This window comes from Pedobacter sp. ok626, from assembly GCF_900100435.1.
GTDB lineage: Bacteria > Bacteroidota > Bacteroidia > Sphingobacteriales > Sphingobacteriaceae > Pedobacter.
In genome coordinates this window covers 288,358-517,831 of the sequence record NZ_FNEX01000002.1, presented here as the reverse complement: position 1 = coordinate 517,831, position 229,474 = coordinate 288,358, and the positions used below count along the sequence as shown (strand labels likewise).

The 229,474-nt window shown below is 40.1% G+C and carries 179 protein-coding genes and 1 rRNA gene; 150 read left to right on the top strand and 30 right to left on the bottom strand.

Going from position 1 to position 229,474, the window contains the following annotated elements:
- The first annotated feature begins 37 nt into the window (after positions 1 to 37).
- From rrf to BLS35_RS04250, 12 genes are all read left to right on the top strand, one after another.
- A 5S ribosomal RNA gene (gene rrf / locus BLS35_RS04305) occupies positions 38 to 149 on the top strand.
- A gap of 509 nt (positions 150 to 658) precedes the next feature.
- The gene (locus tag BLS35_RS04300) at positions 659 to 1,243 is read left to right on the top strand and encodes an RNA polymerase sigma factor (RefSeq protein WP_090778135.1); all 585 of its coding nucleotides are present in this window, start codon (positions 659 to 661) and stop codon (positions 1,241 to 1,243) included.
- A 75-nt stretch (positions 1,244 to 1,318) separates the two neighbouring features.
- Complete coding sequence (locus BLS35_RS04295) at positions 1,319 to 2,455, top strand: FecR family protein (protein ID WP_090778133.1); 1,137 nt, start codon at positions 1,319 to 1,321, stop codon at positions 2,453 to 2,455.
- Positions 2,456 to 2,768: 313 nt separating this feature from the next.
- Positions 2,769 to 6,077 carry a SusC/RagA family TonB-linked outer membrane protein gene (locus BLS35_RS04290; protein ID WP_165973442.1) on the top strand — a complete coding sequence of 1,103 codons (3,309 nt, stop codon included), beginning with the start codon at positions 2,769 to 2,771 and terminating at the stop codon, positions 6,075 to 6,077.
- A gap of 8 nt (positions 6,078 to 6,085) precedes the next feature.
- On the top strand, positions 6,086 to 7,546 hold the full coding sequence (locus tag BLS35_RS04285; protein WP_165973443.1) for a RagB/SusD family nutrient uptake outer membrane protein: 1,461 nt from the start codon (positions 6,086 to 6,088) through the stop codon (positions 7,544 to 7,546).
- 20 nt (positions 7,547 to 7,566) lie between these two features.
- Positions 7,567 to 8,325 carry a DUF4397 domain-containing protein gene (locus BLS35_RS04280; RefSeq protein WP_090778128.1) on the top strand — a complete coding sequence of 253 codons (759 nt, stop codon included), beginning with the start codon at positions 7,567 to 7,569 and terminating at the stop codon, positions 8,323 to 8,325.
- 143 nt (positions 8,326 to 8,468) lie between these two features.
- A complete protein-coding gene (locus tag BLS35_RS04275) occupies positions 8,469 to 9,392 on the top strand; it encodes an ABC transporter ATP-binding protein (protein ID WP_090778126.1) in 924 nt (307 codons plus the stop codon).
- An 11-nt stretch (positions 9,393 to 9,403) separates the two neighbouring features.
- The gene (locus tag BLS35_RS04270; protein ID WP_090778124.1) at positions 9,404 to 11,713 is read left to right on the top strand and encodes a DUF4350 domain-containing protein; all 2,310 of its coding nucleotides are present in this window, start codon (positions 9,404 to 9,406) and stop codon (positions 11,711 to 11,713) included.
- 1 nt (position 11,714) lies between these two features.
- Entirely contained in the window at positions 11,715 to 14,366 is a 2,652-nt protein-coding gene (locus tag BLS35_RS28135; protein ID WP_254778657.1) for a MutS-related protein, read from the top strand.
- On the top strand, positions 14,356 to 17,133 hold the full coding sequence (locus tag BLS35_RS04260) for a M16 family metallopeptidase (RefSeq protein ID WP_090778122.1): 2,778 nt from the start codon (positions 14,356 to 14,358) through the stop codon (positions 17,131 to 17,133). Before BLS35_RS28135 ends, BLS35_RS04260 begins: the two co-directional genes overlap by 11 nt.
- 10 nt (positions 17,134 to 17,143) lie before the next feature.
- Positions 17,144 to 19,435 carry a Gldg family protein gene (locus BLS35_RS04255; protein ID WP_090778120.1) on the top strand — a complete coding sequence of 764 codons (2,292 nt, stop codon included), beginning with the start codon at positions 17,144 to 17,146 and terminating at the stop codon, positions 19,433 to 19,435.
- A 2-nt stretch (positions 19,436 to 19,437) separates the two neighbouring features.
- Positions 19,438 to 20,205: a sterol desaturase family protein gene (locus BLS35_RS04250; protein WP_254778655.1), complete on the top strand. Its 768-nt coding sequence runs from the start codon at positions 19,438 to 19,440 to the stop codon at positions 20,203 to 20,205.
- A 60-nt stretch (positions 20,206 to 20,265) separates the two neighbouring features.
- Here the strand turns inward: BLS35_RS04250 and BLS35_RS04245 are convergent, their stop codons facing one another.
- Positions 20,266 to 20,976 carry a DUF4198 domain-containing protein gene (locus BLS35_RS04245; protein WP_090778118.1) on the bottom strand — a complete coding sequence of 237 codons (711 nt, stop codon included), beginning with the start codon at positions 20,974 to 20,976 and terminating at the stop codon, positions 20,266 to 20,268.
- A 128-nt stretch (positions 20,977 to 21,104) separates the two neighbouring features.
- Positions 21,105 to 25,196, bottom strand: coding sequence for a hybrid sensor histidine kinase/response regulator transcription factor (locus BLS35_RS04240; RefSeq protein WP_090778116.1), 4,092 nt, complete (start codon positions 25,194 to 25,196; stop codon positions 21,105 to 21,107).
- 517 nt (positions 25,197 to 25,713) lie between these two features.
- Between BLS35_RS04240 and BLS35_RS04235 the strand changes: the two genes are divergently transcribed.
- The 16 genes from BLS35_RS04235 to BLS35_RS04165 are packed head-to-tail and all read left to right on the top strand — an operon-like array spanning position 25,714 to position 50,572.
- Positions 25,714 to 28,668, top strand: coding sequence for a SusC/RagA family TonB-linked outer membrane protein (locus BLS35_RS04235; protein ID WP_165973444.1), 2,955 nt, complete (start codon positions 25,714 to 25,716; stop codon positions 28,666 to 28,668).
- Between the two features lie 8 nt (positions 28,669 to 28,676).
- A complete protein-coding gene (locus tag BLS35_RS04230) occupies positions 28,677 to 30,206 on the top strand; it encodes a RagB/SusD family nutrient uptake outer membrane protein (protein WP_254778653.1) in 1,530 nt (509 codons plus the stop codon).
- Positions 30,207 to 30,213: 7 nt separating this feature from the next.
- On the top strand, positions 30,214 to 30,885 hold the full coding sequence (locus BLS35_RS04225) for a fasciclin domain-containing protein (RefSeq protein WP_165973445.1): 672 nt from the start codon (positions 30,214 to 30,216) through the stop codon (positions 30,883 to 30,885).
- A gap of 25 nt (positions 30,886 to 30,910) precedes the next feature.
- The gene (locus tag BLS35_RS04220) at positions 30,911 to 31,942 is read left to right on the top strand and encodes a DUF5007 domain-containing protein (RefSeq protein WP_165973446.1); all 1,032 of its coding nucleotides are present in this window, start codon (positions 30,911 to 30,913) and stop codon (positions 31,940 to 31,942) included.
- Positions 31,939 to 35,166, top strand: coding sequence for a SusC/RagA family TonB-linked outer membrane protein (locus BLS35_RS04215; RefSeq protein ID WP_254778652.1), 3,228 nt, complete (start codon positions 31,939 to 31,941; stop codon positions 35,164 to 35,166). Before BLS35_RS04220 ends, BLS35_RS04215 begins: the two co-directional genes overlap by 4 nt.
- 13 nt (positions 35,167 to 35,179) lie before the next feature.
- Complete coding sequence (locus BLS35_RS04210; RefSeq protein ID WP_254778651.1) at positions 35,180 to 36,733, top strand: RagB/SusD family nutrient uptake outer membrane protein; 1,554 nt, start codon at positions 35,180 to 35,182, stop codon at positions 36,731 to 36,733.
- A 24-nt stretch (positions 36,734 to 36,757) separates the two neighbouring features.
- Positions 36,758 to 37,498 carry a fasciclin domain-containing protein gene (locus BLS35_RS04205; protein ID WP_090778104.1) on the top strand — a complete coding sequence of 247 codons (741 nt, stop codon included), beginning with the start codon at positions 36,758 to 36,760 and terminating at the stop codon, positions 37,496 to 37,498.
- Positions 37,499 to 37,546: 48 nt separating this feature from the next.
- On the top strand, positions 37,547 to 39,148 hold the full coding sequence (locus tag BLS35_RS04200; RefSeq protein WP_165973447.1) for a DUF5008 domain-containing protein: 1,602 nt from the start codon (positions 37,547 to 37,549) through the stop codon (positions 39,146 to 39,148).
- Between the two features lie 52 nt (positions 39,149 to 39,200).
- Positions 39,201 to 40,925, top strand: coding sequence for a LamG-like jellyroll fold domain-containing protein (locus BLS35_RS04195; RefSeq protein WP_132226091.1), 1,725 nt, complete (start codon positions 39,201 to 39,203; stop codon positions 40,923 to 40,925).
- Positions 40,926 to 40,937: 12 nt separating this feature from the next.
- Positions 40,938 to 42,395: a M60 family metallopeptidase gene (locus BLS35_RS04190; protein ID WP_090778097.1), complete on the top strand. Its 1,458-nt coding sequence runs from the start codon at positions 40,938 to 40,940 to the stop codon at positions 42,393 to 42,395.
- Between the two features lie 22 nt (positions 42,396 to 42,417).
- Positions 42,418 to 44,172 (top strand): alkaline phosphatase family protein, encoded by a 1,755-nt coding sequence (locus tag BLS35_RS04185; protein WP_090778095.1) that lies wholly within the window; start codon positions 42,418 to 42,420, stop codon positions 44,170 to 44,172.
- Positions 44,173 to 44,181: 9 nt separating this feature from the next.
- On the top strand, positions 44,182 to 46,428 hold the full coding sequence (locus BLS35_RS04180) for an SMP-30/gluconolactonase/LRE family protein (RefSeq protein WP_090778093.1): 2,247 nt from the start codon (positions 44,182 to 44,184) through the stop codon (positions 46,426 to 46,428).
- A gap of 48 nt (positions 46,429 to 46,476) precedes the next feature.
- Positions 46,477 to 46,617 (top strand): hypothetical protein, encoded by a 141-nt coding sequence (locus BLS35_RS27660; RefSeq protein ID WP_165973448.1) that lies wholly within the window; start codon positions 46,477 to 46,479, stop codon positions 46,615 to 46,617.
- Positions 46,617 to 48,059 carry an alpha-L-fucosidase gene (locus BLS35_RS04175; protein WP_090778091.1) on the top strand — a complete coding sequence of 481 codons (1,443 nt, stop codon included), beginning with the start codon at positions 46,617 to 46,619 and terminating at the stop codon, positions 48,057 to 48,059. Before BLS35_RS27660 ends, BLS35_RS04175 begins: the two co-directional genes overlap by 1 nt.
- A 47-nt stretch (positions 48,060 to 48,106) precedes the next feature.
- Complete coding sequence (locus BLS35_RS04170; RefSeq protein ID WP_090778089.1) at positions 48,107 to 49,303, top strand: glycoside hydrolase family 88 protein; 1,197 nt, start codon at positions 48,107 to 48,109, stop codon at positions 49,301 to 49,303.
- Positions 49,304 to 49,312: 9 nt separating this feature from the next.
- The gene (locus BLS35_RS04165) at positions 49,313 to 50,572 is read left to right on the top strand and encodes a DUF2264 domain-containing protein (RefSeq protein WP_090778088.1); all 1,260 of its coding nucleotides are present in this window, start codon (positions 49,313 to 49,315) and stop codon (positions 50,570 to 50,572) included.
- A 20-nt stretch (positions 50,573 to 50,592) separates the two neighbouring features.
- Here BLS35_RS04165 and BLS35_RS04160 read toward each other — a convergent pair whose 3' ends face one another.
- Positions 50,593 to 50,934: a hypothetical protein gene (locus tag BLS35_RS04160; RefSeq protein WP_090778087.1), complete on the bottom strand. Its 342-nt coding sequence runs from the start codon at positions 50,932 to 50,934 to the stop codon at positions 50,593 to 50,595.
- Between the two features lie 168 nt (positions 50,935 to 51,102).
- On the bottom strand, positions 51,103 to 52,353 hold the full coding sequence (metK, locus tag BLS35_RS04155; RefSeq protein ID WP_090778085.1) for a methionine adenosyltransferase: 1,251 nt from the start codon (positions 52,351 to 52,353) through the stop codon (positions 51,103 to 51,105).
- A 232-nt stretch (positions 52,354 to 52,585) separates the two neighbouring features.
- On the opposite strand from metK (BLS35_RS04155), the gene BLS35_RS04150 reads away from it, so the two are divergent.
- The 30 genes from BLS35_RS04150 to BLS35_RS04005 all read left to right on the top strand — a co-directional run bounded on the left by BLS35_RS04150 (position 52,586) and on the right by BLS35_RS04005 (position 79,122).
- Positions 52,586 to 53,476 (top strand): diacylglycerol/lipid kinase family protein, encoded by an 891-nt coding sequence (locus BLS35_RS04150; RefSeq protein WP_090778083.1) that lies wholly within the window; start codon positions 52,586 to 52,588, stop codon positions 53,474 to 53,476.
- The gene (locus BLS35_RS04145) at positions 53,466 to 53,819 is read left to right on the top strand and encodes a translation initiation factor (RefSeq protein ID WP_090778081.1); all 354 of its coding nucleotides are present in this window, start codon (positions 53,466 to 53,468) and stop codon (positions 53,817 to 53,819) included. Before BLS35_RS04150 ends, BLS35_RS04145 begins: the two co-directional genes overlap by 11 nt.
- A 144-nt stretch (positions 53,820 to 53,963) precedes the next feature.
- Complete coding sequence (gene pckA / locus BLS35_RS04140; protein WP_090778079.1) at positions 53,964 to 55,568, top strand: phosphoenolpyruvate carboxykinase (ATP); 1,605 nt, start codon at positions 53,964 to 53,966, stop codon at positions 55,566 to 55,568.
- Between the two features lie 272 nt (positions 55,569 to 55,840).
- On the top strand, positions 55,841 to 56,668 hold the full coding sequence (locus BLS35_RS04135) for a MotA/TolQ/ExbB proton channel family protein (protein WP_090778077.1): 828 nt from the start codon (positions 55,841 to 55,843) through the stop codon (positions 56,666 to 56,668).
- A gap of 87 nt (positions 56,669 to 56,755) precedes the next feature.
- Entirely contained in the window at positions 56,756 to 57,373 is a 618-nt protein-coding gene (locus BLS35_RS04130) for an ExbD/TolR family protein (RefSeq protein WP_090778075.1), read from the top strand.
- Positions 57,374 to 57,382: 9 nt separating this feature from the next.
- Positions 57,383 to 57,922, top strand: a complete 540-nt coding sequence (locus BLS35_RS04125; protein ID WP_090778073.1) for an ExbD/TolR family protein — start codon at positions 57,383 to 57,385, stop codon at positions 57,920 to 57,922.
- A 33-nt stretch (positions 57,923 to 57,955) separates the two neighbouring features.
- On the top strand, positions 57,956 to 58,777 hold the full coding sequence (locus tag BLS35_RS04120; protein ID WP_090778071.1) for an energy transducer TonB: 822 nt from the start codon (positions 57,956 to 57,958) through the stop codon (positions 58,775 to 58,777).
- Position 58,778: 1 nt separating this feature from the next.
- Entirely contained in the window at positions 58,779 to 59,009 is a 231-nt protein-coding gene (locus tag BLS35_RS04115; RefSeq protein WP_090778069.1) for a hypothetical protein, read from the top strand.
- Between the two features lie 16 nt (positions 59,010 to 59,025).
- The gene (locus BLS35_RS04110) at positions 59,026 to 59,934 is read left to right on the top strand and encodes a substrate-binding domain-containing protein (protein ID WP_090778067.1); all 909 of its coding nucleotides are present in this window, start codon (positions 59,026 to 59,028) and stop codon (positions 59,932 to 59,934) included.
- Between the two features lie 115 nt (positions 59,935 to 60,049).
- A complete protein-coding gene (locus BLS35_RS04105; RefSeq protein ID WP_090778065.1) occupies positions 60,050 to 61,777 on the top strand; it encodes a tetratricopeptide repeat protein in 1,728 nt (575 codons plus the stop codon).
- A 76-nt stretch (positions 61,778 to 61,853) separates the two neighbouring features.
- Complete coding sequence (locus tag BLS35_RS04100; protein ID WP_090778063.1) at positions 61,854 to 62,225, top strand: NADH-quinone oxidoreductase subunit A; 372 nt, start codon at positions 61,854 to 61,856, stop codon at positions 62,223 to 62,225.
- 106 nt (positions 62,226 to 62,331) lie between these two features.
- The gene (locus BLS35_RS04095) at positions 62,332 to 62,874 is read left to right on the top strand and encodes an NADH-quinone oxidoreductase subunit B (protein ID WP_090778061.1); all 543 of its coding nucleotides are present in this window, start codon (positions 62,332 to 62,334) and stop codon (positions 62,872 to 62,874) included.
- Positions 62,874 to 63,377, top strand: coding sequence for an NADH-quinone oxidoreductase subunit C (locus tag BLS35_RS04090; RefSeq protein WP_090778059.1), 504 nt, complete (start codon positions 62,874 to 62,876; stop codon positions 63,375 to 63,377). Before BLS35_RS04095 ends, BLS35_RS04090 begins: the two co-directional genes overlap by 1 nt.
- A gap of 6 nt (positions 63,378 to 63,383) precedes the next feature.
- On the top strand, positions 63,384 to 64,598 hold the full coding sequence (locus BLS35_RS04085; RefSeq protein ID WP_090778057.1) for an NADH-quinone oxidoreductase subunit D: 1,215 nt from the start codon (positions 63,384 to 63,386) through the stop codon (positions 64,596 to 64,598).
- Positions 64,591 to 65,103, top strand: coding sequence for an NADH-quinone oxidoreductase subunit NuoE family protein (nuoE, locus tag BLS35_RS04080; protein WP_090778055.1), 513 nt, complete (start codon positions 64,591 to 64,593; stop codon positions 65,101 to 65,103). Before BLS35_RS04085 ends, nuoE begins: the two co-directional genes overlap by 8 nt.
- Positions 65,103 to 66,467 carry an NADH-quinone oxidoreductase subunit NuoF gene (nuoF, locus tag BLS35_RS04075; RefSeq protein WP_090778053.1) on the top strand — a complete coding sequence of 455 codons (1,365 nt, stop codon included), beginning with the start codon at positions 65,103 to 65,105 and terminating at the stop codon, positions 66,465 to 66,467. Before nuoE ends, nuoF begins: the two co-directional genes overlap by 1 nt.
- Positions 66,468 to 66,493: 26 nt before the next feature.
- Positions 66,494 to 67,498: an NADH-quinone oxidoreductase subunit G gene (locus BLS35_RS04070; RefSeq protein WP_090778051.1), complete on the top strand. Its 1,005-nt coding sequence runs from the start codon at positions 66,494 to 66,496 to the stop codon at positions 67,496 to 67,498.
- The gene (gene nuoH, locus BLS35_RS04065) at positions 67,498 to 68,535 is read left to right on the top strand and encodes an NADH-quinone oxidoreductase subunit NuoH (protein WP_090778049.1); all 1,038 of its coding nucleotides are present in this window, start codon (positions 67,498 to 67,500) and stop codon (positions 68,533 to 68,535) included. The genes BLS35_RS04070 and nuoH overlap by 1 nt, the downstream gene beginning before the upstream one ends.
- A 32-nt stretch (positions 68,536 to 68,567) precedes the next feature.
- Positions 68,568 to 69,068 carry a NuoI/complex I 23 kDa subunit family protein gene (locus tag BLS35_RS04060; protein ID WP_090778047.1) on the top strand — a complete coding sequence of 167 codons (501 nt, stop codon included), beginning with the start codon at positions 68,568 to 68,570 and terminating at the stop codon, positions 69,066 to 69,068.
- Positions 69,069 to 69,566 (top strand): NADH-quinone oxidoreductase subunit J family protein, encoded by a 498-nt coding sequence (locus BLS35_RS04055; protein WP_090778045.1) that lies wholly within the window; start codon positions 69,069 to 69,071, stop codon positions 69,564 to 69,566. It begins immediately after the preceding gene.
- A complete protein-coding gene (gene nuoK, locus BLS35_RS04050; RefSeq protein WP_090778044.1) occupies positions 69,566 to 69,895 on the top strand; it encodes an NADH-quinone oxidoreductase subunit NuoK in 330 nt (109 codons plus the stop codon). The genes BLS35_RS04055 and nuoK overlap by 1 nt, the downstream gene beginning before the upstream one ends.
- Positions 69,896 to 69,916: 21 nt before the next feature.
- Positions 69,917 to 71,809, top strand: coding sequence for an NADH-quinone oxidoreductase subunit L (gene nuoL / locus BLS35_RS04045; RefSeq protein WP_090778043.1), 1,893 nt, complete (start codon positions 69,917 to 69,919; stop codon positions 71,807 to 71,809).
- Positions 71,810 to 71,830: 21 nt separating this feature from the next.
- Complete coding sequence (locus BLS35_RS04040; protein WP_090778041.1) at positions 71,831 to 73,297, top strand: complex I subunit 4 family protein; 1,467 nt, start codon at positions 71,831 to 71,833, stop codon at positions 73,295 to 73,297.
- Between the two features lie 4 nt (positions 73,298 to 73,301).
- A complete protein-coding gene (locus BLS35_RS04035) occupies positions 73,302 to 74,675 on the top strand; it encodes an NADH-quinone oxidoreductase subunit N (RefSeq protein WP_090778039.1) in 1,374 nt (457 codons plus the stop codon).
- A gap of 45 nt (positions 74,676 to 74,720) precedes the next feature.
- The gene (locus tag BLS35_RS04030; RefSeq protein ID WP_090778037.1) at positions 74,721 to 75,383 is read left to right on the top strand and encodes a DedA family protein; all 663 of its coding nucleotides are present in this window, start codon (positions 74,721 to 74,723) and stop codon (positions 75,381 to 75,383) included.
- A gap of 2 nt (positions 75,384 to 75,385) precedes the next feature.
- Complete coding sequence (locus BLS35_RS04025) at positions 75,386 to 75,937, top strand: inorganic diphosphatase (RefSeq protein WP_090778035.1); 552 nt, start codon at positions 75,386 to 75,388, stop codon at positions 75,935 to 75,937.
- Positions 75,938 to 77,254, top strand: coding sequence for a hemolysin family protein (locus BLS35_RS04020; RefSeq protein ID WP_090778033.1), 1,317 nt, complete (start codon positions 75,938 to 75,940; stop codon positions 77,252 to 77,254).
- 10 nt (positions 77,255 to 77,264) lie between these two features.
- Positions 77,265 to 77,969, top strand: coding sequence for a 16S rRNA (uracil(1498)-N(3))-methyltransferase (locus BLS35_RS04015; RefSeq protein ID WP_090778031.1), 705 nt, complete (start codon positions 77,265 to 77,267; stop codon positions 77,967 to 77,969).
- Positions 77,966 to 78,622 (top strand): DUF4159 domain-containing protein, encoded by a 657-nt coding sequence (locus BLS35_RS04010; protein ID WP_090778029.1) that lies wholly within the window; start codon positions 77,966 to 77,968, stop codon positions 78,620 to 78,622. The genes BLS35_RS04015 and BLS35_RS04010 overlap by 4 nt, the downstream gene beginning before the upstream one ends.
- Before the next feature lie 2 nt (positions 78,623 to 78,624).
- Positions 78,625 to 79,122, top strand: coding sequence for a biotin/lipoyl-containing protein (locus tag BLS35_RS04005; protein WP_090778027.1), 498 nt, complete (start codon positions 78,625 to 78,627; stop codon positions 79,120 to 79,122).
- 72 nt (positions 79,123 to 79,194) lie between these two features.
- Here BLS35_RS04005 and BLS35_RS04000 read toward each other — a convergent pair whose 3' ends face one another.
- Positions 79,195 to 80,769: an SUMF1/EgtB/PvdO family nonheme iron enzyme gene (locus tag BLS35_RS04000; protein WP_090778025.1), complete on the bottom strand. Its 1,575-nt coding sequence runs from the start codon at positions 80,767 to 80,769 to the stop codon at positions 79,195 to 79,197.
- A 225-nt stretch (positions 80,770 to 80,994) separates the two neighbouring features.
- Here BLS35_RS04000 and porV point away from each other — a divergent pair, with 225 nt between their 5' ends.
- Together porV and ispF are read left to right on the top strand one after the other, a co-directional pair.
- Complete coding sequence (gene porV / locus BLS35_RS03995; protein WP_090778023.1) at positions 80,995 to 82,182, top strand: type IX secretion system outer membrane channel protein PorV; 1,188 nt, start codon at positions 80,995 to 80,997, stop codon at positions 82,180 to 82,182.
- A gap of 62 nt (positions 82,183 to 82,244) precedes the next feature.
- The gene (gene ispF, locus BLS35_RS03990) at positions 82,245 to 82,724 is read left to right on the top strand and encodes a 2-C-methyl-D-erythritol 2,4-cyclodiphosphate synthase (protein WP_090778021.1); all 480 of its coding nucleotides are present in this window, start codon (positions 82,245 to 82,247) and stop codon (positions 82,722 to 82,724) included.
- Between the two features lie 166 nt (positions 82,725 to 82,890).
- Here the strand turns inward: ispF and BLS35_RS03985 are convergent, their stop codons facing one another.
- The 6 genes from BLS35_RS03985 to BLS35_RS03955 form a co-directional block, all read right to left on the bottom strand.
- Positions 82,891 to 83,766, bottom strand: coding sequence for a pirin family protein (locus BLS35_RS03985; protein WP_090778020.1), 876 nt, complete (start codon positions 83,764 to 83,766; stop codon positions 82,891 to 82,893).
- Positions 83,767 to 83,815: 49 nt separating this feature from the next.
- On the bottom strand, positions 83,816 to 84,346 hold the full coding sequence (locus BLS35_RS03980) for a YceI family protein (protein WP_090778018.1): 531 nt from the start codon (positions 84,344 to 84,346) through the stop codon (positions 83,816 to 83,818).
- Positions 84,347 to 84,434: 88 nt separating this feature from the next.
- On the bottom strand, positions 84,435 to 85,025 hold the full coding sequence (locus BLS35_RS03975; protein WP_090778016.1) for a Crp/Fnr family transcriptional regulator: 591 nt from the start codon (positions 85,023 to 85,025) through the stop codon (positions 84,435 to 84,437).
- Positions 85,026 to 85,251: 226 nt separating this feature from the next.
- Entirely contained in the window at positions 85,252 to 86,439 is a 1,188-nt protein-coding gene (locus BLS35_RS03965) for a hypothetical protein (protein ID WP_090778012.1), read from the bottom strand.
- Between the two features lies 1 nt (position 86,440).
- Positions 86,441 to 87,271, bottom strand: coding sequence for a type 1 glutamine amidotransferase (locus BLS35_RS03960; RefSeq protein WP_090778010.1), 831 nt, complete (start codon positions 87,269 to 87,271; stop codon positions 86,441 to 86,443).
- A complete protein-coding gene (locus tag BLS35_RS03955) occupies positions 87,272 to 88,378 on the bottom strand; it encodes a carboxylate-amine ligase (protein WP_090778008.1) in 1,107 nt (368 codons plus the stop codon).
- Positions 88,379 to 88,576: 198 nt separating this feature from the next.
- Between BLS35_RS03955 and typA the strand changes: the two genes are divergently transcribed.
- Both typA and BLS35_RS03945 read left to right on the top strand, forming a co-directional pair.
- On the top strand, positions 88,577 to 90,376 hold the full coding sequence (gene typA, locus BLS35_RS03950) for a translational GTPase TypA (protein ID WP_090778006.1): 1,800 nt from the start codon (positions 88,577 to 88,579) through the stop codon (positions 90,374 to 90,376).
- 88 nt (positions 90,377 to 90,464) lie between these two features.
- On the top strand, positions 90,465 to 91,364 hold the full coding sequence (locus BLS35_RS03945) for an FkbM family methyltransferase (protein WP_090778004.1): 900 nt from the start codon (positions 90,465 to 90,467) through the stop codon (positions 91,362 to 91,364).
- Here the strand turns inward: BLS35_RS03945 and BLS35_RS03940 are convergent.
- Positions 91,339 to 92,817: a lipopolysaccharide biosynthesis protein gene (locus tag BLS35_RS03940; protein WP_090778001.1), complete on the bottom strand. Its 1,479-nt coding sequence runs from the start codon at positions 92,815 to 92,817 to the stop codon at positions 91,339 to 91,341. The genes BLS35_RS03945 and BLS35_RS03940 overlap by 26 nt on opposite strands.
- A gap of 108 nt (positions 92,818 to 92,925) precedes the next feature.
- Here BLS35_RS03940 and BLS35_RS03935 point away from each other — a divergent pair, with 108 nt between their 5' ends.
- Genes BLS35_RS03935 through BLS35_RS03920 form a run of 4 tightly spaced genes read left to right on the top strand, consistent with a single transcriptional unit; the run spans position 92,926 to position 96,924 of the window.
- On the top strand, positions 92,926 to 93,939 hold the full coding sequence (locus BLS35_RS03935; protein ID WP_090777999.1) for a glycosyltransferase: 1,014 nt from the start codon (positions 92,926 to 92,928) through the stop codon (positions 93,937 to 93,939).
- 59 nt (positions 93,940 to 93,998) lie between these two features.
- On the top strand, positions 93,999 to 94,901 hold the full coding sequence (locus BLS35_RS03930; protein ID WP_090777997.1) for a glycosyltransferase: 903 nt from the start codon (positions 93,999 to 94,001) through the stop codon (positions 94,899 to 94,901).
- Entirely contained in the window at positions 94,901 to 96,169 is a 1,269-nt protein-coding gene (locus BLS35_RS03925; RefSeq protein ID WP_090777994.1) for a glycosyltransferase, read from the top strand. Before BLS35_RS03930 ends, BLS35_RS03925 begins: the two co-directional genes overlap by 1 nt.
- Entirely contained in the window at positions 96,166 to 96,924 is a 759-nt protein-coding gene (locus BLS35_RS03920; protein ID WP_090777992.1) for a glycosyltransferase family 2 protein, read from the top strand. Before BLS35_RS03925 ends, BLS35_RS03920 begins: the two co-directional genes overlap by 4 nt.
- An 18-nt stretch (positions 96,925 to 96,942) precedes the next feature.
- Here the strand turns inward: BLS35_RS03920 and BLS35_RS03915 are convergent, their stop codons facing one another.
- Genes BLS35_RS03915 through BLS35_RS03905 form a run of 3 tightly spaced genes read right to left on the bottom strand, consistent with a single transcriptional unit; the run spans position 96,943 to position 99,319 of the window.
- Positions 96,943 to 97,632, bottom strand: a complete 690-nt coding sequence (locus tag BLS35_RS03915) for a YjjG family noncanonical pyrimidine nucleotidase (RefSeq protein ID WP_090777991.1) — start codon at positions 97,630 to 97,632, stop codon at positions 96,943 to 96,945.
- Between the two features lie 30 nt (positions 97,633 to 97,662).
- On the bottom strand, positions 97,663 to 98,307 hold the full coding sequence (upp, locus tag BLS35_RS03910) for a uracil phosphoribosyltransferase (protein ID WP_090777989.1): 645 nt from the start codon (positions 98,305 to 98,307) through the stop codon (positions 97,663 to 97,665).
- The gene (locus BLS35_RS03905; RefSeq protein ID WP_090777987.1) at positions 98,288 to 99,319 is read right to left on the bottom strand and encodes a DUF7033 domain-containing protein; all 1,032 of its coding nucleotides are present in this window, start codon (positions 99,317 to 99,319) and stop codon (positions 98,288 to 98,290) included. The genes upp and BLS35_RS03905 overlap by 20 nt, the downstream gene beginning before the upstream one ends.
- Before the next feature lie 59 nt (positions 99,320 to 99,378).
- Between BLS35_RS03905 and BLS35_RS03900 the strand changes: the two genes are divergently transcribed.
- The 27 genes from BLS35_RS03900 (at position 99,379) to BLS35_RS03770 (ending at position 131,192) form a co-directional block, all read left to right on the top strand.
- Positions 99,379 to 99,999, top strand: coding sequence for an RNA polymerase sigma factor (locus BLS35_RS03900; RefSeq protein ID WP_090777985.1), 621 nt, complete (start codon positions 99,379 to 99,381; stop codon positions 99,997 to 99,999).
- A gap of 96 nt (positions 100,000 to 100,095) precedes the next feature.
- A complete protein-coding gene (locus tag BLS35_RS03895) occupies positions 100,096 to 101,325 on the top strand; it encodes a FecR family protein (protein ID WP_090777983.1) in 1,230 nt (409 codons plus the stop codon).
- Between the two features lie 279 nt (positions 101,326 to 101,604).
- A complete protein-coding gene (locus tag BLS35_RS03890) occupies positions 101,605 to 105,102 on the top strand; it encodes a SusC/RagA family TonB-linked outer membrane protein (protein ID WP_165973377.1) in 3,498 nt (1,165 codons plus the stop codon).
- A gap of 18 nt (positions 105,103 to 105,120) precedes the next feature.
- Entirely contained in the window at positions 105,121 to 106,443 is a 1,323-nt protein-coding gene (locus tag BLS35_RS03885; protein WP_090777979.1) for a RagB/SusD family nutrient uptake outer membrane protein, read from the top strand.
- Between the two features lie 157 nt (positions 106,444 to 106,600).
- The gene (gene uvrB / locus BLS35_RS03880; RefSeq protein ID WP_090777977.1) at positions 106,601 to 108,643 is read left to right on the top strand and encodes an excinuclease ABC subunit UvrB; all 2,043 of its coding nucleotides are present in this window, start codon (positions 106,601 to 106,603) and stop codon (positions 108,641 to 108,643) included.
- Between the two features lie 9 nt (positions 108,644 to 108,652).
- Positions 108,653 to 108,853 (top strand): YwbE family protein, encoded by a 201-nt coding sequence (locus BLS35_RS03875; protein ID WP_090777975.1) that lies wholly within the window; start codon positions 108,653 to 108,655, stop codon positions 108,851 to 108,853.
- A 94-nt stretch (positions 108,854 to 108,947) separates the two neighbouring features.
- Positions 108,948 to 109,196, top strand: a complete 249-nt coding sequence (locus BLS35_RS03870) for a DUF4834 family protein (protein ID WP_090777973.1) — start codon at positions 108,948 to 108,950, stop codon at positions 109,194 to 109,196.
- Positions 109,197 to 109,303: 107 nt separating this feature from the next.
- Positions 109,304 to 111,799, top strand: a complete 2,496-nt coding sequence (locus BLS35_RS03865; RefSeq protein WP_090777971.1) for a YfhO family protein — start codon at positions 109,304 to 109,306, stop codon at positions 111,797 to 111,799.
- Positions 111,800 to 112,257: 458 nt separating this feature from the next.
- Positions 112,258 to 113,112, top strand: coding sequence for a UDP-2,3-diacylglucosamine diphosphatase (locus BLS35_RS03860; RefSeq protein ID WP_090777969.1), 855 nt, complete (start codon positions 112,258 to 112,260; stop codon positions 113,110 to 113,112).
- Between the two features lie 29 nt (positions 113,113 to 113,141).
- Entirely contained in the window at positions 113,142 to 114,128 is a 987-nt protein-coding gene (locus BLS35_RS03855) for a glycosyltransferase family protein (protein WP_090777967.1), read from the top strand.
- A 101-nt stretch (positions 114,129 to 114,229) separates the two neighbouring features.
- Complete coding sequence (locus BLS35_RS03850) at positions 114,230 to 115,138, top strand: DUF6427 family protein (RefSeq protein WP_254778648.1); 909 nt, start codon at positions 114,230 to 114,232, stop codon at positions 115,136 to 115,138.
- Between the two features lie 74 nt (positions 115,139 to 115,212).
- The gene (locus BLS35_RS03845) at positions 115,213 to 115,965 is read left to right on the top strand and encodes a type III pantothenate kinase (protein WP_090777963.1); all 753 of its coding nucleotides are present in this window, start codon (positions 115,213 to 115,215) and stop codon (positions 115,963 to 115,965) included.
- Positions 115,928 to 117,250: an outer membrane protein transport protein gene (locus BLS35_RS03840; protein WP_254778646.1), complete on the top strand. Its 1,323-nt coding sequence runs from the start codon at positions 115,928 to 115,930 to the stop codon at positions 117,248 to 117,250. The genes BLS35_RS03845 and BLS35_RS03840 overlap by 38 nt, the downstream gene beginning before the upstream one ends.
- Before the next feature lie 17 nt (positions 117,251 to 117,267).
- Positions 117,268 to 117,876 (top strand): LptA/OstA family protein, encoded by a 609-nt coding sequence (gene lptC, locus BLS35_RS03835; RefSeq protein WP_254778644.1) that lies wholly within the window; start codon positions 117,268 to 117,270, stop codon positions 117,874 to 117,876.
- 72 nt (positions 117,877 to 117,948) lie between these two features.
- Complete coding sequence (locus tag BLS35_RS03830; protein WP_090777959.1) at positions 117,949 to 120,045, top strand: peptidylprolyl isomerase; 2,097 nt, start codon at positions 117,949 to 117,951, stop codon at positions 120,043 to 120,045.
- A gap of 94 nt (positions 120,046 to 120,139) precedes the next feature.
- Positions 120,140 to 120,655: a DUF2480 family protein gene (locus tag BLS35_RS03825; RefSeq protein WP_090777957.1), complete on the top strand. Its 516-nt coding sequence runs from the start codon at positions 120,140 to 120,142 to the stop codon at positions 120,653 to 120,655.
- Between the two features lie 28 nt (positions 120,656 to 120,683).
- A complete protein-coding gene (locus tag BLS35_RS03820) occupies positions 120,684 to 121,460 on the top strand; it encodes a DUF3108 domain-containing protein (protein ID WP_090777955.1) in 777 nt (258 codons plus the stop codon).
- A gap of 4 nt (positions 121,461 to 121,464) precedes the next feature.
- Complete coding sequence (locus BLS35_RS03815; RefSeq protein ID WP_090777954.1) at positions 121,465 to 122,028, top strand: DUF3109 family protein; 564 nt, start codon at positions 121,465 to 121,467, stop codon at positions 122,026 to 122,028.
- A gap of 50 nt (positions 122,029 to 122,078) precedes the next feature.
- The gene (rfbA, locus tag BLS35_RS03810) at positions 122,079 to 122,939 is read left to right on the top strand and encodes a glucose-1-phosphate thymidylyltransferase RfbA (RefSeq protein WP_090777952.1); all 861 of its coding nucleotides are present in this window, start codon (positions 122,079 to 122,081) and stop codon (positions 122,937 to 122,939) included.
- Positions 122,940 to 123,318: 379 nt separating this feature from the next.
- On the top strand, positions 123,319 to 124,566 hold the full coding sequence (gene fucP / locus BLS35_RS03805) for an L-fucose:H+ symporter permease (RefSeq protein ID WP_090777950.1): 1,248 nt from the start codon (positions 123,319 to 123,321) through the stop codon (positions 124,564 to 124,566).
- Between the two features lie 3 nt (positions 124,567 to 124,569).
- On the top strand, positions 124,570 to 124,908 hold the full coding sequence (locus BLS35_RS03800) for an L-rhamnose mutarotase (RefSeq protein WP_090777948.1): 339 nt from the start codon (positions 124,570 to 124,572) through the stop codon (positions 124,906 to 124,908).
- Positions 124,908 to 126,566, top strand: coding sequence for a UxaA family hydrolase (locus BLS35_RS03795; protein ID WP_090777946.1), 1,659 nt, complete (start codon positions 124,908 to 124,910; stop codon positions 126,564 to 126,566). The genes BLS35_RS03800 and BLS35_RS03795 overlap by 1 nt, the downstream gene beginning before the upstream one ends.
- Positions 126,567 to 126,575: 9 nt before the next feature.
- Positions 126,576 to 127,340 (top strand): SDR family NAD(P)-dependent oxidoreductase, encoded by a 765-nt coding sequence (locus BLS35_RS03790; protein WP_090777944.1) that lies wholly within the window; start codon positions 126,576 to 126,578, stop codon positions 127,338 to 127,340.
- Between the two features lie 35 nt (positions 127,341 to 127,375).
- Positions 127,376 to 128,704, top strand: coding sequence for an alpha-L-fucosidase (locus tag BLS35_RS03785; RefSeq protein ID WP_090777942.1), 1,329 nt, complete (start codon positions 127,376 to 127,378; stop codon positions 128,702 to 128,704).
- Between the two features lie 11 nt (positions 128,705 to 128,715).
- Positions 128,716 to 129,573: a fumarylacetoacetate hydrolase family protein gene (locus BLS35_RS03780; protein ID WP_090777941.1), complete on the top strand. Its 858-nt coding sequence runs from the start codon at positions 128,716 to 128,718 to the stop codon at positions 129,571 to 129,573.
- Positions 129,560 to 130,390: an amidohydrolase family protein gene (locus BLS35_RS03775; RefSeq protein WP_090777939.1), complete on the top strand. Its 831-nt coding sequence runs from the start codon at positions 129,560 to 129,562 to the stop codon at positions 130,388 to 130,390. Before BLS35_RS03780 ends, BLS35_RS03775 begins: the two co-directional genes overlap by 14 nt.
- 13 nt (positions 130,391 to 130,403) lie before the next feature.
- On the top strand, positions 130,404 to 131,192 hold the full coding sequence (locus BLS35_RS03770) for an SDR family oxidoreductase (RefSeq protein WP_090778170.1): 789 nt from the start codon (positions 130,404 to 130,406) through the stop codon (positions 131,190 to 131,192).
- Between the two features lie 291 nt (positions 131,193 to 131,483).
- On the opposite strand, the gene BLS35_RS03765 is transcribed toward BLS35_RS03770, so the two are convergent.
- Positions 131,484 to 133,259 (bottom strand): aminopeptidase P family protein, encoded by a 1,776-nt coding sequence (locus BLS35_RS03765; RefSeq protein ID WP_090777937.1) that lies wholly within the window; start codon positions 133,257 to 133,259, stop codon positions 131,484 to 131,486.
- Between the two features lie 256 nt (positions 133,260 to 133,515).
- On the opposite strand from BLS35_RS03765, the gene BLS35_RS03760 reads away from it, so the two are divergent.
- From BLS35_RS03760 to BLS35_RS03695, 14 genes are all read left to right on the top strand, one after another.
- Positions 133,516 to 134,661, top strand: a complete 1,146-nt coding sequence (locus tag BLS35_RS03760; RefSeq protein WP_090777935.1) for an ATP-binding protein — start codon at positions 133,516 to 133,518, stop codon at positions 134,659 to 134,661.
- 32 nt (positions 134,662 to 134,693) lie between these two features.
- The gene (locus BLS35_RS03755; protein WP_090777934.1) at positions 134,694 to 135,275 is read left to right on the top strand and encodes an RNA polymerase sigma factor; all 582 of its coding nucleotides are present in this window, start codon (positions 134,694 to 134,696) and stop codon (positions 135,273 to 135,275) included.
- A gap of 111 nt (positions 135,276 to 135,386) precedes the next feature.
- Positions 135,387 to 136,559 carry a FecR family protein gene (locus BLS35_RS03750; RefSeq protein WP_090777932.1) on the top strand — a complete coding sequence of 391 codons (1,173 nt, stop codon included), beginning with the start codon at positions 135,387 to 135,389 and terminating at the stop codon, positions 136,557 to 136,559.
- Between the two features lie 182 nt (positions 136,560 to 136,741).
- A complete protein-coding gene (locus BLS35_RS03745) occupies positions 136,742 to 140,176 on the top strand; it encodes a SusC/RagA family TonB-linked outer membrane protein (RefSeq protein WP_090777930.1) in 3,435 nt (1,144 codons plus the stop codon).
- 50 nt (positions 140,177 to 140,226) lie between these two features.
- Positions 140,227 to 141,699 (top strand): RagB/SusD family nutrient uptake outer membrane protein, encoded by a 1,473-nt coding sequence (locus BLS35_RS03740; protein ID WP_090777928.1) that lies wholly within the window; start codon positions 140,227 to 140,229, stop codon positions 141,697 to 141,699.
- A 10-nt stretch (positions 141,700 to 141,709) separates the two neighbouring features.
- The gene (locus BLS35_RS03735; RefSeq protein ID WP_165973378.1) at positions 141,710 to 142,540 is read left to right on the top strand and encodes a DUF4843 domain-containing protein; all 831 of its coding nucleotides are present in this window, start codon (positions 141,710 to 141,712) and stop codon (positions 142,538 to 142,540) included.
- Between the two features lie 21 nt (positions 142,541 to 142,561).
- Positions 142,562 to 143,983, top strand: coding sequence for a PKD-like family lipoprotein (locus BLS35_RS03730; RefSeq protein ID WP_090777924.1), 1,422 nt, complete (start codon positions 142,562 to 142,564; stop codon positions 143,981 to 143,983).
- A gap of 14 nt (positions 143,984 to 143,997) precedes the next feature.
- On the top strand, positions 143,998 to 144,948 hold the full coding sequence (locus BLS35_RS03725; protein ID WP_090777922.1) for a hypothetical protein: 951 nt from the start codon (positions 143,998 to 144,000) through the stop codon (positions 144,946 to 144,948).
- Positions 144,949 to 145,040: 92 nt separating this feature from the next.
- Positions 145,041 to 146,183 (top strand): TlpA disulfide reductase family protein, encoded by a 1,143-nt coding sequence (locus BLS35_RS03720; protein WP_090777920.1) that lies wholly within the window; start codon positions 145,041 to 145,043, stop codon positions 146,181 to 146,183.
- Positions 146,183 to 148,048, top strand: coding sequence for a protein-disulfide reductase DsbD domain-containing protein (locus BLS35_RS03715; RefSeq protein ID WP_090777918.1), 1,866 nt, complete (start codon positions 146,183 to 146,185; stop codon positions 148,046 to 148,048). Before BLS35_RS03720 ends, BLS35_RS03715 begins: the two co-directional genes overlap by 1 nt.
- A 20-nt stretch (positions 148,049 to 148,068) precedes the next feature.
- Positions 148,069 to 149,481, top strand: coding sequence for an alpha-L-fucosidase (locus BLS35_RS03710; protein ID WP_090777916.1), 1,413 nt, complete (start codon positions 148,069 to 148,071; stop codon positions 149,479 to 149,481).
- A 9-nt stretch (positions 149,482 to 149,490) separates the two neighbouring features.
- Positions 149,491 to 151,215 (top strand): trypsin-like peptidase domain-containing protein, encoded by a 1,725-nt coding sequence (locus BLS35_RS03705; protein ID WP_090777914.1) that lies wholly within the window; start codon positions 149,491 to 149,493, stop codon positions 151,213 to 151,215.
- A gap of 17 nt (positions 151,216 to 151,232) precedes the next feature.
- Positions 151,233 to 153,530 carry a GH92 family glycosyl hydrolase gene (locus tag BLS35_RS03700; RefSeq protein ID WP_090777912.1) on the top strand — a complete coding sequence of 766 codons (2,298 nt, stop codon included), beginning with the start codon at positions 151,233 to 151,235 and terminating at the stop codon, positions 153,528 to 153,530.
- A gap of 170 nt (positions 153,531 to 153,700) precedes the next feature.
- Positions 153,701 to 154,282 carry an RNA polymerase sigma factor gene (locus tag BLS35_RS03695; protein WP_090777911.1) on the top strand — a complete coding sequence of 194 codons (582 nt, stop codon included), beginning with the start codon at positions 153,701 to 153,703 and terminating at the stop codon, positions 154,280 to 154,282.
- A gap of 3 nt (positions 154,283 to 154,285) precedes the next feature.
- On the opposite strand, the gene BLS35_RS03690 is transcribed toward BLS35_RS03695, so the two are convergent.
- Positions 154,286 to 154,585: a type II toxin-antitoxin system RelE/ParE family toxin gene (locus tag BLS35_RS03690; protein WP_090777909.1), complete on the bottom strand. Its 300-nt coding sequence runs from the start codon at positions 154,583 to 154,585 to the stop codon at positions 154,286 to 154,288.
- On the bottom strand, positions 154,585 to 154,824 hold the full coding sequence (locus BLS35_RS03685) for a hypothetical protein (RefSeq protein ID WP_090777908.1): 240 nt from the start codon (positions 154,822 to 154,824) through the stop codon (positions 154,585 to 154,587). Before BLS35_RS03685 ends, BLS35_RS03690 begins: the two co-directional genes overlap by 1 nt.
- 180 nt (positions 154,825 to 155,004) lie before the next feature.
- Here BLS35_RS03685 and BLS35_RS03680 point away from each other — a divergent pair, with 180 nt between their 5' ends.
- The 11 genes from BLS35_RS03680 (at position 155,005) to BLS35_RS03630 (ending at position 178,319) form a co-directional block, all read left to right on the top strand.
- A complete protein-coding gene (locus BLS35_RS03680) occupies positions 155,005 to 156,003 on the top strand; it encodes a FecR family protein (RefSeq protein WP_090777906.1) in 999 nt (332 codons plus the stop codon).
- A gap of 230 nt (positions 156,004 to 156,233) precedes the next feature.
- Positions 156,234 to 159,461: a TonB-dependent receptor gene (locus BLS35_RS03675; RefSeq protein ID WP_254778642.1), complete on the top strand. Its 3,228-nt coding sequence runs from the start codon at positions 156,234 to 156,236 to the stop codon at positions 159,459 to 159,461.
- Positions 159,462 to 159,472: 11 nt separating this feature from the next.
- Complete coding sequence (locus tag BLS35_RS03670) at positions 159,473 to 160,918, top strand: RagB/SusD family nutrient uptake outer membrane protein (RefSeq protein WP_090777902.1); 1,446 nt, start codon at positions 159,473 to 159,475, stop codon at positions 160,916 to 160,918.
- A 29-nt stretch (positions 160,919 to 160,947) separates the two neighbouring features.
- Entirely contained in the window at positions 160,948 to 162,846 is a 1,899-nt protein-coding gene (locus tag BLS35_RS03665; RefSeq protein ID WP_254778640.1) for a redoxin family protein, read from the top strand.
- Between the two features lie 65 nt (positions 162,847 to 162,911).
- Positions 162,912 to 167,042 (top strand): hybrid sensor histidine kinase/response regulator transcription factor, encoded by a 4,131-nt coding sequence (locus BLS35_RS03660; RefSeq protein ID WP_090777898.1) that lies wholly within the window; start codon positions 162,912 to 162,914, stop codon positions 167,040 to 167,042.
- An 83-nt stretch (positions 167,043 to 167,125) separates the two neighbouring features.
- A complete protein-coding gene (locus tag BLS35_RS03655; RefSeq protein WP_254778639.1) occupies positions 167,126 to 169,546 on the top strand; it encodes a hypothetical protein in 2,421 nt (806 codons plus the stop codon).
- Between the two features lie 43 nt (positions 169,547 to 169,589).
- On the top strand, positions 169,590 to 172,655 hold the full coding sequence (locus BLS35_RS03650; RefSeq protein ID WP_090777896.1) for a SusC/RagA family TonB-linked outer membrane protein: 3,066 nt from the start codon (positions 169,590 to 169,592) through the stop codon (positions 172,653 to 172,655).
- Between the two features lie 24 nt (positions 172,656 to 172,679).
- Positions 172,680 to 174,161 (top strand): RagB/SusD family nutrient uptake outer membrane protein, encoded by a 1,482-nt coding sequence (locus tag BLS35_RS03645; protein ID WP_090777894.1) that lies wholly within the window; start codon positions 172,680 to 172,682, stop codon positions 174,159 to 174,161.
- 118 nt (positions 174,162 to 174,279) lie between these two features.
- Positions 174,280 to 175,335 carry a glycoside hydrolase family 130 protein gene (locus tag BLS35_RS03640; protein WP_090778168.1) on the top strand — a complete coding sequence of 352 codons (1,056 nt, stop codon included), beginning with the start codon at positions 174,280 to 174,282 and terminating at the stop codon, positions 175,333 to 175,335.
- Entirely contained in the window at positions 175,328 to 176,608 is a 1,281-nt protein-coding gene (locus BLS35_RS03635; RefSeq protein ID WP_090777893.1) for an MFS transporter, read from the top strand. The genes BLS35_RS03640 and BLS35_RS03635 overlap by 8 nt, the downstream gene beginning before the upstream one ends.
- On the top strand, positions 176,598 to 178,319 hold the full coding sequence (locus BLS35_RS03630) for a hypothetical protein (RefSeq protein WP_254778637.1): 1,722 nt from the start codon (positions 176,598 to 176,600) through the stop codon (positions 178,317 to 178,319). Before BLS35_RS03635 ends, BLS35_RS03630 begins: the two co-directional genes overlap by 11 nt.
- Before the next feature lie 3 nt (positions 178,320 to 178,322).
- Here the strand turns inward: BLS35_RS03630 and BLS35_RS03625 are convergent, their stop codons facing one another.
- Both BLS35_RS03625 and BLS35_RS03620 read right to left on the bottom strand, forming a co-directional pair.
- Positions 178,323 to 178,646, bottom strand: coding sequence for a type IX secretion system membrane protein PorP/SprF (locus BLS35_RS03625; RefSeq protein ID WP_254778635.1), 324 nt, complete (start codon positions 178,644 to 178,646; stop codon positions 178,323 to 178,325).
- 84 nt (positions 178,647 to 178,730) lie between these two features.
- The gene (locus tag BLS35_RS03620) at positions 178,731 to 179,279 is read right to left on the bottom strand and encodes a hypothetical protein (protein ID WP_207909154.1); all 549 of its coding nucleotides are present in this window, start codon (positions 179,277 to 179,279) and stop codon (positions 178,731 to 178,733) included.
- A gap of 130 nt (positions 179,280 to 179,409) precedes the next feature.
- On the opposite strand from BLS35_RS03620, the gene BLS35_RS03615 reads away from it, so the two are divergent.
- On the top strand, positions 179,410 to 180,402 hold the full coding sequence (locus BLS35_RS03615; RefSeq protein ID WP_090777888.1) for a cyclic nucleotide-binding domain-containing protein: 993 nt from the start codon (positions 179,410 to 179,412) through the stop codon (positions 180,400 to 180,402).
- 21 nt (positions 180,403 to 180,423) lie between these two features.
- Here the strand turns inward: BLS35_RS03615 and BLS35_RS03610 are convergent, their stop codons facing one another.
- The 3 genes from BLS35_RS03610 to BLS35_RS28320 are packed head-to-tail and all read right to left on the bottom strand — an operon-like array spanning position 180,424 to position 187,443.
- Positions 180,424 to 181,311, bottom strand: coding sequence for a PorP/SprF family type IX secretion system membrane protein (locus BLS35_RS03610; protein ID WP_090777886.1), 888 nt, complete (start codon positions 181,309 to 181,311; stop codon positions 180,424 to 180,426).
- Positions 181,312 to 181,340: 29 nt separating this feature from the next.
- Positions 181,341 to 186,200, bottom strand: a complete 4,860-nt coding sequence (locus BLS35_RS03605; protein ID WP_090777884.1) for an Ig-like domain-containing protein — start codon at positions 186,198 to 186,200, stop codon at positions 181,341 to 181,343.
- A 31-nt stretch (positions 186,201 to 186,231) separates the two neighbouring features.
- Entirely contained in the window at positions 186,232 to 187,443 is a 1,212-nt protein-coding gene (locus BLS35_RS28320) for an exosporium glycoprotein BclB-related protein (protein WP_090778164.1), read from the bottom strand.
- Positions 187,444 to 187,881: 438 nt separating this feature from the next.
- Here BLS35_RS28320 and BLS35_RS03595 point away from each other — a divergent pair, with 438 nt between their 5' ends.
- From BLS35_RS03595 to purU, 3 genes are all read left to right on the top strand, one after another.
- Complete coding sequence (locus tag BLS35_RS03595; RefSeq protein WP_090777882.1) at positions 187,882 to 189,156, top strand: nucleotide sugar dehydrogenase; 1,275 nt, start codon at positions 187,882 to 187,884, stop codon at positions 189,154 to 189,156.
- Between the two features lie 53 nt (positions 189,157 to 189,209).
- Positions 189,210 to 190,346, top strand: coding sequence for a GDP-mannose 4,6-dehydratase (gmd, locus tag BLS35_RS03590; protein ID WP_090777881.1), 1,137 nt, complete (start codon positions 189,210 to 189,212; stop codon positions 190,344 to 190,346).
- 67 nt (positions 190,347 to 190,413) lie between these two features.
- Positions 190,414 to 191,238, top strand: coding sequence for a formyltetrahydrofolate deformylase (purU, locus tag BLS35_RS03585; protein ID WP_090777879.1), 825 nt, complete (start codon positions 190,414 to 190,416; stop codon positions 191,236 to 191,238).
- A 24-nt stretch (positions 191,239 to 191,262) separates the two neighbouring features.
- On the opposite strand, the gene BLS35_RS03580 is transcribed toward purU, so the two are convergent.
- Positions 191,263 to 191,601 carry a helix-turn-helix domain-containing protein gene (locus BLS35_RS03580; RefSeq protein ID WP_090777877.1) on the bottom strand — a complete coding sequence of 113 codons (339 nt, stop codon included), beginning with the start codon at positions 191,599 to 191,601 and terminating at the stop codon, positions 191,263 to 191,265.
- 374 nt (positions 191,602 to 191,975) lie between these two features.
- Here BLS35_RS03580 and BLS35_RS03570 point away from each other — a divergent pair, with 374 nt between their 5' ends.
- Entirely contained in the window at positions 191,976 to 193,157 is a 1,182-nt protein-coding gene (locus tag BLS35_RS03570) for a nucleotidyltransferase family protein (RefSeq protein ID WP_165973379.1), read from the top strand.
- On the opposite strand, the gene BLS35_RS03565 is transcribed toward BLS35_RS03570, so the two are convergent.
- From BLS35_RS03565 to BLS35_RS03545, 6 genes are read right to left on the bottom strand one after another with little or no spacing between them, the layout of a single operon-like run.
- Positions 193,144 to 195,216, bottom strand: coding sequence for a prenyltransferase/squalene oxidase repeat-containing protein (locus BLS35_RS03565; protein ID WP_090777869.1), 2,073 nt, complete (start codon positions 195,214 to 195,216; stop codon positions 193,144 to 193,146). The two genes, BLS35_RS03570 and BLS35_RS03565, sit on opposite strands and share 14 nt — an antisense overlap.
- Position 195,217: 1 nt before the next feature.
- Complete coding sequence (locus tag BLS35_RS03560; protein ID WP_132226048.1) at positions 195,218 to 196,126, bottom strand: phosphoenolpyruvate carboxykinase (ATP); 909 nt, start codon at positions 196,124 to 196,126, stop codon at positions 195,218 to 195,220.
- A 42-nt stretch (positions 196,127 to 196,168) separates the two neighbouring features.
- The gene (locus tag BLS35_RS27655) at positions 196,169 to 196,321 is read right to left on the bottom strand and encodes a hypothetical protein (RefSeq protein WP_165973380.1); all 153 of its coding nucleotides are present in this window, start codon (positions 196,319 to 196,321) and stop codon (positions 196,169 to 196,171) included.
- A gap of 29 nt (positions 196,322 to 196,350) precedes the next feature.
- Entirely contained in the window at positions 196,351 to 198,171 is a 1,821-nt protein-coding gene (locus BLS35_RS03555) for an asparagine synthetase B family protein (protein ID WP_090777865.1), read from the bottom strand.
- Positions 198,168 to 198,635, bottom strand: coding sequence for a lasso peptide biosynthesis B2 protein (locus BLS35_RS03550; protein WP_090777863.1), 468 nt, complete (start codon positions 198,633 to 198,635; stop codon positions 198,168 to 198,170). The genes BLS35_RS03555 and BLS35_RS03550 overlap by 4 nt, the downstream gene beginning before the upstream one ends.
- Positions 198,635 to 198,910 (bottom strand): PqqD family protein, encoded by a 276-nt coding sequence (locus BLS35_RS03545; RefSeq protein WP_165973381.1) that lies wholly within the window; start codon positions 198,908 to 198,910, stop codon positions 198,635 to 198,637. The genes BLS35_RS03550 and BLS35_RS03545 overlap by 1 nt, the downstream gene beginning before the upstream one ends.
- A gap of 230 nt (positions 198,911 to 199,140) precedes the next feature.
- Here BLS35_RS03545 and BLS35_RS03540 point away from each other — a divergent pair, with 230 nt between their 5' ends.
- The 27 genes from BLS35_RS03540 (at position 199,141) to metK (BLS35_RS03415) (ending at position 229,420) form a co-directional block, all read left to right on the top strand.
- The gene (locus BLS35_RS03540; protein WP_090777860.1) at positions 199,141 to 199,836 is read left to right on the top strand and encodes a hypothetical protein; all 696 of its coding nucleotides are present in this window, start codon (positions 199,141 to 199,143) and stop codon (positions 199,834 to 199,836) included.
- A 195-nt stretch (positions 199,837 to 200,031) separates the two neighbouring features.
- Entirely contained in the window at positions 200,032 to 202,506 is a 2,475-nt protein-coding gene (locus tag BLS35_RS03535; RefSeq protein WP_090777858.1) for an SLBB domain-containing protein, read from the top strand.
- Between the two features lie 26 nt (positions 202,507 to 202,532).
- Entirely contained in the window at positions 202,533 to 203,636 is a 1,104-nt protein-coding gene (locus BLS35_RS03530; protein ID WP_090777856.1) for a Wzz/FepE/Etk N-terminal domain-containing protein, read from the top strand.
- Positions 203,636 to 204,652, top strand: coding sequence for a UDP-N-acetylglucosamine 4,6-dehydratase (inverting) (gene pseB, locus BLS35_RS03525; RefSeq protein ID WP_090777854.1), 1,017 nt, complete (start codon positions 203,636 to 203,638; stop codon positions 204,650 to 204,652). Before BLS35_RS03530 ends, pseB begins: the two co-directional genes overlap by 1 nt.
- On the top strand, positions 204,652 to 205,845 hold the full coding sequence (gene pseC / locus BLS35_RS03520; RefSeq protein WP_090777852.1) for a UDP-4-amino-4,6-dideoxy-N-acetyl-beta-L-altrosamine transaminase: 1,194 nt from the start codon (positions 204,652 to 204,654) through the stop codon (positions 205,843 to 205,845). Before pseB ends, pseC begins: the two co-directional genes overlap by 1 nt.
- The gene (locus BLS35_RS03515; RefSeq protein ID WP_090777850.1) at positions 205,835 to 206,509 is read left to right on the top strand and encodes a class I SAM-dependent methyltransferase; all 675 of its coding nucleotides are present in this window, start codon (positions 205,835 to 205,837) and stop codon (positions 206,507 to 206,509) included. Before pseC ends, BLS35_RS03515 begins: the two co-directional genes overlap by 11 nt.
- The gene (locus tag BLS35_RS03510; RefSeq protein ID WP_090777848.1) at positions 206,493 to 207,368 is read left to right on the top strand and encodes an aldo/keto reductase; all 876 of its coding nucleotides are present in this window, start codon (positions 206,493 to 206,495) and stop codon (positions 207,366 to 207,368) included. Before BLS35_RS03515 ends, BLS35_RS03510 begins: the two co-directional genes overlap by 17 nt.
- A complete protein-coding gene (locus BLS35_RS28025) occupies positions 207,356 to 208,117 on the top strand; it encodes a cytidylyltransferase domain-containing protein (protein ID WP_207909155.1) in 762 nt (253 codons plus the stop codon). The genes BLS35_RS03510 and BLS35_RS28025 overlap by 13 nt, the downstream gene beginning before the upstream one ends.
- A gap of 3 nt (positions 208,118 to 208,120) precedes the next feature.
- A complete protein-coding gene (locus BLS35_RS28020) occupies positions 208,121 to 209,428 on the top strand; it encodes an aminotransferase class III-fold pyridoxal phosphate-dependent enzyme (protein ID WP_207909156.1) in 1,308 nt (435 codons plus the stop codon).
- 5 nt (positions 209,429 to 209,433) lie between these two features.
- Positions 209,434 to 210,873 carry a UDP-2,4-diacetamido-2,4,6-trideoxy-beta-L-altropyranose hydrolase gene (pseG, locus tag BLS35_RS03500; RefSeq protein WP_090777847.1) on the top strand — a complete coding sequence of 480 codons (1,440 nt, stop codon included), beginning with the start codon at positions 209,434 to 209,436 and terminating at the stop codon, positions 210,871 to 210,873.
- Complete coding sequence (locus BLS35_RS03495) at positions 210,873 to 211,544, top strand: formyl transferase (RefSeq protein ID WP_090777845.1); 672 nt, start codon at positions 210,873 to 210,875, stop codon at positions 211,542 to 211,544. The genes pseG and BLS35_RS03495 overlap by 1 nt, the downstream gene beginning before the upstream one ends.
- On the top strand, positions 211,522 to 212,232 hold the full coding sequence (locus tag BLS35_RS03490; RefSeq protein ID WP_090777843.1) for a PIG-L deacetylase family protein: 711 nt from the start codon (positions 211,522 to 211,524) through the stop codon (positions 212,230 to 212,232). The genes BLS35_RS03495 and BLS35_RS03490 overlap by 23 nt, the downstream gene beginning before the upstream one ends.
- A gap of 3 nt (positions 212,233 to 212,235) precedes the next feature.
- Complete coding sequence (gene pseI, locus BLS35_RS03485) at positions 212,236 to 213,276, top strand: pseudaminic acid synthase (protein WP_090777841.1); 1,041 nt, start codon at positions 212,236 to 212,238, stop codon at positions 213,274 to 213,276.
- A 48-nt stretch (positions 213,277 to 213,324) separates the two neighbouring features.
- Positions 213,325 to 213,834, top strand: coding sequence for an acyltransferase (locus BLS35_RS03480; protein WP_090777839.1), 510 nt, complete (start codon positions 213,325 to 213,327; stop codon positions 213,832 to 213,834).
- On the top strand, positions 213,827 to 215,257 hold the full coding sequence (locus BLS35_RS03475) for an oligosaccharide flippase family protein (RefSeq protein ID WP_165973382.1): 1,431 nt from the start codon (positions 213,827 to 213,829) through the stop codon (positions 215,255 to 215,257). The genes BLS35_RS03480 and BLS35_RS03475 overlap by 8 nt, the downstream gene beginning before the upstream one ends.
- Positions 215,247 to 216,554: a glycosyltransferase family protein gene (locus BLS35_RS03470; RefSeq protein ID WP_090777835.1), complete on the top strand. Its 1,308-nt coding sequence runs from the start codon at positions 215,247 to 215,249 to the stop codon at positions 216,552 to 216,554. Before BLS35_RS03475 ends, BLS35_RS03470 begins: the two co-directional genes overlap by 11 nt.
- A 4-nt stretch (positions 216,555 to 216,558) precedes the next feature.
- Positions 216,559 to 217,977 carry an O-antigen polymerase gene (locus tag BLS35_RS03465; protein WP_132226049.1) on the top strand — a complete coding sequence of 473 codons (1,419 nt, stop codon included), beginning with the start codon at positions 216,559 to 216,561 and terminating at the stop codon, positions 217,975 to 217,977.
- A gap of 5 nt (positions 217,978 to 217,982) precedes the next feature.
- Positions 217,983 to 218,945, top strand: coding sequence for a GDP-mannose 4,6-dehydratase (locus BLS35_RS03460; RefSeq protein ID WP_090777830.1), 963 nt, complete (start codon positions 217,983 to 217,985; stop codon positions 218,943 to 218,945).
- Position 218,946: 1 nt separating this feature from the next.
- The gene (locus tag BLS35_RS03455; protein ID WP_090777828.1) at positions 218,947 to 219,744 is read left to right on the top strand and encodes a phytanoyl-CoA dioxygenase family protein; all 798 of its coding nucleotides are present in this window, start codon (positions 218,947 to 218,949) and stop codon (positions 219,742 to 219,744) included.
- Positions 219,737 to 220,861: a glycosyltransferase family 4 protein gene (locus tag BLS35_RS03450; protein WP_090777826.1), complete on the top strand. Its 1,125-nt coding sequence runs from the start codon at positions 219,737 to 219,739 to the stop codon at positions 220,859 to 220,861. The genes BLS35_RS03455 and BLS35_RS03450 overlap by 8 nt, the downstream gene beginning before the upstream one ends.
- A gap of 7 nt (positions 220,862 to 220,868) precedes the next feature.
- On the top strand, positions 220,869 to 222,077 hold the full coding sequence (locus BLS35_RS03445) for a glycosyltransferase family 4 protein (RefSeq protein WP_090777824.1): 1,209 nt from the start codon (positions 220,869 to 220,871) through the stop codon (positions 222,075 to 222,077).
- Positions 222,070 to 222,666: a GNAT family N-acetyltransferase gene (locus BLS35_RS03440; RefSeq protein ID WP_090777822.1), complete on the top strand. Its 597-nt coding sequence runs from the start codon at positions 222,070 to 222,072 to the stop codon at positions 222,664 to 222,666. Before BLS35_RS03445 ends, BLS35_RS03440 begins: the two co-directional genes overlap by 8 nt.
- Entirely contained in the window at positions 222,666 to 223,874 is a 1,209-nt protein-coding gene (locus BLS35_RS03435) for a DegT/DnrJ/EryC1/StrS family aminotransferase (protein ID WP_090777820.1), read from the top strand. The genes BLS35_RS03440 and BLS35_RS03435 overlap by 1 nt, the downstream gene beginning before the upstream one ends.
- Positions 223,874 to 224,470, top strand: coding sequence for a sugar transferase (locus BLS35_RS03430; protein WP_090777818.1), 597 nt, complete (start codon positions 223,874 to 223,876; stop codon positions 224,468 to 224,470). The genes BLS35_RS03435 and BLS35_RS03430 overlap by 1 nt, the downstream gene beginning before the upstream one ends.
- A 97-nt stretch (positions 224,471 to 224,567) precedes the next feature.
- Positions 224,568 to 226,523 (top strand): polysaccharide biosynthesis protein, encoded by a 1,956-nt coding sequence (locus BLS35_RS03425; protein ID WP_090777816.1) that lies wholly within the window; start codon positions 224,568 to 224,570, stop codon positions 226,521 to 226,523.
- Positions 226,523 to 228,136: a gliding motility protein RemB gene (locus tag BLS35_RS03420; protein ID WP_090777815.1), complete on the top strand. Its 1,614-nt coding sequence runs from the start codon at positions 226,523 to 226,525 to the stop codon at positions 228,134 to 228,136. The genes BLS35_RS03425 and BLS35_RS03420 overlap by 1 nt, the downstream gene beginning before the upstream one ends.
- Positions 228,137 to 228,169: 33 nt before the next feature.
- Complete coding sequence (gene metK, locus BLS35_RS03415; RefSeq protein ID WP_090777813.1) at positions 228,170 to 229,420, top strand: methionine adenosyltransferase; 1,251 nt, start codon at positions 228,170 to 228,172, stop codon at positions 229,418 to 229,420.
- The last annotated feature ends 54 nt before the right edge of the window (positions 229,421 to 229,474 follow it).

The window sequence follows — 229,474 nt, the reverse complement described above, 5'->3', positions numbered from 1 at the left end:
AAAAGCGAAACGATATATACTAGATATTTAAAAATATTTAGGTGCCTATATCGGTGGTGTCCACCTCTTCCCATTCCGAACAGAGAAGTTAAGCCCACCAGAGCCGATGGTACTGCGGTAACACGTGGGAGAGTAGGTCGGTGCCAAATCTTAAAAGAAAGCCGGTAGTCCAATAGACTATCGGCTTTTCTTGTTTATAAACTTTTTTATTTTCCTTTAGGGGTTTAAGCACATTTGGACTATCGGCTCTCTTATCTTCTGCCAATTTCTGTTTATAGCGCCTACGGATTCAATAGGATTCTGCTGGCAGAGCACACTCAACCATTTGTTGGTATTGGTAATCTGTTTTGTCTCTAAAAGCGTTTGGTTCAATCATGATATCATAGTTCCCCTTGCTTGTAATTAGCCTAGTATTATAAGATTTGTCCGCCAATAATCTTTTCCTGTCTTTAAATCGATTAAATCCCTTATCGATGTTCAGAATGCCTATGAAGTGAAATAAGTGGTCTAATGTGATCCATTAGCTTTTGCTGCTGGAACAAGATGGATTGTGCAGCATTAAAACAAATGCAAGAACAATAATTTTAAAGAGGGATTTTCAATGTAATTTGTTAACATTGTTTTTAAATTCAAAAGACTTTAGTACGAGAGATAAGTGATGACTGTTTATAGTAAGCTTCCGGATACCGAGTTGACCACTTTATTGAAAGATGGAGATCAACATGCGTTTACTGAGATCTACAATAGACACTGGAAGCTTATTTATGCACATGTGTACAAGATGCTAAGGGACGAGGACGATGCTAAGGATGTTGTTCAGGAAGTTTTTGGTAATTTATGGCTTAGGGCTGCATCAATAAAGAGTGCGACGAATGTTTCAGGCTTGTTGTATATCGCTGCGAGGAATAAAGTATTTGACCTTATTGGTAAGAATAAGGTGCGCGCAGACTATATTGGTGAGATAGCCAGCTTTATTTCCGATTCGAGCAATGCTCAGGTAGATACCATTGATGAAAAGAGGATTCTTGAAATTCTGGAAAGAGAGATTCAGAAGTTACCCCCAAAAATGCGGGAAATCTTTGAGTTGAGTAGAAAGGACGACCTTTCTCATAAAGAAATAGCCACCAAGTTGAATATCTCAGAACAAACAGTTAAAAAACAGGTTCAGAATGCCTTAAAAGTGATTAAGCCAAAGCTTAACGATATGGGTATTAGCATTGCATTTTTGTTGCTACTGCGTTAATGTCAAATTATTTTAAATTTCTTCTACCCCCAACTTTACTTTCGCCCGTTTACCTGTAAATGAATTCCAAACAAGATGGATAAGCAAAGGGCAAAAGAATTGGTTCAAAGGTATAATCAAGGATTGGCAACGGCTGAAGAAAAGGCCTTGCTTGAAAACTGGTATATGCAAAAATCCGATGACCTTCATCTTGAGGATAATGAGATTGATTTTGAACAGATAGAAGGAGAGATAAGAATAGGTACACTTGAGCGTGCAGGTCTTAATCAGCATATCGTTAAAACCAAACGCTTTAAACTGTGGCCTCGTATTGCTATTGCAGCTTCGTTAATTTTAACTGTTGGTGTTGGATTGCTGTACTTTGTAAACGAATCTGATAGCTTCAATTCGGTAGGAATTCTGGCAAATCGTAACGATATAGCCCCAGGCTCCAACAAAGCAATTTTAACACTCGCAAATGGTCAAAAAATAGTATTGACAGATGCTAAAAATGGAGAGTTGGCCAATGAAGATGATGCTATTATTAGAAAAACTGGGGAAGGACAGCTGGTATATAATGGTAAAGCTGCGAATGCGACTGAATCAGTATTTAATACGATAGCAACGCCTAGAGGCGGTCAATACTCATTGATCTTATCGGATGGAACAAAAGTAATTTTGAATGCGGCTTCTTCCTTGAAATACCCAACGGGATTTAAAGGGAAGGATAGAATAGTGGAGCTTGAGGGCGAAGGTTATTTTGAAGTAGCACATAACAAAGCAAAGCCGTTTAAAGTAATTAGCAAGGGCCAGATTGTAGAGGTGTTGGGAACACATTTTAACATCAATTCTTATTCGGATGAACCAAGCGTAAAGACTACGCTTCTGGAGGGCAGCGTGAATGTCAATGGCACCCTACTTAAACCTAATCAACAGGCGATTTTAACAACTGATAGCAAGATTAATGTGACGAATGTGGATGGCGAAGATGCTGTAGCATGGAAGGATGGGCTGTTTAAGTTTGACCATACTGATATGAGAACTTCAATGCGTCAAATAGCCCGTTGGTACGATGTAGAAGTTGTATATGAAGGCAACGTTAGGGATGAACAGTTTTATGGAAAAATTGACAGAAGTTATACCCTTTCTGAGGTGCTTAAGGTGCTAAAACTCAGTAAGGTCAATTTTAGAATAGAAGGAAGGAAAATTATTGTGATGCCGCAGGGAGATTAATGCCGGGCATTAAATACTAAAATAGAATCAACTAAATAATAAATAACCTAAAACCAAAACCAACCAAAATGATGAAACTTCTACAAAAAAGCGGCTAGGCTCGCTATGGGGTAGCTATGTATAATAAAGCCCGGAGAAGGCTTCGACACTTTTCTCCGGACTGTTGCCTGGGTTACCCATTCCGATAAAATCGGAATGATGAATAATTCTTGAAAACTAATCCAAACCCAAACAATACAAACGTATGAATTTATACTCATATGCAAAAGCTCCCCTGGAATCAGGGTGGCGAATGCGTAAAATCATAATGGTAATGAAACTGATATTTTTCATAATCACCGTCGCTTGTGTGCAGGTATCAGCTATTGGATACTCGCAAAATGTAACCATTCAGCAAAAGGATGCTACACTCACCACTGTTTTTTCCAGCATTGAAAAACAAACAGGTTATAGCTTCTTCTGGAAAAATGAAGACCTGACAAAGCTAAAGGTTGATGTAAAATTGCAGAATGCATCTCTGGAAGAAGCCTTAAAAGAAGTTTTTAAAGGCCTTCCTTTAACCTATTCTATTGTTAAAAAATCAATTGTTGTGCAGGCGAAAGCGCCCAACCTGATAGATCGCGTAGCGGCCCTTTTTGCCGGAATTGATGTATTCGGAATCGTGATTGACACGGATAACAATCCATTGGCAGGAGCAACCATTGTTATTAAAGGAACAAAACGCAGTACAACGACAGCCACCGCCGGACAGTTCGCTTTAAATGATGTTCCTGAAGATGCGATGTTACAGATATCCTACATGGGCTATGTTACTAAAGAGATAAAGGTTAGTGCTATCCCAATGGCTATAAAATTGGAATTAAGTACTTCTAAACTGGACGAGGTTCAGGTGATGGCCTACGGAAAAACGAACCGCCGTTTGTCAACAGGAAACATCGTAACTGTTACGGCAAAGGAATTGGAGCAACAACCGGTACAGAATCCTTTACTCGCTTTACAAGGGCGTGTAGCGGGTATGATTGTAACCCCTACAAATGGGTATGCTGGCAGTCCTGTAAAAATAGAGATCAGAGGCCGAAAAACCATCAGTCCGGATTTTGTATCTGATCCACTATATATTATAGACGGCGTTCCACTGAACAATTTAGATTTGGGTTCCGGGTCCAATTATGAACGCGGTTCCCAGGGAGTAGTTCAAAATGGATTCTCTGTAACCGGAGGTCAAAGTCCTTTTTATAACTTAAACAGTAAAGACATAGAAAGCATTGAAGTTTTGAAGGATGGCGATGCAACTGCAATATATGGTTCAAGAGCTGCCAATGGTGTAATCCTGATTACTACAAAAAAAGGTAAATCGGGTGAGACCAAGTTTTCTGCCAATATAGACCAAGGTTTCAGTGCGGTAACGCAACGTTGGGATATGTTGAATACCCAGCAATATCTGGAAATCAGAAGAGAAGCTTTTAAAAATGATAACATCACACCAACAGCTAATAATGCCCCGGATTTGGTGTTATGGGATCCGAATAAATACACCGACTGGCAAAAAGAGCTTTGGGGTAAAATAGGAAAGCAAACGAATGTATCGATGTCCCTGGCAGGTGGCGATGTGCAAACTCAATTCAGAATAAGCGGTAATTATGGGAAACAAACCGAAATTCTTAGCAGTAAAGGTAGTAATCAACGCGGTTCCCTGGCTTTTAATCTCGGGCACAGTACCAAAGACCGCAGATTTAGAGCAGACTTAAATGGTAATTACTCCTATTCTGCCATTAATACCATCGGCTCCCCTAGCCTTGTTACCCTGGCACCTAATGCACCGGATATTTACGACGAGAATGGTGTCTTGAATTTTGCGCCATGGCGTGCTTCAGGGCCTGATATCAATTTTCCATTTAGTGGCTTAGATAACCCTTATACTTCTAATACAAATATGATAACCAGCAGTTTGAGGTTGTCTTATAAAATACTTCAAAACCTGAGTGTTTCCACCAATATTGGTTATAACTCCAGCAATAATGCTAATAAATTTTTAGGTTATATTTCCGCCCAGGATCCTTTAAGTAATCCGAGAGGATCTACTTTTTCTGGAACAACAAACAATTACAACTGGCTTATAGAACCTCAGATTGACTATCATGTAAAGTTGTTTGGGGGCGAGCTTACTGCATTGCTTGGCGGTAGTACGCAGAAAACAGCGACAAACGCTTTTGGTATTTATGGGTTTAATTTTGAAAGTGATGACTTTATAGAATCCATCAGCATGGCTCCTTTTACACTCATTACTCAAAATCAGGGCTTTTATAAATATGCGGCGGTGTTTGGAAGAATAAAATACAGTTGGGAAGATAAGTATATCATTAACATCAATGGACGTAGAGACGGTTCTTCGCGTTTTGGTCCAGGAAAACAATTTGGTAATTTCGGCTCTATCGGCGCAGCATGGATCGCATCTAAAGAAGATTGGGCAAAAAATGTGCTCCCCTCTTTTATTAGCTTTGTCAAGCTAAGAGGAAGTTACGGACTCACGGGAAGTGATGCAATTGGCGACTATAAGTACCTGACCAGATGGTCAAGTGGTCATGTGGAAAATACACCCCTTCCAGATTATGATGGAGAGAAGCCATTAGTTAGCATGCAGGCCGTAAATCCAAACTACAAATGGCAGGTAAATAAAAAATCGGAAATAGCGTTAAATCTGAGCTTTTTTGATGATAGAATTAACCTGGAGACGGCAATTTATAAGGAGCGTAGCGGCAATCAACTCACAAGTTATCCTACACCATTGTATACCGGATTTCCTTCGGTTACCGCAAATTGGCCAGCACTTATAGAAAATGGCGGTTGGGAATTTACATTCAATGCAAAAGTAATCGATACAAAGGATATCAATTGGACGCTGACTTTTAATGGTTCCAGAAACTATAATAAATTACTCGCTTATCCAGATATTGAGAATTCCCCTTATGCCCTTAAACTGCAAGTGGGTAAGTCGTTAAATACCAAGTATCTTTTTCATTATACCGGAGTAGATCCGTTATCAGGTAGCTACACATTTGAAGATTATAATAAAAACGGTTATGTTCAGCAAACCACTTTTGCGCCAGGGAAGGGTTTAAATGATCAATATGTAGAACTAGATCTTACACCTAAATTTACAGGAGGGTTAGGTAGCCAGTTTAGCTATAAAAACTTTAGTTTTGGTTGCTTTTTCGACTTTAGAAATCAAATCGGTGCAGATCCAAATTATATTTCCGGATTAAGTATTGGTGGTTTTGGAAACCAACCTGCAGATATAATAGGTAACTATTGGAAAAAACCAGGTGATAATGCAAAGTATAGTAAGGCGAGTACAATTACAGATCAAGGTTATAATAACTACGCCAATTCTGATGCTATTTATAGAAACTCTTCTTATGTCCGGTTGTCCAATGTTTCTCTGGCCTACACTTTAAATCAGAAACTGCTGAAGAAATTGGGTGCGGAGTCGGTAAGTGTCTACATGAATGCCCAGAATGTATTTGTGATCAGTAAGGCGGGTGGTATAGATCCTGAATTACAGATGTTTGGAGCGCTACCTCCAGCTAGAGTCTTTCTATGTGGTCTTTCGTTAAATTTTTAATTTTAAAGATGATGATTAAAAGAAGTTTAAATATATATGTGTGTTTGGTAGGTTTATCCATGTTTTTTTGTTTCTCCTGTAAAAAACTGATAAATATTCCGGAGCCAATTACCACCACTACTACTACAAAGATATTTTCTAATGATAGTCAGGCCAGCTCAGCTATGGCAGGTGTATTTACTCAGTTAATTAATGGGATTGATGGTGCATCCCAGGGGCATAGTGGTTTTTCTACCGGTTTAAGTACACTTTTAGGAAGCCTTTGCGCTGATGAACTGACTTATTATAACCAGGGGCCAGGTTGGTACATTTACAATACAAATAAGTTGCTGGTTGAGGATTCCTACAGCTATACCATCTGGGTTACCACTTACAATTCAATTTACGGAGCTAATGATATAATAGAAGGTATTCAGGCATCTACATCTTCAAAACTTACGGCAAGTGTGAGAACCAGGCTTACTGGCGAGGCCAAATTTGTTCGTGCTTTTTCTTACTTCTATCTGGTGAATTTCTTTGGTGATGTGCCACTGGCACTCACTGTAGATTTTAATAAAACGGGAAATATGACCCGTATACCTAAAGCTGAAGTTTATAAGCAGATCATTAAGGATCTGATCGATGCAAAATCAGCTCTTGGTGCTGATTTTGCCAGCTCCAAAACAGGCGAACGTATCCGTCCAAATAAATGGGCTGCAACAGCGCTGTTAGCCAGAACTTATCTTTATACAGGCGCTTATGCAGAAGCAGCAGCCCAAGCCACTGAAGTTATCGCTCAATCCGGGTTATTTCAATTGAAAACAGACTTGAATGATGTTTTTTTAATGAATAGCACAGAAGCGATCTGGCAATTACAACAAAATCCATCATTCGAACCACACAGAAATGCAACACCGGAAGCCTACACTTTACTCCCAAATATTGCAACTGTTGGAGAATATCCTTTTCGCATATCGGATCAATTGAATCCTGTTTTTGAGCTTAAGGATAAACGAAAAACGGATTGGCAGATGTCCCGCGTTGTGAATGGTAAAACGCTTTACTATCCTTATAAGTACAAAATAGGAATGGATAATTCAACTGTAGGAAACATTACAGAATATTATATGGTGTTGAGACTGGCAGAGCAGTACCTGATCAGGGCAGAGGCTAGTGTATTGGGAAGCTCCCAATTGGATTTAGCCATTGCCGATCTAAACGTGATCAGGCATCGTGCCGGCCTTGATGATTTGCCCGCTACGCTATCCAGAGATGAAGTGATTGCTGCCATCGAAAAAGAAAGAAGAGCGGAGCTTTTTGCGGAATGGGGACATCGTTGGTTCGATTTAAAAAGGACTGGTCGGGCACACGACGTACTTTCTGTGATACCCATAAAACAACCATGGAGAGGAGATTACCAATTACTTTTTCCAATACCTCCGTCAGAGATTCTCAATAATCATAACCTGAGTCAGAATCCTGTTTATTAATTATTTTAAAGAATAAGAATATGAGAAAATTTAGAATAAGTGCATGGTTTATCCTGGTTTCCATTTTATTTATGGCATGTAAAAAAGAAGACAGTCTGCCGGTAATGTCTTCACTAATCCTGGTTAATGCTGTTCCGGGAAGCGCTAAACTGGTTATAAACTTAAATGGTACTACCCCAGGATGGGGCTATAGTTATTCTGGTGCGGCATACATTAATTATGGTGTCTTTGAACCGGGTAATAAATTAACAACTTTTGAACTGGAACAACCACTTGGACTGTTTCAGTATCCCGATACTACTGCAACGAGTAAGCCTTTGTTTGACCTGCAGCTTCAACTCAAAAAAGGAAGCATCAACTCTTTATTCCTTACCGGAACAGTCGATCATCCAGATCATTTGCTGGTAACTGATGTCCCACCATTTCACAATCAGAGAGACAGCACATTTGGAATCAGATTTGCCAATTTATCCTACCAGAGTAAGCCGGTGAGCATTTATTTAATTGACGATGGGGTACAAAAAGAAGTAGATGAGTTAGCCTATAAGCAGGTTACAGGGTATATGAATTATCCGGCGCTTGCTCAAACTGGTGATTATAAATTTGAGTTCCGGGATAAAGAAACACAAAAAGTACTGGCTACTTATGAGTTTTCGGCAGTAAACCAGGGGGCAATGAACCGATGGCGGTACAGGAATTTTACACTGGCATTGAAAGGATTGCCGGGCGCTATTGACGCGGCACAAGCACAAAGCCCGTTTCTGATTGACAATTATTAAGAAAGTGATTTAAGCACATACGCTTACGAAGCGATGGGAGGTCTGTAACGCAAAATTACGGAGCGGGTCTTCCTTTGCCTGGAAATCAGGATTACAATAAAAATAACTAACAACAAATAAAGCATAAAAATCAATCAAAAACTATGGAACCAATCGTTCGTATAAGTGGCTTGTCGCACCGTTATAGTACCAGCTGGGCTATACGTGATATCAATATAGAAATTCCGCGCAGTGGCATTGTAGGATTACTGGGCTCTAATGGAGCGGGCAAGTCTACCACCATGAACATTTTGTGCGGCGTATTGACGCCAACTACAGGAAAAGTAATCATCAATGGTATCGACCTGAGTAAAGAACCGGAAAGTGCCAAACAGGAAATCGGTTTTTTACCTCAAACCCCACCTTTATATATGGATTTAACCGTGGATGAGTATTTGATGCACACAGCAATCCTGCGTTCGTTAGAAAAAAACCAGTTGAAAAAGGCGATGGAAGAAGTGAAGGAGCTTTGCGGACTGACACACATCAACAAAAGACTGATCAAGAATTTATCCGGTGGTTATAAGCAGCGTGTGGGCATTGCACAGGCGATTATACATAGACCGAAACTGGTGGTATTTGATGAGCCAACTAATGGATTAGATCCAAACCAGATTTTGGAAGTGCGTTCGCTGATCAAGGATATTGCCACGGATCGAGCCGTAATCCTTTCAACGCATATCCTGACGGAAGTACAATACCTGTGTCGCGATATTGTGATGATTGAAAGCGGACGGATTGTATTTGCAGATACCATGGAAGCTTTTGACAATTATATCGCTCCGCACAGCATGTTGGTGGTCATGGAAAATGCGCCGACAGCCGAAGTTTTACAAACCATTGAGGGTATTTCCAGAGTAGAGTACCTAACTGAAAAACAATTACGAATTTATTTTAACGGGGATAAGGGGATTTCTGAAGCTATTGTACTGGAAAGTGCAAAACAGGGCTGGCGCTTGCGTGAGCTAAATCTGGAAAAGAATTCCTTAGATGAAACCTTCGCTCAATTGTCGAGAATCTCCAATTAAAGACTTATAAAATGAAGAAAACAATACAAATAGCAAAACTGGAACTCAGTCTGCTGTTTTATTCTCCCATTGCATGGTTGCTCATACTGGTATTGCTGGTACAAATGACGCTGGCTTTTATACCGAGTATAGGTGAACTACAGCACATGCAGCAATTTATTCCCGGCTTTACTTTTTTAACGGAAAAACTATATAGTTCTTCCGTTTCATCGCCAATAGTTTCCGAAGGTATTTTCTATTCCATCCTCGCTAGTTTGTATTTATATACGCCCTTAATGACCATGGGCATCATCAGTCGCGAAACCAATAGCGGAACCATTAAATTACTGTATTCATCTCCGATAAAGTTAAGCCAGATCATCTATGGTAAGTTTATAGGTATGTTGGTTTATAACCTGGTGATCGTTGGGATCATGAGCCTGTTTTTTGTTATAGGTGTATTCAGTATCAATCATTTTGATTATCCACATGTATTGGTGGCTATGCTGGCTGCATTCCTGTTGCTGAGTACGTATTCAGCCATAGGTATTTTTATGTCCAGTCTAACAACTTACCAGGTGATTGCAGCAATCTGTACGTTCGCTGTGCTCGCATTTCTGAACTATGTTGGAAGTTTTGGCCAGGGATTGGATTTTGTACGGGATCTGACTGCCAGTCTTTCCATGCCTAGTCGTGCAGAACGTATGGTGAAGGGGCTGCTGAGTACACGCGAGGTCTTTTACTACGTCGCTGTTTCGGGTATATTTTTGTCATTGACGATTGCCAGGCTGGAACTGGCCCGTACTTCCAGATCTGTCTTTCGCCAGTCTTGCCGGTATATGGGTATTGTAGCTGCGGGGTTAGCCGTTGCTTATATCAGTTCACGTCAAATACTGATTGCTTATTATGATGCGACCGATACTAAGGTGAATACCATCGTTAAACCTGTCCAGGAAATCCTTAAAAAAATGGGGGATGAACCGGTGGAAATGACGGCCTATATTAACGGATTGCATTACAGCTATGCTGAAGCGGCGCCTGTAAAGCGGCTGATGGCCGTAAGCGTTTGGGAACCATACCAACGTTTTAAATCGAATATCAATCTGAACTGGGTCTATTATTATGATAGTTTTGATCCGCAGTTTTATGCCGCGAATCCTGGAAAAAGTCTGAAAGCTGCGTTCAAAGAATATGCTAAATCAGCAGAAATGGATACTTCACGATTTTTAAGCCCGCAGGAGGTGCGTAAGCAGGTAAATCTGAGCCAGGAGGGGGGGCGTGTAGTGATCCAGCTGAAATATAAAAATAAAACAACCTTTCTGCGAACTTTTGACGATGGGGGTTTTTGGCCTGAACAAGCTGAAATTGCTGCTGCTTTGAAAAGGCTGATTGTAACTCCGCCTAAAATTGTCTTTGCAACAGATGGCTATCAACGGAGTATAGATAAAATTGGAGACAGGGATTATAAAATACTTTTTAACAATAAGTTGTCCAGAGGGTCATTCATCAATCTGGGATTTGACCTGGACAGTGTTGCGATAGAAAATGCGGAGATCCCTGAGGGTATTGCTGCATTGGTTATTGGCGATCCAAAGGTAGCCTTTAGTCCGATTGCACTAGGCCGGCTTCGGAAATATATTGAGAATGGGGGAAATCTGATGGTCGTGACAGAACCTGGTAAACAGGCCGTGGCCAATCCGCTTTTGGATTCACTGGGCATACAGTTGCGTAGTGGAACGCTGGTTCAGCGCAGCAGGGATTATTCTTATGGTCTGGTTACCCCATTTCTGGCTAAGGGAGCAGTCGCAATGGCTCCAGCATTACAAGAAGCTTATCAGAAGCAATTGGTGGTATCCATGCCGGGTGCCGGAGCATTAAGTTATGATACGACCGGAAGATTCCAGGTGCAGCCGCTCTTGATGAGCGATGCCCGCAACAGCTGGATTAAACAGGGTGCTTTTGTGCTGGATTCAGCAGCACTCATTTTCGAAGCAAAAAATGGCGACTTACAAGGCGCATTTCCCCCTGCGATAATGCTTACCCGGAAAGTGAAAAATAAAGAACAGCGTATTGTGGTATCTGGTGACGCTGATTTTTTTAGCAATAAAGAGCTCAGCAGGGCTAATATGGAAACAGCTAATGGCAAGTTCATTTACAGCATTATTAGCTGGTTTTCAAATGAAGAGTTTCCGGTAGACATGAGCCGGCCGGAATCCAGGGATAACCGTCTGATATTGACTAAATCCGGAGTTAAACTATTAGAGATATTGTTTTACGGGATTATCCCGGGTGCGATCCTTTTGTTTGGCATTGTGCTTTTAACACGCAGAAAACGTAAATAAGATGAGCTTTATAACCGATAAACAAACGATCGATGATTTGAATATCTTCTCCAAATCGGGGAGCGATTCGATCTACCATATTTTCAACAAAACCTTCACGCAGGGCGGTGCGGCCCTGCTGGAAGAGCTGTTCCGTAATCCGCTTGCAGACCACCGGGCCATCAATGACCGGGTGGCCGTGCTGCGGTATTTTCTGGAAAGCAAAACCGCTTTTCCTTTACAGGGCAACCGCTTTGAAGAAGCCGAACGCTATTTAAGCAATACCGACCCGCGCAGCCGGTTATCCAACCAGGGGTTCAGTATGGCTGATTTCAATGCCGCTGCACAAAGTGTAACCGCACTGATGGAGATTTTGCAGGGACTGAAAAAGTTTCTGCAGGAGATCCAGGCTAAAGTAACTGGAAATCCTTACGGTGCTGAGGTGGAAAAAGTACTGGCTTTGTTGAATGCCAAAGAACTGGAACTGTTATTTACAGATCATAGCAAGGGCAAGATCTCTTCCGGGAAGATTGTGGAGTACGACAATATTTTACGGTTCCAGCAGCGGGGACTGCTGGAAAAAATATTGCAATACATCTATCAACTAGATGTGTACATTTCCATTGCGGGGGTAGCCCGGGAGCGAGGATATAGCTTTGCTGCAGCTTTAGAAAGAAATGCAAACCGACTGGACTTGCAAGGTGTTTATCACCCTTTACTGAATAAACCGGTGGCCAATTCGCTAACCATGACCCCGGACAGCAATATTGTATTCCTGACCGGTGCAAATATGGGTGGTAAATCTACCTTCATGAAATCCCTGAGTATTGCCATGTACCTGGCGCATTTGGGTTTCCCCATTGCGGCAAAAAGCATGGAATTCTCGGTTTGCGACGGGATGTATACCACCATCAATTTACCGGATAACCTGGCCATGGGTGCCAGTCATTTCTATGCCGAGGTACTCCGTGTAAAAAAGGTTGCCGTTGAATTGGGGGCCGGTAAAAACCTGTTTGTGGTTTTTGATGAGCTGTTCAGGGGCACCAACGTAAAGGATGCTTATGAAGGCACGATTGCCATCATGGAAGCCTTTGCCAGCAAACCGCACTCTCTTTTTGTGATCTCTACCCACATCATGGAAGCGGGGGAGGTACTGCAAAAGAAATGTAAAAACATGATTTTCCGTTACCTGCCTACACGCATGGAAAACGGCAAACCTATATACACCTATACCCTCACCGAAGGTATTACCGATGACCGTCATGGGATGATCATCATCAATAACGAGGGTGTGATTGAGCTGATCCAGGATAAAAAGCAAGCCAAACAACCACATGCTGATTTCCTGGCCGACAAGCAGACCATTGAAGATTTGAACCTGCAGGGCAAGTTTAAACAGCAATCCATTTACAGTTTATTTAACCATTTGCAAACCCGTGGGGGTGAAAAAATGCTGGAAGGGATGTTTGCAAGACCCTTGAAAACACCAGGTCAGATCAACCAGCGCAGTGCCACATTTGCTTTCTTCCAGCAGCACCGGGTGATTTTCCCGGTGATCCGTTCACAGGTAGAATCGATGGAAGATTACCTGTCCGGTGGAGCAGGAGCAGCCTTACCACGGGTAGCCTGGGGCATTTTTGCCAAAAAATTCAAACAAGTGCTTTTTCACAATGCCGAACTGCTGCAGTTACAGGCTGGCCAGTCGGTTACGATCGAAGTTCTGCAGGCTTTCAGGGATTTCTTTAAGGAATTGAAAGGAAAAGCAGGTGTTGAAATTTATCAGAAAGACCTGGATACCGCATGGAAAGTATTACAGGATTCCAGGTTGCAAAGCCTGCTGGACGCTCCTGAAGGGCAACTTTCATTGATGCAACTGATCAAAAATGACTATGTGATCCGCCATGCGATGATCAGCCAGATGGAAAACCTGTTGAAACTGATCTATGAGCTGGATGTCTTTATAGGGGTAGCAGCTGTCGCTGCGGAACAGGATTTCGTTTATGCGAAGGCTTTGCCAGCCGAACAGATGGTTTTGGATCTGGAAGGTTTCCGCCATCCGGGATTGAGAAAAGGGGTGAGCAATAACCTGCGGCTGACTAAAGAAAGAAACATGCTGTTTTTGACAGGGGCAAACATGGCAGGTAAATCAACCTTTATGAAATCGATGGGCATCGCGGTTTACCTGGCACACATGGGCTTCCCGGTGGCGGCCAAAAGGATGGAGTTTTCGGTAAAAGACGGGCTGTTCTCCTCAATTAACGTATCGGATAACCTGGATATGGGCTACAGTCATTTTTACGCAGAAGTACTGCGTACCAAAACGGTGGCGCAGGCAGTGAACGCCTCGCAGGATTTGTATGTGTTGTTTGACGAATTGTTTAAGGGTACGAATGTAAAGGATGCCTACGACGCCACCTTAGCGGTCACCAAAGCTTTCTCTGAAAACCGGAACAGTTTCTTTGTGGTCTCTACCCACATCATTGAAGTAGGGGAAGCCCTCGGTAAAATATCGGACAATGTACAGTTCTCTTTCCTGCCAACCGTGATGAAAGAGGGGGTGCCGACTTATCCATATACGCTTGCAAGTGGAATTACTACTGATCGTCAGGGTATGATCATCATCGAAAACGAAAAGATTGTGGACATTATTAAAGCAGAACAATATGCTAACTAAATATAAATTCTTAGGACTGTTGTCCATTGCTGCACTTTGTCTGCCGCTGGCCTGCAAGACACAGCTGGATACCCAGCCACTACTGCTGGATCCTGAACTGCGTACAGGAAAATTACCGAATGGTTTTACTTATTATATTCGCAAAAACAAAACCCCTCAAAAACGGGTAACGATGTATCTGGCTATTAAAGCGGGTTCTATTCTGGAAACCGATCAGCAAAGGGGAGTAGCCCATTTTGTGGAACATATGAGCTTCAACGGGACCAAACATTTCCCTAAAAAGGAACTTTCTAATTACTTGGAGAAAGCCGGGGTCCGGTTTGGTGCAGATCTCAATGCCAATACAGGGCTGGATGAAACTGTATATCAGCTGCCATTGCCATCAGATCAACCAGAATTGCTGGCTAATGGTTTACAGATCCTGCGTGACTGGGCACAGGAAGCAAACATCGAAGCAGAAGATGTAGAGAAAGAACGCCATGTCATCCTGGAAGAAAAACGTTACCATCAGGGACTGACGCAGCGTTACCAGGAAAAAGTGGTCTCTTTTTATACCAATGGCTCCCGTTACGGTTTGCGTTTACCCATCGGTACAGAGGAAGTCTTAAATAAAGTAACTGCTGAAGAGATCAGAGGTTTTTATAAAGACTGGTACCGCCCAAACTTGCAGGCCATATTGGTTGTGGGTGATATTGATGTTGACCAAATGGAAAGAGACATCAAAGCAAAGTTTTCAGATCTTAAGAACCCGGAAAAGGAAAAAGAGCGTACAGTGTATCAGGCCAGGCTGACTGGCAAGAACCAGTACATGCAATTTATTGATCCGGAGATAGGTGGAATTGCTATGGAGATATTCATGAAAGAGTCGGCTGACACAGTAAAGACCGCAACAGATTACCGCAGCAACCTGCTGAAGCAACTGTTTGGAGCAATGGTCAATGCCCGGTTTCGCGGCTTACCAATTGCGGGTTTTACCACGTTAACAGGCGGTCTTAATGCCTTCTCGGTAAATTTAACAACCAAGCCAGCGGAGACTGAACGGGGTCTGAAAAGTATCTGGCTGGAATTGCGCCGGATGGAGGAACAGGGCTTTAGTCAGGCAGAACTGGACCGGGTGAAAAAAACACAACAACAGAAAATGGAAGATGCGCTGAAAGAAAAAGATAAAACATCTTCAGAGGTATTAATCAGACCTTATTTGCAGCATTTTTTAACAGGTACCTCAGCTCCCGGTATCATAGAAGAACATAAACTGAACACTGAATTACTTCAGGATATCAGCCTGGATGAGGTCAATGCCCTAATGGGTAAATACCTGAAAAGTAATAACAGGGATATCATTGTGAAATCTTCTGCACACAATAAAACATTTTTACCGACTGAGGCAACGGTACAGCAATGGATTGAAAATGTCTATACTCAACCTATGACTGCTTATGTGGATGATGTACAGGACTTACCGTTATTGAAGAAAGAGCCCATACCCGGAAAGATTACCGATATGGAAGAAGTCAGTAAAGCAGGACTTCAGAAAATCACCCTTAGCAACGGAATGACTGTACTGTTGAAAAAGACAGATTTCCAGAACGATCAGATTGTGTTTAAAGGTCTGGCAGAAGGTGGCGCATCTTTGTCTGCCGATGCAGATTATGAAAGTTCGATTAATGCAGCCAATATCATTACAGCAGCGGGGGCAGGTAATTATGATGCATTACAGTTGGGTAAATTGTTAGGTGGTAAAAAAATACAGGTGAGCCCTTTTATCGTGGATAATTACCAGGGCTTTAATGGCAGTACAACACCGGAGGATTTACCTTTAGCATTAGAATTAGTGCATGCATATTTTACGGAACCTCGTAAAAATGAAGAATCATTCATAACGCTTGTCGAAAGGTCTAAAGAACAACTGGCCAATGCTGGTCATAGCCGGAGCACAACATTTTTGGATTCTGCAAATTTCATCTTAGGCAATTCTCATGTCCGCAAAAAACCACAAAGTCTGGATAGGTTAAATGCGATTAAACTCGATAAGGCATTTCAATTCTATAAAGACCGATTTGCAGATGCCTCGGGATTCACATTTCTGTTTGTTGGAAATCTGGATCTGGAAAAGACGAAGCCTTTACTGGAGAAATATCTGGGCTCATTACCTACCAAAGGTTTGAAGGAAACGATCCGCGATCTGGATGTACGTGTACCTCCGGGGCGTATTTCTAAAACCATTTATCTTGGCAATGAGCAGAAGTCGAGTGTAATTCTGGTTTATTCTGGTGCTTTCGATTACAGTTTTGAAAACAGCATTAAAATGAATGCTATTGCTGATGTGCTAAAGATCAACCTGACGGAGCGGCTTCGTAACCAGGAAGGTGGAACCTATGTCCCAAATGCACAGCTGACGCTTTCTAAGTACCCTAAAGGCAGGTTTAGTCTGGCATTTACTTTCGAATGTTCACCACAAAATGTTGAAAAACTCATTGCTTCTGCACAAGATGAACTGGATAAAATAAGAACAAAAGGTCCCTCTGCTGAGAATCTGCAGAAATTTAAAGCTGCACGCCAGGTTGGTCTGCAAACCGGATCAACAAATAATGATTTCTGGCTGGATTACCTGACTTCTCAACTGATGAACAAAGAACCTTTGACCCGGTTTTTCGATTACAACAGCGTACTCAATACCATTACGCCAAAATTAGTTCAGGAAGCTGCAGCAACTTTTATTCAGGATAAGAACTATACCAGGCTGGTGCTGATGCCGGAAAAAAAATAAGTATAACCATATGAAGAAGATCATACAAATAGCCAGGCTGGAGCTCAGCCTGCTATTTTATTCACCAATTGCCTGGCTACTCCTTGTTGTACTTTTTGTACAAATGGGCCTTGGCTTTACAGCTGCTTTACCTACAATACAAAAGGCTTCGGCCATACCATATTTAACTTCGTTTTTATTTACTGATCCCAAAAAGATTGGCATGCTTACGCAAATACTAGCCCATCTGTACTTGTATATTCCTTTGCTGACCATGGGAATCATTAGTAGGGAGATGAGCAGCGGAAGTATTAAGCTATTGTATTCTTCTCCAGTAAAACTGTCTGAGGTGGTGTACGGGAAATTTGCTGCCATGCTAACTTACAACTTGATGATCATTGGTGTCATGTGCACCTTCATCATCTTTGGGGCCTGGTTTACACCACATTTCGACTATCCGCATATCCTGGTTGCTCTGCTGGCTGTTTTCTTGCTGCTCAACGCGTACGCGGCTATCGGGATTTTTGTATCCAGCTTAACTACTTATCAGGCGGTAGCGGCAATCAGTACTTTTGTGGTGCTGGCTTTTATGAATTATATCGGAAAGTTAGGCCAGGGAATTGATTTTATACGTGACCTGACGCATAGTTTATCTATGCCAAGCAGGGCAGAACGAATGATGGCAGGCTTATTGAATACACGTGATGTTATTTATTATCTGGTTATTATAGGGATGTTCCTGGCTTTTACCATTACCAAACTGGAAATGGAAAGGCGATGTAAATCTGCCTTGCAGCAGGCTGTTCGGTATGTCATGATTGTATTGGTTGGATTAAGTATTGCATATATCAGTTCCCGACAACCAATGATTGCATATTTTGATGCCACGGATACCAAATTAAATACCATCACCAAAGCCAGTCAGGATTTACTTAAAAAAATGGGCGATGGTCCTATTGAAATGACCGAGTATATCAATGGAATGGAAGATTCTTACAACCAGGCAACGCCAAAGCAGCGTATCGCTGATATTGCGCGCTGGGAACCTTACTTGCGTTTTAAACCAAATATCAACCTGAAATGGGTGTATTATTATGATAGCATTCCCGGATCTAAAGAATGGTTTGTAAAGAGTAAAACAACTTTTAACGATTGGATGGTATTCATGGCGAATATTCAGAAACTGGACCTTCGGAAATTTCTTACTCCGGAAGAAATTCATAAGCAGATCAATTTGCAGGTAGAAGGAGCACGCGCCGTCATGCAATTAAAGTACCAGGGCAAAAATACATTTCTGCGTACTTTTCCCGCTCCGGACGATTATTTCTGGCCAAAAGAGGAGGAAACCACGGCAGCCCTGAAGCGGATGACCATGACTCCGCCTAAAATTGTTTTTGCAACAGATGGTTACCAGCGGGGCATGGATAAATTAGGCGACCGGGACTATAAATCAATTATCAATACCAAAATGGTACGGAGTTCATTGATTAATCAGGGATTTGACGTCGATAGTGTTACCTTGGAAAAAGCCGAAATACCAAAAGATATTGCTGCCCTGGTGATTGCCGATCCGAAAGTGGCTTTCAGTTCGGCGGTACTGTCGAAACTTCAGAAGTATATAGCTGAGGGGGGGAATATTTTAATAGCCGGGGAGCCGGGTAAGCAAAGTGTACTCAATCCCTTGCTGGCAGATATTGGGGTTAAAATGCTGGATGGTACGCTGGTTCAAAGCAGTAAGGATTATTCCTATGGCCTGGTTGCACCGGCACTGGCTGCGGGAGCGGTAGCTATGGCTCCAGGTTTACAACAGTTTTATGCACAGAACTCGCCAGTATCTATGCCGGACGTGGCAGCTTTAAGTTACGATGAGCAGGGGAAATTTGATATTCATCCTTTGTTAATGACAGACGCGCAGACAACCTGGCTTAAAAAGGGCAGGTTTACGCTGGATTCAGTGGCTTTGGCTGTTGATCTGAGAAATGGTGATCAGCAAGGTGCATTCCCTACCGCACTGACGCTGACACGTCAGATGAACAACAAAGAACAACGGATTATTGTATCGGGTGATGCTGATTTTTTCAGCAATTCAGAACTCACTAGAAGCAATATGAGAACGATCAATGGACTTTTCGCAACGGGTATATTCAGCTGGTTTTCTTATGGAGAATTTCCGATCGATACCAGTCGCCCGGCTCCAAAAGACAATATCAGTACTTTGACAAAAGCTAGTGTGAAAACAATACAAATACTCTGTTATGCTGTCATTCCAGGTGTGATATTTCTGATTGGAATGATCATATTAATCCGCAGAAAACGTAAATAACCATGAGCCATTTATTTCAAACCATCAGTTGGGCATTTCTCCTAACCATGGGCCGTTACTTTATCATTGCAGGCATCTTTTTTTTAGTTTTTTACCTGCTCTTCCCCAAAAGCCTGCTGCGAAATAAAATTCAAAGCAGGCCGGCAGGTAAGGCTGATTTTCTGAGAGAAATTCTGCATTCCTCTATATCAAGCATCATGTTGGCCATAACTTCAATTATCGCATTGTCGGATAGCCTTAGGCCGCATACCTTTATCTATACCGACCTGCATGATTATCCTTTGTGGTGGATTCCCGTAAGCCTTTTGCTAACCTTGGTAGTACACGATACCTATTTTTACTGGATGCACCGGATATTGCATCATAAAAAACTTTTCAAGGCAACACATCTGGTGCATCATCAGTCTACAAATCCTTCTCCCTGGACTTCTTATTCCTTCCATTTTTTGGAGGCGATAGCAGAAGGAGCGGTGGTGATTTTGCTGGTCTTTTCTATGCCCTTACATCCCTTAACAATTGGATTGTTTGCATTTTCTTCTTTTGTGATTAACGTGTATGGCCATTTGGGCTATGAAATTATGCCCAAGGGTTTCAGAAAGACTTTTCTATTCGAAATCATCAACACTTCTACTTTCCACAACATGCACCATCAAAAATTCAAGGGTAATTATGGATTGTATTTAAGAATCTGGGATCGACTGATGAAGACAGAGCACCCGGACTATGTAAAACATTACGACTCGCTACAGGAAAAGCGATTTGGACAATAAAAATTAGCGCCTGCACTGCACACACTCTAACCAAAGTATGTGTGCAGGCAGGACTTAATGCTATTTGCTGACCTCAAAACTTGAAGTAGCTCCTTGCCATGCAGCAGTATAGGCTTTGCCATTATGTGTGCCTTCAGTTTTTTCACGAGCTGATACTTCAAGAACATATCTTCCTGGCCAGATTGGGCTAAAAGTTATCAGTCCGTTTTCATCAGTTGTTACCTCTTTGCTCCAGCCTTCAGGAGAAAATACCGATACTGTTGTCTTAGCTAGTGGCTTACCATTCGCTACCGCTTTTATTTGTACAGGAGAATTAACCTTGTAAGTTTTGGCCTCAGCAGTATGCACTTTCAGAGATACTGGAATCGCGGCAACATTTATGGCACCTGGTTTACCAACTGTTACAATGGCAGCGGCTATAAATTCATATTTTGTAGTACCTCCAAGTTCTTTTGCTTCATGGCTAACCGTTATTACAAATTGGCCATTTCCTTCAGGAGCAAAGCTCGCGCTGTAAAAATTAGGTCCTGGAGTAGTACCCAGTTTAACTTTTTCTTTCCCTGGAGCAGTCAACCATAAAGTAAAGTCTTTAACGTCCGAGTACCATTTGGCGGTTTCTTCGCGTTCGTTAGTCGCATATTCTCCATAATATACTTTTACCTCCTGAGCCTGTCCCGCTTTTCCTGATGAAGCTGTTTCTATCCATAAAGCATGAGCAAATAATTGACAGGTGCCTAGCGTAAATAATAATGCAAGTAGTAATGATTTCATATTCTTTTGTTAGCTATTTAGAATGATTAAAAATTATGCTAATCTATAAAGTAAATCCAGACTTATGAAATTTATTTAGAATTATTATAAATAATATAATGATATGCCCTTAAAAGGTAATTTAAAAGCTATAATTGTTGCGTTGTTAAACTGCTTACATAGGCCTTAGGCGTATGGCCAAACTGTTTTCTGAATTCACGGCTAAAGTATTTCGGATCATTAAACCCTACCAGGTACGAGACTTCGGATACATTGTAAGTTTTTTGAGCGAGGAGTTGGGCCGCTTTTTTTAACCGAATGGTTTTTATAAAGTCATTCACAGACAAATCTGTAATCGCTCTTATTTTTTTATACAATACAGGCTGACTCATGCCAATATTGGTGGCCAACTCTGGAACACTAAAATCCTGGTCAGACATATGGTCCTCTATATACTGCACGATTTTAATCATAAAAGTATGCTCTACCGTGCTAACCGTAATGTTTTGAGGCTGCAGGCTAACCTCTTTACTAAACTTCTGTCGCATCGTTGCCCTTGATTGAAGTAGGTTTCTGATGTTTAGCTTTAATAAATCAATATTGAAAGGCTTGGTGATATAACAATCGGCGCCAGTCTCCAATCCGTCTACCTGATGCATCTGAGATGATTTGGCCGTTAATAAAATCACAGGGATATGGCTGGTACGCTCATCCGTTTTTAACTTTTTGCAGAGTTCAAGTCCATCCATTACTGGCATCATCACATCGCAAATGATCAAATCTGGGAGTAATTCAGTGGCCGTCTCCCAACCATCCAATCCATCCCCACACTCACTAACCCGATAATCGGTCCCCAATAGGCCCATTAGCATTTGCCTGATCTCTGGATTGTCCTCAACGATTAGAATCGTTTCTGTTGCTGTAACTTTTGTTTCAAGCTCAACTGTATCAACAGCCGCAGGCACGGTATAAATCGTACTTCCTGAATGGTGATATTGAGTATCTATTAACTCAATGTTTTTAAAATGACTCTTGCCCTTTTTAAGCGTTAAGGTAAAGCAAGTGTCACCGGGTTGAACTGCTGTTGCTGGACTACTCTCAATTCCTATACTTCCGTGATGCGATTCAACGATGCTTTTGGATAGTGCCAGACCAATACCAGAGCCAATATGCCCCGATCCTTGCTCATCAACCTGAAAGAAGTCGCTAAACAACTTTTGCTGACTCTCCTGTGGGATACCTTTTCCATTATCTCTTACTTTTAGGATTACTTCTTGCAGCTTTTCTTCGATGGAAACCGTTATGCTGCCATGGTCTTTAGTAAATTTAAAAGCGTTAGAGAGCAAATTAAACAGCACTTTCTCCAACTGAACCTTGTCAAAATAGAGCTCAATGTACTCCTGTTTGTACTCAAACGTATAATGAATATTTCGCGTATCAGCCAGATGCTGGAAAGCATGGAAAATCTCCTGCGTAAACTCAATAATATTGCCACTGGCAATATGTAATTTTAAATGACCGGTCTCAGCCTTTCTAAAGTCCATTAGCTCTGTGACGAGCCTCATTAGTCGATCTGCGTTATTTTTAATAGGAAGTACCTGCTTGTTGATTTCAGGATTATCCTTAGTTGTCTTTAGTAGATGTTCAAGCGGGCCAAGAATCAAGGTTAGGGGAGTACGTATTTCATGAGATACATAGGTGAAGAAATTCAATTTCATCTTTTGTACATCTTCCGACCTTTTGAGTAATGCCCGGATAAAAAGATACCTTACTGTAAGGAATAAGATGACAGAAAATACAAGCGCATAAAGTAGGTATGCCCACCAGCTGGCCCATATTGGTGGCAGGATCTTTATTTTGACACTGGCCTGGTTACTCCCAGCTATGCCGTCATTATTTATACCTTTAACTATAAAATGATAGTTCCCCGAAGGTAAGTTTGTATAAATGGCGCTTGGGTTGTCGGTATAGTTCCATTGATCATCATAGCCTTCTAATTTGTAGGCATATTTATTTTTGTCTGGCTTGATGTAATTTAATAGCGCAAAGCCTAAGGTAAAGTGGTTTTGATCATGTTTAAAGGTGATTTCTTTCGTAATGAGAATCTGTTCCTTTAAAAGCCCATCAGGCCCAGCAACTTCTACAGGTTGATTAAATAGTTTTAAGCCCGTAAAAACAAGCGGGGCCTTATAGTTATTCGTTTCAATTTCCTTAGGATGAAAAGAACTTAGACCATTTAGTCCACCTAAAAAGATCTCACCTTTACTATCTTTAAAATAGGACCGGGCATTAAATTCATTCCCTGCCAGTCCATCACTCTTTGTATAATTTCTAAATTTTCCGGCGGTTAAATTTAACTGAGATAAGCCATTGGCCGTGCTGATCCACAAATTGCCGGCATCATCCTCAACAATACCAACTACGTTGTTATTGGCCAAACCGTCCGCTTCCATATAGGTCTTAAAATGGTTTGTCTGCTCGTTATATATACTGATACCCCCAAAATAAGTACCCACACAGATCAAACCCTTAGCAGTTTGAACCACACAATTGATATAATCAGATTTTAGCCTGGTGCTATCATTCTCATTCTTGGTAAAATGACTCAGAAGTCTGGTGCTAAAATTATATCGATATAAACCGGCAGATGTTCCTAGCCAAAGATTTTTCTTTTGATCCTCAAAAAGCACCTGTACACCCCTTTTTTTTTTTAGGTACTTCTCTAGAACACTTTTTGTTGTGTGATCGGGGAAAATTCCATGCTGTCTCCTTAAAATGGATAGCCCATTTTGAGAGCCAATCCATATCGTGCCATAACTATCCTGGCGCAAAGCCACAATTTCGGCAGTGCCGGGAGAGTTTTTAGCGTCTTTTACATTGATAATGCGTTTAAACTTTCCTGTTTTAGGATTAAAAATATTTAGTCCACCATAATGCGTCCCAATAATCAGCTCAGCCTTGCCCGAATTCTCTTTGCACATGATTTTAATCAGGTTAGAGGTGATACTGGTCGGATCATTAGGGTCTGTTTTGTAGCTTCTGTAGGTATTGGTCTTTCTGTCAAGGTAATCTAGACCCCCACCTTCTGTTGCGATCCAAAGGTTGTTGTGCTCATCCTCCACAATAGAACTGAGGATGTTGCTACTGATACTAGATTTTAATTTGCTATTCTGATAAGCTTTAAACCTTGTCGCAATCTGGTGACTGTAATTAACGCCGCCAAAATAGGTACCTACCCACATGGTTTGGTTAATGTCCTGGTATATACTATGCACAGAATTGTGACTGATGCTGTTTTTTAACTCCGGATCATGCTGGTAATTAGTAAATTTTTTACTTACCGGATCTAAAATACTTAAGCCTTCTTGAGTACCAATCCAGAGCATGCCTTGCTTATCTTTCGTTATTGTCCTAACGTCATTGTGTACAATAGAGTTGGGATCATTATTATCATGACTATAAACGGTAAAAGATTTGGTCGAATAATTATACAGACACACTCCATTACCTGTTCCTATCCATAAATTGTTTTGGGCATCGGTATTGATGCAGGTGATGTAGTTAGAGCTAATTCCAGATTTATTTCCCGGGTCGTACTTAAACCGCTCGTATTTGTAGTGACCATTTTTTAGGCGCATACACAACAATCCGTTACCGGTTCCAATCCAGAGGTTGCCACGAGTATCTTTAAAAATGGCGTAGATGCCTTCAACACCATCATCCTTTATTCCCTTAAACTTGAAAGACTTAAAAGTGTTCTTGTTTTTGTCCGTTAATAGGTTAAGCCCGCCTAAAGTTCCCACCCATAAATTTTTATCGGAGTCTTCATAAAGGCATTCAATACCACCTTGGCTTAGGCCTTGCTTTGAACGAGTTGGGATCTGAGTAAAAGTGTCGGATCCGGAATCATATCTATTTAGTCCATTCGCTGTTCCCACCCATAGGGTTCCTCCAGCATCAGTCAATAAAGTTTGAACTTCATTATTGGACAGACTGCTTCGGTCTGCCGGATGATTGATATAGCTTTTAAACTGGTGGCCATCATATCGGTTTAGGCCCTGCCGTGTACCGAACCACATAAAGTCCGATTTATCCTGAGTAACCGATATCACGGAGTTTTGCGACAACCCATTTTCAATTGTATAGTTGCTAAAAGAAAGTGGATGCTGGGCTTGGGCGGGATGAAAAAATACGGCAATGGAAAAGCACAAATTAATCAGTTTCCATTTAGTAATCTTCATAAGAATTCCCTGTTATTGTCTATTTATCAGCGCTAAAGATAGAAATATCTGCTATTGTTAATGATTTTTCTACCCTTTTTTTTAGAATATTCATCTTTTTTGGACAAATAATATTACAGCTTTGACTGTCTGAACAATGTAATATTCTAAAGGCGGTATACTAAATCATATTTAGCTCATACCAGACCATAAAGCCCTAACCAGCGAATAATATGTATATAATGTTAAGACAAAAACAACCAAACACTAAACCAAACACGTATGAATAAAATTTGACTAAACCTATAAGTCTTTAGACTTAACCTTACCAAACTACTAACCAATTAATAACATTTCATCACTTACAAGTTAGCGGTTGCTGCAGACAAATGACCTGACAGCTGGACGTATGATTGCTGTATGATTTATTCAGCGCATTATACTTTAACAACTGCAATTGAATAAACCGGGCATCCAAGCCCATAAGAACCATTAAAAAACAAAATAACGGATGAGAAATACCCGAATTATTAAACACATGAATTGTCAATGGATCCTTGTGTCTTTTTTTCTTGTTGGTCTTGGTTTTCCGCTAAGTGGATATAGTGCCGTTTTTCAGGATACCACAGCAAAGAATTCCTTACAGGACACCGTGGCAAAGGATTCAGGAATTGTAGAACTAAGGCGATTTGTCTCCATAAGAAATGTCGACTCATTAAATGTTAAGAAGATCGCCATGTATCCATTCGTTTCCCTTCAACAAGTCCTGAAAGGAAATGCCGCAGGAGTATATGTGCAGGAAACAAACGGTGAACCTGGTACTACAGAGCAAAGCCTACTGATAAGGGGACTTTCGATGCCACTGCTTTCCAGAAAAGATATTTATCAGGTACAGCCGCAGGTATATGTTAACGGTATTCCGCTGATACAGGACAACCCTTTTATGTTCGATGTCCAGAAGTTTGACTATGCGCCTATAGGAACTGCGACAAACCTGCTGGCTACCATTGATATGGACAATATTGAGTCCATCAACGTAGTTAAAGGAGGAGCTGCTGCCGCTATTTACGGCCCCAGGGCCGCTAACGGAGCTATTTTGATTACGACCAAGAATGCTCAGGCAGGTATGAAGCAGATTAGTGTGAACAGCTATTTTGGGATGGCCCAGAAGGATAACCTGACGACCACCAATGCACAGGATGAAAGCACTTTCAGAATGCCGTTCTATCAGAAATTTGCCAGTCCTGCCGATATGGATAATTATCCGGCTTATTTAAGAGATGCAACCAATGAAAATTATTATGGTCCTTCTAACTGGACAGATTTGTATTATAAAACAAGCCCTGTACGCTCCGTAAACGCCAGTATAACCGGCGGGACAAACCGCTCAAATTTTCGGTTTTTCGGAGGAAACACAAGCACATCCGGTAATGCGGATGACACCAAACTGGACAAGTATAATGCTTCTTTCTTCATCAATATGTTGCCATTGCCATGGTTAACGGTTTCCAGTATGATCAATGCAACAAGACTGGAACGTGACCGGAACAGGTCATTTCGGGATCGTTTCTCGGAAATGCAGTATATCCCGGATTTAACAAGTCCGATTGCACCGAATAAGATCATCTATGGCAATTTGTTAAATGAATATCAGGCCAAGTCATTTGATGACAATAAAAACAGTGCTATTCAGGGATATTTCTCCTTATCAGCGAAATTTAAGAAACTGGATTTCACTTCGCGTGTAGGCTTCGACTATAATGAAAGCACGCGTGATGTGTTTTTTCCGTCCACCATGCTCGACGGGAACAATTATGTCTCTAATTATTATGGCTATAACCAACGTGTGGTTATCGAGAATTCTGTTAGTTATAAACACGATTTTAATGAAAAACACAAATTAAACCTGGAAGCCGGACATTCTTTTCAATCAGATTTTAATCGTTACAATTATGCCTACGGTTATAAAGGATCAAGTGATTACATCAGGATTAATGTGGTAAACGGGAATTCAAAAGAGTCAGATTACTTATTGCCTAAAGACTTTATTGTGTTTCGTTTTACAGACCGACAAAAAGCAAATCTAAGTTCTCTGTTCGCCAAAGCGGAGTATAATTATAACGATGAATTGTCTTTAACCGCAGTAGCAAGAACGGATGGCTCCTCTAATATGCAACCAAGCGCAAGATGGTTCATTTCACCAATTGTTAATGCTGAATACAATTTTAATAAAATATTGCCTCAGGACAAATCGGCCATTTCATCACTTTCAGTAACGGCATCCTGGAGCCGGATAGGTAACCTGTTATTGAACGACAGATTTGCTGCCGGGCCACAGTACACTGTAGATTTGGGCTGGTCTGCCAACCCAGCTTTCTATTCTTATGCAGGATTTGGTACCTTATCGAGGCCATATACTGCAGGTTGGGTGGGTTATGATATTCCCTGGTCTTATGTACAGGAAACCAATATTGGTGTGAATGCAGGCTTTCTCAATAGCAGGATTCAGGCAAGGTTAGAGCTATATAGCAAAAATAATAACCGCATGTTATTGGCAATGCCGGTTATAGCAGAGTCAGGCTATACTTCTTCCTATCAAAGTGGAATGGATGTAAATAATAGCGGTGTAGAACTGATGTTGCAAGCCAGTATATTTAAAGGCAGGAAAGATCAATTTAACTGGATGGCTAATGTAAATGCCAGTTATAATCAGAATAAGCTGAAAGCACTTCCCGGTGGTATTTCAGAAATATTAATCGGAACCCAAAAGCTGGTTGTGGGTGAAGCCATTGATAAGTTCTGGGTGTTAAAAACTCAGGGTGAGGCATTCCAAACTGACGCTGATGTACCAGTAAACCCTCAAAACTATCAGATCCTGAATTACAAAGGACTCGCATTTAAAGGCGGAGATCCTCGCTGGAAAGATTTGAACGGAGATTATACCATAAATGAACGGGATAAAGTTGCATTGGGTAACTATATACCAAAATTAACAGGAAACTTCGCCAATAACTTTACTTATCGCAAGTTCAGTCTCGACTTTAACCTGTATTTCGCTTTGGGCCGTAATATCCTGAACCAGGCTGCCGCCAATCGTTTTGATTTTATTAATAGGGGTGGCCAGAATGATATTTCTTCGATAGATGAAATTACTTTCTGGAAAAAAGACCTTAATGCCGCAAGCTATCCGGTTTACAATCCATGGAGTGCCGTGCAAGCCTATCGTGCTGACCAGGATATTTTCATTGAAAACGGATCCTTCCTGAAATTAAGATCCCTTTCCCTCGGCTATGATTTTGCCGGAATGAGTTTTCTTAACAAAGATAGGAGCACGCAGCACAGGTTTCTGGTATATGTAACCGCAACAAACCTGTTTACAATTTCTCCTTATACAGGTGGCGACCCTGAATTGGTTGGTTATACCGGGATCGATTCAGGCTATGGATTATCTATTCCAAGAACATATACACTAGGTTTTAAAATCGATTTATAGAAAAAGATATGATGTTTACTAAAATAACTATCCCCTTTCGCGTCCTTACGGTAGTAATGATCATAGGATTATTGGGGTCTGGATGTAATAAACAGCTGGACGTTCCTTCTTCTCACCTGGTTAATGAGGAAAACCATTGGAAATCAATTACCGATACCCGCTCTGCATTACTGGGCACTTATGGCTTGCTTCGCGCAGCAATGGCCGATAATAATGGCCACTGGCTATATGGAGAACTCAGAAACGGTGATTTTAAAGCTACTTCCCGCCTTGATTTGAAGGCTGTGATCGGTGGTAATTTAAATGCGCCCTATCCTGTAGTGCAGTCACTTAGCAATTGGCGCAGGTTTTATGCCGTGATCAATAGTGCCAGCATATTCATCGAACGTGCACACGAAGTATTGGAAAACGACAGGCAATACACGGAGAAAAATTATCAGGTAGATATCGCACAAATGAGGGCCTTGCGTGCTTTTGCCTATTTCTACATGACGCGCATCTGGGGTGATGTGCCTCTGATCACTTCTTCCAGCGATGGGAACTTTGAAAAGAAAGCACGTGCTCCGAAAGAAGCGGTACTGGGTTATGCAGAAAGTGAGTTGCTAAAAGCGGTGAATGATCTTCCCTTTAGATATGGATCGGTAATAGACCCTGTTTTCCCGGGATTGTATTACGGACAAGTCACTACCTATTGGAGTGGGGTATTGTTAACAAAAATATCCGCATATGCTATCCTGGCACATATAGCCGCATGGAATGAGAAATACATTGATGCTTCGGGCTACGCCAACTTCGTATTGACGTATTATCAGAGCTCCGGAGCCAGTTATACCCTAACAGCAGGGATTTCGAAGGTCGACGGTCTTTTCTATGATAAAAATCCGTCGCAGATATTTGGTGTTCCTTTTGCCTGGAGCGATCGGGAAGCCAGTATCGTTGGCCATATTGAAGACCTCACGCTTGCTGCGCCATTGGTGACCAAGCCAGTTCCACAGATTTATGTTCCTGACGCAACCATCCTGTCTATCTATAACGAAGATAAAGACCAGCGGTTTTCTATCAACCCGTTGACAGGGCGTGCTGTAACTGATTTCTTTGCGAATTTCGGAAGTGCAAGCACCGTGTTCAGTAAAATTAAATGCATCCGTAACGCTTCAACTGATGGTTCTCTCGGTTTGTTCAGTTCTGCAATTGTTTTCACCCGTCTGGAAGAAATCAGCTTATTGTATGCGGAATCTATGGCCGTGATCGGAAACGTGGAACCAGCCATTGATGCCCTGGATAACGTACGACTTGCACGCGGACTTGCCCGTTATACCGGCCCCAACAGTGGGTTAATAGATGCCATTTTTAAAGAACGTAAGAGAGAGCTCATTGGTGAAGGATGGAATTGGTACGATCAGGTCCGTTACAACCGGATTAAACGGAACAATACCGAGTTCAACAAGCTCATCAGTACCAATGGTATCTTCTGGCCAATCGCAGAGGATGTACTCAATCGCAATTCTTTATTGGTTCAAAATGAATTCTGGAGGTAATCAAATTATGAAAAGAAAATTAAACCTATTTAAAGGCCTTACTTTATTATTTGCAGCAACGCTGTTTTTTGCAGCATGCAAAAAAGAAGAAGGTGCATATAATTTTGAAAACGAGGTAAATGTATACGAAGGAGATGTTTACGCCTACCTGAAGTCACAGCCTGGCGTTTACGATTCCCTGCTTAAGGTTGTTGATCGCATCACCTGGTTAAAGGATACTTTGAGTACATCTTCAACATTCACGCTTTTTGCCCCAACAAACCGCAGTTTTGTCCTCGCTTTGCAAAATTTAAATACAGTTAGGAAATCACAAAACAAACCAGTTCTGGGCCTGGCAACAGCAAACATAAAAGAGTTGGATTCATTGGCTAACCGCTATTTTATTTCCGGCAAGTTTACCACGGACAGCTTGGTCTTGACTGAAGGAGTGCTGTTAAACACGATAAAATACCACTATGAAATGCATGGACAGGACAAGAGTGCAAACGCATACGGTTTTGTAAACGGGGGTCCAAAAAGTATCATTTACAGTGATGTAAAACGATCACAATATATCGTGGAATGGCAACGGACAAATACCCAGGCCGTAAATATTTTCACCACCAATGCGGTTGTCCATGTGCTTTCTCCATCACACGAATTTGGGTTTAGCGAATTTACAAGAAGGCTTAATAAATAATCAGGGAGTTTTAGCTAGCAAAGTTATGATCAACAAAAAACATATTATTTCAGGAGCAGTGCCGATACTGTTTGCCCTTACATTGATAGGTGCCTGTAAAAAGCTGCTGCCTACAGACCGCGATTACTTCAATACAGAAGCCCGCTTTACACAAACGCTATACAAGCCTGTAATGGGACGTACAACATTAATGAGTGACAATTTTGACGCACAAAGTTCGTCACAGCCCTTAACCTTTAAAATAGTTAATCCAAGAAATAGCGATGGTATCATTGCACCAGAACTTATCAAGCCATTTGATGTGCTGGTTTGGAAAAAAGCATATACGGGAAAGGAAACCTCACTGGAAGAAATCGAAAATAAAAGAGCGATAGAACAACACCCACTTTTTGAGATCAGGGAGCACTCAGGAGAATTTATACTCTGGGCAGCCTCAAATTCGAGGGTACTCAAGGCTCTTCCTGATTCAGGCTATACTTTCGATGTAGAAGTAACCAACAATGGCGGACGCAGGTATTTTAATAACCTGAAGCTTCAGGCCTATAGGGAGCGCGCTTATGAGCCTAACAGAATCGATGCCATTAGTGGGGCAAGCAGCAATGCACCAATCCGGTTAAATTCAATCAATAATTTTAAGGCGCAACGTACCGGAGATCCACTTACCATCGGTGATGTAAAAGTCGACTTTAACAAAAAACAGGGGAGCACTGGAAGCTCGCTCACTTTCCGTTTCCTGGATAGTATCGGGCAAAGCATTGACCCCGCAAAGTTCAACTTAACCGCCTGGAATAAATTGGTACACGGTTTCAATATGGAAAAGACAGCCAGCTACGTAAAATACAATGTCGCCTATCCAATACCACTGGTTGAGATTCCAACGGCTTACACTACAGTTGATGGGAAAGAAGCCACCCTTAAGTTTTCTTATGACCGTCTGGGTTTCGGAGGGATAAAGGAAACCGCCGATATGAGCTTCAATTTTAACATCTATGAAAAGGGAGAGTGGGAAATTATCTTTTCGTTTACCCGGGACAACCCAAAATTCACGAACGAATGATGAAACATAGAGATAAAAAAATATTTAAGCTAAACACGCTAAAACAAAATATGGCTATGAAGCACTTGTTTAAGGTATTTATCATTATTCTTTCGGCAACAGTTCCGGCATTTGCCCAGAAAATGGTTGTTGTGAAGGGAACTGTTATTGAAAAATCCACTAATCTCGGACTTCCGGGAGTAACGATCTCAACTGGCACGCCCTTAAAAGTAATTGCTAGCAGTGGTAACGCGGGTAATTTCTCGGTGAATGTGCCTGAAAATGCATCCTTGGTATTCAGGTATATCGGCTTCGCCAACCAAACCATTAAGGCTGTGGCAAAATCCGATTTCAGAGTAATGATGCAGGAATCGAGCAACAACCTTGATGTGGTAAAAATTACGGTAGGTTACAATACAAAAACCAAGGAAGTTTTAACAGGAGCAGCCACCACCATAAGTGGTAAAGCACTCCAGGATGTTCCGGTTGCCAACGTGATGGAGCTGTTGCAAGGTAAAATCGCAGGTTTAAATATCCAGAATAACAGTGGGAGCCCGGGGGCCCGTGGATCCATCTTCGTGCGTGGTTTATCTAGTATCGATATTCAGGGTTCTGGTAACGACGCTTTCCTAACCCCAACTTCACCGTTGTTTGTAATTGATGGGGTACCGCTTGATGCCAACTCAAACTATGAATATGGTTTCTCACAAGGCGGACCAGGTATCAGCCCATTGTCTTTAATACCACCAGAAGACATAGAAGAAGTTACGCTTTTAAAGGATGCACAGGCAACCTCGTTGTATGGCTCACAGGGGGCATATGGTGTAATCCTGATCACCACCAAAAGAGGTAAATCTAAAACGCCTATTATCCAGTATGTAACCAACCTTTTTGTAAATACGCCCCCTAAATTAAGGTCTGTGATCGGAGGGAAGGGTGAGCGTGACAGCAGAATAAGGCAAATCATGAACAATGATTCTACTATTTTTACAGGAAGGGAACGTATTGATAACAACCCATTCCTTTCGGATAGTTTAAATGCTTTTTTCAACAATTCAACCGACTGGCAGCGCGTGTTCTTCAGAACTACTTTAAATCAGACACACAATATCAATGCTTCCGGAGGTGATCAGAATTTTAACTACAAAGTGAACGTAGGCTATTATGATGAAAAAGGGATTATTGAGAATACGGGCTTAAAGAGATACTCACTCGGTATGAACGTACTGTATCAGCCCAGTCAAAAGTTCCGCTTGTTCGCGAATGTGTCCAGTGCCATGGGGATCAGTAAAAAGGGGAGTGGAAATGGCGTGCAGCAGACAGGAGTAGCCTCGGGGAGTTCCGCATCTTCCCTTTTGCCGCCACCATCCTTATTTAGCAGTTCCGGTGATGCGACAGGTGTATTTTTAACCGATAACAATAATAAAACAGGAAATATTAAAACCAACCTTGAAGGACGTTATCAGTTTCTTAAATCTCTGTCTTTAACCAGTGTGGTGAATTACGATTATAACAATGGTACAGCCGATATCTATAAGCCAGCGGTATTAAACAACAATACAGCCATCGTTTACAATTTTAACGAGCGACGGAGTGTATTGTACAACCGTAACATGATCAACTTTACGGAATCATTCAAAGAGAAACACAACATCAGTGTTTTTGCCTTCAATGAGATGTACATCCGTAATTACCAGGCTGGGACGATCAATCAGCTTCAGACACCCAATGACCAGTACCAGGGGCCTTTAGGTTTTGATGCCAATCTTTCAAGAGGCGGTATACTCGATAATTATTCTGCTTCGCGTTCTGCGGCATTGGCAACCTCAGTGTCGTACAACTACGATAAAAAATATGTAATTGATCTTTCTTATCGCTGGGACGGCGTGTCTAATGCCGGGCCAGATGTGCCATGGTCTAAAAATCCATCTGTCGGCTTAAGATGGAACTTTAATAAGGAAAACCTGCTGGCCACCTCAAAATGGCTGGATTATGGTTCCATACGTACCAGCTGGGGAAAGAACATTGTACCGAACGGAACTGTATTTGACGCCTTTGGATCTTATAACTTTAGTGGGGTATATAATGGTTCGCAGGCGATAGGTGTGAACTTTGAGAACCTGCCAAACACCTCACTTAGCCCAACAGTAACCACTCAGTTTAATGCAGGGCTTGATGTTGGATTGTTTGAAGGTAAATACCAGATCACTTTCGATACCTATTATAAAATGGTAGATAATCAGCTCAGACAAAAGGCGCTGGCCGATCACAATGGGTTTAGTAAAATTAAAACCAACGAAGTGAGCCTGGTTAACTATGGTTATGAGTTTAGCTTAACTGTAAGGCCTTTGGCTAAAAACAGCGATTACAACTGGACAGTTTCATTTAACGGCGCGATTAACAAAGACGTGTTGACAGGCTTGCCCGACGGTGTTCGTCAGATCCTACAGAAGGATAAAGAAACGGGCCAGTCTATACTTTACCGTTTGGGGCGTAACAGTTTGTCTAACGTCCTCTACAATACAAAAGGGGTATACAGTACCACAGACGACGTGGCTGTTGATCCTGCGACAGGTAAAAGATACAGCACAAAGAATGGCAATACCACCGTTTTCTTCCAGGGAGGTGATCCGTACTGGGCTGATATCAACGGGGATTATAAACTGGATGAAAGAGATCTTGTGATTGCTGGAAACTCATTCCCGCAAATTACCGGTGGTATTTCTTCATTCTTCTCCTGGGGGCCGTACTCAGCAAATATCAATCTTTCCTATACCTTAAAAAGAGATATCTTAAACAATGCCCTGGCTCAGCGCTTCCAGAATTTTGCGAATCCAGCTGAACAGAATAACCTGGTTCCTATAGCGCAGTATGACTACTGGAAACAACCAGGCGATGTAGCTACTTATCCGGATCCTTATAGCTTTCTACGCTATGGAGCTTATTCGGACTTCGTTAAAGGAGGCTCCTTGTTTTTACCGTACAGGTACGACCAGACCATGTTCCAGGAAGATGGATCTTACTTAAAGATCAATACCCTTACGCTGGCTTATACTTTCGACAAAAAACTGGCCTCACGCCTTGGTGTAACCTCTATGCGTGTATACTGCACAGGAAATAACCTGTACACCTTCACCAATTACACCGGTCCCGATCCTGAAAACGTAACGGATCTGGGCAGGGACAACTCCGCAGGATATCCAAGTCGACGCAGTTATTCTATTGGTCTTAATGTTCAGTTTTAAAATGAAACTTATTATGAGAAAGATCTTATACATTTTACCCTTATTAGTGATTTTGATTGCCAACCCAGGCTGTAAAAAGTTCTTAAATGTAGAACCGGTTACCAGCTTGTCGGGCAATAACTTCTGGAAAACATCAAAAGATGCGGAAGATTTCACAAAAGATGTGTACCGTTTGTTTAGGGCCTCAACTATGTCCAGTATCATGTTGGCCATGGGCGATTACCGTAACGGACCTGGCAAGGCCACATCAGTGAACCCAAAACGTTACGATTTGGATTACCTGGCTGTAAATAACATGAAAAAGCTCCTTGCTGCGGATGCTACACGTACGCGTCCAGACTACAATGCCAGTCTGGAATGGTACCAGGCAAGGGCACGTTATGACCTGATTCCCGATTGGAAGCCATTTTATAAAACGATACAAGCTGCGAATATCCTGTATAAAGAAGTAGACCGCATTCAGGATCCCGCGTTTTCAGAAGCTAACCGCAAACAATATAAAGGCGAAGCCGTATTCATGCGATGCCTCTCTTACTTTTTCTTAGTAAGGCTGTTTAGCGATGTTCCTTATTATACGAATGCTTACAACCAGGAACCGCTTCCCAGAACAGATATGGTTACCGTATTAAAGAATTGTATCGCCGATCTGGATAAAGTGAAAAATGATTTACCATGGACTTACAAAGATCCGGCAAACCGTGCGGTAAGGGCAATGCGTGGCAGTGCCATTGCATTGATGATGCACATGAATATGTGGTGTGCAGGCTTCGATCAGGCAAATACCAATAGCTATTACCGTGCGGTGGATGATCTGGGTAAAGAAATAGAGAATATCGGTGAAGCAGAACAAGGTGCTTATACCTTACTGCCAATTGAGCAAACTTACCTGGTGATGTTCGGTCGTTCACAGGAAGGTCTCTTTGAGATTCAGCTGAGTAATAACTCGGGTGAGGTAAGCGGTGACCGCCGATATAAATTTTCAAATGGGGTTGCCCACCTGCCATTTCTGACCTCAACAGATCGCCTGCAGAGCGAGTTTGCGTTCAAGTCAGACTATATGAAAAAGATTTTTCCGGAGACTGTTGCAGACCGCAGAAAGAATGTCTGGTTTGATATTGCAGATATTTATGACGAAACGGGGAAAGCAATAATCTACAAATTCTTTAATCGCGCAGCCCCAACACAAGGGGACGATGACAATCCGATCATTTTCCGTTATGCGGATGTATTGCTGCTTCACGCGGAAGCACTGGCTGAATTGGGCGAAGATGGACCTGCCGAAATTCTATTGAATCGTATCAGAGCTCGCGCAGGTGCAGATCTGTTCCCCGCAAATCCCGGAGAAGGTAAGATCAAAGATGCCATCTACTATGAGCGTTGCAAAGAATTACTGGGTGAAGGGCACTATTTCTACGACCTGGTACGCACGAGGAAAATTATGAATCCAACATATTGTTATAGTCCGCTCTCGTTCTCTGCATTTATTTCTAAAGCATGGACCTGGCCAATTAGCAGCACTGCCCTTGCAAATAACCCATACATGACATTAAATAGTTACTGGCAATAGTTTTCCTTATTTAAAAAACAGAAGATGTATAAATATAAAATGATTATAAAAGTGCTCACATTCATTGCATGTATAGCCTTCATCTTAACAGGATGTAAAAAATTTGAGCACTACGAGGACACTGGCATTACCAACGCGAAATTTGACGGTAGCATCATGCAATACCTGGATTCGAAACCTTTTCAATTCGATACGTTAAGCCAGGTGATCCGCCTTGCGGGAATGGAAGACGTATTCAGTAAAGAGGAGATTACTTTTTTTGCACCACAGGACCCTTCCATCGGAGCAGTGATAGATAACTTAAATGCTTACCTCAGGCTAACGGGACGAGACTCCGTAAGGACTTTATCCGATATTAAGCCTAAAGCATGGAAAGAAATGCTGTCTATGTATATTTTTAAAGGGAGCAACCGTCTTAAGGATTACCGTCAGGTAGATACGCTGGCATTGGATACTTATTCCGGACAGGGATATCTGGCCTATAATGGTAAACCAATGAACATCGGCGTGGTTTTTAACGATGCGGTTAACGGGCCGGTTGACAACCGGACGACCATTAAATATGGGGGATACCGTCAGCTGATGTTATCTTATATTCCTGATCTGGCTTATCCCAAGGCTTTCTGGATCAATGCGAAGGTATCTTCATCAGATATCAATCCAACTAACGGAATCGTTCACGCGATAAAATTCAGTAACCATTTCTTTGGCTTTTACCCCTATAACTTTATTACGGTAGCGCTTGAAAATGGTATTGGAGAATAACTCACAGGAGATCATAATATGTTCAATAAAACTCAAAACAATCAAACGATGAAAAGTAACCTAAGGTATTTCATAGGATTGCTCCTGTTTACGATGGCTTTCTCATCCTGTAAAAAATCAACGCAACTTACGGAAGACCCGTATGCCGGAGGGAAAGAAGCCCTTGGCATCAGGTTCTTAAACGAACCACCCAAGCCTACCTATGGCTCAGTGGGCTCACAAATGGTATTTGCTATCTCAGGGTTGCTCCCCTATAAAGACAAGGTAAAATGCTATATGAATGATACTGAAGCAGAGATAATGGAGGTTACCAGCAAAACGATCAAAATCAAACTGCCAGTGGGTTCCAGCTCAGGTGGTTTTACAATTGTCGTGGACGGGCAGATTTTCTTCGGTCCCCAGTTCACGGTTTCCGGTAAAATCGCCTATGATGCGACCTTTAAACCCGTAATCGGACCCAACGGAAATGTTAGTCAGATTATGCCTTTGACAAATGGGAATATGATACTGGTTGGCGGTTTCACGGATTATGAAAAGAAGGCTTCACTCAAAAGACCGATTAACAATATTGTAATGATCAATGCTGATGGAGATTATCTGCCTTCGTTTGCTTCCGGACTGGGTTCTGATGGTTCGTTAAATAGCATAGCCCGGTTAACAACGGGGCAATATATGATCGGAGGTACATTCTCAAGTTATAACAACAGGAAAAGTATTGGTGGGTTGACCCGTTTGAATGGAAATGGGTCCTTAGATAGTACCATCGTTGAAGTCGTTAACCTTACACCCCTGCAGCCGAAAAACAGCTTTGATACTGTAGCTGCATTTAATGGAAGAGTGACAGGATCTGTGCGAAAATTATTCGTCTACAACAACAAAAGTATCCTGATCGGCAATTTTAGCAACTATGGCGAGTATTTCTACGAGCGTTCTACACGCGACAGAAAAGTTATTGGTTATACCCCAATGGATATGCTGATGCGTTTGGAAGCAAATGGCAAGCTGGATGAAAGCTATAATTTTAATCCTACAACCAAAACCAGTTATGAGAAGCCGAATGGTAGCATCAATGATGCGTTTATGGAGGCCGACGGAAAGGTGATCCTGGTGGGTAGCTTTACACGTTTCCAGGGAACCGGTGTAAACAGGATTACACGGGTAGACAACAACGGGATGATCGATCCTACCTTTCTGGTGGGGGCTGGAGCTGACGGGCCTATTGGCAGCATTCGTTTCAACGCGACTACCCAGAAATACATCGTTTCAGGGGCTTTCAAAAGTTTCAACGGTAAAGCCGTTAACGGTATTGTTATGCTGAAAAAAGACGGATCGGTTGATGACTCGTTTACTATGGGAACAATGGAGGGCGGAAGCGTCAATTTCTCTGCACAATTATCTAACGGGCTGGTTATCGTTACAGGTTCATTCAACAAATATAACGGGGTCATTAGGCAGGGTTTTATGGTATTGAATCCAGACGGAACGCTTGCTGCGGGTTACAACACAACAGGTGTTTTCCAGGGAATCGTAAATGATATATATGAGACAACTTCACCACAGGGATTTCCTGCTTTCATTATGGCAGGCTTCATCCTTAAGTTCGATAACCGTGCAGTGCCAAATATCATCAAGGTCGTGTATGAACCTTAAAAGCGTATCACAAAACATAGGAACCTATCTGTTAACATTAACAAATAAAGAAATGATAAAAAATCGGCTGTATAAAAAAAGAACCCTGGTGTCTGGCATGCCTTTACTGGTACTTTGCCTGCTGACCCTTATGTCTTGCAATAAGGATTTTGAAAATAAAATTGACTTGTCTGCCAAGTCAGATAGTCTTACCGGATATAGAGCGCCAAAAGTACTTTACATCATCGTGGACGGAGCAAGGGGGGCAAGTGTTAATGCGACAAAGGCGATTAGAGTCCCTGATCTGGAAGACAATTCCCTTCAGAGCTATGCTTCTGTAAGTGATGAGAGCGGATTGCCCGCCACTACCTGGGCAGACATGCTAACGGGCGTGAAGAAAAATAAGCACAAGGTGACTAAAGCTGATTTTTCAGGCAATAACCTGGCTAACTATCCCATGTTCTTTAAATACATCAAAGATAAAAATGCCAGTCTGCGTACAGCTGCTTTTGCTTCGACCCCGGTGTTCAGTACAAATCTGGTGAGCAATGCAGATGTGAACTTAAGTTTTAATAACGATGATGCAGCTGTAAAAAATGCGGTAATCAATGAATTGAAGGAGGAAAAGGCAACGGTCGTACTTGCCGAGTTTAGCGGCGTAGACCGGGCAGGTAAGCAATATGGTTATGATGCAAGTGTGAAAGCTTATAGTGATGCTATTTATCAGACTTTTGATGACATCAACGAAATGGTTAATACGTTGAAACAAAGAAAAAGCTATGAAGCTGAGAATTGGCTGATTGTTGTAGCTTCTAATCAAGGTGGAAACTTCAGCATTCCACCAGCACAAAATGACGGTTCTTTATTTAGCAATCCATTGTTAAACAGCTTTACGCTTTTATACAATTCGAGGTTTAGTTATCAGTTCTTCTCAAGGCCAAATGCTGCAGCTGTTCCTTACGAAGGGAAGGCGATCGTTTATAGCTCAAAAACCATATTCGGAACAATCCCTGTGAGTGAGTCTGCAATCTATAATTTTGGGACTACCGGAGAATATACTGTTCAGTTAAAGATGAAGCTTTTGAAAAGAGGTGATTTAAATCCGGCAATCATTGCTAAATCTGACAATACCGCCAATTCAACAGCCGGCTGGTCATTCATATTGAGTAACGGTTCTGTCAACTGGAGAATGCAGCTTGCAGGAACTTCGGCAACAGGACCTGCGCTTGACCTGGACACCTGGTATACCTTAACTGGTAAACTTTATATGGATGGAACTACCAGGCGTATGAAGGTCTTTACAAATGGGGTGTTAAACAGTACAGTCGCTCAGGCAGCAAACGGTACTTCAACCACAGCTCCCTTAAATATTGGCTATTCTCCTTCTTATACAACCGGTAATGATGCATCTAAATTGATTACTGATGTACGGATTTATAATACAGCGCTTTCAGATGATTACATCGCTGCTAATTATTGTAAAACGGACGTGAAACCTACTGACGTTTATTATAAAAATCTGATTGGCTACTGGCCATCTATGGACGGAATAGGAAACCAGTTAATGGATCATAGCCCTAGTAAAAGAAACTTTACACTAACGGGAGCCTATTCCTGGACACCATTTAATGAATTGAGTGAAAACCTTTGCTCGGACCTTCCGGATGATATTTATACCCGGATGCCTAACGGTATTGACATTCCCAGTTTCATATTCGGATGGATGGGCATACAATCTTTGGGTTTAAACCTGGATGGTAAAACCTGGGTGCCTACCTATAGAAGTATTAATCCTTAAACCTGAGCAAAGATGAAGAAGATAGTTAACAGCACAATTGCTTTAGCCCTGATTGCCCTGGTAGTGGGCTGTACAAAAAATTATGGAGTGATGTATCCTGATGGTACGACTGATGGAAATCACCCCAAAGATACATTTGATTTGGTATTAGACACATCGATGTCTAAAGTTGATAAGTCGCAGTTTAATGCCGCCAGGGTTTTTCCCGGCATGGTAGGCGTTGAAGAGCCCAGACTTAAGGATTATAAGGTGACATTGGATCTTGACTATATCCAGGTTAGATCAAGTGACCTGAGGATCAGTGTGGTTCCGCAAGGTTGGTTTAGTACCGGAACGTACGCGGCCCCCGGAGAGCTCGTCACCATCAAAGTGCCGGCTGATACTTACGGACTGGCGGTACAGGTTGGGGCACATGATGATAATCTTACGGGTTTATCACCATTGCAAAGGGCACCAATAATTTATACCCGGCTGCAGTTATTCCCAGGTATAAATTATGTACGGAACCTTTTTGGGGGTACAATTTTTATTATTCCCGACAGGCCACTTGGTCGTAAGGTAGACCTGTTTTTTAGCGGGGCGGTTAAGTCACCTGATTTTGTATTGGGTGAAACAACAGATGCGGAATGGAAGGCCATGGTTGCGAAAACAAAAGTACCCTGGTTTGAACTGCGCAGCAAACGCATGATTTTTACACTTCCAACAGAAAAGCTGGTTAAGTTTCCTATAGAAAGTCCTACAGCTTTGATGACGGCCTGGGATGAAGAAATTCTGCACAGTTACTGGGAATGGTATGGGCTGTCTGAAACTACGGCAGATGTAAGAAACAGAAATCCAACATTGCCATGGAGAATCGTTCACGACATTCAGCCAAGTGTGGGTGCGCAGCATTCCGGCTATCCTGTGGTTGCGACAGCAAATGAAAATTATTATAAGCAGGCGGTTACGCTGAGCCTTGTGGTTGGTTCTAACTGGGGGACTTATCACGAGATTGGGCACAATATGCAAATGGGATCAACCTGGAGTTGGTCGGATTTAGGGGAAGTGTCGAACAACCTCTTTTCGTTAAAAATCACCAACAGACATGGATATAAGCACAGCAACCTTTATCGTGCTATGCCTGCAGCAATTGCTTTTGCATCAGCTACGAATACAGGAGGAAATACAAAACTATTTAGTAGTGCCAGTAATGACGCCCGCATGGGGTTCTTTATTCAGGTGTTTGAAAAATATGGGTATGATTTTATGACTTACCTCTGTACAGAAGCCCGTATGGCAAGGTTTGGAGCCGGAAACGATCAGGATAAAAAGGACTTTTTTTACGAGCGCCTTTCGGAATGGACCAAAAAAGATATGGAACCTTTTATGAAGCAGTGGGGACTATATGTGAGCAGTGTTTCAAAAAATAAGATTGCCGCGAAATTTCCATTATTAACCGAGCAGGTATGGTTGTTCGATCCAAGTAAATAAACGCGTATATAAATTCATAGTCATGAAAAATATAAAAAACTCTACCAACAGACTGAACACTTTAATTGTGGCTACCATTGCAATGGTAGTAGTGCTGTTCTGTCTGCAAGGTTGTAAAAAGTATTTTGATCCGCCCTACGTGAATGAAGAGCCACAGGACGCATCGAAAAAAAGAAGAAAAGTTTTACTTGTTGTCATTGATGGAGCCACAGGTGCAGAGGTTAAAGCGATAGCTCCACCAAAACTGACGGCAATGCTGAACAATAGCAAATATAGCTGGAATGCACTTTCGGATTTTATACCAAGTGATGCCGGAACATGGAAAAACATCATGACAGGAGTAGGTGTTGGTAAACACGGTATCATAGATGATTCATTTGATGTACCACCCAACGATGATGGTCATGAACATGACGCTGCCACTTCCTGGCCAACACTGATCGAAAGGCTGCAGGCCTCAGGCAAAATCCGCCGTACTTCGGCGATTACACCATGGACTCAACTGGATAATAAATTAATGATTTATGCAGACCAGTCTATCGCCGTATCAAATGATCTTGCCGCGAAAGACACGGCTATTGTTAAACTGAAGTCGGTAAGTGACGATCTTGTCATTGTTAACTTTAATGAGGTGAACAAGGCAGGTCAAAGCTTCGGGTTCTCCGCAAATGTTCCTGAATATAAAGATGCGATATTAAAAACAGACGGCTACATTGGTGAATTGCTTGACGTAATTAAAGGTAGAAAAACTTATGGCGATGAAGAGTGGCTTGTGGTAGTGACCTCTACCCATGGAGGTACAGGTAAAAGCTTTGGTGATATCGCTAACCGGGAACGGGAGAGAAATGTGCTGACCTTGTACTACAATCCCAGCTTCAAGTCTCAGGAAATCGTTCCTCCGGTAGCGCTGGATGGGGTGAAGTTTACAGAAAGCGGAATAACCGCTAAACTGCCACTAGCAAATGCCGCTTTATATGATCTTGGTTTAACCGGAGGATATACGTTAGAATTCAGATTAAGAATTCAGGCTTTTGGAACTCAGAATTCTACCATATTCTTTAAATCTAATAGTCCTGCAAACAGCAATCCGGGATGGTGGTTCATACACAATGGTTCAAATGGTACCTGGAGATTTGGAATCAGAAGGGCTACAGGAGGTACAGCTAAAGCTGTAAATACGGCTGATCTGAGAGCAGTTCCTGCAATGGTGATTAACAAATGGTATACACTGGCGGCTAGAGTTTATATGGAGGGAAGCAAGCGTTTCGTTGTCCTTTTTCAGGACGGTGTAAAAGCTTCAGCACCTTTGGAAATTACAGGCGAGGATATCACTGCTCCAGCAGATCTTTTTGCAGGCTGGAAAACTGGCTTTGGTAACAATACCAACCAAGCCATTTCGAACATTCGTATCTGGAACACGGCGTTACCGGAAAGCAAAATTCTGGAAGATGCATGTGCTGATGTGGTCAATTCATCCGATCCATATTATGCCAATCTTATCGGGTACTGGCCATGTAACGATGGGCTATCTCATTTTAAAAATTATAGTCCGCTGGCTGAAGGGAAAGATATGGAGTTAACGGGTAATTACATCTGGGATTTCCTGGAGAAACCAACCTGCGGTACACCAGTACCAATTCTTCCCGGCCAATTCGCCTTGAGAAATACAGACATCGCCGCCCAGTTATATTACTGGTATGGTGTTACCATAGAAGACCGATGGAAGCTTGATGGTAAAGTTTTCCTATCCACTTACGAATCTGAGTTCATTAAATAGCGTTTCAATATGAAAAAAATATATAAATCATTTCAGCTGTTATTGCTACTTGTAGTGGTTCTGGCCTGTAAAAAGCTGGCTACAGACTCCATGGAAGTCGTTCCGGTTTTAAAAGCGGCGCTCAGTGTTTCTGTGGTTAACGACGACGATCAGTTGCCCGTAGCGGGAGTTAAAGTTATTGTCAGTCGCAAAATATCACCTAAGGGAGATTACGTACAGATCGATACAATCCGTACCAATGCCTCGGGACAGCTCATCATGGAGCTTCCTTATCCTAATTATTTAAAAATAGATGTTGATACAACCTATTACCATAGCGGTGCACAGGAGTTAGAATTTGCAACCGAAAGTGGTGGGAAAGTAACCTTACATACTACCCCAAAATTTGGGATGGCACCGCTTGATATTACGGTGACTGACAAAGCAAATGTCGCCTTGCCTGGTTTTGCTCTGGCAATAGGCAGTCGTGCACCCGGGCAGACTGTTTACCTATCCACCGGATCGGAAAATGCCGATGCATCAGGTAAGCTCATTGTATCTCTTCCATATCCGAATGAGGTACGTGTAGTCGTTGGGGATACCATTAAGTATTTCCCAGATACTCTTAAAACCAATCTCAAAAATGTGAGAGGTGAAAAGCTTGTATTAAAAGCGGAATTGAAACCTTTGACTGTGCCAGTAGAAATTACCGTATTAGATAAGGATAACAGCGCGCCTCTGGCAAATGTAAGTATAGCTATACAACAGAAGCTAACAGGAGAGGTGGCGTTTAAAGATATTGGACTTACGGGAACTACTGATAAAGATGGAAAGCTGGTCCTCAATGCACCATACTCCGGAGAAGTGAGGATTTATACGGCAGACGACCTTTATAATTTGTCCGCTGAGGTCATAAGCAGAATGGCCTATGAAAGAAACAGAACAGTTACACTGCTCTCAAAGGCGTTGACCCCCACTGCTCAGGTTGAAGTCAGCGTACTTGATCAAAGTAATTCGCAGATTCTGCCAGGCATTAACGTTAAAGTAAGCTATAAGCGGACAGGCCAAACTGTATTTACAGCAATAACCACTTCGGCAACAGACGAAGATGGTAAATTAAAAGTAAGTGTTCCTTTCTCAGGGGAAATGCAGTTTGAAGTGGTCGGCGATCCATACTTTTCGGATAAAACTGTGATCGCGCAGAATATTGGTTCTGCAGCGAAAAATGTAAATCTGTCATTAACTTCAGGTACTGCGAAATATGCTGAACCTACGCTTGCAGATTTACAGATAACTACGCTTAAACTGAATAATACCATATCACTTGCCAGTCCAACAGATGTTGTACCTGACAAGCGTGGCAACATTTACATCTGCGATCAGAATAACAATAGAATTGTACGGGTGAGCCGAACCGGGAATACCACTGTTCTTGCAGGAAGCGGTACAGCCGGCACGACAGATGGCGCAGGTACAGGTGCAAGCTTTAATAAGCCTTGGGGACTTGCCTTGGATGATGCCGGAACTACACTGTATGCTTCAGATAACAGTGGACACAAAATCAGGAAGATCAGCATTAACCCCTCAACTATGGTTGCTACAGTTACCACTATCGCAGGATCCGGTGCTACAGGTACTGCTGATGGAAACGGAACTGCGGCGACGTTTAACAGACCTGCAGGACTTGCGCTAGATGAAACTCAGGGCTTTTTATATGTTGCGGACTATGCAAACAACAGGATCCGAAAGATTGCGTTAACTGCTGGTAATGCTGTCACTACATTATCTTCAAGTGTTGTTTATAATCCTGTTGCAGTTGCCTTAAACCCTGCGAAAACATTGTTATACGTGGGTGCATTCGGTAATACCTTTGAATCAACGGGAAGTCAGCTGATCAAATTTACTACAAATACTTCACCGAGTGTAAGGACTGGATTAAGAGGTAATATTGCGCCGAACTTTAACAACCCGTCAGGTTTGTTCATAAGCCAGGCAGGAAAGATATTTATCTCAAATGATCAGGCACATATGATCTCTCAGTTAGCATCAGAAGTAGCTAGCGGACAGAACGGAGCTTCTACTTTTAGCTACGTGGCTGGTTCTGAGACCTCAGTTGTGGGAAACAACAATGCAGTTGTTACCGGTACACCTGGAAATGCAGACGGCGCTGCGGCATCCGCCCGTTTTACAAATCCATGGGGCATCAAATACAATACCTATACCGGAGCATTTATTATCGCTGACCAGGGAAATAATAGCATAAGAATAATGAAATAGTCAAACACTCGCAGGCATGTAAGTACATGCCTGCTTAAACTTAAGAATATGGAACCCTACCAATACTACATTTTCCTTCTGGCTGTTGTAGATGCTTTATTGATTCTGGCTTTAAGTATAACGGATAAAACAGAATCAATAAAAAGAAAAGCTGTGGTCAGGAACTATTATAAAATCGGGAATCAATAATGAAAAGGATATTACTCACATTAACATTAATAGGCGCAGGGCTATGGTTTAGCGATGTGCAGGCGCAGGGATCCATTGCTCCCGGAACTAAAATTGAGCTAAAACACGGCAGTCACCGTATTGGCAAACGGACCGATGAGGTAATGCAAAAATGGCGTGGCTATGGTTTAGGGCAATTCATTCACTGGGGTCTATATGCAATCCCTGGGGGAGAGTGGAATGGGAAACAATACAACGGTGCTGCCGAATGGATTCGTTCATGGAATGGTATCCCGAAATCTACTTACGATTCGTTGATTTACAAGTTCAATCCTGTAAATTTTAACGCAGAAGAATGGGCCGCAACTGCCAAGCAAATGGGCGCAAAATATGTAACCATCACCACTAAACACCATGATGGCTTCTGCTTATGGCCAAGTAAGTATACTTCATACACCATTGCCAATTCCCCATGGAAAAAAGACATCATGAAACCTTTGGTTGATGCTTATGATAAAGCTGGGATAGATGTAATTCTTTATTTTTCTGTAATGGATTGGAACCATCCAGGATGGCGTTATGACATCAAAACCAAAGAGGATAGCATTGCCTTTGAAGGCTTTAAACAGTTTACCCGCAACCAGCTGATAGAACTGCTTACCATGTACCCAACTGCTAAAGGCTTATGGTTTGATGGTACCTGGGACAAATCCTGGGTAAAACAAGCCGAATTTGCAGATGAACTGGAAACAGAAATGCGCAAACTTAGACCAGGACTCATCATCGGAAGTCGTTTCCGTGCAGATGAAAACGGTAAGCGTCACTTCGACTCGAATAACGTGTTAATGGGCGACTACGAACAAGGTTGGGAACGTAAATTACCTAACAAAATAGAAGACGTGCATGGCAACGATTGGGATTGTGTAATGACTGTTCCAGAAAATCAATGGGGGTATAACAAAGCCTGGAAAGGCCACATTAAAACCGCGAATGAATTGATTGAAATGACTGCTAAATCAGTTTCTCTTGGTGGAAACTTCGTGCTGAACTTTGGTCCACAGGGCGATGGGGCAATTAGAAAAGAAGAAAAGCAATTAGCAACCCAAATCGGTAACTGGATGAAAATCAACAACGAAGCCATTTACAACTGTCAGTATGCCGGATTGGAAAAACAGGATTGGGGGTATTTCACTAAAAAAACAGGAAGCAATAAACTATACATGGTTGTATTCAATACCCCAATTTCGGGAGCTTACCGTGTAAAATTACCTGCAAAAATGGGCATTACTAAGGCATACACACTAGCTCAGCCTACACAAAGTTTAACCACAGAAGAGATTCATACCAACGAATATTTTATTCACCTTAAAAAATATGCTGGAGACCAGCCTTTTGTGATTGTTTTAGAAACGACAAGCAATGCAAAAGAAAGCGGGAATGTTTACGACAAAGCAAAAACATAAGCCCAAAACAAAATACAACACAAAGGAATACACAACACACACAAACTATGAGAAAACTATTGTTTACTGTCTGCTTACTGGCTACCACAGGTTTGGCCAGTGCGCAGCAGGCAAACGGGAACAAGGTGCAGATGAAAGAGCTGATTGATGAGCAATTTAGATTTGCCGAACAGCAATATAAAGTGCTCGCTAAAAATGTCCCGGCGCAGGTAATGCCCAAAACTTATAACCCTAAAACCAATAGGGTTGAAACCAGTGATACCAAATGGTGGACCAGTGGTTTTTATCCAGGGGCATTGCTTTATATTTATGAATATACTAAAGACACTGCCACATTAAAAGAGGCGGAAAATCGCCTGGCAATATTAGAGAAGGAAAAACACTATACAGGTAATCATGATTTAGGTTTTATGATGTTTTGCAGTTTTGGCAATGCTTACCGCATCACTAAAAAACCGGTATACATACCGACAATTGATACGGCTGCTGCTTCGTTAATTACACGTTACCGTCCCAATGCAAAAGTGATCCAATCCTGGAACTCCAGTAAAAAATGGAAAGGACCTGTGATTATCGACAACCTGATGAACCTCGAATTATTAGCCTGGGTAACTGATCATGGTGGTGATGCTAAATATAAAAAGATCGCGATTAATCATGCCAACACCTCAATGAAAAATCATTTCAGACCAGATTACAGCTCGTATCACGTGGTGGATTATGATATGAAAACTGGAGCTGTAGTTAAAAGAGGAACTGCTCAGGGCGCATCTGATTCTTCGGCTTGGAGTCGCGGGCAAGGTTGGGCTTTATACGGTTATACCATGATGTACAGATTTACAAAAGAAAAGCGATATTTAAATCTGGCAAAGAATATTGCCTCTTTTATATTGAACCATCCAAATATGCCTGCCGATAAAGTTCCTTACTGGGATTTTGATGCCCCTGGTATTCCAAACACTTACCGGGATGCATCAGCGGCTGCTGTGATTGCATCAGCCTTGCTGGAGCTTGGACAATATACAGGAAAGGAAGATGCTAAGATTTATATTGATGCTGCGGGGGAGATGATCTCCTCATTGTCGTCTGATGCTTATCGTTCTAAAGCGGGGCAAAATGGAGGTTTTTTACTGATGCATAGCACAGGCGCATTACCGCTTAGATCAGAAATAGATGTGCCGCTAACCTATGCCGATTATTATTATTTGGAGGCATTAATGCGTTACAAAAACTGGTATTTATAGAATAATTATATGGAAAGAAGAAAATTTATAGGTGCTTTCTCATTGGCCGGAATTATTGGTGCAATGAGCCCCAAAAATATTTTGGCTGCTACTGATCAAACCAAAGTATCAATAGGGTATGCTGGGAATGATCGCGAGTATTGGTGGAAATTGCTAAATAAAATTGCCAGTCCTGTCGTAATCAATTTGGCCAACGGCACATTGATCAAAAATATGCCAGTTGAAAAAGCACCTACATTTGATTCGCGCTCGTTATCGGTAACTTATCTTGAAGCAGTGGGTCGTACTTATGCCGGAATTGCCCCTTGGTTGGCTTTACCCGATGATGAAACCACAGAGGGAATAGCAAGAAAAAAGCTAAGAACAGATGCGATAAAAGGTCTAAACAAATGTTTTGCGCCCGGTAGTCCCGATGCGTTAAACTTTGCCAAGGACTATCAACCAATTGTAGATGCCGCTTACCTGGCTCAATCTTTTTTAAGGGCACCAAAAGCATTGTGGGAGCCGCTCGAAGCAGAAACAAAACAAAGAATCATTACTGCCTTTAAATCTTTAAGAAACAGAAAGCCGTTTAAAAGCAACTGGCTATTATTCGGCTCGATTACAGAAGCTTTTTTACTTTCCGTTGGAGAAGATTATAATGCGGAACGCTTAAATGAAGGGCCTAAAAAATTGAATGAATGGTATAAAGGTGATGGCTGGTACGGCGATGGTCCGAACCTTGCCTTTGATTACTATAACTCTTTTGTAATCCATCCCATGATGGTGGATATCCTTGCAGTGATGGCAGATAAAAAACTGGTTGAACAGAAAGTCTATGATCTGGCTTTAAAACGTATGCAACGTTATGCTGTAGGGCAGGAGCGAATGATCTCCCCAGAGGGAACCTTCCCGCCGATTGGCCGATCTATTACTTACCGTACCGGTGCTTTCCAGGCGCTTAGTCAAGTTGCATTGATGGAAAAATTGCCAGAATCTATTAAGCCCGCTCAAGTGCGTTGTGCACTGACTAAAGTGAAACAGAACATGTATGGCACACCGGGGACATTTGATAAAAAAGGCTGGTTACAGCTGGGGTTTTGTGGCCACCAACCTGAAATAGCAGATTATTATACTTCAACCGGAAGTTTATATATGGCAACACTATCTTTTCTGCCATTGGGATTACCGGCTAGTCATGAATTCTGGACTGCCAAGCCAGTGGCCTGGACAAGTAAACGCGCATGGGGTGCTGAGGCTTTTGCGAAGGATTACCATGTAGATTATTAATAATGTAATACAAGAACTGTTTAACTAAACAGTTCTTGTAAATCTCTATCGGCCGTAGGTATCTTTTTGAGGAAATCATCAAACCCCGTATTTTCCTGTGAACTATACATTCCGTAGGCGTCCATGATATATCCGATTTGTCCCTCCTTATCTTCTAACAAATAAAGAACAGCATTGTCTGCGGGATCGGAATCCCCTTCAAAACGATATGTTTTGATAATGGTTAAATCTTCTGGACTATAAATTTTCAGATCACTTTGCATTTTGCCGTGGTCAGTCATTTTTATTTCTTTGTCAAGGCCTTTAGTCCTCAATTTCTCTAAAATCTCACTCAGTGTATTCATTTCCATAGGATGTTCCATAATGTTATGTTTCTTTTATATAAGAACAACGCTTAGGTCAAATGGTTTGTCACAATCAATTTCAGGAACGGACAGGAAAGCTAACTCATAATGTCGGAGACGATGCGGCATAAAAAAAGGGATATAACAATCGTTACATCCCCTTTTAAGTATATTATAGAGCTAGGCTTACAAAGAAAAAGCAGCTTTTACTTTATCTACAAAATCCAATTTCTCCCAAGTAAACAGCTCAACACTAACTGTTTTAGTTTCACCGTTTGGCGTTTTGAAAGTTTTGGTTACAGTTTCTGGCTTGCGGCCCATATGCCCGTAAGCAGCAGTTTCGCTATAAATAGGGTTTCTTAATTTTAAGCGTTGCTCGATAAAGTAAGGGCGCATATCAAATATATCCTCTACGATTTTAGCAATCTCACCATCAGTTTTGTTCACTTTGCTTGTTCCGTAAGTGTTGATATAGATACCCATTGGTTTAGCTACACCGATCGCATAACTTACTTGCACCAGAATTTCATCAGCAACACCTGCAGCAGCAAGGTTTTTAGCGATATGACGAGTAGCATAAGCAGCACTTCTATCTACCTTACTTGGATCTTTTCCAGAGAAAGCACCACCACCATGTGCACCTTTACCACCATAAGTATCCACGATAATTTTACGGCCTGTTAAACCAGTATCGCCATGTGGACCACCGATTACAAATTTACCGGTTGGGTTAATATGGTATTCAATTTTATCGTTAAAGAAATGCGCGTATTGAGGGTATTTGGAAATGATTCTTGGAATTAGGATATCAACCAGGTCTTTTTTGATTTTGGCTAGCATTGTCGCTTCCTCAGCAAAATCATCATGCTGCGTAGAAATTACAATTGCAGCAATGCGTACTGGTTTGTTATCGTCTGAATATTCAAGAGTTACCTGAGATTTTGCATCTGGACGTAAATAAGTGATTTCCTTGTTCTCACGTCTTAAGATAGCCAATTCCTGTAGCAAAGTATGCGACAAGTCTAAAGCCAAAGGCATATAATTTTCAGTTTCAGTGGTAGCATAGCCAAACATCATTCCTTGGTCACCAGCACCTTGCTCTTCTTTACTACTTCTATCTACACCTTGGTTGATGTCTTGTGACTGCTCATGGATAGCCGAAAGGATACCACAAGAGTTGGCCTCGAACATATATTCGCTTTTGGTGTACCCGATTTTACGGATAACATCTCGCGCAATTTGTTGTACATCCAGGTAGGTAGTAGATTTTACTTCGCCAGCTAGAATTACCTGACCAGTGGTAACTAATGTTTCGCAAGCTACTTTTGAATCTGGATCAAAAGCCAGGAAGTTATCGATTAGCGCATCAGAAATTTGATCCGCAATTTTATCAGGATGTCCTTCGGAAACAGATTCTGATGTAAATAAATACGACATTTTAAATAATTAATTTAAATAGTAAACAATTACGTAAAATGGAAGTTGATCCTGCAAAACAGGCAGTAAAATGAAGTGTATGACAGGTTAGCACTTTTTTTTACGTGGTTGCAATCCCGCTATTTTTACATAGCATCGCAAATCAGTCCACTTTAATGCTGCAAAATTACACTATATATTTAAATAGTCAAAAAATATCGATTATTTTGTATTCTAATAAAGCGCGAAGACCTTGTCAAAATTAAATATTTTATTTATCATAAACCCAATATCGGGAGGGAAGAATAAGTTGAAAATTCCTGCACTGATAGATGCTCATCTGGATCGGGCGAAATTCAATCCGAACTTTGCATTTACTGAATATGTTGGCCATGCCGCCGAAATAGCAGAAGAAGCTGCGAATAAAAACTTTGATGTGATTGTTGCTGTTGGTGGCGATGGAACAATCAATGAAATCGCAGCAAAAGTGATGCAACAGAACAAAATACTTGGTGTTTTGCCTTTTGGATCAGGAAATGGTTTAGCCAGGTTCTTAAAAATACCGATGAATACGGTAAAAGCGATAAAAGTCATAAATAACTGTAAAGTATCGGTTATTGATACTGCGACATTTAATGAGAAGTGCTTTTTCAATATGGCCGGTATGGGTTTTGATGCCCATATCAGTTCGGTGTTTGCCGGAAATAAAAGCAGGGGATTAAGTGGATATGTAAAATTGGGTTTGCGAGAAATGTTTAGCTACAAGTCCCAAACGTACCAGATTACTGTTGATGGGAAAGAATACTCGCGCAAGGCATTTGTGATTAGTGTTGCCAATTCTTCGCAGTATGGCAACAATGCACATATATCTCCAAAAGCATCGGTAACCGATGGATTGCTGGATGTTTGCATTGTTAAGGAGTTCCCGTTGTACAAACTTCCTGTATTGGCTTATCAAATGCTGCGGTTAAAAACCGATAACTCTAACCTGGTAGAAATTATTAAAGGAAAAAATATATACATCAGTCGGATAAAGGAAGATGCGATACATATTGATGGAGAGCCCTATTTTATGGGGAAAGAAATCGCAGTGTCTATTAACCCTTTGTCTTTAAATATCATTACACCTGATTATGAAGCCTAAAAAGAAAACGCTAAGCGACTTAGGTGGGATCATGTACTCGACAGATCCATCTTTTGTTTATGAGGAAGAAAATGCGGAACCAGCTGAAGCTTTGGCTAACAATCAGCAAAATTTACGGGTGATGCTGGACAAAAAGAATCGTGGGGGAAAGGCCGTAACATTGGTCACAGGATTTGTTGGGAGCGATGAAGAGTTGGAAAAACTGAGTAAAATGCTGAAGACCAAATGTGGTGTAGGAGGAGCGAGTAAAGACGGTGAAATTCTAATCCAGGGCGATTTTAGAGATAAAGTGCTGTTATTGCTTCAAAAAGAAGGCTTCAAAGTAAAAAAATCAGGTGGATAAAAACGTTTTCTGAAATCGTTTTAAATCATTGATAATCAGCTAATTCGTGTTAGTGTATCGGCGACAATAAGTAAATTTTTTCGGGCGAAATGATGCTTATTCCCTTTTTATCTGCATAACTTTGTCGGACTAACTTACTTATTTATGAGCAAAGCGTTTATGCTTAAGCCTGACTTGAACTATTTGAACCTAGATTCAGATAATGCTCTATTTCAGCTTAATGTGGCACAACTGGTTGAAGAGGCCTTGAAGAATGGAGAAGGTACGCTTGCCGATAGCGGTGCATTGGCAATTGACACAGGTAAATTTACCGGTCGTTCTCCGAAAGACAGATTTATTGTTTGCGATGACATTACTCAGGATACCGTTTGGTGGGGTGACATCAATATCAAGATTGATGCACAACATTTCGATTCCCTTTTTAATAAGATTACCGCGCACCTTAATCAGAAGGATTTTTATGTACGGGATGCCTACGCCTGTGCAGATGAAAAGTATAAAACAACCATCAGGGTAGTTACGGAAACGGCCTATCAAAATCTTTTCGCCAATAACCTGTTTCTGAGGTTTGGAGAAGAAGAAGTGGTTGCTCAACCGGAGTGGACGATTATAGCTGCACCTACTTTTTTCGCTGATCCGGCCGTAGATGGGACCAGGCAACCGAATTTTTCTATCCTGAACTTTACTAAAAAGATGATTTTGGTGGGTGGATCGGGTTACACTGGAGAGATAAAAAAAGGGATCTTCTCTGTACTTAATTTCATTTTACCAGAACAAAAAAACACTTTATCGATGCATTGCTCTGCCAATGTAGGGAAGGATGGCGATACGGCAATCTTTTTTGGCCTTTCGGGCACTGGGAAAACCACGCTTTCGGCTGATCCTGAAAGAGGGCTGATTGGTGATGATGAGCATGGCTGGAGCGATGATTCTGTGTTCAATTTCGAAGGCGGATGCTATGCTAAATGTGTAGACCTGACAGCTGAGAAGGAACCTCAGATATATAATGCCATTAAATTTGGCGCATTGTTGGAAAATATTAATTATTTCCCTCAGACGCGTACGGTAGATTTTTCTAATATAGATAAAACAGAAAATACAAGGGTTGCTTACCCAATAGATTTCATTGATAATGCGATTATACCATCAATAGCTGGAATGCCTAAAAACATTTTCTTTCTAACAGCTGATGCGTTTGGTGTTTTACCTCCGATATCAAAATTAACTCCGGGGCAGGCGATGTTCCATTTCGTATCTGGCTATACCGCTAAGGTGGCAGGGACAGAAGCGGGCGTTACAGAACCTCAGTTAACCTTCTCTGCTTGTTTTGGTAAAGCATTTATGCCGTTGCACCCAACACGCTATGCAAGTTTGCTAGGCGAGAAGATGCAAAAGCATAAGGTGAATGTTTGGTTGATCAATACCGGATGGAGTGGCGGAGCTTATGGAGTTGGAAAACGGATGAAATTAGCGTATACAAGAGCTATGATTGCTGCTGCATTGAAGGGAGAATTTGAAAATATCGCTTTTGAAGCAGATCCTGTATTTGGATTGTGCATTCCGGTAGGTTGTCCAAACGTTCCGGCAGAAATATTGAACCCAAGAAATACCTGGACGGATCCTAAGGAATACGATCTAAAAGCAAACGAATTGGCGTTGGCATTTATAAATAACTTTAAGCAGTTTGAAGCCTATGCGAGTGAAGAAATGCTTGCATCTGTGCCTAAAGTTGTTGAAAACGCACATTAAAAGCATTTTTTTACCGAAAAATTTGCATTTCAATTTTTTTTTAGTTTTAATTGCGAAAGATTGTCTCTCCACCGGGACAATCTTTTTTAATTATACTAACTACGTGAAGGGAAATACTCGGGGAATAGGCTAACGATTATTTAATTTGGAATTAAAATCAAAGTTATAATTTTGTTGTTACAACAATTGTTTATAATGGTCGTTGTGTGTATTACGGATTATTTATCTAATTTTAAAAAACAAAGTACTAAAAACTAAAAAACTAAAAAAAAATGGCAAACGCACCAAAACCTACAACAGTAAAAAAAGAAAGCTCGACAGCTTCTAATCTATTCGCTACATTAACGATTCCAATTTGTATCATTATCGGTATCTGTATTTTCAAATTTATCCTGGGTGATCCAAAAAACTTTATCGACGATAACGTTGAAAATTTACCTAAAGTTGGTAACTACGCAGGTATGGCTTACAAAGGTGGTTTTATCGTACCAATCCTTATGGGTATGTTCTTAATGGTAATCGTATTCTCTGTTGAGCGTTTTATTGTTATTGGTAAAGCAACAGGTAAAGGAAGCTTAGATGCTTTCGTTAAAAAAGTGCAGTCTCTTTTGAATGCAAACAACATTGAGTCAGCTATGGCTGAGTGTGACAAACAACAAGGTTCTGTTGCAAACGTAATTAAATCGGGATTGAAAAAATACCGTGAAATGGAAGTTGAGCCAAACATGGACACTGACCAAAAATGTTTAGCTATCCAGAAAGATATCGAAGAAGCTACTACTTTGGAAATGCCAATGTTAGAGCAAAACTTAACTGTAATTGCTACTTTAGTATCAGTAGGTACTTTGATGGGTCTATTAGGAACAGTAACAGGTATGATCAAGGCCTTCGGTGGTTTGGCTAACTCTGGTGCTCCAGATCAAGCTGCATTGGCAACTGGTATCTCTGAGGCTTTGATTAACACAGCTACAGGTATTGGTACTTCTACACTTGCAATTATCATGTACAACATCCTAACTTCTAAAATTGATAAATTAACTTATGCAATTGATGAAGCAGGTTTCAGCATCATCCAAACTTACGCTAGTACGCATAAATAAAAAATAATGAATTTTTTTTTACCGGCTTTATGGAAAACCGGGAGAATTAACATCATTAGTTTAAAACATAAGTAATTTTAAAAAATTATGCCAAGAGCAAAGGTTCAAAGAAAGAGTACTGCGATAGATATGACCGCCATGTGCGACGTATCTTTCCTATTGCTTACTTTCTTTATATTAACAGCAACAGCGCGCCAACCTGATCCTTTGGATGTTACTATTCCTTCATCAACCTATAAACTTAAGGTTCCTGATTTGGATATGGGGATATTGTCAATAGGTAAAGGGCAAGTATTCTATGAGATCGTAGGAAAGGACATTAAAATGTCGACGCTGGATAAGATGGGCGAGAAATACAGCATTAAGTTTACTCCGCAAGAGCGTGAACGGTTTGGTGTTATTGGAGCCTTTGGAGTTCCAATCCAGAATTTGAAGGAATTCATAGCTATGGATGGAGAGAAAAGAACAGCGTATCAAAAAAATGCTGGTGGTATTCCTGCCGATTCAACTAACAATCAGTTGGCCGAATGGATCCTTCAGTCACGTACGTCTGTTGCCGAATTACACTCCACCCAAATGCGCGTGAGTATCAAGGGAGATGCAGAAGAAGAGTACCCGGCGGTTAAGAAAATCGTTGATATTCTTCAGAAGCAAAAAATTAACAAATTCAGTTTAATTACATCCGCCGAAGGCGATGCTAAATAATATTATATTATGGCAGAATTAGATACCTCCGGCGGGGGGGGCAAAAAAGGCAAAAAAGTAAGGAGTAAGAAACAAAGTACCAAAGTAGATTTAACTGCGATGGTGGATTTGGCCTTCTTGCTAATCACTTTCTTTATGTTAACCACCTCCCTGTCGAAACCAATTGCAATGGATATTGCAAAGCCTGATAAAGACGATAACTCGGTTGAAAGAAACGAATTACGTGCTTCTGAGACAATGACTATTCTATTGGGTAAAAACAATAAAGTAGCCTGGTATATGGGGGAAGCAGGTAAGTCAAAACCCAATGTGGAAGCTTTTGCTGATATCAGAAAGTCGATATTAGATAATAAAAAGAAAGTAGCAGATGCTACTGGCGGAAGACAGATCATCATGGTGATTAAGCCAACGTCAGGAGCGACCTATAAGAATTTTGTTGATATTATGGATGAGTTGTCGATCACTAAGATTACTACAGCACCAGCAATTGATGATGAGAACATCACTGATGCTGAAAAGGACTTCATGAAACAGGCTGGAATTTTATAATAAAATAATTAACAATATTAAAAATAGGAAGCTATGTTTGGTTCTAAGATAGATTTATTAAAGACAGAGTGGCTGGATGTTGTATTTGCAAACAAGAACAAGAAATACGGAGCGTACTCGCTGCGTAGAGAAAGTGCCGCAAATACTACAAAGGCTCTTGTCATCGCATCATCGGTATTTATACTGATGTTTGTGGCGCCTAAGCTCATTAGTTTGATCAAGGGCAAGCTACCTGAAGAAGAGGTAGTGAAGCAGGTTGAGGTTGTGGTTGCGCCACCTCCACCGGTAAACCCGGAGACACCTCCGCCGCCACCGGTTGAGCCACCGCCACCAAAACAGGATCAGATTAAATTCCCTCCTCCGATTGTGAAACCGGATAATGAGGTAGTTGATAAAGAGCCTGTTCAGATCGAAGATTTGAAAAAAGCTGACCCAGGTCAGAAAACCATTGAAGGTGATCCAACAGCTGATATCGTTATCGCTGGTCCGGTTGGGGATGGTCCTAAACAGGCCGCAGTAGTTGAAGATACTAAGGTTTATGACTTTGTGAGTATCGAGACTCAGCCAGGTTTCCCTGGAGGTATGGAGAAATTCTACGCTTATTTGAAAAAAGCGGTAAGATACCCTGCAATGGCTCAAGAGAATAACATTCAAGGTAAAGTGTTCTTATCTTTCGTAGTAGAGAAAAACGGAAAGCTTACTGACATTAAAGTGGAAAGAAAACTAGGTGGCGGAACCGATGAGGAGGCTATCAGGGTACTTAAAGCGAGTCCAAACTGGACGCCGGGTATTCAAAATGGTAAACCGGTACGTGTTAAGTACAACATTCCAATCAGTTTTACCTTATCAAATTAGAATGTTTAGTTTCGAAACATTTAGACAGAAATCGCCTCAACAGCGATTTCTGTTCATTTTAGGCCTTGTCATGTTCCTCTTTTATATGGTGCTAGGTGCCATGTTGATCTTTGGAACGACACTGTTGAATCAGATTCAGCCGATGTACAGAATCATGCTAGGCGGCTTGTTGATTGTATATGCAGTGATCAGATTTGTCCGTTTAGTTAACCAAAGACCCGAAGAGGATTAATAATTTATTGTTTAGTATGAAGAATCTTAGTTTTGTCCTTTTACTGTTTGTTTTTGTTGCTTGTAAGCAGAAGCCAAAGCCTGCAGGCAGTGTGGAAGAGACGCGTACATCTGGTACAGTGAGTATGCTGGTAGACGAGTCTTTTTCGGGAGTGCTGGCAGATCAGATAGAGGTATTTAAAACAGATTACCCAGATACTAAATTTACCATCATTGAAGGCAATGAGCAACGCATCATGCCTACATTTTTGAACGATAGCATACGGGTGATAATTTCATCGAGAATGCTTACACCAGAAGAGGATAAAATATACAGAAATAGAAGCATTGTCCCAAAGACTTCAAGGTTTGCAATTGATGGCATCGCCTTAATCACAAATAAGGATAATCTCGATAGCAATATTACAGTGAATGAGGTCGTTAATATATTAAAAGGGACTTCAACAAGTGGTAAACAATTGGTGTTTGATAATGCCTATTCAAGTACTTTGCGTTATTTTAAAACACTGGCAGGTATTACAACATTACCGCCAAAAGGAATTTATACTTTACAGACCAATAACGATGTGATTAAGTATATTGCAGAAAATAAAGGGTCTATAGGAGTTGTAGGAGTAAACTGGCTAATCGACAATAACAAAGATATGGCTGGTTATCTGGATAGAGTGAAAATGATGGGAGTGAAGAATGTGAAGGGTAAAAAAGGGGATGATAAATTTTATCAGCCAATCCAGGCGAATTTAATTAACGGCATTTATCCTTTCTTAAGAAACATATATATTATCAATGCAGAAGGCAGGGATGGTTTGGGCACGGGTTTTGCAACCTGGTTGGTAAGTCCGAGGGGACAATTGATTGTACTTAAATCTGGATTGGGTCCGCATAAGCTGTCTTCTCGAGATTTTAATTTTAAGAATACAAACTAAATTTTATATTTGAAAGATGAAGCCTGCGTGGGCAAGCTTCAAAACTAAAAACAATTGACGAACCATGAAACCTGCAGAGCAAGCTTCATAATAATTAAAAAACAATAGACGAACCATGAAAATGACAAAGAAAGCAATAACCTTAAGTTTAGGTTTAGTAGTGATGGGTTCTGCCTCTTTTGCTCAGAGCTTAAGTGACGCAAAGAAGGCCATAGATGCTGAACAGTATCAGAAAGCGGCTTCAATGCTTAAAACACTTGTAGCTAATCAAGCCAGTAAAGGCGAGAATTATTATACTTTAGGTGAGGTATATTTACTTATGGAATATCCTGATTCTGCTCGTGCAGTATTTACTAAGGGCGTGACTGCTGATCCTAAAAATTCATTAAATTATATTGGTCTGGGGGAAGCTGATTTATTTGCAAACAACCCAACTTCGGCAAAAACAAACTTTGCTAAAGCAGTAGAAGTTTCTTCTAAAAAGGATTATATCCCTCAGTTGTATATTGGAAAAGCTTACATCGCTACAGCTAAGCCTGATTTCGAAGCGGCTTTGCCTTATTTGCAAAAAGCAGAAGAGCTGGATGCGAATGATAAAGACGCGGAAACTTTTCTAGCATTAGGTGATTATTATGCTTTGCAAAAGAAAAACTCTGAAGCTTTGCAAAACTATATGCGTGCGGGTAATATCAACGAATCTCTTTTAAGAGGTAAAGTGCAGATTGGCCGTATGTATAAAGAATCAAGAGCATTTACGGAATCAGAAGAAGCTTTGAAAGAAGTAATTGCTAAAGATCCTAACTACGGCCCTGCTTATCGTGAGATTGCTGAACTGTATATGCAGTGGGCACTTCAAATGGCTACTGAGTTCCCGGCCAGGTCCGCTCAAGCTGTAGAAAACTACAAAAAATATCTTGATTTAACTGATAATTCATTTGAGTCGAAATTGCGTTATGCGCAGTTCTTGTTTTATGCTAAAGATTTTAAAACTTTAGAAGAAGTAACATCTGCACTTGCAACAACTAATCCTAATGATCCAAAAGCCCTTGTAGTTTCAAGACTACGCGGTTATTCGTCATTTGAGAATAAGAACTATCCGAAAAGTTTAGAGTACATGAATGATTTCTTCGCAAAAGTGAAAGATACATCTCGTGTTATCGCTTCAGATTATTTATACCTTGGAAGAGCAGAAGCTGCAAATAAGCAAGATGATTTAGCTGTGGTTAACTTAACTAAGGCTGTCGAGAAGGATTCTGCCAATGCTGAAGCACTTGCTGAGGTGGCGAAAGGGTATTATGATGCTAAAAATTATGCTAAAGCAATTGAAACTTACGACATTGTGAACAAGTATAATCCACATGGAAAAGGTTCATTGTATAATTTTTACTACCGTGGACTTGCCGGATATTTACTTTATGGACAAGGTTATAGCGCGAATACCAATCCTTCGAAAGACCTATTGGTAAAAGCAGATGCTGCCTTTGCTACAGTATTAAAGGATGCTCCGACCACCATTGATGTACTTCTTTGGAGAGCTAGAGCAAATAACTTAATGGATAGCGATACAGATCCTAAAGGATTAAAATTACCTTTCTATCAACAGTACTTAGACTCTGCTGAAGTTAGAATTGCGAAAAATGTTCAACCAGCTCCACCAGCTAAAAGTATGGTAGAAGCTTATAACCAAATTGCTGGTTTTGCTGCTTACAAAGAAGATAAAGCGAAAGCTAAATTATATTGGGATAAAGCATTGGCTTTAGATCCTCAGAATGCTACTGCATTGGAAGGTATAAAATCACTTATTGCACCTGCACCTAAGGCCCCAATTAAAAAGAAAAAGTAATAAATTAAATAATAAATAGAAAGGCAGGGTTGTTATCCTGCCTTTTTGTTTTATTTTTGTCCCAAAATATTTTCAAATGGAAACGCAAAGTGTACCTGTAGATTTTTTACCAATTGTATTTCAAGTAATCGTTGCTTTAGGATTTGTTGTTGTGACTTTAATTGCAACACATTTTTTAGGGCCGAGAAGGAAGACAAAAGATAAATTGGAAACCTTTGAAGCAGGGATTAAGACCATTGGTAATGCGCGTCAGCCGTTCTCTATTAAATACTTTTTGGTTGCCATCTTGTTCGTCCTTTTTGATGTGGAGGTGATTTTTATGTATCCCTGGGCAGTTAATTTCAGGGAGCTGGGCATGACTGGCATGGTAGAGATGTTTATATTCATGGGAACCCTGTTACTGGGTTTTATATATGTGATAAAGAAGAAAGCACTGGACTGGAATTAGCCTATTTAGATCGGTTCTAAATGCAGATAGCGTAGACCAATTGCTTCAAAAAATTGTAAATTTGTGGTTCATTCTTTAAAGGAATGAACCTTTTTCGTTTTGTATCATGAGTGACATCAATATAGTAGACGCGCCGCCAGGCATAGAAGGATCTGGTTTTTTCGCCACCTCTTTAGATAAAGTTATTGGTTTGGCTCGCTCCCATTCGTTATGGCCGCTGCCCTTTGCTACATCTTGTTGTGGTATCGAGTTTATGGCAACTATGGGTTCTCATTACGATCTTGGCCGTTTTGGGTCAGAACGTTTAAGCTTTTCTCCACGTCAGGCAGATTTGCTAATGGTGATGGGTACCATCGCTAAAAAGATGAGCCCGGTTTTAAAACAAGTTTATTTGCAAATGGCTGAACCTCGTTGGGTGATGGCTGTAGGTGCTTGTGCATCAAGTGGCGGTATATTCGACACTTACTCTGTTTTACAGGGTATTGACGAAATCATACCTGTTGATGTATATGTTCCGGGCTGTCCACCAAGACCTGAAGCTATTTTAGATGGCTTTGGTAAAATTCAGGAACTGGTGAGGAACGAATCTTCGAGAAGAAGAGATTCTGATCAGTACAAAGAAATGTTGGCTTCATACGGAATACTATAATGGCAAAGGTGACTAATCAAGAAGTAATTGAATTGCTAAACGAAAAGTTTGGTAGCAAGATTACAGATGTGAATGAGCCTTATGGCTTACTTACTTTTGAAACGACTAAAGATGTAATAATTGATGTGCTTAAGTTTTTGAAAGAAAACACGCTGGCCAACTTTAATTTCCTTACAGATATTACAGCGGTTCATTATCCTGAGAAAAAGCATGGCATTGCAGTGGTTTATCACTTGCATAGCATGGTTAAAGGGATCAGAGTAAGGGTAAAAGTGTACATCGACGAGCAACATCCTACTATTCCAACTGCAACTTCTGTTTGGAACGGTGCAAACTGGATGGAGCGCGAAACATACGACTTTTTCGGTGTGAAATTTGAGGGGCATCCTGACTTAAGAAGAATCTTAAATATGGATGATCTTGGCGTTTTCCCGATGTTGAAACAGTATCCTTTGGAAGATCCAAATAGAGTAGATAAAAAAGACGAATACTTTGGTAGATAAGTTTATATGAATCACAATCAACCAGTATATACAGATAATGATCCGCAGAGTGAATTGGTAACCCTTAATTTGGGCCCAACGCACCCGGCAACCCATGGTGTGTTCCAGAACGTGTTACAAATGGACGGTGAACGCATTGTGAGTGGTGTTTCTACCATTGGGTATATTCACCGTGCATTTGAGAAAATTGCTGAACACAGGCCATTTTATCAGATCACTCCTTTAACAGATCGGTTAAACTATTGCTCGTCACCCATCAATAATATGGGCTGGCACATGACAGTAGAAAAATTGTTGAATATTCAGATGCCTAAGCGCGTGGACTACCTAAGGGTGATTATCATGGAGCTGGCACGTATTTCTGACCATATCATTTGCAATACCATTATTGCTCAGGATACTGGTGCAACAACAACTTTCTTATATCTTTTCCAGTTTAGGGAGCATATATATGAGATTTACGAAGAGATTTGCGGTGCACGTTTGACGACCAATGTTGGTCGTATCGGCGGTTTTGAAAGAGATTTTAATGACATCGCTTTTGCGAAAATCAATAAGTTTTTAAAAGAATTTCCGGTTGCATTAAAAGAATTTGAAAGTTTACTGGACCGTAACAGGATCTTTATTGATCGTACTGCAGGTGTAGCGTGTGTAACCCCGGAGCAGGCTTTAGATTTTAGCTGGACTGGTCCATTGTTGCGTGCTACAGGTGTAGATTATGATGTGCGTTTTAGCGAGCCTTATTCATCTTATCAGGATTTTGATTTTGAGGTTCCGGTGGGAACCAGCGGTGATATTTATGATCGCTACCTGGTTCGTAATGCGGAGATGTGGCAAAGTGTACGCTTGATTGAACAGGCAATGGAGAAATTGAAGAAAGAGCCTGCAGGAATATTCCATGCTGACGTTCCTGAATTCTATTTGCCAGCCAAAGAAGAAGTATACAACAACATGGAAGCATTAATCTATCACTTTAAAATTGTGATGGGAGAGATTGATGCCCCTAAAGCTGAAGTTTACCATGCTGTAGAAGGTGGTAACGGAGAGCTTGGTTTTTATCTGATCAATGACGGTGGAAGAACACCTTACCGTTTACATTTCAGAAGGCCTAGTTTTATAAATTATCAAATGTATGCGTCCATGAGTAAAGGTATGCTGTTATCAGATGCCATTATCAACATGAGTAGCATGAATATTATTGCAGGAGAATTAGATGCTTAAAGTAGAAGAAACACAACCTGTAGAGTTTTCATCAGCTTTAATAGCAAAGTGTGATGAGATCGTTAAAAGATATCCTGAAGGCAAACAGAAGTCGGCCTTACTGCCTATTCTGCATGAAGTGCAGGCGGAGTTGGGTTGGTTAAGTACGTCGGCAATGGATAAAGTTGCTGCTTATTTAGACATTCAGGACATTGAAGTGTATGAGGTAGCCTCATTTTACAGCATGTATTTTTTAAAGCCGCAAGGTAAATACGTACTGGAGGTTTGCAGAACAGGACCTTGTTGTCTTGTTGGTGCTGAAAAGCTGATGGGCCATATAGAAGAGAAGCTGGGCGTGAAAGAAAACCAGGTTACTGAAGATGGTTTATTTAGCTGGAGAGGTGTTGAATGTTTAGCTGCTTGCGGTTATGGCCCGGTTTTACAAATTGGTCCTGAATATACATTTTACGAAAACCTGAACGAGCAAAAGGTAGACGAATTGATAGAAGATTTACGCAAAAAATAATGGCCCGTAAACTATTATTAGAACATATAAACGTACCTGGCATCAACACACTTGATGTTTATCGCCAAAAAGGCGGGTATCGTGCCGTTGAGAAGGCTTTAAAGACCCTTACTCCTGATGAAGTAGTAGAAGAGGTTAAGAAGTCCGGATTACGCGGTCGCGGTGGTGCAGGATTCCCTACGGGGATGAAATGGAGCTTTTTGGCTAAACCAGAGGGTGTTGCCCGTTATCTGGTATGTAATGCGGATGAGTCTGAGCCGGGTACTTTTAAGGACCGCTACTTGATGACCTATATCCCTCATGCATTGATCGAAGGAATGATTGTTTCCAGTTTTGCACTGGGAGCGAATACTTCTTACATCTATGTACGTGGTGAGATGATGCCGCAGATCCGTATTTTGGAGAGAGCAATAGCCGAAGCCAAAAATGCCGGATTTTTGGGTAAAAATATTTTAGGTTCAGGTTACGATCTGGAACTATACGTTCAACCAGGTGGCGGGGCTTATATCTGTGGTGAGGAAACAGCTTTGCTGGAATCATTAGAAGGTAAACGAGGAAACCCGAGGATTAAACCTCCTTTCCCTGCTATTGCCGGATTGTACGGTTGTCCTACTGTAGTGAACAATGTGGAATCTATTGCTGCTGTTGTTCCGATCATTAATGATGGGGGTGATGAGTATGCAAAGATTGGTATTGGTCGCAGTACTGGAACGAAATTAATTTCTGCTTCGGGTAATTTAGTGAGACCAGGCGTTTATGAAATTGAATTGGGCTTGCCTGTTGAAGAATTCATTTATTCTGATGAATGGTGCGGTGGTATTGCTAATGGCAAACGCCTGAAAGCTACTGTTGCCGGCGGATCATCAGTGCCAATATTACCTGCAAATCTGACTTTGAAGCTGGCCAATGGCGAGCCAAGGTTAATGAGCTATGAGTCTTTGTCTGAAGGTGGTTTTGCCACTGGTTCGATGATGGGCTCAGGTGGTTTTATTGCATTTGATGAGGACCAGTGTATCGTTAGAAACACCTGGAACTTCTCTCGTTTCTATCACCATGAAAGTTGTGGACAGTGTTCGCCTTGTAGAGAAGGAACGGGCTGGATGGAGAAAGTGCTACATAGGCTTGAATACGGACATGGCAAAATGAGCGACATTGACCTGTTGGTTGATGTGTCGAAAAAAATAGAAGGAAATACGATTTGCCCACTTGGCGACGCGGCTGCATGGCCTGTTGCAAGTGCAATCAGACATTTCAGAGACGAATTTGAATGGCATGTAAATGAGCCGGTTAAAAGCTTATCTACAAATTATGGTTTAGCTAATTATGCTGACCCGATTGCCAAAGCTGTTACGATAGAAAATTAACAACAGAGAAAAGAATAGCTGCAACAATGAGTGATACAGTTAAAGTAACCATAGACGGAATAACAGTAGAAGTGGCCCCTGGTACCTCTATCCTGAATGCTGCAAGGCAAATAGGGGGAGATATTGTGCCACCTGCAATGTGCTATTATTCTAAATTAGAAGGCAGCGGTGGGAAATGCCGTACTTGTATTGTTAAGGTAAGCAAAGGTTCTGAAAAAGATCCGCGCCCGATGCCTAAACTGGTAGCATCATGCCGTACCGCTGTAATGGATGGTATGGAGGTGATGAATATTACTTCTCCGGAAGTAATTGAAGCACGCAGTGGTGTAGTAGAGATGTTGTTGATTAATCATCCATTGGATTGCCCGGTTTGTGACCAGGCTGGTGAATGTGATCTTCAGAATCTAGGCTACGAGCATGGTTTGCAAAAAACAAGATATGAGTTTGAGCGTAGAACGTTTGAGCGTATAGATATTGGCGATAAGATCCAGTTGCACATGAACCGTTGCATCTTATGCTACCGTTGTGTATTTACTGCAGATCAGATTACGAATAAAAGGGTACATGGTATCCTGAATAGGGGTGATCACTCGGAAATTTCTACTTACATTCAGACTGCTGTAGATAATGATTTTTCAGGAAATGTAATCGATGTTTGCCCGGTTGGTGCTTTGACAGATAAAACTTTCCGATTCAAAAATAGAGTTTGGTTTACTAAACCTATCGATGCACATAGAGACTGCCCTACTTGTAGTGGTAAAGTAACGTTGTGGTATAAAGGTGAAGATGTGCTTAGGGTTACTGCTCGTAAAGATATCTACGGAGAAGTAGAAGAGTTTATTTGCAATACTTGCCGTTTTGACAAGAAAAAAACAGCGGATTGGGTAATTGAACACCCTACTCATATTAGTGATACTTCAGTGATCTCTTCAAATCACTACGAAACTTTAAAGCCGTTGCCAGTAATTCAGGATAACCCTAAGTTAAGACAGGCGAATCAGGTTGAACTCGAAAAAACCACTAAATTCTAATGGATATAGCTTTTGTAATAGAAAAATTTGTACTTGTAGCTATCATATTTGGCATCAGTTTAGTGATTGCCATGTACTCTACTTATGCAGAGAGAAAAGTGGCTGCTTTTTTACAGGATAGGTTAGGACCGGATAGAGCAGGTCCTGCAGGTATGTTCCAGCCTTTGGCGGATGGTCTGAAAATGTTCATGAAGGAAGAGATTATTCCTACAAATGCCAGTAAATGGTTGTTTATGATTGGTCCAGGTTTGGCCATGTTAACCGCTTGTATTGGTACTGCAGTTATTCCCTGGGGTAGTGCAATCACTGTTGGTGATCGTGTTATTCCTTTGCAGGTGACAGACATCAACGTGGGTATCTTATACATTTTTGGTGTAGTTTCCTTAGGTGTATATGGTGTGATGATTGGTGGTTGGGCATCTAACAACAAATATTCATTGTTAAGTGCGATTAGAGCTGCTTCTCAGAATATCAGTTATGAGATTGCAATGGGCTTATCGATCATTGCCTTATTGCTGGTAACAGGTTCTATGAGCTTGAAAGAGATTGTAGAGGGACAGCACGGCTGGCACTGGAACGTATTGTATCAACCAGTAGGTTTTATCCTTTTTATGGTATGTGCTTTTGCAGAAACCAATAGGGCTCCATTCGATTTACCGGAGTGTGAAACGGAATTAATTGGTGGATACCACACAGAGTATTCGTCGATGAAACTGGGTTTCTATTTATTTGCTGAGTACATCAATATGTTTGTTTCTGCGGCAGTAATGGCTACTTTATATTTCGGTGGTTACAACTATCCTGGTATGGATTGGGTATTGGCCAATACAGGACCTGTAATTGGTCCATTGATCGGAGTAGGCGTATTCTTTATCAAAATATTTGCATTCATATTTTTCTTTATGTGGGTTCGTTGGACTATTCCACGTTTCCGCTATGATCAGTTGATGCATTTAGGCTGGAAGGTATTGATTCCTCTGGCTATAGCGAATATAGTAGTGACCAGTGTGGTGATTGCGGTAATTGAAGGATTTTAACATCCACGTATGTGGAATAATAAGGAGGTTTAATGGAACCATTAACCAGTAAGAAGAAAGTATTAGAACAAAAGCCCTTAACCCTGGCAGAGCGCATGTATTTGCCTGCTATCGCTAAAGGTATGGCTATTACCATTAGTCATTTCTTTAAGAAAGAAGCGACGATCAGATATCCTGAGGTAGAGCGGGAGTTCTCTACCAATTTTAGGGGGATGCACTCTTTAAAAAGAGACGAAGAAGGTAAGGAGCGTTGCACAGCTTGTGGTTTGTGCGCTTTATCATGCCCGGCAGAAGCAATTACAATGATTGCTGCTGAACGTAAACCTGAGGAGAAAGATCTTTATCGTGAGGAAAAATATGCTTCAGTGTATGAGATCAACATGCTACGCTGCATTTTTTGTGGTTTGTGTGAAGAGGCTTGTCCGAAAGAAGCGATTTACCTGGATGGACCAATTGTACCTGCTGATTATTTACGTAAAGACTTTATTTACGGTAAAGATAAGTTGGTAGAACAACCATTAAACAAGAAATAAATGACTACATCAATATTCTATTTTGTTGCCACACTAAGTATCATCTTTTCATTGATGGTTATTTTTGCGAAAAACCCAGTGCATAGTGTGCTTTACCTGATTGTTACGTTTTTTACGTTTACGGTTCACTACATTTTGCTAAATGCACAGTTTTTGGCCGTAGTAAATTTCATTGTGTACATGGGGGCTATTATGGTTTTATTCCTCTTCGTACTGATGTTACTTAACCTGAATAAGGACAATGAGCCTTTAAAATCTACCTTGGTTAAGGTGGTGGGCGTAATTGCAGGATGTTGTTTACTGGTTACTTTGGCTGGTGCTTTAAAAGCGGTAGCGATTTCTGATCCAGTGGTATTGAGAAACCCTAATCTGGGTTTGGTAAAGAACCTGGGAAAAGAGTTGTTTGGGCCATTTATGCTGCCATTTGAACTGTGTTCTATTTTATTGCTTTCGGCAATGGTAGGTGCTATATTATTAACTAAAAAAGAGAAAGTATAATGGGCAACATTACTCAACAATTACAAGGGGTACCGCTAAACCATTACATTTGGTTAAGTGCAATCATTTTCACTATTGGTGTTATAGGCGTTTTAACGCGCAGAAATGCTATTGTTATTTTCATGTCTGTGGAGCTGATGCTGAATGCTGTCAATTTATTGTTAACCGCTTTCTCGGTACATAACAATGATGCTTCAGGTCAGGTATTCGTGTTTTTTATTATGGTCCTGGCTGCCGCAGAGGTAGCAATTGGTTTGAGTATTATTGTAATGGTTTACAGAAATACCCAGTCTACAGATGTTAATGTGTTGAATCGCCTTAAGTGGTAATTATTAAGAAGAAATTATAAGATGATAAATTTAGTTTGGCTGGTTCCGTTGATTCCTCTGTTGGGCTTTATAATAAATGGCCTTGGCAGAAATTCATTATCCAAAAACCTGATTGGTTTTATAGGAAGCAGTGTAATATTCATTTCGTTCGCCATCAGTTTGGGAGTATTTTTTGAACTGGGTGCTGATGCGAATAAATCTCATGAGATATTTCTTTTTGACTGGATTAGCGCTGGAAGTTTACACATTCCATTGTCTTTTTTAGTTGATCCATTAAGTTCATTGATGCTCCTTATCATTACAGGAGTAGGCTTTTTGATCCATATTTACTCTATTGGCTATATGCATAGCGATGAAGGTTTTGGTAAGTTTTTTAGCTACCTGAACCTGTTTATCTTCTTTATGTTGCTATTGGTTTTAGGATCAAACTATATTGTAATGTTTATCGGCTGGGAGGGTGTAGGACTATGTTCTTACTTACTGATCGGCTTCTGGTATACAAATAGCGCTTATGCATCGGCAGCGAAAAAGGCCTTTGTGATGAACCGTATTGGTGATTTAGGTTTCTTACTGGGCGTGTTCTTAATCTTCACGACTTTTGGTAGCGTAGAGTTTGGTAAGATTTTCCCTCAGGCACAAAACATGTTGCCTGGTAATGGTACGATTGCTTTAATCGCTTTATTCTTATTTATAGGTGCCTGCGGTAAATCTGCGCAGTTGCCATTGTTTACCTGGTTACCAGACGCGATGGCGGGTCCAACTCCGGTTTCGGCTTTAATTCACGCAGCTACCATGGTTACAGCAGGTATTTATATGATTGCAAGATCAAATCTGTTATTTGACCTGGCGCCAATGATTCAGCATGTAATTGCGATTGTTGGTTTGGCCACAGCGGTTGTTGCAGCAATTATTGCTTTAACACAAAACGATATTAAAAAAGTATTGGCCTATTCGACCGTATCTCAATTGGGTTATATGTTCCTTGGTTTAGGTGTTGGTGCTTATAACGGGGCTTTCTTCCACGTAATTACACATGCTTTCTTTAAAGCCTTATTGTTCTTATGTGCGGGTTCTGTAATTCATGCTTTACACCATGAGCAGGATATGCGTCATATGGGTGGTTTGCGCAAGAAATTACCAGTTACTTTTATCACGATGCTAATTGGTACGATTGCTATTGCAGGTTTACCTCCGTTTTCGGGTTTCTTCTCTAAAGATGAGATTTTAGCACATGTTTATTTGCATGATAAAGTAATGTGGGGAATTGCAGTGTTTACGGCTTTCCTAACAGCATTTTATATGTTCAGAATGTTGTTCCTTACTTTTTATGGAAAATACCGTGGTACACACCATGCTGAAGAGAAAATCCATGAGTCGCCAAAATCTATGACTCTGCCTTTGATCGTTCTGGCTATTTTATCTGCCATAGGTGGTGTGATTGGTATTCCAGAAGCATTGGGCGGAAGTCATTGGTTATCGCAATGGTTGTCTCCGGTAATTAAACATGTTGGCGAATCTCCGGATCATGCTACAGAATATATGTTAATGGCTGTTTCTGTGGTTGGGGTATTGATCTCTATCGGGATTGCTTATGGTAAATATGTTAAGCAAAACCATATTCCTATTCCAGATGAAGGTAAACGTACTGGATTGGCTAACCTGTCTTATAACAAATTTTATTTTGATGAAATATATAATGCTTTATTCACGAAACCTTTAGATGCGATTTCAGGCTTCTTTTATAAAATCGTTGACAATAAAATTGTAGACGGTATTGTAAATGGCTTAGGTTGGACAACTTCTGAGGCTAGTAAGGGTTTACGCTTATTGCAAACAGGAAATGTTGGCTTTTATATTTTTATGATGGTGATAGGAATCATCTCAATGTTATTGTATACTTATTTATCACTATAAAAGATCGTTCAAGAAAAGATAATGGAACAACTTTTACTACTTCTTATATTTATACCATTGCTTGGCGCCTTGGTTACCGCGTTTACCGGAAATGGAGCAAAACATGTTGCATTGGTTAATGCAATTGTTTCTTTAGCCCTGGCCTTGGTTATGGTATGTAATTTTATCCCGGATGCAAGTACACAGTTTGTGGTTAATCTTCCATGGATAAAAGAACTTGGAATTAGTTTCCACGCAGGGGTTGATGGGATCAGCATGATCACGATACTGTTGACCAACATTTTGGTTCCGCTCATCATTCTTTCGGCTTATCAGCATCAATATAAAAATGCAAATGCTTTTTTCGCTTTGATTCTGTTTATGCAAAGTGGTTTATTGGTGGTGTTTACTGCTATGGATGCTTTCTTGTTCTATATTGGATGGGAAGCAGCTTTGATTCCGATTTACTTTATCTGTGCAATATGGGGTGGTAAAAACCGCATTAAAGTAAACATGAAGTTCTTTGTTTACACCATTGCTGGTTCATTGTTTATGTTATTGGGTATCATTTACCTTTACTTACAGAACCCATCTAATAATTTCGACATACAGGCGCTTTATAGCCTTAATTTAGATTCAACTCAGCAGGCATGGATATTCTGGGCTTTCTTTATTGCTTTTGCGATTAAGATGCCAATATTTCCTTTCCATACCTGGCAGCCAGATACCTATACTGAAGCTCCGACTCCGGGAACCATGTTGCTTTCGGGAATCATGCTTAAAATGGGTATTTACGGTGTGATCAGATGGTTACTGCCTATTGTACCTGCTGGCGTTCTGCAATGGGGACAAGTGGCAATCATCCTATCTATCATCGGGGTAGTCTATGCTTCGTTGATTGCATTTACACAAAAGGATGCTAAAAGATTGGTTGCTTACTCTTCAATTGGTCACGTTGGTTTAATCGCTGCTGGTATATTCGCATTGAATGTACAAGGTATGCAGGGCGCAATGATCCAGATGTTGAGTCATGGTATAAATGTGGTAGGTTTGTTCTTTGTGCTGGATATCATTGCCAGTCGTATGGGAACTTACAAAATTGCTGACTTAGGTGGTATTGCTAAACAAGCGCCTAAACTAGCTATCGCATTTCTGATTATTCTTTTAGGCACGGTCGCTTTACCCGGAACAAATGGATTTATAGGAGAATTCCTTTTACTGATTGGTATTTATCAATATAGCTTATGGGCGGCAATATTTGCTGGTTTAACCATCATTTTTGGTGCGGTTTATATGTTCAGGATGTATCAAAACATCATGTTGGGCAAAACCAATGAGCTGACCATTGGCTTTACAGATATAAGAGGATCAGAGCAGGTTGTATTGTACGTGATCTGTGCATTGGTTATTGTATTGGGTGTTTATCCAAAACCAATTTTGCAGCTTTCTGAAGCTTCGGTACAACATTTAATAGAACAGGTAACACAAAAATTAACATCGGTAAACTAAGGAAATGAATATCATTATAACAATAACTGTTACAGCTTTAGTGGTGCTTTACGCAGGTTTGTTTAAAGCTAAAAAAGCGTTATTACCCATTACCTTACTTGGTTTACTTACCTCGCTGGCTTTTGTGGCTACAGGCTGGAATGGCAATCATAACTCTTATGGTATGATGCAGATGGATAATTTTGCATTGGCATTTACCGGAATCACTGTATTAGGTACTATACTTATATTTTTATTGACCCAAAATTACTTTGCAGAAAACAGCGAAAATATTGCGGAATACTTTACCCTGATCCTTTTTTCCCTTGCTGGTATCGTGATCATGGTTTCTTATACCAATATGTCGATGTTGTTTATCGGTGTGGAGATCATGTCGGTGAGTTTATATATCCTTGCAGGTATACGTAAAAATAACTTTGCCTCTAATGAGGCGGCATTAAAGTATTTCCTGATGGGGGCATTCTCTACAGGTTTTCTTTTATTCGGAATTACGCTGATTTATGGTGCAACGGGATCTTTTGATCTCGGTGTAATCAATCAGTATTTGGTAGCTAACTATAAAACAATTTCTCCGATGTTCTATCCGGGCATCATATTGCTAATGGTTGGATTGTGCTTTAAAATCGGTGCAGCTCCTTTTCACTTTTGGACACCAGATGTATATGAAGGTGCACCTACCTTGATTACTACATTCATGTCGACTATCGTTAAGACTGCAGGTTTTGCTGCATTCCTTCGTTTGTTTGCAGATACGTTTGCACCTTTACATGATTTCTGGATGCCTCCTTTAATGGTTATCGTATGCTTAACCTTGTTGATCGGAAACGTAACGGCCTTGTTCCAAAAGAACTTTAAAAGGATGTTGGCCTATTCGAGTATCTCACACGCGGGTTATTTGTTGTTCTCACTGATCACTTTAACAGCTAATTCGGCTAACAACGTATTGGTGTATGCAGCTGCTTATACTTTTGCAACGATCATTGCTTTCGCTGTACTGATTTTAGTGAAGCAGAAGACCGGAAACGATCATTTCGATAGCTTTAACGGTTTGGCTAAACGTAATCCATTTACAGCGCTAATTCTTACTATAGCGATGCTTTCACTTGCGGGTATTCCACTAACCGCTGGATTTATCGGAAAATATCTGATGTTTTTAAATGTGATGTCGGAATACCAGATTTATTTGGTTGCTTTTGCCATTTTAAATGCGCTGGTAGGATTCTATTATTATTTTAGAGTTATTGTAGCTATGTATTTCAAAGAAGGTAATGAGATGGAATTACAAACACCTGTTCAATATCAGTTTGTGCTTGTTTTCTCAGCTTTGATTACCATATTTTTAGGGGTATATCCAGCTGTAATTTTAAATTTGATATAGGCTTTTCTATTGATAATTATTTGTAGTTTTACGAATAATTGAAATATGCACGATTTCTGGACCACATTACAGCACTTCATTGATCCCGAAAAATTACTTAGAGAAGGTGGTTTTTACGTTGTAATGTTCGTGATATTTGCCGAGACAGGCTTGTTCTTTGGGTTTTTTCTACCTGGAGACTATCTTTTGTTTCTTGCGGGTATGTTTGTAGCCACTGGTAAATTAGATGTAAATATTTATGTCCTGATTTTTGGTCTGTGTGTTTCTGCGGTTTCAGGCAATTTCGTAGGGTATTGGTTTGGTCGAAAGACGGGGCCAGTATTGTATCATAGGAAGGAGTCTTTCTTCTTTAAACGACGTTATTTAAAGGCTGCAGAGGAATATTACAATAAGCAGGGGGCTTTTGCATTGATTATGGGTAGATTTGTACCCATCGTTCGAACTTTTGCACCGATTTTTGCTGGTGTGGTAAAATTGGATTTTAAAAGATTTGCCTTGTATAACGTTGCAGGTGCATTAATATGGATAGCTTCCTTAACTTTGCTTGGTTATTTTCTAGGCAGAAGGTTTGAAAAAGAGATTAACGATTATTTATTATATATAATTATAGGTTTTATTGTCATTACTACAATACCACTGATTTACACCTTTGTGAAAAAGAAAGTGGCTAAGGATGACAATGATGAATTATCAAATACTGAACAATAAAAATGAGTAAAGACGACCATCACCCGTGGCACAGTGTATCTCCAGGCCACAATGTGCCAGAGATAGTAAATGCAATTATTGAAATCCCTAAAGGATCAAAGGCAAAATACGAAATTGACAAGGATTCAAATCTGATTAAATTAGACCGTGTTCTTTTTTCTTCGGTAATGTATCCTGCAAATTATGGCTTTATCCCGCAAACTTATTGCGATGATAATGACCCATTAGATATCTTGGTATTATGCTCTGTGGATGTTTATCCTATGACGATTATCGAAGCGAAAGTTATCGGTGTAATGCACATGGTGGATAATGGCGAACAAGATGATAAGATTATTGCTGTAGCTAAAAACGACATGTCGGTAAACTACATCAATGACCTTGCTGAGCTGCCACCGCATACGATGAAAGAAATCGTGAAGTTTTTCCAGGATTACAAAGCTTTGGAAGAAAAGAAAGTAACTATTGAACATTTACTGGGTGTACGTTATGCACACAAAGTAATACAAGAAAGCCTTGAGCTTTACGACAAAGAGTTTAGAAATAAATCTTAAATGGAAGCATTTAAAATATTTTTTACCTTTTTCCTGGTTGCCCTAAATGGCTTTTTTGTTGCGGCAGAGTTTGCAATTGTAAAGGTTAGGGCTTCTCAGATTGAGATAAAAGCTAAATCCGGGAGCCGTGTTGCGAACATAGCAAAGCACATTACCCAGCATTTAGATGGTTATCTTGCCGCAACGCAGTTGGGAATTACCCTGGCCTCTCTTGGTTTAGGTTGGGTGGGCGAGTCTGTTATGCATAGTCTTGTGCATGACTTGCTGATCAACTTCCAACTTTCTGAGGTATACATAACTTCTATTTCTACCGGATTAGCCTTCCTGTTCATTACGGTAATGCACATTGTTTTTGGTGAATTGGCACCAAAATCTATTGCTATCCAAAGACCAGTGGCTACTACTTTGTTTATTGCCCTACCGCTTCAGGCATTTTATTGGATGTTTAGACCTTTTATATGGGTGTTAAACGGTTTTGCCAATATTGTCTTGAAAGTATTTGGTATCTCTACTATTGGTGGACATGATTCTGTTCACAGTACCGAAGAGCTTTACTATTTACTGGATCAGGGAAAAGAAAGTGGCGCATTGGACACGAATGAGCATGAGCTGATTAAAAACGTTTTTGATTTTAATGAGCGCGTGGTAAAAAATATTATGGTTCCCCGTACTAAGATTTCTGGTGTAGAACTTTCTACCCCTAAAATGGAAGTCGTTGAAAGAATTATTTCGGAAGGATATTCACGCCTGCCTGTATACGATGATATTATTGATAAGATTATTGGTATTGTGCATGCTAAGGATATCCTTCCGTTATTGGCTCAAAATAAGGATTGGACGTTAAGTGACATCATTAGAAAGCCTTATTTTGTGCCTGAGACTAAAAAGATCAATGATCTGTTGAGTGAACTTCAGCAAAAACGCATTCAAATTGCAATTGTAATTGATGAGTTTGGTGGGACTGCCGGTATGGTTACCCTTGAAGATATTGTAGAAGAAATTGTTGGCGAAATACAGGATGAGTATGATGAGGAGAAGCCTACAGTAGAAAAGATATCTGATACCGAATTTATCATTAATGCTTATGCTACTGTTTATGATGTAAATGAGCACCTTCCTCACGACCTTCCAGAGGATGAGGATTTTGATACAGTAGGTGGATTGGTATCTCATGCTTTTGGTAAAATACCTGAGGTTGGAGATAGCGAGGAATGCTACGGTTACTTGTTTACCATCTTAAAGAAAACAGAACAAAATATAGAGACCATTAAGCTGGAGTTGGTGATCAATAAAAGCGATGCGATAGACTTACATTAAAATCAATACAATGCATGTTTTTTATACCCCGGATATCAGCTCCAACGAGTATGTTTTAAATGAGGAAGAGAGCAAGCATTGTACTAAAGTTTTGCGCTTGGGTATCGGTGCAATGGTTTACTTAATTGATGGTGTTGGCGGACTTTATAAAGCCGAAATTACAGGCGAACATAAAAAACATGTCAGCCTTAAGGTGGTGGAAACAAAGCGTGAATACAATAAGCGCAATCACCACTTGCATATTGCAATAGCCCCTACCAAAAATATTGACCGATTAGAGTGGTTTCTGGAAAAGGCTACAGAAATCGGTATTGATGAAATTACCCCGGTCATTTGTGATCGATCGGAGCGGAAAATTGTTAAAGAGGACCGCTTATATAAGGTGATCACATCTGCTGTAAAGCAGTCCCTGCAAGCTTATCACCCGGTATTAAATCCTCAAATTAGCTTATCGGCTTTTTTAAAGCAAACTAACGATAGTGTTAAAATGATTGCCCACTGTTTGGATAATGAACCAAGGCAGTTTATTGCTGAGGTGACTAAGCCAAGAGAACGTTACACCATTCTTATTGGTCCTGAAGGCGACTTTACGGGTGCTGAAATTGAATTAGCTTTGCAAAGCGGCTATAAACCCTTAACTTTAGGTAATACACGATTAAGAACAGAAACCGCGGCCCTGGCTGCTTGTTTTGAAGTGAATTATTTAAATAGATGAGGGGACGGTTTTTATTTCTTTTAACGGCTGTTGCATTGCTGAGTAGCTTTTCGGTGCCCACTTACAAAATGGCTAAGCTGAAGTACAATGGTGGAGGCGACTGGTATGCCAATCGTACTGCATTGCCAAATCTGATTGAATTTTGTAATCAAAACCTTAAAACCAATTTTGCCCCACAAGAAGCTATTGTGGAAGTTGGCAGTGCTGATATTTTTAATTATCCCTTTGTTTATCTTACCGGACATGGTAATGTTGTTTTTAGTGATGCTGAAGCAGCTAATCTCCGTAAGTATTTAATAGGTGGTGGTTTCCTTCACATTGATGACAATTATGGTCTGGATAAGTTTATCCGTACAGAGATGAAAAAGGTTTTTCCGGAATTGTCATTTGTAGAATTGCCAGCCAACCACAGCCTATACAATCAAAAGTTTAAGTTCCCGAATGGACTTCCTAAAATACACGAACATGATGGTAAGCCAGCTAAAGGTTATGCTTTGACATGGCAGGGCAGGGTTGTTTGTTATTACACATTTGAATGCGATCTGGGCAATGGTTGGGAAGACTTTGGTACTTATCCTGAGGATAGTCAGGAAAAGCGCACAAGCGCACTTAAAATGGGCGCAAATTTAATTCAATATGCATTAACACAATAACTATGAATGTAAAAGTAAACGACCGATATAATTTTGATGTAGAACTTGAGCAAAAGCTATTGAAAGTAGATGGTGTGGAGTTGCAGATTGATTCGACAACGCTTGCAGATGGGCATACGCATGTTATATACAATAACAAATCATACAATATAGAATTGGTTTCTGAGGATCAGTCAGAAAAGCGGAGTGTAGTTAAAGTGAATGGAACGCTTTATGAAGTGGCTATTGAAGACCAATACGACTTGTTGCTGAAACAACTAGGTCTTGACAATACAAAGGCTAATAAAATGCTGGAGGTGAAAGCTCCAATGCCAGGGTTGGTATTAAACATTATGGTTGAAGAAGGGCAGGAAGTGAGTAAAGGGGATAACCTATTGGTATTGGAAGCGATGAAGATGGAGAATATCCTTAAATCGCCAAGCAGCGGTATAGTTAAGAAGGTGCTGGTTAGCATGGGCATTAAAGTAGAGAAAAACGAAATACTGATAAAGTTCTCCTAAATAAAAAGATTTATACATAAAAAAGCTGCGCTTCAAATGAAACGCAGCTTTTTTATGTATAAACCGACTGGATTATCTTCCTTTAAATCCTCTTGCTGGTTTGGTTTTAAAGTGAGCCTTTCCTGCCGGATTGATTTCTGGCGCTCCCAACATAGTCATTGCACAACGGAAACCAATATCAGCAGATGATTCGTCCTGTTGCAAAAATCTTCTGCTTGCAGGATTAAGCCATAATGCCTGATCATTCCATGAACCACCTTTGTACACCTTTGACTGGTTATTTACCAAAGTCGTTTCGCCATACAATTCGCTTTCTGGATCTCTGTAACCACGTTGATCGGCATTGAATTTCTTTACTGAATCAGCTGGCTTTGCGGCCGCTGCCTGTTTTTCTGCCCAGGTTTGTTTTCTCTCATTTTGAGCGTTTATCATAACAGGCCTGTTGTATTTGTCAACAGCGATTTTGCCGGTAACTGCATCAATGATCTTTTTATCCTGATAAAGGTTACCCCTGAATGGGTTGAAAGCCTCTGCCGCTTCGAAAGTACTTACACGATAGGTATCTCCTGTCCATTCATTTACGTTTCCTGCCATGTTGTAAAGGCCAAAGTCGTTTGGTGTATAAGATCTTACTGCAACAGTAATTGCTCCCTTATCATTCAATGAACCACCAACACCCATGTAATCACCTTTGGTTCTTTTAAAGTTGGCAAGTATTAATCCCCGGGTGCTTTTCTTGGCTGAGCTTAAGCCTAAGCCACTCCATGGATAGATTTTATTGTCGCTAATATTTTCGTATTGCGTATTGCCAATAAGTCCCAACGCAGCATATTCCCATTCCGTTTCTGTAGGTAAACGATAAGGTTGTTTCAGGATACCATCTTCAAGCCTTACATTTCGGGTTGCCATGTTTTTACCGGTAGCTGTTCCTGCATTGGAAGGGTTTAAATCTTTCATTGCCCTTTTACCCTTATCATCGATCTGATCGTTTAAATAAGTTCCAGTACTAAAAGGACCGGTAGATTTGGGACTCGCTGTAGCGTTATTTTTTGCAGTACCACCATTCAAATCCTTAAAGCTGGTCATATAACCACGCTCACGAAGTAACAATTCGTTAACCCTATCTGTTCTCCATTCGCAATAGCGTGTTGCTTGGTCCCAGCTAACACCTACTACTGGATAATCCTGGTAGGCAGGATGTCTTAAATAATTGTCCACGTATGGCTCATTATAAGAAAGTGGTCTACGCCATACCAATGTATCAGGTAACTCGGTGTAGTAATATTCGTAATCTTTTGGGAAGTTTGTACGTATCCAGTTCAGATATTCTAACCAGTTGGTATTAGAAACTTCCGTTTCGTCCATGTAAAAGGAGTTAACTGTAGTTTCCTTTTTATGGTTATAATTGCCCAATTCCTGTCCAGGTACATTAATTGCGCTACCGCCAACCACAAATGCTCCACCCTCAATCTCCACCAAACCGGGGCCTGGACCACGTTTGTACCTATTATTTACCGCAAAACCACCATATTCCTGTTTGTTGTAGGCCATCCCTGTCTTATCTGAAGAACCTGATTTAGATTTACAGGAAACAAGAGAAGCAATAGCAATTACGGAAATAAGTGAAAATAAGGATGTTTTTTTCATTTAATGTAGTATAAATCTATCTATAAGCGTTGTTGCATGAGGTTAAATCACCTTTAACATTACTAAGAGTTAAAATTACACAAAAAAAGGATTACGCTGCAAGAACATAATTAATAATTTGAAATAAGCAGATTAATTTAAAATCATGCGATAATGGCCAATACTTTGAAATTAGTCTGCACTATGTTAACTTGCGTTCAATAATTGTTAAATTATTTAGGGCTGATGAAATTAGGGTGCTTCGTTAAAACTGCTTTATGTGTATCTTCTTTGCTGGCGGTTTGTACGGACCTGTCTGCCCAGGAGCTGCAATCTGGTACTTTAACTAACGGGAGCGAGACCAACAACATCATCACGGGTGTACCTTTTTTATTGATCACCCCGGATGCCCGTTCAGGAAGTATGGGGGATGTGGGGGTAGCGGTGCAGCCAGATGGGAATTCAATGGCTATCAATCCTTCTAAACTAGCCTTTTTAGATAAAAAATATGGTTTTGCAGTTTCATACAGTCCCTGGCTAAAAAGCCTGGTCCCTGATGTAAGTCTGACCTATCTCAGTGGCTATTATAAGCCTAATGAGAAAACAACGATAGGTGGTTCTTTGCGTTATTTTAATCTCGGAGAAATCCAGTTAACCGATGTAAATCAGCAGGATTTAGGTATTTACACGCCGAGTGAGCTAGCTGCTGATATTACCTATGCCCGACAGCTGGATGCCTCTTTTTCTTTAGCAACTTCCTTAAGATATATTTATTCGAATCTTACTTCTGGACAATTTTCATCGGGACAGCAGGTTAGTCCTGGTAATGCGGTAGCTGTTGATGTTTCTGCTTATTTTAAAAAGCCTACAATATTTTTAGGTACTGATGCAATTGTTTCTGCTGGACTTAACATTTCGAATATCGGTACAAAGCTCAGTTACTCGGATAGGGGGACTAGTTACTTTCTACCCACGAACCTCAAAATTGGTGGGGCTTCAACTTTTCTTATAGATGATTACAACCAGTTTACTTTTGCGCTGGATTTTAATAAATTATTGGTGCCTACCCAGCCCATCTACGATGTAAATGGGAAAATTATCGCCGGAGAAGATCCCGATCGTTCGGTTCCGGCGGGTATTTTTGGATCTTTTAGTGATGCCCCTGGTGGATTTAAGGAAGAGATAAGAGAAATAAACATCGCTGCTGGTATGGAGTATTGGTACAATCAGCAATTTGCGCTGAGGACGGGCTACTTTTACGAAAGTCCGACCAAAGGGAACAGACGTTGTTTTACCCTTGGAGCGGGCTTAAAATACAATGTATTTAATATTGATATCGCCTACCTGGTCGCAAATGTGCAGAAAAGTCCTTTGGCCAACACCTTAAGGTTTACCATGCTCTTTAATTTTGGAGCTGCCGGGAACCAGCCTTAGCGATAGCGCTAATTCGGCGGTGTGCATAATAGTTAGAGTATAAAATTGAAAATACGTAAAGAATGAAAATTAAAGTAGGTTTTGGATTTGATGTGCACCAGTTAAAAGAAAATCATCCATTTATAGTTGGTGGGGTTAATCTGGAACATCATAGTGGGGCTTTTGGGCATTCGGATGCCGATGTATTACTACATGCAATATGCGACGCATTACTTGGAGCAGCTAATTTAAGAGATATTGGCTATCATTTTAAAAATACTGATCCTCGCTGGAAAGGCATTAGCAGCTTAATCTTATTGAAAGAAACCGTTAAACTGTTAACTGATAAAGGTTACGAAATAGGTAATATTGATGCGATGTTGTGCATTGAGGCCCCTAAAATCAATCCACATATTCCTGCTATGCAACAGCATATTGCTGAAGCAGCAGGCATCTCTATCGAAGATATTTCTATCAAAGCAACTACCAATGAGCAAATGGGCTTTGTTGGTCGTGAAGAAGGCGTTGTTGCTTACGCAGTGTGCTTAATTCAGAGAAGTTGATTCCCTAATAAAAAAGACAAGGCTCAGAAATCGATTTCTGGGCCTTGTCTTTTTTATGCCACTGCTGGGTGTGCTTAACCTAAGAAATTACCTTCTCAGAAACGGCCTCAGCCTTCTTCGCTTCTTCAGCAAAGTAATGCAGCCGTTTAAGAGAACGGTTGTTTCTTTATTCTTCGAGATACCCAAACTTACCTTGATTGTAATCACTGATCGCTTGTTGTATTTCTTCAGCGGTATTCATCAGAAAAGGACCGTATTGTGCAACAGGTTCATTGATTGGTTCACCACTAAGGATTAAAACCACAGCATCTTCTAAAGCTTCAATTTTAATTTCAGTGCCCTCATTTTTGAAATGAACAAATTGGTCTGTTTCGGCTACTTCTGAATCATTTATTTGTATTCGACCCTCAATAATTACAAAGCCAGTATTGTACGTTGCCGGGAAGCTGAATGCTGCTTTTCCACCTTTATTCAGTCGTGCGTTGTATACGTTGATCGGTGTGAAAGTGCTGACAGAGCCTTTGGTATCTTGATATGCTCCAGCAATGACCTCAATTGCATCCCCATTCTGCGATAAGACGTGTTTGGCAATATTGTCATGTTTAACACCTTGGTATTTCGGTGGACTCATTTTATCCTTTGCAGGTAAATTAACCCATAGTTGTACCATTTGAAAATCACCACCTTTTTTACTGTATTCCGCTTCGTGGAACTCTTTATGCAATATTCCTCTTGCCGCAGTCATCCATTGTACATCACCAGGGTAAATTACGCCACTATTTCCAGCACTATCGTGATGCGCTACTGCACCGTGATAGGCAATGGTTACAGTTTCGAAACCTCTGTGTGGATGCACGCCAACCCCTCTAGGCTCATTTCTAGCCGAAAATCCTATTTTAGCATTGTAGTCAAGCAGAAAAAATGGGCTCATTTTAATTCTGTATCCGCTAGGAAAAAAGTTATGTACCCTAAACCCATCACCAACCATATGTGGTGCCGGCGGACTTAATACAGCCGACACCTGTTTTGTATTTGCTTCCATCTTTGTCTCCTTTCTGTTTACGACTGGATGCGTTATTTTTGTTTTTTTCTTAGGCTTGTTTTACGAATTGTAATTCACCTAAAATTCTTACCTCTTCACTTACCATTACACCACCAGTTTCTAAAGCCGCGTTCCAATTTAAACCAAAATCTGTTCTTTTAATTTTTCCACTTAATGTAAATCCGGCTTTAGTATTTCCCCATGGATCAGTAGCGATACCACCAAATTCTACATCTAATTTTACCGGTTTGGTTACATCCCTGATGGTCAAATTACCTGCTAATATATAATCGCTGCCATCTTTGATGAACGAAGTAGATTCAAAGCTAACTTTTGGAAATTCATCAGCATTAAAGAAGTCGCCGCTTTTTAAGTGCGTATCACGATCTGCATTTCCAGTATCAATTGATGCGGTTTCAGCTTCAAACTTAACATGAGCATTTTGGAAATCTTCTGATTCAGAAGTTAATGTCGCTGTTAATACATTCATGCTACCAGTCACAGTAGTGATCATTAAGTGTTTTACTTTAAATTGTAATTCACTGTGAGTAGGGTCTAAAGCCCAGGTTGTAGTTGCCATAATATTGTTGTTTTATATATTTCTTTAATTAACAACACAAAGTTATGGTGATATGTTTAGTGCGACATTGATGTATGTTAAGAAAGCATTAAACTTTAAAATGCTTATGTGCCAGGTCCTTGCGAACTCTGCTTAGCGACTCCGGCGTGATGCCCAGGTAGGAGGCTATCATCCATTGCGGTACTCTTAAGGTGAGGTTTGGATAGAGTTTTATGAAATTCAGGTAGCGCTCTTCGGCGGTTGCACTTAGGAGCATATTGATCCTTTTTTGCATAAACCTGATGGAGTTATTGAGGATGGTATGGTTAAAATCGTGCATGCAGGGAACAATTTTCGCAGCCTCATTGATGTAATCTTTGGGGATGACCACAGCTTCCGTACGTTCGATGGCATCAATAAAGAAATCAGAAGCTTCGTTAAAAAGCATGCCGTTACGGTCAGATAGCCACCATTGTTCAGGTGCAAACTGTATGATATGCGTTTTTCCTTTGCTGTCTATCGAGTAACTGCGCAGCAGGCCGCTCATTACAAAATAACCATGTGCCGAAACTTCACCTTTCATCAGGATCATTTCATTCCTTTCAAAGGTTTTTATTTTTAGCTTGCCAGAAATAAGTGCAAACTGCTCATCTGTGATGGCAACTTTATTCTGTAAATAGGTTTTAAATTGCTCCAGCATATAATTATAGATGAGATCTATTTTTTGTTAGGTTCGATATTGGAAAAGTCGACACCGCATTTACAATTCGAAGCGCAACCTCCGCTTTTAGGAGATATAGCACGATATATGATACGGCCAACATAGAATATGGCGGCAGCAAATAGTAAAGTCACTAGAATGGTTTGAATATCCATATCACAAAAATAATAAGCCCCTGGGTAAAAGGGGTCTGTTAAATGTAAATTTAGTGTTCCATTAAACCGATAGTGCCACCTACCCAGTCAAAATCTTTATTGTACCTTACCCCAATCATTTTACCTCTGCTTAATCTAGTGAGGTTAATACAAAGCTTGGGTTCCTGTCCATCTGGCCATAGATACATCAGCCTGATTTCTACTTTTATACCACCATCAGGCGCCTGTACTACAGGTTCGTAAACCACCTTTCTTTGCAAGATCCAATTCTGAGGATCTTTTATGTTATTGATATCAGCCAGGGTAACATCAATAATTACACCGATTCCCGCGAAAGAAAATAAAGGTTTCAATACATAATTCTCCAGATCAGTTGGGATTCTTGCCAGGGTGTTTAAAAAATGAGTTTCAGGGACAAACTCACTTTTAAGAAAAGGCATGGTATACTTGCTGATTCTGTAAAACCAGTTGGGATGGGTAATCCATTCTATATTTAGTGCTTCTCGTGGGTCAAAGTGGTCCTTAAATAGTGCTGTTTGGTCTGCAATCTCATCAAATATAAGTCGGTTATATATTCTTTTTAATTGAACTTTTTTTTCGTTTTCCTGATAAAATAGATTTTGTCCTTCTTTAAAGATGTCTGTTATGCTCAGTATTTTTATGCCAAGAAATTGCTTGGTGATCAAGAAATCAATCAAGGTTTTTTGTTCGGGAGCGGCTATATCCATTAGAGCCACCTCATGTGGTTGGTGTTTGCCTACAATAACCGACCTGAGTAAGTCGATATATTGCGGCTCATTAAGTCCATTAAAATAGGGGCTTAAATGATGGGGGAGGTTAAATGATGTTTTATAGGTCTCGGCTAAATGAGCCTGAAAGCCATAAAGAGAGGGGAAGCCCTGCATCTCAATTAACCTGGGCACTAGGTTGCCTTGATCGTCTTTGCAAATGCCAAAATCGAAACAGAGAAAATGGGGGTGATCGTTTTTGTTGGCGACATTCCAGTCGGGAGGGATAGCATTATCCGTTAAGGCTTTAAAGTCGGGTTGTTTAATCAAGGCGATAAGCTCTGCCCCGGCAGCGATTAGCTGCTTTTCTAAGGCTTTAGGTATAAAAACGGGTGTTTCAGCTACTCTAAAAGGGATTTTCACAAAGCCTTTTTCCAGATTGTGGGTAAAGGTGGTGTATTTTTTTTTAGTGAATAAGGTATTAAAGCTAGTTCTATAATGCTCAATCATGTCAGACTTCCTGTAAAGAGTTTATGGCTTCATTTAAAAAGTTCGGTAAAACAACATGTTGTGTTAAAGCAATCTGGCTAGGATCATCAAGACTATTGAGCATATCGTTGTACTTTTCTAAACCATGATTTTCAATGATGTCATTCTTTTTATCCTCCTGGAGTAAATAGCGTTTCATACCGATAGGATCGGCTTCAGGGTGAAATTGGGTGCCAACAATTTCTTTTGTGAAGCGGATGGACATTACACAACGTTCCAGATCAATATGTGGTCTGTCTTTTTCAAGCGCCAAAACTTTGCTAGCCTCGATATAAAATGGGGTGTCGTCAGGGTTGGTGACTTGCCAGTCGCGACTATCTACGGCATAAAAAGGGTTAGGCAAGCCATTAAACAGCGTATCATTTTCGCCTTCTTCCGTTAAGAATACGGGAAAAATGCCGAAAGCAGTAGTCTGTCTTTGGATAACATTGCCGAGCCCAAACTTGCGGCAAGCCATTTGGAAAGAATGACAGATTAAAAAAGCATGCTTTTTAGTGTGCTCATTGTTGGCATTAAAGGCTTCAATCTGCTCGAGGAGATCAAAAAAGTCCTTTTCCCATTGCTCGCCTTTCCCTTCGTACGGGTTACCGGGGCCACCGCTGGAGATGTAGATATGATAATTTAAATCCGGTATTTCCCCTTTCTGCCTCAAATCAAATACATCAAACGACAAGCTCAAGTTCATTTCGCTCTGGTAGCGCAATAAGGTTTCTAATATGCCACGCATTCCCTGATTGGCAGTTCCCTTATTCATATCAATAACGGCAATCTTTATATTATTTGTATCCGTCATTTATTGCTTTGCCCCAATTAATGTTTGTGTAGTGATGTAGTCTATCACAGCTTCAAAGTTACCGGATTGTTCATAAATCGCTAACTGTTTATCTGCTCCCGTTCCATTTTCCAATATCTTCAATACATAGTTGATCTCTTTTCGGCAGCCCAATTCGTCTACCACATCATCAATAAAGTCAAGCAGTTCCAGTATCAGGTTGCGACAGTTTACTTCAATTTCCTTACCAAAGTCAATTAGGTTCCCGTCGATACCATATCTGGCGGCTCGCCATTTGTTCTCGTTGATCAATGCCCTGGAATAGCTGATGAATTCCATGTTCTGTAAGCGTAACTTATATAGTTTGGCACATAAGGCCTGGAACAGTGCTGCAAAGGCCATTGTTTCCTCAATGAGCATCGGACAATCACAGATTCTAAATTCTATGGTTTGGAAAAATGGGTGCACCCGGATGTCCCACCAGATTTTCTTGGCATTATCTATACTGTTGGTTTTAATCAGCAGTTTTACATAGTTGTCGTAATCCTCAATGCTGTTAAAAATATCGGGGATTCCCGTACGCGGAAATTTGTCGAATATTTTGGTCCGGTAGGATTTATATCCTGTATTGCGGCCTTCCCAAAAAGGGGAGTTGGTGGACAAAGCAAATACGTGGGGCAGAAAATAACGCACCTGGTTGGCAATGTGTATGGCTAACTCGCGCGATTGAATGCCTACATGTACGTGCAGACCGAAGATAAGGTTCGAGCGTGCTGCTTCTTGTAATTCATTGACAATATTGCTGTAGCGTGGATGTTCAGTGATAAGCTGCTTTTCCCATCGGGAAAAGGGGTGAGTTCCTGATGCGCCAATTTTTAGGTCTAGTTCGCCGGCGAGTTGCGAAACGGTATGTCGTAATTGAGAAATCTCCTCACGTGCCTGCTCGGTATTTCTGCAAATTCCGGTACCCACTTCCACAACAGCCTGATGCATTTCGGCCTTCACCTGGTCTTTGTGGATTTTTTGAGCGGCCTCCACTATTTTTTGATCATGCGAGCTGAGTTCCCTGGTCACCGGGTCGATCACCATATACTCTTCCTCAATTCCAAGCGTAAAATCGTTCATCATATTTTTCCTTTTTTCAGATTAATGGAGTCTGTACGGCGCCTTCTCCAGGATTAAAAAGTTAGATGTTTTAAGTTAGATAAACAATTGATGGGATCAAAGTATTGCTAAAAAAACTGCCCTTCTTAAATTCTGTCTTAGCTAATTGCTTGATATATCGATAATAAACCTTATCTTTGCGCCAAAAATCATACGCATTTTATGCAAAAAATTAGAAATATAGCTATCATAGCCCACGTTGACCACGGTAAAACTACACTGGTTGATAAGATCTTACACGCTTGTTCAATCTTCCGTGATAATGAGCAGTCGGGAGATTTAATACTTGACAACAATGATCTGGAGCGTGAGCGAGGAATTACCATCGTGTCGAAAAACGTTTCCGTTCAATATAAGGATGTAAAGATCAACATTATTGATACACCTGGTCACGCCGATTTCGGTGGTGAGGTTGAGCGTGTATTGAAAATGGCTGATGGTGTATTGTTATTATGTGATGCTTTTGAAGGTGCGATGCCTCAAACGCGTTTCGTAACGCAAAAAGCTTTAGCTTTAGGATTAAAGCCGATTGTAGTTGTAAATAAGGTAGATAAAGAAAACTGTCGCCCGGAAGAAGTTTATGAGCAAATCTTTGAATTGTTCTTCAACTTAGAGGCTACAGAAGATCAGTTAGACTTTCCTGTAATTTACGGTTCATCTAAACAAGGATGGATGAGTACTGACTGGAAAGTTCCTACTACAGATATTTTCGCATTGTTAGATGCAGTTGTTGCTAATATTCCTCCTGCACCAACCAATGATGGTACTTTGCAAATGCAAATTACTTCGTTAGATTATTCATCTTTCGTAGGTCGTATTGCAGTTGGACGTGTACACCGCGGTAGCATCAAAGAAAACCAACCGGTTACTTTGATCAAACGTGATGGTAAAATGGTGAAATCAAGAGTAAAAGAATTATATACTTTCGAAGGTTTAGGTAAAATCCGTACTACTGAAGTAAAATCAGGTGATATCTGCGCTGTTGTAGGTATTGATGGTTTTGATATTGGTGATACTATTGCTGATTTCGAAGCTCCAGAGCAATTGCCAGTTATCAAAATTGATGAGCCTACGATGAACATGTTGTTCACGATCAACAACTCGCCATTTTTTGGTAAAGAAGGTAAATTTGTTACGTCTCAACGTATCAGAGAGCGTTTATACAAAGAGATGGAGAAAAACTTAGCCCTTAAAGTGGTTGAGACAGAATCTCCTGATGCTTATTTGGTATACGGAAGGGGTATCCTCCATTTATCAGTATTGATCGAGACAATGCGTCGCGAAGGTTATGAAATCCAGGTTGGTCAGCCACAAGTTATCATTAAAGAAATTGATGGTAAAAAATGTGAGCCAATTGAGACTTTGATCGTTGATGTACCGGGTGAGGTTGCTGGTAAGGTTATTGAATTGGTTACTCAACGTAAAGGTGAGTTGCTGGTTATGGAGCCAAAAGGTGATTTACAACACTTAGAATTTGAGATCCCTGCACGTGGTATCATTGGATTGAGAAATAACGTATTAACTGCAACAGGTGGTGAAGCGATTATGGCTCACCGTTTCAAAGCTTACGAGCCTTGGAAAGGTACAATTCCTGGTCGTTTGAATGGTGTATTGGTTTCTATGGAAAAAGGAAGCACTACTGCTTATTCAATTGATAAATTACAAGATCGTGGTCGTTTCTTCGTTGATCCGGGAGTAGATATTTACGAAGGTCAAATCCTTGGTGAGCACATCCGTGATAACGATTTAGTAATTAACATTGTTAAAGGTAAAGCTTTGACTAACATGCGTGCTTCTGGTACAGATGATAGTCAGCGTATTGCTCCGGCAATTAAATTCTCTTTGGAAGAGGCAATGGAGTATATCCAGGCTGATGAGTACATTGAGGTTACACCGGCAAGCATGCGTTTACGTAAAATCTACTTAACTGAGGCTGAACGTAAAATAAAAGGTAAAAACTAAGCATTTTTTATCTCATACATATATGAAGGTGTCCTAAGAAATTAGGGCACCTTTTTTTTATTTAAACAAATTGCCCCTATATTTACTTATGAATTTGTTCAGCAAGCTTCAATACAAAGTTAAGAGTCGACTAAATACCTATAGAAACAAGCAGCGTGCGCAAAAGCGCAAAGAAACCATATTAAATTATTATGGTAAAAATGAGCCCGCTACTCCAGAATTAAAGGCTGCCGTTGCCTATCTTAAAAATCATCCTTTGGGTGTTTTCCAGGATTCATTTACTGATCAATATAATTTTAAGGATATTGAGGTTCATAAAGACGAGGCTAAAGATCTTTTATGGGTAGATCATGGTGGACATCGTCTGTACTTTAAGCGATCATATAATGCTACGACTGTTAAGTTGCTTTACAATGGCTTACTCGCGGAGCAGGATCCTGAATCCCCTCATCGTTATACCGCTGAAGGCTTTGATCTTAAACAGGGTGATGTTTTACTGGATGTTGGATCTGCTGAAGGAATATTCACTTTATCGAACATTGAGCTGCTGAAAAAGGCCGTTCTTTTTGAAAGAGAACCGGAATGGGTTGAAGCATTGGAAGCTACATTTGAGCCATGGAAGGACAAGGTAGAGATTATTTCTAAGTTTGTATCAGATCAAAACGATGCGGATAATATCTGTATTGATACCTTTTTAACAGGAAAATCTTTTGTTCCGGACTTGGTGAAAATTGATGTTGAGGGGGCAGAAGACCGGGTATTAAAAGGTATGGAACAGACAATTACCCAACATCATCCTAAAATCGCTTTATGTACCTATCATAAGCAGGGTGATTTTAATAAATTTAGTAAGTATTTGTCGGAAAGAAACTATACCATCAGTACCACCAAAGGAGTTATGTTTTTCTTAAGCCCAGGTGAGGCTTTAACCCCACCTTTTTTTAGGAAAGGATTGGTAAGGGCTATTTTTTCAGCAGATACCGCTTAACAAGGTTGTTAATCAATCCATTGATGTCTTCGGATAACCTGAGGCAGTAAACTGTTCCCCCAAACAATAAGGTGATAAGCACTAGACGCAATGCGCCATCTAGAATAAAGTTAGGAACAGACGGTATGGCATTCACTATAAAATAGACCACTACACCTGTAACGATGGTCAGCGGTGTTTTGTAGGTATAGGGTTGCATCTTAAAAAGCAATAGGATAAACAGGAATCGCACCAGGTTAAAAATAAAAAAGGTGACTGCTGCGGCTATTGCAGCACCCGTTATTCCGTAGGGTGGGATGAATATAAGGTTTGCACCAATGGTCACCCCTATTAAGGCTACATTGAAGAATGAGTCGTATTTATAGAATTTGGATGTCGCCAGGATAACACCATTCACACCAGTTGCAGAGTCGATCAGATAGCCAAGACCAATGAAGAAGATCACATATTTCCCTGATGCATAATCGGGGTGTATGAAGTAAATATTATGAATGTTGGCCCAGATCAGCAAAAACAGGAAAAGGGTGGTAATGAGCTGGGTGATACAGCTTTTTTTATAAACGGATTTAATCTCCTCTATGTTTTCGTTTTTCCATGCCTCAGCAATAACGGTATAGGCAATGCCATATAATGAGCGGGCTGGTAAGTTGATAATGGCAGCAAAGGCAAATGCTAGTGTGTAGACCCCAGTGTCAGCAAGTCCAAACGCCTCATTAATCATGTATTTATCAATATTTTGAATAATATAAGGAGAGGTACCGGTAAGGATGCCGAAGACACACAGCTGAATAATTTGCTTTCTTATCGGCTTGTCGATGAACTTAAAGTTGGGACGGAAATACAGTTGATTTCTTTTGTAGAGGCGTATAGCGATCATTCCGGTTGGGATGATGTTACAAATGAGCCATACCCACATAAAAGCTTCGAAACTAACCGATTTAAAAAACAATAGCAATAAGGCTGCGAGTACAAACATACGTAAGGTAAATTCCCTTAATATTTTTCCCACGATGGCATCATAGAGCATTCTGGAGTACAATTCCAAAATATTGAAGATCATGGTAAAAAAGGTTAAAGGGATTAAATACCAGTAATAAGTTGCAAAAAGATTGTTTTCGGAATCTTTTTGTTGAATGATCTGATCTTTTAAGAAGTATGCAGCAATGCAGAACAATATAAAACCTAATGCCGAAATGAGGCAGGCCAGTCCAAGGTAGCCGTTGTCGTGATTTTTAGGATCACGGAAATAGGGGAAGATTCTGGCAGTTGCATTAAAGCCTAGTATGGAAACCTGGGCAAATAGGATAGAAAACGAGGTAAGTATGCCGATTAAACCGACTTGCTCTTTTGAAAGTACGTATGGTTGAACAAGGTAAAGGGACAAAAAACCTATTAAAACACCGAGATATGAGTAAAAGGTTCCTTTTATTGTTTGTTGCTGAATTATGCCCATCCGTAATAAAGATCGTTTTTAATTTAAATATAGTATATCCTGTTTTGCAAATAAATTTTCCGCCGTATTGTAATATGTGTTTATATGTCGTAAACTTGCCGGGATAAGATGGCAAAGATAACATATAATATTTGTGTGTTAATTGTAACCTATAGCGATAGGTGGCAATTTTTAGAGCAGATACTGAGGAGAGTTACAACCCTTGAAAATGTAACAAATGTTATTGTGGTAGACAATGCTTCGACTTACAGTGTCGAGCAAAATTGTAAATTATTAAAGGACAATCGTATCCAGGTTGTTACCCATACACAGAATTTAGGGTCTGCCGGTGGTTATAAAGCCGGACTGGAGTTTTTTAGCAAAGAAACTGAGGCCGACTTTGTCTGGTTATTGGATGATGACAACCTTCCTAATCCTGATGCCCTTGAAAAGCTAACGGATATATGGAATACTAGCCCTCTCGACGACGATAAGAAAGCTTTATTTTCACTACGCTTAGACCGGAAAAATCATGTGCAGATCGCTCAGGGGGAAGATGCAAATCGATTTTTATTGGTTGAGAATAGCTTTATGGGCTTTAATTTGTTTAGAGCTCCTGTTAATCAATACTATAAATTGCGTAATAAGTTTAAGAAACAAAGTGGTTTTAAAGAAAAAGCAGTTATGCCTTACGCTGCATATGGTGGTATGTTTTTTCATAGGCGGATGGTTGATTTGATTGGCTACCCGGATGAGAGCTTCTTTGTGTATGCCGATGATTCTGAATATACCTATAGAATGACGGAAAAGGGGGCAACGATATGGTTGGTTCCTGCTAGTCAAATTGTCGATATCGATAAGTCTCAGGGTATTACCTATGTAAAGTATTTCTGGCGATCCGTGTATTTGGATTTATGGAGTTTTAGAACTTATTATCAGGTGCGAAACAGCATTTACTTTTATGCCAGATTTAATGTAACCAACGCTACAATCTATGGTATTAATAAGTGGCTCTTTTTAACCGGGCAATGGATTATAAGTCAAATTACCGCTAAGCAAGAAAACTATAAAAAGTTTTTAATAGCCATTAATGATGGGTTAACAGGTGGAATGGGGACAGTAAAAGCAGAAAAATATAGTTAGCTTTGAACGATTAAGCTAATGCTTAATTAAAGGTTATTTTATTATCAAACTCATTGCAAATGCAAAATTTTGCCCCCATAGCCCTCTTTGTATACAACCGTCCTGTACATACCCAACGGGTAATAGAAGCACTACAAAAGAACGTGTATGCCGAATTATCTGATCTATATATATTTTCTGATGGCGCAAGGACTGGGGATGAAGCAATAGTTAGCGAAGTACGGGCTTTGGTAAAAAAAACGGACGGCTTTAAGTCTGTAACCGTTGTCGAAAGACCAACTAATTTTGGATTGGCAAAATCGGTGATTAGCGGCGTAACACAGCTCAATAAAGAATATGGTCATGTCATCGTTTTTGAGGATGATGTGGTTTCCTCTCCTTATACCCTAAAGTACTTTAATGATGCTTTAGAAAAATACAAAGACACCCCTAAGGTGATGCATATTGGTGCTTTTATGTATGCGATTGATACAAAAGGACTTCCTGAAACCTTTTTTGTGAGGCATATCAGCAGTCAATGCTGGGCTACATGGGATCGTGCATGGCAATATTTTGAACCCGATATCGATAAAATCATTCAGCAGTTTGATGAAAAGAAGAAATTTGCATTCGAGCTAGACGGAGCAATGAATTTCTGGAAACATGTAATGGAATTTAAACATGGTAAAAATAACTCCTGGGCAATCAGGTGGTATGCCTCCGTATTTTTAAAAGGTGGATTGGGCTTGCAGACTTCTGTTTCCATGGTAGATAATATCGGTCATGACGGTTCAGGAGTACATTCTGAAAAAAGCAATATCTACGCAGTGACCGTTAAAGCTGATCCGGTTAGCTCTTTTCCTGATAAAATTGAGGAGCATCCGGAAGCTTATCAGGCCTTGAGATATTTTTTAAAACATAGAAAAGGAAACCTGGTTCAGCGCGGAATCAGGTATTTAAGAAACCATATCCTGAAAGTTTAATGAAGGTTACACTGATTAATACTTCAGATTCGGGAGGCGGGGCACCAGCAGCTAGTCTTAGACTTTTAAAAGCGCTGGCCTCAGAAAATGTAGAGGCTGGATTTCTGGTTCAGCATAAAAAAACAACCGGAGCAAATGTTAAAGCAGTTGCAAAAAGTTTTTTTGATCGACTAAGGGCTAAAGTGAATTTTCTGTACGAAAGGTTACCATTCATTTTCTTCTATGAAAGAGATAAGTCTGTGCGTTTTGCCTTCTCTACAGCAAATGCAGGAGTAAGTATCGCGAATGAACCACTTGTCGTAGATGCAGATATTTTACACCTGCACTGGATAAATTCTGGCTTTCTTTCTATTGCCAATCTAAAAGAACTGGTTAAATTGGGAAAGCCTATGGTAGTAACACTACATGATATGTGGTATTTTACCGGTGGTTGCCATTATGCGGGGACTTGTGATCATTTCACCAGGCAGTGTGGAGATTGTTACTTTTTAAATAAACCGGCTGTAGCAGACATTTCGCATGAGGGTTGGTTACGAAAAGAAGATTTATATGCCTTTGGTGACAACATTACTTTTGTAACCTGCAGCAACTGGCTTGAAGGTGTTGCGCGACAAAGTTCATTGTTAAAGAAATTCCAGATACAGACCATCCCTAATCCCATTGATATCAATGTCTACTCACCTGGAGATAAGCATAAGGCTAGATTAAAATGGAATATCAACCCTGATGCTAAGGTTATTTTATTTGGTGCCGCTAACATTTCAGATAGACGTAAGGGAATTGATTATCTATTTGAAGGATTACGGTATTTAAAAGATCATTATCCAGAATCTGCATCTGTAGAGGTTGTCATTTTCGGAAAGAACAAGCAGTTTGATGTTACAAAATTGCCTTTCCATGTTGTTGAACTAAATATAATTACTTCCCAGCAGGATCTTGCAGAGATATACGGGCTGGCTGATGTATTTGTTCTTCCTTCCGTAGAAGATAATTTACCTAATACGGCTATGGAATCCCTTTCGTGTGGAACACCAGTTGTTGCTTTTAATACCGGGGGCTTGCCAGATTTGATCGATCATCAACAAAACGGATATTTAGCCGATTTCAAGTCCGCATCCGATCTTGCTAAAGGGATGCACGAAATGCTTTATTCAGCGCGTCAAGAAGAAATATCATCAAATGCACGAGCTAAAGTGCTAAACAACTTTACGAATAAAAAGGTTGCACAACAATATATTGAGGTTTATCAATCAATTTTAAAGAAATGACAGCGATGATGCCAACACTATCAGTGATTACTATCGTTTATAACAATGTAAAGGATATTGAACGCACCATGCTGTCTGTTCTGAATCAAACTTATGCCAATATAGAGTACATTATTATTGATGGAGCATCAACAGATGGGACAAAAGATATTATTTATAACTATAAGTCAAAGTTAGCGCAGTTTATTTCTGAACCGGATAAAGGTATTTATGACGCTATGAATAAAGGACTTTCGTTGGCTACTGGTGATTACGTCCTGTTTATGAATTCTGGGGATGAAATTTATGCGCCAGAAACGGTTGCAGATGTGTTTGAGACGGCATCTTCAGCAGATATCTATTATGGCGAGACAGAAATGTTCGATGAGCAATGGGAGAGCCTTGGGCAAAGACGACATTGTGCGCCTGAGCATTTTAACTGGAAAAGCTTTAGATACGGAATGAACATTAGCCATCAGGCGATCTATGTAAAAAGAAGTATAGCAGGGAAATTCGATTTACAATACAAATACAGCGCGGATATAGATTGGATCATACGCGCGGCTAAAAGTGCATCAAGTATTGTAAATACACATATTTATGTAGCCAAGTATCTGGTGGGGGGAATTTCCAAGAAAAAGCACATGGCCAGCTTAAAGGAGCGGTTCCGCATATTCACTAAATATTACGGTCTGGTTCCAAATCTGATCAACCATATATTTATAGCGGCTAATCTGGCGCAATATTACATGAGACACAGAAAGACAAACGATTAATGCTCTTCGGTTTTAAGCTTAAAAATGCAACATCAACTCTTCTAAGTTGGTGATTTGCCACTCCACATCACTAGGTTTTTCTTTTTTTAGCGGGTTAAAATAAATGGCTTTAATCCCATAATCCTGTGCTCCGCGAATGTCGGCTTCTAAGCTATCACCGATCATGATGCTTTCGTGCTTTTCTGCGGCAGCTTTATTTAAAGCATACTCAAAAATAGCCTTGTGTGGTTTGTTCACACCCACATCTTCAGAAATGATGACATTCTGAAAATATGGATTCAAGCCTGAAACATCCATTTTAGTAAGGGTGGTTTCTTTAAAGCCGTTAGAGATAATATGTAGCGTGTATTTTTCGTATAGATAACCTAGTACCTTTTCTGAGCCCAGAAAAAGATTGGTTTTAGTAGGGCTGATGCGTACATAATCTTCTTCAAATTGCAAAGGAATTTTATCCGGCCTTACGCCTAATTGTCTGAATGTTTTATGAAACCTTTCCGACCTCAGCTGCTCTTTGGTAATTCTACCCACATGATATTCTGCCCATAGGCGATGATTATTCTCGGTATAGGTTGTAATAAATTCTTCACATGAATTGAGCCCAAGCTGCTCCAAATTATATAATTGATAAAGTTCTTTTAAAGTTTCCTCCGCATTTCGGTCAAAATCCCAAATGGTATGATCCAGATCGAAAAATATATGTTTGATCATTTTTGCAATGTTTAAAAAGCAGGCCGCATGCTAAATCTTGGTCCCATAAGCCAGATCTCCTGCATCACCTAATCCGGGCACAATGTACGATTTACTCGTCATTTCTTCATCAATTGCCCCTATCCATAATTTTGCTTTGGGTAGATTTGCTCTTACATGCCTAACACCTTCTGAGCTGGCTATCGCAGAAACGATGTGCAGTTCTTTAATTTTATACCTGCCCATCAACTCTTTGCAGCAGAGTACCATGCTCATCCCTGTAGCCAGCATCGGGTCGACCATGATGACTATTCTGTCCGTTAGATCGGGCGAAGAAATATACTCTATGGCGATTTCAAAGTGGCCGCTTTTATGGGATTTTCGATAAGCCCCAACAAAAGCACAGTCTGCGCGGTCAAAAATATCAAGCATGCCTTTGTGCATCGGTATGCCGGCTCGGGCTATGGTAGCCAGGACGGGACGTTCGGCTAGTTGTACCGTTTTGGCAATGCCTAAAGGTGTTTGGGTTTCCGTTTCCCGAAAAATAAGTGTTTTACTGATTTCGAATGCAAAATATGCACCTATCCGTTCCATATTGATACGGAAGCGCATTGCATCCTTTTGAATTTGTTCATCCCTGATCTCAGCGATAAAAACATTTGCAATAGAATTGGTTTTACTGAGGTCGAATATCATTACATGAAGATAAAAAGTAAAAATTACCATTAATGAGCTTAACACTGTCTACAAGCTCATTTATCTCTAATAACAAGTCTTCGGTTGTTTTGTTGTTTAATAAAGTAATATCTGTAGCAGCAACAGGATGTAGCAGCAATTGCGTGTTTTTATCTAGTTGTAAATCGTACCAATAGAATGGAGTACAGGTGCCAGCCCTGAAGCCAGATTGATTTTGATAGTACATACTGTAATCATTCCGAACTTTGTGTTTTATGAGTTTAACATAGCTTTTGGGGATATGTAAGTTCGGGACAAAGTGATGTTCATTCTTCTGCGGAATAAAAAACCGAGGATTTTGTGTAAAACCATATAGCTGCATATCCGCTATTACCCTGCTAATGTCTGCGAGCCTTTCCTTCTTCTTCGATCGTCTTTGATCAATAAAGGTTCTGATGTAAGTAATGGTGTTGGAAATGATATTGTGCTCTTTTTTCGGGGGCGGGTGATCAACGTAAATGGGGTCAAAAGAAAAATGTTTGTGCCCAAACGATAGGGATGGGAAATGTTTTGCCAGTATATTTTTAAGGATTAAAGCCCAGCCATCTATTATAGGCAATTTCAAGATATCGAGTTGATATTGCAAGCTGGATTCTACTGGATAGTGTTTATGTTTTTGATCATTTACTGGCAGATATTCTTCGTATCGGCTTAAAAAATAAAATGAGGCCGCAAATACGTCAAATGGTAAAGTGCTTTTTTGAACGGGGAAAGGGACTTTGAGCTCTCCAAAGGTTGTTGTTGTTATTTGCTGCTCAGTTATTTTATGCTCCATTAGGAGGTTTGTGCTTTTAAAAAATAGCTCCTCGCCAATAGGCCCTGGCGCATAACTGAATTTGGGTTGGTTGGATTGTGTAAACTCTTTTTGGTTTTGGGTAAAACCGATCTCGGTCTTCAGTATATCGTTAAATATAAAGCTGAAGATGTACTTTATGCGCGGGCTAAGCTGCGGAACGTAAACCAAAAGTTTCATATCATAAATTTAACATTATCTTTGATATTCAGCATTGTATTTATAGTTAGAGATTAGAATTGCCACTTACAACGACATACGGAGGGCCTGAAGGGCTGCAAGAAGAAGGAAAAGTTGATGACATAAAACTACTTAAGGCGACTGCCAAGGGGGATCATATTGCCTTTTCCGCTTTATTTGAAGCTAAGTATTCCAATCTTTACACTTTTGCTTTTAAACTTACTCGATCTAAAGTACTGGCGGAGGAAATTATTCAGGATGTGTTTTTAAATATCTGGCTAAACCGGGCATCTTTAGAAACAATTGTAAATTTTGACGCCTATATCAATAGAATTACCCGCAACCTATCTTTCAATGCTTTGCGAAATATTGCAAAGGATAAGGTGTTGGATAGTTTGGAGGCCGATGAGAATTTTCCAGATCATACCACCGAACAGTCGTTGGCCTATAAGGATACGCTGCAGCTGATGCAGGATGCTATTGCCAAATTACCACCCCAGCAACAATCTGTGTATGCGCTTTGCCATAAAGAAGGGCTTACGTATGAACAGGCTGCCATTAGGCTCAATATTGCACCATCAACTGTTCATTCGCATATGAAGGCGGCACTCGGCGGCTTAAGAAAACATCTCAAAAAAATGGGAATTCCAATAGTCGTGGTGACGATATTGATGCCATAGAGAACGGTAATGCATTATTTTAAAATTATTTTCAACCAGACTCCCCCGAGTCTTATTTTTCCGTGTCAATGTATATGAAAAGTATGCTATTGAGCTATGATGAATCAAAGACTTCCTTACCTGTTAAATCAGTATTTAAACAAAAGTTGTTCCGAAACTGAGCTGGCGGAATTTTATGCTCTGGTTAACGACTCTGCCAATGAATTGGAGTTTAACGATCTGCTGGCAGATGCAGTCCGCAATACAGGACCTGAATACCAATTAAATTCATCAGAAAAGGCGAACCTGTTACAGCATGTATTCAATCATGAGGCAGATGCAGAATCAGTTATGCTTACTCCAATGGTAAGGAAGCGTAACTGGAGCAGATTAACCGCTGTTGCCGCCTTGTTGCTAATGGTTAGCACGATTGGTCTTTATTTTTTCAATAACAAAAACCTATCAGAAAATCAGCAAGCACAGAATACCAGCAGAGACGAACAACCTGTAATTACTCCCGGTGGGAATAAGGCTGTTTTAACTTTAGACAATGGTACTGTTATCAACTTGGAAGACGCAAAGAACGGTCAGCTTGCCAATGAGGCTGGTACTTTAGTCACAAAAACTCAAAGCGGTCAATTGGTTTATAACAATAAACAAGCTCAAAGTGCAGGCGGTACCGCTGCTGATAATGCGCATATAAATACTCTAACCACTCCGAGAGGAGGCCAATATCAAGTGAATTTGCCGGATGGCACCAAAGTATGGCTAAACGCCGCTTCTTCCCTAAAGTTCCCATCAACTTTCTCTGGTTTGACTCAAAGAAAAGTTGAATTAAGCGGCGAAGCTTACTTTGAGGTAGCCAAGGTTAATTCGCCCCAAAAACTGGCCTTTGTTGTCGTTAGCGGCAAGCAAGAGGTGGAAGTGTTGGGTACACATTTTAACATTAATGCTTACGCCGATGAGGCAAATACAAAGACTACTTTGCTCGAAGGCTCTGTAAAGGTTAGCCAGGCCGGTAGAAGCCATAATGTGATCTTAAAACCGGGACAGGAGGCTGTATTAACTGCGGATGATTTTGTCGTTCAGCAAGCTGATTTGGAAAGAAGCATAGACTGGAAAAGTAACAAGTTCATTTTTAAGAATGAAAGTTTGGAAGGCATCATGAGAAAAATTTCACGCTGGTACGATGTAGAAGTCGTATATGCTGGTAGCGTGCCCAAACAAGAAACCTTTAGCGGTACATTATCCCGGTTTGATCGGGTAGAGAAAGTACTACGTCGACTTGAAATGACCGGAGTGGTGAGTTTTAAAATTAAGGATCGAAGAATAACCGTATTAAAATAAATCATTAACCATATCAACAAAAACCAACACACACAATGAATAGACATTTACTATAATCCTGAAATCAAAAGGGTACTATAAAAAAAGCCGGAGCGTGTTCTCAGCACGCTCCGGTTAAAATGATGAGTTAACCCCTTTCCGGTAATGCACCGGAAGAAAAAATTGTAATCATTTCTGGCATTAACCCAACTAAACAAAACTATGAAATTAAATGCTTTTAACCTAGGCATGCCACAGTCCCGGCTGCCTCAAAAACTCCCGTTCATTATAAATCTAGCGATGAGCAGATTTAGTGAGACTGGGAAAAGAAAACTACTTATGCGCGCTAAACTAGTCGTATTGATCATGACCACCTGCCTGTTACAGGTTGCTGCTGCCGGTTTTGCGCAGAAGCTTACCTATAAGCAGAAAGGGGCAACATTGGAGCAAATATTTAAAGAGATCACCAAACAAACAGGGTATGAAGTTTTTTATGCTGATAAAAGTATTAATGCGGCAAAAACCATCAATGTTGATTTTAAAAATGCTGATTTGAATGAGGTATTGGATAAATGTTTATTAAGACAGCCACTATCTTATGCTATTGAAGATAACAGTATTGTGATCCATATCAAGCAAAAGAGCTTTTTTGATAAAGTAATTGATTTTATTGCTGCAGTAGAAGTAAAGGGTAGAGTTCTGGATGAAAAAGGATTGCCTTTACCTGGAGCGACAGTTAAAACAAAGGATGGCAGTAAAACCACGCAAACCAATGGAAATGGAGAATTCCAATTGACAAGCGTTGATGAAAACGCAATATTGGTGATCAATTATCTGGGTTATAAAACCAAAGAAATCACTGTGAATGAGCTTAAGGCTAATTCTTCAATTAAAATGGAGATTAAAGCCGGCGAGTTGGAAGAAGTGAGTGTAATGGTAAGTACAGGTTATCAGACGCTTCCAAAAGAGAGAGCAAACGGTTCATTTACGCATATCAGCAATGAGAAACTTAATGAGCAGGTTGGAAAGAGTATTATTGCCCGTTTGGATGGTATTACTAATGGGCTTTCTTTTGATAAAGCACCTAATCGCCCAGCTTTTAGTATTCGTGGAATCAGCAGCATTAATGCGAATCAAGCCCCACTAGTCATTTTAGATAATTTTCCCTACGAAGGTGACCTGAATAATATTAACCCCAATGATGTAGAAAGTATTGATGTTTTAAAAGATGCCCAAGCTGCGTCTATTTGGGGCGCTAGAGCCGGTAATGGTGTGATTGTGATTACTACAAAAAAAGGTAAGATAAATCAACCTTTGACGATTGGTTTTAATTCAAACGTTGTATTGACAGCGAAGCCGGACTTGTACGATTATAAGCTGATGAGTACCAGTGATTTCATTGATGTCGAGCAAGCTTTGTTTAGCAAAGATATTTATAAAACTGCTGAAGCGAATAGGAGTAAGGTGGCCTTATCCCCAGTAGTAGAAACCTTATATGATAAGGTTTTAACCAATGATCAGAAGTTGGCTAAAATAGATGCATTAAGAGGAATTGATTCAAGAGATCAAGCTTCAAGACTATTATATAACAATTCGGTAAACCAGCAGTATGCTTTGAACTTTCAAGGTGGGGCTGCAAAAAGTACCTATAACATTTCTGGGGGATATGATCATGGATTAGATGTGCTTTCGGGTACCTCTGAAAGAGTGAACCTACGTGCTGTAAATGTATTTAAACCAGTAGATAAGTTGCAAATCACCACAGGCTTGTATTATACAAACTCGAGTTCTAAATCTGGGAAGCCAGGTTACACACTTAATGACATTGGAATGAAAGCTTACCCTTACACCTTGTTACAAGATGGTAATGGAAATAGTTTACCTATAGATGTATTGAGACGTTCTTACACAGATGTTGCTGGCGGGGGTAAATTATTAGATTGGAAATATTATCCTTTAGAAGATTATAAAAGCAATAAATCTACGACTAGTTTACAGAGTATCGTTGCCAGTGCAGGACTGAATTATGAAATTATAAAAGGTTTAAGTGTTGATGCGAAGTACCAATATGAGAATCAACAAAACAAAGGTAGGACACTTAAAGATGTAAATAGTTATTTTTCTAGAGATCTAATCAACAGAGGATCAAAGATTAATGCGGGTACAGGAATTGTTGACTATGCAATCCCTCTTGGTGGATATTTAAGAAATAGTAATGTAGGTGTTGTTTCTCAGAATGTTCGTGGACAAGTGAATTTTAACCAAACTTATGGAGATCACCGCATTGACGCAATTGCAGGATCTGAGGTAAGGTCTACTAGAACCAAAGATGATGGGAATGAGATTTATGGGTACGATGATGATCTGCTAAAAACAGGACGGGTTGATTATAAAACACGGTATACTGATTTTGTGACAGGTAGCTTGGTTACCTTGGGCGAGGTTCCTGGTTCAGATGACAGACTATATAATTTTGTGTCTTATTATGCAAATGCAGCGTATACGTATAAGAACAAATACACGCTTTCAGGTAGTGTCCGTAAGGATCAATCCAATCTTTTTGGTGTGAAAACAAATGAAAAGGGAGTTCCACTTTGGTCGGCAGGTGCAGGATGGAATGTTTCTGATGAAGCTTTCTATAAACTTGCTTTCTTGCCTTACTTAAAGCTCAGGGCATCTTATGGGGTAAATGGAAACTTGCATCCAGGAACAGCAGCGGTGACTACCTTAATTACGATGGGTTCGGCATTCTATACTTCTCTTCCACAGTCGGCAGTAGATAATTATGCGAATCCTGAATTGAGATGGGAGCAGGTGAAGATTTTTAACATTGGAGCTGATTTTGAAGTGATCAATAATATCCTTTCGGGAAGTATTGAGTATTATAGTAAAAAAGGTACGGATCTATTTGGTCCTGCTGATATGGATTATACCACTACAGGTCAGGCTGCGGTTACGAAAAATGTGGCCGATATGAAAGGAAGAGGTGTTGATATCGCACTGAATAGTAGAATTCTAGATCGTGACTTTAAGTGGTCGCAAAATTTTAACTTCAATTACAATACGAGTAAGGTAACGAGCTATCGCATGCGTACATTGGGTGGCAACGCTTATGTATCAAATGGGACATCTATTTCTCCTATGGTTGGACAACCGCTTTATGCTTTGGTGTCTCACAAATGGGCTGGGTTAGATCCTTTAACTGGAGATCCACAGGGATATTTAAACGGACAAGTTTCTAAGAATTATGCTGAGTTATTAGGCGTTAATAATCCAATCGAAAACATGGTATTCAGTGGCTCGGCCACGCCAACGGTATTCGGTAACTTTACGAATACGGTAAGTTGGAAAGATTTAACACTAAGTGTGAATATTACCTATAAAATGGGGCATTATTTTAGACGTGCTTCTATTAATTATACAGACTTATTGGATGCCACCTCAGCAAAAGTTGGCCATTCAGATTATGCGTTGCGTTGGCAAAAACAAGGGGATGAGCAAAATACCAATGTTCCTTCTATGATTTACTCCGCCAATGCAAACAGAACAAGTTTCTATAATTCGTCAGAGGTGTTGGTAACCAAAGCAGATCACATTCGTTTGCAATTCATCAACCTTGCTTACAGTTTAAGAAAAAGTCAGATTGCTAAACTCCCTTTCCAGAAATTACAATTGTATGTGAATGCAAGTAATCTTGGTTTAATATGGAAGGCGAATAAATACGATATCGATCCAGAATACAACAATGTTTTAAATCCAAAAGCAAGCTTTGCATTTGGCTTACGTGCAGATTTTTAGATCATAAAACCTTAAATCATGAAAAGAACTCATTTATATATATGCCTATTTGCAGTAGCAACGATGTTTGCTTCCTGCAAGAAATTTCTGGATGAAAAACCAGATAAAAAGTTAATGGTGCCAACAAAAATAGAAGACTTTCAAGCTTTGTTAGACAATGCGCTTGAAATGAATCTATCCAGTGTGCTGAGCGGAATTTTAAGTGCTGATGATTATTATCAGACGAGCTCGGACTTCAATAAATTGCAGGATTACGAGCAGAATCTTTATACCTGGAGCAAAAACAGTATCCCTGATAATGGACGTAATGATTGGGCAACTACCTATGCGCAGGTATACTATACCAATATTTCTTTAGAGGGGCTTGCTAAGATCGAGCGCACAACAATGAATGCGGCTAAATGGGACAATGTAAAGGGATCAGCATTGTTATTTAGAGGCCGTGCTTTCCTGGAAGCGGCTATTTTGTGGACCAGAGGGTATGATAATGCTACGGCGGCCACTGACTATGGTATTCCCTTAACCCAGACCAGTGACTTTAATGTGAAAACAACTCGTCCGAATCTAAAAGAGACGTATGAACAGATCATTAAAGATTTGAAAGCTTCAGTACCTTTATTGCCTGCTGTTCCAATTAACAATATGCGGCCTTCAAAACCGGCAGCTTATGCATATTTATCAAGGGCTTATCTGTCTATGCACGATTATGTGAATGCTGGAAGATACGCCGATTCGGCGTTGAGGATTAATAGTGCATTGACAGATTATGCATCGTTGCAGTATATTGAACTTTATAAGAATCCTGAAGTGGTAATGTTATTCGTTGCAGATTCTATGATCGACTTTAAGGTCAGTGAAGCTTTTTATGATACTTATTCAGCAAATGATAACCGTAAGTACTTATATTTTGGAGAGAACAGAGATGGTACCTACTACTACAGTAATATAGAGGAGTATACCACTTATTTTACGGGGATAGCCAATGATGAATTATACCTGACAAGAGCGGAGTGTTTTGCTCGTGCAGGTAATGCTGCTGATGCAATGAAGGATTTAAATACTTTATTGAAAAAGCGAATTTCACCTTTTACAGATTTAACGGCTACGGATGCAAAAGTAGCTTTAAAAGTGATTTTAAGCGAACGTAGAAAGGAATTGCTGATGAGAGGGACAAGATGGATGGATCTTAAACGCTTAAATAAAGAACCAGAGTTTCAAGAGACTTTAACGAGAGAAGCTAAAGGGGTAACTTATACCTTACCTCCAAACGACCCAAGGTATGCACTTCCTATTCCAAACGGAATCGTTGAACTAGCCGGAATACCTCAAAACATCCGCTAATCATTAACATCAAAATATAAACATCGCCCTATGATGCGCTCCCCTTTGGACAATTGTTCAAGGGGAGCTTTTTTTTACGCCCAAAATAAATTATCCTTATATTTGATAGTTCCAGGTTCTTCAGAACAGGAGGGCCTGTCTTAAATATACTTTACGGATGAAATTTAATATTGTTTCCGATTACAGTCCCACTGGAGACCAGCCAACTGCCATTAAACAGCTAGTTGAAGGTGTAAATAACGATGAACATTATCAGACATTATTAGGCGTAACAGGTTCCGGAAAAACGTTTACCATTGCCAACGTCATTCAGGAAACTCAAAAACCAACACTAATTCTGAGTCACAATAAAACCCTTGCTGCTCAACTTTATGGAGAGTTTAAACAATTCTTCCCGGAAAATGCAGTGAACTATTTTGTATCCTACTACGATTACTACCAGCCTGAGGCCTTTATTGCCAGCAGTAACACTTATATAGAGAAGGATTTAAGTATCAACGAGGAAATAGAAAAACTAAGACTGCGAACTACATCAGCGCTGATGTCTGGGCGCAGGGATATTATCGTTGTATCTTCGATCTCCTGCATCTATGGTATGGGTAACCCCGAAGATTTTTCAAGATCTGTTTTCCGCTTTTCTGTAGGCACAAGGATTTCCAGAAACTCCTTTTTACATAGCCTTGTAGAGATCTTATATGCACGTACCACCAATGATTTTAAGCGAGGAACGTTTAGGGTAAAAGGAGATACCGTAGATATTTTTCCTGCATATCTGGATAACGCTTACCGCATTTCTTTTTTCGGTGATGATATTGAAGAGCTAACAGTGATAGATCCGGTGACTGGAAAAACACTGGAAAAGTTGGAAGATATGGCCATTTACCCGGCCAATTTGTTTGTTACCCCTAAGGACAGGTTTACTTCATCCATTTGGGGGATACAAGAAGAATTGGAAGTTCGCAAAAACCAGCTAATTGGCGACAGACATATGTTGGAGGCAAAAAGACTGGAAGAGCGCGTAAATTTCGATATAGAGATGATGAAAGAACTGGGCTATTGTTCAGGAATTGAGAATTACTCCCGATTCTTCGATGGCAGGTCGCCCGGTATGCGCCCCTTCTGTTTGCTCGATTATTTCCCGGATGATTATTTGATGGTGATTGATGAAAGCCATGTTACGGTGCCTCAGATCAGAGCCATGTACGGTGGTGATAGATCGCGGAAGTTGTCGCTGGTGGAATATGGTTTCCGTTTGCCTTCAGCATTGGACAATAGACCTCTGAATTTTGATGAATTTGAAGCCCTGGCACCACAAACGATTTATGTGAGCGCAACACCTGCGGATTATGAATTGCAAAAATCGGAAGGCGTAGTTATTGAACAAGTGATTAGACCTACAGGATTACTAGATCCACTAATAGAAGTGCGTCCGGCCATTAACCAGGTAGATGATCTACTAGATGAAATTGATAAAACCATTAAGATGGGCGACCGGATATTGGTGACCACGCTGACTAAGCGGATGGCCGAAGAGCTCACCAAGTATATGGATCGACTGAATATTAAAGTACGTTACATCCACTCTGAGGTTAAAACATTGGAACGGGTAGAGATTTTACGTGGACTACGTTTAGGTGAATTTGATGTGTTGATCGGGATTAACTTATTAAGAGAAGGATTGGACTTGCCAGAAGTATCATTGGTGACTATTTTAGATGCAGATAAGGAAGGTTTCCTTCGTTCGGATCGTGCTTTGATTCAAACTATTGGCCGGGCGGCCAGAAATGATAGAGGAAGGGTGATTATGTATGCAGATAAAATGACCGATTCCATGTCGCGTACCATAGAGGAAACCAATAGACGTAGAGAGAAGCAAGTCGCTTATAACCTCGAAAATGGTATTACACCTAAAACTGTGGGTAAAAGCAGAGAGGCGATACTGGAGCAGACTTCTGTGCTCGATTTCTCTTCGGGCGAAACGAAACGTGCTAAGCCATATATTGAAGTAAATGAGGTGAGCATGGCTGCGGATCCGATTGTGCAATATATGACCAAAGCTGAAATGCAGAGATCAATTGATAAAACACGTAAGGACATGAGTAAAGCTGCAAAAGACATGGACTTCTTATTGGCAGCCCGTTTACGGGATGAGATGTTTGCCATGGAAAAAATGTTTGAAGAAAGATTTGCTAAGTCGTAGCTTTGTATAATGGACGGAAAGAGTAGACAGGATATATATCCCGGGTTAGAAGTAGATATTATCCTTAAGAAAGACCAAAGAAGTGGAAAACTAACAAGAGGCATTGTTGCAAACTTGCTTACTTCGGCATCATTTCACTCACGTGGCATTAAGGTACGTCTGGAAGACGGACAGATCGGCAGGGTAGCCGCTATTGTGGATGACAATTAAGCCGATGGTATTGTAATTGCTATGCAATAAACAGAACGGCGCTGTAATAATTAGATTCCAACTCCGTCTACATTATAAAAGTTAAAATAACAAAATGGGATTTATAAAATTCATATTAATCACTCTACTAATACTTTACATCATACGTATTATCATTCGCTTGGTATTTCCTTTGGTGTTGAGAAATCTATTTAGTAAAGTGCAGCAGCAGGCTGAGCGTCAAGCAAGACAACCTCAAGGCAAACCCGAAGGATCAATTTCTATTGATTATATGCCGCCAAAACCTAAGACGGGTAAAACCGACAATCTTGGAGATTTTGTAGATTACGAAGAAGTAAAATAGTCGCGTTTTACCCCTCTAAAGATTTTTTTTAAAAAAGTTCTCGTACGCTGATAAAAATAAATCATTTTATCTAAGTTTGGGGTTAGTTTAATCTTAAACAAACCTTAATGAATAACTGGTTAAAAGCGAATGGCATTCATCTGGCCATATTTGGATTTTTTGTAATCATCTGTTTCGTCTATTTCAGTCCTGTCTTCCAAGGCAAGATTCCCTTTCAAAGTGATGTAGTGGCGGCTAAAGCCATGCAAAAGGAGATCATGGAGTACAAAGATAAAGACGGTAAGGCTCCTTTATGGACCAATCAAATGTTTGGTGGAATGCCAGCTTATCAGATTTGGACTCAGTATGCTTACAACGGAGCTACTTATGGAATCAGATTTATCACAAGTACATTGCCGAGTCCGGTGGGTACAGTTTTACTACTGTTAACCGGAGCTTATTTTTTATTCATTGTATTAAGAGCAAATCCATGGTTGGCCGCCGCAGGTGCGATCGCATTTGCTTTTACACTCTATAATTTTGTGTTAATAGGTGCCGGACATAACAATAAGGCACTTGCAATTGGCTTTTTTGCACCTATCATAGCTGGTTTTATCTTGACCTTACGTGGGCGATATTTGGTTGGCGGATCGCTAACCGCATTGTTTCTTGCGCTGTTGATCAGGGCGAATCACATTCAGATGGCTTATTATCTGTTCTTGTCTGTCCTTATTTTTATGGGGATCGAAATTTATCAGGCCTACAAAGCAAAAACACTTCCTGCACTCGGTAAGGCTATCGGAGTTCTAGCAGGAGCATTGCTGCTTGCTGTGATGGTAAATGCCAGTGTATTGTGGACTACTGCAGAATATGCTGGTGAAACCAATAGAGGTAAACCTAATTTAACCGCTCCAGCTGCGGCTGGAAGCGATAACAACGCTAAGGCAAAAGAATATGCTTTTGGCTGGAGCCAGGGAATTGGTGAAAGTTTTACTTTCCTTATTCCTGATTTATATGGTGGTGCGACCAGCATAAATGAATTGGTTAAACCTGAAAGCCATATGTACAAGGCTATATCAGAAGTTACGGGTGGCGATCCTAATCAAACCACCCAAGCCATTCAGCAGTTGGCGCAAAGTTTAAATATGCAACAGTATTGGGGCGAAAAACCCGGAACTTCTGGCGGGTATTATTTCGGGGCCATTATGTGCTTCCTATTTGTATTCGGATTGTTTATTGTAAGAAGTCACTTAAAGTGGTGGATATTGGCAACAACGATATTGTTTATCTTATTGTCTTTCGGCAAAAACTTCCCGGTGCTGTCAAACTTGTTCTTCGATTATTTCCCATTGTACAACAAGTTTAGAGCAGTTGAATCCATTTTAGCTATAGTTGGACTGATGGTGCCATTGTTGGCTATACTCGCTTTAAAAGAAGTGCAAGATGGCATGATGGATCAAAAAGTACTAATTAAAAAATTACAGTGGTCTGCAGGTATTACAGGTGGTTTTGCCTTAATAGTGGCTATCGCACCGACTTTGTTTTTCAGTTTTACAACAGAAAACCATCAACAGGTGGTTCAGGCGTTGACACAGAGCTTGCAAAATAATGCAGCACTTGCACATAAAATTGCCAATGCATTGATAGAAGACAGGATCTCTATAGCTCGTGCCGATGCCCTTCGCTCGTTCATCTTTATTGCAATTGGGTTTGCGCTGATTTGGGCATTCATTACTAAAAAAATGAATATGCAGTTGGCATTTGGCTTATTGACTTTAGCTGTGCTGATTGATATGTGGCAAGTAGATCGTCGTTATTTGAACAACAGCAATTTCTCAAGCAAAAGTGATTTAGCCAATCATTATCAGCCAAGGGATGTAGATACGTTTATTATAGCAGATAAGGATCCTGATTTTAGAGTATTAGACCTAACCATTAGTACTTTCTCTGATGCAAGTGCCTCAGCGTTCCATAAAACAATCGGTGGATACCATGCGGCTAAATTAAAACGCTATCAAGAATTAATTGATCATCAGTTTTCTAAAAGCATCAATCAAGATGTGTTGGATATGTTAAATACCAAGTACATCATCACCCAGGATCAGCAAAATGGTTCTTACAAAATGCAGCGTAATGCTACAGCTGCAGGACATGCCTGGATCGTACCACATGTTCAGTTTGCAAAAGATGCTGATGAGGAAATGAAAGCAATTAGCAGTTTCGATCCGAAACAAGAGGCTATTGTTGATGTGAAGTATAAGGGCATGATTGATGAGAAACGTTTAGGCCCAGGTACTGGCGCACTTATTAATCTGGAGAGTTATAACCCAGATCACCTTGTCTATACTTACAGTGCGCCTACAGACGTTGTTGCGGTGTTCTCTGAGATCTATTATGACAAAGGATGGAACATGTATGTGGATGGGGTTAAGAAGCCTTATTTTAGAGCTGATTATGTGTTGCGTGCAGCGCAGCTGGAAGCAGGGAACCACAAGGTAGAATTTAAGTTTGAACCAGTATCTTATTATACAGGAGAGTGGATCTCTTTGATCGGATCAATTTTATTAGTTGCTGGTTTGGGCTTTGCATTTTATACAGAAAACAAAAAGAAAAAAGCTGCCTAGCAGAATTTAATTGTTAACTAGACTTTAAGAGGTTGTATCATCGATAAAAGATGGTACAACCTCTTTTTTTTGCTATAAGAGACAGCTTACTTTGCCAATGATTTTATTTTCGTTATATTTAAGTTCCAAAGGCTAAAGTAGCAACAATCAAAATTTTTTCGGGGCCGTTTTCAGGTCTGCATGGCGCCTGCAGGATCGCGGTACCGTCGCTATATACAAGCTCGCTATTAAGTCGTCTCTGCTTCGGGTCTCCTTCGCACCTCGTTCGGAAAAAACCAATTGAGACAAGAGCCGAAGAGCTGGCGTAGTAAAGTCCCAGTAAGCGGTGCCTACCGGGCTGAAAAGCCTCCGATGAAAAATCGAAAAAAAAACGTTTTTGAAGGATTTAACTATTACTTAACATCTTGTTAATTTGAGGCTTGCATCTTTGTAAAGTAAAAAAGTATTGCTTGGAAAGAATGACGCCTAAAAGAGAAGTTGATATCGCCGTAATCTCTGATGTACATTTGGGTACTTACGGTTGCCACGCTAAGGAATTATTGAAATACCTTAAAAGTATTAAACCCAAGATGTTGGTTTTAAATGGTGACATTATCGATATCTGGCAGTTTAGCAAAAGATACTGGCCCGAAACCCACATGAAAGTAGTTAGGAAGCTAATGAAGTTTGTGGTAGAGGGCGTTCCTGTTTATTACCTGACCGGTAACCATGATGAGCTGCTGCGGAAATTCGCAGATATGCATATGGGAACATTTCACTTGCAAAATAAATTAGTTGTAGAGTTAGACGGCAAAAAGGCCTGGTTTTTTCATGGTGATATATTTGATGTTACCATGCAGCATTCCAAGTGGTTGGCCAAGTTGGGTGCGGTAGGCTATGATATGCTCATTCTGATCAATAGTTTTGCAAATTGGTGTCTGGCACTTATGGGAAGAGAAAAAATGAGCTTCTCTAAACGGATTAAAGCAAAGTTTAAGGATGCAGTAAAGTTTATCAATGGTTTTGAAAATACAGCTGCCGAGCTGGCTGCGGAAAAGGGCTATGAATACGTAGTTTGCGGTCATATTCATCAGCCTGAAATGAGAACGATTACTACTGAAAGTGGTGAAGTAACTTATTTAAATAGTGGAGATTGGGTGGAAAATCTGACTGCGCTTGAATACTATGATAAGTCCTGGAAGGTCTTTAAATACGAGCAGGAAAACTTTCAGAAGGATGAGGTGGAAGAGGGAGAGCTGTCTGATGGGGATGACCTACATAGTAAGCTCGATATCAATACCCTATTGCAAAAGATTAAATTAGAAATTGCCTAAGGCCTAAAAATTACAGATATTCGGTGCGGATGAAGATACTTTATGCCATACAAGGTACAGGCAATGGCCACATTAGTCGGGCGAGGGAAATTGTGCCCTTATTACAACAACATGGCGATGTAGATCTATTGATCAGCGGGACACAGGCGGATGTGAAATTGACACAGGAAGTAAAATACCAGCTGCATGGCTTCAGTTTTATTTTTGGGAAAAAAGGAGGCGTAAATCATTACGAAACCTGGAAGTCCATGAACCTGCCGCAATTTGCAAAGGATATGCGCCAGATTCCGCTTAAAGATTATAATCTGATTCTGAATGATTTTGAGCCTGTAACAGCCTGGGCTTGTAAAACTAAGGGGATAGAAAGTGTTGGTCTTAGCCATCAGGCCTCTTTTCAATCTCGCAATGTTCCAAAACCCAGAAGTATTGATTGGGCACAGTTGGTCATGAAATATTATGCACCGGCTACACACTACGTAGGGTTTCATTTTGACAGGTACGATGATTTTATTTATACACCAGTCATCAGAGCGGAAATCAGAAATATGTTGACCACCAATTTGGGCCATTATACCGTATACTTACCGGCAGTAGATGATCAATCCCTGGTTCCATTGTTAAAGCAAATCCCGCATGTAAACTGGGAAGTGTTTTCTAAACACTGCAAGCAAAGCTATGTAAATGGGAATGTAAATGTCAGTCCAGTAAACAACGAATTGTTTAATAAAAGCCTGGCTTCCTGCGAAGGATTGTTTACCGGAGGTGGGTTTGAAGGGCCTGCCGAAGCACTTTTCCTTGGTAAGAAATTGTTGGTTGCACCAATGAAATTTCAATACGAACAGCAGTGCAATGCCTACGCGCTTAAACAATTTGGATTGCCTGTAATTTGGGCCAGTAATAAGAATTGGCTTCCAATAATTAAAAAATGGGTAAATAGCTCACAAGAACATCAGTTTCATTTTCCAGACGAAACCGCTGCCGTAATTGATAAAGTTGTCAAGCAGTTTGCCAGATAATTTGCTTTACTTTGTTTTTGTAAAGCGGCATGATCAATCAATTTAGAAATTTAAATCCTATAAACCTGCTTCTGCTATTCGCATATACGTTTTTTTTGCGCATGGCGATTTTTGCAGACCTTCCACCTCAACTGAATTTTGAGTTTTTAGAGTCTTATACCCGGTTCTTTATTAAAATACCGGTGCAAAGTTTCTTTTCTCCTGTAAGCAATGTATTTTTTGCGGGCATTTTGATCTACGTACAAGCTATTTTGTTTAACCGCGTGGTAAATAATCATGGCTTGTTAAACCGTCCTGGTTTTTTACCTGCCCTGATGTATATCACTGGCGCAAGTTTATTTATGCCATTTTTGGTGTTGAGTCCTACATTGATCTGTAATTTTTTGGTGATCTGGATGATGGATAAATTTTTGAAGATTGGTAAATCGCCAAATGCCATCATGATTATGTTTGATATTGGAATGATCATCGCTATAGGAACATTGATTTATTTTCCTTTTATCGTAATGCTGGTGATGATCTGGCTAGCCTTGTTGCTGTACAGGTCCTTTAACTGGCGCGAATGGGTATCCGGACTGGTTGGGTTTTTAACCATTTTCTTTTTTGTAGGCGTATTTTATTACTGGAATGATAGCTTGTCCGTGTTTTATAAAATATGGCTGCCACTTGGTAATAAGTTTCCATCTGTTTTTAAAATCAATTATAACGATTATCTGGTATTGGTACCTGTCTTGGTCATGATGATTTTGGCGGTGCTTCAATTAAGAGAGAATTTTTTCAGGAGCTTTATCAGCACCCGTAAGGCCTTTCAGATGTTGTTTTTTATGTTCATCGTTAGTATTGCGAGCTTTTATACCAAGCCTGATTTTAGGTTATATCACTTCCTGTTATGTGTGCCTCCGGGAGCTGTTTTGCTCGCTTATTATTTCTCAAACGCAAAAAAGAGATGGTTTTATGAAAGCCTATTCCTTATCCTGGTTTTCGCCATTCAATACTTTTTGTTTGTTTAACTTTTTTTAACAATTTGGGACCTTGAAACTAGCTAAAGATTGATAGCTTTGTGCAATGAACTTTGGAGCCGTTAATGCATAATCTGGTTATAGATATAGGTAATACAAATAGTAAACTGGCTGTTTTTGATGAAAAAACAATGGTTAACTACCAGGTTCTTAAAGAAATTGTACCTGCTGAACTGATCAAACTAATAAAACAATACCATATAGTTAATTCATCTATTTCCAGTGTTAGTGAAGATTTATTAGATGTAATTCATGTTTTAAAGTCAAACACAAATTACATCCCATTTTCTACAAGCATCAATACCGGAATAAAGAATAATTATCAGACACTTTCTACACTGGGCTTAGATAGATGGGCTAAAGTAATAGCCGCAAATCGTTGTTACCCTGGACAAAATTGTTTGATGATAGATTCAGGGACATGCATTACTTATGATTTACTGAATAGCAATAGCGAGTATTTTGGTGGAAGTATTAGCTTGGGAATTGATATGCGTTTTAAAGCGCTTCATCATTTTACAGGCAGATTGCCATTAGTAAAGTGGGATCAGGATATGGAAATACCTAAGGGAACCGATACCAATTCGGCGATTAAAAATGGTGTTTTACAAGGAGTAATAAACGAAGTTGAGGGTTTTATATCCGCTTATAATAAAGAAAATAAAGGCCTGACGGTATTGTTGACAGGGGGTAACGCTGCTTTTTTGCTAGAACAATTAAAAAACAGCATCTTTGCGCCTCAAATTACACACGATCCGTATTTGGTATTAAAAGGATTAAATGAAGTTATTGCATTTGAATATGTACAAAAAAATTAATTATATAGTAGCCGTAATGATCTTGTTAACTAGTGCTACAGTAAAGGCACAGGTTACTTCACAATCACCATATTCGAGATATGGACTTGGAAATGTTAAAGGGTTATTGTTGCCTCAGTTTAAGGCAATGGGTGGCATCTCTACCGGCGTTTTCAAACCTAGCATGTATTTCAACAATATTAACATGCAGAATCCGGCAACTTATGCAGGTATTACATCAACTACAGTTGATATGGGGATGTCCGGAACGCTTAAGACCTTGAAGAAAGGGAGTGAAAGCGAAGGTAGTTTTAATGCTACTTTAAACCACGTGGCTCTTGCTTTTCCTATTAAAGCGGGCCGTACAGGATTAAGCTTCGGTTTGTTGCCATTCACCGAGCTTGGCTATGAGAATAGCAGCATGGGAAAAATTTCTTCCACGGATACCAATTCAGTGAATAGAATATATTCAGGAGAAGGTGGATTGACAAAAGCTTACATGGGGATTGGTCAACAGTTTGGTGATCACTTTAGAGTGGGTGTAAATGTGGAGTACATTTTTGGAAACATGGTTCAGAACAGTGCATTAGAATTGCAAAGTTCCCCATCTGTCAATACAAAACAGCAGGAAAAAAATAGTGTTGGCGGTATTGGCTTCTCTTATGGTGCTCAATATGAGATTCCATTAAGCCTAAAAAGCCGCATTACAATTGGCTATTCAGGCTCATCTCCATCTTCAATAAACTCTAAAAGAACTTTTGCGGTAACAAGATACCTTAGACAGAGCACTGGAGAAGAAGGAACAGCTATCGATACGCCAATTCTTGTTGAAAACGGTTCTGCAAAGTTAAAGCTACCTTTAGTACATAATTTTGGAATTTCCATACAGAAAGACAATAAATGGTTGATTGGTGCTGATTATAGAATGGGAAACTGGTCTAAATTGAGTATTGACGGTGTGAACAGTGGCCTTAATGACAGCTGGGGAGCTTCCGTAGGTGGACAGATTACACCAGATATCACCTCGATTGGAAGTTACTTTAACAGGGTAGACTATAGATTAGGCTTTGCCTACGATAAGACTTATATCAAAGTAAACGATCAGGATATTAAACAAATGGCCGTTACTTTTGGTCTGGGCCTCCCACTTGGATATACCAGATTTGCAATTAGTAAGCTTAACTTTACAACGGAGCTGGGTAGAAGAGGAACATTGACCAATGGTTTGGTTCAGGAAAATTATATTAATTTTCACTTAGGAATTACACTTAACGATACCTGGTTTAAACGATTCAAGTTTGACTAATGAACTCATAATATTTTATGACAACTTTATCAGCATTAAAAAATACACATACCTGGATGAAAAGTCCGGGTATGGTTTTTTGTATAGCAATGCTTTGTGTTGTTCAGCTTTCTCTGAGCTCGTGTGGTGATGACGATCTGAAGAAGGTGGCTAAACTTTCAAAAAAGGTTAGTCTGGATACCAATAGGACCATCGGCGTAGATATTATTTATAGTGATTCTGCAAAGGTTAAGGCTAAAGGATTTGCTCCTGTACTGGATAAGATTACCCCTTCAAGTGGTGCGATGTTTCAGGAGATGCCTAAAGGCGTGAAGATTCAATTCCTAGATGAGAAACAGAATATTACAGGCTCTATCACTTCGGATTATGCCATAATGAAGGAGACAGAGAAGTTGATCATTTTTAAAAGAAATGTGGTTGTGGTAAACCAGACGCTGACTTTTAATACAGAAGAATTGACCTGGGATCAGAATAAGCAAATGTTTTTTTCGCCTAAAGGAATAGTGACCAGGCCTGATGGCTCTTTTGCCAATGCGGTTAACTTTAGCGCCCCTCAGGACTTTAGTTATTATACTGCCGGAAGTGGTTACGGTGAGACTTATATTGAAGAAAAATTTGGCGAATAATTTAATGTTTTCTTTTTTTCGCAAAAGTTGTATCTTGCGCGCTCTTAAAAAAGAATTATAAATAAGAATATTATGGGATTAATGACATTTTTGCGTAATCGTGCTGGCTATATTTTGATAGGAGCCATCGGTTTTGCAATTGTTGCATTTTTGGTTGGCGATGCAATTAACGTAGGGAAGCCTTTTTGGGCCGAATCTCAGAAAGTTGTAGGGTCAATCGATGGTGAAGAAATTAGCATAGATCAATTTGGTCCGAAAGTAGATCAGAGCTTAGCTCAGTTTAAACAACAATATGGCGGTTCCGGCAATGCTCAAATGCAAGCTATGGCCGTAGATAACGTATGGCAAGGTGAAGTGGCAGGTATCCTTTTAGGTAAGGAATATGCACGTTTAGGTTTAACGGTTTCAGGTGATGAGCTGTTTGACTTGCTTCAAGGAAAAAATCCAAGTCCACTGATTGTACAGTATTTTGGCAATCCTCAAACTGGCGAAGTAAACCGTGCCGAAATTATAAACTCGTTGAAACAACAGGATAAAAATCCTCAGTTAAAACAACAGTGGGTTCTTTTGCAACAAGAGATTGAAAAACAAGCCTTACAGAAAAAATACGCCAACTTAATCAGTAATTCGGTTTATGTAACCACTTTGGAAGCAAATGACGAATACTTGAACCGTAATAAACTGGCTAGTTTCAAATATGCACTGTTGGATTATGCTTCAATACCTGATGCAACTGTAAAACCAACGGAGTCTGATTATTCAGATTATTACAATGAAAATAAAAAACGTTTTGAAAACCCTACAGAGACTCGTTCATTCGAATATGTGGCTTTCAGTGTAAATCCGACAAAATCTGATTCTGCAGCAGTAAAAGCACAGGTAGATAAATTGGCTGCTGATTTCAAAATCGCCGGAAACGACTCTTTATTTGCAGCAGTTAACTCTGATGTGAAAGTTCCTTATACTTATATGTCTAAAGGTAAATTAGATCCTGCTGTTGATTCAGTAGTGTTTAATCTTCCTGCAGGTAGTTTTTATGGACCTAAATTCTCAGGTAATTCTTATAAACTAGTTAAGGTTATTGATACTCGGTTTTCTCCAGATTCAGTAAAAGCAAGCCATATCTTAATTGACCCATCTAAAATGGGTGGTAATGATAAAGCCATAAAATTAGCCGATTCATTAAGAACATTGGTTCAAAATGGTGGTGATTTTGCTAGCCTTGCTCGTCAATATAGCGTTGATGGTTCTAAAGATAAAGGTGGTGATCTAGGTACGTTCAGTCGTGGTCAAATGGTGCCTGTGTTTGAAAATGCAGCATTTAATGGCAAACCTGGTGATCTTAAAGTGGTGACTTCTCAATTTGGTGTACACTTAATTAAAATCGAGAAACAAATTGGTTCTTCAAAAGTAGCTAAGTTGGCTTACATAGAGAAAGGATTAGTTTCGAGTAATAAAACAAGAGATGCAGCTTATAAAAAAGCAAACAGCTTCTTAAACGAAGTTAAAGGTGCTGACTTTGCTGCATTGGCGCAAAAAGGTGGCTATACTGTTGGTGTAGCAGATAAGGTTACTCCGACTCAAGGTTTTGCTCCAGGTTTAGACAACCCTCGTCAATTGATCCGTGATGCTTACGCAGCTGATAAAGGTGATGTGCTTAAAGAGGTTTATCAAATGGACAACGCTTATGTTGTTGCTCGTGTAACTGATGTGAAGCCAAAAGGTCCACTTTCGTTAGAAGCAGTTAAAAAAGAAATTGAGCCAATGGTTCGTAATGCAGTTAAAGCTAAAATGCTAACAGAAAAAGCAAATAAGGCTTTAGAAGGTGCAGCTAAAATTGAACAGGTTGCTCAAAAATTGGGCAAGCAAGTTAACCCTGTAGAGAACATTGTATTTGCTAACCCAATTATTCCAGGTGCAGCTCAAGAAAATAAATTGGTTGGATCGGTATTCGGTTCTCAACCAGGTAAAGTTTCAAAACCTGTTGATGGTAGCATGGGTGTATATGTGTTTGCAGTAGACGGATTTAGCAATCCAGCTCCATTGGCTAACACTTACAAACAAAAAGAAATCATGATGCAAGCTAATGCACAGCGCTCTTTGGGTGCAGCATTCCAGGCCTTGCAAGATAAAAGCAAGATAAAAGACAATAGGGTGAAATTCTATTAATCTTATTTTACGTAATTTTGTAGCCGGAAGCCTAACAGCTTCCGGCTTTTTTGTTTTAAAAGGGCGTTTTTATCTAGTTAATAATATTGGAAACATGGATATTCAGGAAAATTTCGTTAATAAAGTAGCAGCTAGTGGATTGGTTACACTTAACCTTGAAGATTATTTTAATCATGGTGAGCGTGTTGTTTACGACATAAAGGATAACCTTTTTCATGGCCTGATGTTAAGGGAGAAGGATTTTAGAGCGTTTATAAAAGAGAATGACTGGTCGGTTTATACTGGTAAAAATGTAGCGATCATCTGCAGTGCAGATGCAATTGTGCCGACCTGGGCTTATATGCTACTGGCTACTAAAATGAAACCTTATGCCAATGAGGTCTCATTTGGAAGTTTGGAAACATTGGAAGCTGTTTTATTTACAAAAGCGCTGGCAAAAATAAATTTGGAAGATTTTGCCGGAGAGCGTGTTGTCATCAAAGGTTGTGCAGATATAGACGTTACCGTAGCTGCTTACGTTGAAATCACCAATTTGTTGACCCCGGTTGTGAAGAGCATTATGTATGGTGAACCATGTTCTACCGTGCCAATTTACAAGCGTAAAGATTAATTGGTTTGCTTTTTGTTTTAACTCAGTTATGAGAAGGTCCCTATTGTTCGTAATTGTCGTATTTCTGAGTTTTAAAGGACTGGCCCAGGAGCTGCCTTTTGTGAAGGAGCCAGTTTTTCAGGCGGGAGAAATACTGAAGTATAAATTGAAGTATGGTTTTATTACCGCTGCCGAAGGCGAAATCAAGGTACAGGAATCAGATCTTAAATTTGATGGTAAGCCCACCTATAAACTATTAGTAGATGGCGCAACATCAGGTACATTTGATATTTTTTACAAAATAAGAGATCATTACGATTCATTTATTGATAAGGACAATTTAAAGCCTTATTTCTATCAGGAGAATATACGTGAGGGTGGATACCGTCGACAGGATAAGGCGAGGTTCCAACAGGAAGAGAAAAAGGTTGTGGCTACACAGGGTACATTTAAAACGCCAACGGCTCAAACTTTTGATTTGGTGTCGGCTTATTATTTTGCCCGGAGTCTGGATATTTCAAAGATGAAGTCGGGCGATTTTGTAAAGTTGAATTATTTCCTCGGTGATGAAATTAGTCAGCTGGAAATCCAGTTTGTAGGCAGGGAGGTTGTTAAAACCAAACTTGGTAAAATAAAATGTTTGAAATTTAGCCCATCTATAAAGCCTGGGCGAGTTTTTAGAAAAGATAGTAAATTATACCTTTGGATAACAGATGATGGAAACAGGGTGCCTGTAAAGGCTCAGGTGGAGATTATAGTTGGATCTGTAACCATGGAGATTAAATCGGCTACGGGATTGAAATACCCATTGGCCATAGTGAAATAAGAAAATGATAGAAGTACAGAATACGCTGGTTCATGAGGATGTCATTACGGAAAGTTTCGTATGTAACCTGAACAAATGCAAAGGAATTTGTTGTGTGGAAGGAGATGCGGGTGCACCGCTTGATGTAGCTGAAACCGCTATTCTCAAAGATATTTATCCAAAGATCAAGCATCTACTTGAACCTAAAGGGATAGCTGCGATAGAGGAACAAGGCACATCGGTGGTTGACGCCGATGGAGATCTGACCACTCCTTGTGTGGACGGGAATAAAGAATGTGCTTATGTCACGTTTGAAAATGGAATCACTAAATGTGGGATAGAGAAAGGTTATGAGCAAGGCTTGGTAGACTGGCAAAAGCCAATCTCTTGCCATTTGTATCCTATCCGGATTACCCAATATCCTGAGTTTGAAGTGTTGAATTATGACAGATGGCACATTTGTCATGATGCTTGTTCGTTCGGGAGGGAATTGAAAGTTCCTGTCTACCAGTTTTTAAAAGGACCACTGATTAGAAAATATGGTGCCGAATGGTATGCTGAACTTGAAAATAGTGTATCTTCGAGATAAGTCATTCTAGAGCTAATCAAATTAAATATTAACCTCAAAAATAAAATAACTTGAAAGGAATAATTCTAGCCGGAGGAAGTGGTACAAGACTTCATCCTTTAACACTGGCCATGAGCAAGCAAATGATGCCTGTTTATGATAAGCCAATGATCTATTATCCATTGTCGATTTTAATGTTGGCTGGTATCAATGAAGTGTTGATCATTTCTACACCACATGATTTGCCAAACTTTGAGAAGCTATTGGGAGATGGCTCGGCGCTGGGATGTAAGTTTTCCTACGCTGTACAAGAGAAGCCTAATGGTCTTGCTCAGGCATTTGTGATCGGTGCGGATTTTATTGGTACAGATAAAGTCGCATTGGTATTGGGCGATAATATTTTCTACGGAGATGGAATGTCTAAACTTTTGCAATCCAGTGCAGATCCTGAAGGCGGCGTTGTATTTGCTTACCGGGTTTCTGATCCGGAGCGCTACGGTGTAGTAGAGTTTGATGAGGATAATGTGGCGATCTCTATTGAAGAGAAGCCAACTCAGCCAAAGTCTGATTATGCGGTTCCAGGACTGTATTTTTACGACAATAGCGTTGTAGAGATTGCTAAAAATATTGCGCCTTCGCCTAGGGGTGAATATGAAATTACAGATGTAAATAAAGTATATCTGGAGCAAGGGAAATTAAAGGTTGGGGTCTTGAGCAGGGGTACAGCCTGGTTAGATACCGGAACTTTCGTTTCATTAATGCAGGCAGGTCAATTTGTACAGGTGATAGAAGAGCGTCAGGGATTGAAGATTGGCTGTATTGAAGAGGTTGCTTACCGCATGGGATTCATTGATAAAGAACAGTTAAAAGTACTAGCTGGGCCTTTAGTGAAAAGTGGCTATGGTGAGTATTTGCTAAAAATTATTAAATAGCAAAATAACCGTTCTCTTCTACGGCTGCATTGCTTCGCTGAAGAAGCGAAGAAAGCTAGGCCGTTTCAGAGAAGGTAATTTTGCTTTTAAGCATGATGCACAGGAAGGGAGTTTACTTTTCGACGTGATACATGGAAAAAAATAAGTTTCAAAGCTTCGGGTAACCGAAGCTTTTTTTGTTTTATCCTTTTTGCACCTTGTAAGGAATAAAGTTACCTTCTCCGAAAAGGCCTAGGAACTTTGCCTTTTTCAGGCAAAGATTCCAGCCTTAGAGGAGAATGGTCACTTTATATGCTAAAATCGTTTAATGATATGATAATATCATAAAATAATTAGTGCCAGAATTCGCGTCCTTTGAATAACCAAATAATTAAACCCAATGACGAAAAATAAATATCTTTTCCCTTTTATCATGATCACCTCACTGTTCTTTATGTGGGGCTTTGTACATAATTTAGATCCGATTCTTATTCCGCACTTAAAGCGGTCATTTAGTCTGAGTACATTGCAGGCGTCGTTGGTGGATTCAGCAGTATTTATCGCTTACTTTGTGATGGCACTACCCGCGGGTTTTATCATGAAAAAATATGGGTATAAGACCGGAATTATCATCGGACTGGCCTTCTTTGCCCTAGGCTCATTCTTATTTATTCCTGCGGCAAATACACAGTTATATATATTCTTTTTGGGAGCGCTTTTTATCATAGCCTGTGGCTTGACGATACTGGAAACGGCTGCGAATCCCTATGCTTCTTTATTGGGGCCGCCTGAGACGGCGACTTTCCGATTAAACTTTGCACAAACTTTTAATGGACTGGCAGCTACACTTGCACCGATGATTGGGGCAAGGGTAATTTTGATCAAAGGGGCTTCGGATGAGGAGTTGAGTAAGATGTCGGAGTCTGCCAGACAGTTGGCATTAGCTTCAGAAGCTTCTTCGGTAAAAACTCCTTACCTGATTTTGGGAGGTATTATCGTCGTGATCACGGTGATATTCGTTTTTTTAAAATTGCCTGAAATTGTAGAAACAGAGGAAAAGAAACAAGGAGAGAAAACCGGAATATTACATGCGTTAAGACACCGTCATTTAAGCTGGGCAGTAGCAGCACAGTTCTTTTATGTTGGCGCGCAGGTATGTGTATTTAGCTTCTTCATCTTGTATGCAACCAAAGCCGCAGGTATAGATCAGCAGACTGCAGCAGACTATGCCGGGTATGGAGTGGGATTGGCTTTTCTGTTGGGTAGAGTAATAGGAACCTTCTTGATGAAATTTATTAAAGCAGAAAGATTACTGGTTATTTATGCATTGATCAACGTAATTCTGTGTGGTGTAGCCATTACTGCTAGCGGGACAACTGCCTTGGTGGCAGTAATTGGGATCGCCTTTTTTATGTCAATTATGTTCCCTACTATTTTTTCACTGGGAATCAAAGATCTTGGCAGCGATACCAAACTGGGAAGCAGTTTGATCATCATGTCAATAGTTGGCGGTGCTATATTGCCACCAGTAATGGGGTACATCAGTGATGTAGCCGAGAATATTCAGATTGGATATGTTGTACCGCTTGTTTGTTTTGTAGTTGTACTCCTGTTCGGATTAAAAGGACATAAAGTTGTTAAAGCGTAAATTATGAATAAAAGATATTGTCTAACGCTAGATATGGTACCCAATGATCAGCTGATTGCTGAGTACGAGGAGATGCATCGTAAAGTATGGCCAGAGATTATAGAAAGTATAACCTCGGCAGGTATTGAAAATATGGAGATTTACAGGACAGGCAACCGCTTGTTTATGATTATGGAGGTAAATGATACATTTAGCTTTGATCGTAAGTCGGCAATGGATGCAAGTAATGAGAAGGTACAGGAATGGGAAGCGCTAATGTGGAAATATCAACAAGCCGTACCTGGAGCCAAGCCTGGAGAGAAATGGATAATGATGGATAAAATATTTGAGTTAAACGCCTAATGTCAGAAAATACAGTGAAAAGTTTTCTGCAAATCCACCCCGATGATAATGTGTTGGTGGCTTTGCAAGATTTGCCTAAAGGTAAAATCGTAGAGTGGAACGGTATGGTAATCACCTTAAAAGATGATATCCGGGCTAAACATAAATTCTTTATTGAGGATCTTGCCCTTGGTGGAGAGGTTTTAATGTATGGTGTACTTGTTGGAAAAGCAACGGCTTTTATTCCGCAAGGAGGATTGATGACTACCGATAATGTACATCATGCTTCGCAGGATTACGCCTATAGAAAGGTGAATTATGAATGGCAGGTACCTGATGTAACCCAATTTAAGGACAGAACCTTTAATGGCTATCATCGTGCTGACGGGAGAGTGGGGACGGCAAATTATTGGCTGTTTGTGCCAACGGTGTTCTGCGAAAACAGAAACCTTGATGTTATAAAAGAGGCTTTATACAATACTTTGGGCTATACCGTAACTGATAAATACAAGCAGTTTACGGAGCAGTTATTGGATGCTTATCAAAACGGGGTGGATATTACTTCATTTAAGATTGATGAGCTTGCCCCAGTGGAGCCGCTTAAAAAACGCGTATTCAAGCATGTTGATGGCATTAAATTTTTAAATCATCAAGGTGGTTGTGGTGGAACAAGACAGGATTCAGCTTTGCTTAGCCAATTGCTAGCTGCTTATGCCGATCATCCTAATGTTGCCGGTATCACTATATTAAGTCTGGGCTGTCAGCATTTACAAACACAGAACTTGTTGGATGATGTTAAAAAGAGAAATCCTTCATTCGATAAGCCTGTCATTATATTCGAACAACAGCAAAGTCAGAGTGAAGAACAGCTGATTAAAGGCGCGATTCTCAAAACATTTATAGGATTAGAAGAGATCAATAAGGTAGAAAGGAAACCTGCACCTTTAAGTAAGTTGTGTGTTGGCGTTAAATGCGGTGGAAGTGATGGTTTTAGTGGGATATCTGCTAACCCGGCAGTTGGATATACATCTGATTTATTAGTAGCTTTAGGTGCCAAAGTTTTGCTCGCAGAGTTCCCTGAGCTTTGTGGAGCCGAACAAAATTTAATTGACAGATGTGTAAATGAACCAACGGCGGAGAAATTCATTAGGTTAATGCGGGAATATGATGCACAAGCGCATGCTGTGGGCTCAGGATTCCACATGAACCCTTCTCCGGGTAATATCAAGGATGGTTTGATCACAGATGCCATAAAAAGCACTGGAGCAGCTAAAAAGGCGGGCAATTCGCCGGTGGTTGATGTACTAGATTACACAGAGCCGGTTACAAAACCAGGACTTAGTCTAGTCTGTACGCCTGGAAATGATGTGGAAGCAACTACAGGAAAAGCAGCAAGTGGTGCTACTTTGATTTTGTTTACGACTGGATTGGGAACCCCAACGGGAAACCCAGTTTGTCCGGTGATAAAAGTTGCTACCAATACGGCATTGGCAACAAGGATGAGTGATATTATTGACATTGATACAGGAGCCATTATACGTGGAGAGAAGACCATTGCAGAAATGGGGACGGAGATTTTGGAATATTGCATTAAAGCGGCAAGTGGCGAAGAAATCCCTAAAGCAGTATTGTTAAATCAGGACGATTTTATTCCGTGGAAAAGAGGAGTTTCATTATAATTATAAAAAATGTTTAGTTTAAAAGGAAAATCAGCAATTATTACAGGTGGAGGAAGTGGAATTGGCAAGGCAATATCGACGCTTTTTGCCAAACAGGGTGCTCATGTCCATATTATAGAGTTGAATGCAGATGCGGGTTTGCAGACTGTAAATGAAATAAAGGCCGAAGGAGGCTTAGCTGATGCTTACGGTTGCGACGTCAGTAATCAAGAAGCGGTTGTTGCTATCTTTAAGCAAATCGGTAAAATTGATATTTTAGTGAATAATGCGGGTATTGCCCATATTGGAAGAGCCGATAATACCAGCGAAGCAGACTTTGTAAAGGTATTTGATGTAAATGTTAAAGGAGCTTACAACTGCTTGTTCGCAGCTATTCCAGCAATGAAAGCCCAAGGTTCAGGTGTAGTGCTAAATATGGCCTCTATTGGCGCTGTAGTCGGCTTAACAGACCGATTTGCTTACTCTATGAGTAAAGGAGCGATTTTTGCGATGACGATGTCTGTGGCCAGAGATTATATGGCTGAAGGGATCAGATGCAATAGCATTTCTCCAGCAAGGGTACATACCCCTTTTGTAGATGGCTTTATTGCTAAAAATTATGCGGGGCAGGAAGCTGAAATATTCGAGAAATTGTCGAAAAGTCAGCCAATAGGTCGGATGGGAAAACCAGAAGAAGTAGCTTCATTGGCCCTTTATCTCTGCGCTGATGAGTCTGGTTTTGTAACTGGAAATGATTATCCATTAGATGGAGGATTTATTAAGTTGAATAACTAAAATCACACATATATCACCAAATCAGAACCACGCACATGAAGCTACGCTTGATTATTTTACTTTTCGCAATGAGCTGCTCATTGCGCTTAAGCGCGCAACAATACACGCCAACGGCGGAAAACCTTGCTTCGAGGAAGGATTTTCAGGACATGAAGTTTGGGATGTTTATCCATTGGGGAGCTTTTAGCGTGTTGAGTGATGGCGAGTGGGTGATGAACAATAAAAATATCAAGGTAGGGGATTACAAACGACTAAAAGGATTTTTTAATCCTACAGCCTTTGATGCGGCGAAGTGGGTAAATGCGGCAAAAAGTGCGGGTATGAAGTATATTACGCTTATTACCCGTCACCATGATGGTTTTAGCAACTGGGATACTAAACAGTCGGACTGGAAGATAACTGAGACGCCTTATGGAAAGGATATCGTAGCACAAGTAGCTAAGGAGTGCCATAAACAAGGAATAAAGTTGTTCTTATACTATTCATTGTTGGACTGGTCGCGTACCGATTACCAGTATGCTACAGGTAAAACTGGAAAAGGTACTGGGCGGACAGAAAAAGGCGATTGGAATAACTATATTGCTTTTATGAAAGCGCAGCTAACAGAGTTACTTACCAATTATGGAGAGATTTCCGGAATTTGGTTTGATGGACATTGGGATCAGCTGGATAATGACAAGGACAAAACCTTAAAATCGAAGGTAGATTGGCACTACGACGAGATTTACAGCTTAATTCACAAGCTGCAGCCGCAGTGTATGGTGGGTAATAACCACCATTTATCGCCTATAGCGGGCGAAGATTTTCAAATGTTTGAGAAGGATTTGCCAGGTTTTAATACCTCGGGTTTTGGTGGGGCCAGCGTTTCTCAGCTTCCACTGGAAACTTGCGAAACGATGAACAATTCATGGGGATTTAGCATCACCGACAGGAAATATAAGACTGTAAAACAGTTAATTCATTACCTGGTAAATGATGCCGGTAGAAATGCCAACTTCTTATTAAATGTAGGCCCAATGCCAAATGGGATCATTCAGCCTGAAAATATTGATACGCTTGCTAAAATTGGCGACTGGATGAAGGTATATGGTGCAAGTATATACGGTACGAGAGGGAATCTTATTGATGTGCAGGACTGGGGTGTAGTTACAGCAAAAGACAAAATCCTATATGCCCACGTGATTAATAAGATCAAACAACCTAATATTGCTTTACCAAAACTACAGCAGAAGGTGGTTTCGGCAACTTTAATGAATGTTGGTACTAAATTAAAATTTAAACAAACTGGAGGTCAGACAATAGTATATTTGGATGAGGTAAAAATGGACGACATTGATACCATAATTGAATTGAAAATTAAATAGGACAAAAAAAGATGAAATTAATTAGATGGGGAGCTGCCGGTAAAGAGAAAATCGGTGTAATTGTAAACGATATTTGGTATGATACTTCGGCCTTCGGCGGAGATTATAACGAGCAGTTTTTTAATGACAATGGATTGGAAAGACTTGAAGAGTTTGTGAAAGCAAATGAAGGTAACTTAATTACTATTCCTGCAGGCACAAGATTGGGGGCCCCAATAGCCCGCCCTTCTAAAATTGTTTGTATCGGATTAAACTACGCCGATCACGCCAGAGAAACCAATGCAGCTATACCGTCTGAACCAGTTATATTTATGAAGGCCAGTACTTCAATGGCTGGGCCTTTTGATGATATCGTAATTCCTAAAAACTCTGTAAAGACAGACTGGGAAGTGGAACTTGCCGTAGTAATTGGTAAGAAAGCATCTTATGTCGAAGAAGCCGAGGCATTGGATTATGTAGCGGGTTATGCCTTGCATAATGATGTATCTGAGCGTGAGTTTCAGTTGGAAAGAAATGGGACATGGGATAAGGGAAAAGGTTGTGATACCTTTGCCCCTCTAGGCCCATTTTTGGCTACTCAAGACGAAATTGCCGATGTGAATAATATGCGTCTTTGGTTGACGGTAAATGGTCAGAAAATGCAGGACGGCAACACATCTAACTTTATATTTAATGTTCCTTTTGTTGTGGCTTATGTAAGTCAGTTTATGACCCTATTGCCAGGTGATGTAATCTCTACAGGAACTCCTGCAGGTGTTGGATTGGGTTTTAACCCGCCAGTATACCTTAAAGATGGTGATGTTGTAGAGTTGGGTATTGAAGGCTTAGGTACTTCAAAACAGCAGGTAAAGAACTATGTTAAAAATTGATTCTCATCAGCATTTCTGGATTTATGATGCGGTTAGGGGCAGCTGGATAACAGATGATATGGCGGTATTGAGGGCTGATTATTTGCCCTCAACCTTATTGCCAATCCTTCAACAGCATCATTTTGATGGAAGCGTTGTCGTTCAGTCGGATCAGTCTCCGGCCGAAAATCTTTTTCAACTTAAAAATGCAGCGGATAATACCTTTGTTAAAGGGGTTGTTGGCTGGGTGGATCTACAAGCGGAGGACATTGAAGATCAGCTGGCGGATTTAAAGCAGTACGATAAACTGAAAGGATTCCGACATATCCTGCAAGGAGAAAAAGACCGTGCATTAATGTTAAAGCCGACATTTTTAAATGGAATTTCTAAACTACAAGCATACGGTTATACTTATGATATATTGATCTTTCCAGATCAGCTAAAGTATGCCGCAGAATTGGTTGCCAAATTCCCGGATCAGCCTTTTGTATTGGATCATATTGCCAAACCAGATATCAAAGCGGGTACAATTGAAGAATGGAAAAAGGATATCGTAGCCTTGGCGCAACACCCAAATGTGCATTGTAAAGTGTCTGGCATGGTTACCGAGGCAGACTGGAAACATTGGAAGGGAGCGGATTTCAGGCCTTATCTGGATGTCGTTTTTGAGGCTTTTGGTATCGAGCGAGTGATGTATGGATCTGACTGGCCGGTGTGTCTGGTAGCAGCTTCTTATCAGCAAACGCTTGGCTTAATGGAGGCATACACCTCCGAACTTTCTTCGGACGAGCAGGGACTCTTCTGGGGTGGTAATGCAACAAAATTTTATAATCTATAATAATAAGCAATCTATGGATCTGCAGTTAAAAGATAAAGTGGTTATTGTTACCGGAGGTGCCAAAGGTATTGGAGCTGGTATTGTTCGGGTATTGGCAAGCGAAGGTGCTATTCCTGTAATTGTTGGTAGAAATGAACAGGACAATTTAAAGCTGGCCAATGAGGTAATTGCAAATGGCGGTCAGGTTTTTCAGCTTTCTGCTGAATTGACGAACCCAAAAGATATAGAAAAAGCAATAGCTACTGTTCTGGAGAAGTTTGGCCGTATTGACGGATTAATAAACAACGCTGGTGTAAATGATGGCGTTGGACTAGAAAGCGGTAATTATGACCGATTTGTAGATAGTCTGCATAAGAATGTGATTCATTATTATTTAATGGCTCATCATGCTTTACCCGCGCTTAAAGCTTCCAAAGGTTCAATTGTTAATATTGGATCGAAAGTAGCAGATACGGGCCAGGGCGGAACTTCTGCTTATGCAGCCTCAAATGGTGCAAGGAATGCATTAACAAGGGAATGGGCAGTTGAATTATTGCCTTATGGTATCAGAGTAAATTCTGTTATCGTAGCAGAGTGTTATACACCATTGTATCAAACCTGGATTAGTTCTATTCCAAATTCTGAAGAAAAACTCGCAGAAATTAAGGCTAAGATCCCTTTTGAACAAAGAATGACAACAGCTGAAGAGATTGCGAATGCAACGGTATTTTTGCTTTCTGATGCCTCTAGTCATACGACAGGACAATTAGTCTATGTAGATGGTGGATATGTGCATTTAGACAGATCGATTAGCCCAGCGTAAAATATTAAGGAAATACTACATAAAAAATCGGATACACTATTCAAAGACTGCATAATTCGCGCGCTGAAGAAGCGGCGAACAACGCTAGGTCTTTTCACAGGATATCCGATTTTTTTGTGAATACTGCACCATACAAATAGCTGATTAGCTAGCGAGCCATGCTTTGATACAATATTATTTAAAAAGGGGATGTGCTAATGAAAACTCCTAGTGTTGTTCGCCGCTTCTTCAGCGCGCGAATTATGCAGAGTTTGAATAGCAGATTCCCTTTTTTTGTATTATTTAGAGCAATTAAATAGCTTTAGTTTCAGCTTTTAACCAAGCCGCTTCTTCAGCATTTAACATCGGACTTAATCTTTCAAATACCAAAGCGTTGTAGCTGTTTAACCAATCAATTTGTGATTGCTCCAGCAATTCTTTCTTTACAATTTTAGTGCTTATAGGTGCAATGGTTAAAGCTTCAAAAGCATAGAACTCATTAAACTCATTGCTTACGTCAGCAATTGTATTGACAAGGTTTTCAATACGAATACCATGCTTGCCCGGGCGGTAAACTCCTGGTTCAACAGAAGTGATCATGCCCAACTCAATCGCTACAGGAGTGGCACTTGCGTTGAATACCTGCGGTCCTTCATGCACATTTAAGAAATAACCTACACCGTGGCCAGTTCCATGCCCGTAATTAATGGCATAATCCCATAAAGGTTTTCTGGTAATGGCATCAATCTGATAACCACAAGTACCTTTAGGGAAACGTACTTTACAACCATCAATCATTCCCTTTAAAACCAAGGTATAATCAGTACATTCCTCTTCCGTATTGTTGCCCATTGGGATGGTACGGGTGATATCGGTTGTTCCATAAAAGTACTGACCACCTGAATCTACCAGGAATAAGCCTTCAGCCTTTACTTCAACATTACTTTCTTCAGATGCGCCGTAATGAGGCAATGCACCGTGTGCCTTATAAGCACTGATGGTATTAAAACTATCACCTACAAAACCTTCCTGTTGTTCTCTAAATTTACGTAATTCAGCAGCAGCCGAAAGCTCTGTAATCGTAGCTTTTCCGATATTTTCTGAAAGCCATTTTAAGAAACGAGTGATCGCTACCCCGTCTTTAAGCATTGCTACTCTGGTATTGGATAGCTCAGTTTCATTTTTAACGGCCTTTAAGTTAGTCGTAGGATTGGTGTCTTTGATGATCCTAACCGTAGCTGGAATTAATTTATAGAAAGCAAAGCAATTTCTTTTTGGATCTATAAAAATAGTGCTGTTGGCAGGGATATTTGAGATTGCATTTTCAATATCCTGGTATGGTAATACCTCAACCCCGTTGCTCAATAAGTTTTCTTTTTCTTCGTTGCTAAGCTTGTCTACATCAATAAATAGGCTAGCATGATCTTGATTGATCAGCGCGAAGCTTAATACAACAGGATTATAGCTTACATCTTTTCCGCGGATGTTAAACAACCAGGCTAGATCATCTAAAGATGAAATTAGATGATGGCTTGCAAATTGTTTTTGTAAGGCAGTTCTTACCTGATCCAGTTTTGATCTTACAGATTGGCCGATGTGCTTATCCTCAATTAGAAAAGCTTTTTCTGAAGGTAATACCGGACGATTTTCCCAGATCGAACTTAAATAATCTTTGCTAGTCAGGCTAATTTCTTTAACAGCAAATTGTTGGGTAAACATATCACCAAGCAAAACAGATAATAATTTATCATCAGCTGCTACTGTACTGCCTTTATCTAATTTTTCAATTAACCACTGAATATATTCCGGTGCATGCTGAACTTTTTGTTTCATCAACTCAAAGCCGCTGTCCTTTAGTTCATCCGCAGCTTGTTCAAAATAGCGGAAGTCAGTCCATAAACCCGCATGATCATGGGTAATAACCAATGTTCCTGCAGATCCTTTAAAGCCAGATACGAAAGGAATGCACTTATAATGTTTCGGTAAGTATTCGCTAATATGAGGGTCGGCAGATGGAATAATGTAAGCATGTACATTATCGACCTTCATTTGATTGCGTATTTGCGCTAGTTTTTCCTGATAAGTCATAGTCAGTTTTTTGTTCAGTAATAAGTATATACGCAAATCTATGAATTTATTCTTTTGCCCTCAATTTCGGATAAAGTATTTGTACAAGTCATATGGGTATGGTCATAATTTCGGATTGAAATCCCTTAATATTATGTTTTAAGGGATTTGAAAAAATCATTTTTATATGTTATTTTTGGATTTGAATCCTATTATATTATGTTTTTAAAGGATTTAAATCCGGAAATATTATGTTTTTAACGTGTTTGAATACAGAATGATTAGAAGAAGTATACAGGAGGCTATTGAGAATAGATTATTTAAAGGGAAAGCCATTTTAATATTTGGCCCACGACAATCAGGTAAATCAACGTTAGTAGAATCAATTTTACAAAGCAAAGAACATCTTTATTTAAACGGTGATGATGCAGATGTAAGGGATATATTGACTAACACAACAGCCTCTAAATTAAAAGCTGTTGTTGGGAATAAAAAAATACTATTTATAGATGAGGCGCAACGCATTCCGAATATAGGCCTCACGCTTAAATTATTCACTGATCAGATTAAAGATGTACAGGTCATTGCTACAGGATCATCGGCTTTTGAATTATCGAGCCAGGTTAATGAACCTTTAACAGGTAGGAAGTATGAGTTTATGCTTTACCCTTTGAGCTTTGAAGAATTGGTTTTACAAAATGGGCTGATTAGTGAAAAACGATTATTAGAGCATCGTATGATTCATGGTTATTATCCTGAAATCGTTACAAAGCCAGGAGAAGAGCTGGAGTTATTAAAGCTTTTGGCAGGAAGTTACCTGTATAAAGATCTGCTCATGTTAGAACAGGTTAAAAAGCCACTTATTTTAGAAAAACTGCTCAAAGCATTGGCTTTACAAGTTGGTAGTGAAATCAGCTATCATGAAATTTCCCAAACAATTGGTAGTGATGCAAAGACAGTAGATAAATATATTGATTTGCTTGAAAAAACATATGTGGTATTTCGGTTACCTGCTTTCAGCCGAAATGTTCGTAATGAAATTAAAAAGGGGAAGAAAGTATATTTTTATGACTGCGGAATCCGGAATGCAATCATTAATAACTTTAAGCCACTGGGTTCAAGAACTGATGTGGGAGCTCTTTGGGAGAACTATGTAATAGCGGAACGAATGAAATCTCTTCGTTACCATAACATAGATCTTGATCAATATTTTTGGCGTACAACTCAGCAACAAGAGATTGATCTTATAGAGGATGATGGTGAGGCCCTGTCGGCATATGAGTTTAAATGGAATGCAAAAGGCAAAGCCAAGTTTTCAGATACTTTTACTGGAAACTATAAGATTTCAAAAACATTAGTCGTTACACCAGAAAACGTAGAAGACTTTTTATTGATTATAGAAAATATGGAGAAGAAAGCCTAATTTCGTTTGGATCCAATCAGATCAGTTAAGCCATGCCAGTTTATAGTAATTTCAGTGATGAGGAGCTGACCGTTTTGTTAAAACAGGAGGATCAGGTCGCTTTTACTGAAATTTACAATCGTTACTGGGCTGAGATGTATTATCATACTTTTCGGATGCTTAGGGATGAGGATAGTTCAAAGGATGTTGTTCAAGATGTTTTCAGTACCCTCTGGTTAAAATCAGCTTCTCTAAATGTCAGTACTAAGTTATCAGGGCATCTTTATATTTCTGTAAGAAACAAGGTCTTGAACCTGGTTGCCCAAAATAAGGTCCGGAATGATTATTTAAGCTCGGTAGCGGGTTTTATTACTGAATCAACCAATGATGCATCCATATTTGATGAACAACAAATATTGGATATTGTAGAGGCCGAGATTCAAAAATTGCCTCCGAGAATGAAAGAAATCTTCGAATTAAGCCGAAAAGATAACCTCTCCCACAAGGAAATTGCAAAAAAATTAAACCTTTCTGATCAGACCGTTAAAAAACAAGTTCAAAATGCATTGAAAATCATAAAAAATAGACTTCCAATGGTAGAGTCTGGGATTTTTGTGTTATTTTTTCTGCGGTAGACCTCTTTTGGGTTGAATTTAGCGCCTTTCAAAAAATATTTTCATATTGTCTACCCCCAAAGGAACTTTCAGCTGTTCTTCATTTAAATAGGCTGTCTGTAATAAGAAAGAATGAATAGGGATCAAGCAAAAGAACTCATAGAAAGGTATAACGAAGGATTAGCTACTGCCGAAGAACGGTCGTGGGTAGAAAACTGGTATCTGGATGAGTCTCTTAAGTATCAATTGTCTGATAAGGAAAGTAATTTCCTGGACTTAAAGGACGAAATCTGGACTGGTACGCTGGAAAAATCCGGATTGGGTATGCGGACAGTGACGAAGCGGTTACAGTTATGGTCCCGTATTGTCGCTGCTGCAGTGATACTCATCATTTTTGCTGCGGGCTTATATTTCTACAACGCGGGAAACCCGCAGAGTAATGCGCTAGCGGCTGACATTGCACCTGGTGGCAATAAAGCAATTCTAACGTTAGCGAATGGGCAGAAAATTGTGCTGAACGATGCTGCTAAAGGTGAAATCTCTAAACAATCCGGCATCAGTGTCAGCAAATCTAAGGATGGTGAACTGATCTATTCAGTAGTCGAAGCAAAGGAAGAGTCAACAGAAAATACCCTTAATACAATATCTACTCCCAAAGGCGGTCAGTATACCATCATGCTCTCAGACGGTACAAAAGTAATGCTCAATTCTGCTTCTTCTTTAACTTTTCCGACCGCCCTAAACCGAAACGATCGGTTGGTTGAGCTTAATGGTGAAGCATATTTTGAAGTAGCAAAGCATAAAAACAGTCGTTTCAGGGTAATTTCAGGACAGCAAACTATAGAAGTGCTGGGGACCCATTTCAATGTCAATGCCTATGCTGATGAAGAGGCCATAAAAACAACGCTCCTTGAAGGGGCTGTAAAAGTTTCTACGCCCGCGGCGGCTACGACTATTGAGCCTGGCGAGCAGGCGGTATGGAACAGGGCTCGTGGGAATACGCTGTTTAAGCATCAGGTAAATACGGACCAGGAAACGGCCTGGATCAATGGTGTATTTTCCTTTGATGGAGACGACATTAAATCTATCATGCGACAGGTTTCCAGGTGGTATGACGTCGATGTTATCTACGTAGGCCCAATAAGCGAGGAAAAATATTATGGCGAGATTTTTCGTAACAGTAAGCTGTCGGAAGTATTTAGAATATTAAAAATCGACAATGTACATTTTGATGTAGCAGGAAAAACCATTAAGGTTTCGTATAACCAACGACCACCTGTATCAGATCGCCAGAATAATAAATAATGAACCTATTCTTTAACCAACTAAACCAAATCACATGATAAGAAAGCTACAATAGATCAGGAACTATAAAAATGATTTGACTAAAAAACCGGAAGTATCTCACCACTTCCGGTCCAAAAAAAGTCAGCAGCCAGATGTTGAGACCGGGTTGCTATTTATTCACTTAATTCTATTCCAAAAATATGAAATTAACTTTTCTTTACAACCCTGTATTTCAGATACAGCGGGTAAAGTACAAACTATTACTAGTGATGAAATTAACCGCTATTTTATTACTGATCGGCACCTTACATTTATCAGCCGCAAGTTTTTCCCAGACTGTGACCATCTCGAGGAAAAATGCTACGCTGGAAACAATATTAAAGGACATCAAACAGCAGACCGGCTATTTATTTTTCTATACAGGAAAAGTTAAAGCATCAGACCAGCGCCTCAACGTTGAACTGAAAAATGTACCCCTGGATGAAGCCCTTAAGGTATGTCTTCAAAATGACAACCTAAACTTCACTATTGTCAATAAAACCATTGTCCTGAGTCCTAAAGGCCCGGACACCCGCCCAGGTGTAAACGAAATGACCACAATCCTGCTGTCAGTAACAGGAAGGGTATTTGACAAAGAAACCAATCAATCCATTCCTGGTGTCAATGTATCAGTTAAGGGCGCAGCCGCAAGACGAGCTCAAACCGGCGAAAATGGCGGGTTTAAAATAGAAGCACAACCTGGAGAGATACTTGTATTTAGTTACATTGGATATAAAGCAAAAGAAGTTAAAGTAACGGACACCAAAGCGTTAACGGTGTTATTGGAATCGGAAGTAAATGCGATGAAGGACGTGGTCATTACCGGTTATCAGAGCATTAAAAAAGACAACTACACCGGAAATGCCGTGATCATCAAAGGCGATGAGCTTAAACGCCTTAATCCGCAAAACCTTTTAAAGAGCATTCAGTCTTTTGATCCATCATTCAGGTTGCTGGACAATAACCTGTTGGGTGCTGATCCAAATGCCCTCCCCAAAATTAATGTGCGTGGATCAACGGCATTACCTTCAATCACTGATGATGCATTGGACAGAAATAACCTGGCCAGTTCCTATAATCTACCGGTATTCATTATGGACGGTTTTGAAGTATCCCTGCAAAAGGTGACCGATCTGGATATCAATAGGATTGAGAGCATCACGTTGTTAAAAGATGCTGCTGCAACCGCCATTTATGGATCCAGAGCTGCAAATGGAGTGATGGTTATCACCACCAAAGCCCCTGTTTCTGGCAAGTTACAGCTTTCTTACAACTATGAGCTCAATGTTACAGCGCCGGATTTATCCGGATACCATGTGCTTAATGCCAGCCAGAAACTGGAATACGAGCGTTTAGCAGGCTTATATAAAACAGGCAACAACAATGTGGGTACTCAACAGGATCTTGATCTTCAGTATTACGATAAACTTAAAAATGTGGTTGCAGGTGTAAATACCTATTGGTTATCACAGCCTTTGAGAAATACTTATGGCCAAAAGCACTCTATCTATGCACAGGGGGGTGATTCTTCCTTCAGATACGGTGTCGACCTTAGATACGAAACCAATCCGGGTGTCATGAAAGGGTCTGGCAGAGACCAGTACAGCGCAGGCTTAAGCTTCAACTACAATCCAAGCCGGAAGTTGCTTTTTAAAAATGAGATCACCATCACGCAGGTCAATGCAGAGAATTCAAAGTACGGGAATTTTTCGACCTACGTAAATATGAACCCATATTACCCAATTAAAGATGCTTCGGGCAATTTGATCCAGGAGATTGCCAACTGGGAAATCGATACGCATGACAATTCAAACCAACAGCAATATCAGAAGCTGCGGGTATATAATCCACTATACGAAGCAACCTTGGGTAACTTCGATAAAAATAGCTACATCGAAATCATTGATGCCTTCTCTGCAGATTGGAGAATTACAAATGACCTCCGTCTTAAAGGTCTCCTGAGTTTGAATAAGACGAAAAGTACTGCGGACAGATTTGTGTCTCCTTATAGCAGCAGTTTTATACAGGGGCCAGTAGATGAAATCCAAAACAGAGGTAGTTATGATTATTCCAGCGAGGATATGCTGGCTATTGATGGGAATCTGACTTTGCAATACAATAAACAGGTTGCTGATCATTCGGTTAACTTAGTTGCCGGCGCAAATGTCACTTCTTCAGAAAATGACCGTAAAGCATTTCAGGCAAGAGGTTTTACAAACGACAGGTTTACAAATATTGGTTTTGCAAGAACCTACACGCCAGATGCCGCGCCAAATGGAAGCATCAATGTGAAACGACTGGTAGGTTCATTCATTAGTGGTAACTATTCGTTTAAGAACAGGTACCTGTTAGATGCTTCCTTTAGGCTCGACGGATCCTCAGCATTCGGGGCCGACAAGCGCTTTGCTCCCTTCTGGGCACTTGGTGCTGGGTGGAATATCCACAATGAAGAATTTATGTCTTCTTTCGAAGCCATTTCTAAGCTAAAGCTTGTGGCTAGTACGGGTTTAACCGGGTCTGTTTCCTTTCCCGCCTATCTATCAAAATCCATCTATTCCTACCAAACTTCCAACTGGTATTCTACAGGAATTGGTGCAGTGGTAAATGGCTATGGGAACGAAGACCTGCAATGGCAGAAAACTACGACCTATGATGTAGGCCTCGACATCGGCTTATTTAAGGATCGCTTCCTGCTAACGCCACGTTATTATTATAAATTAACAAAAGGACTCCTGACTGATATTAATATTGCTCCTTCCACAGGATTTAGTACTTACAAAGCCAATCTTGGTGACATGGGAAATAAAGGCTTCGAGCTGTTCCTGACATGGAATGCCTTCAGAACAAATGATTGGAATATCAATGTTATCGGTAACATGGCACACAATACCAACAAGATTGTAAAGATTGCCAATTCGTTAAAAGCTTACAACAAAAGTATCGACGATTTTCAAACAAATCCAGATAATAAAGCAGCTGCAACTCCATTGCTGCGATACAACGAAGGACAGTCGCTTTACACCATCTATGCCGTCAAATCACTTGGAATAGACCCTGAAAATGGTAAAGAAATTTATGTGAAGCTTGATGGCTCGCGAACCTACGATTATGATGTGAAAGACACACAACCGGTAGGTGACGAAGCACCTAAAGTAGATGGGAACTTCGGAAGTAATATAACCTATAAGCAGTTCATGCTCAGCTTCAGCTTTTTCTATAGCCTTGGTGCAGATCGCTACAATCAAACCCTGGTAGACCGGATTGAAAATGCAAATCCAAGGTTTAATGTGGATAGCAGAGCCCTGGAACAACGATGGAAAAAGCCTGGGGATATTACAATGTATAAAAACATCGCCGACCTGGCCGATACACGCGCTACTTCAAGATTTGTACAGAAAGAAAACCTGCTAGAGCTAAGATCGGTATACCTTTCCTATGATCTGAAGAAAGCCGCAGCAAGGAAAATCGGATTTCAGGGACTAAGGGCAGCAATTACAGCTAATGATATTTTCAGAAGCTCGACAATAGAACAGGAGCGGGGAATCACCTATCCATTTCAAAGAAGTTTAACCTGCTCATTGCTTGCTACATTTTAAATAATTAAGACCGTAGGTCTTCCTCGAAGATCTTAAAAAAATATATTTATATGAAAAATTGCTTATATCTCTTAATGTTGCTGACGCTGTTTGCGTCCTGCAAGAAATTCCTGGATGTACAGCCTGAGTCAGATGTCGACAAGGACTTGCTTTTCCAATCTGAAGATGGTTATAAGGAAGCACTAAATGGTGTTTATACGCTATGTGCCTCCCGGTCATTGTATGGCGGAAACCTGACTTTCAGCAACCTGGACATCATGGCCCAAAATTATGAATTCGCAGAAATCAGGTTTCAGAAAGTCGCCAGTTTCGATTACACTTATGCAGAACTGAGAAATAAAAATATCGAGATCTGGGCATCTGCCTATCGGGCGATTGCTAACTGTAATTACATTCTGGAGAACATCGACAATAGAAAGACCCTGTTCTCAGGAAAAAATTATGAAATCGTAAAAGGCGAAACACTTACACTTCGCGCCTATCTGCATTTTGATCTGCTGCGCATGTTTGCACCATCTTTCAGGAGCAATCCAACAGCGAAAGGAATTCCTTATGTAACTACGGTGGGAACCAGCAGCACACCATTCTCAACAGTATCAGAGGCCTTGGATAAAATGGCTGAAGACCTGAATGCGGCGAAAGTGCTGATGAAAACAACTGATCCCATCGTAAGTAGTGATTATATTGTCGGATACCCTGGTGATGACAATAAGCCCGAAGTTAACGGAGCTAGCCTTTTCCTGCAGAATAGACGTCACAGGATGAACTATTATGCCGCCTGTGCGGAGCTGGCAAGGGTTTACCTGTATAAGAATGAGCTGCTGAAAAGTCAGGAAAACGCACAAATCGTAATTGCCTCCAACAAATTTCCATGGACAGCGCAGAATGATGCGACCAATGCCGACAAAGAAAAACGGGATAAAATCTTTTATAAAGAACTCATCAGCTCATGGTTTGTGGATACAAAGGACATCAATAGCCAGGTGGCTAAGCTATTTAATGGAGTAAATCCTGATTACAGCGCTACCCAGGCCCAGATTGATGACATCTTTGAAAAAGCCCAATCTGGTGCTGATGATTGGCGCTACAGATTCGGATTTCTGAAAGTGACCAGCGCCACTAATCCCGATCGAGCCTTGCTTCAGAAATATGTAAAAAATGCAGAACCACTACTCAACAAGCACCCATTAGTAGCTCCTGCTATCAGGCTTAGTGAAATGTATTACATTGCTGCGGAAGTCAGCTATGATACAGACCCTCAAAAAGCTTTCGATTACTACAACAGTGTACGCATCAACCGGGGGATTGGTACCCGCTTAACAGCTGTTGCCAGTAAAGCAGAATTTATTGATATCCTGCTTAAGGAAGCTAGAAAGGAATTCTATGGAGAAAGCCAGATCTTTTATATGTACAAAAGACTCAATCACGCCATAAAAGTATCTTCCACACAAGAAATTTCTCCGTCTGACAGAATCTTTGTATTCCCATTACCAGACGATGAACAACAGTATAGAAACAATTAATCATCACAACATGAAGAGCAATATATTAATTGTCGCCATTGCCATAAGCCTTTTATTTGCCTGCAAAAAAGAAACGCTGCAGGAATATAATAGTGCTGAAAATATTTACCTGAATTATACAAACCAGGATACGCTGGTCTACTCATTTGCCTATGTCCAGGGTACAGATAAAGATACCATCATGCTTCCTGTTATTGTCTCTGGAAAAAGAGTTAACCATGCCAGAAGTTTCTCTATTTCTGTCGTGGATACTTCTACAACCGCTGTTTCCGGAATTCATTATGAACCTCTTAAAGATGCATATATTATGCCGGCCGACTCCGGTACCGTGAAAATTCCAGTCATTTTGAAGAACATTGATCCTGCACTGACGAGCAAATCTGTGCTGCTGACCATACGTGTCTCCGGAGGAGCAGACTTTGAAACTGCCCTGCCGGTAAAAACGAGGACAAAATCAATTACCTTTTCCAACAGGCTGGAGCAGCCGGTATGGTGGAGTCAGTGGGGAGAGATGAAAGAATACAGCAGAACCAAACACCAGCTTTTCCTAATCGCATCAGGTACCATTGACCTGCCCGATCGTAGGGCGCCGGATGCCTATCTCTATACACCAAGGGCACTGTATTTCATACAAAACACCAGGCTGTTTCTAGACAATCCGCTGGAATGGATCAGGTTGAATCCAGAGAAAGGTTATATGACATCAGCGCGGGGAGATGGTACTGGAGATCTTAACTTCTATAATGTAAATGCACCCGATACCAAGTTCTACCTAAGATACTATGCAAATGTAGGCAGATACATTTTTATTGATGAATATAACAGACAGATTTTATTATAAGAATCTTTAAAACCCAGACTGATGAACTTAAAAAGAACAATTATATATATATCCCTCATCCTTGCCTGTTATTCATGTAAAAAGGATCTTGGGAACTACAATTACTCTCCTGCAGAGGAGCCTGTTGTGGTAAATTTCAAAGACCAAACTTTTCCCGCGCTAGTAGGAGATACCTTGATCCTGATGCCATATGTGAAATTTGATGGCGGCGATTACCGTACTGATCTTAGCTATGAATGGGAAATTCTGGTGGAGGAAGAAGCCAGATCAGTAAAATATTCCGGATATCCATTGAAAGCAGTATATAACCTTCCGCCAAAAGTGCGAACTGCCAGGTTGACCATTACCGACAACAGAAATGGGATTAAATACTTTTTCCCCTTCAAAATATCGGGAAACACGCAGTTTTCCGTTGGAAAAACGGTATTAAGTGTAGACAATGGCGTAACGAAGCTGTCCTTTATCAAACCGGATAACAAAACTGTTATGGCAGATCTTTATTCCAGCGTGAATGGTGAGCAGCTACCCACTAATCCAGTTCAATTATTCGCAAAACCACTGGTTTATCAACCTGGAACAGTAGAACAATACTGGGTATTGTCGAAAAATCCTGAAAATAACGGTGTATTTATTGATGCAAGTTCAATGATCAAGAAACAGACGCTGAAATCAAACTTTTTCAATCCTCCAGCTACCCTGATACCTGTTTATATGGAAGCCTCCAAAGGGTATGCTTCAGGTATCATGAACAATAAACTGTATATTTCTGCAACGCAAACAGCTCCGTTTTCGCCTGATTTTGGAAAGTTCACTAACCCTCAGCCAGGAAATTATAGTTTGGCTCCGTTCCTGTCCGTTACCAATAGCTTTTATTTTGGATTTGATACACAGACAAAGGCTTTTGTTTCCTTTGCATCAGATGGTTCTTACACAGGATCAGAATATACCGTTACCGGAACCGCATTTGATCCTAAAAACGTGGGAATGACTGATCTGATCTTTATGAATGCAGCGATGGGAACCAGTTATGCCTTTTTCAAAGATGGAGCCGGTCAGGTATATGAATTATCATTTTTCGTAGACATGAGTGATTACCAAAACAAAAGATCGATCAGAGCTGAGTACAAACGTATTTTCAAAGGAGCTGCGAACCTTCGCGCAGATAGCAAATGGCAGCGCTCACCACTGGATGTTTATTACTTCAGTTCGGATGATAAAATCTACCGTTACAACCCTGTAAACGAAAGCCTAACCCAGTTGCCGGTGGATTTCGGAGGTAGAAAAGTGACCATGATGCAGCTGGACAAAGATGGTAATGTTCTCACCGCAGGTGTGGAAGGATCCATATTTACCATTGAAGTAGGTGTAGGCAAAGACCCTTCAAAAGCTGAAGTCATCAATGGTATACCTGGAACTCCTGTAGATATTGTCATCAAGAAATAACCTCATTAGAAATCATGAAAAATCTATTTTTAACCCTATCCATACTCATCACTGCATTGATGCTCTCCTGCAGTAAAAGCAATAAAGGTAACGACACTGATCCGGAAGATCCGGCAGGAGCACCTTCGAAAACATGGCAGGAACATTGGGGACACCACGATCTGCTGATGAAGCGCGTTTATTACGATGATCATGTTGCCGTATATTATGACGATAATGTGGACCGTTCTGTGACCTGGTTATTCAAGGCAATGTCTGATTCCTGGGCGTATGTCAAGCAGACTTATGGTGATTTCGGGCCGGATAAAAGACTTTTTGCCAACTTTCATATTTCCAGAAAGGTATTTAATCCAGCAACCCAGATGGAGGAAGATCAGCTTGGCGGCGGTCACCCAGCCTCTTATTTTGATGCTGACCACGATTTTCGTAATGTGATCGATAATGGTCTGGGCAACTGGACTTATCCAACAGGAGAACAAATAGGTATTCCTATTCACGAAATGGGGCATATTGTTTGCGGTGCGAGCCACGGTGCAAAAGGTTCTCCATCAGATGTACTATGGGGCGACAGCAAATTCATGGAAATCTTCAACTATGATGTTCTTCTGCATATCGGCCGTGAAGACGAAGCTGCAAGAGCCTACATTCAGTGTATGGCTACGAAAGATGATTTTCCTACTCCCGGAAGTCAGTGGTTCAAGAACTGGTTCTTTCCAATCTACTCCAAATATGGAAAAGCAGCTGTGCTCAATAGATATTTTGAACTCCTGTCAAAGCACTTTCCCAAAAATGGTAACACCTATATCAGAAATCTAAACTATGGTGAGTTCGTACATTTCTGGAGTGGCGCCGCAGGTGTGAATCTTAAAGAGCAGGCTACAATAGCTTTTGGCTGGCCAGAGGGATGGGAAAGCATGTTTAAAAAAGCTCAGCAGGACTTTCCAAACCTAACCTATCCACGTTAATACCTCTTGACCTGCATGAATGATTTTAACAGTCATGCAGGTCTCCATACTCTATTATTTAAGCGTAGCATACGCAACATAAAAAAACACAAATGAAACTAAAATTATTGATGCTTGGGCTGGTGATTTCATCAGCGGCCGTAGCGCAATCTCCAAACTTTGCCATAACAGGTAAAATCGGGAATCTCAACAAACCCGCTAAAATCTATCTGGACTATAATTCTGAAGGGAAAGGGGCGAGTGACTCCTGCGAACTTGTCAACGGAACTTTCAAATTCAGTGGTCATATACAAGGTATTGCATCCTCAAGAATGACGCTTTCCCGTGAAGGTATCCGCGACAAAGAGATTTATGGAACCAAAGGCCTTGGGGATGTGATCTATGTCAACTTTGGCAAAGAAAATATACAGATCAATTCAGCAGACTCGCTCTTCAATGCAAAGTGGACGGGCTCCAAAGTCTATAACGAAATGCTGGCTTTTGATAAACAAGTTGGCCCTACAGTTATGACTGTGCACCACCATGCCAATGTAGCCATCAACAGAGCTACTGCTGCGCTGCAGAAAGATACGCTATATTTCAAATCACTGGACAAGCAGGTAAAAGCCTTTCATAAATCAAGAGGCGAGAAGATGCTTGAGTTTGCCAAAGCAAATCCTAATTCTTACTTCGCATTGCAAGCACTGTCCGAGCTCAACAGCGGTTATGGTCTGAAGTCGGACGTGATTCTACCTTTGTTTAACAAACTAAGCGAGCCATTACGCCTGTCCTACACTGGTCAGGGGCTATACAAACTATTGAATGCGCACATTGTCACCGCCATGGGCGTTAATGCGCCCAATTTCACGCAAAAGGATGTCAACGGCAAATCAGTTTCATTAGCCGACTTTAAGGGCAAATATGTGCTGGTAGAATTTTGGGCCAGCTGGTGTTCCCCATGTCGTGCGGAAAGCCCTAACCTACTAAAGCAATACGCTGCATTTAAAGAGAAGGGATTTGAAATCCTGGGTGTGTCCGTAGATAGCGACAAAGCCAAATGGATAGAAGCAATCAAAAAGGATGGACTAACATGGCCGCAAATCTCCGACCTGAAAGGCTGGGATAATGAAGCCCGCAAAGTGTATGGCATCTCAGGCGTTCCAGCGAATTTCCTGATCAGCCCGGAAGGTAAGATCATCGGATCGCATCTGATGGGTGAAGCCCTGAATAAAAAACTAGCGGAATTGATGAACTAATGAAGAAGCTATTCATGATTGCATTGGTGTTGCTGACGATGCAACAGGCATTTGCGAAAGACAAAATCTCGCTAAAGATACTGTATGTAGGCTACAGCCCGGAGAAACCAATGCCCGCTGATGTGGTCTATTACAGCACATCAGCCGCTGTTGTCGCCAAAATGTACCAAACACGGATGGCAGATTTTAAAGCTTTCTTAGAGAACCGCTTTCAGGAAGTTAAAACTGTAGATGTACGCGATTATACAGCCGATATGTCTAATGATGCGGATGTCACGATCATGGATGCGGGCCCGGTAAAACTACCGGCCGATTTTAGTCGTCCGATGATCCTGATGCATGCCATGGCACCAAATGTAGGATTGCCAAAAGGGCTTAAGTTCGATTGGTACTGCCAGTGCCTGGATGATGAAGCCCTAAACATCAAAACCACGCACGCCATTTTCAATACCCCCAATAAGGTTAAATTGACGATGCAAAACAAGCCCACTCCGGGTTCATTTTTCAATGGATACCAGGGAGCAAAAACACCGAAAAACATGCCGATGTGGCAAGTGGTAAAAGCCAATCTGCCCGCAGGTCAAAAATATTTGATTGGTATGGTGTCGCATGGTGAAGGATTTGAAGATTCTCCGGATGCGGAAGTGATCTCTGGAGGTGTATGCCTGAAAAATGCAGAAGCAGTGGCCTTGGGTAGGCAGGGGAATTACTTTATGTGGGGCTTCTCAGGATCTCCGGATTACATGACCGATGAGGCGAAAGATGTATTTGTAAATACCGTTTGTTACATCAGGAATTATGACCACATGCCTGCCATAGTCAAAAAAGTACAGATTGAAACCCGTTCCGGTATCGATGAGAAAATATACCGTATAGACAAAAAACTGTACGAAAAAGCCATTGTCTCCCGCAGGGAAGGAAATGAAAGACTACTGAAGCTACAAAAGGAACTCAGGGACAAGAAAGATGCTGGCGTGGACATCGGGAAAGGCAATGAACAATTCCTTAAAATGCCGGTCACTAATGCCATGGAAAGTTTTGAAGACTACTTAAAGACACAAGCGGGGGAGGCATTATTTGCAAAATTCGGCACCAACACCGCACGATATCATCAATACTTCCGCCACAACTATGAGTATTTCTACCCGGAGGGTACCTATGCTTTACAATTGGATGCAGATGCAGCCAAAATGAAGAAATCCAATCGTAAGCCAGCCATACTTGAACATTGCATTGCAATGCTCGAAAGAAAACAGGATGAAGCAATGGCAAAACGCGTACTCTTGCGTTACACCAACGAAAACTTTAACACCGCAGCGGAATGGAGAGATTGGTTCAATACAAATAAGCAAAAGCTTTTCTTTACCGAGGCTGGTGGTTTTAAATTTATGGTGAACACTTTTGGCCAATCCGGGCAGCAGAACAAAAGCGCATCAGTGAATATTGTGGAGAAGACATCGGCGACAACTGCCGGCCCAACAATTGAGGATCCGGTAGCAGTTTCTGCTAAACTGGTGTACGGAAAAAACAAAAACACCGCAACGCTTTATATCGATGCAGCCATCTTAAAAGGCTGGCATACCTATGCGCTTCTTCCGGAGGACAGTCCCTTCATACCGGTAAAAGTACTCCTGGAATTGCCGGAAGGCGTCAGCATCAAAGGGGAATGGCAATCGTCACCATCTGTTCCCTTTCCCGGATACGAGGGGGTATTCATTTTTGAGAACAAGGCGACGTTTTCAATCGAAGTGAGTCTTGTAAATGTAAAACCAGGCTCAGCAATCAGTTGCGGTTTGTCGTATCAGACTTGTGACGAAAACAAGTGTTTCCCGCCGAACAAAAAAATGGTTGACATCAAAATCTAAATTTTCAGTTAACACACAATATGAAACATAGACTCTTAGTTGTTGCCGTATGCTTATGCGCTTTCGGCAGCGCTTCATCTATAAATAGTGCCTTTGCGCAAAGCAACAAAGATCAGCGCCCGCTTCAGGAGCTGCAGCAGGCTTTCGTGGATCTTGGATTCGGAATGTTTATTCACTATAACATCCCTACCTATATGAATGATGACTGGGCGGACCCAAACGCATCCCCGGAAATCTTTAACCCTAAAAAACTAAATACAGACCAATGGGCTAAAGCGGCTAAATCCGCAAATATGTCGTATGGTTGTTTAACAACCAAACACCACAGTGGATTTGCGATCTGGGATACTAAAACCACAGACTATAATGTGATGAACAGTCCTTTAAAGCGGGATGTGGTTAAAGAATATGTCACTTCATTTCGTAAAGCTGGATTGAAGGTGATGCTGTATTATTCTATTTTAGATACCCATCATAAACTTCGTCCAGGCCAGATCAGCCCCGCACACATCAAAATGGTGAAAGAGCAGCTTACCGAGCTGCTGACCAACTATGGTGAAATCTCCGCCCTGATTATTGACGGATGGGACGCACCCTGGTCCAGAATCTCTTACGATGATGTTCCTTTCGAAGAGATTTACAACTTAATAAAATCCATACAGCCAAACTGTTTGGTGATGGATCTGAATGCAGCCAAATACCCGACAGAAGCTTTGTTTTACACCGATATCAAATCATATGAGCAAGGGGCCGGTCAGCACATCTCTAAAGAACACAATAAATTACCTGCCTTGGCATGCTTACCTTTGCAGGAAAACTGGTTTTGGAAAACATCTTTTCCAACTACGGCAGTCAAGTCCCCGGAAAAAATGATCAATGAAAATGCGGTTCCCTACAACCAGGTTTACTGCAATTTTATCCTCAACGTAGCCCCCAACCGTGATGGCTTAATTGACGACAATGCCCTTGTTGCATTGCGTGAAATGGGTAAGTTGTATAAACCAATCGGTGGACTTCCCAAATTCCCCTTGGCAGACGCAGCCATTATTTCATCAAATCTGGCCAAAAGAAAGCCGGCCAACGCAAGTTGGAGCTGGGATATGTCAATCATGGATTTCGCTACTGATGATGATTTTAGCTCAAACTGGACCTCACACCCTACAGTTAAAAACCCCTGGTTTGAGGTTGACCTCACCAGCGAAACAGCCTTTAACGCCATCGTGATTACCCAGGCGAAGTCTGATAAGATATCCTATACTATCGATTATTTCGCTAACAACTCCTGGCATCCTTTAGCCGAAGGTAAAAGCCAATCAAGGATTTTAATACACCGTTTCGGGCGCATCTGGGGGAATAAGGTGAGGATTAAATATCTGTCTTTTGATAATGTCCCCTCAATTGCAGAATTCGGAGTATTCAACGAAAGAAGGTAAGCCTGTAATATGAGTAGATTTCTTAGGGGGATGGCCGCGCTGTTCCTGATCACTGGAACGGGCAGCCATGCAAGCGCACAAAAATTCAATCCCAACGGTCTGGCGATTACCATGCAAAAGGCCATTCAAAAGGCATCAGCGGCAAGTGTAAGGATGTGGAGTTTTGATGTAGATAAACAAATCAGAACTGGGGGACAATTTAGCGGGGTTGTTGTGACTGCGAGCGGACATATCCTTACCGCCGCGCACGTGAACAAACCAGGTCAAACTTATAAAGTCATGTTTCAGGATGGATCGGAGCATATTGCCCAGGGATTAGGTGAAATCGAGCTGGAAGGCAATCCATCGGCTCCGGACGTGGCGATGATGAAGATTATCGGGCCCGGGACATGGCCCTGCGCTGAGATGGGCTGGTCGTACAGCCTGAAGAAATATGAACCTTGTATCAGTATCGCCTATCCTGAAAGTCTTAACCAATCCCTGCCTATGGTACGCTTTGGCTATGTAGCTGAAGTTCAGAATAAACAGGGCTTCATTACTTCTACCTGTATCATGGAACCAGGAGATTCCGGAGGCCCCTTGTTCGACTATCATGGCCGGTTAATCGGTCTGCATAGCGCAATTGACCTTGGAGAGAAAGACAATTTTGAGGTTCCGGTTGATCTGTACAGAAAATATTGGACCGCATTAAACAAAGCTGAAACCTATACCGTTTATCCCGCATTGAAAGATGACATTGGCGCAGACCCAATGGCCGCAGGGCTTAAAGGGTCACCAGAACTGGAAAAACTGGAGCTAAGCTTCCGAAAAAGTGCATCCAGACTCCGCGGAAGTGTCTATCTGCTCAAAAGTGTGTTGGATGGCCAATCGCAAAAAGTACAGGCAACAGTAATTCAGTATAATGGTTCTCCTGTAAATGACAAACTTAAAAAGCGGATCCTTTTAGTCAGTAAAAGTTCTCTGGTAGGCGAAAATCCGGTCATTGAGCTGGAGGGTGAAGAAATCGCCGCAACAGTTATTGCCCGTGACAAAAATAATGATCTGATTTTACTTTTAACGGCCGTTAAACTTAAAGGAGGTATAAAATTGTCGGCACTAAATTCCGATACTTTAACACTTAAGCAGTTGGGGAAGTTTTTAATCTCTCCGCAATCCAACGATACTTATAAAATCAGTGTCATCGGCAGTGCCGCGTTTGAATTGCCTAAAATGAGCAGTGCGGGGTATCTTGGTGCGGGAATTGGATTCCAAGAAGGTAAACTAAGCATAACCATGATAAACCCCGATTCACCTGCCAGCAAAGCTGAACTGCTACCTGGAGATCAGATTGTTGGAATTGATAAGATAAGCATCGTCCAGCCACTTGATTTTATCAGTGCTTACCAGAAATACTGGCCGGGGGATAAAATAGCCCTTAAAATAACTCGAAAAGACAGTGCATCCTTAAAAGATACCATCCTGATCAAGGAAGTTACCTTGAGAACAATGCCTAAAATCAGTTTTAACCATCCTGGGGAGAACTTTTCGGGAGGGAAAAGCATCAGGCGTGATGGGCTTTCTAAAGTGTTTTCACACGATGCCACCTTGAAGCCAGAGCAGTGTGGTGGTCCTGTATTTGACGCGACAGGACATTTCTTCGGAATAAATATTGCCCGTTACAGTAGAGTGAGCAGCCTGGTGATGCCTGCCTCTCTTATTCTACAGCTGATCAAAAAATACGATCCTAAATTATAAAACTCAAAGATAATCTGATGAAACATTTTCTTCTTAACGCGGTAGGCATTTTTCTCTTCATTTGTCCGGCAATTGCCCAACAGATACCTGTGGAGGAAGATCTGCTGAGCTATGTGAACCCATTAATGGGCACGCAGTCTAAAGTCGACCTCTCCAATGGGAACACTTATCCAACTATCGCCTTGCCATGGGGTATGAATTTCTGGACAGCACAAACTGGTCAGATGGGTGATGGATGGCAGTATACTTACGATGCCGACAAAATTCGCGGTTTTAAACAAACACACCAGCCAAGTCCATGGATGAACGATTATGGTCAGTTTTCCATCATGCCCGTAACCGGTAAATTGAAGTTTAAAGAAAATGACCGCTCCAGCTGGTTTTCGCACAAGGCCGAAACAGTTACGCCCTATTATTACAGTGTATATCTTGCTGATGCTGATGTGACTACCGAGATTACCCCTACAGAACGGTCGGCGCAATTCCGTTTTACTTTTCCCAAATCAGAGGAGTCGTATGTGGTTGTAGACGCATTTGATAAAGGCTCTTACATTAAGATCATCCCCGGCGAACGGAAGGTAGTTGGGTATAGCAGCAGACACGCTCACGGCACACCCGCTAACTTCAAAAACTACTTCGTTATTTATTTTGATAAACCATTTTTGTCCGCCAGTTCTTTCAACGGGAATGACCTTGCAAAAGATGTGCTGGAGCTAACTGCTGACCATACAGGGGCTGTTATTGGCTTCAAAACCGACAAAGCTGAAAAAGTAAATATGAAGGTCGCTTCTTCTTTTATCAGTATTGAGCAAGCTGAGCTCAATTTGAAAAGAGAACTAGCCGGAGAGAGTTTTGACCAAACTAAGACCAAGGCAAAACGCATCTGGAACAAAACCTTGGGCCGTATACAGGTTGACGGTGGTACCCTCGATCAAAAACGTACTTTTTATAGTTGTTTATACCGGACGCTCTTTTTTCCGAACAAATTGTATGAGCTAAATGCCGAAAATAAGATTGTGCACTGGAGTCCTTACAATGGTCAGGTTTTGCCGGGATATATGTTTGCTGGAACTGGCTTCTGGGATACTTTCAGGGCCCTGTATCCTTTCTTAAATTTGATGTATCCGTCTATAAATAAAGAAATGCAGGAAGGCCTGGCCAATGATTTCAAAGAAGGAAGTTGGCTGCCGGAATGGTCTAGTCCTGGCTATGCAAATATTATGGTTGGAAACAACTCGGCTGCTGTAGTCGCCGACGCCTACATTAAAGGAATGAGAGGTTATGACATCAATACATTATGGGATGCGGTAAAACACGGGGCAAACAATGAAGGTCCGATGACCGCTGTTGGTCGCGCGGGTGTAAAATACTACAACGAGCTGGGCTATGTACCCTACGATGTAAATATCAATGAAAATGCAGCCAGAACATTAGAGTATGCTTACGATGATTTTGCCATTTATCAATTGGGCAGAGCGTTGGGTAAACCAGCTTCAGAAATAGAGGTCTATAAAAATCGGGCGATGAATTATAAAAAGCTTTTCGATCCTTCAAGCGGCTTAATGCGAGGCAAAAATAAAGACGGTAAATTTCAATCGCCATTCAATCCATTTAAATGGGGCGATGCATTTACAGAAGGAAACAGCTGGCATTACTCCTGGTCAGTATTTCAGGACATCGACGGACTTGCTGAAATGATGGGCGGAAAAGAAAAATTTGTTCAAAAGCTAGATTCTGTATTTACGCTTCCGCCGGTATACGATGACAGTTATTATGGTGGGACCATTCATGAGATCAGGGAAATGCAGATCGCCAATATGGGGCAGTATGCCCATGGCAACCAGCCCATACAGCACATGATCTATCTGTATAATTATGCCGGGCAACCCTGGAAAAGTCAGTACTGGGCGAGAGAAACCATGAACAGGATGTACAAAGCAACTCCCGATGGTTATTGCGGAGATGAAGACAACGGGCAAACCTCCGCATGGTACGTATTTTCTGCTTTAGGTTTTTATCCGGTAACACCTGCCGTAGACCAATATGTTTTGGCTGCGCCGTTATTTAAAAAGGTGACCTTAAACCTTGAAAATGGTAAGAAGATCATCATTAATGCACCACTAAATAACGAGCGAAATAAATACATTAAGTCCCTGAAATATGATGGTAAATTGTCAGAGAAAAACTGGCTCAGTCATAGTGGATTAATGAAGGGTGCGACAATCGATATAGAAATGTCCGCACAGCCAAATAAAAAGAGGGGTGTTAAAAAAGCAGATTATCCTTACTCTCTTTCTACAGAAAAAATCAAATAACCTGGAGTTTACTATGGGGCCAAAACCCAATAAGTCATGGGGGATTAGATCGGCTGATCAACCCCCTGCAATTTAGTCCCACATTTTAAATACTGTTAAAATTATGTAACTTTCCCATTAATAACCAAGACGGTTGAGTTTTTGAGTAAAATCTACTAGATTTGTAGAGTATGGGATTGTCCAGCCATGAGGAAATAGAATTACTAATTAGACTTACATTAAAAGACTCCGAAGCATTTTCTCGGCTGTATAATGTGTATGTAAAGAAAATCTATGCCTATGCTCTGGGAATTCTTAAATCGCCCGACCTGGCTGAAGACGTCACTCAGGATACTTTTGTGAAATTATGGGAACATGCAGCCACTATTCAAACAGATCGCTCCCTTCAGGCTTTCCTTTTCACCATCGCCAGAAATCTGTCCTTAAATGTAATTAAGCGAGCATCAAGAGAAACCTGGATTTCGGATGAGCTATTTGCACATGCCGTATATCAATCGGAAGATGGTTTGCAATATACCGAGCGTAAACAAACGGGTGAATTCATTAGTCTAGCTGTAAATCAGCTTCCACCCAAGCGTAAAGCCATTTATGAACTTTGTAGAGAGGATGGATATTCCTATAAACAGGCAGCAGAGAAATTGGGTATTAAAGACAGTACCGTAAACAGTCAAATGGTAAAGGCGCTAAAAGCGATTAAAGATTTCATGGTTCGGAATGGGGCGTTGCTATTCATTTTGTTTTTGGTGGTATGAACCCTATCTGCGATATTTCTTCCCAGGCTTCCTACTCGTATGAAATATAGCTACAATTAGAATATCGTTGGCCTTCGGATAAATTTTATATACAACAATGTAGGGAAAAACGTCTATTTTACTTTCTCTACAGTTGCGTTCTTTAATTTGATAGTTCTCTGGATTTTTGGAAATGAGTTTAATCTGTTTTTCAACGGATCGGCTAAAACGATCACCTAAACCTTCTAGGTGCTCTTCGTACCATTGATAAGCTTTGATATACTCGCTTTCAGCAGCAGGAAGGAAACGAATATTATAGCTCATTAGCCTTTCTTTGCTAATTTAGCTTTCTGTTTTACCTCTTCCCAAGTTGACGTTTTAACAATACCAGACTCATACTCATCAAGACGCATATCAATTTCCTTTAGAAAATCTTTATCTTCCCATAAGTTGATTTGCTCATTAATTTCTTCTTCCACCATTGTATATATCGCTTTCACCTTCTTCTCGTCGGCATAACGGATATAATCATATAGTCTGTCTCTAATTGCTGTAGCTGCCATCCTTGCTAAGTTATTAATCAAAATTACAAAATATGAAGGGTAAAGTCAAGCAGTACCGTCAAACTCTCCCTCCTATCAAACTATCTAATTGACAGTTCCCAAAAAAAAGAATATTTATTTTCAATTGGAGTAAATGTACCCTGCCTGTTAATTGTAATATAATAAACAGGCAAAGAAAAATTGGAAAATCACATTAAGCAATTATTTGTAAACTTCATTTTAAACCGCTGCAGTCTTGCTGAAATAGAGCAGGTAAAGGCTTTGGTTAAAGCCGGCGGCTATGAAGAAGAGTGGCGCCAAGCCTTGGAAGCTACAGAACAGGACTTTGCCAATGCGGCAAATCCAAATATTGATGAAGCTAAACTTCTGGAGAAAATCAAGAAAGCGATTGAGGATAAAGTACCGGTAAAAAAACATTGGAATTGGACCTGGATTGCAGCAGCAGCTATGTTGCTATTGGTACTGGGTGCTGGCTTGTTCCAATTAAAGAAGGATGTTGAACAAAAGGATGTTGTCGCTATAAAAAAGGCGAAGCCGGCACCAACAGAAAAGGAAGCTCACAAATGGGTTAAATTGCCTGATGGCAGTTCTGTACAGCTAAATCAGGACAGTTATCTGGAATATGCTGACTCTTTTGAAGGTAAAGCCTTGCGGGAAGTTCGCCTGATAGGTGAAGCCTATTTCGATATCAAGCACGATGCCAGGCACCCCTTTGTGATCCATACCGGAAAAATCAAAACTACGGTATTGGGTACTGCCTTTAACATTAGCGCTTACCATGCCAATGATGCGGTAACTGTAACGGTAACCCGTGGTAAAGTTAAGGTAGAGGATGAAAAACGAACATTAGCCATTTTAATTCCTAATCAGCAACTGTCCTGGAATACGAAGTCGCCAGAGCCAATAAAAGCAAAAGTCAATGCTGCTGAGGTTGTGGAGTGGAAAAAACATGATCTGATCATGGATGATATCACTTTAGCCGAAGCTGCAGAAATGATAGCTGAGCGTTATGGCGTGAAAGTTCATTTCAACAATGAAAAAACTAAATCTTGTCGCTTTACGGCCGCTTTCCTAAATAGAAATGATATTACTCAGGTGTTGAGCGTGGTAGGGGATATTACAGGGGCAACACTGACCTTAAAAAATAACCAGCTTACCATTGATGGGCCGGGATGTTAAATCAATAAAAACCTAAACAACCAAAAATGAACAACAAGGCATCACCATAATATTTACACGCCAAACCAAAAGAAGCAAACCCCGGTTGCAGCCGGAGTCTGCGGATGGTTTCAATTCTCGTATCAGTTCAAACTAAAACCAACGCAATGTATTACAATTCTACACGTTTTGCAAGCCGGTGTGTGCCGGCATTTTACGCTCCGTTTAATTTTAAAAAATTAAAATTTTTTATGAAAGTAAACGCGATCCTCTTATTGGTTATTCTTTTTACCGTTAGCAGCTTAACGGCCTCCCCGGGTTCTGCTCAGACACTTTCCGACGTGAAAGTCTCCATCGACATCAACAAGGGGACACTTCGCAGCGTTTTTTCGCAGATAGAGCAGCAAACGGACTTTAGATTTGCTTACCGGAATGAGCTGATCTCCTCTGTTAAAGCCGTCACCCTTAACGGGGAATCCCGTTCTGTAAAAAGCACACTGGATGAGTTGTTAAAAGGCACAGGCCTAAATTATAAACAGGTCAACAATAGTGTCATTATTTTTAAAGAAGTACCTGCCCATACCCAGGATATAACTATTAATGGTGTTGTCAAGGATGAAAATAATCTTCCATTGCCAGGTGTGTCTGTTAAAGTAAAGGGAACAAATAAGGGGGTGACTACAGACGGTGAGGGTAAATACATTATACAGGTCGCTAATGAAAATGTGATACTTGTTTTCAGCTATATTGGCTATGTGACTGCAGAGGCCCCGGTAAAAAATGGGCGCATGACAAATATTTCTTTAAGACCTGATGTGGGTACGCTTGACGACGTTGTTGTCATCGGTTATGGAACTACAACAAAAAGAAATAATACCGGATCGGTAAGTTCCATCACCGCTAAAAGTATTGCAAATCAGCCGGTAGCAGATCCACTTGCAGCATTGCAAGGGAGAGTCGCAGGTTTAGACATTTCTGCGGTAACCGGATACCCTGGTTCTGGATATAATGTGCGTCTGCGCGGACAGAACTCCATATCCTCAGGCAATGCCCCATTATATATTGTGGATGGGATACCGTTTATTTCAGAAAGTTTAAGCCAGTTTACTGGAGCAAATGGAACACAAAGTCCATTGAGTAGCATCAATCCCTCAGATATAGAGCGAATAGATGTATTAAAGGATGCGGATGCAACCTCTATTTATGGATCCAGAGGTGCAAATGGGGTGATCTTAATTACGACAAAAAAAGGCAGAGCTGGAAAGGCAGAAGTAAACCTGAATGTATACCAGGGATTCTCACAGGTGAATCATAAAGTTGATATGCTCAATACTGCGCAATATCTGGAATTGAGACGCGAAGCCTTTAAAAATGATGCGGTCACGCCCACTGAAGCGCTGGCTCCCGATCTGCTGACCTGGAGTCCGGATCTTGACCAGAATTGGCAGGAAAAATTATTTGGAAAATCTGCTGGTCTGACCGAAGCACAGTTGAGTTTAAGCGGCGGAACTGAGCAGACTAATTTTCTCGTTGGCGGTGCATTTCGCAATGAGAAATCGGTATTGCCTGGCAATACTGGTTATACAAGAGGATCCTTGAATTCTTCACTGAATTACAATTCGAAAGACAATAAATTCAGAATGACCAGTTCGATAAAATATGTGATTGACGAAAACAATACGGCAATAACAGATCTGGCAGGCTCCTTCAATCTGGCGCCTAATATGCCGATATACGATGCAAAAGGCAATTATTATTGGTTTAACACTGTTGAGCAGAACCCAATGGCTTTGCTCGAACGCACAAATGTGACCAATACCAATAATTTGTTTGTCAACAGCTCGTTCGCGTATACCATCATCAAGGGCCTGAATGCAAAATTAAGTGCTGGATATAACCGTTTGGATACAAGGCAAGTGCAAACGTTGCCTAAAATCAGTTTCAATCCGGCTACGTATAGCGGAAGTACCGGAAACTACGGAAATGGCTCATTCAATTCTTATATCCTCGAGCCTCAGCTGGATTATTCCATTCAATTGGGAAAAGGCAATCTTTCTGCCCTGGCCGGGGGAACTTTTCAGCACAGCATTACCGAAGCGCAATCAGTGATCGGGGGAGGTTATGTGAGCGATGAACAATTAGAAAATATCAAAGCAGCGACGGTAGTCACACCTCGTACTTATACCTACACCAAGTATAGGTATGCTTCTTTTTTCGGACGTTTAACGTATAATTTTGATGAAAAATACATCATCAACGGTACATTTCGCCGTGATGGTTCTTCCAGGTTCGGACCAGGGAAACGATTTGGTAATTTCGGATCTGTGGGTGCAGCCTGGCTCATCAGCAACGAATCATTTTTGAAAGATCAGTTGAAATTCTTATCCTTTGCTAAATTGAGGACAAGCTACGGAACGGTAGGTAATGATCAGATCGGAAGCTATCAGTTCTTAGACAGTTGGTCTTCAACTTCACTTCCTTATGGTGGTAGCGCTGGAATTTATCCGAGTCGTTTCCCCAATCCCGATTACAGTTGGGAAGTGAATAAGAAACTTGAGTTTGGATTAGACTTAGGATTTGTTCAGGATCGGTTTATGCTGACGGCGAACTTCTACCGCACCCGTTCAGGTAATCAGTTGGTTGGCTACCCATTGTCTCCGCAATCCGGATTTCCCGAATATACTGCGAATTTACCTGCTGTGGTACAGAATCAGGGTTTCGAGTTTGAAATCACTTCGGCCAATGTGCGTGGCGGAAATTTTACCTGGAGTACTTCCGCAAATCTGACCATCGCCAGAAATAAATTGATAAACTATCCAAATCTAGCTACAACGGCAAATTCAACCAGATATGTGATCGGACAGCCACTTACCATTGTGAAAGGTTATGACTTTATTGGCATAAATCCCGCCACAGGTGTACCCTTATTCAGAGATTTGAATGGAGATGGATTATTTGATGATAAGATGGATATGGTCGTGATGGGCAATACCATGCCGAAATTTTACGGTGGATTGTCGAATAGTCTGACTTACAAAAAAATTAGTCTCGACTTCTTTTTTCAGTTTGCTAAGCAAGAGGGACCGGGGCTTAACTATGGCAGCCTGGCTTCCTCTAATGGACTTTTGAAGAATAAAGATCTGAGTGCATTAGATAGATGGCAGAGCCCGGGGCAGGAGGCTTCCATTCCGGGGGCCAGTGCAACTTCAGGCAAGGCGATTTTTAATGCCTCTCAAAACTTATATAGGTTTTCAAATGCCAATTGGGTCGACGCTTCATTTATCCGGTTGAAAAATGTTTCCCTGAAATACAACCTTACGGATGTGATAAAGAATTCGAAATTTAAGAACCTGAGTGTATATGTTCAGGCTCAGAATCTGTTTACCATTACCTCATACGATGGTTTTGATCCGGAAACAAAGGGTTATGCATTACCACCATTAAGCGTTTATACCGCAGGTTTACAATTGGCATTTTAAAAAAAGAAATTATGAAAATATTATATTCTGTGCTTTGTATAGTGATTTTAAGCACACTGGGTTCATGTAAGAAATTTGTAGATATTGATGATCCAAAAGATCAACTGATCAGTAAACTAGTCTTTGTAAATGATGCATCTGCTACAGCTGTGCTAACGGGGATTTACAGTGATATGAACGGATTCAATTATCAGTTTGCTAATGTAGTCACTACCTTTATGTGTGCCATGGCTGCCGATGAATTTACCTATGCTTCTGCATCAGCACCTTTTGATGAGTTTAAGAACAATTCACTTACTCCAGGAAATCAGTATGTCAAAATCATGTGGGATCAACCTTACAGTTTCATTTATCGTGCAAACCTGGCTATAGAAGGTGTATCCGCATCTACCACACTCACACCCGAAGTTAAAAATCAATTGCTTGGCGAAGCCTTGTTTGTACGGGCCTTTTGCCATTTTTACCTTGTAAACTTTTTCGGTGATGTACCATTGATCCTGGATTTTGATGTGCTTAAAAATACGAATTTGCCAAGAACACCAAAGGCTGAAGTATACGCTTCCATCATTAAGGATTTGACAGAAGCAAAAAAAGTATTGGTTCTTGCTTATCCGGGAAATAAGGAGCGCATACGTCCAAATAAAACGGCCGCAACGCTGTTGCTTGCGAGGAGTTATCTATACAACGGAAACAATGCACTTGCGGAGCAGGAAGCCGCTGAGGTCATCAGTACCACCGGATACGCTATACTTAACGCTTTTGATCCTAATAGTATGGCACACATGACCAAGGTTTTTCAGAAAAATAGTACAGAAGCGGTATGGCAACTGCAGGCTATTAATACCAGTACTGGAAGAAATACCTGGGAAGGCAATACACTATTATCTACCGGTGCGCCATTTTATCGACTGAATAAAGGTGCAGGGAGCTTAGTAGAAGCATTTGGGACAACTGACCTGAGGAAAACAAATTGGGTTGGAGAATATGCAACAACAGCCGTTCCTCCGGTGATTCATTATTTCCCATTTAAATACAAAGTGAGAGTGGGGACTATTAATGCTCCTACTGAATATTCCATGGTACTTCGATTTGCTGAAGCCTTTCTGATCCGTGCCGAAGCCCGTGCGCAACAGCAAAATTACTCCGGAATGAAGGAAGATTTGGATGTGATCCGTCAGAGAGCAGGGTTAAATCCGCTACCAGTAACAGCAGATCTGGCTGTAGCCATGGCACAGGTGGAAAATGAAAGAAGACTGGAACTTTTCACGGAGTGGGGCCATCGCTGGTTTGATTTAAAACGTTGGAAAAGCGTTACTGGCGACCCAAGTAAAACCAGGGCAGATGACGTATTGAGTCTGACGAAACCAGCATGGAAATCAACTGCCATTCTTTTCCCGATCCCATCTACAGCTTTAAACAGTAATAACAGTTTGGTCCCAAATCCGGGATACAACTAATTCGCATCCCTATGTTAAAACACATGCTAATGAGCTGCCTCCTTGTACTTGCAATTTTGCAAGTACGAGGACAGGTGGTACAAATTACCCCCGAAAAGCCACAACGCGGAGAAAAGGTGACGATCACTTATCATCCCGGAGTCGTTGGAGCTGCAATCGGTAAAGATGCTTCATCTGTTGTCATCAACTTTACCTATTCTACCTTTTATGAATTGCCTTGGAAGTTGCCAATGACCAAACAGGGTAAGGATTGGGTAGCCTCTTTTGTTTTGCAGCGCTACGCTACCTTTGCATCATTTTATTTCCAGAGTGGGGAACTCATTGATAAACCTGCTGCGGATCAACACTATTCCATAGCGGTATATAAAGGCAATAAACGAGTAAGAGACGGCTTTTTACATGAATCGTATAGCCTGGGTGCTCAAATGCCCAAGTCTCCAAAAGTTCCGGCCATGCAACTCGCTTTGCTTAAGAAGGAATTGGCAAATTATCCCGATAATTATGAGGCTAAAGTACGTGTGCAAAGTGTACTGATGAACCAGGCGAAAACGCCGGAAGAAAGTCTAAAACATAGAATTGAGGCTAGAAAGATCATTGCCGCAAAATTTGAAGAAAACCCAACCTTCGGAGGGAACCTCAATAAAGTCACAATGGGTTATTTAATTATTGGTGAAAATTCCAGACTGGACTCTATTCGTAAGGTGGTTTCCAGACGATTCCCCAATTCAGATCTTGCCAAAGATTATCAGATAACAGCGATTGCTAAAGAAAAAGATACAGATAAGAAAGTGGCCCAATTGGAGGCTTTGCTAAAAACCGGGACTGAAGTCGGCGAAAACGCTACAGATATACACCGGATTTTATTTGAACATTATGCTGCCGTAAAAAATGCCCCTAAGGCTATTGATCATGCCCGCAGAAGTTTAGGTAAGAAAGACCCATATACGCCCGAAAGACTTAAAACCATTGCGGAGACTTTAACAACACAGAAAATTGCCCCAGATACTGCGATTGCCTATGCTGAGGAATCTCTGAAAATTGCAGATCAATGGCCTGTAGGTGTTATCCGGTATTTCCCAGAATATGGGCATATTTTTCCTTTTGTTGCCGATAGTGTAAGAGCAGCAGCAGTCGCAGCAGCAAAATCTGATTTGTATTCGATCATTGCCCTTAATAAATCGTATCAAGGTAAAAAGCAAGAGGCCCTAGATGCTGCCGCTAAAGCCGAAAGCGCTGGTGCAAATAAAGAGAGCCTGATGAATGTCGCACAGGTTTACGAACAAGCAGGGGAGCCTAAAAAAGCCTATGATGCCATTTGGAATGTATTGTTAAAAGATCCTTCGGACACAATAGCAATCAAGGTGGCTAAAACTAATTTTCTAAAGTTCAATTCTTCTGAAAGCGAATTCAATGCAAAACTCAAAAAGCTGGAAGAATTAAAGCTAGCACAACTCAAGACATCCCTGACCAAACAGATGATGAATAAGCCCGGTCCGGAACTAACTGGTCTAACCGATCTTAAAGGTAAGCCGGTTACCAAAGAAATGATGCAAGGCAAAATCGTTATCCTCGATTTTTGGGCTACCTGGTGTGTACCCTGCATGAAGGAAATGCCTTATCTGCAAAAAGTTTATGATAAATACAAGAACCATCCTGGCGTAAAGTTTATGGTGGTGAACAGTGGTGCCCGCAATACGATAAAAGATGCGATCGGCTGGGAGGCTAAAAACCCGCAGTACACGTTTCCTTTGTATTTTAACAACGATCCAAATATAGGAGAGAAGGTTGGCTTTGCGCTGATTCCAACAATTGCAGTCTTAGATCAGCAAGGAAAAATGCAGTTCCGTACCATTGGTTTTGAAGGTGCAGAGCTGGAGCATAAACTCGCTGTACAGATTGATATCTTGCTCGAAGGAGCTAAGCAATAGTTTATACTAATCTTTGTAATTTAATCGTATATTGGAAGAGATAACCCCCTTCCCATATACGATTGATGAAATACTTTTGCCAGTTTTATTTCACGATTCTTTTACTTTTTACGGTCCAATTCGTCAAGGCCTTTGAGCGTCAGGTTCCTGTTCAGTTTTATTTTCAGCAGTTTGATAATCGGAACGGGCTGTCAAATAGTGCCGTAAATGTAGTCTTTCAGGATAAAGACCAGTTGCTCTGGGTAGGTACCTGGGATGGATTGAATATGTACGATGGTACAGATTTTAGGGTTTTCAATTACAACAGCGAAAATCCAAATGGTAGCATTGGGAACAATGTGATCCAGGATATTAAGGAAGATAAAAAGGCCAATATATGGATCAGCACCATCGGCGGGATTACCCGATTCGAAAAGATTACCGGGAATTTTTATCAGTATTTTTATAATCAGGCGACAAAGAGGAGCATTGCCGAAAAGGAATATGAACTGGCAGTGGCTAAAGATGGAATCGTTTTTTGCTACAGTAAAACCTATGGTTTAAGCAGGTTTGATACAGCGTCGAATCAATTTAAGCGGATTCCTTCTCCGGCAGGGAATAAGCAGCTAGTTAAAATGGAAAGTAGCCATAGCGGATTGATGTGGTTCCTTCAAAATGATGGAACATTGATGGCCTGTAAAACGAATTCTTCAGGCTTAAGTCTGGTCAATCTTATAAGACACCAAAGGCCAATCAGTAATTTCTTTCTGGCAAATAACAGGGTTTTCTTTACCGACAATGGAGGTAGCTTATGGACGCTGGACGAGCGTCAGTTTGTTCCCCAAAAAGTAAGCAGTATTGCGGGTAATGTCAAATCGATTCAGTATTACCGTTCCAATTACATCATCGGTTGGGAAGGACAAGGAATTGGGGTATTCGACAATGAGTTTAAGCCCGCTCTTTTGATGCAGGACGAGGTGCGGCAATTGGCAAATACCAGGGTCACCACGATTGAGTGTGCAAAAGATGGCGTGTTGTGGATTGGGACTGATGGAAATGGCTTGATTAAGATTTACCCGAAGATCAACTACTTCGGACTGGTCAATAAAAACAACCTTAGTGATTTAAATAAACCTGTCCGGGCCTTTGCTGAGGTAGATGGGAATTTATGGGTCGGTACTAAAGGAAAGGGAATTGTAATCTTAAAGGATTTCTTAGCCCGCTTTTCCCTGCAACCTTTAAAAGAAAGTCTAAATACAAGCAACGGACTAGAGAATAATTCTGTTTATGCACTAAAAAAAGGGATCGATCCCTATGTTTACATCGGTACAGATGGACGGGGAATCGATATTTACGATTTAACGGCCAGGCGTAGCATTCGCTGGTTTGATGTTTTAGGGACAGCCAAATTACCCGATTTTGGCTCTGTGTATGCGATTTTGCAAGACAAGGATAGTTCATTGTGGCTCGGTACGAGCGGTAGCGGGCTTATACATTTAAAACTGGCTAAAAATAGTCAGGGTGTTTTGAGTGTTAACTACTTCCGGCAATACCTTTCTGGGACGGAGAATGGCCCTGCCAACGATATTATTTATGCTTTGAGCAATGGCGATGATGGAAATCTTTGGATTGCCTGCCGCTATGGTGGATTAAGCTTGTTGAATAAGCAAACTGGCCGGTTTAAAACCTTCAAGGCCTTTTCATCAGCAAATGGGCTGTCTAATAATGATGTGTTGTCTTTATATCGGGATGCACAGAAAAGACTGTGGATAGGTACCAGTTATGGTTTAAACATGCTGAGCCATGAAGAGTCCTTAAAGGACAAGCCTACATTTAAGCGGTTTACAATGACCGAAGGACTGCCAAATAACACCATCCATGCCATTGAGGGCGCCAATTCAGGAAGCATTTGGATCAGTACAAACAGAGGATTAGCGCGCTTAAACCCTAATAATGGCGCCGTGGCCAACTTTAGAGAAAGTGATGGACTGCAAAGCAATGAGTTTAGTGATGGCGCTGTTTGGAAATCGGCAAAGGGGCTGCTCTTTTTTGGGGGTATTTATGGCTTTAACTACTTCGTTCCCGAACGCATCGCAGGCAATAACCTCCAACCTAATTTGCTGATTTCAGCAATCCAGATGGGCGGTAAAAACCTCGATGAAAATAGATTACAGGTGCTTAAGGCTAGCCGTTCCGAAATCCCTGAATACACTTTAGCCCGTAAAAGCAATTTCTTCCAGCTAAGTTTAAAGCCTATGAGCTTTCTCAATGAAGCCAAAAATGAACTTGCTTATAAGCTGGTAGGTCTGGATAAGAGCTGGAACTATTCCGGTGCTGTGGGTACAATTATATACAACAATGTACCACCAGGTAATTATACGCTGCAGGTAAGGTGGAGCAATGGGGAAGGAGTATGGACCGAGGGTATAAGCGTGTTTAAACTACATGTCGAACAATACTTTTGGTTAACTTATCCGGCTATACTTGCCTATCTGCTGATAATCGGAGCATCAGGTTATGCTTTTCATGTGTACCGCAAAAATAAGCTGCAGATGAAGTATCAATTGCAAATGGAGCATTTGCTGCGGGAGAAGGATGAAGAAGAGCATCAGCAACGCTTAAACTTCTTTACCAATATTGCACATGAGATCCAGACGCCATTAACGATGATCATGGGTTCTGTAGAGCATTTTTTACAGAATAAGAAGACCGATCTGCTTAAAAATAAAGAGAATAACTATTTCATTTCTATCGTTCACCAGCACACTGCGCGATTAACTTATCTGGTGCAACAGTTGCTGGAGTTTAGGAAAGCCGAGGCGGGCTATCTGAAAAAGAACGATGATTATGTCGACATCAGCAAGATGCTGGATAGCCTTTCAGAACTATTTGTTCCCGCCAGTGAAAAAAACAAGCAACAATACATCCGAACAATTCAGGAGGGAATTGCAGGTTTTATAGATAAGGATAAGTTCGAAAAGATTCAGTTTAACTTGCTGTCTAATGCCTTTAAACATGCTGGGCGGGATGAAACCATTAAATTTGATGTGGTCTTTAATCCTGCGACAAGTATCCTGGAGGTCAGTGTTTCCAATTCGGGTTGTACATTAAAGCCGGAGCACCTGGAACAGATTTTCAATAAGTTTTATGTCAGTAATGAGCAGCAAACGGAAAAGTTTAGTACCGGTATCGGTCTGGCCTTTACCAAAGAGCTGGTTAGCCTGATGGGTGCTGATATTAAGGCCACCTTGCAAGGGGATTGGATAGATTTTAGGGTAAAAGTAGAGCTGGCAACCGTCGAGGATAAGGATGCAAAGGTGATTACCTCCGCCCCCTCAGCATTGTATGCATCCTTGGTGCAGGTGTATGAACAGCCTGAGATGCGTAAGCCAGAAGCTGAAAATAAAAATAGTTTGATTGATGATCTGCAGTCTGATAAGCCTAGTATCTTATTGGTAGAGGATGAACCTGAGCTGCGGTACCTGATCAAAAATGTATTAAAGGATCAATATGTGATCTACGAATCGGGTACGGGGCTGGAAGCGCAGGCTTTTTTGCAAAAAACATTACCCGATTTGATCATTAGTGATGTAATGATGCCCGATATGAACGGACTCGAGCTGTGTCGGGTAGTGAAACAAACGCCGGCATGGGCACAGATTCCTTTTGTGATTTTATCAGCAAGAGGCTCTGAGGACAATAAGGCAGAAGGTTATGAATTGGGGGCTGATGCCTATATACCAAAACCTTTTCAGATCAATTACCTGCATGTCCGTATTCGTAAACTCCTGGACTACCGCGCCCGAATGCAAAGTCTGATTAAAGATCAGCACATCAGCAATCAGTTTATGGATGCTGATATTGCGGATACAGATAAAAAATTCTTAGAAAGCCTGCTCAAGGTGATCGAAAATAATTTGAATGAGCCCGATTTAAATGCTTCGACCATAGAAGGCGCATTGTCGATCAGTAAGATGCAATTGTATCGACGCCTAAAGTCGCTTGCCGGAATGACACCCGCAGAGTTTATCAAAAGGATTCGCTTAAAGCATGCAGCTGATATGCTGATTGCCTCCCAATATACCGTCTCCGAGATCTTTTACCGTACCGGTTTCAACAACAAATCCTACTTTTTCAGGGAGTTTAAAAAGATTTACAATTGTGCGCCAAATGAGTACCGGCAGCAGCAATACGAGGAAAATACCAGCACTTTGTAACTATAGTGAACTCAAATGTAACTATAGTGTACTACTTCTGGGCGGGCCTGGTCTAAATTTGTTACAACCAAATAGTCAGCCTGATGAAACACAAATTACCAAACCTGCTTTTACCAGTAACTGTTGCGCTCCTATTCATTGCTTTTTTGTCGTGGAGTTTTGATGCAGCATCCCAAAGTTTGCGCCTAAAAGCATTAGGGGATAGTGTAACTGGATTTAAGGTTGGTCTTTTCGATGGAGACAGGCAGCTTTTAAATAATGAAGACGAGTTCTCACTCTTGATTTCAAATACAGACTTAAGTGAAAAAGTTTTACTATCTGGCTGGAAAGGTAAAAAATGGACTGGCGACAATAGTAGCATTACCTTAACAAAAGAAAGCTATATCCCTGAGTTTGACCTGAACCTTCATGTAGCCGTGACTTACAAGATCATCAATCAGCATGTGGTTAAGAAAACCATCCGGTTGTTTCAGCCGGGGATGCCCCTGATGTACTATACTTTGAAAGAAAAGTTTGTACCTGCCGAAAAACCAGCTAAGTATGTAAGCTTTGAATACGATAATTTTCCGGGCGGCTTTGCCCACGAAATGTTTCCATCTGTTGGTTATGTGGACCGTAACAATATGCTGGTTGGCTTTTTAGTGGATGCTGGCTATAAAAATCAATACACGCGGACTACCCGTCGCAGGTTTAGTGGTCGTGGGGGTGGTTTTGTCGGTATGCGTAACCTGCCAGATCCGCAATTATTGGCTGTAGCTAGCGCTGCCGAGCAGGCCGCCAATCAACACTATGTGCAAATGACATTCGGCGAAATGTATAACCTTGACGCGGGAAAGGAAAGGGTTGTTTTCAGTAAACCTGCAGTACAAAGCCGAATAGAAACGATCGTGCCGCTGAAAGATCAGCAGGTTTATTCCATTTCTTTTAAGTGTAAAGGAGATACCTCCCTGGCCTTAAAACTATTTAGAGTAAAGAACGGGAAGAAAACCATAGAGCTGGAACATGGCTTAAAGTATATTGACAATTTTAAAATTAAAGGGGGCGACTGGACCTTGTTTAAAGGGAGTATTTTGGTGCCTTATATTGGCAGTGATAGCGTCTCACTTTTCATCGGTAAATTAGCAAACCAAGCCAGTCAGCTACAAATTAAAGATTTACAAATCGTAGCCCATCAACCAGCTTCCGAGCCTTACAATGTCTTGCCAATAGGAGAGGCTGCAGAAAAAACGAGCTACCTGTTTGTGGAGCCCTGGAAAGATCACCATCAGTTTATGATCTCTTCGCAAACCAGATTGGCAGAAGGCATGGACTTTAAAGGTTCGCAAATAGAGAAAATGTTGTATGCTAATATGAATATGCTCACCTGGATTAATGGGGTAAACGACTTTAAGCCCTTTAATGTACCTAATATGAATTATTCGCCGGATATGTACAACCGGGACTCCTTTTTTTCTATAGTGGCAACATACAACAAGACTTTGAACCTCAGCATCTGGGATCAATGGGCTAAAACTCAAACGCCAAAAGGTGGAATTGGCACTATCATTACACCCTATATGGGTTCTGTAGAGGCTAAAGATAATGAGGCCACCATAGAATGGTTGATTTGGGCGATGCTGAATAAGAGAAGGTTTAACATTAGCCTGCCGGAAGATCAAATTAAAAAAGCTGTAGACTATGTGCGGAATGAATTTGATGGAGGGAAGGATGGGATATGTCGCTCACATTTTTCTATGAGCCAGGTTGACATCGTGGATTATAAGCCTAAAACCGATCGTCTAGCGGTAAATCAGGGTATGCTGGTCATTGCCTTACGTACCATCAAAGAACTCGGCTACCCTCTGGAAGAATCTTACATCCAAAAAGCGGAACAGGAATACCGAAAATTTTATGACCCGAAAAGAAAGCACCTTTTGTTTGATCGGAATTATCCCGATATCATCACGCTAACCGATCTGGAGCCGGAGTTCTATTCGCTATGGTTGTTTAACCGGCCAATTTTAACAGATGAGATGGTAATCAACCACCTCGAACAAATGCCTTTGCTCAACAAAGTGGCCAATTCGCCACATCCTGAATATGGAACCACAGCACCTATATGTGTAAGGTTGACCAATAACAAACAAGGATATGCTTATTTAAGTGCAGATTATCAGCCATTTGCCGAGTTTGGCGAAAGCAATTATGCCGACGGTAAAAGCGATGGTTTTTACTATAATGGCGGTAGCTGGTTAAGGGGCGAATATTGTGCTTATGTAGCAGGACTTAAGCATGGCTGGAAAAAGGCACCCAAACTGATGGAAAACCGGGTTTGGGCCGAGATTAACCTAAATCCAAAATGGCCCTATAGCAAGGAGTTCATCCCCACCAAATGGACTACAACAGATTCCTGGTGGCCATCTACCCAGGGCTTGTGTTGGAACGTATTTATCCTGATGGCCAATGAAGTTGCAGGACTTCGAACGCCAGATATGGACCCCGATTATAGTAAACAATTGAATTGATAAAATAAATCTTAATGAATTAAACTTTACAAATTCTAACCAAATGAAAGTAAAAATTAAATATGCCTGGCTCATTTTGCTCCTTGTAGCATTTTCAAGCCAAAATCTCTACGCCCAGACCAAGGTGTCTGGAACAGTCAGAGATGCAAGTGGAACAGGTTTGCCGGGAGTAAGTGTGCTCCAGGAAGGCACTCAAAACGGAACCATGACCGACCAACTGGGGCGATACTCCTTAAGTTTAAAAGAAGGGGCGCCACAAAAGCTCAACTTTAATTATGTGGGTTTTTTAACGCAGACGATTTCAGTAAATGGAAATTCAAGTGTAAATGTTACGCTGAAAGAGAACAATGAATTGCTCAATGAAGTGGTGGTACTAGGCTATACTACACAGAAAAAATCGAATCTGACCGGTGCGGTAACCTCGGTACAGATGCGCGATCTGGAAGACCGGAGGGTTGCTGATGTGGCGCAGGTGCTACAGGGGCAAGTTGCAGGTGTGCAGATTACGCAAAGTACGGGTGCTCCCGGTGACCCGATCAGCATCCTGATCCGGGGTCAGGGTACATTTGGCGACAATAGTCCGCTTTTTATTGTAGATGGTAACCCTACTCAGGATATTTCCTTTCTCAACCCTGCCGATATGCAATCTGTGACCGTCCTCAAAGATGCCTCTGCTGCTGCAATTTATGGCTCCCGGGCTTCAGCTGGGGTAATTGTGATCACGACCAAAATGGGCACTGCGGGATTATCGACCATTGATGTCAACTATTATAATGGGATTCAAAAAGTAACCAATCTGCCTAAGATGCTGAATAGAACTCAGTATATGGATAAGATGGAGGAGTCATGGAACAATTCGGGACGTACAGAACCAAACCCTTATACCCCTGACAAAGGTCGGACTGATTTGGCAAATACCAATTGGCTGGATGAATTGTTTGAGAATGGACGCTCGCAAAACCTGCAGCTGAGCGCGAGTGGGGGAAGCGAGAAGGTTAAATACTTAATCTCAGGAGCCTATTATGAACAAGATGGAATTGTAGTGTATGATAATGATAAATATCAGCGCCTTAACTTCAGATCGAATGTGGTCGGTAATGTATCTGATCGCCTTACTTTGGGGGCAAATCTACAGCTTTCCTATTCCAAGCAAGATAAAATGTCTTCAAAGGGTGATGAACCTGGTGTGATACGCCATGCATTCATTCGTCCACCAGTAATCCCTGTATTTAAAGATATTAATGATCCAACTTATTCTGTTGCGGATCCATTTACAGATTTACCCTTTTATAAAGCGGATGGTACTTACCAAACGAGGTATGAATACAGTAGTAACCCAATAGCGCTTGCTTATTTTACCAATGACAAAAGATCTTTGTTTAAAGCCTTCGGAAATGTCTACGCAGAGTACGCGTTGCTTAAGAATAAGGAATTGAAATTTAGAACAAATGTGGGCTTGGATCTTAATTTCACACATAATAAGGCATTTAATCAAAATTTTGGTGATGATGATGGCGGTGGTGCGGCAGAAGATAAGGGCTTGGGCAGGAAGAACCGACCTAATTCCTTAAATGAGGATCGTGGACAGGAGAGTACTATTACCTGGAACAATACCTTGAATTATGGTAAGACGATTGGGAAACATCTGATCAATGGTATGGTGGGAACAGAGTACATCAAAAATTATTCTTCTTCCATTGGAGCAACCAGGAATAGGTTTGATTATACTGCACCTGAATTCCAGTTTATTGACTACGGCAATACCTTAACCAACCTATGGAATGGAGGAAATGGTGCAGAATGGACATTGTTTTCTTTATTTGGTTCAGCTACCTATGTATATGATTCTAAATACATGATCACCGGGAATTTCAGAGCAGATGCATCCTCCAGGTTTGGACCCAATAATCACTGGGGTTATTTCCCTTCCGTATCGGCGGGGTGGAAAATTTCTGAAGAAGCTTTCATGAAGGAAATACGTTGGATTTCTGATATGAAATTAAGGGCAAGTGTTGGAACACTCGGCAACCAGAATATCGGGAATTATACTTATTTGACCTTGTATTCCAAAGTCGGTGACGAAACAAAACTACTTCGTTATGGAAATCCAGATTTGAAATGGGAAAGTACCACCCAAACTAACATCGGCTTGGATATGGGAATAATCGAAAACAAGATTTATCTAACGGTTGATTATTTTAAGAAAAAAACAAACGGAATACTGTTGCCACTCTCTTTACCAAAGCTGGTTGGGGACGTACAACCTACTATTGTGAATGCGGCGGAAGTAAAGAATTCTGGTCTCGAGATTTCTTTAAGTTACAGAAATAATGATCGCGCATTTAAATACGGCATTAATGGGAACATTGGTACATTAAAAAATCAGGTAGTAAAATTACATCCGAATTTACCTAATATAATTGGTCAGGTGACGAAAACTGAACCTGGACATCCAATTAATTCGCTTTATGGTTTTATGATGGAAGGCATTTATCAGAACCAGGCTGAAATAAACAGCCATTTGTCGGGAACGGTAAATCCAACTGAACTTCCAGGCGATATCAGATTTAAAGATCTTAATGGAGATGGTATAATTAATGACTTGGATAGAGGTTATATCGGGAATCCGAATCCTAAATTTTCTTATGGACTAAACCTTTCGGCCAGTTATAAAGGATTTGACCTTTCGGCATTGTTTCAGGGAGTACAAGGAGTAGACAGATATAATGACCTGAAAAAAATTATTGATTATGATACCCGTCCATTTAATCATTCAGTTAGAGTTTTGGAAAGTTGGCATGGAGAAGGAACGAGCAACACTATACCGCGCTCTACCTTTAGTGACAATGGTAGCAGTCAAACCTCGAGTATTTTTGTAGAAGACGCTTCATATCTGCGATTGAAAAATCTGGAACTGGGTTACTCGTTTAAGTCTTTGTTAACAAAGGCGAAGTTGGGTGTTCAGAATGTCCGCTTGTACGTTTCTGCACAGAATTTGTTTACGGTGACGGATTATACAGGCTTGGATCCGGAATCTGCCGATATTATAGATAAGGGCACCTATCCGCAATCCCAAGCATTTCTATTTGGTGTAAATGTTAAATTTTAATCCTGGCATTTAAAAAGTATAGCTATGAAATTGATATATAAAATACTTGTGGCTCTGGTAATGATTACCGCTGTAAGTTGTAAAAAGGAATTAGATAAAGCGCCCATAGGTTTGATTACCTCCAATCAGGACGAAACGGATCCGAAATTGAATGTCGTTGTGTCGTCGGTGACCTCATCGTACCGCTTGTTGTCAAGCACACTAAATATCATTGGTCAGTGGGGCTGGGATGATGGTACTGTGCTGAGAAATGATTTTATCCTACAGGACATTGCCTCTAGTGACATGCAGAAAAAATGGAACCCCGATGGAGACCAGGCCTGGATGGATCAATTCTCTAAATTTAATTTTACAGCATCCAATGGTGGTTTTAATGGGCAGTGGAGCTATGATTTTGAAGGAATCGCGCGTTGTAACCGCTCCATCAATTATTTAACGGACCCCACGGTGATTGCAAAAATAGGCATAGATGAGACTTTGAAAAACAGGTTGCTCGGGGAGGTCTATTTTTTAAGGGCCTTTTATTACTTTGATTTGGTAAATAACTTTGGGGATGTTCCGCTTTTGTTAAAGCCGCTTAAGGAATTTTCTGAAGCTTATGAGGTGGCAAAACGTATCCCAAAAGAACAGGTATGGGCGCAAATCAGTGCAGACCTTGCTTTGGCTAAACCTTTGCTTCCGAATACTAAATATACCGATAATGTAGAAAAATGGCGTGTATCTAAAGGAGCTGTAATTGCATTACAAGCTAAAGTTGCCCTTTACAATAAAAGATGGCAGGATGTACTGACCAGTATTGCAGAGCTGGAAACCCTGAGATTTTATAATTTAAACACCAATTACTTCGATAGTTTCGATATAACAAAAGAGTTTAATGAGAGTGAAGTAATCTTTGCTTATGACCACCAGTCTGCCAAAACTCCGGCAATGGGGAATGGTCTTTGCGCGCTTGCCGGTTGGGGCTTTGTTGCACCAACAGCCAATTTTATTAGTGCTTTTGAACCGAATGACCCTAGACTGGGTTATACAGTGAATGTGCAAACTCAAAGTGTGTACAAAGTATTTGGGGCACTAAACGATAGCAACAAAGGGAATGAAGATGCAGCAAGTAACAAGGTGTATATCCGATGGGCTGATGTGCTGCTTTGGAAAGGGGAGGCTTTACTTGAAACAGGAGCTTACCCTGCAGCTATAGGCGTAATTAATACCGTCAGAGCAAGAGCGAGAAATAGTGTGGCTGCGAATGGCAGTTTGCCGCCGGCTGGAACTTTACCTGACAGAAATGTGGCTTCAACTGATAAGGCGCAGATCAAAGACTGGTTGGTAAAAGAGCGCAGGGTAGAGTTGGGCTTTGAATCGCAAAGATTTAATGATTTGAAAAGATGGGGCATTGCAAAAGCCTTCTTGCAATCTGTAGGGGTGAACTTCCAGGACCGCAATTATCTTTATCCCATCCCACAGGGAGAAGTTGATAAATCGGGTGGCACCATCACCCAAAATCCTTAACTATTTTAAAAAAAAAAAGACACCTACCTATGAAGCCATCATAAGCATACCACTTATATGCAGCAATGCGGATGCTTATGATAGCTTCATTACCAATGAAAAACAAAATTATACCCCAATGAAAGATCAAGCACAGAGATTTATACAAAACCCTTTACTATCACCAAAGGACTTGAAGCCCAGCAGAGCAGGATTGCAAATCACCTGCCTGTTAAACCCAGGTGTTTTTACCTTCCAGAGAAAAACCTGGTTACTGGTACGTGTGGCCGAAAGGCCAGAACAGCAGGATGGGATCATCTCTTTTCCAGTGCTAAAAGGGGATGGAATTGAAATTATAGAAATATCGGCCAATGATCCCGAACTGAATGCCAAAGATCCCAGAGTAATCAATTATAAAGGTGTAGACTATTTAACTACCCTCTCACACTTGAGACTGCTTTGCAGCGATGACGGTATCAGTTTTTATGAGCCCGAAGGCTACCCCTTGTTGCAAGGTCAAACGGGGCAGGAAGCCTTTGGCGTCGAAGATTGTCGGGTAGCCCTTTTAGATGGAACTTATTACCTAACCTATACCGCAGTTTCAGAACAGGGAGTTGGCGTAGGTCTACGCAAAACAAAAGATTGGAAGAGCTTTGAGTCAGAGGGGATGATTATCCCGCCGCACAATAAAGATTGCGCCATTTTCGAAGAAAAGATCAATGGCAAGTTCTATGCGCTACACCGTCCAAGCAGCGTCGATATTGGAGGGAATTATATTTGGATTGCCGAGTCGCCCGATGGCATACATTGGGGTAAGCACAAATGCATCATTACCACCCGAAAGGACAGCTGGGATAGTGCAAGGGTGGGGGCAGGAGCTGCGCCCATCAAAACAGAAAAAGGCTGGCTCGAGATATATCATGGGGCTAACAAGGAGCATAGATACTGTCTGGGTGCTTTTTTACTCGATCTCAACGACCCATCTATTGTACTCGCCAGGTCGGCAGAACCCATTATGGTACCAACGGCTGATTACGAACTAACCGGTTTTTTCGGCCAGGTGGTATTTACCAATGGCCATGTGGTTAATGGCGACGAGCTGACTATTTATTATGGTGCTGCGGATGAGTTTGTCTGTGCTGCTAAATTTTCAATTGATGAAATCCTGACTTCCCTAACCTATCATCATGATTAGTAAATTAAAAACCGAAATAGCGCATTTTAAGGCGCAGTCGCATAATTTCAAAGTGCTTACCCTAACCAATCTGATCTATAGTATTGTGTTACCGGTGATTGATATTTTTGTAGCGGCCTATGTAATGCGCAGTTCCAACGATCCGGTAAAGGTGGTGGTTTATCAATTAACCATTTACACCGGAATCCCATTAACTTTCTTAATTAATGGCTGGTTGTTGAATCGCTTTCCTATTAAGGTATTGTATTCTCTGGGCATGGTGCTAAGTGGCATTTCCATGATCATCATGATGTCCTTAACAACACTCGATATTACTGGAATTGCGATCGCAGGTATAGTGATGGGTATGTCTTTCGGCTTTTACTGGGCCAATAGAGATTTTCTGGCACTGGCCACGACCAACGACAGCAACCGCAATTACTACTACGGACTGGAAACCTTTTTTTATACCATTATCGCGGTAGTCATTCCGGTGATGATTGGTTGGTTTATCGAAAGCTTTGCCGGAACAGGTGATGCGAAACTGGCCTATAAAATTGTGACAGGGATTGTATTGATCGTGACCATTGGGGCATCTATCATGTGCTTTACCGGCAAGTTCAGCAACCCTTTAAACAAGAAGTTTATCTACTTTAAGTTTGATCCTTACTGGTACAGATTGATGTTTTTGGCGGTATTAAAAGGCCTGGTACAAGGCTTCCTGGTTACTGCTCCAGCCATGTTGATTATGTTGCTGTTGGGTAAAGAGGGGGCATTAGGAACAGCCCAATCCGTGGGGGCAATATTCGCAGCGATACTGATGTACATCATTGGCCGTAATACAAGACCCGAACACAGAATTTATGTATTTGGAACAGGCTTGGTCTTGTTTACGATCGCAGCCCTACTGAACGGGATTTTGTTTAACGAGACCGGAGTGATTTTATTCATGCTGTTCCTGTTGCTGGCCAAACCATTGTTAGATCTTGCCTATTTCCCTATCCAATTTAGTGTAATCGATATTTTGACCAAAAAGGAGAATAGAAGTGAGTTCGCTTACATCCTAAATCATGAAGCAGGTTTATACATCGGGCGTTTAACCGGTGCCGGGACATTTTTACTGCTTGCCTATGCTTTCTCCAATGAAGTTGCCTTGCGTTATGCCATCATTATCGTTGCTGTATTGCAATTGAGCTCCTACTGGGTGGCCAAGGGCATCCTTAAACAAGGGAAAATTATGAACGAAGAACTAGAACTGATACCTTTAAAAGAACCCAATGCTTATGAAGCTTAAACTGATCGTACGATTTACATTCCTTTCCTTATTTATTGTTGCGCTTTGCCATGCTCAGGTTAAACAAGTTCCTATTGGTCGTGTAGCTGCGATGGCAGATTTGCCTAAGCCTTTACAGATTATAGACTGGAGAGCCATGGCACTAGACTTTGACCGGACCATCTATGATTTTAAAGCCAAAGGCGAATACTGGCCAATGGTTTGGATGGACAGCACAGGTAAGAATTTCAACCAACCCACACTAGGCATGTATACCGCCGTTGGCGATGTAAGGCAGGGACCGCAAAACAACAAAGGGATGTTCCATGAGTCATTGGCCAATATGGGCTCCGTTTTAGGTGCTACATTGGTGGGGCTGGATAAGAGCAAACAGGGATTGAATTATGTGGGGATGCTCAAAAATTACTTCAATAAGGATAACGGCTGGAACATTATGATGAACAATACCGCCCCCGAAGTGGCCTTATTGGGTGGTGGATACGGTAGAGATTGGTGGTATGATGTATATCCGAATGTGCTGTTTTATGCCATTTACGACAAATACCCGGCAGAGCCTGAATTTGAACAGATGGCCAGAAGCATAGCAGAGCAGTTTTATAAAGCAGACTCTATACTAAACGGCAATTACAATTATTCTTATTTCGATTATGGGCAGATGAAGCCAATGACGAATCAGATCTGTGCACAGCCTGATGCCGCGGCCGGACATGCTTATATATTGTATTCGGCTTATAAAAAGTTTGGTGATCCACGTTATTTGAAAGGCGCAATCAGCGCAATGAAGGCATTGGAAAGTCAGAAAATTAACCCTACTTACGAGCTGTTGATGCCTTTTGGTGCGTATTTGGCCGCAAGGATAAATGCAGAGCAAGGGACTACTTTTAATACCGGGAAAATGCTGGACTGGACCTTTGATGGGACCGCTGTTTGTCGCGAAGGTTGGGGTTTTCTCCTGGGCAATTGGAATGGTTTCGATATTTCAGGAACTGTGGGTAGTACTGTAGATCATGGTGGGTATGCCTTTTTAATGAATACCTTTGATGCCGCCTGGCCCTTGGTGCCGATGGTTCGGTATAAAACCGAATATGCGAATGCGATAGGTAAATGGATGTTAAATGCAGTCAATGCCTCCCGTTTATTCTATCCGCAGTATATGCCGACAGCGCATCAAACCATCCCCAATCTTGCTGGGGTAACAAAAGGGGTGATTGCCTACGAAGGTTTTGCCAAAGCATCAACTTTTGATACGCTATATCAATCTCTAAAGGCACCGGTAGCGCAAGGTGATGGGCCAAAATGGGTACCTGGTAAAAATCCAGAGGTATCGCAGTTTAGTGTATATGGAAGTGCGCACGCCGGAATTTTTGGGGGTATAGTGAAGGAGACTAAGGTTAAAGGAATACTTGGCCTAGACTTGCTGGCCACTGATTTTTATCGCCAAAACGCCTATCCTACTTATTTATTTTACAACCCTTATCAATCGGGCAAAGCCATCCTGTTTACAGTACCGAAGGGTGCTAAAGGAAAGACGGATGTTTACGATGCGGTTGCGCAGCGTTTTGTGGCGCGCAATTTAGCTAAGGGCGCTAAAGTGGTGATTCCCGCTCAGCAATCCGTAGTATTGGTTTGTGTACCTGCAGGAAAAAAACTACAGGTTAAAAACAAGCAAATGCTGATTGATGGTGTAGTAGTAGACTATAATTATAAATAATCATCACTTACTCAAATTAACCCTTAAGTTCAATTCAAAACTACCATTGGTATAGTTACTCAAAGCAGAAGTCTGAGTGGTGTAAGTACCACTAACCAGGTATCTTTTTTTGTAATCCATACCTAAACCAAAAGTTGCATTTTTGGTACTATGGTACATGCCCAGCAACATTACTTGTTTATTGGCAATGCTCAGTTGTGCTCCAGCATCGAATATATTGTCAAAGCCTTTTACACCACGATAGGCCACTTTGGGCTCTAAATCCACACCCTCTGCACCATCGCTAAAGTTGATCTGGTAACTGGCGGCTGTGTAAAAGGTAGCCACATCAGCCAGCTTAAAACTGCTGATCCAGCATGCGAGAGGCCAGTTCCAAGAACATATATAGGTGCTACCATCTACTGTTTTGAATTAATCCCGTAACCACTTTAGTACAGCCGGGAATCCCGGTTTATTTTCTTGTTCAGCTCTGGATTTTCCAAACGCAATGCCTGTCCATTCCAAAAAAGGCATCCCAACATAAACTCCGTTCTTGAAATTCTCAATCAACCATTCGGATTCATTCTTGTATCCGTTCTTGTGAAAAACGACTTCCTCAGGAATGCCAATGTGTTTTGATGCAGCGTATGACCATAATATGGCGCCTAATTCTTCACCTCCATTTGGCCAGTCGGTAGCTATTTCAGCTGTGCCTATTTTGCTGCGTTGATCGGCAGCCGTAACCGCAAGATGTCCTGCCTCATGCAACAAATCTCCGGGATAAAGCAATCGCGAATGATCTACATAAACGCAGTTGGGTCCCAGACTTAAGCCCGGTAAAAAAGTACCATCAGGTAATTCGGTTTCAATAACTTCAATGCCTATTTCTTTAAGAAAGGATAAAATTAAAGTAAGTTCAGTCCGTTCGAGCGTAGAAGAAGGGAGGGGCATATTTTTTGGTTCTTTTTGGTCTTTCCCCAAATGTAATAAATTTTGTTCCTTATGTCTATTTTATCTTGACTCAAAATAAATGATTCAATTTAAACTGTTGTTTTATTTATTATGCTATTTTTGATCTTAATTCGATATTCATATTGATAAATTAACGCTTATGCTTTCTCTAGCCATACTCGGCCCAGTTTTAAATCGTTTGTCTTCCATTCATCCTTTAAGTGAGGAGCTTTATAAAGAATTTGAAACTAATGCTTTCGAAATTTCGGTTAAGAAGAATGAGTACCTGATGCGAAAAGGAGAGTTGAGTAAGTATGTTTATTTTGTCATGACTGGAATTATTACCGGTCGGATCAGCAACAGAGATGAAACCATCATTAGCTTCATTACCGTAGATGGTGAGTTTTTATCTGCAATTGAAGGCATGTATGGGGATAAGCCTTGTCTGGAAGACGTAGTAGCTGTAGAAGATTCCAGGCTACTGGCTATGTCTTCAACCTACTTTCATAGTCTTTACAACATTTTCCCTGAGATGAATGTAATTTTTCGTCAGGTTCTTGAAGCCTATTATGCAGATGCGCATTACCGCTCCATTTTTATACGAATGGGGAGTTTGGCCGATAAATATGCTTATTTTCTGAAAGCATTTCCAAACCACGTGAATCGCATTCCTTTGTCGGTTGCCGCATCTTTTTTAAATCTTAAGGATGCTACGCTCCAAAAAATGATCAGTAAGACGAGAGATCAAAAAGTGTTAGATCAGCAATTGTCGAGGGAGAGTATTTTGATCAGCATGGAAATGTTTGAGCCCTATCTGCAAAAAAAGCTAACGCTCTATCAACTCGCTTGCCATTTTAATATTAAGCCACACGAGTTGTCGCATCTGTTGAATGAATATTTTAATGAGAATTTCAACAGCTTTATCAACGGATACCGGATCAGATATATTCTTAAACATTTTGCTGTGCAGCACAGCCCCGGGCAATATAGTATGGAGGGAATGGGCCGCCACGGAGGCTTTTCATCTAAGAGCACCTTCTTTACTGAATTTAAAAAGAGAGTAGGCTGCACACCACAAATTCATTTTAAACAGCAAAAAGGTCTGATTAATCCTGTCGGATCATCAGACCTTTCTGCTGTATTGTCATCCTGAGTGTAGCTCAGGGGCTCAGATTTACTTTGTTAAATTAACCCTCAGGTTCAATTCAAAGCTACCATTGGTATAACTGCTCAAAGCAGAAGTTTGAGTAGTATAAGTGCCACTTACCAGATATCTCTTTTTATAATCCATACCCAGACCGAAAGTTGCGTTTTTTGTACTGTGGTACATACCCAGCAAAAATACTTGCTTGTTGGCAATACTCATCTGCGCACCCGCATCCCAGATGTTGTCAAAACCTTTCACGCCACGATAAGCTACTTTAGGTTCTATATCCATTCCTTCTACACCCTCGCTGATCCCGATCTTGTAACTCGCTGCCGTGTAAAAAGTAGCCACATCAGCCAGCTTGATCACATCCTTTTTTAACACACTTTTCAGATTAGGAATGGCAGCCTGAAGGTTAAATTTGTCAGAAGTATAGGCAACTCCGAAATCACCATCCAGGTAAGTCTTACGGTCGTTGTATTGCCCCACGGTCGGGTCAGCCGGATTACCATAGATATCGGCATTTTCCAGACGCTGACTCATAAAACCCAGTGATACCCCAAAATGTAACTGGTGATTGTTGTCGTTCAACTGCAGGTGATAGGCGTAACTACCCACCACACGAGTCTGCCTTTGTAATCCCGCACTCTCGTTATTTACGGTTAAACCGAGCCCAACTTTGTTAAAGCCATAATCAACCGTTAGGTTCTGCGTTAAAGGTGAACCCGGAACATTGCTCCAGAGCTTGCGGTAAGCACCGTTTAATTTTATACCCTGCCCGGCTCCGGCAAATGCCGGATTGATCAAATACTGATTGGTATAATATTGCGCCGATAAAGGGTTCAACTGTGCTTTTGATGTAGTACCGATTGCCATAACGGCAATCAGTACTAGTGTTGTTGATATAATTTTCATCTGTTTTTTAAATGTTAGCTAAATCTGGTTTAATCGTTTCTTACGATAGTGATGAAACCTTTGAACAACCTTCTGTTGGTGCCGAAGTCGATGATATAGTAATAAGTGCCTTCCGCCAGGGGTAAACCATTTAAGGTCGCATCCCAGCTGTTGTCATAGCCTTTTTTACTGTACATCATACGTCCAGCCTTGTCAAAGATCTTCACCTCATTGTTCGGATAAAAATCGATGTTATCAATCAGCCACTTATCATTAATCCCGTCGCCATTTGGAGACATGATATTGGTCGCTTTTACTTTCTCGTAATCTTCCAGAACTGTTAAAGTAAAGGTCTTGCTTTCCGAACATCCGCTTGCATTGGTTGCCGTTACCGTATAGGTAGTAGTTTCCCTTGGTCTTACCTCTATCGTTGCCGAACTCAGCGCACCATTAATGCTGCTGTTGGCCGCCCAGGTATAGCTGGTTCCGCCGGTAGCCGATAACAATACCTTCTCTCCTTTACTGATCTGTATGCCTTTGTCACTGTTGATAGAAATAACAGGTAAAGCATTTACTGTGATGGTAAAAGTTCTGCTGTAGGTATCTACACCACCATTGGCTGTACCTCCATTGTCTTTCACCGTTACTGTTACGGTAGCTGTTCCGGCTATGGCACCTGCTTTAATCCGGTAGTCAATCGTTGCCGTAGCTCCAGTGCCCGTAACTCCTAAGGCATCAAAGAGGTTCGGGTTGTTGCTGCTAACCGTTAAACCTGTACTCTGGGCCGTTTCAGGGCCAGCACTGATACCTGTTAAGGCAACAGTTTGTCCTGCTGTGGTAAAACAGATCGCCTGATTGCTGATGGCAGCAAGTGTCGGGATTTCGTTCACATCACTTAAAGTAATGCTCAACTCTTTATCCAGCGACTGACCGAATTGAGTAGTTGAACGCAGCCTTACTTTGTAAACAGCTTTGCTTTCGTAATCCAGTACTGCATTGGTGTTTAGCTTGTTTCCGGCGATAGCAAACAATGCATTGTCGGTATCACCTGTGCCAGCCACCAATGTATAGGTAAACGCAGTAACCGAAGGATCATCAGAGGTGCTGCTTAGCGTACCTGCATTTGTTCCTGAAGCACTGTTTTCATATAAGGTTATTGCGGCAAGCGTAATGCTTGTAGGTATTCCTGATTTTATTTTCAGGTTGCCAGTGGCATAGCTGATGGCATAGTTGGCCGCCGCTGCCCCGTTGGCTGTGATTGGATAGTCTCCGATTGGACTGCCTGTAAGCGCAGTAGTTGTAATCGTTGGCTGAATAGTCAATATAGCATTGGTCTCCCCGTTCGTAAGCCCAATGTAAGTCACTGTCAACACTGGATTTACCGCACCTAGGAATTTTTCTTTAGCATCCGCAGTAATGGTTAAAGCTTTTCTGGTAACAGTCAATGCGCCGTTCAGGTAAGTGATGCTATAGTTATTTAACCCTGTACCGGTTGCTGCCGAAGCTACAATCGGATAGGTTGAACCTGCAACCGTTGCTGTTGCTGCTGCACCAGTACTGCTAAAACTTACCGAAGTAATCGCATCGGCATTTGACAGGCCGACAGAAGTGTACTCATTTCCTGTGAAAGTAACTGCATCACCATAGATTTTAACGCGATTATTGGCTGTTATGGTCAATACCTTCTGAGTTACCGTTAGCGTCTGCTGAACATTTGCTGCAGCATTGAAGCTGGTCGTTCCAGCCTGACTTGCGGTGATGACCGTATTTCCTGATTTCAGGATTGTAGCCACATTACCAACAATAGAAACCACTGTAGGATCGGTCGCAATATAAGTTACCGGAAGACCTCCTGATGAATTTGCATTTCCAAGCTGGAATGTTGGATCACCATAAGTTTTCAAAGCGATCGCATTGAAAGTGATGCTTTGATTGGCTTTAGGAATGGCAGATACATTAGCACTTGCAGCACTGATGTTTCCCGCCTGGTCAAGGGACTGAATCTGGTAATAATAGGTGGTACCGTTTGTTAATCCTGTGTTTGTATAGGTTGTAGCTCCTGCTGCAACGTCTACTGTTGAACTAAGTGAGGCAGGGTTTATTCCATACGTAATTCTGTATTTCGAAAGGTCAGTTTCTGTGTTAGCAGTCCAGTTAAGGATGATCTGTGTATCACCAGATGTTGCTGCTAAGCCTGCAGGAATTACAGGAGCAGTTTTATCAAGCGTTACAGATCCTGTACCTGTCGTAACTGTAGTACCAGCATTACCCGTAAGATCACTGAAAGCAATGGCGTAAGCAACCTGTCCTTCTGTATCACCAGATACAAAAGTATAAACTGCAGTCCAGTTATTGCCCGTAGCAGTTGGTGTAACCGCATGACCAGCGATAGTTACCGTTGGTGTTTGTACTGTTTTGCTTGATGTGAAAGTAAGCGTAGCTACATCTCCGACTTTCGCCAGTGTAGGTACTGCATTGTTAGACACAATATTTACTGCAGTTAAGGTAGGAGCCGTTTTATCAAAAGTTACAGATCCGGTGCCTGTGGTAAGGGCTGTACCTGCATTGCTGGCAAGATCACTGAAGGCGATGTTGTATGCCACCAGTCCTTCTGCATCACCAGATACAAAAGTGTAGGTTGCTGTCCAGTTGTTTCCCATAGCAGTTGGAACAACCACATGACCAGCGATGGTCACTGTTGGTGTCTGAACGGTTTCACTTGCCGTAAAGGTTAACGTTGCAATGTTGCCAACTTTAGCACGCGTAGGGACTGTATTGTCAGAAACAATGTTCACTGCACTTAAGGTAGGAACTGTTTTATCAAAGGTTACAGATCCTGTACCGGTGGTAAGGGCTGTACCGGCATTGCTGGCAAGATCACTGAAAGCAATATTGTAGGCCACCAGACCTTCTGCATCACCCGATACAAAAGTATAAGTTGCGGTCCAGTTGTTGCCCGCTGCTGTCGGTGTAACCACATGTCCGGCGATAGTAACTACCGGAGTTTTTAAAGCCTCACTTGCAGTGAAAGTAATTGTAGCCGTATTGGCAACTTTAGCAAGTGTAGGCACTGTATTGTTAGAAACAATGTTTACTGCAGTTAAGGTAGGAACAGTTTTATCAAGTGTTACAGATCCTGTGCCTGTAGTAACCGCTGTACCAACATTACCCGTAAGATCGCTGAAGGCGATGTTGTAAGCAACCTGTCCTTCTGTATCACCAGATACAAAAGTATAAACTGCAGTCCAGTTGTTGCCCGTAGCAGTTGGTGTAACCGTATGACCAGCGATAGTTACCGTTGGTGTTTGTACTGTTTTGCTTGATGTGAAAGTAAGCGTAGCTACATCTCCGACTTTCGCCAGTGTAGGTGTAGTATTGTTAGACGCAATATTTACTGCAGTTAAGGTAGGAGCTGTTTTATCAAAGGTTACAGATCCTGTGCCTGTGGTAACGGCTGTACCTGCATTGCCGGCAAGATCACTGAAGGCGATGTTGTAAGCCACCAGTCCTTCTGTATCACCAGATACAAAAGTGTAGGATGCAGTCCAGTTATTTCCTGTTGCAGTTGGCGTAACCGCATGACCCGCGATGGTTACTGTTGGTGTCTGAACGATTTCACTTGCCGTAAAGGTTAATGTTGCAATGTTACCAACTTTAGCGCGTGTAGGAACTGTATTGTCAGATGCAATACTTACCGAAGAGAGGGTAGGTGCTTGCGTGTCAATTGTATAATTGGCAGTAGCTGATGTTCCTGCTCCGGCATTTCCAGCAAGATCCGTTAAAGCTTCTTTATCAAGTGTAATGGAGTTAACCAGGCCTGTAAAGTTATTGGTTGGGGTAAATGTGGCCGTCCAGGTAACTCCACCATCAGCAGAGGTGACAGTTGTTAAGGTACCATTCATAATGGTCAGATCAACATTGGCAAAATTAGTCGCAGCTTCGCTGAAGGTAATCGTCAGCAAAGGGGCTGATCCGATCTTTAAAGCAGAACTCGCCAGAGCCAGGGTTGCTGTCGGAGGTACGATGTCATATACATATCCCTTTGTGTATTCCGTTCCGGTATTACCCAAAGCGTCAACAACTCTAACCCTTAGGGTATTGCTGGCGGTTAGTGTTGTTGCTATTGACCAGGCATTATCACCTACAGTGGTTGTTGCCGGGGCATAGCTTGTACCATTGTTAAACGATACTTCTACAATTTCTCCCGCCACAAGATTGGCGCTTAAAGTGCCCGAAACAGTCTGACTAGCCGTATTGGTAAGAAAATAAGTTCCTGAAGCATTCGCGTCATTGGAAAATACAGCAGTAGCGATCGTTTGCGTTGGTGCCTGCGTATCAATTATGATGGCTTTATTTGCAGCCAAAGAGCCGGCAGCACCCGGAACAGGTAAGGTTAGGGGGGCATTTGTACCAAGACTATTTTGAATGGTACTTCCACCAGCCAGGGTTAATGAGCCTATAGCACTATAGTCCAGATCTGTGGAGTTTTCTCCTGCAGCTACGGTATAAGTGAAGGTGAGCGTGGTGGTTCCTGATCCTGAGGTATAAAGGGCTTTTCCGCCACTATTCAGCGCGAGTTCAGGTGTGCCTGTTACAAGAACAGGCTGATTAAAGGTAACCGTGACAAGAACCACTCCGCCTTCTTTGTAAGCTGTAATTACATTTGGAGAGTTCACATCTGTTACTGAAAAAGACAGTAAGGTTTGATGTAAGCCCTGTGTGAACTGCGGGTTTGTTCCGATGGTGCTGATAAAAGGCTCTCCAATGGTGAAACCCAGCGTGTTCCCTCCGGGCAGCGATACGCTACCGCCCCCGGCACTGGTTGTATGGCTATTCGCAGATTGAGCATTTGCTGTCAGGCAAGCCAAAATCGAAACCCACAACAATATAATTGTTTTGAGGTATCTCATAATAATATGTTTAGTGATCTGCTTAACTTGTTTACTCAATACTTAATCCGGCACTGGCATAGCCAGCTGTGGTCGTCACCAGACTAATCCCTGCAGCTGAAGAAGAGAACACCAATAAAAAGCGTGTTTGTGCCGTTACCGGAATATTGAGCCCAGTTGTAATTCCATTAGATACGGCACCTATACTAATGATACCCGATAACGAAGGAGTTAAAGTAACCGATGCGCCTGGAACAGCGGTAAAGCTGTTGTCTGGGGTCGTACTGGAATAAAGCTGTGCAGTAATGGTCACCGTTGAGCCGATCAGCGCTAATGCGGCTGTAGTGCTAAAGTAGGCAGACATGCTTTTTATCGTCCCGCTTCTTGGCATAGAAAAGGCAAAGTTCAACGGTGTACCTGCTGCGCCCGTCAGATCAATTGTCGAACCAAGTATAGAAAGGCTGGGTGCACTGCTGCCAAAACCGATAAAACTCGCTGTACCTGAAAGTCCGCCTGCGATGGTGGTCAGCGATACAGGAATACCTGATGAGAAAGGAATGATGGCACCGCCATTTGAGCCGCCGGAAGCATCGTTGGCATCGGTTAGTCTTACCCATGTACCTGTTTTTGAGTAGTAAAAACCTTTAGGTGCGCCGGTTTGGTAAACCAGTAAACCATCACTTGGTGAAGTGATTGCTGCCGCTGAAGCTACCCTTGGAATTAATATACCTTTGGTTGTCGACCAGATGTCTAAAACTGCATCATTTGCAGGAAAAGTACCTGTTCCGGCGCCGATCCCGACACTACCGGTATTGTTGTTCAGGATGTTTGCGCCCGCAGCTGTCCAGCGGTTATCGTTGCTGATGGTTGAAGTTGACGCGTTTAAAGCATAAGGAACACTTACCAGCTCGACTGTACCTATGGTGACGTAAGCCGATCCGCCTGCGATATCTGCTTCGATTTTAAGATATTTATTGCCTGTAGACCAGGGGATGGCTGAAAAGGTACCCGTTACTACTGTTCCGGTTCCAATTTGCAAGTTCACCAATCCAAAAGCATTCGTGCTCGGTACTTGTGTCTCCGTATAGATGGGAGCACCTACCGGTCCGTTCTGCACCGTAAGCCGCATTCCTACTGCCTGATTGGGTACCGGTTGTCCGGTTGCATTTCGGATCACCGCCTGGTAGTTGATTTTTTGAGGAGTTTGTGCGAAAATATTGAGCGCAATTAAAGAAAAGATTAAAAAAGTAAAGATTTTTTTCATGTGTTTTAAATAAAATTCTTTCGAATTTACTTCATCTGCTAGAATTTCTGGCAGATGAAGTAGTTCAAGATTATAATTCCGTACCACTTTATCCGAAAAATTATACGGGTGTCGTGCATTTAGGACAGCCTTGGGAGGCTCCGTTATGATTAGCGAATGAGTAGGGCTAAAGTTGGGAATGAGTAGGGGGTTGCTTTAGGGTTGCCTTACCCTTGCGTTAGGGTTGCTTTACCCCTAGGGTAAGTCAAGGGTAAAGCAACCCTATAGCAACCCTAAAGCAAGGGTAAAGCAACCCCCTATTTTACTGCTATTCATTCCCTACTTATCCACTATTCATATTTTTGCCTGACAAGGCCGTTTGCAGGTCATTTTTATGCTTTCCATAGCATTTATCAGGGCCACATTCGCCGAATTAAATTATTTCGTAAGTTTGCGGCCATGTCAGCAGCAAAAAAGCCACACATTGCAATCATAGGTTTAGGATACGTTGGGTTACCTTTAGCTATCGAGTTTGCCAAACAATATCAAGTCCTTGGTTTTGATATCAATGAAACCCGGATCAAAGACCTTTCGGCAAATAGAGATATTACTAAAGAGGCCGACTTAAATGCTTTAAAGGATGTTTTGGGTAAGGGATTGACACTTTCTTCGGATGTGAATCTTTTACAAGACTGCAATGTATATATCGTTACAGTACCTACACCGATTGATCAGTTTAAGTCGCCGGATTTGAAGCCTCTTTTAGCTGCGACGGCAATGTTGGGTAAATATCTGTCTAAGGGAGATATCGTGATCTACGAATCGACCGTTTACCCTGGCTGCACAGAAGAAGATTGTGTGCCTGTTCTGGAACAACATTCAGGATTGAAATATAACATCGATTTTTACTGTGGCTATTCGCCAGAAAGGATCAATCCAGGGGATAAAGTGAATACGCTGACCAAAATTATGAAAGTAACTTCTGGTTCTACTCCCGAAGTGGCCGATTGGATTGACGGACTATACTCAAGCATCATTACCGCAGGTACACATAAAGCACCAAGCATAAAAGTTGCTGAAGCATCTAAAGCCATAGAAAACGCACAGCGAGATGTGAACATCTCTTTTGTAAATGAGCTGGCTTTGATTTTCGATAAAATGGAAATTGATACGGCCGATGTGATCGCTGCTGCGGGAACGAAATGGAACTTCTTAAAATATAAACCGGGTTTGGTAGGGGGGCATTGTATTGGTGTCGATCCGTATTATCTGGCCTATAAGTCAAATGCATTGGGCTATACCCCACAGGTGATTTTGTCGGGAAGACGGGTGAACGAGAACATGGGCGTTTTTGTAGCGAGTAAAGTTGTAAAAATGTTGATCGCGAATGGTTCTTCTGTAAAAGGAGAGAAAGCGCTTATTCTGGGTTTTGCTTTTAAGGAAAATTGTCCGGATGTCAGAAATACCAAGGTGATTGATATTTATACGGAACTGCAGCAATTCGGCATGGATGTTCATGTGTATGATCCATGGGCCATTGCCGAAGAGGTGCATGAAGAGTATGGCATTACCCTGGAGCAGAACTTAAACGAAAAAAATTATAGGGCAATTATCATTGCTGTGGCACATGATGAATTCCTGAACCTCGATTATGCTACTTATAAGCAAAATGGGGCGATTATTTTTGATACGAAATCCTTTATTGATCGCAAGTTTGCTGATGCAAGGTTGTAGGGAAATTAAATTATTTCGTATGTTTACCCCCGCAAATTAAAAAACATATATTGATGAAAGTAGCTTTAATAACCGGTATTACTGGACAGGATGGTGCATATTTAGCAGAGTTTTTGCTGAAAAAGGGATATTTTGTACATGGGTTAAAAAGAAGATCTTCATCATTTAATACAGACAGGATTGACCATTTGTATCAGGATCAGCATGAGCAAGGTGTGAAGTTGAAACTGCATTACGGTGATTTGACGGATTCGACCAATTTAATTCGCATCATCCAGGAAACTCAGCCGGATGAAATCTATAACCTTGCAGCTATGAGCCACGTTCATGTGAGCTTTGAAATGCCTGAATATACTGCTAATGCGGATGGTGTTGGGACTCTAAGGTTATTGGAGGCCATACGCATTTTGGGTATGGAGAAGAAAACTAAAATCTATCAGGCTTCAACTTCTGAATTGTACGGATTGGTACAGGCCGTTCCACAGAGTGAAACTACACCTTTCTATCCTCGTTCGCCTTATGCGGTGGCCAAAATGTATGGTTACTGGATTACGGTAAACTACAGAGAGGCTTATAAAATGTATGCTTGTAACGGGATTTTGTTTAATCACGAAAGTCCGCTTAGAGGGGAAACATTTGTAACGCGTAAAATTACCAGAGCAGCTTGTAAAATTGCTTTGGGACTGCAAAATTGCTTATATCTGGGTAACCTTTCTGCACAGAGAGATTGGGGCCATGCTAAAGATTATATCGAAGCGATGTGGTTGATTCTTCAACAAGAGCAGCCTGAAGATTACGTAATTGCTACCGGGATCACCACTACGGTTAGAGACTTTGTAAAAATGAGTTTTGCAGAGCTGGGTATTGAGGTAGAATTTAGTGGTAAGGATGAAAACGAACGTGGCGTGATCATCGATGTAGATCAGGAAATGGTGGCTAAGCTAGGCCTAAATGATACAAATTTAAAACCTGGTACTGTTGTGGTACAGGTGGATGAAAAATATTTCCGCCCTACAGAAGTTGATCTTCTTTTAGGCGATCCAACTAAGGCCAATACCAAATTGGGCTGGAAACCTAAATATGATTTACCTGCATTGGTGCAAGACATGATTCAATCGGATTTACACCTGATGAAGAAAGACGAATACCTAAAAGAAGGTGGTTTTAAAACCCTAAATTATTTCGAATAATAGCCAGGCTTGTTAATCTTTAAAGGATATTGCTATCTTGCCTTTTTTAATTTAGCGCAATACCCTAATGATTATCATTATTCAATGCAAGGACCGGGTAGGTCTGGTTGCTGACATTTCCAGAATATTATCTGAAGCAGAGCTGAACATCATTTCTATGCGCGAGCATGTGGATAAAGCCGAAGATCGCTTTTTTATGCGTTTGGAAGTAGATGGCATTGCTGATGAAGTTCCGTTGGAACAAAAGATGCAACAGATTTTGCCTGAAGGGGCAATGATTAGGGTTAACCCTGTTCCTGATAAAAAGATTGTGGTGATGGTGACTAAAGAGTACCATTGTCTGGCTGATATTCTGATCCGAAATAATTTCGGTACACTGGGGGCTTCGGTGCTTTGCGTAATCGGTAACCATAGTGTGCTTCAAAAAATTTGTGATCGCTTTGATGTCCCGTTTTTTCTGATTCCTTATCATGAAGATAAAGCGGTATCAGAACGAGATATTATCCTTAAAATCAAAACGTATCAACCCGATTATATTGTATTGGCAAAGTTTATGCGTATCCTTTCCCCTCAGTTTGTAGCCAATTTTCCCAATAAGGTGATTAACATCCATCATTCTTTTTTACCAGCCTTTGCTGGGGCTAGTCCTTACAAGCAAGCCTTTGAAAGAGGGGTGAAGTTGATTGGTGCGACCGCCCATTTTGTAACGGATGATTTGGATGAAGGGCCAATTATTGCGCAGCAAATTATTCCTGTAAACCACTCTTTTACTGCTGCTGATATGGTGAAGTCTGGGAAGGAGATTGAGACTTCTGTATTGGCAAAAGCATTGCACATGGTGTTGAACGATCGTGTGTTTGTGTACAAAAACAAAACTGTTGTATTCGAGTAAATACAACAGCTTCATAAATCGTGTTTAACCGCCATTTTTCTTTGTTCTGATTCTTTCGAAGAGCTGGATGATTTCGTCTTGAAGGCGAATGATCTCTGCTTCTTTTTTCTCAATTTGTTTTTTTAACTGTCCTACATTTAAGGCATGTAATACTTGTGGATCTTCTTCTGTTGCCAGGAGTTGCATTGGCGTTACTTTAAATAAACGCGCAATTTGGTTTAATCTGGAGATGTTTAAGTCGGTAGTGCCTGTTTCTATTTTAGAAAAAGCGGGGACTGAGATTTCTAACTGTTCGGCAGCTTGCCTTTGGCTCCATCCGTTTCTCTTCCGTAGGATCTTAATATTTTTACTTACGTCACTCATATCGTTTTCTCCTTAAGATATTCAAAAGCTAAAGTAGAAACCACACAATCGATTAAGTTTTATTAGAATGTGTTAATAAGAACAAATCTTTATGTGAACTAATTAATTCGTATGTTCGCCTTCATTGTTGAAATAAAAAAAATATTAGTTATATAGAAAGAAGTGTCAGTTCAAAACGCCTTAAAAATCATAAAAAAATATAGAGAAAAGGACAATCACAGGTTGGCTGATTCAGCAACATTTAAAGATCTTGTAGATTTATCTGTACAAGAGAATCTTCCATGTTCTACAGAGGAGCTAAAAAAGGCGTTTCAAATTGATTGGGATATGCGGTGGCTTAAACATTCCTGCTAACAATTTTTGATTAAATGAATATGCTGAATATTGATACATTGAAAGGTCCCTATACAAATGAACAGGTACTAGTGATTCTGCTGACCAGATTATATTTTGGGACGCAGAAAATAGATGACATACGCGATTTCTTAGATAATGAGATTGTTGACTGGAATGTTTTTTATAAACTTATTTCGGTTAATGATATCAGAGGCTTTATTTGCGAGGTGATAACTATATCACAGATAACGATAGATCAGGAAACCCATGATAGGTTAAAAAAGGATGCTATGGGGATCACTTTGGTAGCAGCAAACCTAGCTGGTTTAAAGAATCACTTGATGATAGAATTTGAAAAATTAGGGATAAAAGCCGTACCATATAAAGGAGCTACGCTAGCTACACGGTATTACAAATCGCCTCTTTTACGGGAAAGCTCAGATTTAGATTTTTTAGTAAATAGAGATGAGGTGCCTCAATTAATGAAGTGTCTTTATGAAAATGGTTATAGGTCCAAATTCAATATCTCAGCACATCAAATGGGATTCGTCATGCGATTTCATAGAGAACTCTCCTTTCAGTCTCCAAAAAACAGGATGGGTATTTCTTGTGGGGTGGAGCTACAATGGAGGCTGCTTGAGAATTTTTTCAGACAATTTCATCAGCATGATTTCTTTGTTGAATATTTACAATCCTATACTGCCATTGATGGTAGCTCGCATATTGGCTTAGCCCCAACCTATGATTTTTTAGCTGTAGCCTCTCATCATTTGATTAGGGAGCCCCTGTTGAAGTTTAAATATTTAATTGATCTAGCTTGTATGGTTCAAACTTCGTCCAGTCAATTGGATTGGGAGGAGATTAATTTACAATTTAAGCTACACAACTTCTCGGGGCTTCTGAATTCAGGCATGAATGCTTTAGCGGAAATAGTAGGGCTTCAACTTCCGGTATTAAATACCGTTTCTCCGGCCTACCATTTGTTTAGCGCCACTGAAATCAAGACCGGTCGTAACGTTTATTTTAGAAAGATCAAGCTCGTAAATTTAAAGCAATCATTTCTGGAAAAGATAAAACTCAGCTTGAAAGCACATTTGTCGCTATTGATACCTAATTTAAATGATTTGTCCATGACGAAGGCACCCGCATGGACAATTCCATTAATTATACCTGTGAAATCTCTCAGATTTCTGTATTTGTATTTGACTAAGAGGCCTTAGCTTGATCATATTTATTTAATGCATCTATTATGGTTATGGTACCAAAATTCTTTTTATTATCTTTTATGATTAATATGTTCTCTCCTTTCTCGTGATCTGTATCATCTGTATTTGGTGATCTTAATTCCGCATTAGGCTCCCAGCATCCAGAGGATTGCTGTGTATGAATCAGGTAGTTTACCATTGTCTTTAAAAGAGGAGCATGATTGATTTTATATGCTGAACATAATAGTATTCTTATTAGAAGCGCGATTTTAAATTGATTTGGAGTTGAGTTTTGCAATTCTTCTGAGGCTCGATTAATAGCCCAGGCTACGGATAGTTGAATGGCACCCATATACTTTTCCGCGTCTTTATTGAATAAAGCCTCAACGCTAAGTGTTGTCGCATATTCAGGGCCTGCCCACCAGTAACTATACCAAAACCCTGTTGGATTTTGGTGAGCTAATAAGTAATCAATGGCATATTGCTTACCTGCTAATGCATATGCTGCGGTTACGCAGTAATGTGGTATTTGCCAACCATTAAAACACTGACTATCTATTTTTCTAGTGTTTTGACCGAGAGGTCCACTTAATGAATAAGTGATGATACCGCCCTCTGCAGTGACATAGTTATCCATCATCTTAAAGCCAGGTTCCGGGAATTTATCTGCGCATTCCATTGCTGATAGGAAATGCCAGGTCCAAATCGTGCTGTCTGCATCTGCAGGGGTCAAAGCATTATAACCCCAACCTTCATTTGTTCTATATCGGCTTTTCAATATTTTCCAGGCTCTGTCCAGGGCTTCATTGGCTTTGGTACATTTTAAATTCGCCAGATGTGAGGCAACGTAAGCAGTTATCCACTCATCGCTGGTTCCAGGTTCCAGGTAAAAATCCTTCCACCATCCTGATGGTTGTTGGCTGGATAGGAGGTAATCAACCCCATTGCTGATGGCCAGTTTAATGTCAGGGCTAGATTTAACCTCCTGTTGTGCTTCGTTTTCCGGACTAGTAGCTAAGGTTCCTTTCTGTTTCCATAAGCTTTCATAACCAAGGTAGGCCTTTATTTCTGTGCCTTGGTCGGGATGATAGGATAATTTCAGATGAGAGATCCATTTCTTTAGAAAGGTAAATTCGTTTTGGCCTTTCGATAAAGACGCTGTCCATAAGTGTTCGGGCCAATCTTTAATTTGACCAGGGAAGATCTCTTGATCCCAGTTTAAAATAGCATCTATTTTATCTTGCTGGTATTGGTTTTGCGTATTGAGTTTGTCTATAAAATTGCGCCAATAAGTTTCTGTGACTGGTTGTTCGCTCCAGAAACATTCAAAACCTATTTTCGGAAATACCTGCTTTCCTATGTCGATGCATAAAGTTACCCTGTCGGAATTACTGTATACAAAAGATATCCAGTCGTCAAGTTGTGGTCCTGTCCAGGCGTAACCTATTTTTTTTAGAAAGGGGCCTACAGCTGTAGCGGATAATTTTTTGATATTTACACGGAGTACGTCAACATCCCTGGAAAATAAGATGCCCAGATACGCTATGAATGCGGGGGCTGGACAAGCTTCAAGTATTCTTTCAAAAAGCTTAAAAAAAGATCGGCTTTCTCCCAATGTTTCCTTTAAAACAGATAAACTAAAATCCCTGCGTTGCGCCTCATCAAGATCAGGTTGCAATTCGAAAAAAAGTAATGGTGCCCTGATGCCAGATGGAAGAACATCCAGTTCCAGAAAAATTTCAGGAATATGTATATGATGGGCCGATGATTTATCGGCCCAGGTTTTTAAGAAATGAGTGATTTTCTGATGTTCCTCATCCCCGGTAAACTTGTTCTGAAACCAATTAGAAAGTGCATACAGATCGTCTTCGTCTCTCCGAATACAGAATTGCAGGTCCACCTGTTCGTCGTCGTTTAGGCGGCATTCTAATGCAAATCTAATCAGAGGAGGAAAAAAATCTGCTGCTTTCTTCATTAACTCAAGTTGCGCTGGTGCTACCAGGCTTTGAGGGAAGGGGGCGGAGAAATTCCCGAGCGCTTTTAAAAGCGAGTATTCATCAGGTACTTGTTTCATTCTAGGATGTTTTTATAGTTTCAAGTACTGAATCGTAAACTTCATGGATTCGGCTGATGTTATCTGGAGCGTGTATGGTATAGGATGGTACAATGTCCAGAAACCTCGTCGCTGATTGAAAATAAAGCTTTAGGTACTGTTTGGAATTAATTCCTGGAAGTAATATTTCATCCATCAGTACAGAAAGTGCATCTGATTTTTTCCTTATACTGATCAGGTTTGCTGGCTTTGGTACTCTTTTGTTGATGAAGAATATTGCTGCAACTTTTCTGGGAAGAATTTCCACATCAGCTATTTGTTGGTTAAAGTAATGTTTATTGGTGATGATGTCTGATTCTGCAGTTCTCTTCCAATGCGCTGGCAAATCGAACACTGGTTTAAGATTTTTCTGTGGTATAGCGAGAGCAGTTGCGATATCGGGATTAATCTTCAGCGATGTTTCACCTTGAAATGCAAAAAAACAATTATCCTTCTGGCGGAGCAACGCATAATCATCACACCATATAGCATGTCCCTGGAGGTGAAAATAGGTGGCCAGCGTAGATTTTCCAGCTCCTTTTTGTCCGATAAACAAAACTACCTGATCATGGATACACATTGATGATGCATGTAAGCAAAATTTCCCTTGCTCTTGTATACAAAATTTGGTAATATTCCCTCGAAGCAAGGTTTGAACAGATTGCTGAGAGGTTGTGCTTGTATAGTGATAGAAAACGCTTTTACCGCCTGATAAAATAATAAAACTTACCGCTGGTTTTTGGTTATCGTGATATTCAAACAAGAAACACCCCTCGTTTTCGGGGGTGTTCCCTGAATAAATGTTCTCACCAAAAGTGGCTGAAGAAGGGCTGATCTTAAGCTTGTTAAATGCAAATTTTTCTTTAAGTTCGACAAAGCTTGTAGCACTCAAATGATTGAATTTTATAGCAGAATGCACAGGTTCTTCAATCAATTAAGAGTAATAATTTGGTCCGCCGCCACCATCTTGTGCGTGAGTAGAGTCCGCGCTGGTCGTGTTTGTTACTTCCCCAATTTTTCCAAGGTCTTTTAATACCGGTGATTGGTAGTTCTTTTTGTTGTCCTGAGTAGGTTGTTCTGTTTTCATTGTGTTAATTTGTTTATATAAAATTAGTATTAATTTTTTGATTGATAGCGGTTCCAGGATAGTACCTTCAAAAGGTTTATCATGTTACTGAAGGAGTTCGATAATTGATTTGGATCTCGGATTTCTGCCAGTAAAATAGTAGAGTTAATTTTATTGGCTAAAAAATTAGGGGATGCTAGTATTGTCTTTTCGAGTAAGCCAAGTGCTTTTTGTGTTTTTAAGTTTTGAGTATGTGGGGCTCCAAACAACAGCGTTTTTTGCCTTCTCACTATTTCCTCCGGAAGATAAGGAATCATAGCCATACGAAGCAGAGACTTTTGGTGCAAAATATGTGGTGGGATTGCGAGTATGAAAAGTAGCAGATCTAATGAAAAAAACGGTTGCCTTACTTTTATTTTATTACCACTAAAACCTGGATGGGTAGTCTCAAATAAATAAGACCAGTAAGGATTCCCAGTCATAGCGAAACAGGAATAAATTGATGTTCCATCTTTATTTACTTTTAATGGGATATCTTCTTCGGGAAAGAAAGAAGGATCTAACCAGGAAGGCCTAATGACCTTTTCGGCGGGAGCTTTCTTTATTAATTTCATTATTTTATGTCTGAGTGTCGTCCCGGGGAAGCGACCAAATGTTTGATAAAACTTCAAGTCATCCATGTAGGGCTGAACTAAGTATCCCTGAGCTCTGAGTCTGCATCGCGAACCTGGCTCATATCCAAACAGTGGGTCTCCTCCAAAGCCAGTCAAATACACACTTGAAAAAGTCTGTACATCGACAAGTATCTGGGATTCTGGCGTTGCATTTTGTACGACAGCTGGCTCAGGAATCCAGGAGGTCAGAGGTTCGGCAATGTTTTTAATATAATCTTCAGCAAAATATTGTTTAATTGGTATTTTAAGATGTTGCGCGATGAGCTTTCCAAAATATCCTTCATTCTCATTTACAAGACGATTGTACGTGATATTAAAAGATATGAGTGTATGATCATTCCCGTAGGTTTCATTAAGGATCTTTTTTGTAGTTGCCGTTATTGCCGAGCTATCCATGCCACCGCTTAGTGAGGAGCCAACTTTATTGGTTCGCGTACGATCTTTAATAGATTGCTCAAATAACCTATAAAAATGGCTAACATACTCCTTCGTGGTTTTATAGCGGATGGGTTTGATATTGGTAGGGATTTTCCAATAACGACTGACTTGAATTTCTCCATCCTTATAGATCAATTTATGAGCTGGTGGAAGTTTTCTAATCTTTTTATAGATTGTTTGATCGAAACTCTTGTTTACGCCAGTCACGAAATAGTCCCGCAATACATCATCGTCCAGTTCAATCATCAAATTTGGGATATCCTTCAACGAACTATAAAAATTTGTAAAAAGAAACCGATGGTCAAGTTGGGTATAATAAAAGGGGATTAAGCCAAAATGATCACGCGCACAAAAAAGATAACTGCTGTTCTCATTCCAGATGGCAAAAGCGTAGTCTCCGGATATATGTTGCAAACAGTTTTCGCCCCAATGTTTATAGGCATAGAGTAGAAGATAAGAATCAGGGGTCAAATGATTGATGGTACTAAAAAAGGAACTAAGTTCTTTCAAAAGTTCCGTTCGGTTATCCAGACGCACATCTCCCACAATCCGTAGATTTTCATCAAGGGTAAAGGGAAGTTGTTCTGCTTCGGTGTCTTCGGAGGTTTTAAGCCATCCGAATCGCAAATCAGCCTGATGACTGTTCCAATTACCCAAGTATTCATTGCAACAGGATGCGATTGCTTGTGTAGATACGTCGAGAAGTTCTGCATCAGCTTTTTGCAGTTGGGGAGCTATTATGCCAATGAATCCGCTCATTTGAATTTAAGGATAGTATTTAGTTTGTCGCCTGGTAAAACGAGGTAATTAGCAATTACTGATGGGTGGTCATTTAAAAGCACCCCTTCTTTCTCTAACCATGCATGGGAGTCGAAGATCCCCTTATGCTGACTCAGCCCTATTTTGAGTTCGGCAGAAATACCTTTCCTATTAAGTAACATGCGCATGACCAGGGATTGGGATAGACATCGTCCTTTTGAAAAAGCCAATTGGTTCATCTGATTAAAGAGTGTGGTGTATTTGTCAAGAATTACCCTGGTTTCATGTTGGTCTGGTGCCGGAACATTTTTCCTGAAAAAGGAAAGCAGCTTTTCAGTTGTTTTTAAACTTGTAAAACGAAGGGTTGCTTCTGTTAAAATCGTAAGAACACGGGTTTGGAAAACCATTCGGTCGTACGCTCTTAAAGACTTATTCAAATTGATTAAATCCTGATCTGAATACATTAGGAAACAATAATAAGTTCAGCCTTTAGGAGATCTTCTATTAATCGGGTCATATCATCATGAAGTTGTACTGCGTTTACTTCGTATTCATCTTGCAGTATATTAAAAGCATGATCGTACTCTTGATGATCAGTTAATAGTTCCCAAAAGCGTTTTCCAATCTCATTGAGCTCATAAAAGCGTTCGGTATTTAAGTTCAGGATTACAATTCCATCACCCATTTCTTGAACTATACTGTTTTCAGATGCTTTAATCTTTTTTTCTAAAAAATTCATTGTGATTTTCGTTGAGAAATATAAGTGCGTTAATTGCTTGAATGTGTTAATAAGAATCTTCATTATTTAACACATTGTAAATATATGAGATAATAATTTCAAACCATAATTTCCAGCGGTAAAAAATCAAATCTATAGTATCAGTTGTGGCACAATAAATGTTATTGCAATGAGGATTAAAATTGTATTTTATTATTATACTTTTGAATAAATATACACGGGAGAATTAAATGAAAAAATGTTTACTTGTCGCGCTCTCTCTTTTACTAACTAACGCAGCCTTCTCGCAAAACGGCGACTATAATTACAGCATTGCTGTCCGGGCTTATAACCTGATGCAGATGCCTAGAATTTTAAATCAAAAAGATGGAGGGAAATTTACTGAAACGTCTTTCCATAGCGGAATGTTAAAATTCAACGATAACCAGATCAGTTACAGGCTGGGCGGGAGTTACCTCAAGAAGAATGTTCAAATTGTAAATAATTGTTTGAATTGTGAAGAAGCCAATGGGAAAATGACGGATTATAGCTTTAAGCTGGGCTTTGAAAAGAACTTTAATTTCTCCCGGATACAGCCGTATTTTGGTTTTGATATAGGGTATCGATATAATAAATTTGAGGGAACCATGGTTTCTAAAAATATACAAGCTATGGCCGTTGAATCTGCATCCCTGGCAGCTACTGGCGTTGATGCTAGTAAATCGGGGTTTATAGCCTCACCAGTAATGGGACTCAAGATTAATCCAATACCTCAAGTTACACTGTTCGCAGAGGCCAGCCTGGATTTCTTTGTTTTTTATGAGCGGCAAGAGACAGTTTCATTGGATGTAAATAATACCCGGGGCTTTGCTAAATATAATAAATCAGAGTTTTTATTGAACCCCGTCTCTATAGGCATTCAGGTGAATATAGGGGGTAATAGATAAGCGCTTCTATGTCATACCTTCATCACAATTCAATTTAATTGATATATTTGCAAGCAATACTAAACCTACATCTACCCTATGAAAGTTAAGTTGACCAATTTTTTATGCGATAACCTCTCAATTCTGAATTACGAAGCCGAATCCAAGTTTTTAGGACAAGATTTAGTACACAAACATTAGCCTCTCACATCATATATGAATTTTAAAAGAACGACCGCTGCAATATTTTTTCTATTTGCCGTTTTGGTCACACAAACGGTTTTTGCACAATCTAATTATGCCAATGTAAAAGTTGATGAGCTTTCGGATGCCCAGATTTTGCAGATGATTAAAAAGGCAGAATCAATAGGATATAATGAAGCCCAGCTGGGACAAATGGCTGCAGCACAAGGGATGAAGCAGGATGAGATAGAGAAGCTGAAACTTCGTGTTGAAAAGGTACGTAAACAGGGGGCTTCAAAAGAAGTAGAACCTGAGAATAAGGCTGCAAGTACCGGTCGGGAAAATAGTGAAACTACAGATGGTGGTGCAGTAAATAATGAAAAGAAGGTAAAGGATGAAGAGATTGGGCCTAAAATATTCGGATCTGAGTTATTCAAAAATGGAAGTATCACTTTTGAGCCAAACCTTAGGATGGCTACGCCTAAGGGATATATTATTGGTCCGGATGATAAGTTATTGATTGATTTAACAGGTGACAATGAAGCGAGTTACAATTTAGCTGTCAGCCCCGATGGGATCATTAATTTGCAGTATGTTGGACGAATTGCTGTTGGTGGTTTATCCATAGATCAGGCGACCTCTAAAATAAGAACAGCGATGGGGAAGACTTATCCTTCATTGCGTTCTGGCCGGACTAATTTGGCGATCAATTTGGGTAATATCAGAAGTATTAAAGTAACTATGACGGGACAGGTGACTAAACCTGGTACTTATACGCTGTCGTCTTTATCTACGGTTTATAATGCCTTGTATGCTTCCGGTGGTCCCTCACAAAATGGTACGTTCCGTAAAATCCAGGTGGTTCGTAACGATAAGGTCGTTTCTACAATTGATGTTTATGATTTTTTGTTAAAGGGGATTCAGCAAAATAACATTCGTTTGCAAGATCAGGATGTGATTAATGTTCCTGTTTTTGATAAACGTGTGGAGATGCAGGGAGAAGTGAAAACTGCTGCTTTATTTGAGGTAGTTACAGGAGAAAGTTTACAGGATCTGATTGGCTTTGCTGGTGGTTTTACTACACAGGCTTATACGGCTAAGATCAAAACATTTCAAAATACAGATAAGGAACGCCGCATTACGGATATTGCTGCTGCTGATTTCAGTACTTATGCGCCTAAAAATGGAGATAAGTTTGTAGTCGAAGCAATATTAGATCGGTTCCAGAATAGGGTGGAAATATTAGGTGCTGTTTTTCGTCCGGGTGTTTATGAATTGGAAAAAGGAGCAACGCTTAAGGGCTTGATTAATAAAGCGGATGGACTGACTGAGGACGCATTTATGAACCGTGGTTACATCAATCGTTTAAATGCAGACAATACTCAGAGTTTAATTTCGTTTGATGTTGCTAAAATTGTTGCGGGTACGGTTCAGGATATCTCCTTACAAAGGGAAGATAAAGTAACAATTTCGTCTTTGTTTGATTTAAGAGATGAGTACAAGTTGAGCATTCAGGGAGAAGTAAGAGCTCCAGGTACTTTTGAATACGCAGATTATATAACTTTAGGAGATATCATACAAATGGCAGGAGGTTTTAAAGAGGGTGCAACACCAAATCGGATTGAAATTTCAAGAAGGGTGAAAAATAGTGATTCCTTGTCAAAATCGGCGATAACTGCTGAGTTGTTTACTGTGAACATCGATCCGCAGTTAAAACTGGAGGATAATGATTTTATACTAAAGCCTTTTGATATTGTTACGGTGCGTAATTCGGCTGGTTATTCCACACAGAAGCAGATTAAATTAGAAGGCGAGGTGTTGTATCCAGGTCTTTATACGATAACTTCTAAGGATGAGCGGATTTCTGATGTGATTAAAAGAGCAGGGGGATTAACACCTTACGCTTATGCAGAGGGCGCTTCGTTGAAACGGCCTGGGGCAGAAAAAGTAAATCCGAAAGATAAGAATGCGATCGACAATAAAGAAGAGGAAAATAAGAAACTTTTAAATTTAAAAAGAGCACAGGAAGCGGGAGTTAAAGATACTGTTAAAGCAGAGGTAGAGCAGAATTTAATCCAATCTGACTTGGTTGGGATTAGTTTAGATCAGATTTTACATAAACCGCATTCTAAATATGATTTGATTGTTGAAGATGGTGATGTAATAAGAGTCCCAAGACAATTACAGACAGTCAAGGTTACAGGTGAAGTTTTAAACCCAAATAGCATAGTATTTTTGCCTGGCAAAAGTTTTAAACAATATGTGAATGGTGCAGGAGGCTTTACATCAAATGCCCTAAAAAGGGGCGCATATATAAAGTATGCTAACGGATCTGTTGAGGCGGGGAGTAAATTTTTATTTTTTAACAATTTTCCAAAAGTGAAACCCGGAGCGGAAATTCTGGTACCGAAGAGGGCGGAAAGGGAGAAAATGACCGCACAAAGTTGGATTGGATTAGGCACCGCAATTGCATCTTTGGGAGCAATTATTGTTAGTTTATTGAGATAATACTTTTTATACAGACTTATAAGTAAATGACTTCGGAAGAAACAAATAAGAGATCCACTAATTCAGATGAGATTTCCTTAAAACAACTTTTTTTTAATCTTCGTGAGTGGTATAAATATTTGTTATCTAAATGGCTAATAATTATTTTTATTGGAATTGTAGGAGGCGTGTTAGGATTCGTTTTTGCGTATCTTAAAAAGCCGGTTTATACAGCGACAACTACATTTGTTTTGGAAGATTCTGGTGCTGGCTCTAGTGCTTTGGGCAGTCTCGGAGGATTAGCTTCTATGGTTGGAATAGATGTAGGTGGTGGCGGAGGTATTTTTCAGGGAGATAATATTCTTGAACTATATAAATCGCGCACGATGATTGCTAAGACATTGTTCACTGAAATTGATTATCAAGGGAAGAAGCAATTGCTGATCAATAGATATATTGATATGAACAAGCTTAGAGACAAATGGAAAGATAAGCCAGATTTAAAATCAATTGAATTTAAAAAAATAGGCCTGGATTCATTTGCTTTGAATTTTACCCGATTACAAGATAGTGTACTCTTAACAATTATTAAAGAAATTGGAGAAAAGTACTTGGTTGTTGGAAAACCAGATAAGAAACTTAGTATAATTAAAGCTGAAGTTAAGGCTCCAGATGAATCATTTGCTAAAGATTTTAATGATCAGATTGTAAAAAATGTAAACGATTTTTATGTCCAGACAAAGACTAAGAAGTCAATTGAGAACGTCCTGATTCTACAAGAAAAAACGGATTCTGTGAGGGGAGTAATGAATGGTGCAATCAATAAAGCTGCTGCCGTTTCGGATGCTACCCCCAATTTAAACCCTACCAGACAAGTTCAACGTGTGGCACCTATTCAACAGTCTCAATTTAACGCAGAAACAAATAAAACAATTCTTGCAGAATTAGTCAAAAATCTGGAACTTTCAAAAATTTCCTTACATAAGGAAACACCTTTAATCCAGGTTATTGATTATCCAGTTTTTCCTTTAGCAGTGGAAAAGTTGAGTAAACTGAAAGCTGTGGTTTTGGGAGGCGTTTTAGCTGCGTTTGTGGTCATCGCTTTTTTCACTCTTAAATTAATTTTCAAACATATTTTAAAAGAAAACTAATGTTAGATTTAAAACATAAAAGTATTTTAATAACTGGCGGTACCGGCTCTTTAGGCAAAGCACTAACAAAAGAAATTTTATCTAAACACCCTGAAGTTCGTAGAGTAATCATTTTTTCCAGGGATGAACAGAAACAATTTCAAATGGCCCAAGATTATCCTGAAAGAGACTATCCTCAACTGAGGTTTTTTATTGGAGATGTAAGGGATGAGCAGAGGTTAGTAAGGGCATTTAAAGGAGTCGATTATGTTATTCATGCTGCGGCTATGAAACATGTTCCAATTGCAGAATATAACCCTGATGAGTGTATTAAAACAAATGTTATGGGGGCACAAAACGTTATTCATGCATGTTTTCAAACAAATGTTCAAAGGGTTGTAGCTTTATCTACTGATAAGGCCTGTGCTCCAATAAATTTGTATGGTGCAACAAAGTTAACTTCAGATAAATTATTCGTAGCTGCAAATAATATTAAAGGCGATAGCCCCATTGTATTTTCTGTTGTACGTTATGGAAACGTGATGGGATCAAATGGTTCGGTTATTCCATTTTTTTTAAAGAAAAGAGGAGAGGGAAAACTTCCAATAACGGATCCCAACATGACACGTTTCAATATTTCTTTGCAGGGTGGAGTTGATATGGTAATGCATGCTTTAGCAAATTCATGGGGAGGAGAGATTTTTGTTCCTAAAATTCCATCTTATAAAATAACAGATGTTGCTAAGGCCATTGCACCAAATTGTGAACAGGTGACAGTTGGTATTAGACCGGGAGAAAAGGTTCATGAAGAGATGATTACGCCTTCTGACTCCTTCTATACTTACGATCTAGGCAAATATTATACTATTTTGCCAGCAACTCACAAGTGGAGTATTGATGATTTTAAACTAAGATTTAATGCTTCACTAGTTCCTAATGGATTTGCTTATAATTCAGGAAATAATAGCGAATGGGAAAGTGTGGACACCTTGAGAACCTTGATTAGGGAACATGTTGATAATACATTTGAGATCTGATGGATAAAAGAATAATACCTTACGGGCGTCAAAACATAACAAATGATGATATCGACGTCGTTATAGCAGCTTTAAAATCAGATTATTTGACTCAAGGGCCAAACGTTCTGGAATTTGAGGAAGCATTTGCGAAATATGTTGGTAGTAATTATGCTGTTGCGGTTTCGAATGGCACTGCAGCGTTGCATCTTTGCGCTTTAGCTTTAAATGTTGGTAAGGGAGATAAAGTTATCACAACGCCGATAACGTTTGCTGCATCAGCCAATTGTATCCGTTATTGTGGCGGAGATGTTATTTTTTCAGATATTGATCCACAGACTTATCTTTTGGATATAGTTAAAGTTAAAGCATTGTTGGAATCATCGCCAAAAGGGACTTATAAAGGAATTATTCCTGTTGACTTTGCAGGTCGGCCAGTTGATTTAGAAGCCTACCGTAAATTAGCAGATGAGTACGGACTTTGGATCATTGAAGATTCATGCCACGCTCCAGGGGGATATTTTGTTGATACCAAAGGCGAGAAGCAAAATTGTGGAAATGGTAATCATGCTGATTTAGCTATATTTTCATTTCATCCTGTTAAACATATTGCTTGTGGTGAAGGAGGCATGATCACGACAAATAATATTGAACTGTATAATAAACTGCTTCAATTAAGAACGCATGGTATAACCAGGAATGAAGATCAATACGTAAATTCTCCTAGTTTTGCCTCTGGTCATAAAAACGATAGTTATCCTGGATGGTATATGGAAATGCAAATGTTAGGCTACAATTATCGCTTAACGGATTTTCAGGCTGCATTAGGAACTAGTCAGTTGAATAGGGCTGATGACGGGTTATTAAGACGGCGGGTAATTGCGTCTAATTACGAAAGTGCATTTCGGGGCAAGAGTTTTATACTTGGCCAATCCGGTGTTTTTGAAGGTCATGCATACCATTTATATATAATAGAAGTAGAGAATAGGCTAGAGTTATATAATTATTTGCGGATGCATCATGTTTTTGCCCAAATTCATTATATTCCTTGTCATCTAATGCCTTATTATAAAGAATTAGGATGGAAGGAAAATGATTTCCCAAATTCTGAAACATACTATAAACATTGTATTAGCCTACCAATGTACCCTACTCTAACTACTGATGAGCAGGAATTTGTTATTAATAAAATAGTGGAATTTTATGGAGAATAATCATCAAAAGGAAGCTTTTTTAGCTTATGAGGCAAATGCCTGGTTTGAAAGAAATAAGGTTGTGATAGATAATTATCATCCTGAAAAAGATCGGGTTATTTCTCTCATAACTGAATATGGACTTAAACCGGAAAAAGTTCTGGAAATAGGTTGTTCAGCAGGATATAGATTGAATGGATTAAAAGAAAAGATAAGCGGTACACAGGTTTTCGGACTAGAGCCATCAACAGAGGCCATTGAATACGGTAGAAAAAATTATCCCAACGTTAATTTTGTACATGGGTGTGCAGATGATTTATCTCATTTTGAAGATAATAGTCTGGATGTCGTTATTGTAGGATTTGTGTTCTATGTAATCGATCGCAATATATTTTACAAAGTTGTTTCAGAGATAGATCGGGTTTTAAAAAATGGGGGTATATTAATAATCGTAGATTTCTTTTCAGAATCATCATTAAAAAATACATATCAACATATTAACAGTTTTAGTGCCTATTCTTTTAAGCAGAACTATGATGAAGTCTTTACCTCTTCCAAGCTCTACTATCTATTAGATAAATCTACTTGGAATCATTCTCATAAAGTATTGGATGCCACAAATAATTATCATGATAAATACAGCATATCACTGTTGAAAAAAGATTTAGATGCCAGTTACAAATAAATTAATTTTAGGTACAGTTCAATTTGGTCTCAATTACGGAATTAATAACACGGTTGGCAAATTAGATCAAAGCGCTGTAAACGAAATTTTAAAAACAGCATATCATTTAGGAATTCGAATACTCGATACAGCAGAAGCATATGGAAATGCACACGATGTAATTGGACATTTCCACGATGCGCATCCGGACAAAATTTTTAAGATCATTACTAAATTGCCACATCATTTAGATGATCATATAGAAAATAAAATCAGCAACTATTTGGCACAGCTTAAAGTGAATTCACTTGAAGCGTTAATGTTTCATTCCTTTAAAACCTACCAAGAAAATAAGACGGCTGGCGAGCTTTTATCGAAGTTAAAGAAAAAGTATAAAATTAAGTTGATTGGAGTTTCTATTTACACGAACGAAGAAATGGCAGAAGTAATTGATGATGATCATATTGATCTTATTCAATTGCCATTTAATTTGTTTGATAACTTAAATTTAAGAAATGAGATTTTGAATTTGGCTAAGAAAAATGGTAAAATAGTCCATTCCAGATCTGCATTTCTTCAAGGTCTTTTCTTCAAAAACCCGGAAGATCAACATACAGTTGTTCAAAATGTTAAATCGGAGTTACTACAACTTAATCAAATATCATTTCAAAATAGTATTTCCATATCAGATTTGGCATTAAGGTATACGCTCAATCAGCCAAACATTGATCACGTTTTAATCGGAGTAGATAGCAAGGAACATCTTTTGGAAAATTTTAGGTCGGCAGAAATCAATTTAGACCAAGAAATAGTGGAAGAAATTAATAAAATTCAAATCAAAAACACAGATTTATTAAATCCCTCTTTATGGAAAGAATAAAAACTGTACTAATTACACAAGCAAGAACGGGAAGTACGCGTCTTCCTGGGAAAATCTTGTTGAAAATAGAAGGTCAAGAATTACTCAAAATTCACCTGGATCGATTAAAAAAATGTTTAAACGTAGATAAAATCATTGTCGCTACGACAGTGGATCAAGCTGACGATCAAGTACAGTATTTAGCTACCGATTGGGGCTATGATGTTTCACGCGGTTCGGTGGATGATGTATTGGATCGTTTTTATCAAGCCGTTAAAGAAATTAGACCAGAATGGGTAATTAGGACAACTTCTGATTGTCCACTGATAGATCCTAAGCTTGTAGACGCGATTATTGAACTTGCTCAAGTAAATGACGTTGATTATGCTTCAAATGTATTAGAAGAACGTTTTCCTGATGGTCAGGATGTAGAAGTATTCAAATTTTCTGCTCTTGAAACAGCTTGGAAAAATTCTAAACTAAAATCAGAAAGAGAGCATGTAACCCCTTATATTAGAGTTAATTCTACCTATAAAGAGGGGAGCCTCTTTACATCTGTAAATTTTCCATGTTTTGAAGATTTTTCAGCTATTAGAATGACCGTAGACGAACCTAGAGATTTTGATTTAATTATTAAATTAATAGCGGATTTGGGAACAGATAAAAGTTGGATATCTTACACAAACCATATCATAGTAAATAACCTAGGGCAAATAAACAGCAATATTATTAGAAATGAGGGTTTTTTAAAATCCTTAAAAAATGATTAAAATATGGGTACAGGACAAGAACTATATAAAAAAGCAAAGACATTAATTCCTGGAGGCACAATGTTGCTATCTAAAAGACCTGAAATGTTTTTGCCAGAAAATTGGCCATCTTATTTTTCTAAAGCTAAAGGATGCTCGATTTGGGATTTAGACGGGAAGGAATTGATCGATATGTCTATTATGGGCATTGGTACAAATACATTGGGTTATGGAAATGATGAAGTAGATGCTGCCGTTTTAGAAAATGTGAAAAAGGGCAATATGAGTACTTTGAGTTGCCCTGAAGAAGTTTATCTGGCAGAGAAACTCGTTGAGATGAATCCATGGGCAGATATGGTCCGCTTTGCAAGAAGTGGCGGTGAGGCCAATTCTATAGCAATCAGGATTGCCCGTGCTGCATCTGGTAGGGATAAAGTTGCGATCTGTGGCTATCATGGATGGCACGATTGGTATCTGTCTGCTAACCACAACGGTGGAGATGGTTTGTCCAATCATCTACTAGCAGGCCTAAGTCCGAAAGGAGTTCCTAAAAACTTAAAAGATACTGTATATCCATTTCATTACAATAATTTCGAAGAATTATTATCCATCGTAAATGGCAATGAGATCGGGGTTATAAAGATGGAGGTGGTAAGGAATTTCGGGCCAGAAGATAATTTTCTCCAAAAAGTTCGTGATTTAGCAACAGAACGCAAAATTGTATTAATTTTTGATGAATGTACTTCAGGCTTCAGAGAGACATTTGGCGGCATCTATCAAAAATATGGAGTAGAACCCGATTTAGCTATGTATGGCAAAACAATTGGAAATGGTTATGCATTAACCGCTGTTGTGGGCCGTAAAGAAGTGATGGAAGCAGCACAAACAACTTTTATAAGTAGCACATTCTGGACAGAACGGATTGGACCTACAGCTGCATTGGCTACCTTGAAAGTAATGGAAAGCGTGAAATCTTGGGAAGTGATCACAGCAGCTGGAAACAAAATGCGTAAAGGTTGGCTTGACCTTGCCCAAAATCATGGTCTGTCTATAACTTTGGCAGGAATACCTGCATTATCGACTTATAGCTTTAACAATGATAATGCACTAGCATATAAAACACTCATTGCGCAAGAAATGTTGAAAAAAGGGTTTTTGGCGAGCACTAGTTTCTATGCTTCAACTGCTCATACTGATGATAAGTTTGAAGCATATTTTAATGCGTTGGACGATGTTTATCGTGTAATTTCGAAATGTGAAAAGGGTGAACTCATTATTGAAAACTTATTAGAGGGCCCAATTTGTCATTCTGGGTTTAAAAGATTGAATTAAATCTCGTGAAAAAGATATACTTTAGGGCAGACGCCAATACAGCGCTAGGTTTAGGTCATGTAACCAGATGCATGGCCTTGGCGCAAATGCTGTATAAGGATTTTAATCTAATATTTGTTAGTAAGGAAATCCCAAGTAAAGTATGTGAAGAAATATTGGCTTTGGGTTTTAAGCTAGTATCAATTGATCAGGAAGCGGGTTTTCTAAAGCTTCTAACTGACGACGATATCGTCGTATTAGATCATTATGATTTGTCTGCTGTGTATCAAAAGAATATAAAGGATCGAGGTTGCCGATTAGTTTGTATAGACGACTTGGCAGATAAAGAGTTTTATGCAGATTTAATTATAAATCATGCTCCACATGTACAAGCGACTAATTACAAAGCTCAACTTTATACCCAATTTGCTTTGGGTTTGGATTATGCCTTGTTAAGACCAACATTCTTACTAAATGCGAGAATACCAAAGCAATGGGGGAAAATCAAATCTGTGTTGGTCTGTTTTGGTGGTTCTGATAGCAAAAATCTAACACAAAAAGTAACAGATCTGTTAAAAGTAGATCGGCGTTTTACCGAAATCAGTGTAGTTGTCGGTGCTGCATATGCACATTTTTCCGACTTAGATCAACAAATTTCAACAGACCATAGATTTAGACTTCACCACAATATTTCGGCTATGGAAATGGTCGATTTAATGCAAAAATCAGATTTAGTGATCGTTCCAGCTAGTGGTATTCTTCAAGAAGCGATATGTTTAGGTTGTCATATCGTATCGGGAATGTATGTAGAAAACCAAATGCATATATTCGATGGATTTAAAAAGAAAGCTGCATTTATTAGTGCCGATGATTTTTCAAAGCCATCTATAAAACGCGCATTAGACCGGGCGTTTACACAAGGGAGTTTTAATACCAGACAGTTGATTGACGGAAAATCTGGGGCAAGACTATTAAAATATTTCAGACAATTTGATTTAGAGGGTAAAATTTCGATACGAAGAGCAACTATTACTGACCTTGATAAAACTTATCAGTGGGCAAATAGTAGTGAAATCAGGAAATATTTTATCAATACAGAACCAGTCGCATTAGAACAACATATAAAATGGTTTACTGCCAAAGTTGGCCAGGGAGGGTGTCATTATTTTATCGGCGAAATAAAGGGAGAGATCTTTGGTTCCATACGATTTGATAGGAAAGAAGATTCAGCGGAAGTTAGTTATCTCATTGATGAAGCTCATCAGGGTCAAGGATTGGGTGTTATTTTATTAAAAAAAGGACTTGAAGAATTTATAATACAAACACCCCAACCAGTGAAAACAATTAAAGGAATTGTATTAGAATCTAATTTAGCCTCTATTAAGGTTTTTCAGAAACTGGGTTATCAGATGGAGTATAATGCTGAAAAAAAACATTTTTTGTTCACTAAAGTAATCAGAGATTAATGAAAGTCATTGTTGCGAATTGTAACCCTGCTTTAAATGAGATTCAGGAGCAGATTATATTGAAATATAATGGTGTCCTTTTGAAGGAAAAGGAGGAGTTAAATATGGGGGATATAATTAAGATTGATCCAACCTATATTTTTTTTATGCATTGGTCTTGGATTATACCGGCAGAAATTTTCAGCCGTTATACCTGTGTCGTATTTCATATGACCGATTTACCGTATGGACGAGGCGGGAGCCCGCTCCAAAACCTCATTATTAGGGGGCATAAAGAAACCAAAATTACAGCAATAAAAGTTGAAGAAGGGCTTGATACAGGAGATATTTATTTGAAAAAAGAGCTTTCACTGAAAGGGAAAGCAAGCGAGATTTTTAAGCGTACAGGAGAAGTCATCAGCACAATGATAGATGAAATCATTGAAAGAAAAATAGTGCCTGTTAGGCAAGAAGGGGCTCCCACTGTTTTTGTCAGGAGAAAGCCTGCTGATAGTTACATACCTTATGAAATAGAGGAATTGGAAAAACTTTATGATTTTATCAGAATGCTAGATGCGACAAATTATCCACATGCTTTTTTAATCAACGGTAATCTTAAATTTGAATTTACCAATGCTGAACTTACTGAAAATAACGAACTATTAGCAAATGTTAGAATTATTAAGAAATAAAAAAATATTGATTGTTGTAGCCCATCCTGATGATGAAATTTTAGGCCTTGGGGCCACGCTGCATAAATTAATCAATCAATATAATGTGACAACTAGGGTTATAATTCTTGGAGAAGGAATTACTTCAAGATCCGACAATAGGGACACAAAATTGTGGGAGAAAGAATTGGAATTACATCGGTCGAATATTTATAAAGCACAGAAAGCCATAGGGTATCATAGCGTGGGGATTTATGACTTTCCTGATAACAGATTCGATTCGGTAGCGCTGCTCGATATTATTAAAGTTGTTGAAAAGGAGAAAGCTGAATTTGGACCAGATGTTGTTTTTACACATCACGGTGGTGATGTAAATGTTGACCATCAAAAAACGTTTGAGGCAGTAGTGACTTGCTGTAGGCCTATGGAGCATGAAATGGTCAAAACAATCATTACCTTTGAAACAATGTCAGGTACGGAATGGAGAGCATCAACTGACCCAAGAAATTTCATTCCGAATTTTTTCATTAGTGTGGATGAAGAGGACCTTAATTCAAAAATTACAGCAATGGAATCATATGAATTCGAAAAAAGAAAATATCCTCATCCAAGATCGCCTGAGGCATTAAAAATTGTAGCACAACGATGGGGAGTCGCTAATGGCATTAATTATGCTGAAGCGTTTTGCCTTGTTAGAAATATAAGTTAACATATGAAAATAGGATCTTATACTATCGATAAAGATAGTTCAACATTTATTATTGCTGAATTATCAGCTAACCATAATGGGAGCTTTCAAAATGCTTTAGATACCATTAAAGCAGCAAAAAGGGCGGGAGCAGATTGTATTAAATTACAGACTTACACCGCTGATACGATGACAATCGAGTCAAAAAAAGACGATTTTAAGTTAAAACAAGGTACGATTTGGGATGATAAGTATTTCTACGAGTTATATCAAGAAGCCTACACGCCATGGGAATGGCATAAAGAATTGTTTGAAGCCGCTGCAAATGAGGGGCTGATTTGCTTTTCCTCCCCGTTTGATTTTACTGCAGTTGATCTTTTGGAAGAATTGGGTACGCCCGCCTACAAAATTGCATCATTTGAAATTACAGATATTCCGCTAATCGAATATGCAGCCTCTAAGGGAAAGCCCATCATCATCTCTACAGGTATTGCAAAGCTGGACGATATAGCTTTAGCAGTTGAAGCTTGTAAGAGAATGGGAAATAATGACATTGCACTATTAAAATGTACATCTAGTTATCCAGCTCCTATTGAGGAGGCAAATATGATTATGGTAAAAGACTTAGCAGAAAGATATGGGGTAATCAGTGGGCTATCTGATCATACAATTGGCAGTACTGTGCCGGTGGTCGCCACATGTTTTGGTGCCAAGATAATTGAAAAGCACTTTATTATTGACCGAGCAATTGGCGGACCAGATGCCTCTTTTTCAATGAATGAACAAGAATTTACCGATATGGTAAAGGCCATTAGGGATGCAGAAAAAGCGATTGGAAAAGTTGACTACAACTTAACCGAAAAACAGCTTAAAGGGCGCGAGTTTTCAAGATCATTATATGTAGTTAAAGACATCAGGAAAGGAGAAGAAATAACAAAGGAGAATGTGAAATCAATACGCCCTGGTTTTGGTTTACATCCGAGACATTATAACGTAATTTTAGGTCAAAAGGTAAATACAGACCTAGAAAAAGGTGAGAGGTTCAGTTTATCTTTTTTAAAATAACCCAATATTAATTTTTTTTGTATGTCAAAGTATCTAAATACATAAGCTATGTTTTTTATTTATGCTTTTATAGTAAAAACTGTAACTTCTATAAAAAATTTCTATTGGAGGATGGTTTATCAAACTTATAGAAAAAAATATCATATCCCTGAATCTTTTTGGTTTGGTGGTGAAGCTATTCAATTTTACGGCGATGGTCAAATCGAAATAGGCGAAAATTCCTATATAGGAAGATATTCGAGTATCCAGACCTCCAAGGGATGCAAAGTTAAGATAGGAAATAATGTCGCGATAAGTCATTACGTAATGATTTACACGGAAAATAATATTGCAGATCAGGATTTTAATGTTAAACCACGCTTTACAAATAAGGCAGATGTTGAAATAGGAGATGCGTGTTGGATAGGTGCAAAAGTTTTTATTAAAGAAGGAGTTAAGATAGGTAGAAACTGTGTGGTAGGTGCTCATAGTGTTGTAGTTAAAGATATACCGGATAACTCAATCTGTAGTGGTATACCTGCTAAGGTTATTCGTCAAAAAAACTATAATAGTGTCTAATACAAAAACCATCTTCGGTAAGAACGAGATTGTTTTTACTTTTTTTCGTTATCTTACTTACGGCATTCAAACAACTCGGGGCCTTATTTTGGCTTATTTTTTAGGCCCTTATTTCCTTGGTATATATGGCTACTTAATGCTGTATCAGCAATATTTGTCTTACACTAATTTAGGACTTAATTATTCAGTAAATTCTGAGCTATCATTATTGAAAAATGGTGATAGTGATGAAAGGATGAAAATTATTAATTCTTCGTTCTCAGGAGTACTGATAATTTCTATGGTTTTATGTTTAGTAGCTATTTTATTTTATTTTTTAAGAGTCCAATTATTCCCTTTTAGAGATTCGCATAAATATATATTCGTTATACTGATATTAACCATCCTAACCCATTTTCAACAAATCTTCATAAATATATTTAGGATAGATAAAAAGTTAAAACCAATAATTGTTGGAGAGCTAATACTTTCATCCGGATTATTGATTGTTGTTCCATTTTTTAAAGGTATAGATTTAGTAAATGCTGTATTTTATGTCTGGGTTCTGATTTTATTTGGTGTTGTTTGCTTATACAGAATAGTTTATGGTAAAAAAATTGCCTGGGAAACAACCAAGTTTAAAATTTTACTAAAATCAGGTATTCCTTTGTTAGTGTATGCATTTAGCTATTATCTAATGGGACTGATGGTTCGAACATTAATTGGAGCATTTTATTCTGTAGAAATAATGGGTTATTTTTCTTTTGCAAACAATATAACAACTGCTGTAATGCTTGGATTAGACACTATAACATGGATTATTTTCCCTTCTGTAATTGCAAAACTCGCGATTGGTAATTTGGATAATGATGAACTATGTGATTACCTTGTCTCCTTTACTAATAACTTATTTGTTCTGGTTACAGTTATAGTTGGATTTAGTATTGCATCTCTCCCTATTTTGCTTTTTTTCTTGCCGAAGTATAAGCCTGTGGAATTTAGTTTAATAGTTTTACTGGTAAATCAAATTATTTTTAATTCTGGCTTTGTATTTGTGTCTTTATGTATCGCAAGAAAAATGCACAAAGAGATGGCTGTTATTAGTTTGTTGGCTGTTGGTATAAGCGCAATTATTTCAATCTTTTTTTGTTTTTATGGATTTTCTTACATATGGCTTGTTATTTCCAATATTATTGGTAGCCTCTGCTTTATTAATGGGTTGATTTATTACGTTTCAAAAAAGTTTGCTTTACAGCAAGCTACTCTTCGAAAGAGCCTTAGTTGGTATATCCAGTTGATATTGTGTTCAATTATATTAGCGACGCTACTTAAAGCTTATTGGTTAGTGCTCTTATTATTAGGAATTACGTTAATCTTTAAATTTAAATCGGTAAAAGACCTTTATGTACAGTTAGCTAAGGTACTGTCAAACAATGTTAGATAATATGCTGGATATTTATGATATAAATTACGAATACTGTTCTGAAAAATTGGGAATCCTAAACTTACCATCTTCAAATTTACCAAGAAAGGGTATTGTATACAGGTTATTGTCTCAAATTAAAGGAGTATTAAAGTATGGATTAAGTTTTAACAAAAAGGGCCTGCTACAAAAAAAATCTATTCTTTTTTTTCATATTTCTCAGAACGAATTGAATAGCGTTAAAGCTATAGTTTCTAAATTGCCAAATGCTTCGTTATTCGGGAATGATAATTATAAAAATGGGTATCCTATTGGTAAAATATATTGGTTTAGTCTATTTTTTATACCATGCGTATTTTATCAATATTTTAGATGTAAAAATTTATATTACAAAAGGGCTTTTAGTTATGCTTTTGATGGTTTTTGCATTGCCTACGCATCGAAATATATTCTCAGAAGTTATTTAAAAAAGCTTCAGCCGTCACAGATCATCATAGCGAACCAGCTAAGTTGTTATCATCGTTCCTTAGCTTATGCAGCTAAAGAGCTAGGAATCAAAACAGTGTATATACAGCACGCTTCGATTACTGAGCAATTTTCTAACCTAAATCTCTTTTCTTCTGCTCTCCTCGAAGGAAAAGATAGCTTAAATAAGTATCAGCGAAATGGAACCTGCAATACACAATTATATTTGATTGGAATGCCCAAGTTTGATCAATATTTTTCGAAAGTGAAGAAAAATGTCGAAATTCATTCAATTGGGATATGCACTAATGGCTTGGATGATTTCGAGCCATATGAAAAATTGCTGAAACTACTTTCTTCTAAAATGCCTTACATAAAGGTTTTTATAAGGCCTCATCCAGCAGATAGAAGAAAAGACGATTGGTACGAACTGTCGAAGAAATATAATAGTCATTTTTCTGACGTTTTAAAGAGAGAAGCATTTGAGTTTTTTGAAGAGGTTGACTTAGTTATTGCAGGAGATTCAAATATTCATTTGGAGGCCACATTGTTAAATATACCAAGTATCTATTTCGATCCATTCCATAATAAAGTAGATTGGTATGGATTCGCCAAAAATAACTTAGTTTATTACTCTAACAACGTTAGCGAGCTTTATGAGTATATAAGTGAAATCTCAGCTCTTTCGGGAAATGTTAGGCAAAGGGCAAAATTTTATGTTGAAACGGTCGATACAATCTTTGACGGAAAGAGTTCCGAATTAGCCACTAAAATTATTAGAGGTGATGATGTTCATGATTTATTCAGTATCACGATAGATAGTGAAGGAAATACGATTTATAGAATTAATTAAAGCCATGGAACCAAATCTTTCACTAATAAAATCAAGGCTTTTCTTTCCATTATCTTTATCCATAACTTGTTTATCAGGGATTGTGTATTTCTTTTTTGAAGATTTTTTTTTAATTTTTTTTCCTTTTTGCATTCTTTTATTAATTGCCGTTCCCTTAATTATTCGTCCCAAAACTGATATATTCTCGATTTGGTCTTGGATATTTTATTCAAGCATTTTGGGAATATTAATTCGATGTTTATATATATATTTTGAGATACCGGATTTTAATGCGATTGATGCTGTTTTTTTATATGGGAAGCCCAAATCTTTCTTGTTACCTGCGATGGTGCTGGTTTTTTTTGGTGTTTTTATGTTAGTATTGGGGTATCTATCAACTAATTCGAGGCTCAAGTTGAATAGTAGGATTTTCATAAATAGAAAATGGAATAAGAAAGCATTTTTTATTACATCATCAATGTTAATCCTGATTTCAATTAGCGGGTTATTTTTATTTATTAATGCGCAAGGAGGCCTTTTCTCTATTGAAAGCATATCCAGTTATCGTGGTGTCTCAGATAATTTGTCGGAAGCATCCCCTCATGCTTATCTAAGATTACTAGTTTCTTTTTCTGGAATTAATTTATTCTTGCTTACTGCGTGGTTGATAAAATGCGATGAAATGAAATTAATAGCTTATCTTTTTTGGCTTATTTCATTTCTTACATTCGTTTTTTTTAATTTTTATATTAGTCAGAGGGCAGCAATTGTTTTTATGCTTGTGCAATTAACAGCACTAAGTTATTACCTTAAAGGGTTCAAATTACCAAAATTAAAATTTGCGGTCGGAATAATCTTTGCCCTAATAATATTTCAACTGATGTCTATATTAAGAAATGTACGGGATGTAGAAAGCGAAGAAGTGAAGTTAAATATTTCTAAAGCGTTAGAGCCGGCAATATTGACCACCAACATGATAGATATCAGTAAAACCGCTCATATTATGGATGCTATTCCATCAAAAATGGATTATGAATATGGGGCGACCTTAGTAACAGTATTTATCGCTTGGATTCCTCGAGAATTTTGGCCTGATAAACCTGTCACTAATGTCGATAATACCATAGGGATTAAGGTATTTGGCGCTACGACTTATGGATCTGGAGGTGTGCCTCCCGGATTGATAGCAGAATTGTTCTGGAATTTTTGGATTCCAGGTGTAATAATAGGTTGCTATTTAATCGGATTATTGCTTAAGATAATTAATCAAACTATTCTTAGTAATATTGCAAACCCAAATATGGTGATCATATATGTAGTTAATTTTATGTTTATAGGCCTGTCTTTTGTGGGTAGCAGTTTTAGTAGTGTTCTAATTGGCATATTACAAACGTTAATACCAATGATTTTAATTTTAAACATAATAACCGAAAAGGGAAAATAGGATATATGAAAACAGCCTTAATTTGTGGAGTATCTGGACAGGATGGCGCTTATTTGTCAAAACTATTGTTAGATAAGGGGTATCAAGTTTACGGTGGTTCTAGAGATGCACAAAGTTCTAACTTTGAAAATTTAAATAAATTAGGAGTATTGCCATTTGTAAAGTTAGTTTCTATTTCTGTACATGATTTTAGAAGTGTTTTGCAAGTTATAATGAAAATTAAACCGGATGAAATATATAATTTGGCTGGGCAAAGTTCTGTGGCCCTTTCTTTCGAGCAGCCGGTGGAAACCTTGGAGAGCATTAGTGTTGGAACCTTAAGTCTATTAGAAGCAATTCGATTTTCTGGCTTACCAATTAAATTATATAATGCAGGATCTAGCGAGTGCTTTGGTAATGCAACTGAGGCTGTTGACGAAACTACTGCATTTAGACCAAGAAGTCCTTATGGAGTGGCTAAAGCTACAGCTTTTTGGGAGGTAGCTAATTATAGAGAGGCTTATAACATATTTGCATGTACCGGTATATTGTTTAATCATGAGTCACCTCTTAGAAAAGAGCGATTTGTAACGAAGAAAATAATTGCTGCTGCTTGCCGTATTTCGAAAGGCAGTTCCGAGAAATTAACCCTAGGAAATATTAATATCTGGAGAGACTGGGGCTGGGCTCCGGAATATGTTGAAGCTATGTGGCTGATGTTGCAACAAGATAACCCTGATGATTTTGTTATTGCAACCGGAGAAACAATAAGTTTGAAGGATTTTATAGTGATAGCCTTTGAGTATCTAAACTTAGATTGGCAGAAATATGTAATCTTTGACGATAGCCTACTTAGACCAACAGATATTGAAAAGGGACTTGCTAGGCCTCAAAAAGCAAAAAAAATATTAAATTGGGAAGCTAAAACAAAATCAAATAATCTAATTGAGTTAATGATTGATTGTGAACTTAATTCAAAATATTTATAGTATGAAAATTGACAAGGATTTTTTTAATGCAAATGGATATACAATTGTTAGAAATGTATTCACTAGGGAAGAGGTTGAACAATTTAGGCAATTAGCTTATCAAACTCTTGAAGAAGATAAGGCTAATAATTTAGTTAAAAAGGTAGTAAATGATCTTAAGGATGTTTATTACCCGAAGGGAGATTTATTAAGTAAATCTTTAAATAAAGTGTTACTTTCTGATAAGATTCTAAAAATTGCAGAAACTATTTTAGATGCAACACCAGTATATTTTCAGGATAGCACTTATCAAATCGGAATAGGGGATAGAGGATTTCATCGGGATAATGTGGACAGGATTGCCAATCAAGGAGAAGATTGGCAAGGTGATTATGATATCATTCGAGTAGGTGTTTATATGCAGGATCACGATAGATATAGTGGAGGTTTAAAAGTTGTAGAGAAATCTCATAAGGGGATTGATGGGAAGAGAGTATTTATTGATAGCAAGGCGGGAGACGTCGTTGTTTGGAGTTTAAGAACTTTACATAGCGGAAATGCTGCAAGGTTGAAAATTTTTCCAAGTTTAGTTATGGGTTATCGATTTGAAAACCTCCTCCCTAATTTTTTGTTAAAAGATAGTCAACAGGAACGAATATCTTGTTTCATGTCATTTGCTAAGGAAGGGAGAAACTTAGACCGCTACATTGAAAAGTACATGAAGGTAAAGATGCTCGATCATCTCAAGAATTCGGATTGTCCTAAAGATGATAGCTCTAAAAATAAATTTGTAACAATAAAGAAAATTTGGAGTGAGTAGAATTGGAATAAATCTTTTATACATAAATCCAAAATTAGCCGGGGGCTCTGTCACGTACGCTTTAAAATTGATTAAAGAAATATCGAGACTTGATAGTACCAACGAATATGTAATTTATCTGAACAAGGATTGCAAGGATTTTGATTTTGAAGTTGGTTCAAATTTTAGTGTTAGAGTTTTAAATTTTGGTTACTCTAGCGTTTACCGTCGTTATTTGTGGGAACAGATAATTTTACCTTATTATGTATTCATCGATAAAATTGACTTATTACATTCATTAGGTTACGTTACTCCCATAGTTAGTACTGCAAAAAAAATAGTTTCTATCTTGGATATTAATTATAAAGGACATGAGAATAATATGAGTAAGCATAAAAGATTCTTATTGGGATTTATGGTTGAGCTTTCAGCAAAGGTGTCTAAAAAAATTATTACAATTTCAGAATTTTCAAAGAGACAGATTGTTTTGCATACAAACACAAAGCCTAATAAGATTGTGGTCACTTTATTGTCTGGATCGTCAGATGTAATAAATAATCAATACGAACCGTCTGAATTGATCTTTAAAAGATATAATATTAAATTGCCGTACATTATAGCTTTCAGTAGTCCAAGTCCACATAAAAATATACCAAAGCTAATAGATGCCTTCGAAGTAATTTCTAATAAAATACCTGATTTAAGTCTCGTTTTAGTTGGACACCGCCATAAAAGTGAGAATTTGAAACAAATTATTGATGAAAAGAAGCTTGGAAATAAAGTTTTATTTACGGGGTTTGTACCTGATCAAGACGTTGAACCTTTGATTTCTAATGCGAAAACATTTGTTTTTCCATCGTTATATGAAGGGTTTGGAATTCCTTTACTAGATGCTCAGGTATGTAAAGTTCCAGTTGCTTCTTCTAATGCTGGTTCATTACCTGAGGTGGGGGGAGATGCTGTAAGATATTTTAATCCAAACAAATCTGAGGAGATTGCAGAGGTATTACTAAGTATTTTAGAGAATGAAATGATCTCAACAAAATTAATTGAGGCTGGTTTGGAAAACCGAAGACGCTTTTCATGGTCACAAACAGCAAAGCAAACCTTAGATGTTTATAAGGAATACTTAAATTAAGAATATTTTGACGCGGATTTTAATTGTGAATTGTGTTTACGATCCTGAGCCTGTAGTCTCGGCACAACTTGGCAAATCTCTGGCGGAGAAATTGTCGAATGAGGGACACTCTGTTTCAGTAATTGCCCCATTTCCTTCAAGACCATTTGGGTTCAGTTTTAATGGGACTGTTAAGAAGAAAGAAGTTGACAAGAAGGTTGTAAATGATCAACTTACGATATATAGATTGCCATCCTTTACCTATCCAAAATCAGGGATCTTTGGAAGACTATTGGAGAGTATTTCTTTTGGTTGGGCTGCTTTCAAATATGTGAGAAGAAATTCAGAAGATATAGATACGGTCTATATGAATACATGGCCATTATTTGGCCAATTTGGCGTTGCGGTTGCTTGTAAAACGAAGAAAATTAAGTATTTGATGCATATACAGGACGTTTATCCTGAATCGTTGACCAATAGATTGCCCAGGCTATTTAGCAAGGTTGTGAATTTGTTTTTGTTCCCATTAGAAAAATATTCTGTCCACAATGCATCTAGGGTCATTGTGATTTCAAAAAAAATGCAGGCCTATATAGCTAGTACAAGAAATATTCCGGAAAATAGTATAGATGTAGTTTTAAATTGGCAAGATAATAAAGAATTTGAACCATATAAGGATTCTTGGAATCCAGGTAAGTTGACCTTTATGTATTTGGGGAATATAGGTGCGGTATCTGGCCTAAATTTTGTGCTTAGTGCTTTTATCAAAACTAAACTTGATGCAAGACTTATAATTGCCGGCAATGGAGCGAAGAGAGAGGAGTGTATGGAAATTGCAAAGGAGAATCCACATATAGATATCGAATTTTGGGAGGTGCCTGCTGGAGAGGTAGCTAAGATACAAGCTCAGGCGCATATTTTAATACTTCCTCTTATAAGTGGAGCTGCAAGCAGCTCAATTCCATCTAAATTACCTGCATATATGTTTTCTGGGAGGCCAATTATAGCTACTCTTGATAAAGATAGTGATACGGCGAATGCAATTCGAGTTGCTTCTTGCGGTTGGGTGGGGCCTCCAGAAGACGAAGTGTGGTTGAAAAAAACATTTGTTGAAGTAAGCACAATGAATTCAAGCTCATTACAGAGAATAGGACAATCTGGCAGAGTCTATGCATTAAACTTTTTTTCGAAAGAAGTTAATCTTGAAAAAATAATTCACGCAATAATATATGGTTAGTAGATTATTAACGACGAAAGAAATTAGAAGGGCCTCTCAGCTACATTTTGAAGCCTTTAGTGGCTTTTTTCTTACTTCTTTAGGTAAGTCATTTTTAAGAGCCTTTTATAAGGGGATTTTAGAACATCCTGATGGTATAGCTGTTGGATTGTTCGACAATGGGCATTTGGTCGCCTTTGCTGTTGGAACAAAATGTAAAAATGGATTTTACTCTGATATTTTGCGGAAAAAGGTGATAAGTATGTCAGTGGCTGCTATGCCAAAGCTAATATCTTCCCCATCAAAAGTCTTAAGATTATTTAACTCTTTAAAATCTTCTAAGAGGTTTGGAAAAGATATTATGGATAATGCCTCTCTCTTATCAATTTGTGTTTGTCCGAGAGAAAGAGGTAAAGGTTTAGGTGCAAAGGTATTAAAGGCATTTGAAGAGATCGCGTTTAGAGATAGTGACGCTATTTCTCTTACAACTGATTTTATGGATAATGATTATGTAAATAATTTTTATCAAACCAACCAGTATGAGCTTTATGATGTCTTTCTCCAGGATCAAAGAAAGATGAATTTATATTTAAAAAAAAGAAGAAATTAATGGAAATCCCGTTTTCTCCCCCATTTGTTAATGATGAAATTATAAATGAAGTAGTGGATACGTTACGATCCGGATGGATTACAACAGGCCCTAAGGTAAAGCAATTAGAGAAAGAAGTTGTTGAGCTTACAGGTTGTCCTGAAGCTTTGGCTGTGAACTCCTGGACTTCTGGAGCAATTTTGGTTTTAAAGTGGTTTGGTGTGGGCAAGGGAGATGAAGTTATTATTCCAGCTTACACTTACTCTGCAACAGCACTTAGTGTAATTCATTGTGGAGCGACCCCAATAATGGTTGATGTATTGGACGATTTTACTATGGATCCGATCAAATTAAAACAAGCTATCACAAAAAGAACTAAAGTAGTTATGCCTGTTGATTTTGCTGGTTTAATGTGTGATTATGAGGCAATCAATGAGGTTGTTAAAGATAAGGCAGTGGTTTCCTTATTTACACCTGCTTCTGAGAAACAAAGTGACTTGGGACGCATACTTGTTCTTTCTGATGCAGCACACTCCATTGGTGCTAAGCTAAATGAAGTCAGTTCCGGAAAAGCGACAGATATTACAATTTTTTCATTTCATGCTGTAAAAAATGTAACAACAGCTGAAGGAGGAATCATCTGTATCAATTTGCCGAAGCCTTTCAGTAATGAGGAAGAATATAAGTTGATGAGGTTGTGGTCTTTAAATGGTCAAACAAAAGATGCATTTACTAAATCTCAAGCTGGCGGATGGAAATATGATATTCTCTTTGCCGGATTAAAAGTGAACATGCCAGATCTTTGTGCCGCTTTAGGTTTGGGACAGATCCGATTGTACAGTCAGTTGTTAAATGAAAGAACTCGAATAGGGAAGGCTTATGAGGCATTTTTTTCTAATCAAGCATGGGCAAAATGTCCGATTTTAGTAGATGAAAAAAGGGTGTCGTGTAACCATCTATACGCTTTAAGAATTAATGGAATTAATGAAGCACAGCGTGATCAGATGATCGAATATATTACGGACTTAGGGGTAGCGGTAAATGTTCATTTTATCCCGATGCCTATGTTGACTGTGTTCAAGGATTTAGGATATCGTATTGAAGATTATCCTCAGGCTTATAAGAATTATGCTGTGGAGATCTCCCTTCCAATATATCCCCAGTTAACAAATGAGGAGGTTTCCTATATTTGCTCAACCGTGGAACGAGCGTATAAAAGCTTATTATAATGAAGCGGGCTTTTGATTTTGTTATTTCTCTGCTTGGTATAGTCGTTCTTTTTCCGGTTTTTGTCCTTTTGATTTTTGCAATTAAGCTTTCTTCTAAGGGCGGAGCGTTTTATAGACAGATTAGGGTTGGTCAATACAATAAGGATTTTGGATTATTGAAATTCAGATCTATGTATGTAAATTCTGATAAGCTAGGATTACTAACCGTCGGTAACCAGGATCGGCGGATAACCCCAATCGGAGTATTCATAAGAAAGTATAAACTTGATGAATTGCCACAATTGTTTAATGTACTTTTTGGACAAATGAGTTTGGTCGGACCCAGACCTGAAGTTCGTAAATATGTAGATCTTTATACAAAAGAGGAATTAAAAGTATTGGATTTAAAGCCCGGAATTACGGACTTTGCATCGATAAAATATAGAGATGAAAATAATATACTTAATCATCAGGGGGATCCGGAGAAATATTATATTGAAGTGATTATGCCTGACAAGGTGAAAATAAATCTCAGTTCTTATGAAATGAGTAAGACCGTATTAGGGTCTGTTAAAATTATTTTTTTGACAATTAAAGCTGTCTTCTTCAATAAATAATAGAAAACGAATTCTATTTAATTCAAGTGAAATTTCTTTATACTTGTTTTGGTTCAATTATTGTTAGTTTTGCTGAAGTTATTTTTATGTAACGTCTATGTTTACAAAACTACAAATTGTATCTCGTTGGATTATTTTTACCATTGATATTTGCTTAAGTATCATCGCGCTACTACTTGCAATTATTTTGCAGCATAATTTCAAGATCACAGGGATAGATTTCTTAGCCTTCTACAAAGCTGTAGTAATGGTGGTGATCATCAATTCACTGGTATTTTATAGTGTAAAGACCTTTGCAGGCATTGTAAGGTATACTTCAGCCCAAGATTCATTTCGAATTCTATTTGCGGTAATTTTGAGTTCCTTAATTCTATTTTTTGCACACGCGATTGCTATTGTCATAACTGGTGAACATGTGGTGAGTAATGTGGCTATCGTGATATTTACTTTATTCAGCTTTCTCTTGTTGATCACCTATAGGATTTTTGTAAAGTACTTTTTTATGTACATCAAGAATGCTAATCTGGACAAACGAAGGATTATCATTTATGGAGCTGGTGAAGCTGGTGTAGCTACAAAAAGGACATTTGACCATGATGCAAAAGTAAATAAAACAATTATTGCTTTTGTGGATGATGACATGCGTAAAGTAGGCAAAACGATTGACGGGGTAAGGATTCTGGATGCAGGAGGGTTAGAGCATTTAATTGTAAAGCATGAGGTGGATGAAATCATCTTTGCATCGTACACAATTCCTTTAGAGCGAAAAAACCAGGTGGTAGACATTTGCCTGGAAAATGAGGTTAAGATTTTAAATATTCCTTCTCCTGAGGTTTGGGCCAGAGGTGAGGTAACTACCGCGCAAATTCAGAATATCAATATTGAAGATTTGTTAAATAGAAAGACAATCGAAATAGATATCGATGGGATTCAAAATCAGCTAAAGGGAAAACGGATTCTAATCACAGGAGCTGCAGGCTCTATTGGTAGTGAGATTGTTAGGCAACTTTTGAAATTTGAAACCGGATTGATTATCCTTTGTGATCAGAGTGAAACTGCTTTGCACCATATTTACCTTGAATTGGAGGAGCACCATGCCAATACCAATTTTCATGCTTTTGTTGGTGACGTTAAAGATCAGAAACGCATGCAACATTTGTTTGAAACTTATAAACCACATTATGTTTATCATGCTGCTGCCTACAAACATGTGCCATTGATGGAAGGTAATCCTGCTGAAGCGATTAAAACAAATGTAATGGGTACTAAAACGATTGCAGATCTATCCGTTAAGTATGGTGTGCAGAAGTTTGTGATGATCTCTACTGATAAAGCGGTTAATCCGACCAATGTAATGGGGGCATCTAAGCGAATCGCTGAGATTTATGTACAGTCCTTAAATAATTCATTAAACAATCCTGATTTGATCTTCTCCAATGGATTGAGCTATTTAAATGATAGCAATATAAAACCGATTACTAAATTCATTACCACTCGTTTTGGAAATGTATTGGGCTCAAATGGTTCGGTAATTCCACGCTTTAAGCAGCAGATAGAAAAGGGTGGCCCTGTTACGGTTACGCATCCTGAGATCACGCGTTATTTCATGACGATACCAGAAGCTTGTCGTTTGGTGCTTGAGGCTGGATGTATGGGCAAGGGTGGTGAGATCTACATATTCGATATGGGTAAATCTGTAAAGATTGTAGAGCTCGCCAAGAAAATGATTCGTTTAGCGGGCTTGGTGCCCAATCAGGATATCAAAATATCTTATTCCGGTTTAAGACCTGGAGAGAAATTGTTTGAAGAATTGCTAAATGATAGTGAGAATACCATACCGACCCATCATGAAAAAATTATGATTGGGCAGGTGAGGGAATATATATTTAATGAAATTGAAGTCCAAATTTACCAATTGTTACTTTATGCCAGCTCGAATAATACAAGACAGGTGGTTCAACAGATGAAAGTAATTGTTCCTGAATTCATCAGTAAGAATTCTGTTTATGAAGAACTGGATGTTCAGGTGCAGGTAGAAGAAAATCCTAATTAATGAAGAAATACTTATTGCTGGGTGCACTAGCTCTAGCTACTTTTAGCTTAAAAGCGCAGACACCTAATGTAAACATCCCATATTCGTATCAATTTTACCAGAAGCTGAATAAATCGGTTTATGATGTAAATAGCCGTTCGCATTCTGCTATTAAAGGGTTTTATGCTGATGATTCTTTGTTGGTAAACCGGTACCAGGAATTAATGGAAATGGGCGTTGACTCTTTAAACAAACGTTCCTGGGTACGTAGAAAATTGACTGAAGAGCATTTATTCAATTTTAAAGGAGAGGATTATACTGTTTACGCAGATTACCTACCTGATCTCCAGATTGGTCGTGATTTTAAGAATGGTATGACTACCTGGAAAAATACACGAGGATTTCAGATAGGGGGAACTGTAGGGGATAAATTCTCTTTTTATACCAATGGTTTTGAAAACCAAGGTGTATTCGCTAATTACATTAATGATTTTATCAATACAACGAAAGTCGTTCCGAGTGAGATGGGCGGGGGGCTTAAAGTGGACAATCGTGTAAAAGATTGGGCTTATGTTACTGCTTTATTATCCTACACGCCGAATAAACATCTAAATATTGCCTTGGGCTATGATAAGAACTTTATTGGCGATGGTTATCGTTCCATGTTGTTATCTGATGTAGCTGCTAATTATTCTTTTTTAAGAATTCGCGCTGCCTTGGGTAATGTGCAATATCAAACCATATTTGGCTATATGCTGGATCCAGGAGCAGAAAAGCTAACAACTGATAGACGTTTGGGGGACAGAGGGAAATGGGCGGCGATGCACTATATAGATTGGAATGCGACTAACCGCTTTTCTATTGGCTTTTTTCAAGCAGTAACCTGGGCTGACGCGCAGCCTGAAGGGAAACGTGGATTTGATTTCAACTACGTACATCCCTTTATCTTTTTAAGGCCATTAGAGGGCGCGAATACCTACTCTCCAGATAAAATGCGTTTGGGCATCAATACCAAATATGAGATTCTGGATAAAACGACCGTGTATGGTCAGTTTATGATAGATGAGTTTACGGCTAAAGAGTTTTTTAGTAATAAAGGTTATTGGGCAAATAAATGGGCTTTACAACTGGGATTTAGGGGGGCAGATCTGTTTAAAGTGAAAAATTTGAATTATCTGGCAGAGTTTAATACAGCAAGGCCATATACTTATGCCCATTTTGATAGAGTATCCAATTACTCTGCCATGAACCAGCCTTTGGCGCACCCTCTAGGTGCGAATTTTAGAGAGGTGTTAGGTATTTTAAACTACAGCTATAAAAGATTTGACCTACAATGGCAAATAATGTATGCCAGATATGGACTGGATCCGAATGGGGAGAATTACGGAAAGGATATTTTTAAGAGCTATCTTACAAGAACAGTTGAATATGGCAGTCATATTGGTCAGGGTATTGGTACCGACCTTTATTTTGCAGAGGGTAGAGTAGCTTATCTGCTCAATCCAAAATATAACCTGCGATTGGAAGTTGGCGGGGTACTCAGAAGAGAGGCAAACGGTATAAAGAATACGAATACCGCATTATTCACTTTTGGCTTGCGCAGTACCTTTAGAAACCTTTATCAAGATTTTTAACTTATATCTTTTACTTAAAAACAATTATTTAAAATGTCGTATTTATTTACATCAGAATCTGTTTCCGAAGGACATCCTGATAAAATTGCGGATCAAATTTCTGATGCGCTAATCGATAACTTCCTGGCTTTTGATCCAGATTCAAAAGTAGCTTGCGAAACATTAGTTACCACTGGTCAGGTAATTCTAGCTGGCGAAGTAAAATCTACTACCTACCTGGATGTACAACAAATAGCCCGTGATGTAATCCGTAAAATCGGTTACACCAAAAGCGAATATATGTTTGAGGCCAACTCTTGTGGTATCCTTTCGGCTATCCATGAGCAGTCACAAGACATCAATCAAGGTGTAGATAGAAGTAGTAAAGAAGAGCAAGGTGCTGGCGACCAAGGAATGATGTTTGGTTATGCTACCACTGAGACTGAAAATTATATGCCTTTGGCTTTAGACTTGTCGCATACTTTGCTACAGGAATTAGCTATATTAAGACGTGAGAACAAGGAAATCACTTATTTACGTCCAGATGCAAAATCTCAGGTAACGCTTGAATATTCAGACGATAACAAACCAGTACGCATTGCTGCAATCGTAATTTCTACGCAGCATGATGATTTTGCTGAGGAAGCTACAATGTTAGCCAAAATCAAAAAAGACCTGGTTGACATCCTGATTCCAAGAATCATTGCCAAATACCCTCAGTACGCGCATTTCTTTAACGATAAAATTGAATACCATATTAACCCAACCGGTAAATTTGTGATCGGTGGTCCACATGGCGATACTGGTTTAACAGGCCGTAAAATTATCGTAGATACTTATGGTGGTAAAGGTGCACATGGTGGCGGTGCTTTCTCTGGAAAAGATCCAAGCAAGGTAGATAGAAGTGCGGCTTATGCAACCCGTCACATTGCTAAAAACCTTGCTGCTGCAGGTGTTGCTGATGAAATCCTGGTACAGGTAAGTTATGCGATCGGTGTAGCTAAACCAATGGGTATCTATATCAACACTTACGGAACAAGCAAAGTGAACAAAACTGATGGTGAGATTGCTAAAATCGTAGAGGATATATTTGATATGCGCCCTTACTTTATCGAGCAACGCTTAAAATTAAGAAACCCTATTTATAGCGAAACTGCTGCTTACGGGCATATGGGCCGCAAGCCAGAGAGTGTAACCAAAACTTTCAAAACGCCAAATGGTGAAGAAAAAACAGTTACTGTTGAGCTATTTACATGGGAAAAACTAGATTTTGTAGATAAAGTGAAAGCTGCTTTTTCTTTGTAAGCATAATTCAATAATATACTAAAGGGATGAGCATGGCCTGATGAAGTCAATAAA

Coding starts and splice junctions, on each gene's coding strand:
- BLS35_RS04300 (WP_090778135.1), top strand. CDS start 659: ATGACTGTTTATAGTAAGCTTCCGGATACCGAGTTGACCACTTTATTG.
- BLS35_RS04295 (WP_090778133.1), top strand. CDS start 1,319: ATGGATAAGCAAAGGGCAAAAGAATTGGTTCAAAGGTATAATCAAGGA.
- BLS35_RS04290 (WP_165973442.1), top strand. CDS start 2,769: ATGAAACTGATATTTTTCATAATCACCGTCGCTTGTGTGCAGGTATCA.
- BLS35_RS04285 (WP_165973443.1), top strand. CDS start 6,086: ATGATGATTAAAAGAAGTTTAAATATATATGTGTGTTTGGTAGGTTTA.
- BLS35_RS04280 (WP_090778128.1), top strand. CDS start 7,567: ATGAGAAAATTTAGAATAAGTGCATGGTTTATCCTGGTTTCCATTTTA.
- BLS35_RS04275 (WP_090778126.1), top strand. CDS start 8,469: ATGGAACCAATCGTTCGTATAAGTGGCTTGTCGCACCGTTATAGTACC.
- BLS35_RS04270 (WP_090778124.1), top strand. CDS start 9,404: ATGAAGAAAACAATACAAATAGCAAAACTGGAACTCAGTCTGCTGTTT.
- BLS35_RS28135 (WP_254778657.1), top strand. CDS start 11,715: ATGAGCTTTATAACCGATAAACAAACGATCGATGATTTGAATATCTTC.
- BLS35_RS04260 (WP_090778122.1), top strand. CDS start 14,356: ATGCTAACTAAATATAAATTCTTAGGACTGTTGTCCATTGCTGCACTT.
- BLS35_RS04255 (WP_090778120.1), top strand. CDS start 17,144: ATGAAGAAGATCATACAAATAGCCAGGCTGGAGCTCAGCCTGCTATTT.
- BLS35_RS04250 (WP_254778655.1), top strand. CDS start 19,438: ATGAGCCATTTATTTCAAACCATCAGTTGGGCATTTCTCCTAACCATG.
- BLS35_RS04245 (WP_090778118.1), bottom strand. CDS start 20,976: ATGAAATCATTACTACTTGCATTATTATTTACGCTAGGCACCTGTCAA.
- BLS35_RS04240 (WP_090778116.1), bottom strand. CDS start 25,196: ATGAAGATTACTAAATGGAAACTGATTAATTTGTGCTTTTCCATTGCC.
- BLS35_RS04235 (WP_165973444.1), top strand. CDS start 25,714: ATGAATTGTCAATGGATCCTTGTGTCTTTTTTTCTTGTTGGTCTTGGT.
- BLS35_RS04230 (WP_254778653.1), top strand. CDS start 28,677: ATGATGTTTACTAAAATAACTATCCCCTTTCGCGTCCTTACGGTAGTA.
- BLS35_RS04225 (WP_165973445.1), top strand. CDS start 30,214: ATGAAAAGAAAATTAAACCTATTTAAAGGCCTTACTTTATTATTTGCA.
- BLS35_RS04220 (WP_165973446.1), top strand. CDS start 30,911: ATGATCAACAAAAAACATATTATTTCAGGAGCAGTGCCGATACTGTTT.
- BLS35_RS04215 (WP_254778652.1), top strand. CDS start 31,939: ATGATGAAACATAGAGATAAAAAAATATTTAAGCTAAACACGCTAAAA.
- BLS35_RS04210 (WP_254778651.1), top strand. CDS start 35,180: ATGAGAAAGATCTTATACATTTTACCCTTATTAGTGATTTTGATTGCC.
- BLS35_RS04205 (WP_090778104.1), top strand. CDS start 36,758: ATGTATAAATATAAAATGATTATAAAAGTGCTCACATTCATTGCATGT.
- BLS35_RS04200 (WP_165973447.1), top strand. CDS start 37,547: ATGAAAAGTAACCTAAGGTATTTCATAGGATTGCTCCTGTTTACGATG.
- BLS35_RS04195 (WP_132226091.1), top strand. CDS start 39,201: ATGATAAAAAATCGGCTGTATAAAAAAAGAACCCTGGTGTCTGGCATG.
- BLS35_RS04190 (WP_090778097.1), top strand. CDS start 40,938: ATGAAGAAGATAGTTAACAGCACAATTGCTTTAGCCCTGATTGCCCTG.
- BLS35_RS04185 (WP_090778095.1), top strand. CDS start 42,418: ATGAAAAATATAAAAAACTCTACCAACAGACTGAACACTTTAATTGTG.
- BLS35_RS04180 (WP_090778093.1), top strand. CDS start 44,182: ATGAAAAAAATATATAAATCATTTCAGCTGTTATTGCTACTTGTAGTG.
- BLS35_RS27660 (WP_165973448.1), top strand. CDS start 46,477: ATGGAACCCTACCAATACTACATTTTCCTTCTGGCTGTTGTAGATGCT.
- BLS35_RS04175 (WP_090778091.1), top strand. CDS start 46,617: ATGAAAAGGATATTACTCACATTAACATTAATAGGCGCAGGGCTATGG.
- BLS35_RS04170 (WP_090778089.1), top strand. CDS start 48,107: ATGAGAAAACTATTGTTTACTGTCTGCTTACTGGCTACCACAGGTTTG.
- BLS35_RS04165 (WP_090778088.1), top strand. CDS start 49,313: ATGGAAAGAAGAAAATTTATAGGTGCTTTCTCATTGGCCGGAATTATT.
- BLS35_RS04160 (WP_090778087.1), bottom strand. CDS start 50,934: ATGGAACATCCTATGGAAATGAATACACTGAGTGAGATTTTAGAGAAA.
- metK (WP_090778085.1), bottom strand. CDS start 52,353: ATGTCGTATTTATTTACATCAGAATCTGTTTCCGAAGGACATCCTGAT.
- BLS35_RS04145 (WP_090778081.1), top strand. CDS start 53,466: ATGAAGCCTAAAAAGAAAACGCTAAGCGACTTAGGTGGGATCATGTAC.
- pckA (WP_090778079.1), top strand. CDS start 53,964: ATGAGCAAAGCGTTTATGCTTAAGCCTGACTTGAACTATTTGAACCTA.
- BLS35_RS04135 (WP_090778077.1), top strand. CDS start 55,841: ATGGCAAACGCACCAAAACCTACAACAGTAAAAAAAGAAAGCTCGACA.
- BLS35_RS04130 (WP_090778075.1), top strand. CDS start 56,756: ATGCCAAGAGCAAAGGTTCAAAGAAAGAGTACTGCGATAGATATGACC.
- BLS35_RS04125 (WP_090778073.1), top strand. CDS start 57,383: ATGGCAGAATTAGATACCTCCGGCGGGGGGGGCAAAAAAGGCAAAAAA.
- BLS35_RS04120 (WP_090778071.1), top strand. CDS start 57,956: ATGTTTGGTTCTAAGATAGATTTATTAAAGACAGAGTGGCTGGATGTT.
- BLS35_RS04115 (WP_090778069.1), top strand. CDS start 58,779: ATGTTTAGTTTCGAAACATTTAGACAGAAATCGCCTCAACAGCGATTT.
- BLS35_RS04110 (WP_090778067.1), top strand. CDS start 59,026: ATGAAGAATCTTAGTTTTGTCCTTTTACTGTTTGTTTTTGTTGCTTGT.
- BLS35_RS04105 (WP_090778065.1), top strand. CDS start 60,050: ATGAAAATGACAAAGAAAGCAATAACCTTAAGTTTAGGTTTAGTAGTG.
- BLS35_RS04100 (WP_090778063.1), top strand. CDS start 61,854: ATGGAAACGCAAAGTGTACCTGTAGATTTTTTACCAATTGTATTTCAA.
- BLS35_RS04095 (WP_090778061.1), top strand. CDS start 62,332: ATGAGTGACATCAATATAGTAGACGCGCCGCCAGGCATAGAAGGATCT.
- BLS35_RS04090 (WP_090778059.1), top strand. CDS start 62,874: ATGGCAAAGGTGACTAATCAAGAAGTAATTGAATTGCTAAACGAAAAG.
- BLS35_RS04085 (WP_090778057.1), top strand. CDS start 63,384: ATGAATCACAATCAACCAGTATATACAGATAATGATCCGCAGAGTGAA.
- nuoE (WP_090778055.1), top strand. CDS start 64,591: ATGCTTAAAGTAGAAGAAACACAACCTGTAGAGTTTTCATCAGCTTTA.
- nuoF (WP_090778053.1), top strand. CDS start 65,103: ATGGCCCGTAAACTATTATTAGAACATATAAACGTACCTGGCATCAAC.
- BLS35_RS04070 (WP_090778051.1), top strand. CDS start 66,494: ATGAGTGATACAGTTAAAGTAACCATAGACGGAATAACAGTAGAAGTG.
- nuoH (WP_090778049.1), top strand. CDS start 67,498: ATGGATATAGCTTTTGTAATAGAAAAATTTGTACTTGTAGCTATCATA.
- BLS35_RS04060 (WP_090778047.1), top strand. CDS start 68,568: ATGGAACCATTAACCAGTAAGAAGAAAGTATTAGAACAAAAGCCCTTA.
- BLS35_RS04055 (WP_090778045.1), top strand. CDS start 69,069: ATGACTACATCAATATTCTATTTTGTTGCCACACTAAGTATCATCTTT.
- nuoK (WP_090778044.1), top strand. CDS start 69,566: ATGGGCAACATTACTCAACAATTACAAGGGGTACCGCTAAACCATTAC.
- nuoL (WP_090778043.1), top strand. CDS start 69,917: ATGATAAATTTAGTTTGGCTGGTTCCGTTGATTCCTCTGTTGGGCTTT.
- BLS35_RS04040 (WP_090778041.1), top strand. CDS start 71,831: ATGGAACAACTTTTACTACTTCTTATATTTATACCATTGCTTGGCGCC.
- BLS35_RS04035 (WP_090778039.1), top strand. CDS start 73,302: ATGAATATCATTATAACAATAACTGTTACAGCTTTAGTGGTGCTTTAC.
- BLS35_RS04030 (WP_090778037.1), top strand. CDS start 74,721: ATGCACGATTTCTGGACCACATTACAGCACTTCATTGATCCCGAAAAA.
- BLS35_RS04025 (WP_090778035.1), top strand. CDS start 75,386: ATGAGTAAAGACGACCATCACCCGTGGCACAGTGTATCTCCAGGCCAC.
- BLS35_RS04020 (WP_090778033.1), top strand. CDS start 75,938: ATGGAAGCATTTAAAATATTTTTTACCTTTTTCCTGGTTGCCCTAAAT.
- BLS35_RS04015 (WP_090778031.1), top strand. CDS start 77,265: ATGCATGTTTTTTATACCCCGGATATCAGCTCCAACGAGTATGTTTTA.
- BLS35_RS04010 (WP_090778029.1), top strand. CDS start 77,966: ATGAGGGGACGGTTTTTATTTCTTTTAACGGCTGTTGCATTGCTGAGT.
- BLS35_RS04005 (WP_090778027.1), top strand. CDS start 78,625: ATGAATGTAAAAGTAAACGACCGATATAATTTTGATGTAGAACTTGAG.
- BLS35_RS04000 (WP_090778025.1), bottom strand. CDS start 80,769: ATGAAAAAAACATCCTTATTTTCACTTATTTCCGTAATTGCTATTGCT.
- porV (WP_090778023.1), top strand. CDS start 80,995: ATGAAATTAGGGTGCTTCGTTAAAACTGCTTTATGTGTATCTTCTTTG.
- ispF (WP_090778021.1), top strand. CDS start 82,245: ATGAAAATTAAAGTAGGTTTTGGATTTGATGTGCACCAGTTAAAAGAA.
- BLS35_RS03985 (WP_090778020.1), bottom strand. CDS start 83,766: ATGGAAGCAAATACAAAACAGGTGTCGGCTGTATTAAGTCCGCCGGCA.
- BLS35_RS03980 (WP_090778018.1), bottom strand. CDS start 84,346: ATGGCAACTACAACCTGGGCTTTAGACCCTACTCACAGTGAATTACAA.
- BLS35_RS03975 (WP_090778016.1), bottom strand. CDS start 85,025: ATGCTGGAGCAATTTAAAACCTATTTACAGAATAAAGTTGCCATCACA.
- BLS35_RS03965 (WP_090778012.1), bottom strand. CDS start 86,439: ATGATTGAGCATTATAGAACTAGCTTTAATACCTTATTCACTAAAAAA.
- BLS35_RS03960 (WP_090778010.1), bottom strand. CDS start 87,271: ATGACGGATACAAATAATATAAAGATTGCCGTTATTGATATGAATAAG.
- BLS35_RS03955 (WP_090778008.1), bottom strand. CDS start 88,378: ATGATGAACGATTTTACGCTTGGAATTGAGGAAGAGTATATGGTGATC.
- typA (WP_090778006.1), top strand. CDS start 88,577: ATGCAAAAAATTAGAAATATAGCTATCATAGCCCACGTTGACCACGGT.
- BLS35_RS03945 (WP_090778004.1), top strand. CDS start 90,465: ATGAATTTGTTCAGCAAGCTTCAATACAAAGTTAAGAGTCGACTAAAT.
- BLS35_RS03940 (WP_090778001.1), bottom strand. CDS start 92,817: ATGGGCATAATTCAGCAACAAACAATAAAAGGAACCTTTTACTCATAT.
- BLS35_RS03935 (WP_090777999.1), top strand. CDS start 92,926: ATGGCAAAGATAACATATAATATTTGTGTGTTAATTGTAACCTATAGC.
- BLS35_RS03930 (WP_090777997.1), top strand. CDS start 93,999: ATGCAAAATTTTGCCCCCATAGCCCTCTTTGTATACAACCGTCCTGTA.
- BLS35_RS03925 (WP_090777994.1), top strand. CDS start 94,901: ATGAAGGTTACACTGATTAATACTTCAGATTCGGGAGGCGGGGCACCA.
- BLS35_RS03920 (WP_090777992.1), top strand. CDS start 96,166: ATGACAGCGATGATGCCAACACTATCAGTGATTACTATCGTTTATAAC.
- BLS35_RS03915 (WP_090777991.1), bottom strand. CDS start 97,632: ATGATCAAACATATATTTTTCGATCTGGATCATACCATTTGGGATTTT.
- upp (WP_090777989.1), bottom strand. CDS start 98,307: ATGATATTCGACCTCAGTAAAACCAATTCTATTGCAAATGTTTTTATC.
- BLS35_RS03905 (WP_090777987.1), bottom strand. CDS start 99,319: ATGAAACTTTTGGTTTACGTTCCGCAGCTTAGCCCGCGCATAAAGTAC.
- BLS35_RS03895 (WP_090777983.1), top strand. CDS start 100,096: ATGATGAATCAAAGACTTCCTTACCTGTTAAATCAGTATTTAAACAAA.
- BLS35_RS03890 (WP_165973377.1), top strand. CDS start 101,605: ATGAGCAGATTTAGTGAGACTGGGAAAAGAAAACTACTTATGCGCGCT.
- BLS35_RS03885 (WP_090777979.1), top strand. CDS start 105,121: ATGAAAAGAACTCATTTATATATATGCCTATTTGCAGTAGCAACGATG.
- uvrB (WP_090777977.1), top strand. CDS start 106,601: ATGAAATTTAATATTGTTTCCGATTACAGTCCCACTGGAGACCAGCCA.
- BLS35_RS03875 (WP_090777975.1), top strand. CDS start 108,653: ATGGACGGAAAGAGTAGACAGGATATATATCCCGGGTTAGAAGTAGAT.
- BLS35_RS03870 (WP_090777973.1), top strand. CDS start 108,948: ATGGGATTTATAAAATTCATATTAATCACTCTACTAATACTTTACATC.
- BLS35_RS03865 (WP_090777971.1), top strand. CDS start 109,304: ATGAATAACTGGTTAAAAGCGAATGGCATTCATCTGGCCATATTTGGA.
- BLS35_RS03860 (WP_090777969.1), top strand. CDS start 112,258: ATGACGCCTAAAAGAGAAGTTGATATCGCCGTAATCTCTGATGTACAT.
- BLS35_RS03855 (WP_090777967.1), top strand. CDS start 113,142: ATGAAGATACTTTATGCCATACAAGGTACAGGCAATGGCCACATTAGT.
- BLS35_RS03850 (WP_254778648.1), top strand. CDS start 114,230: ATGGCGATTTTTGCAGACCTTCCACCTCAACTGAATTTTGAGTTTTTA.
- BLS35_RS03845 (WP_090777963.1), top strand. CDS start 115,213: ATGCATAATCTGGTTATAGATATAGGTAATACAAATAGTAAACTGGCT.
- BLS35_RS03840 (WP_254778646.1), top strand. CDS start 115,928: ATGAAGTTATTGCATTTGAATATGTACAAAAAAATTAATTATATAGTA.
- lptC (WP_254778644.1), top strand. CDS start 117,268: ATGACAACTTTATCAGCATTAAAAAATACACATACCTGGATGAAAAGT.
- BLS35_RS03830 (WP_090777959.1), top strand. CDS start 117,949: ATGGGATTAATGACATTTTTGCGTAATCGTGCTGGCTATATTTTGATA.
- BLS35_RS03825 (WP_090777957.1), top strand. CDS start 120,140: ATGGATATTCAGGAAAATTTCGTTAATAAAGTAGCAGCTAGTGGATTG.
- BLS35_RS03820 (WP_090777955.1), top strand. CDS start 120,684: ATGAGAAGGTCCCTATTGTTCGTAATTGTCGTATTTCTGAGTTTTAAA.
- BLS35_RS03815 (WP_090777954.1), top strand. CDS start 121,465: ATGATAGAAGTACAGAATACGCTGGTTCATGAGGATGTCATTACGGAA.
- fucP (WP_090777950.1), top strand. CDS start 123,319: ATGACGAAAAATAAATATCTTTTCCCTTTTATCATGATCACCTCACTG.
- BLS35_RS03800 (WP_090777948.1), top strand. CDS start 124,570: ATGAATAAAAGATATTGTCTAACGCTAGATATGGTACCCAATGATCAG.
- BLS35_RS03795 (WP_090777946.1), top strand. CDS start 124,908: ATGTCAGAAAATACAGTGAAAAGTTTTCTGCAAATCCACCCCGATGAT.
- BLS35_RS03790 (WP_090777944.1), top strand. CDS start 126,576: ATGTTTAGTTTAAAAGGAAAATCAGCAATTATTACAGGTGGAGGAAGT.
- BLS35_RS03785 (WP_090777942.1), top strand. CDS start 127,376: ATGAAGCTACGCTTGATTATTTTACTTTTCGCAATGAGCTGCTCATTG.
- BLS35_RS03780 (WP_090777941.1), top strand. CDS start 128,716: ATGAAATTAATTAGATGGGGAGCTGCCGGTAAAGAGAAAATCGGTGTA.
- BLS35_RS03775 (WP_090777939.1), top strand. CDS start 129,560: ATGTTAAAAATTGATTCTCATCAGCATTTCTGGATTTATGATGCGGTT.
- BLS35_RS03770 (WP_090778170.1), top strand. CDS start 130,404: ATGGATCTGCAGTTAAAAGATAAAGTGGTTATTGTTACCGGAGGTGCC.
- BLS35_RS03765 (WP_090777937.1), bottom strand. CDS start 133,259: ATGACTTATCAGGAAAAACTAGCGCAAATACGCAATCAAATGAAGGTC.
- BLS35_RS03760 (WP_090777935.1), top strand. CDS start 133,516: ATGATTAGAAGAAGTATACAGGAGGCTATTGAGAATAGATTATTTAAA.
- BLS35_RS03755 (WP_090777934.1), top strand. CDS start 134,694: ATGCCAGTTTATAGTAATTTCAGTGATGAGGAGCTGACCGTTTTGTTA.
- BLS35_RS03750 (WP_090777932.1), top strand. CDS start 135,387: ATGAATAGGGATCAAGCAAAAGAACTCATAGAAAGGTATAACGAAGGA.
- BLS35_RS03745 (WP_090777930.1), top strand. CDS start 136,742: ATGAAATTAACTTTTCTTTACAACCCTGTATTTCAGATACAGCGGGTA.
- BLS35_RS03740 (WP_090777928.1), top strand. CDS start 140,227: ATGAAAAATTGCTTATATCTCTTAATGTTGCTGACGCTGTTTGCGTCC.
- BLS35_RS03735 (WP_165973378.1), top strand. CDS start 141,710: ATGAAGAGCAATATATTAATTGTCGCCATTGCCATAAGCCTTTTATTT.
- BLS35_RS03730 (WP_090777924.1), top strand. CDS start 142,562: ATGAACTTAAAAAGAACAATTATATATATATCCCTCATCCTTGCCTGT.
- BLS35_RS03725 (WP_090777922.1), top strand. CDS start 143,998: ATGAAAAATCTATTTTTAACCCTATCCATACTCATCACTGCATTGATG.
- BLS35_RS03720 (WP_090777920.1), top strand. CDS start 145,041: ATGAAACTAAAATTATTGATGCTTGGGCTGGTGATTTCATCAGCGGCC.
- BLS35_RS03715 (WP_090777918.1), top strand. CDS start 146,183: ATGAAGAAGCTATTCATGATTGCATTGGTGTTGCTGACGATGCAACAG.
- BLS35_RS03710 (WP_090777916.1), top strand. CDS start 148,069: ATGAAACATAGACTCTTAGTTGTTGCCGTATGCTTATGCGCTTTCGGC.
- BLS35_RS03705 (WP_090777914.1), top strand. CDS start 149,491: ATGAGTAGATTTCTTAGGGGGATGGCCGCGCTGTTCCTGATCACTGGA.
- BLS35_RS03700 (WP_090777912.1), top strand. CDS start 151,233: ATGAAACATTTTCTTCTTAACGCGGTAGGCATTTTTCTCTTCATTTGT.
- BLS35_RS03695 (WP_090777911.1), top strand. CDS start 153,701: ATGGGATTGTCCAGCCATGAGGAAATAGAATTACTAATTAGACTTACA.
- BLS35_RS03690 (WP_090777909.1), bottom strand. CDS start 154,585: ATGAGCTATAATATTCGTTTCCTTCCTGCTGCTGAAAGCGAGTATATC.
- BLS35_RS03685 (WP_090777908.1), bottom strand. CDS start 154,824: ATGGCAGCTACAGCAATTAGAGACAGACTATATGATTATATCCGTTAT.
- BLS35_RS03675 (WP_254778642.1), top strand. CDS start 156,234: ATGAAAGTAAACGCGATCCTCTTATTGGTTATTCTTTTTACCGTTAGC.
- BLS35_RS03670 (WP_090777902.1), top strand. CDS start 159,473: ATGAAAATATTATATTCTGTGCTTTGTATAGTGATTTTAAGCACACTG.
- BLS35_RS03665 (WP_254778640.1), top strand. CDS start 160,948: ATGAGCTGCCTCCTTGTACTTGCAATTTTGCAAGTACGAGGACAGGTG.
- BLS35_RS03660 (WP_090777898.1), top strand. CDS start 162,912: ATGAAATACTTTTGCCAGTTTTATTTCACGATTCTTTTACTTTTTACG.
- BLS35_RS03655 (WP_254778639.1), top strand. CDS start 167,126: ATGAAACACAAATTACCAAACCTGCTTTTACCAGTAACTGTTGCGCTC.
- BLS35_RS03650 (WP_090777896.1), top strand. CDS start 169,590: ATGAAAGTAAAAATTAAATATGCCTGGCTCATTTTGCTCCTTGTAGCA.
- BLS35_RS03645 (WP_090777894.1), top strand. CDS start 172,680: ATGAAATTGATATATAAAATACTTGTGGCTCTGGTAATGATTACCGCT.
- BLS35_RS03640 (WP_090778168.1), top strand. CDS start 174,280: ATGAAAGATCAAGCACAGAGATTTATACAAAACCCTTTACTATCACCA.
- BLS35_RS03635 (WP_090777893.1), top strand. CDS start 175,328: ATGATTAGTAAATTAAAAACCGAAATAGCGCATTTTAAGGCGCAGTCG.
- BLS35_RS03630 (WP_254778637.1), top strand. CDS start 176,598: ATGAAGCTTAAACTGATCGTACGATTTACATTCCTTTCCTTATTTATT.
- BLS35_RS03615 (WP_090777888.1), top strand. CDS start 179,410: ATGCTTTCTCTAGCCATACTCGGCCCAGTTTTAAATCGTTTGTCTTCC.
- BLS35_RS03610 (WP_090777886.1), bottom strand. CDS start 181,311: ATGAAAATTATATCAACAACACTAGTACTGATTGCCGTTATGGCAATC.
- BLS35_RS03605 (WP_090777884.1), bottom strand. CDS start 186,200: ATGAGATACCTCAAAACAATTATATTGTTGTGGGTTTCGATTTTGGCT.
- BLS35_RS28320 (WP_090778164.1), bottom strand. CDS start 187,443: ATGAAAAAAATCTTTACTTTTTTAATCTTTTCTTTAATTGCGCTCAAT.
- BLS35_RS03595 (WP_090777882.1), top strand. CDS start 187,882: ATGTCAGCAGCAAAAAAGCCACACATTGCAATCATAGGTTTAGGATAC.
- gmd (WP_090777881.1), top strand. CDS start 189,210: ATGAAAGTAGCTTTAATAACCGGTATTACTGGACAGGATGGTGCATAT.
- purU (WP_090777879.1), top strand. CDS start 190,414: ATGATTATCATTATTCAATGCAAGGACCGGGTAGGTCTGGTTGCTGAC.
- BLS35_RS03580 (WP_090777877.1), bottom strand. CDS start 191,601: ATGAGTGACGTAAGTAAAAATATTAAGATCCTACGGAAGAGAAACGGA.
- BLS35_RS03570 (WP_165973379.1), top strand. CDS start 191,976: ATGCTGAATATTGATACATTGAAAGGTCCCTATACAAATGAACAGGTA.
- BLS35_RS03565 (WP_090777869.1), bottom strand. CDS start 195,216: ATGAAACAAGTACCTGATGAATACTCGCTTTTAAAAGCGCTCGGGAAT.
- BLS35_RS27655 (WP_165973380.1), bottom strand. CDS start 196,321: ATGAAAACAGAACAACCTACTCAGGACAACAAAAAGAACTACCAATCA.
- BLS35_RS03555 (WP_090777865.1), bottom strand. CDS start 198,171: ATGAGCGGATTCATTGGCATAATAGCTCCCCAACTGCAAAAAGCTGAT.
- BLS35_RS03550 (WP_090777863.1), bottom strand. CDS start 198,635: ATGTATTCAGATCAGGATTTAATCAATTTGAATAAGTCTTTAAGAGCG.
- BLS35_RS03545 (WP_165973381.1), bottom strand. CDS start 198,910: ATGAATTTTTTAGAAAAAAAGATTAAAGCATCTGAAAACAGTATAGTT.
- BLS35_RS03540 (WP_090777860.1), top strand. CDS start 199,141: ATGAAAAAATGTTTACTTGTCGCGCTCTCTCTTTTACTAACTAACGCA.
- BLS35_RS03535 (WP_090777858.1), top strand. CDS start 200,032: ATGAATTTTAAAAGAACGACCGCTGCAATATTTTTTCTATTTGCCGTT.
- BLS35_RS03530 (WP_090777856.1), top strand. CDS start 202,533: ATGACTTCGGAAGAAACAAATAAGAGATCCACTAATTCAGATGAGATT.
- pseB (WP_090777854.1), top strand. CDS start 203,636: ATGTTAGATTTAAAACATAAAAGTATTTTAATAACTGGCGGTACCGGC.
- pseC (WP_090777852.1), top strand. CDS start 204,652: ATGGATAAAAGAATAATACCTTACGGGCGTCAAAACATAACAAATGAT.
- BLS35_RS03515 (WP_090777850.1), top strand. CDS start 205,835: ATGGAGAATAATCATCAAAAGGAAGCTTTTTTAGCTTATGAGGCAAAT.
- BLS35_RS03510 (WP_090777848.1), top strand. CDS start 206,493: ATGCCAGTTACAAATAAATTAATTTTAGGTACAGTTCAATTTGGTCTC.
- BLS35_RS28025 (WP_207909155.1), top strand. CDS start 207,356: ATGGAAAGAATAAAAACTGTACTAATTACACAAGCAAGAACGGGAAGT.
- BLS35_RS28020 (WP_207909156.1), top strand. CDS start 208,121: ATGGGTACAGGACAAGAACTATATAAAAAAGCAAAGACATTAATTCCT.
- BLS35_RS03495 (WP_090777845.1), top strand. CDS start 210,873: ATGAAAGTCATTGTTGCGAATTGTAACCCTGCTTTAAATGAGATTCAG.
- BLS35_RS03490 (WP_090777843.1), top strand. CDS start 211,522: ATGTTAGAATTATTAAGAAATAAAAAAATATTGATTGTTGTAGCCCAT.
- pseI (WP_090777841.1), top strand. CDS start 212,236: ATGAAAATAGGATCTTATACTATCGATAAAGATAGTTCAACATTTATT.
- BLS35_RS03480 (WP_090777839.1), top strand. CDS start 213,325: ATGTTTTTTATTTATGCTTTTATAGTAAAAACTGTAACTTCTATAAAA.
- BLS35_RS03470 (WP_090777835.1), top strand. CDS start 215,247: ATGTTAGATAATATGCTGGATATTTATGATATAAATTACGAATACTGT.
- BLS35_RS03465 (WP_132226049.1), top strand. CDS start 216,559: ATGGAACCAAATCTTTCACTAATAAAATCAAGGCTTTTCTTTCCATTA.
- BLS35_RS03460 (WP_090777830.1), top strand. CDS start 217,983: ATGAAAACAGCCTTAATTTGTGGAGTATCTGGACAGGATGGCGCTTAT.
- BLS35_RS03455 (WP_090777828.1), top strand. CDS start 218,947: ATGAAAATTGACAAGGATTTTTTTAATGCAAATGGATATACAATTGTT.
- BLS35_RS03440 (WP_090777822.1), top strand. CDS start 222,070: ATGGTTAGTAGATTATTAACGACGAAAGAAATTAGAAGGGCCTCTCAG.
- BLS35_RS03435 (WP_090777820.1), top strand. CDS start 222,666: ATGGAAATCCCGTTTTCTCCCCCATTTGTTAATGATGAAATTATAAAT.
- BLS35_RS03430 (WP_090777818.1), top strand. CDS start 223,874: ATGAAGCGGGCTTTTGATTTTGTTATTTCTCTGCTTGGTATAGTCGTT.
- BLS35_RS03425 (WP_090777816.1), top strand. CDS start 224,568: ATGTTTACAAAACTACAAATTGTATCTCGTTGGATTATTTTTACCATT.
- BLS35_RS03420 (WP_090777815.1), top strand. CDS start 226,523: ATGAAGAAATACTTATTGCTGGGTGCACTAGCTCTAGCTACTTTTAGC.
- metK (WP_090777813.1), top strand. CDS start 228,170: ATGTCGTATTTATTTACATCAGAATCTGTTTCCGAAGGACATCCTGAT.